This is a genomic window from Pseudomonas resinovorans NBRC 106553, from assembly GCF_000412695.1.
In the GTDB taxonomy this organism is placed as follows: domain Bacteria; phylum Pseudomonadota; class Gammaproteobacteria; order Pseudomonadales; family Pseudomonadaceae; genus Metapseudomonas; species Metapseudomonas resinovorans_A.
The window spans coordinates 393,546-622,329 of record NC_021499.1 but is presented as its reverse complement, the minus strand read 5'-3'; the positions used below and the strand labels follow the sequence as shown (position 1 = coordinate 622,329).

Annotated in this window: 194 protein-coding genes, 1 tRNA gene, 3 pseudogenes and 1 riboswitch (1 of these 199 running past the window's edge); of the genes and pseudogenes, 98 read left to right on the top strand and 100 right to left on the bottom strand. The window is 66.0% G+C overall.

From position 1 onward, the window contains the following. Positions 1-47 precede the first annotated feature (47 nt). Positions 48-692, top strand: a complete 645-nt coding sequence (crp, locus tag PCA10_RS02765; RefSeq protein ID WP_016490500.1) for a cAMP-activated global transcriptional regulator CRP — start codon at positions 48-50, stop codon at positions 690-692. Between the two features lie 59 nt (positions 693-751). Here crp and trpC read toward each other — a convergent pair whose 3' ends face one another. The 12 genes from trpC to PCA10_RS02705 form a co-directional block, all read right to left on the bottom strand. Next, entirely contained in the window at positions 752-1,588 is an 837-nt protein-coding gene (gene trpC / locus PCA10_RS02760; protein WP_016490499.1) for an indole-3-glycerol phosphate synthase TrpC, read from the bottom strand. After that, positions 1,585-2,634, bottom strand: a complete 1,050-nt coding sequence (gene trpD, locus PCA10_RS02755; RefSeq protein ID WP_016490498.1) for an anthranilate phosphoribosyltransferase — start codon at positions 2,632-2,634, stop codon at positions 1,585-1,587. Before trpD ends, trpC begins: the two co-directional genes overlap by 4 nt. Then, on the bottom strand, positions 2,634-3,227 hold the full coding sequence (locus PCA10_RS02750; protein ID WP_016490497.1) for an aminodeoxychorismate/anthranilate synthase component II: 594 nt from the start codon (positions 3,225-3,227) through the stop codon (positions 2,634-2,636). The genes trpD and PCA10_RS02750 overlap by 1 nt, the downstream gene beginning before the upstream one ends. A 10-nt stretch (positions 3,228-3,237) precedes the next feature. Then, positions 3,238-4,725 carry an anthranilate synthase component I gene (trpE, locus tag PCA10_RS02745; protein WP_016490496.1) on the bottom strand — a complete coding sequence of 496 codons (1,488 nt, stop codon included), beginning with the start codon at positions 4,723-4,725 and terminating at the stop codon, positions 3,238-3,240. 91 nt (positions 4,726-4,816) lie between these two features. Further along, entirely contained in the window at positions 4,817-5,656 is an 840-nt protein-coding gene (locus tag PCA10_RS02740) for a phosphoglycolate phosphatase (RefSeq protein ID WP_016490495.1), read from the bottom strand. 1 nt (position 5,657) lies between these two features. After that, the gene (rpe, locus tag PCA10_RS02735) at positions 5,658-6,326 is read right to left on the bottom strand and encodes a ribulose-phosphate 3-epimerase (protein WP_016490494.1); all 669 of its coding nucleotides are present in this window, start codon (positions 6,324-6,326) and stop codon (positions 5,658-5,660) included. Between the two features lie 538 nt (positions 6,327-6,864). Continuing rightward, complete coding sequence (locus PCA10_RS02730) at positions 6,865-7,692, bottom strand: ABC transporter permease (protein ID WP_016490493.1); 828 nt, start codon at positions 7,690-7,692, stop codon at positions 6,865-6,867. Positions 7,693-7,705: 13 nt separating this feature from the next. Then, complete coding sequence (locus PCA10_RS02725; protein WP_016490492.1) at positions 7,706-8,953, bottom strand: ABC transporter permease; 1,248 nt, start codon at positions 8,951-8,953, stop codon at positions 7,706-7,708. 112 nt (positions 8,954-9,065) lie between these two features. Beyond that, a complete protein-coding gene (locus PCA10_RS02720) occupies positions 9,066-10,097 on the bottom strand; it encodes an ABC transporter substrate-binding protein (RefSeq protein ID WP_016490491.1) in 1,032 nt (343 codons plus the stop codon). A gap of 49 nt (positions 10,098-10,146) precedes the next feature. Next, positions 10,147-11,256, bottom strand: a complete 1,110-nt coding sequence (locus tag PCA10_RS02715; RefSeq protein ID WP_016490490.1) for an ABC transporter ATP-binding protein — start codon at positions 11,254-11,256, stop codon at positions 10,147-10,149. Between the two features lie 150 nt (positions 11,257-11,406). After that, positions 11,407-12,036, bottom strand: a complete 630-nt coding sequence (locus PCA10_RS02710) for a response regulator (protein WP_016490489.1) — start codon at positions 12,034-12,036, stop codon at positions 11,407-11,409. Then, positions 12,033-14,423: a PAS domain-containing sensor histidine kinase gene (locus PCA10_RS02705; protein WP_016490488.1), complete on the bottom strand. Its 2,391-nt coding sequence runs from the start codon at positions 14,421-14,423 to the stop codon at positions 12,033-12,035. Before PCA10_RS02705 ends, PCA10_RS02710 begins: the two co-directional genes overlap by 4 nt. Before the next feature lie 134 nt (positions 14,424-14,557). Here PCA10_RS02705 and PCA10_RS02700 point away from each other — a divergent pair, with 134 nt between their 5' ends. After that, on the top strand, positions 14,558-15,559 hold the full coding sequence (locus tag PCA10_RS02700; RefSeq protein WP_041770113.1) for an alpha/beta hydrolase family protein: 1,002 nt from the start codon (positions 14,558-14,560) through the stop codon (positions 15,557-15,559). 260 nt (positions 15,560-15,819) lie between these two features. Here the strand turns inward: PCA10_RS02700 and PCA10_RS02695 are convergent, their stop codons facing one another. The 3 genes from PCA10_RS02695 to PCA10_RS02685 are packed head-to-tail and all read right to left on the bottom strand — an operon-like array spanning position 15,820 to position 18,282. Next, positions 15,820-16,587, bottom strand: a complete 768-nt coding sequence (locus tag PCA10_RS02695; protein ID WP_016490486.1) for a TerB family tellurite resistance protein — start codon at positions 16,585-16,587, stop codon at positions 15,820-15,822. A 1-nt stretch (position 16,588) separates the two neighbouring features. Beyond that, positions 16,589-17,260 (bottom strand): N-acetylmuramate alpha-1-phosphate uridylyltransferase MurU, encoded by a 672-nt coding sequence (murU, locus tag PCA10_RS02690; RefSeq protein ID WP_016490485.1) that lies wholly within the window; start codon positions 17,258-17,260, stop codon positions 16,589-16,591. Then, positions 17,257-18,282 (bottom strand): aminoglycoside phosphotransferase family protein, encoded by a 1,026-nt coding sequence (locus PCA10_RS02685; protein WP_016490484.1) that lies wholly within the window; start codon positions 18,280-18,282, stop codon positions 17,257-17,259. Before PCA10_RS02685 ends, murU begins: the two co-directional genes overlap by 4 nt. Before the next feature lie 126 nt (positions 18,283-18,408). Between PCA10_RS02685 and PCA10_RS02680 the strand changes: the two genes are divergently transcribed. The 12 genes from PCA10_RS02680 to PCA10_RS02630 all read left to right on the top strand — a co-directional run bounded on the left by PCA10_RS02680 (position 18,409) and on the right by PCA10_RS02630 (position 32,693). Further along, the gene (locus tag PCA10_RS02680) at positions 18,409-21,210 is read left to right on the top strand and encodes an LPS-assembly protein LptD (protein ID WP_041770112.1); all 2,802 of its coding nucleotides are present in this window, start codon (positions 18,409-18,411) and stop codon (positions 21,208-21,210) included. Further along, the gene (locus PCA10_RS02675) at positions 21,191-22,483 is read left to right on the top strand and encodes a peptidylprolyl isomerase (protein ID WP_144276936.1); all 1,293 of its coding nucleotides are present in this window, start codon (positions 21,191-21,193) and stop codon (positions 22,481-22,483) included. The genes PCA10_RS02680 and PCA10_RS02675 overlap by 20 nt, the downstream gene beginning before the upstream one ends. Before the next feature lie 75 nt (positions 22,484-22,558). Further along, complete coding sequence (pdxA, locus tag PCA10_RS02670; protein ID WP_016490481.1) at positions 22,559-23,557, top strand: 4-hydroxythreonine-4-phosphate dehydrogenase PdxA; 999 nt, start codon at positions 22,559-22,561, stop codon at positions 23,555-23,557. Positions 23,558-23,671: 114 nt separating this feature from the next. Further along, complete coding sequence (gene rsmA, locus PCA10_RS02665; RefSeq protein ID WP_016490480.1) at positions 23,672-24,478, top strand: 16S rRNA (adenine(1518)-N(6)/adenine(1519)-N(6))-dimethyltransferase RsmA; 807 nt, start codon at positions 23,672-23,674, stop codon at positions 24,476-24,478. Positions 24,479-24,509: 31 nt separating this feature from the next. After that, positions 24,510-24,890: a Co2+/Mg2+ efflux protein ApaG gene (gene apaG / locus PCA10_RS02660; RefSeq protein ID WP_016490479.1), complete on the top strand. Its 381-nt coding sequence runs from the start codon at positions 24,510-24,512 to the stop codon at positions 24,888-24,890. A 10-nt stretch (positions 24,891-24,900) separates the two neighbouring features. Beyond that, positions 24,901-25,728 carry a symmetrical bis(5'-nucleosyl)-tetraphosphatase gene (locus PCA10_RS02655; RefSeq protein ID WP_016490478.1) on the top strand — a complete coding sequence of 276 codons (828 nt, stop codon included), beginning with the start codon at positions 24,901-24,903 and terminating at the stop codon, positions 25,726-25,728. Next, positions 25,721-26,050, top strand: a complete 330-nt coding sequence (gene glpE / locus PCA10_RS02650) for a thiosulfate sulfurtransferase GlpE (protein ID WP_016490477.1) — start codon at positions 25,721-25,723, stop codon at positions 26,048-26,050. Before PCA10_RS02655 ends, glpE begins: the two co-directional genes overlap by 8 nt. Before the next feature lie 287 nt (positions 26,051-26,337). Further along, the gene (locus tag PCA10_RS02645; RefSeq protein ID WP_016490476.1) at positions 26,338-28,260 is read left to right on the top strand and encodes a PrkA family serine protein kinase; all 1,923 of its coding nucleotides are present in this window, start codon (positions 26,338-26,340) and stop codon (positions 28,258-28,260) included. A 98-nt stretch (positions 28,261-28,358) separates the two neighbouring features. Continuing rightward, complete coding sequence (locus PCA10_RS02640; RefSeq protein ID WP_016490475.1) at positions 28,359-29,630, top strand: YeaH/YhbH family protein; 1,272 nt, start codon at positions 28,359-28,361, stop codon at positions 29,628-29,630. Positions 29,631-29,643: 13 nt separating this feature from the next. Further along, positions 29,644-31,209: a SpoVR family protein gene (locus PCA10_RS02635; protein WP_016490474.1), complete on the top strand. Its 1,566-nt coding sequence runs from the start codon at positions 29,644-29,646 to the stop codon at positions 31,207-31,209. A 64-nt stretch (positions 31,210-31,273) separates the two neighbouring features. Continuing rightward, complete coding sequence (locus PCA10_RS31075) at positions 31,274-31,402, top strand: hypothetical protein (RefSeq protein WP_269451125.1); 129 nt, start codon at positions 31,274-31,276, stop codon at positions 31,400-31,402. A 58-nt stretch (positions 31,403-31,460) separates the two neighbouring features. After that, positions 31,461-32,693, top strand: coding sequence for a multifunctional CCA addition/repair protein (locus tag PCA10_RS02630; protein ID WP_016490473.1), 1,233 nt, complete (start codon positions 31,461-31,463; stop codon positions 32,691-32,693). Here the strand turns inward: PCA10_RS02630 and folK are convergent. Together folK and folB are read right to left on the bottom strand one after the other, a co-directional pair. Further along, positions 32,666-33,208, bottom strand: a complete 543-nt coding sequence (gene folK, locus PCA10_RS02625; protein ID WP_016490472.1) for a 2-amino-4-hydroxy-6-hydroxymethyldihydropteridine diphosphokinase — start codon at positions 33,206-33,208, stop codon at positions 32,666-32,668. The genes PCA10_RS02630 and folK overlap by 28 nt on opposite strands. Beyond that, the gene (folB, locus tag PCA10_RS02620; protein ID WP_016490471.1) at positions 33,199-33,552 is read right to left on the bottom strand and encodes a dihydroneopterin aldolase; all 354 of its coding nucleotides are present in this window, start codon (positions 33,550-33,552) and stop codon (positions 33,199-33,201) included. The genes folK and folB overlap by 10 nt, the downstream gene beginning before the upstream one ends. Before the next feature lie 51 nt (positions 33,553-33,603). On the opposite strand from folB, the gene plsY reads away from it, so the two are divergent. Beyond that, the gene (gene plsY, locus PCA10_RS02615; protein WP_016490470.1) at positions 33,604-34,173 is read left to right on the top strand and encodes a glycerol-3-phosphate 1-O-acyltransferase PlsY; all 570 of its coding nucleotides are present in this window, start codon (positions 33,604-33,606) and stop codon (positions 34,171-34,173) included. A gap of 31 nt (positions 34,174-34,204) precedes the next feature. On the opposite strand, the gene tsaD is transcribed toward plsY, so the two are convergent. Beyond that, positions 34,205-35,230 carry a tRNA (adenosine(37)-N6)-threonylcarbamoyltransferase complex transferase subunit TsaD gene (tsaD, locus tag PCA10_RS02610; protein WP_016490469.1) on the bottom strand — a complete coding sequence of 342 codons (1,026 nt, stop codon included), beginning with the start codon at positions 35,228-35,230 and terminating at the stop codon, positions 34,205-34,207. Positions 35,231-35,437: 207 nt separating this feature from the next. On the opposite strand from tsaD, the gene rpsU reads away from it, so the two are divergent. The 8 genes and pseudogenes from rpsU to PCA10_RS31335 all read left to right on the top strand — a co-directional run. After that, positions 35,438-35,653 (top strand): 30S ribosomal protein S21, encoded by a 216-nt coding sequence (gene rpsU / locus PCA10_RS02605; RefSeq protein WP_003085057.1) that lies wholly within the window; start codon positions 35,438-35,440, stop codon positions 35,651-35,653. Between the two features lie 190 nt (positions 35,654-35,843). Next, positions 35,844-37,823: a DNA primase gene (gene dnaG / locus PCA10_RS02600; protein ID WP_016490468.1), complete on the top strand. Its 1,980-nt coding sequence runs from the start codon at positions 35,844-35,846 to the stop codon at positions 37,821-37,823. Positions 37,824-37,890: 67 nt separating this feature from the next. Continuing rightward, positions 37,891-39,744: an RNA polymerase sigma factor RpoD gene (gene rpoD, locus PCA10_RS02595; RefSeq protein ID WP_016490467.1), complete on the top strand. Its 1,854-nt coding sequence runs from the start codon at positions 37,891-37,893 to the stop codon at positions 39,742-39,744. Positions 39,745-39,882: 138 nt separating this feature from the next. Further along, a complete protein-coding gene (locus PCA10_RS02590; RefSeq protein WP_016490466.1) occupies positions 39,883-43,620 on the top strand; it encodes a bifunctional diguanylate cyclase/phosphodiesterase in 3,738 nt (1,245 codons plus the stop codon). Positions 43,621-43,635: 15 nt separating this feature from the next. Further along, positions 43,636-43,712: transfer RNA gene (locus tag PCA10_RS02585), tRNA-Ile, on the top strand. Between the two features lie 145 nt (positions 43,713-43,857). After that, entirely contained in the window at positions 43,858-44,256 is a 399-nt protein-coding gene (locus tag PCA10_RS02580) for a lysozyme inhibitor LprI family protein (protein WP_016490465.1), read from the top strand. Between the two features lie 444 nt (positions 44,257-44,700). Continuing rightward, the gene (locus PCA10_RS02575; protein ID WP_016490464.1) at positions 44,701-45,159 is read left to right on the top strand and encodes a BRO-N domain-containing protein; all 459 of its coding nucleotides are present in this window, start codon (positions 44,701-44,703) and stop codon (positions 45,157-45,159) included. A gap of 1,723 nt (positions 45,160-46,882) precedes the next feature. Next, positions 46,883-47,806, top strand: a pseudogene (locus tag PCA10_RS31335) (calcium-binding protein); the annotation flags it as partial. A gap of 65 nt (positions 47,807-47,871) precedes the next feature. On the opposite strand, the gene PCA10_RS02565 reads toward PCA10_RS31335, so the two are convergent. Together PCA10_RS02565 and PCA10_RS02560 are read right to left on the bottom strand one after the other, a co-directional pair. Continuing rightward, positions 47,872-48,609 carry an aspartate/glutamate racemase family protein gene (locus tag PCA10_RS02565; RefSeq protein WP_016490462.1) on the bottom strand — a complete coding sequence of 246 codons (738 nt, stop codon included), beginning with the start codon at positions 48,607-48,609 and terminating at the stop codon, positions 47,872-47,874. 8 nt (positions 48,610-48,617) lie between these two features. Further along, the gene (locus PCA10_RS02560) at positions 48,618-49,307 is read right to left on the bottom strand and encodes a GntR family transcriptional regulator (RefSeq protein WP_016490461.1); all 690 of its coding nucleotides are present in this window, start codon (positions 49,305-49,307) and stop codon (positions 48,618-48,620) included. 139 nt (positions 49,308-49,446) lie between these two features. Between PCA10_RS02560 and PCA10_RS02555 the strand changes: the two genes are divergently transcribed. From PCA10_RS02555 to PCA10_RS02525, 7 genes are all read left to right on the top strand, one after another. After that, a complete protein-coding gene (locus PCA10_RS02555) occupies positions 49,447-50,535 on the top strand; it encodes an ABC transporter ATP-binding protein (protein ID WP_016490460.1) in 1,089 nt (362 codons plus the stop codon). 1 nt (position 50,536) lies between these two features. Then, on the top strand, positions 50,537-51,451 hold the full coding sequence (locus tag PCA10_RS02550) for an ABC transporter permease (RefSeq protein ID WP_016490459.1): 915 nt from the start codon (positions 50,537-50,539) through the stop codon (positions 51,449-51,451). After that, positions 51,451-52,242 (top strand): ABC transporter permease, encoded by a 792-nt coding sequence (locus PCA10_RS02545; RefSeq protein ID WP_016490458.1) that lies wholly within the window; start codon positions 51,451-51,453, stop codon positions 52,240-52,242. Before PCA10_RS02550 ends, PCA10_RS02545 begins: the two co-directional genes overlap by 1 nt. 47 nt (positions 52,243-52,289) lie before the next feature. Next, positions 52,290-53,342 (top strand): extracellular solute-binding protein, encoded by a 1,053-nt coding sequence (locus tag PCA10_RS02540; protein WP_016490457.1) that lies wholly within the window; start codon positions 52,290-52,292, stop codon positions 53,340-53,342. Positions 53,343-53,485: 143 nt separating this feature from the next. Beyond that, entirely contained in the window at positions 53,486-54,682 is a 1,197-nt protein-coding gene (locus PCA10_RS02535) for an amidohydrolase family protein (protein ID WP_016490456.1), read from the top strand. Next, complete coding sequence (locus tag PCA10_RS02530; protein ID WP_016490455.1) at positions 54,679-56,178, top strand: amidohydrolase family protein; 1,500 nt, start codon at positions 54,679-54,681, stop codon at positions 56,176-56,178. The genes PCA10_RS02535 and PCA10_RS02530 overlap by 4 nt, the downstream gene beginning before the upstream one ends. Positions 56,179-56,192: 14 nt before the next feature. Next, on the top strand, positions 56,193-56,852 hold the full coding sequence (locus PCA10_RS02525) for a flavin reductase family protein (RefSeq protein ID WP_016490454.1): 660 nt from the start codon (positions 56,193-56,195) through the stop codon (positions 56,850-56,852). A gap of 137 nt (positions 56,853-56,989) precedes the next feature. Here PCA10_RS02525 and PCA10_RS02520 read toward each other — a convergent pair whose 3' ends face one another. Then, on the bottom strand, positions 56,990-57,850 hold the full coding sequence (locus PCA10_RS02520) for a LysR substrate-binding domain-containing protein (RefSeq protein ID WP_016490453.1): 861 nt from the start codon (positions 57,848-57,850) through the stop codon (positions 56,990-56,992). A 116-nt stretch (positions 57,851-57,966) separates the two neighbouring features. Between PCA10_RS02520 and PCA10_RS02515 the strand changes: the two genes are divergently transcribed. Next, positions 57,967-58,812, top strand: coding sequence for an EamA family transporter (locus PCA10_RS02515; protein WP_016490452.1), 846 nt, complete (start codon positions 57,967-57,969; stop codon positions 58,810-58,812). A gap of 142 nt (positions 58,813-58,954) precedes the next feature. On the opposite strand, the gene PCA10_RS29330 is transcribed toward PCA10_RS02515, so the two are convergent. Further along, complete coding sequence (locus PCA10_RS29330; RefSeq protein WP_003450258.1) at positions 58,955-59,113, bottom strand: YqaE/Pmp3 family membrane protein; 159 nt, start codon at positions 59,111-59,113, stop codon at positions 58,955-58,957. A gap of 119 nt (positions 59,114-59,232) precedes the next feature. Between PCA10_RS29330 and PCA10_RS02505 the strand changes: the two genes are divergently transcribed. The 3 genes from PCA10_RS02505 (at position 59,233) to PCA10_RS02495 (ending at position 64,123) form a co-directional block, all read left to right on the top strand. Beyond that, positions 59,233-60,693, top strand: a complete 1,461-nt coding sequence (locus PCA10_RS02505) for a sigma-54 interaction domain-containing protein (RefSeq protein ID WP_016490451.1) — start codon at positions 59,233-59,235, stop codon at positions 60,691-60,693. A 354-nt stretch (positions 60,694-61,047) separates the two neighbouring features. Continuing rightward, positions 61,048-62,433: a GntP family permease gene (locus PCA10_RS02500; protein WP_041770110.1), complete on the top strand. Its 1,386-nt coding sequence runs from the start codon at positions 61,048-61,050 to the stop codon at positions 62,431-62,433. Between the two features lie 130 nt (positions 62,434-62,563). After that, positions 62,564-64,123: an acyl CoA:acetate/3-ketoacid CoA transferase gene (locus PCA10_RS02495; protein WP_016490449.1), complete on the top strand. Its 1,560-nt coding sequence runs from the start codon at positions 62,564-62,566 to the stop codon at positions 64,121-64,123. 169 nt (positions 64,124-64,292) lie between these two features. On the opposite strand, the gene speB is transcribed toward PCA10_RS02495, so the two are convergent. Together speB and PCA10_RS02485 are read right to left on the bottom strand one after the other, a co-directional pair. Beyond that, positions 64,293-65,255 carry an agmatinase gene (gene speB / locus PCA10_RS02490; protein WP_016490448.1) on the bottom strand — a complete coding sequence of 321 codons (963 nt, stop codon included), beginning with the start codon at positions 65,253-65,255 and terminating at the stop codon, positions 64,293-64,295. Between the two features lie 46 nt (positions 65,256-65,301). After that, positions 65,302-66,384, bottom strand: coding sequence for a polyamine ABC transporter substrate-binding protein (locus tag PCA10_RS02485; protein ID WP_016490447.1), 1,083 nt, complete (start codon positions 66,382-66,384; stop codon positions 65,302-65,304). Positions 66,385-66,494: 110 nt separating this feature from the next. On the opposite strand from PCA10_RS02485, the gene PCA10_RS02480 reads away from it, so the two are divergent. Further along, entirely contained in the window at positions 66,495-67,415 is a 921-nt protein-coding gene (locus PCA10_RS02480) for a LysR family transcriptional regulator (protein ID WP_041770109.1), read from the top strand. Between the two features lie 165 nt (positions 67,416-67,580). On the opposite strand, the gene PCA10_RS02475 is transcribed toward PCA10_RS02480, so the two are convergent. The 4 genes from PCA10_RS02475 to PCA10_RS02460 all read right to left on the bottom strand — a co-directional run bounded on the left by PCA10_RS02475 (position 67,581) and on the right by PCA10_RS02460 (position 72,135). After that, on the bottom strand, positions 67,581-68,933 hold the full coding sequence (locus tag PCA10_RS02475) for a glutamine synthetase family protein (RefSeq protein WP_016490445.1): 1,353 nt from the start codon (positions 68,931-68,933) through the stop codon (positions 67,581-67,583). 25 nt (positions 68,934-68,958) lie between these two features. Continuing rightward, the gene (locus PCA10_RS02470; protein WP_016490444.1) at positions 68,959-69,516 is read right to left on the bottom strand and encodes a helix-turn-helix domain-containing protein; all 558 of its coding nucleotides are present in this window, start codon (positions 69,514-69,516) and stop codon (positions 68,959-68,961) included. 153 nt (positions 69,517-69,669) lie between these two features. Further along, positions 69,670-70,959: an NAD(P)/FAD-dependent oxidoreductase gene (locus PCA10_RS02465; protein WP_016490443.1), complete on the bottom strand. Its 1,290-nt coding sequence runs from the start codon at positions 70,957-70,959 to the stop codon at positions 69,670-69,672. Between the two features lie 264 nt (positions 70,960-71,223). After that, positions 71,224-72,135, bottom strand: a complete 912-nt coding sequence (locus PCA10_RS02460) for a LysR substrate-binding domain-containing protein (protein WP_016490442.1) — start codon at positions 72,133-72,135, stop codon at positions 71,224-71,226. 131 nt (positions 72,136-72,266) lie between these two features. On the opposite strand from PCA10_RS02460, the gene dkgB reads away from it, so the two are divergent. Both dkgB and PCA10_RS02450 read left to right on the top strand, forming a co-directional pair. Continuing rightward, positions 72,267-73,067 carry a 2,5-didehydrogluconate reductase DkgB gene (gene dkgB, locus PCA10_RS02455; protein WP_016490441.1) on the top strand — a complete coding sequence of 267 codons (801 nt, stop codon included), beginning with the start codon at positions 72,267-72,269 and terminating at the stop codon, positions 73,065-73,067. A 105-nt stretch (positions 73,068-73,172) separates the two neighbouring features. Then, on the top strand, positions 73,173-73,736 hold the full coding sequence (locus tag PCA10_RS02450; protein ID WP_016490440.1) for a tetratricopeptide repeat protein: 564 nt from the start codon (positions 73,173-73,175) through the stop codon (positions 73,734-73,736). A 28-nt stretch (positions 73,737-73,764) separates the two neighbouring features. On the opposite strand, the gene PCA10_RS02445 is transcribed toward PCA10_RS02450, so the two are convergent. Further along, on the bottom strand, positions 73,765-74,715 hold the full coding sequence (locus PCA10_RS02445; protein ID WP_016490439.1) for an AraC family transcriptional regulator: 951 nt from the start codon (positions 74,713-74,715) through the stop codon (positions 73,765-73,767). Positions 74,716-74,874: 159 nt separating this feature from the next. On the opposite strand from PCA10_RS02445, the gene PCA10_RS02440 reads away from it, so the two are divergent. Further along, positions 74,875-75,747 carry an NmrA family NAD(P)-binding protein gene (locus tag PCA10_RS02440; protein ID WP_016490438.1) on the top strand — a complete coding sequence of 291 codons (873 nt, stop codon included), beginning with the start codon at positions 74,875-74,877 and terminating at the stop codon, positions 75,745-75,747. Between the two features lie 37 nt (positions 75,748-75,784). On the opposite strand, the gene PCA10_RS02435 is transcribed toward PCA10_RS02440, so the two are convergent. Beyond that, complete coding sequence (locus tag PCA10_RS02435; RefSeq protein ID WP_016490437.1) at positions 75,785-76,042, bottom strand: DUF2790 domain-containing protein; 258 nt, start codon at positions 76,040-76,042, stop codon at positions 75,785-75,787. A 225-nt stretch (positions 76,043-76,267) separates the two neighbouring features. Here PCA10_RS02435 and PCA10_RS02430 point away from each other — a divergent pair, with 225 nt between their 5' ends. Continuing rightward, positions 76,268-77,002 carry a tellurite resistance TerB family protein gene (locus PCA10_RS02430; protein WP_016490436.1) on the top strand — a complete coding sequence of 245 codons (735 nt, stop codon included), beginning with the start codon at positions 76,268-76,270 and terminating at the stop codon, positions 77,000-77,002. On the opposite strand, the gene PCA10_RS02425 is transcribed toward PCA10_RS02430, so the two are convergent. Beyond that, on the bottom strand, positions 76,999-77,448 hold the full coding sequence (locus PCA10_RS02425; RefSeq protein ID WP_016490435.1) for a hypothetical protein: 450 nt from the start codon (positions 77,446-77,448) through the stop codon (positions 76,999-77,001). The two genes, PCA10_RS02430 and PCA10_RS02425, sit on opposite strands and share 4 nt — an antisense overlap. A gap of 168 nt (positions 77,449-77,616) precedes the next feature. Here PCA10_RS02425 and PCA10_RS02420 point away from each other — a divergent pair, with 168 nt between their 5' ends. The 3 genes from PCA10_RS02420 (at position 77,617) to PCA10_RS02410 (ending at position 80,818) form a co-directional block, all read left to right on the top strand. Further along, positions 77,617-78,084 (top strand): Lrp/AsnC family transcriptional regulator, encoded by a 468-nt coding sequence (locus tag PCA10_RS02420; protein WP_016490434.1) that lies wholly within the window; start codon positions 77,617-77,619, stop codon positions 78,082-78,084. Positions 78,085-78,326: 242 nt separating this feature from the next. Next, positions 78,327-80,009, top strand: a complete 1,683-nt coding sequence (locus PCA10_RS02415; RefSeq protein ID WP_016490433.1) for a flavin monoamine oxidase family protein — start codon at positions 78,327-78,329, stop codon at positions 80,007-80,009. A gap of 14 nt (positions 80,010-80,023) precedes the next feature. Then, the gene (locus PCA10_RS02410; protein ID WP_016490432.1) at positions 80,024-80,818 is read left to right on the top strand and encodes a carbon-nitrogen hydrolase family protein; all 795 of its coding nucleotides are present in this window, start codon (positions 80,024-80,026) and stop codon (positions 80,816-80,818) included. A gap of 165 nt (positions 80,819-80,983) precedes the next feature. Here the strand turns inward: PCA10_RS02410 and PCA10_RS02405 are convergent, their stop codons facing one another. The 4 genes from PCA10_RS02405 to PCA10_RS02390 are packed head-to-tail and all read right to left on the bottom strand — an operon-like array spanning position 80,984 to position 83,813. Next, complete coding sequence (locus PCA10_RS02405) at positions 80,984-81,688, bottom strand: type 1 glutamine amidotransferase (protein ID WP_016490431.1); 705 nt, start codon at positions 81,686-81,688, stop codon at positions 80,984-80,986. 1 nt (position 81,689) lies between these two features. Further along, positions 81,690-82,886: an acetylornithine transaminase gene (locus PCA10_RS02400; protein ID WP_016490430.1), complete on the bottom strand. Its 1,197-nt coding sequence runs from the start codon at positions 82,884-82,886 to the stop codon at positions 81,690-81,692. Then, complete coding sequence (locus PCA10_RS02395) at positions 82,879-83,118, bottom strand: hypothetical protein (protein WP_016490429.1); 240 nt, start codon at positions 83,116-83,118, stop codon at positions 82,879-82,881. The genes PCA10_RS02400 and PCA10_RS02395 overlap by 8 nt, the downstream gene beginning before the upstream one ends. Continuing rightward, positions 83,115-83,813: an MOSC domain-containing protein gene (locus PCA10_RS02390; RefSeq protein WP_016490428.1), complete on the bottom strand. Its 699-nt coding sequence runs from the start codon at positions 83,811-83,813 to the stop codon at positions 83,115-83,117. Before PCA10_RS02390 ends, PCA10_RS02395 begins: the two co-directional genes overlap by 4 nt. Positions 83,814-83,916: 103 nt before the next feature. On the opposite strand from PCA10_RS02390, the gene PCA10_RS02385 reads away from it, so the two are divergent. Next, positions 83,917-84,813: a LysR family transcriptional regulator gene (locus tag PCA10_RS02385; protein ID WP_016490427.1), complete on the top strand. Its 897-nt coding sequence runs from the start codon at positions 83,917-83,919 to the stop codon at positions 84,811-84,813. A 365-nt stretch (positions 84,814-85,178) separates the two neighbouring features. Next, positions 85,179-85,826, top strand: a complete 648-nt coding sequence (locus PCA10_RS02380) for an endonuclease (RefSeq protein ID WP_041770498.1) — start codon at positions 85,179-85,181, stop codon at positions 85,824-85,826. Between the two features lie 191 nt (positions 85,827-86,017). On the opposite strand, the gene PCA10_RS02375 is transcribed toward PCA10_RS02380, so the two are convergent. The 10 genes from PCA10_RS02375 to bioB all read right to left on the bottom strand — a co-directional run bounded on the left by PCA10_RS02375 (position 86,018) and on the right by bioB (position 98,317). Next, complete coding sequence (locus PCA10_RS02375; RefSeq protein ID WP_016490425.1) at positions 86,018-87,796, bottom strand: acyl-CoA dehydrogenase C-terminal domain-containing protein; 1,779 nt, start codon at positions 87,794-87,796, stop codon at positions 86,018-86,020. Positions 87,797-87,984: 188 nt separating this feature from the next. Then, on the bottom strand, positions 87,985-89,778 hold the full coding sequence (locus tag PCA10_RS02370) for an acyl-CoA dehydrogenase C-terminal domain-containing protein (protein WP_016490424.1): 1,794 nt from the start codon (positions 89,776-89,778) through the stop codon (positions 87,985-87,987). Positions 89,779-89,885: 107 nt separating this feature from the next. Next, positions 89,886-91,178, bottom strand: coding sequence for a GGDEF domain-containing protein (locus tag PCA10_RS02365; RefSeq protein WP_016490423.1), 1,293 nt, complete (start codon positions 91,176-91,178; stop codon positions 89,886-89,888). Positions 91,179-91,356: 178 nt separating this feature from the next. Then, positions 91,357-93,162 (bottom strand): phenylacyl-CoA dehydrogenase, encoded by a 1,806-nt coding sequence (locus tag PCA10_RS02360; RefSeq protein ID WP_016490422.1) that lies wholly within the window; start codon positions 93,160-93,162, stop codon positions 91,357-91,359. Between the two features lie 279 nt (positions 93,163-93,441). Continuing rightward, the gene (locus tag PCA10_RS02355) at positions 93,442-93,687 is read right to left on the bottom strand and encodes a hypothetical protein (RefSeq protein ID WP_041770108.1); all 246 of its coding nucleotides are present in this window, start codon (positions 93,685-93,687) and stop codon (positions 93,442-93,444) included. A gap of 63 nt (positions 93,688-93,750) precedes the next feature. Continuing rightward, positions 93,751-94,446 carry a dethiobiotin synthase gene (gene bioD, locus PCA10_RS02350; protein ID WP_016490420.1) on the bottom strand — a complete coding sequence of 232 codons (696 nt, stop codon included), beginning with the start codon at positions 94,444-94,446 and terminating at the stop codon, positions 93,751-93,753. Between the two features lies 1 nt (position 94,447). Further along, a complete protein-coding gene (gene bioC, locus PCA10_RS02345) occupies positions 94,448-95,257 on the bottom strand; it encodes a malonyl-ACP O-methyltransferase BioC (RefSeq protein ID WP_016490419.1) in 810 nt (269 codons plus the stop codon). Then, on the bottom strand, positions 95,250-95,975 hold the full coding sequence (locus PCA10_RS02340) for an alpha/beta fold hydrolase (protein ID WP_016490418.1): 726 nt from the start codon (positions 95,973-95,975) through the stop codon (positions 95,250-95,252). Before PCA10_RS02340 ends, bioC begins: the two co-directional genes overlap by 8 nt. Continuing rightward, positions 95,968-97,149 carry an 8-amino-7-oxononanoate synthase gene (bioF, locus tag PCA10_RS02335; RefSeq protein WP_016490417.1) on the bottom strand — a complete coding sequence of 394 codons (1,182 nt, stop codon included), beginning with the start codon at positions 97,147-97,149 and terminating at the stop codon, positions 95,968-95,970. The genes PCA10_RS02340 and bioF overlap by 8 nt, the downstream gene beginning before the upstream one ends. A gap of 109 nt (positions 97,150-97,258) precedes the next feature. Continuing rightward, entirely contained in the window at positions 97,259-98,317 is a 1,059-nt protein-coding gene (bioB, locus tag PCA10_RS02330; protein WP_016490416.1) for a biotin synthase BioB, read from the bottom strand. Positions 98,318-98,616: 299 nt separating this feature from the next. Here bioB and PCA10_RS02325 point away from each other — a divergent pair, with 299 nt between their 5' ends. The 5 genes from PCA10_RS02325 (at position 98,617) to rarD (ending at position 102,787) form a co-directional block, all read left to right on the top strand. Then, positions 98,617-98,910 carry a hypothetical protein gene (locus PCA10_RS02325; RefSeq protein ID WP_016490415.1) on the top strand — a complete coding sequence of 98 codons (294 nt, stop codon included), beginning with the start codon at positions 98,617-98,619 and terminating at the stop codon, positions 98,908-98,910. Between the two features lie 34 nt (positions 98,911-98,944). Then, positions 98,945-99,673, top strand: a complete 729-nt coding sequence (locus PCA10_RS02320; RefSeq protein WP_016490414.1) for a ComF family protein — start codon at positions 98,945-98,947, stop codon at positions 99,671-99,673. Positions 99,674-99,736: 63 nt separating this feature from the next. Then, positions 99,737-100,501, top strand: coding sequence for a TOBE domain-containing protein (locus PCA10_RS02315; RefSeq protein ID WP_016490413.1), 765 nt, complete (start codon positions 99,737-99,739; stop codon positions 100,499-100,501). 167 nt (positions 100,502-100,668) lie between these two features. Beyond that, on the top strand, positions 100,669-101,643 hold the full coding sequence (locus PCA10_RS02310; protein WP_016490412.1) for a serine/threonine protein kinase: 975 nt from the start codon (positions 100,669-100,671) through the stop codon (positions 101,641-101,643). Between the two features lie 256 nt (positions 101,644-101,899). After that, a complete protein-coding gene (gene rarD / locus PCA10_RS02305; RefSeq protein WP_016490411.1) occupies positions 101,900-102,787 on the top strand; it encodes an EamA family transporter RarD in 888 nt (295 codons plus the stop codon). A gap of 99 nt (positions 102,788-102,886) precedes the next feature. Here the strand turns inward: rarD and PCA10_RS02300 are convergent, their stop codons facing one another. Both PCA10_RS02300 and PCA10_RS02295 read right to left on the bottom strand, forming a co-directional pair. Further along, positions 102,887-103,405 (bottom strand): glycine cleavage system transcriptional repressor, encoded by a 519-nt coding sequence (locus PCA10_RS02300; RefSeq protein ID WP_016490410.1) that lies wholly within the window; start codon positions 103,403-103,405, stop codon positions 102,887-102,889. Positions 103,406-103,440: 35 nt separating this feature from the next. Further along, positions 103,441-103,887: a GNAT family N-acetyltransferase gene (locus PCA10_RS02295; protein ID WP_016490409.1), complete on the bottom strand. Its 447-nt coding sequence runs from the start codon at positions 103,885-103,887 to the stop codon at positions 103,441-103,443. A gap of 307 nt (positions 103,888-104,194) precedes the next feature. Here PCA10_RS02295 and PCA10_RS02290 point away from each other — a divergent pair, with 307 nt between their 5' ends. Together PCA10_RS02290 and PCA10_RS02285 are read left to right on the top strand one after the other, a co-directional pair. Continuing rightward, positions 104,195-106,372 (top strand): malate synthase G, encoded by a 2,178-nt coding sequence (locus PCA10_RS02290; protein ID WP_016490408.1) that lies wholly within the window; start codon positions 104,195-104,197, stop codon positions 106,370-106,372. A gap of 339 nt (positions 106,373-106,711) precedes the next feature. Then, a complete protein-coding gene (locus PCA10_RS02285) occupies positions 106,712-108,232 on the top strand; it encodes an NCS1 family nucleobase:cation symporter-1 (protein ID WP_016490407.1) in 1,521 nt (506 codons plus the stop codon). Between the two features lie 594 nt (positions 108,233-108,826). Here PCA10_RS02285 and PCA10_RS02280 read toward each other — a convergent pair. Beyond that, positions 108,827-109,258 (bottom strand): annotated as a pseudogene (locus tag PCA10_RS02280) (response regulator); the annotation flags it as partial. Positions 109,259-109,506: 248 nt separating this feature from the next. On the opposite strand from PCA10_RS02280, the gene PCA10_RS02275 reads away from it, so the two are divergent. The 3 genes from PCA10_RS02275 (at position 109,507) to PCA10_RS02265 (ending at position 112,907) form a co-directional block, all read left to right on the top strand. Then, on the top strand, positions 109,507-111,441 hold the full coding sequence (locus PCA10_RS02275; protein ID WP_016490405.1) for a putative nucleotidyltransferase substrate binding domain-containing protein: 1,935 nt from the start codon (positions 109,507-109,509) through the stop codon (positions 111,439-111,441). Further along, positions 111,438-112,142: a 3'-5' exonuclease gene (locus PCA10_RS02270; RefSeq protein ID WP_016490404.1), complete on the top strand. Its 705-nt coding sequence runs from the start codon at positions 111,438-111,440 to the stop codon at positions 112,140-112,142. Before PCA10_RS02275 ends, PCA10_RS02270 begins: the two co-directional genes overlap by 4 nt. A gap of 141 nt (positions 112,143-112,283) precedes the next feature. Continuing rightward, positions 112,284-112,907 carry a glutathione S-transferase gene (locus PCA10_RS02265; protein WP_016490403.1) on the top strand — a complete coding sequence of 208 codons (624 nt, stop codon included), beginning with the start codon at positions 112,284-112,286 and terminating at the stop codon, positions 112,905-112,907. Between the two features lie 98 nt (positions 112,908-113,005). Here the strand turns inward: PCA10_RS02265 and PCA10_RS02260 are convergent, their stop codons facing one another. The 7 genes from PCA10_RS02260 to PCA10_RS02230 form a co-directional block, all read right to left on the bottom strand. Beyond that, complete coding sequence (locus PCA10_RS02260; RefSeq protein WP_016490402.1) at positions 113,006-113,323, bottom strand: hypothetical protein; 318 nt, start codon at positions 113,321-113,323, stop codon at positions 113,006-113,008. A 12-nt stretch (positions 113,324-113,335) separates the two neighbouring features. Next, complete coding sequence (gene creD, locus PCA10_RS02255) at positions 113,336-114,685, bottom strand: cell envelope integrity protein CreD (RefSeq protein ID WP_016490401.1); 1,350 nt, start codon at positions 114,683-114,685, stop codon at positions 113,336-113,338. A gap of 320 nt (positions 114,686-115,005) precedes the next feature. Then, a complete protein-coding gene (locus tag PCA10_RS02250) occupies positions 115,006-115,440 on the bottom strand; it encodes a CBS domain-containing protein (protein ID WP_016490400.1) in 435 nt (144 codons plus the stop codon). A 185-nt stretch (positions 115,441-115,625) separates the two neighbouring features. Beyond that, positions 115,626-117,056: a two-component system sensor histidine kinase CreC gene (gene creC, locus PCA10_RS02245; RefSeq protein ID WP_016490399.1), complete on the bottom strand. Its 1,431-nt coding sequence runs from the start codon at positions 117,054-117,056 to the stop codon at positions 115,626-115,628. Further along, positions 117,056-117,742 carry a two-component system response regulator CreB gene (gene creB / locus PCA10_RS02240; protein WP_016490398.1) on the bottom strand — a complete coding sequence of 229 codons (687 nt, stop codon included), beginning with the start codon at positions 117,740-117,742 and terminating at the stop codon, positions 117,056-117,058. Before creB ends, creC begins: the two co-directional genes overlap by 1 nt. Before the next feature lie 69 nt (positions 117,743-117,811). Further along, positions 117,812-118,324 (bottom strand): retropepsin-like aspartic peptidase RloA2, encoded by a 513-nt coding sequence (rloA2, locus tag PCA10_RS02235; protein ID WP_016490397.1) that lies wholly within the window; start codon positions 118,322-118,324, stop codon positions 117,812-117,814. A 63-nt stretch (positions 118,325-118,387) separates the two neighbouring features. Beyond that, positions 118,388-119,629 carry an HD-GYP domain-containing protein gene (locus PCA10_RS02230; protein ID WP_041770107.1) on the bottom strand — a complete coding sequence of 414 codons (1,242 nt, stop codon included), beginning with the start codon at positions 119,627-119,629 and terminating at the stop codon, positions 118,388-118,390. A gap of 153 nt (positions 119,630-119,782) precedes the next feature. Here PCA10_RS02230 and PCA10_RS02225 point away from each other — a divergent pair, with 153 nt between their 5' ends. Beyond that, positions 119,783-120,676, top strand: coding sequence for an acyltransferase (locus tag PCA10_RS02225; protein WP_016490395.1), 894 nt, complete (start codon positions 119,783-119,785; stop codon positions 120,674-120,676). Positions 120,677-120,704: 28 nt separating this feature from the next. Here PCA10_RS02225 and PCA10_RS02220 read toward each other — a convergent pair whose 3' ends face one another. Continuing rightward, positions 120,705-121,388, bottom strand: a complete 684-nt coding sequence (locus tag PCA10_RS02220; protein WP_016490394.1) for a DUF2780 domain-containing protein — start codon at positions 121,386-121,388, stop codon at positions 120,705-120,707. Between the two features lie 243 nt (positions 121,389-121,631). Between PCA10_RS02220 and PCA10_RS02215 the strand changes: the two genes are divergently transcribed. Beyond that, positions 121,632-122,885, top strand: a complete 1,254-nt coding sequence (locus PCA10_RS02215) for a flavohemoglobin expression-modulating QEGLA motif protein (protein ID WP_016490393.1) — start codon at positions 121,632-121,634, stop codon at positions 122,883-122,885. A gap of 554 nt (positions 122,886-123,439) precedes the next feature. On the opposite strand, the gene fdhA is transcribed toward PCA10_RS02215, so the two are convergent. From fdhA to glyA, 7 genes are all read right to left on the bottom strand, one after another. Beyond that, positions 123,440-124,639, bottom strand: a complete 1,200-nt coding sequence (gene fdhA / locus PCA10_RS02210) for a formaldehyde dehydrogenase, glutathione-independent (protein ID WP_016490392.1) — start codon at positions 124,637-124,639, stop codon at positions 123,440-123,442. 176 nt (positions 124,640-124,815) lie between these two features. Continuing rightward, a complete protein-coding gene (purU, locus tag PCA10_RS02205) occupies positions 124,816-125,679 on the bottom strand; it encodes a formyltetrahydrofolate deformylase (RefSeq protein WP_016490391.1) in 864 nt (287 codons plus the stop codon). A 148-nt stretch (positions 125,680-125,827) separates the two neighbouring features. Further along, positions 125,828-126,457: a sarcosine oxidase subunit gamma gene (locus PCA10_RS02200; RefSeq protein WP_016490390.1), complete on the bottom strand. Its 630-nt coding sequence runs from the start codon at positions 126,455-126,457 to the stop codon at positions 125,828-125,830. Then, positions 126,450-129,467 carry a sarcosine oxidase subunit alpha gene (locus PCA10_RS02195; RefSeq protein ID WP_016490389.1) on the bottom strand — a complete coding sequence of 1,006 codons (3,018 nt, stop codon included), beginning with the start codon at positions 129,465-129,467 and terminating at the stop codon, positions 126,450-126,452. Before PCA10_RS02195 ends, PCA10_RS02200 begins: the two co-directional genes overlap by 8 nt. Further along, positions 129,464-129,790 (bottom strand): sarcosine oxidase subunit delta, encoded by a 327-nt coding sequence (locus PCA10_RS02190; protein ID WP_016490388.1) that lies wholly within the window; start codon positions 129,788-129,790, stop codon positions 129,464-129,466. The genes PCA10_RS02195 and PCA10_RS02190 overlap by 4 nt, the downstream gene beginning before the upstream one ends. Positions 129,791-129,801: 11 nt before the next feature. Then, positions 129,802-131,052, bottom strand: coding sequence for a sarcosine oxidase subunit beta (locus PCA10_RS02185; RefSeq protein ID WP_016490387.1), 1,251 nt, complete (start codon positions 131,050-131,052; stop codon positions 129,802-129,804). 15 nt (positions 131,053-131,067) lie between these two features. Further along, positions 131,068-132,321 carry a serine hydroxymethyltransferase gene (glyA, locus tag PCA10_RS02180; RefSeq protein WP_016490386.1) on the bottom strand — a complete coding sequence of 418 codons (1,254 nt, stop codon included), beginning with the start codon at positions 132,319-132,321 and terminating at the stop codon, positions 131,068-131,070. A gap of 380 nt (positions 132,322-132,701) precedes the next feature. Between glyA and PCA10_RS02175 the strand changes: the two genes are divergently transcribed. Further along, a complete protein-coding gene (locus PCA10_RS02175) occupies positions 132,702-133,721 on the top strand; it encodes a GlxA family transcriptional regulator (protein ID WP_016490385.1) in 1,020 nt (339 codons plus the stop codon). Between the two features lie 200 nt (positions 133,722-133,921). Here the strand turns inward: PCA10_RS02175 and PCA10_RS02170 are convergent, their stop codons facing one another. The 4 genes and pseudogenes from PCA10_RS02170 to PCA10_RS29440 all read right to left on the bottom strand — a co-directional run. Further along, positions 133,922-135,259, bottom strand: coding sequence for an MFS transporter (locus PCA10_RS02170; RefSeq protein ID WP_016490384.1), 1,338 nt, complete (start codon positions 135,257-135,259; stop codon positions 133,922-133,924). A gap of 281 nt (positions 135,260-135,540) precedes the next feature. Then, a complete protein-coding gene (locus tag PCA10_RS02165) occupies positions 135,541-136,752 on the bottom strand; it encodes a M24 family metallopeptidase (protein ID WP_016490383.1) in 1,212 nt (403 codons plus the stop codon). Between the two features lie 242 nt (positions 136,753-136,994). Further along, entirely contained in the window at positions 136,995-137,993 is a 999-nt protein-coding gene (locus tag PCA10_RS02160) for a GlxA family transcriptional regulator (RefSeq protein WP_016490382.1), read from the bottom strand. 22 nt (positions 137,994-138,015) lie between these two features. After that, a pseudogene (locus tag PCA10_RS29440) lies at positions 138,016-138,099 on the bottom strand (serine dehydratase beta chain); the annotation flags it as partial. Positions 138,100-138,577: 478 nt separating this feature from the next. On the opposite strand from PCA10_RS29440, the gene PCA10_RS02155 reads away from it, so the two are divergent. Continuing rightward, positions 138,578-139,477: an alpha/beta fold hydrolase gene (locus PCA10_RS02155; RefSeq protein ID WP_016490381.1), complete on the top strand. Its 900-nt coding sequence runs from the start codon at positions 138,578-138,580 to the stop codon at positions 139,475-139,477. Between the two features lies 1 nt (position 139,478). Beyond that, on the top strand, positions 139,479-139,907 hold the full coding sequence (locus PCA10_RS02150; RefSeq protein WP_016490380.1) for an acyl-CoA thioesterase: 429 nt from the start codon (positions 139,479-139,481) through the stop codon (positions 139,905-139,907). 49 nt (positions 139,908-139,956) lie between these two features. Here PCA10_RS02150 and PCA10_RS02145 read toward each other — a convergent pair whose 3' ends face one another. Beyond that, positions 139,957-140,259, bottom strand: coding sequence for a hypothetical protein (locus tag PCA10_RS02145; RefSeq protein WP_016490379.1), 303 nt, complete (start codon positions 140,257-140,259; stop codon positions 139,957-139,959). Positions 140,260-140,450: 191 nt separating this feature from the next. Between PCA10_RS02145 and PCA10_RS02140 the strand changes: the two genes are divergently transcribed. Next, positions 140,451-141,491, top strand: a complete 1,041-nt coding sequence (locus tag PCA10_RS02140) for a threonine aldolase family protein (protein ID WP_016490378.1) — start codon at positions 140,451-140,453, stop codon at positions 141,489-141,491. An 861-nt stretch (positions 141,492-142,352) separates the two neighbouring features. Further along, entirely contained in the window at positions 142,353-144,398 is a 2,046-nt protein-coding gene (gene fusA / locus PCA10_RS02135; RefSeq protein ID WP_016490377.1) for an elongation factor G, read from the top strand. A gap of 203 nt (positions 144,399-144,601) precedes the next feature. Here the strand turns inward: fusA and gstA are convergent, their stop codons facing one another. Both gstA and gbcB read right to left on the bottom strand, forming a co-directional pair. Further along, on the bottom strand, positions 144,602-145,207 hold the full coding sequence (gstA, locus tag PCA10_RS02130) for a glutathione transferase GstA (RefSeq protein WP_016490376.1): 606 nt from the start codon (positions 145,205-145,207) through the stop codon (positions 144,602-144,604). Positions 145,208-145,496: 289 nt separating this feature from the next. Further along, positions 145,497-146,600, bottom strand: coding sequence for a glycine-betaine demethylase subunit GbcB (gene gbcB, locus PCA10_RS02125; RefSeq protein ID WP_016490375.1), 1,104 nt, complete (start codon positions 146,598-146,600; stop codon positions 145,497-145,499). 362 nt (positions 146,601-146,962) lie between these two features. Between gbcB and gbcA the strand changes: the two genes are divergently transcribed. The 4 genes from gbcA to PCA10_RS02105 all read left to right on the top strand — a co-directional run bounded on the left by gbcA (position 146,963) and on the right by PCA10_RS02105 (position 153,438). Continuing rightward, positions 146,963-148,252, top strand: a complete 1,290-nt coding sequence (gene gbcA, locus PCA10_RS02120; protein WP_016490374.1) for a glycine-betaine demethylase subunit GbcA — start codon at positions 146,963-146,965, stop codon at positions 148,250-148,252. A 1,222-nt stretch (positions 148,253-149,474) separates the two neighbouring features. After that, positions 149,475-150,083: a fimbrial protein gene (locus PCA10_RS02115; protein WP_016490373.1), complete on the top strand. Its 609-nt coding sequence runs from the start codon at positions 149,475-149,477 to the stop codon at positions 150,081-150,083. A 53-nt stretch (positions 150,084-150,136) separates the two neighbouring features. Beyond that, on the top strand, positions 150,137-150,853 hold the full coding sequence (locus PCA10_RS02110; protein WP_016490372.1) for a fimbrial biogenesis chaperone: 717 nt from the start codon (positions 150,137-150,139) through the stop codon (positions 150,851-150,853). A gap of 95 nt (positions 150,854-150,948) precedes the next feature. Then, positions 150,949-153,438, top strand: coding sequence for a fimbria/pilus outer membrane usher protein (locus PCA10_RS02105; protein WP_016490371.1), 2,490 nt, complete (start codon positions 150,949-150,951; stop codon positions 153,436-153,438). A 44-nt stretch (positions 153,439-153,482) separates the two neighbouring features. On the opposite strand, the gene PCA10_RS02100 is transcribed toward PCA10_RS02105, so the two are convergent. Then, positions 153,483-153,800: a hypothetical protein gene (locus PCA10_RS02100; protein ID WP_016490370.1), complete on the bottom strand. Its 318-nt coding sequence runs from the start codon at positions 153,798-153,800 to the stop codon at positions 153,483-153,485. A 399-nt stretch (positions 153,801-154,199) separates the two neighbouring features. On the opposite strand from PCA10_RS02100, the gene PCA10_RS02095 reads away from it, so the two are divergent. Next, positions 154,200-154,928, top strand: coding sequence for a fimbrial biogenesis chaperone (locus tag PCA10_RS02095; RefSeq protein WP_016490369.1), 729 nt, complete (start codon positions 154,200-154,202; stop codon positions 154,926-154,928). A 13-nt stretch (positions 154,929-154,941) separates the two neighbouring features. Here PCA10_RS02095 and PCA10_RS02090 read toward each other — a convergent pair whose 3' ends face one another. Next, positions 154,942-155,577: a response regulator transcription factor gene (locus PCA10_RS02090; RefSeq protein WP_041770106.1), complete on the bottom strand. Its 636-nt coding sequence runs from the start codon at positions 155,575-155,577 to the stop codon at positions 154,942-154,944. Between the two features lie 164 nt (positions 155,578-155,741). On the opposite strand from PCA10_RS02090, the gene PCA10_RS02085 reads away from it, so the two are divergent. Beyond that, positions 155,742-156,938, top strand: a complete 1,197-nt coding sequence (locus PCA10_RS02085) for an EAL domain-containing response regulator (protein ID WP_016490366.1) — start codon at positions 155,742-155,744, stop codon at positions 156,936-156,938. On the opposite strand, the gene PCA10_RS02080 is transcribed toward PCA10_RS02085, so the two are convergent. Next, complete coding sequence (locus PCA10_RS02080) at positions 156,932-160,612, bottom strand: ATP-binding protein (RefSeq protein ID WP_070104106.1); 3,681 nt, start codon at positions 160,610-160,612, stop codon at positions 156,932-156,934. The two genes, PCA10_RS02085 and PCA10_RS02080, sit on opposite strands and share 7 nt — an antisense overlap. Before the next feature lie 431 nt (positions 160,613-161,043). On the opposite strand from PCA10_RS02080, the gene PCA10_RS02075 reads away from it, so the two are divergent. Further along, positions 161,044-161,676 (top strand): response regulator transcription factor, encoded by a 633-nt coding sequence (locus tag PCA10_RS02075; RefSeq protein WP_016490364.1) that lies wholly within the window; start codon positions 161,044-161,046, stop codon positions 161,674-161,676. On the opposite strand, the gene PCA10_RS02070 is transcribed toward PCA10_RS02075, so the two are convergent. The 4 genes from PCA10_RS02070 to choX all read right to left on the bottom strand — a co-directional run bounded on the left by PCA10_RS02070 (position 161,677) and on the right by choX (position 165,287). Beyond that, complete coding sequence (locus PCA10_RS02070; protein WP_016490363.1) at positions 161,677-162,153, bottom strand: thioesterase family protein; 477 nt, start codon at positions 162,151-162,153, stop codon at positions 161,677-161,679. A 93-nt stretch (positions 162,154-162,246) separates the two neighbouring features. After that, positions 162,247-163,212, bottom strand: coding sequence for an L-carnitine dehydrogenase (locus PCA10_RS02065; RefSeq protein WP_016490362.1), 966 nt, complete (start codon positions 163,210-163,212; stop codon positions 162,247-162,249). 176 nt (positions 163,213-163,388) lie between these two features. Continuing rightward, positions 163,389-164,276 (bottom strand): 3-dehydrocarnitine:acetyl-CoA trimethylamine transferase CdhC, encoded by an 888-nt coding sequence (gene cdhC / locus PCA10_RS02060; RefSeq protein ID WP_016490361.1) that lies wholly within the window; start codon positions 164,274-164,276, stop codon positions 163,389-163,391. Positions 164,277-164,348: 72 nt separating this feature from the next. Continuing rightward, positions 164,349-165,287 carry a choline ABC transporter substrate-binding protein gene (gene choX / locus PCA10_RS02055; protein WP_016490360.1) on the bottom strand — a complete coding sequence of 313 codons (939 nt, stop codon included), beginning with the start codon at positions 165,285-165,287 and terminating at the stop codon, positions 164,349-164,351. 224 nt (positions 165,288-165,511) lie between these two features. On the opposite strand from choX, the gene PCA10_RS02050 reads away from it, so the two are divergent. Then, a complete protein-coding gene (locus tag PCA10_RS02050) occupies positions 165,512-166,483 on the top strand; it encodes a GlxA family transcriptional regulator (protein WP_041770105.1) in 972 nt (323 codons plus the stop codon). 114 nt (positions 166,484-166,597) lie between these two features. On the opposite strand, the gene PCA10_RS02045 is transcribed toward PCA10_RS02050, so the two are convergent. From PCA10_RS02045 to PCA10_RS02030, 4 genes are read right to left on the bottom strand one after another with little or no spacing between them, the layout of a single operon-like run. Further along, positions 166,598-166,819 carry a formate dehydrogenase subunit delta gene (locus PCA10_RS02045; protein ID WP_016490358.1) on the bottom strand — a complete coding sequence of 74 codons (222 nt, stop codon included), beginning with the start codon at positions 166,817-166,819 and terminating at the stop codon, positions 166,598-166,600. Further along, positions 166,816-169,692 (bottom strand): formate dehydrogenase subunit alpha, encoded by a 2,877-nt coding sequence (gene fdhF, locus PCA10_RS02040; RefSeq protein WP_016490357.1) that lies wholly within the window; start codon positions 169,690-169,692, stop codon positions 166,816-166,818. Before fdhF ends, PCA10_RS02045 begins: the two co-directional genes overlap by 4 nt. Beyond that, entirely contained in the window at positions 169,689-171,248 is a 1,560-nt protein-coding gene (locus PCA10_RS02035; RefSeq protein ID WP_016490356.1) for a formate dehydrogenase beta subunit, read from the bottom strand. Before PCA10_RS02035 ends, fdhF begins: the two co-directional genes overlap by 4 nt. Continuing rightward, a complete protein-coding gene (locus PCA10_RS02030) occupies positions 171,242-171,724 on the bottom strand; it encodes a formate dehydrogenase subunit gamma (protein WP_041770493.1) in 483 nt (160 codons plus the stop codon). Before PCA10_RS02030 ends, PCA10_RS02035 begins: the two co-directional genes overlap by 7 nt. Positions 171,725-172,263: 539 nt before the next feature. On the opposite strand from PCA10_RS02030, the gene PCA10_RS02025 reads away from it, so the two are divergent. The 7 genes from PCA10_RS02025 to PCA10_RS01995 all read left to right on the top strand — a co-directional run bounded on the left by PCA10_RS02025 (position 172,264) and on the right by PCA10_RS01995 (position 180,575). Further along, on the top strand, positions 172,264-173,241 hold the full coding sequence (locus PCA10_RS02025) for a dipeptidase (RefSeq protein WP_016490354.1): 978 nt from the start codon (positions 172,264-172,266) through the stop codon (positions 173,239-173,241). Between the two features lie 187 nt (positions 173,242-173,428). Then, positions 173,429-173,959, top strand: coding sequence for a DUF5943 domain-containing protein (locus PCA10_RS02020; protein WP_016490353.1), 531 nt, complete (start codon positions 173,429-173,431; stop codon positions 173,957-173,959). A gap of 15 nt (positions 173,960-173,974) precedes the next feature. Further along, positions 173,975-176,035 carry a dimethylglycine demethylation protein DgcA gene (gene dgcA / locus PCA10_RS02015; protein ID WP_016490352.1) on the top strand — a complete coding sequence of 687 codons (2,061 nt, stop codon included), beginning with the start codon at positions 173,975-173,977 and terminating at the stop codon, positions 176,033-176,035. Between the two features lie 157 nt (positions 176,036-176,192). Further along, a complete protein-coding gene (gene dgcB / locus PCA10_RS02010) occupies positions 176,193-178,151 on the top strand; it encodes a dimethylglycine demethylation protein DgcB (protein ID WP_016490351.1) in 1,959 nt (652 codons plus the stop codon). A 145-nt stretch (positions 178,152-178,296) separates the two neighbouring features. Next, complete coding sequence (gene etfA, locus PCA10_RS02005) at positions 178,297-179,529, top strand: electron transfer flavoprotein subunit alpha (RefSeq protein ID WP_016490350.1); 1,233 nt, start codon at positions 178,297-178,299, stop codon at positions 179,527-179,529. After that, a complete protein-coding gene (gene etfB / locus PCA10_RS02000; protein WP_016490349.1) occupies positions 179,519-180,298 on the top strand; it encodes an electron transfer flavoprotein subunit beta in 780 nt (259 codons plus the stop codon). The genes etfA and etfB overlap by 11 nt, the downstream gene beginning before the upstream one ends. Before the next feature lie 31 nt (positions 180,299-180,329). Beyond that, on the top strand, positions 180,330-180,575 hold the full coding sequence (locus PCA10_RS01995) for a hypothetical protein (protein ID WP_016490348.1): 246 nt from the start codon (positions 180,330-180,332) through the stop codon (positions 180,573-180,575). A 201-nt stretch (positions 180,576-180,776) separates the two neighbouring features. On the opposite strand, the gene gbdR is transcribed toward PCA10_RS01995, so the two are convergent. Both gbdR and PCA10_RS01985 read right to left on the bottom strand, forming a co-directional pair. Beyond that, complete coding sequence (gbdR, locus tag PCA10_RS01990) at positions 180,777-181,880, bottom strand: choline metabolism transcriptional regulator GbdR (RefSeq protein WP_016490347.1); 1,104 nt, start codon at positions 181,878-181,880, stop codon at positions 180,777-180,779. 401 nt (positions 181,881-182,281) lie between these two features. Continuing rightward, positions 182,282-183,658, bottom strand: coding sequence for an L-serine ammonia-lyase (locus PCA10_RS01985; protein ID WP_016490346.1), 1,377 nt, complete (start codon positions 183,656-183,658; stop codon positions 182,282-182,284). A 348-nt stretch (positions 183,659-184,006) separates the two neighbouring features. Between PCA10_RS01985 and PCA10_RS01980 the strand changes: the two genes are divergently transcribed. From PCA10_RS01980 to betI (PCA10_RS01955), 6 genes are all read left to right on the top strand, one after another. Next, positions 184,007-184,960 (top strand): choline ABC transporter substrate-binding protein, encoded by a 954-nt coding sequence (locus tag PCA10_RS01980; protein ID WP_016490345.1) that lies wholly within the window; start codon positions 184,007-184,009, stop codon positions 184,958-184,960. A 416-nt stretch (positions 184,961-185,376) separates the two neighbouring features. Beyond that, a complete protein-coding gene (locus tag PCA10_RS01975; RefSeq protein ID WP_016490344.1) occupies positions 185,377-186,573 on the top strand; it encodes a quaternary amine ABC transporter ATP-binding protein in 1,197 nt (398 codons plus the stop codon). A gap of 2 nt (positions 186,574-186,575) precedes the next feature. Beyond that, entirely contained in the window at positions 186,576-187,463 is an 888-nt protein-coding gene (locus PCA10_RS01970; RefSeq protein WP_016490343.1) for an ABC transporter permease, read from the top strand. A gap of 35 nt (positions 187,464-187,498) precedes the next feature. Next, positions 187,499-188,443, top strand: a complete 945-nt coding sequence (locus tag PCA10_RS01965; protein WP_016490342.1) for a choline ABC transporter substrate-binding protein — start codon at positions 187,499-187,501, stop codon at positions 188,441-188,443. 150 nt (positions 188,444-188,593) lie between these two features. Beyond that, positions 188,594-189,457 carry a glycine betaine ABC transporter substrate-binding protein gene (locus tag PCA10_RS01960; protein WP_016490341.1) on the top strand — a complete coding sequence of 288 codons (864 nt, stop codon included), beginning with the start codon at positions 188,594-188,596 and terminating at the stop codon, positions 189,455-189,457. Between the two features lie 247 nt (positions 189,458-189,704). Further along, positions 189,705-190,298 carry a transcriptional regulator BetI gene (gene betI, locus PCA10_RS01955; RefSeq protein WP_016490340.1) on the top strand — a complete coding sequence of 198 codons (594 nt, stop codon included), beginning with the start codon at positions 189,705-189,707 and terminating at the stop codon, positions 190,296-190,298. 157 nt (positions 190,299-190,455) lie between these two features. Here the strand turns inward: betI (PCA10_RS01955) and PCA10_RS01950 are convergent, their stop codons facing one another. Beyond that, positions 190,456-192,000, bottom strand: a complete 1,545-nt coding sequence (locus PCA10_RS01950) for a BCCT family transporter (protein WP_041770492.1) — start codon at positions 191,998-192,000, stop codon at positions 190,456-190,458. Between the two features lie 286 nt (positions 192,001-192,286). Here PCA10_RS01950 and betI (PCA10_RS01945) point away from each other — a divergent pair, with 286 nt between their 5' ends. The 3 genes from betI (PCA10_RS01945) to betA all read left to right on the top strand — a co-directional run bounded on the left by betI (PCA10_RS01945) (position 192,287) and on the right by betA (position 196,243). Beyond that, on the top strand, positions 192,287-192,880 hold the full coding sequence (gene betI, locus PCA10_RS01945) for a transcriptional regulator BetI (protein WP_016490338.1): 594 nt from the start codon (positions 192,287-192,289) through the stop codon (positions 192,878-192,880). Positions 192,881-192,927: 47 nt separating this feature from the next. Beyond that, a complete protein-coding gene (gene betB, locus PCA10_RS01940; protein ID WP_016490337.1) occupies positions 192,928-194,400 on the top strand; it encodes a betaine-aldehyde dehydrogenase in 1,473 nt (490 codons plus the stop codon). 154 nt (positions 194,401-194,554) lie between these two features. Next, positions 194,555-196,243: a choline dehydrogenase gene (gene betA, locus PCA10_RS01935; protein ID WP_016490336.1), complete on the top strand. Its 1,689-nt coding sequence runs from the start codon at positions 194,555-194,557 to the stop codon at positions 196,241-196,243. A gap of 258 nt (positions 196,244-196,501) precedes the next feature. Here betA and torT read toward each other — a convergent pair whose 3' ends face one another. Beyond that, positions 196,502-197,533 (bottom strand): TMAO reductase system periplasmic protein TorT, encoded by a 1,032-nt coding sequence (gene torT / locus PCA10_RS01930; RefSeq protein ID WP_016490335.1) that lies wholly within the window; start codon positions 197,531-197,533, stop codon positions 196,502-196,504. Between the two features lie 129 nt (positions 197,534-197,662). Here torT and mdtD point away from each other — a divergent pair, with 129 nt between their 5' ends. Continuing rightward, entirely contained in the window at positions 197,663-199,096 is a 1,434-nt protein-coding gene (gene mdtD, locus PCA10_RS01925) for a multidrug transporter subunit MdtD (RefSeq protein ID WP_041770491.1), read from the top strand. 60 nt (positions 199,097-199,156) lie between these two features. Then, on the top strand, positions 199,157-200,536 hold the full coding sequence (gene dbpA, locus PCA10_RS01920; RefSeq protein WP_041770104.1) for an ATP-dependent RNA helicase DbpA: 1,380 nt from the start codon (positions 199,157-199,159) through the stop codon (positions 200,534-200,536). On the opposite strand, the gene PCA10_RS01915 is transcribed toward dbpA, so the two are convergent. Continuing rightward, positions 200,533-201,282 (bottom strand): substrate-binding periplasmic protein, encoded by a 750-nt coding sequence (locus PCA10_RS01915; protein WP_016490332.1) that lies wholly within the window; start codon positions 201,280-201,282, stop codon positions 200,533-200,535. The two genes, dbpA and PCA10_RS01915, sit on opposite strands and share 4 nt — an antisense overlap. A gap of 226 nt (positions 201,283-201,508) precedes the next feature. Between PCA10_RS01915 and yccS the strand changes: the two genes are divergently transcribed. Continuing rightward, complete coding sequence (gene yccS, locus PCA10_RS01910; RefSeq protein WP_016490331.1) at positions 201,509-203,686, top strand: YccS family putative transporter; 2,178 nt, start codon at positions 201,509-201,511, stop codon at positions 203,684-203,686. Between the two features lie 16 nt (positions 203,687-203,702). Here yccS and PCA10_RS01905 read toward each other — a convergent pair whose 3' ends face one another. After that, the gene (locus PCA10_RS01905; protein WP_016490330.1) at positions 203,703-204,158 is read right to left on the bottom strand and encodes an REP-associated tyrosine transposase; all 456 of its coding nucleotides are present in this window, start codon (positions 204,156-204,158) and stop codon (positions 203,703-203,705) included. A 216-nt stretch (positions 204,159-204,374) separates the two neighbouring features. Beyond that, a complete protein-coding gene (locus PCA10_RS01900) occupies positions 204,375-205,796 on the bottom strand; it encodes an aminotransferase-like domain-containing protein (protein ID WP_016490329.1) in 1,422 nt (473 codons plus the stop codon). Between the two features lie 188 nt (positions 205,797-205,984). Here PCA10_RS01900 and PCA10_RS01895 point away from each other — a divergent pair, with 188 nt between their 5' ends. Next, a complete protein-coding gene (locus PCA10_RS01895; RefSeq protein WP_016490328.1) occupies positions 205,985-206,218 on the top strand; it encodes a DUF1127 domain-containing protein in 234 nt (77 codons plus the stop codon). A gap of 22 nt (positions 206,219-206,240) precedes the next feature. Here PCA10_RS01895 and PCA10_RS01890 read toward each other — a convergent pair whose 3' ends face one another. The 4 genes from PCA10_RS01890 to PCA10_RS01875 all read right to left on the bottom strand — a co-directional run bounded on the left by PCA10_RS01890 (position 206,241) and on the right by PCA10_RS01875 (position 209,647). Continuing rightward, positions 206,241-207,131, bottom strand: a complete 891-nt coding sequence (locus PCA10_RS01890; RefSeq protein WP_016490327.1) for a hypothetical protein — start codon at positions 207,129-207,131, stop codon at positions 206,241-206,243. Between the two features lie 45 nt (positions 207,132-207,176). Further along, on the bottom strand, positions 207,177-208,034 hold the full coding sequence (locus tag PCA10_RS01885) for an HDOD domain-containing protein (protein WP_016490326.1): 858 nt from the start codon (positions 208,032-208,034) through the stop codon (positions 207,177-207,179). Positions 208,035-208,118: 84 nt separating this feature from the next. Further along, on the bottom strand, positions 208,119-208,874 hold the full coding sequence (locus PCA10_RS01880) for a substrate-binding periplasmic protein (protein WP_016490325.1): 756 nt from the start codon (positions 208,872-208,874) through the stop codon (positions 208,119-208,121). Between the two features lie 284 nt (positions 208,875-209,158). Beyond that, positions 209,159-209,647, bottom strand: coding sequence for a YgjP-like metallopeptidase domain-containing protein (locus PCA10_RS01875; protein WP_016490324.1), 489 nt, complete (start codon positions 209,645-209,647; stop codon positions 209,159-209,161). Between the two features lie 512 nt (positions 209,648-210,159). Between PCA10_RS01875 and PCA10_RS01870 the strand changes: the two genes are divergently transcribed. After that, positions 210,160-210,831, top strand: coding sequence for a polysaccharide lyase family 7 protein (locus PCA10_RS01870; RefSeq protein WP_016490323.1), 672 nt, complete (start codon positions 210,160-210,162; stop codon positions 210,829-210,831). A 13-nt stretch (positions 210,832-210,844) separates the two neighbouring features. On the opposite strand, the gene PCA10_RS01865 is transcribed toward PCA10_RS01870, so the two are convergent. From PCA10_RS01865 to tkt, 6 genes are all read right to left on the bottom strand, one after another. Then, positions 210,845-211,306, bottom strand: a complete 462-nt coding sequence (locus PCA10_RS01865) for a hypothetical protein (protein WP_016490322.1) — start codon at positions 211,304-211,306, stop codon at positions 210,845-210,847. 66 nt (positions 211,307-211,372) lie between these two features. Next, entirely contained in the window at positions 211,373-212,437 is a 1,065-nt protein-coding gene (gene fba, locus PCA10_RS01860; RefSeq protein WP_016490321.1) for a class II fructose-bisphosphate aldolase, read from the bottom strand. Positions 212,438-212,546: 109 nt separating this feature from the next. Further along, positions 212,547-212,864, bottom strand: coding sequence for an MliC family protein (locus PCA10_RS01855; protein ID WP_041770103.1), 318 nt, complete (start codon positions 212,862-212,864; stop codon positions 212,547-212,549). Between the two features lie 317 nt (positions 212,865-213,181). After that, positions 213,182-214,342, bottom strand: coding sequence for a phosphoglycerate kinase (locus PCA10_RS01845; protein WP_016490318.1), 1,161 nt, complete (start codon positions 214,340-214,342; stop codon positions 213,182-213,184). Positions 214,343-214,370: 28 nt separating this feature from the next. Next, positions 214,371-215,417 carry an erythrose-4-phosphate dehydrogenase gene (gene epd, locus PCA10_RS01840; RefSeq protein WP_016490317.1) on the bottom strand — a complete coding sequence of 349 codons (1,047 nt, stop codon included), beginning with the start codon at positions 215,415-215,417 and terminating at the stop codon, positions 214,371-214,373. A 101-nt stretch (positions 215,418-215,518) separates the two neighbouring features. Next, positions 215,519-217,519, bottom strand: coding sequence for a transketolase (tkt, locus tag PCA10_RS01835; protein ID WP_016490316.1), 2,001 nt, complete (start codon positions 217,517-217,519; stop codon positions 215,519-215,521). A 241-nt stretch (positions 217,520-217,760) separates the two neighbouring features. Between tkt and PCA10_RS01830 the strand changes: the two genes are divergently transcribed. From PCA10_RS01830 to ligB, 4 genes are all read left to right on the top strand, one after another. Then, complete coding sequence (locus PCA10_RS01830; RefSeq protein WP_016490315.1) at positions 217,761-218,762, top strand: ArsR/SmtB family transcription factor; 1,002 nt, start codon at positions 217,761-217,763, stop codon at positions 218,760-218,762. A gap of 19 nt (positions 218,763-218,781) precedes the next feature. Further along, positions 218,782-219,972, top strand: coding sequence for a methionine adenosyltransferase (gene metK / locus PCA10_RS01825; RefSeq protein WP_016490314.1), 1,191 nt, complete (start codon positions 218,782-218,784; stop codon positions 219,970-219,972). A 260-nt stretch (positions 219,973-220,232) separates the two neighbouring features. Continuing rightward, the gene (locus PCA10_RS01820) at positions 220,233-220,490 is read left to right on the top strand and encodes a hypothetical protein (protein ID WP_144276933.1); all 258 of its coding nucleotides are present in this window, start codon (positions 220,233-220,235) and stop codon (positions 220,488-220,490) included. A 162-nt stretch (positions 220,491-220,652) separates the two neighbouring features. Next, complete coding sequence (gene ligB / locus PCA10_RS01815) at positions 220,653-222,332, top strand: NAD-dependent DNA ligase LigB (protein WP_016490312.1); 1,680 nt, start codon at positions 220,653-220,655, stop codon at positions 222,330-222,332. Here the strand turns inward: ligB and PCA10_RS01810 are convergent. After that, complete coding sequence (locus PCA10_RS01810) at positions 222,326-222,778, bottom strand: c-type cytochrome (RefSeq protein WP_016490311.1); 453 nt, start codon at positions 222,776-222,778, stop codon at positions 222,326-222,328. The two genes, ligB and PCA10_RS01810, sit on opposite strands and share 7 nt — an antisense overlap. 166 nt (positions 222,779-222,944) lie before the next feature. On the opposite strand from PCA10_RS01810, the gene PCA10_RS01805 reads away from it, so the two are divergent. Further along, a complete protein-coding gene (locus PCA10_RS01805) occupies positions 222,945-223,331 on the top strand; it encodes a DUF1090 domain-containing protein (RefSeq protein WP_016490310.1) in 387 nt (128 codons plus the stop codon). A gap of 36 nt (positions 223,332-223,367) precedes the next feature. On the opposite strand, the gene PCA10_RS01800 is transcribed toward PCA10_RS01805, so the two are convergent. Next, positions 223,368-223,757, bottom strand: coding sequence for an acyl-CoA thioesterase (locus PCA10_RS01800; RefSeq protein WP_016490309.1), 390 nt, complete (start codon positions 223,755-223,757; stop codon positions 223,368-223,370). Positions 223,758-223,943: 186 nt separating this feature from the next. Then, positions 223,944-224,028, top strand: a riboswitch (S-adenosyl-L-homocysteine riboswitch). A gap of 22 nt (positions 224,029-224,050) precedes the next feature. Between PCA10_RS01800 and ahcY the strand changes: the two genes are divergently transcribed. The 3 genes from ahcY to PCA10_RS01785 all read left to right on the top strand — a co-directional run. After that, the gene (gene ahcY / locus PCA10_RS01795) at positions 224,051-225,460 is read left to right on the top strand and encodes an adenosylhomocysteinase (protein ID WP_041770102.1); all 1,410 of its coding nucleotides are present in this window, start codon (positions 224,051-224,053) and stop codon (positions 225,458-225,460) included. Between the two features lie 71 nt (positions 225,461-225,531). Beyond that, positions 225,532-226,377, top strand: coding sequence for a methylenetetrahydrofolate reductase [NAD(P)H] (gene metF / locus PCA10_RS01790; RefSeq protein ID WP_016490307.1), 846 nt, complete (start codon positions 225,532-225,534; stop codon positions 226,375-226,377). 780 nt (positions 226,378-227,157) lie between these two features. Beyond that, a protein-coding gene (locus PCA10_RS01785) for a DUF1302 domain-containing protein (RefSeq protein WP_016490306.1) crosses the window boundary here: on the top strand, positions 227,158-228,784 show its 5' portion. The gene runs 203 nt beyond the window's last position; the window shows 1,627 of its 1,830 coding nt (coding positions 1-1,627); its start codon is at positions 227,158-227,160; its stop codon lies beyond the right edge, outside the window.

Here is a 228,784-nt window from a genome sequence, read left to right as displayed (position 1 = left end):
TTGCCTGTTGGACAAAGGCTTACCTTCTCTTTTTTCGGGACTCGGGCATGGTCGCAATAACCCTTACACCAAAAATAAAGAGCCTGGACAAGATACTCGCGCATTGTCACCGCCGCCGTTATACGGCCAAGAGCACCATCATTTACGCGGGCGATCGCTGCGAAACCCTCTTCTTCATCATCAAGGGCTCGGTCACCATCCTGATCGAGGATGACGACGGCCGCGAGATGATCATCGCCTACCTCAACCCCGGGGACTTCTTCGGCGAGATGGGCCTGTTCGAAAAGGAAGGGGCGGAGAAAGAGCGCAGTGCCTGGGTCCGCGCCAAGACCGAGTGCGAAGTGGCCGAACTGAGCTACGCCAAGTTCCGCGAGCTTACCCAGCAGGACCCTGAAATCCTCTACGCCCTGGGCAGCCAGATGGCCGACCGCCTGCGCAACACCACGCGCAAGGTAGGCGACCTGGCCTTTCTCGACGTGACCGGCCGCGTGGCGCGCACCCTGCTCGACCTGTGCAAGCAACCGGATGCCATGACCCACCCCGACGGCATGCAGATCAAGATCACCCGCCAGGAAATCGGCCGCATCGTCGGCTGCTCCCGTGAGATGGTCGGCCGCGTGCTGAAGAGTCTGGAAGAACAAGGCCTGGTGCACGTGAAAGGCAAGACGATGGTGGTCTTCGGTACCCGCTGAAGAACGCAAACGAAAAAGCCGGCGCAAGCCGGCTTTTTCATGTCCGCGAATCGCCCGGATCAGTCCGGATCAATGCTCGCCACCACGTGATTGCGATCGGGGAAGAACAGCCGGGCGAGTTCGCTGCCCGGTTCCTCCGCGCGCATGAAGGCCTCGCCGACGAGGAAGGCATAGACGCCGCTGACTTCCATCAGCTCCACATCGGCGCGGTTGAGGATGCCGCTCTCGGTGATCACCAGGCGGTCGCGGGGAATGCGCGGCAGCAGGTCGAGGGTGGTTTCCAGGCTGACTTCGAAGCTGTGCAGGTTACGGTTGTTGATGCCCACCAGCGGGGTGTCCAGGCAATTCAGCGCACGGTCCAGCTCCTCGCTGTCATGCACCTCCACCAGCACGTCGAGACCGACGTCCTTGGCGGTGGCCGCCAGCTCCTTCATGCGGCCGTCGTCCAGGGCGGAGACGATCAAGAGGATGCAGTCGGCGCCAATGGCGCGGGCTTCCACCACCTGGTAGGGGTCGATAAGGAAATCCTTGCGGATCACCGGCAGCGAACAGGCACTACGTGCCTCCTGCAGATAGGCATCGCTGCCCTGGAAGAAATCGATATCGGTCAGTACCGACAGGCAGGCGGCGCCGCCGGCCTCGTAGCTCCGGGCGATCTGCGCCGGCCGGAAATCTTCGCGAATCACGCCCTTGCTCGGCGAGGCCTTCTTCACTTCCGCGATCACCGCCGCTTCGTGGCGCTCGGCGCGCTCCAGCAATGCCCGGGCGAAGCCGCGGGGAGCGTCGGCGATGCGAGCCAGTGCCTCGACCTCGGCCAGGGAAACACGGGCGCGGCGCTCGGCCACTTCCTCGGCCTTGCGCGCCAGGATCTTCTCAAGAACGGTAGGGATGCTCACGCTTCATTCTCCACTCGGAACACCGCGGTAAAGGAGGCCAGCTCGTCCAGCTTTTCGCGGGCGAGGCCGGTGTGCAGGGCATCCTGTGCCAGGCGCACACCTTCTTTCAGGCTGGACGCGAGGTCAGCGGCGTAGAGCGCAGCGCCCGCGTTCAGCACGATCATGTCGGCGGCCTTCTGGCCATTCTCGGTCTTGCGCCGCCCCAGGGCATCACGGATCAGCTCCAGGGACTCCTGCGGGCTGCCCACGGTCAGGCCGATCAGGCTCTGGCTCTTGATCCCGAAGTCTTCGGGCTGGATCTGGTACTCGGTCACCTCGCCGTCCTTCAGTTCGGCAACGTGGGTCGGTGCGGCCAGGCTGACCTCATCGAGGCCATCGCGGGAATGCACCACCAGGATGTGCTTGCTGCCCAGGCGCTTGAGCACCTCGGCCAGCGGGCGGCACAGGGCCTGGCTGAACACGCCGACCACCTGGTGCTTCACACCGGCCGGATTCGTAAGCGGGCCGAGCATGTTGAACAGGGTGCGCAGACCCAGCTCGCGGCGCGGGCTGGCGGCGTACTTCATGGCCTTGTGATGGACCTGGGCGAACATGAAGCCGACGCCGATGCTCTCGATGCAACGCGCCACCTGCTCCGGCTTGAGGTCCAGGTAGATACCGGCGGCTTCCAGCACGTCGGCGCTGCCGGTCTTGCCGGACACCGCGCGATTGCCGTGCTTGGCGACCTTGCCGCCCGCCGCCGCGACCACGAAGGTGGCTGCCGAGGAGACGTTGAAGATATTCGCGCCATCGCCGCCGGTGCCCACCACGTCGACCACGCGGTCCAGGCTGGTGAGTTCCACACGGACGGCCAGCTCACGCATGACCGAAACGGCGCCGACTATCTCCTCGATGGTCTCGCTCTTCATGCGCATGCCCATGAGGAAGGCGCCGATCTGTGCGTCGGTGCACTGGCCGGTCATGATCAGGCGCATCACGTCCTGCATTTCTTCGGTGGTCAGGTCCAGTTGGTTGACCACCCGATTCAGGGCTTCCTTGATGTCCATCAGCGCACTCCGCCGGTCTGCTTGAGGAAGTTGGCCAGGAGCTCATGGCCCTGTTCGGTAAGGATGGACTCCGGATGGAATTGCACACCCTCGACGTTCAGCGTTTTGTGACGCAGCCCCATGATCTCGTCCATCGAGCCGTCGGCGTGCTGGGTCCAGGCAGTGACCTCCAGCTCCTCGGGCAGGGTTTCCAGCTTCACCACCAGGGAGTGGTAGCGGGTGACGGTCAGCGGATGGTTCAGACCTTCGAACACGCCCTGGTCCTTGTGGAACACCGGGCTGGTCTTGCCGTGCATGGCCTGGCGCGCGCGCACCACGTCGCCACCGAAGGCCTGGCCGATGCTCTGGTGGCCGAGGCAGACGCCGAGGATCGGCAGCTTGCCGGCGAAGTGACGGATCACCTCCAGGGACACTCCGGCTTCGTTGGGCGTGCAGGGGCCGGGGGAGACCACGATGCGTTCCGGGTTCAGCGCCTCGATCTCGGCGATGGACAGCTCGTCGTTGCGGAACACCTGGACGTCCGCGCCGAGCTCACCGAGGTACTGCACCACGTTATAGGTAAAGGAGTCGTAGTTGTCGATCATCAGCAGCATGGTGCAATCCTCAGGCGTCGGTCTGGGCGGTCTGTTCGGCAAGGGTCACGGCGCGGAACATCGCGCGGCGCTTGTTGAGCGTCTCTTCCCATTCCAGTGCCGGGACCGAGTCGGCGACGATGCCGGCGCCGGCCTGGACGTGCAGTTCGCCGTCCTTGATGACCGCCGTGCGGATCGCGATGGCCGTGTCCATGTTGCCGTTCCAGGCCAGGTAGCCCACGGCGCCGCCGTAGACGCCACGCTTGACCGGCTCGAGGTCATCGATGATTTCCATCGCGCGGATCTTCGGCGCTCCGGAGAGTGTCCCGGCCGGCAGGATGGCGCGCAGGGCCTCCATGGCGGAGATGCCTTTCTTGAGCTGGCCGGTGACGTTGGAAACGATGTGCATCACGTTGGAGTAGCGCTCGATCACCATCTTCTCGGTGACCTTCACCGAGCCGGTGCTGGAGACGCGGCCGACGTCGTTGCGGCCGAGGTCGATCAGCATCAGGTGCTCGGCCAGCTCCTTGGCGTCGGAGAGCAGGTCCTCTTCCAGCGCCCGATCGGCCTCCTCGGTGGCGCCACGGGGACGGGTGCCGGCGATGGGCCGTACGGTGACCAGGCCGTCTTCCACCCGCACCAGCACTTCCGGCGAGCTGCCCACCACGTGGAAGTCGCCGAAGTTGAAGAAGTACATGTAGGGCGTCGGGTTGAAGCAGCGCAGGGCGCGGTAGAGATCGATGGGCGCAGCCTTGAAGGGGATCGACATGCGCTGGGAGATCACCACCTGCATGCAGTCGCCGGCCAGGATGTACTCCTTGATCTCGCGCACCGCCCGCTCGTAATCCTCGCGGGTGAAGCTGGAGCGAAACTCCGGCTCACCGCCCAGCGGCAGGCCCGGGTCCACGCCCAGGCGCGGCACGACGGGCAGACGCAGCTTGGCGCGCAGTTCGGCCAGGCGCGCCTGGCCCTGCTCGAAGGCGTCGGACTGGCTCGGGTCGACCAGGACGATGGCGTGCAGCTTGCCCGCCAGGTTGTCGAACACGATCACCGCGTCCGAGACCATCAGCAGAATGTCCGGCGTTCCCAGGGGATCGGGGTTCGGGCAGTTGGCCAGGCGCTTCTCGACATAGCGCACGCAGTCGTAGCCGAAGTAACCCACCAGGCCACCGTTGAAACGCGGCAGGCCGGCGATGGGCGCTACCTGGTAGCGTTCCTTGAAGGCTTCGACGAAGGCCAGCGGGTCTTCGCTGTCATGGGACTCGGTGACCTGGTCGTCGACGCTGACGGTCACCGCCGGGCCATGGGCCCGCAGCACGGTGCGGCTCTGCAGGCCGATGATCGAGTAGCGGCCCCATTTCTCGCCGCCCTGCACCGACTCCAGCAGGTAGGAGTAGGGGGTATCGGCAAGCTTCAGGTAGAGGGACAGCGGGGTATCGAAATCCGCCAGGGTCTCGAACGCAAGCGGAATGCGGTTAAAGCCTTCGGCGGCCAAACGCAGGAATTCTTCGCGGGTCATGATCTGCCTCGTGGGCGGGGAACCCCTTGGGGGTTCCTGGAGATGAAATCGTTGGTGTGCAAGCGCGCCGGAGCGTCCGGCCAGAATGAGTTCAGGCGCGCCAGCGCCAACGGGCGGCGGCCTTGATGATCTTCATTCCGGCTCGTTCGAGCCAATGCTTGCAGGGAACCACCACGTTTCTGTCTCGTTGAGGCGGATAATCGGAGGAGTCCGGCGACATTAGCGCAGCGCCGTGGGCGGCGCAACCACCTGGGAGCAGCTCACGCAGGTCGTCCACCACCAGGGCCGGGTCCTCCTCGGCAATGGGTCGGCCGTGGTTGTAGCCGTAGCTCAGGGCGACGCATTTCACCCCGGCGGCCTTGGCCGCAAGCACGTCGTTGCGCGAGTCGCCAACGAACAGCGCCTCGTTGCGGCTCACCCCGGTCATGTGCATCACATGCAGCAACGCGGCCGGGTCCGGCTTCTGCTGCGGCAGGGTGTCGCCGGCGATGATCAAGGGGAAATAACGACCCAGCCGCATCTCATCCAGCAGGGGCGCGACGAAGCGTTCGGGCTTGTTGGTGACCAGCGCCAGCTCGACGCCCTTCTTCTTCAACCACTTGAGGGTTTCCGCCACCCCCGGGTAGACGGTGGTGAGCGCGTGGCTGTCGGCGTAGGCCGTCATGAACAGCTCGAGGCCGCGCTCGGCGTCCTCCTCGTGTACCGAGGAATGCTCGTAACCATCAGCCAGGGCGCGGCGCACCAGCACCCGGGCACCATTGCCGACCCAGTCGCGAACCCGCTCCACCCCGGCCGCAGGACGGCCCAGGGCGAGCAGCATCTGGTCGACGGCCGCCGCGAGGTCGGGCACCGAATCCACCAGGGTGCCGTCCAGGTCGAACATCACCAGGCGTGGCAGGCGCCCGTCGAACAGCCGGTGCAGCGTTCCCATATCAGACCTGGGCCAGCTCGGCGCGCATGGCGGCGATTACTTCGGCGTAGTCCGGCGCATTGAAGATGGCCGAGCCGGCGACAAAGGTGTCGGCACCGGCGGCGGCGATCTCGCGGATGTTCTTCACGTTCACGCCGCCGTCGATCTCCAGGCGGATGTCGCGGCCGGAAGCGTCGATCAGGGCGCGGGCCTCACGCAGCTTGTCGAGGGTGCCGGGGATGAACTTCTGGCCACCGAAACCGGGGTTGACGCTCATCAGCAGGATCATGTCGACCTTGTCCATCACGTACTTGAGCGCATCCAGCGAGGTGGCCGGATTGAACACCAGGCCCGCCTTGGCGCCGCCATCGCGGATCAGCTGCAGGGAGCGATCGATGTGCTGCGTGGCTTCGGGGTGGAAGGTGATGTAGGTGGCGCCGGCTTCGATGAAGTCACCGATGATGCGATCCACCGGGGAAACCATCAGGTGGGCGTCGATCGGCGCGGTGATGCCGTACTTGCGCAGTGCCGAGCAGACCATGGGGCCGATGGTCAGGTTGGGCACGTAGTGGTTGTCCATCACGTCGAAGTGAACGATGTCGGCGCCGGCGGCGAGAACGTTATCCACTTCCTCGCCCAGGCGGGCGAAATCGGCGGAAAGGATCGACGGAGCGATGGCGAAAGGCTGCATGGCTGACCTCAGGGGCAGAATCACGGTGGCGCGAATTGTAGCCGGGATGGATGGCGCGCGGGGATTCGACCGATGACTGAGGCGGATACCTCCCTCTCCCCTCCCCGGCCGCACCTTAAGAGGAGAGGGTGACTCGCGCCGGCGAGGCACTAGCAGTGTTGAAGCCCAAACCCATCTGAAACCTGGCCATAAAGGTGGGGCAACGACTACGCCCCTTCAGAAGGCCGAGCGGAATCCTTGTGCAGGGGGACGAGCGGCATGGATGCCGCGAGGGGCGCGCAGGGCCATGGATGGCCCTTCGCGCCGTGCCCCCGGAGCAAGGATGAAGGGAGGGAACCCCGGCGAAGCCGGGGCCGGATGCTGGGGCAAGTTTTTTGGTTCCTTTTCACGGGGGCGGCCATCCGGCGATTGGAAAAGGGACTCGCCCGGAAGGGCGAAACAGAAACCCACAGCCCACTCGGAAACGAGCCGGGCACCAGCACATCCCAGAACCATAAAAAAAGCCCGCGAAATCGCGGGCCGGGAAGGTTGGAGAGGGTCACTCGGGCATCGAGGTGCGCATCCGCTCGCTGCGTCCGCGCAGCCATTCCAGCACCAGCAACAGTGCAACCGAGAAGCCGATCAGCAAGGTGGCGGCGGCGGCGATGGTCGGGCTGAGGTTCTCGCGGATACCGCTGAACATCTGCCGTGGCAGGGTGGCCTGCTCGGGGCCGGCGAGGAACAGGGTCACCACCACTTCGTCGAAGGAGGTCGCGAAGGCGAACAGCGCCCCCGAGATCACCCCCGGGGCGATCAGCGGCAGGGTCACCTTGAAGAACGCGGTCACCGGCGGCGCGCCCAGGCTGGCGGCGGCGCGCACCAGGTTGTAGTTGAAGCCCTGGAGGGTGGCCGACACCGTGATGATCACGAAGGGAACACCCAGCACGGCGTGCACCAGGATCAGCGACAGGTAGCTGTTGCCCAGCCCCAGTGGCGCGAAGAACAGGTAGCTGGCGACGCCGATGATCACCACCGGTACCACCATGGGCGAGATCAGCAGGCTCATCACCAGCGCCTTGCCACGGAACTCGCCACGGGTCAGGCCGATGGAGGCCAGGGTACCGAAGACCATGGCCAGCACGGTGGCCGCCGGTGCCACGATCATGCTGTTGGTCAGCGCGCGCATCCACTCGGCCGAGCCGAAGAAGTCCGCGTACCAACGCAGGGAGAAGCCCTGCAGCGGGTAGACCAGGAAAGTGCCGGAGTTGAACGACAGCGGGATGATCACCAGCACCGGCAGGATCAGGAACAGCAACACCAGGCCGCACAGGGTGCGCAGGGTGTAGAACCACAGGCGCTCGATGGGGGACATGTAGGGACTCAGCATTTTCTTGTTCTCCTCAGCCCAGGCGCAGGCGGCCGGCGCCTACCAGCCAGGTGTAGACCACGTAGAGCACCAGGGTGGCGAACAGCAGCAGTCCGCCCAGGGCCGTGGCCATGCCCCAGTTGATGGTGGTGTTGGTGAAGAAGGCGACGAAGTAGCTGACCATCTGATCGTTCGGGCTGCCCAGCAGCGCCGGGGTGATGTAGTAGCCGATGGACAGGATGAACACCAGCAGGCAACCGGCGCCGACACCGGCCACGGTCTGCGGGAAGTACACCTTCCAGAAGCTGGCGAAGGGGTGGCAGCCGAGGGAAATCGCCGCGCGCATGTAGGTGGGCGAGATGCCCTTCATCACGCTGTAGATCGGCAGGATCATGAACGGCAGCATGATGTGCACCATGGCGATGTAGACACCGGTCCGGTTGAACACCAGCTGCAGCGGCTGGTCGATCAGGCCGAGCTTGATCAGCGCGCCGTTGATCAGGCCGCCGGACTGCAACAGCACGATCCAGGCGGCGACGCGCACCAGGATCGAGGTCCAGAACGGCAGCAGCACCAGGATCATCAGCAGGTTGCTCTTGCGCGTCGGCAGGATGGCCAGCAGGTAGGCCAGCGGGTAGGCCAACGCGAGGCAGATCAGGGTGATGACCGCGCCCATCCAGAAGGTCCGGGCGAAGATATCCAGGTAGATGGCCTGGTCGGGGGTGGCCGGGGCCAGCTCGCCCAGGTCATCGATGCGATGGTCGACGGCGGCCAGCAGGTAATAGGGGGTCAGGCGGCTGGCGTTGCGACGGATCGTCTGCCAGTAGGCCGGGTCGCCCCAACGCTCGTCCATGGACTCCAGCGCGTCCTTGTAGGAAGCGGGCTCGGTCTTGAACGGCAGGGCACGGGCGGTCTTGGCCATCAGGCTGCGGTAGCCGGCCAGTTCCATGTTCAGGCGCTTGGAAAGGTCGCCGATGGTCTGGTTCTTGCGCGCCTCGGCGAGGTCTTCGGCCAGGGCCTTGTACACCGGCTCGGCAGGCAGTGCCTTGCCATCCCAGCTGGCAATGGCCTCGACGGTGCGCGGCATGGAGCCGACCACTTCCGGGTTGTTCACGCTCTTGAAGAGCAACGCGCCGATGGGCACCAGGAAGGTCAGCAGAAGGAAGATGAGCAGCGGCAGGATCAGCGCCTGGGATTTCAGGCGGTTCATCCGCTCGGCTCGGGCGAGGCGCTGCTTGAGGCTGGGGCCGGCGACCTCGTTCTGGGGCACTGCAGTGGCCATGGCGAACTCCGTTGGAACAGGGTTGGACTTTCAGCCCCGTAGGGCCAGGGTGAGGGGTCGCCCCCTCACCCCCGACCCCTCTCCCAGAGAGAGAGGGGATACAGCGGCGACCTTACTTGGCCGCCCAGGCGTTGAAGCGCTGTTCCAGCTGCTCGCCATAGTCAGCCCAGAAGGTGACGTCCATGGCGACCTGGTTCTTGATGTTTTCCGGCGTGGTCGGCATGTCCTTCAGCAGGCCCTTGTCCAGCAGCGCCACGGCCTGGGTGTTGGCCGGACCGTAGGCGATGTTGGAGGAGTAGGTCTTCTGCTGCTCGGGCTGGACCGAGAAAGCGATGAATTCCTTGGCCTTGTCGGCATCCTTGGCACCCTTCGGAATGGCCCAGGAGTCGAAGTCGTAGATACCGCCGTTCCACACGACCTTGAGGTTGCTTTCGTTCTGCACGGCAGCGATACGGCCGTTGTAGGCCGAGCTCATGACCACGTCACCGGAAGCCAGGAACTGCGGCGGCTGGGCGCCGGCTTCCCACCACTGGATGTGCGGCTTGATCTGGTCGAGTTTCTTGAAGGCGCGGTCCTGGCCTTCCTTGGTGGCGAGCACGCTGTAGACGTCCTTGGGCGCGACGCCGTCGGCCATCAGGGCGAACTCCAGGGTGTACTTGGCGCCCTTGCGCAGGCCGCGCTTGCCGGGGAATTTCTCCACGTCCCAGAAGTCGGCCCAGCTGGTGGGCGAGGACTTCAGCTTGTCGGCGTTGTAGGCCAGCACGGTGGACCACACGAAGAAGCCGACGCCACAGGGCTGGATGGCGCCGGGGACGAAGTTCGCCGCGTCGCCGAACAGGGCCGGGTCGAGCTCCTCGAACAGGCCTTCATCGCAACCGCGGGACAGCTCGGGCGACTCCACTTCCACCAGGTTCCAGGACACGCTGTTGGTGTCGACCATGGCTTTCACCTTGGCCATCTCACCGTTGTATTCGCCGGCGATGATCTTGTTGTCGGTGCTCTTCTGGAAGGGCTCGTAGAACGCCTTGACCTGCGCGTTCTTGTTGGCGCCACCGAAGGACACCACCGTCAGATCGGCGGCCATGGCCTGGGCGGCGCAGGCCAACCCGAGGGCGATGGCGGTGAGTTTCAGGGATTTCGACATTGTTATTTTCTCCACAGTGCAGGGTTGCTAATGCCTTGGTGCCGCCGCGTCATTCCGCCAGAAGCGGGTCCAGTGCGCGGACGTGCTCCACTTGCCAGCCGAGCGGCACCACATCGCCTACCGCCAGTGCGGGGTCGAGCTCAGCAATCGGTTGCTTGACGAAGAAGTCGGGCTTGCCGCACACCTCGAAGCGAATGCGCACGTGGTCGCCCAGGTAGATGAACTCGGCGACTCGTCCGGAGAAGCGGTTGACGCAGCTTTCGCTGTGGCCGTTGAGGCTGACGCGCTCGGGGCGGATCGACAGGGTCACCGGCTCGCCGGGCTGGCCGACGTTGATCGCCAGCGCCTCGACCTTCTCGCCACGGGCCAGGCGCACGATGCAGCGCTCGCCGTCACGGCTCTCCAGCTGGCCATTGAGGCGGTTGTTCTCGCCGATGAAGTTCGCCACGAAGGTGTTCTTCGGCAGCTCGTACAGCTCGCGGGGCGGGGCGATCTGCTGGATCTCGCCCTGATGGAACACGGCCACGCGATCGGACATGGTCAGGGCTTCCCCCTGGTCATGGGTCACGTAGACCACGGTCACACCCAGGCGCTGGTGGATGTGCTTGATCTCCATCTGCATGTGCTCACGCAGCTGCTTGTCCAGCGCACCGAGGGGTTCGTCCATCAGTACCAGCTGCGGCTCGAACACCAGGGCTCGGGCCAGGGCGACGCGCTGCTGCTGGCCGCCGGAAAGCTGGCCGGGGTAGCGGTTGCGGAAGGCGTCCAGCTGGACCATGGACAGCGCGCGCTTGACCCGCTCGCTGGCGTCGGTCTTGTTCATGCCACGCACGGAGAGCGGGAACGCGAGGTTCTCGGCCACCGTCATGTGCGGGAACAGCGCGTAGTTCTGGAACACCATGCCGATGTCCCGCTTGTGCGGGGGCACGTTGTTGATCGAGCGACCGCCAAGGAGGATCTCGCCGCTGGTAGGGGTTTCGAACCCGGCGAGCATCATCAGGCTGGTGGTCTTGCCGGAGCCGGACGGCCCGAGCAGGGTGAGGAACTCGCCTTTGCGAATGTCCAGGTTGAGGTCCTTGACGATCAAAGTCTCGCCGTCGTAGCTCTTCTGTACGCCGCGAAAGCTGACCAGGATGTCGCTGCCATTTGTCTCGGCCATAACCGCACCTTTGTTTTTGTGTCTGCCGTAGACAAAGCCTAGAGAAGCCGGCAGGTCACGCAAATCGGGCGGTATGAGAGATTGCTATAAGGCTTAGAGAGGATTGCTTGTAGGGATCGCCCTACAATCCGCAGCGCGATTGTCGGACATTCACAGCAGCTTGTGCTCCACGGCGTACTTGACCAGATCCGCCACCGAATGCAGCCCGAGCTTCTGCATCAGGCGCGCCTTGTGGGTGCTCACGGTCTTGCTGCTGACCGCCAGTTGCTGGGCGATCTCATTGACGCCTTCACCGCGCACCAGGCGCTCGAACACCGAGAACTCCCGCTCCGAGAGCAGCGTGTGGCTTGGCCGGGCGTCGGTCAGGCCGACCTCGAAGACCATGCGGTCGGCCAGCTCCGGATCGATGTAGCGCCCGCCTGCGGCCACCTTGCGGATGGCGGTGAGCAGCAGCGCCGGGTCGCTGTCCTTGGTGGCGTAGCCGGCGGCGCCGATCTTCAGCGCCCGCGCGGCCATCTGCGCCTCGTCGTGCATGGACAGCACCAGCACCGCCGGCGGATTGCTCAGGGCGCGAATGCGCGGGATGGCTTCCAGGCCGTTTACGCCGGGCATGGAGATATCCAGCAGCACCACCTCGCAGGGCGTCTGGCGCAGGACCTCCATCAACTGCTCGCCGTTGCCGGCCTCCCCCGCCACGCAGAGGTCCTTGGCCAAGCCGATGAGCTGCTTGATGCCCTCGCGGACGATGGTGTGGTCTTCGGCCACCAGTACTCGAATCACGCCACTTTCTCCTTATCCAGCGCCACGCACACGCAAAGGGTCGTGCCCTCTCCGGGCTGGCTGTCGATCTGCAGGTTGCCACCCAACATCAGTACCCGCTCGCGCATGCCCACAAGGCCGAACGAACTGCCGTGCCGGGCGGTGGTATCGAAACCACGACCATCATCGCTGATGCGCAGGCAGAGCGTGTCCTCTTCTTCGCTCAGGCGAACCGCCACGGTATGGGCCTCGGCGTGGCGCATGACGTTGGTCAGCGCCTCCTGCAACACACGGAACAGGCCCACCGCCTTGGCGTCGGAGAGCTGCGGCAGCTGCTCGGGCACCTCCACCAGGCAAGGAATCTGGGTGCGCGCCTCGAAGCGCCTGGCCTGCCATTCGATGGCGGACGAGATGCCGGCATCGAGAATCGGCGGACGCAGCGCCGTGGCGACATCGCGCACCAGTTGGAACAACTGGGCGATCAGCCGCTTCATGCTCTCCAGGCGCTCGCGCAGGCCGGAATCGAGGCCGGCGAAGGCCAGCTCGCACATCGAGGTTTCCAGCTTGAGCACGGTGAGCACTTGGCCCAATTCATCATGCACTTCGCGGGCGATGCGCGCCTTCTCCTCTTCGCGCACGCTCTCCAGGTGCGCCGACAGGTCGCGCAGCTGGGCGCGGGACTCCGCCAGCTCCAGTTCGATCTGCTTGTTGTCGGTGATATCCCAGACCACGCCGTCCCACACGGCGCGGCCGTCGTCGAAGACCCGCGCGCCGGCCTTGATGTCGGCCCAGCGCAATTGGCCGCCACGGGTGAGGATGCGGCCCTGCCAGTGCCAGTCACGGTCGGCGGCCAGCGCCCGGGTCTGGCTTTCCCAGTAGCTGTCGCGGTCGTCCGGATGGACCAGGCCGCGAATGCCGCGCCCGGTATCCAGCAACTCGCTGGCGCTGTAGCCCACGAGGCCTTCGCTGCCTTCGCCGATGAAGGCGAAATCAGTCACCGCCCCGGCCTGGGGCCGCTCGAGGCGGAACACCAGGCCGGGCACGTTGGAGGCGATGCCCTTCAGCCGCGCCTCGCTTTCCTCCAGGGCTTCCCGGGCACGACGGCGCTCGGTTGCGTCGGAGAGGAAGACCACCAGGTACTCCGAGGAACCGAAGCGCAGGAAACTCAGCGAAACGTCCGCCGGCAGCCAGCTGCCGTCCGGGCGCAGGCAACGGGTTTCGAAGCTCAGCGGGCCCTCGTCGCTGTTGCGCGCCCGGCGCCAGAGGTTGAGCCAGCGGTCCATGTCGAGTTCGGGCTGGAAGTCCGCCAGGGGGCGGTCCGCCAGGCTGCCCGGCCGGTAGCCGAGCATCTGTTCGGCGGCACGGTTGGCGTAGCGCACATGGCTGTCCCAATTCACCCAGAGGATGCCGAGGGTGCTGTGGTCGATGGAGAACTGGGTGAGACGCAGCGCCTCTTCGGCGGCATCCCGCAGCTGCAGCGCGTGGCGGGCATCGAGCAACTGACGCTCCAGCCGGCGCTGCTGGCGGCGTAGCCAGGTGATGATGATGGCGGCGCTCAGCAGCAGCACGCCCAGCAACAGGCTGAGGTTCTGCCAGAAGCCGGCGGACTCGCCCAGGCGCGGATACTTGGGCTGCAGCCAGCGCTCGTGGAGCTGGTCGAGGTCCTTGGCCGGCAGGCTGCGCAGGGCGACGTCGATGATCGACGCCAGTTCCGGCCAATCGCGTCGCGAGGCTATCCGCAGCAACTGCGGGAAGCCGATATCCCCCACCACCGCGAGCCCGGCGAATTCCTGCTCGCGGGACAGGCGGCTGAGCTGGGCCTCATCCAGCACGGCATAGCGCACCTGCTCGGCAAGCAGGGCCTGCAGCGCCTGGCGCTCATTGGCCATGGGCTTGAGGTTCAGGTTGGTATAGGTGGAGCGCAGGTAGTCAGCCACCGCGCTGCCTTCACGCACGGCCACCAGCGAGGCGGCATCGAGCTGCTCCAGGTCCACCGCGGCGCCTCCGTCGCGCTCGCCCACCAGCAACTGGGAAACCCGCAGGTAGGGATCGGAGAACAGCCAATGGCGCAGGCCGGCGGGAGTCTGTCCAAGGCCTGGCGCCAGGTCGATCTGTCCGGCACGCAACGCCCGCTCCAGCTCTTCCGGGCTGTCGTAGGTGCGCCAGACCAGCTCCACGCCCATCGCCTTGGCCAGCCAGTTGATGATTTCGACGTTGGCCCCGGAAAGCTGCTGCAGTCGGCGGTCCAGCTGGACATAGGGCGCTTGCAGCACGGCCCCCACGCGCAACTGGCCGTGATCCTCCAGCCATTGTCGCTGGCCCTGGTCCAGGGGCAACTGGGTCGGCGCGGCCAGGATGGGCGCCGCCAGGCAGCAGGTTAAAAGCAGGGAGAGGAACGCTCGGATCATCGAGGACCAACCAGAACCAGGAATACGGCCGACATACCTTACTCCAGCCATGCCGAACCATGGGAAGGCCCGGCCTGACAAAACTCCGGCGAGCCATTAGGCTCCTGCTTCCCAGCTCGTCCAGGAACTCCCAGATGCCTCGCGCCCCTCGCCCGATCCTCACGGCCCTTTGCTTCGCCCTCTTGCCGGTTGCCCCCGCGCTGCTGGCAGAAGAAGAACCCGCGCCAGCCTCCAAGGAGCCAGCGCCGGTGGTGGAACGCGCGCCGCTGGAAGAACGCAGCCAGGAAGACGCCAGCGGCCTGGAGCGCCAGCTGCCGAGCCGTGAGCAACAGCAGCTCAAGGCCGGCGAGGAGAGCTTCCTCGCGCTCTGGCAACCCGCCAATGTCAGCGCCCCCAACGGCCTGGTGATCCTGCTGCCCGGCGAGGGGGAGAGCGCCGACTGGCCCGATGCGATAGGCCCGATCCGGCGCAATCTGCCGAACGCCGGCTGGAGCACCCTCAGCCTGACCCTGCCCGACCCCAGCGGCGATCCACTGCCGCCGCGCCCGGTGAAGACCGAGGAACCGAGCAAGGCGGAACCGGCGGTAAGCCCGGAAAAGGCGGAGGAAGAAGGCCCGGCCAATACAGAGCAGGCCGGAAGCGCCGAGCCCAATACCGACCCGGCACCGCCGCCACTCTCCCGCGATGCGATCCAGAAGCTGCAGAACGCGCGCGTGTTCGCCCGCATCGAGGCGGCGCTGGCGTTTGCCCGGGAGCAGAAGCCTAAATCCATCGTCTTGCTGGGCCACGGCACCGGAGCCTACTGGGCGGCGCAGTTCCTCAACGCCAATGAGCCGAAGGATGTGCGCAATCTGCTGCTCATCGCAGCGGAGCGACCAACAGGCTATGAGCCGGCCCTGGAGGACTCCCTGCCGACGCTGAAGCTGGCAACCGGAGACTTCTATTACAAGGAGCGCCGCGCGGACCGCGATGCCGCCCTGCTGCGCATGCAGGCAAGCAAGCGGCAGAAGCACCCGGCCTATGTACAGGTCGCCATGACCGGCCTGCTGGGGGATCGCAGCACCGAGCAAGAGCAACTGATCCGCCGTGTTCGCGGCTGGCTGAGCCAGCATACGGGCGCGGACAGCGGCGGCTGACTTATCAGAACCGGCTTTACGATCTTGCGAGCTAGAGTCATGCAAGGCGCAACGACCAGCGGGAGTAACAGCCGAAGGCTGGCCCGAAGGGTGAGCGCCAGCGAATCAAACAGGCGAGGAAGCGGAATTTACTGTTGTAAACGAGCATTACTCGCTCCGCTCGCCCTTCGGGCCACGCTGAAGCGCGTTAGCCGCAAGCGGCTTTCCGAGCCTGTTTTTAACGCCGCAGGGCCATTGCTCCGCAGATCGTAAGCAGGTTCTCAGCGAAAGCCGTGGCGCTCGCGAATCAGGTTGTAGGCGCTGTGCAGCTCGCGGGTACGGTCGGTGGCGGCTCGCACCAGGGCCGGGCTGGCCCCTGAACCGGCGAGCTTGTCCGGATGGTTCTGGCTGAGCAGGCGACGATAGGCGCGCTTGATCACCGCCGGTTCACAGTCGGCGGTCACCCCCAGCAGGGTCAGGGCATCCTTGTAACTGTTGCCGCGCTTGGGCGGCAGGCCCTGGGGCGTGTCGTAGCCGGCGCCAAGCGCCGCCACCTGTGGCGTGGTCAGGCCCAGCCAATGCCCCCACTGCAGGATGAGTTCGCGCTCGCGCTGGCCGATTCGACCATCCGCCGCCGCCATCTGCCAGCAGCAGCGCAAGAGGCGCTCCACCGTCGGGCGATCACTCCTGAGCTTCTTCATGTCGGGCTGCAGGTTGTCGGTACCCGCCTTGCCGCGATTGAACGCCGTGATGGCCCGGCGAGTGCCCGCTTCATCCAGCCCCAGGCGCTTCATCTCGGAGCGGGCCTGCTGGATATGGGCTTGCTGCACCCGCCCGTCACTCTTGGCCAGACGACCGAGCAGGACGAACAGCAGGTCCTCCCGTTCGATGGCGCGCTCGCCAGACATACGCGCGCGCAACGCACTCCAGGAATCCAGGTTGAGGCGCCGGTCGAGCACGTGCCCCAGCAGGCCGCCGAGCATCGCGCCGGGGATGTTCGCCAAGGCAAATCCGGCGGCGGCGCCGAGCAGGGTCGCGGGCCAGACCAACTCAGGCCTCCATCAGCAGCAGGCGCTCGACTTCCGCCAGGCGCTCATGGGTACCGACGTCCACCCAGCGGCCACGGAAGTGCTCGCCACTCACCTGGCCAGCGGCCATGGCCTGGCGCAGTAGCGGGGCAAGCTTGAAGGCGCCTGGTTCGCAACCGGCGAACAGGCGCGGATGGAGCACCGCGATGCCGCTGTAGGTAAGGCTGGGCTCGCCCTCCACGGCATCGCTCACTCGACCGTCGGCAAGACGGAAGTCGCCGCGCGGATGGTGGGCCGGGTTGTCCACCAGCACCAGGTGGGCCAACCCATCCAGCGGCTGGCGCAGCCGGTTGAAGTCGAAATCGGTCCAGACGTCCCCGTTCACCACCACGAAGGGCTCGTCCCCCAGCAGCGGCAAGGCACGGAAGATGCCCCCACCGGTTTCCAGCGGCTCGCCTTCGGCGGAGTAGCGAATGGACAGGCCAAAGCGCGCGCCATCGCCCAGGTGGTCCTCGATCTGCTGGCCGAGCCAGGCGTGGTTGATCACCAGTTCACGGAAGCCCGCCTGGGCCAGGGCACGGAGGTGGAACTCGATCAGCGGCGTGTCCGCGGCGCGGACCAGGGGCTTGGGGGTGTGCAGGGTCAAGGGACGCATACGCTCACCCTTGCCGGCGGCGAGGATCATGGCCTTCATGGGCGGCCCGCCTCGTCGCGGGGCAGACTGGCCAGCAGTTCACCCAGCTCGGCCAGTTCGGGACGACGCTCGATCACTGCTTCTATATAGGAGAAGAAGCGCGGTACGTCGCCCAGGTACTTGGGCTTGCCATCGCGATGGCAGATGCGCGCGAAGATGCCGATGACCTTGAGGTGGCGCTGCACGCCCATCAGGTCGCTGGCACGGTGGAATTCGGCGAAATCGTCCTGGACCGGGATGCCGGCTTCGCGCGCCCGCTCCCAGTAGCGCTGCAGCCAGCCAGCGACACGCTCTTCGGGCCAGCTGAGGAAGGCGTCCTTGAACAGGCAGGTGACGTCATAGGTCACCGGGCCGTAGACCGCGTCCTGGAAATCCAGCACGCCCGGGTTGGGGCGGCTGAGCATCAGGTTGCGCGGCATGTAGTCGCGGTGCACCAGTACCTTGGGCTGGGCCAGGGCGCTGTCGATCAGCAGATCGGAAATCCGCTGCCAGGCAGCCAGTCGCTCGCCTTCCAGCTCGATACCCAGGTGGTGCTGCAGGTACCACTCGGGGAACAGCTGCAGCTCGCGCCGCAGCAGGGCGTCGTCATAGCTGGGCATGGGCGCTTCGAGGCTGCGCTGCTGGAAGGTCAGCAACGCGGTCAGGGCGTCATCGAACAACGCATCGGCGTTGTCGGCATTGATCACCTCGAGGTAGGTCTGGTGACCCAGGTCATCGAGGACCAGGAAGCCCTGTTCCACATTGGCGGCAAGAATTCGCGGCACGTGCACACCAGCTTCGGCGAGCATGCCCGCCACCTTGACGAAGGGTCGGCAGTCCTCGCGAGGCGGCGGCGCGTCCATCAGGATCAGGGTGCGGCCCTCGGCCTGCCAACGGAAATAGCGGCGGAAGCTGGCGTCGCTGCTGGCCGGAACCAGGGTGGCGGCCGGTACGGGGCCCCAACCTTCGGCAGCGAACAGGGTGGGCAACTGCTGGTCCAGCCATTGGCTCAGCTGCTGAAGGCGAAGGTCTTCATGGTGCATCGGGTGGTCTCCGGCGGCGCTAGCCGTTGTGCGGGTCATGCTTTATTATCCAGCATCTTTTTCAGCCCATCGAGAGGCGTGCGGCCCCAGCGGGCCGAAGGCGCGCAGGAAGCCCGGACTAACAAGATGGCAGTAAGAACCCCCGCGTTTCACAAAAAGTTCCCTCTGCTGGTGACCGGCAGCCTGCTGGCCCTTCAGCCAGTAGCCAGCTCATTCGTCGTCGCCGCAGAGCAATTCGACTGCCAACCCTCCGCTACCGGCGGCTGGGCATGTGCACCCAAGGCCAGTGCCGAGAGCCTGCCGCCCCGTCCGGTGCACAGCGGCAGTGCCGTGAGCTCGAGCATCGGTGCAGCCGCGCAGGCCACCGAAGGTGGCGAGGCCCAAGGCAGCACGGCAACCCTGGTCTCCGACGCCGAAGGCAAGGGCCTGGTCTCCCGCAGTGCCGACTTCAGCCACCTGGACTGGGTGCCGCGTGACAAGCTCACGCCCGCGCAGCTGGCCGAAGCTGGTCCCTATTGCGCCGGCGCCTATATAGAACCGCCGCGTCCGGGCATGAACGACAAGACCCCCCTGGAAGATGCGCCCACCTTCATCTCCGCCAAGGCCTCGCGCTATGAGCAGGAGCAGCAGGTCGCCACCCTCGCCGGTGACGTGATCCTGCGCCAGGGCAGCATGCAGATCGAAGCCGACGAGGCGAACCTGCACCAGGCGGAAAACCGTGGCGAGCTGGTCGGTAACGTCCGGCTGCGCGACAACGGTGCCCTGGTGGTTGGCGACCGCGCCGAACTGCAGCTGGACAACGGCGAGGCCAAGGTCGACAACGCCGAGTACGTCCTGCACCAGTCCCACACCCGCGGCAGCGCGCTTTACGCCAAGCGCCAGGAAGACGCCATCATCCGTCTGAAGGATGGCACCTACACCCGCTGCGAACCGGGTGACAACGCCTGGCACCTGAAGGGCAACAACGTCAAGCTGAACCCGGCCACCGGCTTCGGCTCCGCGACCAACGTCACCCTGCGGGTCAAGGACATTCCGGTGTTCTATACCCCGTACATCTATTTCCCGATCGACGACCGTCGCCAATCGGGCTTCCTGCCGCCGACCATCGGCAGCAGCACCGATACCGGCTTCCTGCTGGTCACGCCGTACTACTTCAACCTGGCGCCGAACTACGACGCCACCCTGTACCCGCGCTACATGTCCAAGCGCGGCCTGCTGATGGAAGGCGAATTCCGCTACCTGACCCATAGCAGCGAAGGTGAGTTCGGCGGCGCCTACCTCGACGACCAGGAAGACGAGCGCAAGCTCATGTCCGAGTACGAGCAGAAGCGCTGGCTCTACCACTGGAAACACACCGGTGGCCTGAACTCGCGCCTGCTGGCCGAAGTCGACTACACCGACATCAGCGATCCTTACTACTTCGAGGACCTGGACACCGACCTGGGCGTCGATACGCCGACCTACGTCAACCAGCGCGGCACCCTGACCTACCGCGGCAGCTCCTACACGGCGAGGCTGAACGCCCAGGCCTACGAGCTGGCGACCATTACCGACATCACGCCCTACGATCGCCTGCCACAGCTCACCCTGGACGGCCAACTGCCCTACCAGCCGGGCGGACTGAACTTCGCCTACAAGACCGAATTCGTGCGCTTCGACCGCGACCTTCGCACCGGTGACTTCTCGGATATCAACGGCTTTACCGAGCCCTGGAACGACAACAACATTCGCGGCCTTGCCCGCGCCAATGGCGATCGCACCCACGTGGAGCCGGCTGTCAGCCTGCCGATGAGCTGGACCTGGGGCTTCCTCAAGCCACAGGTCAAATACGCCTACACCCAGTACGACCTGGATCTGGACCAGCAAGGCAAGAACTCTCTCTTTGCCGAACAGACCTTCCACGGCAGCCAGGACCGCCAGGTACCGATCTACAGCATCGACAGCGGCCTGCTCTTCGACCGCAAGACGAGCTTCTTCGGCAAGGACTACACCCAGACCCTGGAACCGCGTCTGTTCTACCTCTATGTACCGGAAGAAGACCAGACCGACATCCCGCTGTTCGACACGGGCGAGTACACCTTCAACTACGCCTCGCTGTTCCGCGACAACCGCTTCTCCGGCCGCGATCGCATCGGCGACGCCAACCAGATATCGCTGGGCGTCACCAACCGCTGGATCGAGTCCAACGGCTTCGAGCGCCAGCGTTTCAGCATTGGCCAGGCGTTCTACTTCGAAGATCGCCAGGTGACCCTGCCAGACAGCTTCAGCGGTCGTCCGGGCACCAGCCCAATGAAAGATCGAGCCGACTACACCTCCTCCGTTTCGCCCTACGCGCTGGAGTACCTGTACCGCTTCAACCGCGACTGGCGTGTCAGCTCGAACTTCAACTGGGACCCGGATACCCATAGCACCCGCTCCGGCAGCGCGATGTTCCACTACCAGCCGGAAGACAACCCGAACAAGGTCGTCAACGCCGGCTATCGCTACCGCAACGACACCATCCGCTTCGACCAGTCGACCGGTAACTGGGTCGTCGGTGGCGGCGACTTTGGCACACCGGGCACAGCGGGCTTCATCAAGGACTACTACAAGATCAGCCAGCACGACTTCTCGGTCATCTGGCCGGTGGTTCCGCAGTGGAGCGCCATCGCGCGCTGGCAGTACGACTACAACCGCGACCGTACCCTGGAAGCCTTCGGTGGCTTCGAGTACGACAGCTGCTGCTGGAAGCTGCGCCTGATCAGCCGCTACTGGGTCGACTACGACGAGTTCGAGCAGAACCCGGATCCGTCCAACGACAGCGGCGACCACGGGATCTTCCTGCAAATCGTCCTCAAGGGTCTGGGTGGTGTCGTGGGCAACCAGATCGAAGGCTTCCTGGATAAAGGCATTCAAGGTTACCGTGAACGTGAAGACCAAGCTCTCTGATTGTCTGCGCCCGCTGCTGTTGGGCGCGCTCTTCCTCGGCGGCATTGCGCACGCCGAGGTCCGCTCCATCGACCGCGTGGTCGCCATTGTCGATAACGATGTCATCATGCAGAGCCAGCTGGACCAGCGCCTGCGTGAAGTACAGCAAACCATCGCCAAGCGCGGCGCCTCGCTGCCTCCGGAAAACGTACTCAACCAGCAGGTGCTGGAACGCCTGATCATCGAGAACATCCAGCTGCAGATCGGCGACCGCTCCGGTATCCGCATCGCGGACGAGGAACTGAACCAGGCCATCGAAGCCATCGCCCAGCGCAATGGCATGACGGTCGACCAGTTCCGCAGCGCGCTGGCTCGTGACGGCCTGTCCTTCGATGACGCCCGTGACCAGGTGCGCCGCGAGATGGTCATCAGCCGGGTGCGTCAGCGCCGTGTGGCCGAGCGCATCCAGGTCACCGAGCAGGAAGTGCAGAACTTCCTCGCGTCCGACATGGGCAAGATCCAGCTGTCCGAAGAGTTCCGCCTGGCCAATATCCTGATCCCGGTACCGGAAGGCTCCTCGCCCGATACCATCCAGGCCGCCGAACGCCAGACCCAGGAGCTGTACCAACAGCTCAGGCAAGGCGCCGACTTCGCCCAGCTCGCCATCTCCCGCTCGGCTGGCGAGACCGCCCTGGAAGGCGGCGAGATCGGCTGGCGCAAGGCCGCCCAGCTGCCGCCTCCCTTCGACGGCATGATCGGCGCCCTGCAAGTCGGCGAAGTGACCGAACCGGTACGCACCCCAGGCGGTTTCATCATCCTGAAGCTGCTGGACAAGCGTGGCGGTGACACCCTGGTGCGTGACGAAGTGCACGTCCGCCACATCCTGCTCAAGCCCAGCGAGATTCGCAGCGAAGCCGATACCCAGCGCCTGGCCGAGCGCCTCTACCAGCGCATCCAGTCCGGCGAAGACTTCGGCGAACTGGCGAAAAGCTTCTCCGAAGACCCGGGCTCCGCGCTCAACGGCGGCGACCTTAACTGGATCGACCCCAACGCGCTGGTCCCCGAGTTCCGCGAAGTCATGGCCCAGACCCCGACCGGCAAGCTCTCCAAGCCGTTCAAGAGCCCCTATGGCTGGCACGTGCTGGAAGTGATGGGGCGTCGCGCCACCGATAGCAGCGAGAAGTTCCGCGAGCAGCAAGCGGCGAACATCCTGCGCAATCGCAAGTACGACGAGGAGCTGCAGGCCTGGCTGCGCCAGATCCGCGACGAGGCCTACGTCGAAACCAAGTTGTAAAAACCGGGCGAGTCTCGGCCCTGCGCTGGCGGTACAATCGCCGCCAGCGTATCGGCCCCCTGCACAGGACTCGCCATGACCCCTCTCCGCTTTGCCCTCACCCCAGGTGAACCCGCCGGCATCGGCCCCGACCTCTGCCTGCTGCTCTCCCGCTCCGCCCAGCCCCATGCCCTGATCGCCATCGCCAGCCGCGAGCTGCTCGAACAACGCGCCGTCGAGCTGGGCCTGGCCATCCGCCTGATCGACGTCGATCCCGCCCGCCTTCCCGATACTCCCGCCCCTGCGGCCAGCCTGTATGTCTGGGATACGCCCCTGCGCGCAGCGGCGAAGTCCGGCCAGCTCGACTCGCTGAACGCCGACTACGTACTGGAAACCCTGACCCGCGCGGGCCAAGGCTGCCTCGACGGGCTCTTCGCCGGGATGATCACCGCGCCGGTGCACAAGGGCGTAATCAACGAAGCCGGTATCGCCTTCTCCGGCCACACCGAATTCCTTGCGGACCTGACCGCCACCCGCCAGGTGGTGATGATGCTGGCCACCCGTGGACTGCGCGTCGCCCTGGTGACCACCCACCTGCCGCTCAAGGACGTTGCCGCCGCCATCACCCCCGATCGCCTGCAACGGGTCAGCCGCATCCTGCATGCCGACCTGGTGAACAAGTTCGGCATCGCCCAGCCACGCATCCTGGTCTGCGGCCTCAACCCCCACGCCGGGGAAGGCGGCCACCTGGGACGGGAAGAAATCGAAGTCATCGAGCCGACCCTGGAAGGCCTGCGCGCCGAAGGCCTGGACCTGGTGGGCCCGCTCCCGGCCGACACCCTGTTCACCCCCAAGCACCTGGAGCACTGCGACGCCGTGCTCGCCATGTACCACGACCAGGGCCTGCCCGTGCTCAAGTACAAGGGATTCGGCGCCGCGGTGAACGTCACCCTTGGCCTGCCGATCATCCGCACATCGGTGGACCACGGCACCGCCCTGGACCTGGCAGGCAGTGGCCGCATCGATTGCGGCAGCCTCGAAGTGGCCCTGGAAACCGCCTACCAGATGGCCGCCGCGCAACAGCGCGGACAGTGAGCCGCGCCACCCGCGCCGCCAAGCCTTAGGCGGCGCGGGCCCGCGCCTGATAAACTGCGCCACTCATGTTTCCACGCCAGGCTACCCGGCCTGGCCCAAGGCCTGGAGCCTTCGATGTCCGAACACTACCAACACCGCGCGCGCAAGCGTTTCGGCCAGAACTTCCTGCATGACGCCGGCGTCATCCATCGCATCCTGCGCAGCATCCACGCGCGCCAGGGCGAACGCCTGCTGGAGATCGGCCCGGGCCAGGGCGCCCTCACCGAGGGTCTGCTCGGCAGCGGTGCGCAGCTCGACGTGATCGAACTGGACCTGGACCTGATCCCGATCCTGCAGCACAAGTTCGGCCAGCTGCCGAATTTCCGCCTCAACCAGGGCGACGCGCTGAAGTTCGACTTCCGCAAGCTCGACGCCGAACCCCACAGCCTCCGCGTGGTGGGCAACCTGCCCTACAACATCTCCACGCCGCTGATCTTCCACCTGTTGAGCCACGCCGACCTCATCCGTGACATGCACTTCATGCTGCAGAAGGAAGTGGTGGAACGCCTGGCGGCCGAGCCCGGCGGCGGCGACTGGGGCCGGCTGTCGATCATGGTCCAGTACCACTGCCGTGTGGAACACCTGTTCAACGTAGGTCCGGGCGCGTTCAATCCGCCGCCCAAGGTCGACTCCGCCATCGTCCGCCTGGTGCCCCACGAGGTGCTGCCGCATCCCGCCAAGGATGCCGCCATGCTCGAACGCGTGGTGCGCGAAGCCTTCAACCAGCGCCGCAAGACCCTGCGCAATACCCTCAAGGGCTTGCTGGACAGCGCTGCCATCGAAGCCGCTGGCGTCGACGGCAGCCTTCGACCGGAACAGCTCGACCTGGCCGCCTTCGTCCGCCTGGCCGATCAATTGGTCGCCACCGGCCCCAGCTCCTAGACTTCACTTCCAGCTACTCGAGAACCTACGCGTGTCCGATACCCGCTACCAGGTCGACGTCAGCGTCGTCACCCGCTTCCTTCCGGAGCAATCCCAGCCGGACGAGAACCGCTTTGCCTTCGCCTACACCGTGACCATCCAGAACAACGGCGAACTACCGGCCAAGCTGCTCACCCGCCACTGGGTGATCACCGACGGCGACGGCCACGTGCAGGAAGTCCGCGGCGCCGGCGTAGTCGGCCAGCAACCGCTGATCGCCCCCGGCGCCAGCCACACCTACACCAGCGGGACCGTGATGGCGACGCAGGTCGGCAGCATGCAGGGCAGCTACCAGATGGTCGCCGACGATGGCAAACGCTTCGACGCCAACATCGCCCCCTTCCGCCTCGCCGTACCCGGCTCGCTGCACTGAAGGAGTCGGCATGACGGCTTATGCGGTCGGCGATATCCAGGGCTGCCTGGATCAGCTGAAGTGCCTGCTGGAGCAAGTCCGCTTCGACCCGGCCAACGACCAGCTCTGGCTGGTGGGCGACCTGGTCAATCGCGGGCCCAAATCCCTCGAAACCCTGCGCTTCCTCTATTCCATCCGTGAATCGGTGGTGTGCGTATTGGGCAACCACGACCTGCACCTGCTGGCGGCGGCCAATGACATCGAGCGCCTGCGCAAGGCCGACACGCTGCGCGAGATCCTCGACGCACCGGACCGCGCCGAACTGCTCAACTGGCTGCGCCGGCAGAAGCTGCTGCACTACGACGAGCAACGCGACATCGCCCTGGTCCATGCCGGCATCCCGCCCCAGTGGAGCCTGAGCAAGGCGCTCAAGCGCGCCGCGGAGGTCGAGGAAGCGCTGCAGGACGACGCACGCCTGCCGCTGTTCCTCGACGGCATGTACGGCAACGAGCCGGCCAAATGGGACAAGGACCTGCATGGCGTGACGCGCCTTCGGGTCATCACCAACTACTTCACCCGCATGCGCTTCTGCCGCGCCGACGGCACCCTGGACCTCAAGTCCAAGGAAGGCCTGGATACCGCCCCGCCCGGCTATGCCCCCTGGTTCAGCTTTCCCGAGCGCAGGACCCGTGGACAGAAGATCATCTTCGGCCACTGGGCGGCACTGGAAGGCAAATGCAACGAACCCGGCCTCTTCCCCCTCGACACCGGCTGTGTCTGGGGTGGCGCCATGACCCTACTGAACATCGACAGCGGCGCACGCATCAGCTGCAGCTGCGAGGAGAACCGCCATGAGTGAATTCCAGCGCATCGCCCCCGAGCAGGCCCAGGCCCTGCGCGAACAAGGCGCCGTTGTGGTGGACATCCGCGATCCGCAAAGCTTCGCCCTCGGCCATATCAGCGGCTCGCACCACCTGGACAATTACTCCCTGCCCGACTTCATCGCCCACGCCGACTTCGACAAGCCGCTGATCGTCACCTGCTACCACGGCAACTCCAGCCAGAGCGCGGCCGCCTATCTCGCGCACCAGGGCTTCTCCGAGGTCTACAGCCTGGACGGCGGCTTCGAGCTCTGGCACAGCGTCTACCCCGGCGAAGTCGCCCGACAGAGCGCCGATTGAAATTTTTTCGGTGAGGCGCAACCCCGCGCCATCACTGGCTTGGCGTCACTTCTCCGACGGACGGTAATCCCCTGTTATCGTTCCGTAATGCTTGACCTTGCCGATAACGAACTACTCTTAGCTCAGGCCATCCATAAAAGGGGAGAGCCGGTACACCGGTTCCGGGCCATCGGCAGCGACCATTCAGGTGTTCTGGGGGACTTTCATCGGCCGACCGTCTTCGGCTGACTGCCCGCACCCGTATAACCGACCCCGCGCCGGCTTCCTGATTCCAGCGAGGTGACGTCATGAGCATTTTCAGCCACTTCCAACAACGCTTCGAAGCGACTCGCCAGGAGGAGTACTCCCTCCAGGAATATCTTGACCTGTGCAAACAGGATCGCAGCGCCTACGCCACCGCCGCCGAACGCATGCTCATGGCCATCGGTGACCCGGAGTTGCTCGACACGTCCATCGACCCGAGGCTGTCACGGATCTTCTCCAACAAAGTGATCCGTCGCTATCCGGCCTTCGCCGACTTCCATGGCATGGAAGAGTGCATCGACCAGATCGTTTCCTACTTCCGCCACGCCGCCCAAGGCCTGGAAGAGAAGAAGCAGATCCTCTATCTCCTGGGCCCGGTAGGTGGCGGTAAATCGTCCCTGGCGGAAAAACTGAAGCAGCTCATGGAGCGCGTGCCCTTCTATGCCATCAAGGGCTCTCCGGTGTTCGAATCGCCCCTGGGGCTGTTCAACGCGGATGAGGACGGCACCATCCTCGAAGAGGAATACGGCATCCCGCGGCGCTACCTGCGGACCGTCATCTCGCCCTGGGCGACCAAGCGCCTCAACGAGTTCGGCGGCGACATCAGCAAGTTCCGCGTGGTCAAGCTCTACCCCTCGATCCTCAACCAGGTCGCCATCGCCAAGACCGAGCCGGGCGACGAAAACAACCAGGACATCTCCGCCCTGGTGGGCAAGGTCGACATCCGCAAGCTCGAGGAATACCCGCAGAACGACGCCGACGCCTACAGCTACTCGGGCGCGCTGTGCCGGGCCAACCAGGGCCTGATGGAATTCGTCGAGATGTTCAAGGCGCCGATCAAGGTCCTGCACCCCTTGCTGACCGCCACCCAGGAAGGCAACTACAACAGCACCGAAGGCCTGGGCGGCCTCCCCTTCAGCGGCATCATCCTGGCCCACTCCAACGAATCGGAATGGCACAGCTTCCGCAACAACAAGAACAACGAGGCCTTCATCGACCGGATCTACATCGTCAAGGTGCCCTACTGCCTGCGGGTCACCGACGAGATCAAGATTTACGACAAGCTGCTCGTCGGCAGCTCCCTGGCCCACGCCCACTGCGCACCGGACACCCTGCGCATGCTGGCGCAGTTCTCCGCCCTGTCACGCCTCAAGGAGCCGGAGAACTCCAACATCTATTCCAAGATGCGCGTCTATGACGGCGAGAACCTGAAGGACACCGATCCCAAGGCCAAGTCGATCCAGGAATACCGCGACTCCGCCGGGGTGGACGAGGGCATGAACGGCCTGTCGACCCGCTTCGCCTTCAAGATCCTCTCCAAGGTGTTCAACTTCGACCCCCACGAGGTCGCGGCCAACCCGGTGCACCTGCTCTATGTGCTGGAACAACAGATCGAGCAGGAACAGTTCCCGGCCGAAGTGCGTGAGCGCTACCTGCGCTACATCAAGGAATACCTGGCGCCGCGCTACATCGAGTTCATCGGCAAGGAAATCCAGACCGCTTACCTCGAGTCCTACAGCGAATACGGTCAGAACATCTTCGATCGCTACGTGCTCTACGCCGACTTCTGGATCCAGGACCAGGAATACCGCGACCCGGAAACCGGCGAGATCCTCAATCGCGTGGCACTGAACGAGGAGCTGGAGAAGATCGAGAAACCGGCCGGCATCAGCAATCCGAAGGACTTCCGCAACGAGATCGTCAACTTCGTGCTGCGCGCCCGGGCCAACAACAACGGCAAGAACCCCAGCTGGCTCAGCTACGAGAAGCTGCGCGTCGTCATCGAGAAGAAGATGTTCTCCAACACCGAGGACCTACTGCCGGTCATCAGCTTCAATGCCAAGGGCAGCAAGGAGGAACAACAGAAGCACAACGACTTCGTCAAACGCATGGTCGAGCGCGGCTACACGGAGAAACAGGTACGCCTGCTGTCCGAATGGTACCTGCGGGTACGCAAGTCGCAGTAAAACAGTCTCAAGCTGCAAGCCAGGAACACGCCCACCGGAGGCGCCGTCTCGTACGGCGTCCTCCGCACCTTGCGGCCTGAAGCTCCCCGGAGGGGTCTATGAGCTACGTCATCGACAGGCGTCTGAACGGCAAGAACAAGAGCACGGTGAACCGCCAGAGGTTCCTGCGGCGCTACCGTGAGCACATCAAGAAGGCCGTGGAGGAAGCCGTCAGCCGCCGTTCCATCACCGACATGGAGCACGGCGAACAGATCAGCATCCCCGGTCGCGATATCGACGAGCCCGTGCTTCACCACGGCCGTGGCGGGCGCCAGACCATCGTCCACCCCGGCAACAAGGAATTCACCACCGGCGATCGCATCCCCCGCCCCCAGGGCGGCGGCGGTGGCCGAGGCGGCGGCAAGGCCAGCAACCAGGGTGAGGGGATGGACGAGTTCGTCTTCCAGATCACCCAGGAAGAATTCCTCGACTTCATGTTCGAGGACCTCGAACTGCCCAACCTGGTGAAGCGTCATCTCACCGGGGCGGACACCTTCAAGACCGTGCGCGCCGGCATCAGCAACGAAGGCAGCCCCTCGCGCATCAACATCGTCCGCACCCTGCGCTCGGCCCACGCCCGGCGTATCGCCCTGTCCGGCAGCAGCCGCACCAAGCTCAAGGAAGCGCGGGCCGAACTGGAGCGACTGAAACGCGAAGAGCCGGACAATTTCGGCGATATCCAGGAACTTGAAGCCGAAATATCCAGACTTCGCGCCAGGATCGAGCGTGTCCCCTTCCTCGACACCTTCGACCTCAAGTACAACCTGCTGGTCAAGCAGCCCAACCCCTCCTCCAAGGCGGTGATGTTCTGCCTGATGGACGTGTCCGGCTCCATGACCCAGGCGACCAAGGACATCGCCAAGCGCTTCTTCATCCTGCTCTACCTCTTCCTCAAGCGGAACTACGACAAGATCGAGGTGGTGTTCATCCGCCACCACACCAGCGCCCGCGAGGTGGACGAGGAGGAATTCTTCTATTCACGGGAAACCGGCGGCACCATCGTCTCCAGCGCGCTCAAGCTGATGCAGGAGATCATGGCCGAGCGCTACCCCATCAACGAATGGAACATCTATGCCGCCCAGGCCTCGGACGGCGACAACTGGAATGACGATTCACCCATCTGCCGGGATATCCTGATCAAGCAGATCATGCCGTTCGTGCAGTACTACACCTACGTCGAGATCACCCCGCGCGAACACCAGGCGCTGTGGTACGAGTACGAACAGGTCTGCGAAGCGTTCGGCGATACCTTCGCCCAGCAGCAGATCGTCTCGGCGGCGGATATCTACCCGGTGTTCCGCGAGCTGTTCCAGCGCAGGCTCGTGACCTGAGGGGAGGCGTGAAATGAGTGCCAGCAAGAAGGAACGCAAGCCTATTTCCACGGGGTCGGAATGGACCTTCGACCTGATCCGCACCTACGACCGCGAGATCAGTCGGATCGCCGAGCGCTACGCGCTGGACACCTACCCAAACCAGATCGAAGTCATCAGCGCCGAGCAGATGATGGACGCCTATGCCTCGGTGGGCATGCCGATCGGCTACAACCACTGGTCCTACGGCAAGCACTTCCTCGCCACCGAGAAGGGCTACTCGCGGGGGCAGATGGGCCTGGCCTACGAGATCGTGATCAACTCCGACCCCTGCATCGCCTACCTGATGGAGGAAAACACCATCACCATGCAGGCGCTGGTGATCGCCCATGCCTGCTACGGCCATAACAGCTTCTTCAAGGGCAACTACCTGTTCCGCACCTGGACCGACGCCAGCTCGATCATCGACTACCTGGTGTTCGCCAAGCAGTACATCATGCAATGCGAGGAACGCCACGGCATAGACGCCGTGGAAGACCTGCTGGACTCCTGCCACGCCCTGATGAACTACGGCGTGGACCGCTACAAACGCCCCTACCCCATCTCCGCCGAGGAGGAACGGCGCAGGCAGAAGGAGCGTGAGGAACACCTGCAGAAGCAGATCAACGACCTCTGGCGCACCATCCCCAAGGGCGCCGGCAAGGGCGGCGAGCGGGACAACCAGCGCTTCCCCGCCGAGCCCCAGGAAAACATCCTCTACTTCATCGAGAAGCACGCCCCGCTGCTGGAACCCTGGCAACGGGAAGTGGTGCGCATCGTGCGCAAGATCGCGCAGTACTTCTATCCACAGCGCCAGACCCAGGTGATGAACGAGGGCTGGGCCACCTTCTGGCACTACACCCTGCTCAACGACCTCTACGACGAGGGCCTGGTCACCGACGGCTTCATGATGGAGTTCCTGCAGTCCCACACCAGCGTGGTCTACCAGCCCCCCTTCGACAGCCCCTACTACAGCGGCATCAACCCCTACGCGCTGGGTTTCGCCATGTACCGCGACATCCGCCGCATCTGCGAGGAACCCACCGAGGAGGACCGCCACTGGTTCCCGGACATCGCCGGCAGCGACTGGCTGACCACCATCAAGTTCGCCATGAACAGCTTCAAGGACGAGAGCTTCGTCCTGCAGTTCCTCTCGCCCAAGGTGATCCGTGACCTGAAGCTCTTCAGCATCCTCGACGACGACCAGAAGGACGAGCTGCTGGTCCCCGCCATCCACGACGAGCAGGGCTACCGCACCATCCGCGAAACCCTGGCTGCCCAGTACAACCTCGGCAACCGCGAACCCAACGTACAGATCTGGAGCGTCGACCGCCGCGGCGACCGCTCCCTGACCCTGCGCCACCAGCAGCACGACCGCAAGCCGCTAGGCGAGTCCACCGAGGAAGTGCTGCGGCACCTGCACCGCCTCTGGGGCTTCGACATCCACCTCGAAACCCGCCAGGGCGAACAGATCACCGGGAGCCACCATGTTCCCCCAAAGGGGGAGCGCACTGAGGACGGGGAATACCCGCGCCTGGACCTGATCATTCCACCCATTTGATCGGTTGACCGCATGCCGGCCCAGGCCGCGCATGCGGTTCAGCCCTTATGGGAGCCGACCTCAGATGCGCCTGTTCTTCGTCCTGCTGCTTTGTCTGGCCCTGGCCACCTGCTCCGCTCCGCAGATCGACATCCTGCAGCCCGCCACGGCCGACGAAGCGCCAAACACCGGGAGGTCACCGCGCATGAGCTGATCGGGCAGGCCCCGGCCACGCGTCGGGCTGCTATCCTCCGCGTCCACGGAGGCAAGCCATGCAGATATACAGAGTGGGTGGTGCGGTACGCGACCGCCTGTTGGGTCGCGAGGCGACCGAAAATGACTGGGTAGTGGTGGGCGCCACCCCCGAAGAGATGCAGGCACAGGGGTTCCGTCCGGTAGGCGCGGACTTCCCGGTGTTTCTCCACCCGCAGAGCGGCGAGGAGTACGCCCTGGCCCGCACCGAGCGCAAAAGCGGCCGGGGCTACGGCGGGTTCACCTTCCATGCCAGCCCGGACGTGACCCTGGAGCAGGACCTGATCCGCCGCGATCTCACGGTCAACGCCATGGCCGAGGACGGCCAGGGCGGGCTGATCGACCCCTATGGCGGCCAGCGCGACCTCCAGGCGCGGCTGCTACGCCACGTCTCCCCCGCCTTCGCCGAGGACCCCCTGCGGGTACTGCGGGTGGCGCGTTTCGCCGCGCGCTATGCACCGCTGGGCTTCACCGTGGCCGAGGAAACCCTGGAGCTGATGCGACAGATCGCCGAATCCGGCGAACTGGACGCCCTGACCCCGGAGCGCAGCTGGAAGGAGATTTCCCGCGCGCTGATGGAGCCGCGCCCGGACCAGTTCATCCAGGTGCTGCGCGACTGCGGCGCCCTCGCTGCCTGGCTGCCGGAGCTGGATAAGCTGTTCGGCGTGCCCCAACCGGCCAAGCATCACCCCGAGGTGGACGCTGGCGCCCATGTGCTGGCGGTGCTGCGCCAATGCGCCGAGCACGACCAGCCGCTGACGGTGCGCTGGGCCTGCCTGCTGCACGACCTGGGCAAGGGCCTGACCCCGGAGGAGGACTGGCCGCAGCACATCGCCCACGAAAAGCGCGGCCTCAAGCTGATCAAGGCGGTCAACGAACGCTGCAAGGCACCCCGCGACTGCCAGGAACTGGCCCTGCTGGTGGGCGAATACCACACCCACGCCCACCGCGCCCTGGAACTGCGCGCCACGACGCTGCTGGAACTGCTGCAGAGTTTCGATGTGTATCGCCGCCCGCAGCGTTTCGAGGAATTCGTCTCCGCCTGTGAAATGGACGCTCGCGGCCGCGCAGGGCTGGAGCAGCGCGACTATCCCCAGGCGGCCTACCTGCTGGGTGCGGCCGCGGCCGCCCGCGCGGTGGCGGTACAGCCCCTGCTGGAGAAGGGCTTCAAGGGGGCGGAGCTGGGCGAGGCGCTCAAAGGCGAGCGCCTCAAGGCCCTGAAGGCCTACAAGGAAGGCGGCGGGAAGGCCTGACGTAGCTCGGGCGGCGTCAGCGGGGCGCCGCGCCAGCTGAAAGCGGTCGGCCAGAGCGCTTGCTGGATAGAGGCGCCCGCCCATAGTTCGGCGAAGCTCCGCCCCTCTCCAGGGTGGTGCAACTCGGGCGCCAGCAGGGCCAGGGGCCAGAGCACGAAGGCGTTCTTCAACACCTCGGGGCGCGGCAGGACCAGACCGTCGAAGTTCCCCACCCGATCGCCGTACAGCAGCACATCGATGTCCAGCGGCAGGCCTTTGCGGCCCGGCGCATAACGACCGTTGTCGGCCTCGATCTCCTTCAGCCGGCGATCCAGCTCGTGAAGGGGCAGGTCGGTCAGCGCGCGGACGACGAAATTGAAGAAGTTGCCGCTCTTGATCCCCACGGGAAAGCTCTCGAACACCGGCGAGCAGCGTATGTCCTGGAGAAAGCCGGCGAGGGCTTCGAGCCCGGCGGTGAGATTGCGCTCGCGCTCGATATTGCTGCCGAGGCCGAGGTAGACAGGAGTCAGCGACATCCGCGCTCGATCTCCACGCCAACGCTGCTGGCCGCCGGTACGGCGCCGGGCTTGTGCAACTTCAGGCGGACCCAGGGGATCCCGAACTCGCCCATCAGCACCGCCACCAGGCGTTCGGCAAAGGTTTCCACCAGGAGGAACTGCGCTTCGGCGGCGAAGGCCTGGATGCGCTGGGACACGGCGGCATAGTCGAGCGCCTTATCGAGGTCATCGCCCTCGGCGGCGGGACGGTTGTCCCAGCCCAATTGCAGGTCCAGGCGCAGGCACTGGCGAATGCTGCGCTCCCAGTCATAGGCACCGATTACGGTGTCGACCTCCAGGCCCTCGATGAAAACCGTGTCCACGTCAGTGCTGCCCCGCTAGAATCGGGACTTCCTCGCCCCGGAATGGATACCATGTTTTGGCTGCTGGCGACTCTCGCCTACCTGCTCGGATCGTTGTCCTTCGCCATTCTGCTCAGCCGATTGTTCGGCACGGGCGACCCACGTGCCCAGGGCTCCGGTAACCCTGGCGCCACCAATATGCTGCGGGTGGCGGGCAAAAAACTGGCGATACTGACCCTGCTCGGCGACCTGCTGAAGGGCCTGTTGCCGGTACTGGTCGCCTTTCTGTGCGGCCTGACCATCCAACAGCAGGCCTGGGTCGGGCTCGCAGCGGTGCTCGGGCACCTCTACCCCATTTACTTCCGCTTCCGTGGCGGCAAGGGCGTCGCCACCGCAGCCGGCATGCTGCTGGGGCTTTATCCCCCAGCGGCATTGCTCGCCGTCTGTGCCTGGCTACTGACCTTCTACCTGACCCGCACCAGTTCGCTGGCCGCGCTGATCGCCACGCCGCTGACCCTGCCGCTACTGGCCTGGCAACAGCCCGGCGCGCTACTGCCGATGACCGTATTGACCGGCCTCATCGTCTGGCGCCATCGCGGCAATCTACGCGACCTTTTCGCCGGACGCGAACGGCATTTCTGAATACGCTGTGTGAATTCTGCTCAAGCTGCGGTCAGACTGCGGGAAGCTGCTCCATCGGCCAGCGTGCCTGCACGCCGATCGCCGGACCATCCTGCTGCCCCGCCAACAGACGCTGGCAACCGGCGTAGGCGATCATCGCGCCGTTGTCGGTGCAGAACCTGGGCCGCGCATAGAACACCTCACCCTTGAACTCGCCCAGCATCTTCGCCAGCGACTGGCGCAGAGACTGGTTGGCGCTCACGCCACCGGCGATGACCAGGTTCTTCAGGCCGGTCTGTTTGAGGGCGCGCTTGCACTTGATGGTGAGAGTCTCCACCACCGCCTGCTCGAAGGCCAGAGCGATGTCGCAACGGGTTTGCTCGCCGTCGTCCCCAGCACTGCGGCGCTGCTGCCAGGTATTGAGGGCGAAGGTCTTGAGCCCGCTGAACGAGAAATCCAGGCCAGGACGGTCGGTCATCGGACGCGGGAACGTCAAGCGGCCAGGGGTGCCGCTCTGGGCCAACCGGGCAATCTCCGGACCACCGGGATAGCCCAGGCCGATCAGCTTGGCGGTCTTGTCGAAGGCCTCGCCGGCCGCGTCGTCCACCGACTCGCCCAGCAACTGGTAGCGGCCGATGCCATCCACCCGTACCAACTGGGTATGGCCGCCGGACACCAGCAGCGCGACGAACGGGAACTCCGGCGGCTGCTCTTCCAGCATGGGCGCCAGCAGATGGCCTTCCATATGGTGCACCCCGAGCGCCGGGATGCCCCAGGCAAACGCCAGTGCCTGGGCGCAGGACGCCCCCACCAGCAGCGCGCCCACCAGGCCGGGGCCTGCGGTGTAGGCGATGCCGTCGATGTCCTCCGGTTTGCGATCGGCCTCTTCCAGCACCTCACGCAGCAGCGGCAGGAGGCGCTTGACGTGATCGCGGGACGCGAGCTCCGGCACGACGCCGCCGTAGACGCGATGCAGGTCGATCTGACTGAACAGGGCATCGGCCAGGAGGCCGCGCTCACTGTCGTATAGGGCGACGCCGGTTTCGTCGCAGGAAGTTTCCAACCCCAGCACTAGCATGGGAACAAGCCTTTATTGCCTGGCCAAAGAAGAGGGCGCGAATCATAATCGCCCCCCCTCCGGCCGGCCAGCGGTTTTCGACTGAAGGCTTTGCATTCCTGGGCTCGAGGCGTTAATATCCGCAGCCCTTGAAAACCGACGCGCCGCCGAACCTATTTTTTGCCGGAATGCGTCGACCATTCGGTAATTCATGAAGGTACGACCTGGATGCCAGCCGTCAAAGTTAAAGAGAATGAACCCTTCGACGTAGCCCTGCGTCGTTTCAAGCGCTCCTGCGAGAAAGCCGGCGTACTGGCCGAAGTTCGCAGCCGTGAGTTCTACGAGAAGCCCACTGCTGAGCGCAAGCGCAAAGCCGCCGCCGCGGTCAAGCGTCACGCCAAGAAAGTGCAGCGCGAGCAGCGCCGCCGCGAGCGCCTGTACTGAGTTAACAGGCTTCGCAGCACCTCCTCGCTTCGCCCGACTACGGCCGGGCGAGTGCATGGTGGGCACACAAGGAACTCCGCTTCGCCCCGGCGAATAGCGGAGTTTTTTGCTTTCCAGCGCCAAACGCCCTTCTGTCGCCACCGACAGGGCGCGAGTATGCTTTGATCCTTCCCGCCTCCTCGAGCACGCTATGGCCGGCCTGATTCCACAAGGCTTCATCGACGACCTGCTGAACCGCACCGACATTGTCGAAGTGGTCGGCGCGCGCGTGCAGCTGAAAAAGGCCGGCAAGAACTACACCGCACGCTGCCCCTTCCATAACGAGAAGACGCCCTCCTTCAGCGTCAGCCCGGACAAGCAGTTCTATTACTGCTTCGGCTGCGGCGCCGGCGGCAACGCCCTCGGCTTCATCATGGACCACGACAACCTGGACTTCCCCCAGGCGGTCGAGGACCTGGCCAAGCGCGCCGGCATGGACATCCCCCGGGAAGAAGGCGGCCGTAGCAACCGCCCGCGGCAGCCCAGCGACTCCCCGCTCTACGGGCTGCTCACCGCCGCATCGGACTATTACCGTCACGCGCTCAAGCAGCACCCGAGCCGCAAGGCGGCGGTGGAATACCTGAAAGGCCGCGGCCTGACCGGCGAGATCGCCCGCGACTTCGCCCTGGGCTTCGCCCCGCCCGGCTGGGACAACCTGCTCAAGCACATGGGCGGCGACAGCCTGCAGCAGAAGCACATGATCGACGCCGGCCTGCTGATCGAGAACGCCGAGACCGGAAAGCGCTACGACCGCTTCCGCGACCGGGTGATGTACCCGATCCGCGACAGCCGTGGGCGCATCATCGCCTTCGGCGGCCGCGTGCTGGGCGACGACAAGCCCAAGTACCTGAACTCCCCGGAAACCCCGGTTTTCCACAAGGGCCAGGAACTCTACGGGCTGTTCGAGGCACGCAAGCACAACCGCAACCTCGACGAAATCATGGTCGTCGAGGGCTACATGGACGTCATCGCCCTGGCCCAGCAAGGGCTGCGCAATGCCGTCGCCACCCTGGGTACCGCCACCAGCGAAGAACACCTGCGCCGCCTGTTCCGCCTGGTGCCCAGCGTGCTGTTCTGCTTCGACGGCGACCAGGCCGGACGCAAGGCCGCCTGGCGCGCCCTGGAGTCCACGCTACCGGCGCTGGAAGACGGTCGCCGCGCGCGCTTCCTCTTCCTGCCCGAAGGCGAGGACCCGGACAGCCTGGTCCGCAAGGAAGGCACCGACGCCTTCCGCGCACGCATCACCCAGCACGCCCAACCGCTGGCCGACTACTTCTTCCAGCAACTGAGCCAGGAAGCCGATCCCAGCTCCCTGGAAGGCAAGGCCCACCTGGCCACCCTGGCGGCACCGCTCATCGAACGCATTCCCGGCGCCAACCTGAAAGTGCTGATGCGCCAGCGCCTGGCCGAGATCACCGGACTCACCGGCGACGCCCTCGGGCAATTCGCCCGCAGCGCCCCGAGCAGCGGCGAAAGTCGCGGGCACGCGCAATCGGAAGACGCCTACTACGAGTCGTTCTCCGGCTACGACGAGCAACAGCACGAGCCGGACCACTCGCATTACTTCGAGCAGCCCGCCGCACCCCAGGGCAACTGGCAGCAGGGCGACAAGCGCAAGGGTGGCTGGAAGAAGGACGGCAACAAGTGGAATAAACAGGGCCGCGACGATTTCAAGCGCCCGCCACGCACCGAAGTGAAGGTGGAATCCCCTACGCTCACGGCCTTGCGAACCTTGCTCCACCATCCGTCGCTGGCGCAAAAGGTCGAGGATGCCAGCCATTTCGCCGCCGAAGATGACACCTACGCCCAGCTCATGGTCGCGCTGGTGGAAGCCGTCCAGAAGAACCCGAAACTCCGTTCGCTGCAGCTGATCGCCCGCTGGCACGGCACCGACCAGGGCCGTCTACTACGGGCCCTTGCGGAGAAGGAATGGCTGATTTCCGACGACAACCTTGAACAACAGTTTTTCGACACTATAACTAGGTTGTCGGCTCGCCAGCGGGAACGCCGCCTGGAAAGTCTGCTGCGGAAAGCACGTCAAAGCGAACTCAGCGCAGAGGAAAAAGATCAGCTGCGCGACCTACTCAGCCGCAACACGTCTCCCCTGACTCCGACCTCAACTGGCGCGTAAGGCCCCGGATCAGGTATAATCCTCGGCTTGTTTTCAGCCCGCCAAGACCTTAAGTGGATAGGGTGCTATGTCCGGAAAAGCGCAACAGCAGTCTCGCCTCAAAGAGTTGATCGCCCGTGGCCGTGAGCAGGGATACCTGACTTACGCGGAGGTCAACGACCACCTGCCGGAGGATATTTCCGATCCGGAACAGGTGGAAGACATCATCCGCATGATCAACGACATGGGGATCAACGTATTCGAGAGTGCTCCGGATGCGGACGCCCTGTTGCTGGCCGAAGCCGACACCGACGAAGCCGCTGCCGAAGAGGCCGCTGCCGCCCTGGCTGCAGTGGAAACCGATATCGGCCGCACTACCGACCCCGTGCGCATGTACATGCGTGAAATGGGTACCGTGGAACTGCTGACCCGCGAAGGCGAGATCGAAATCGCCAAACGCATCGAGGAAGGCATCCGCGAGGTAATGAGCGCGATCGCCCACTTCCCCGGCACCGTCGACGGCATTCTCGCCGAATACCAGCGCGTCACCACCGAAGGTGGCCGCCTGTCCGACGTGCTCAACGGCTACATCGACCCCGACGACGGCACCCTGCCGGCTGAGGAAGTCGAGCCTGTCGGCCTGAAGGACGACAGCGCCGCGGCCAAGGAAAAGGACGAGGAAGAAGAAGAGGAAGGCGAAAGCGACGACGCCGAGGAAGAAGGCGACGGCGGCCCTGACCCCGAAGAGGCCCTGCGCCGCTTCACCGCGGTCTCCGACCAGCTCGACAAGGCCAAGAAGGCCCTGAAGAAGCACGGTCGCGACAGCAAGCAGGCCACCGAGGAGCTTCAGCTCCTGGCCGAGCTCTTCATGCCGATCAAGCTGGTGCCCAAGCAGTTCGACGCTCTCGTGGAGAAAGTCCGCAGCGCCCTGGACCGCGTCCGCGCCCAGGAACGCGCCATCATGCAGCTCTGCGTGCGTGACGCCCGGATGCCGCGTGCCGATTTCCTGCGCCAGTTCCCGGGCAACGAAGTCGACCTCGACTGGGCCGACAGCCTGGCCAAGGGCAAGGCCAAGTACGCCGAAGCCATCGGCAAGCTGGTGGACGACATCAAGCGCAACCAGCAGAAGCTGGTGGATCTCGAGCAGGAAGTCGAACTGACTGTCAACGAGATCAAGGACGTCAACCGCCGCATGTCCATCGGTGAAGCCAAGGCTCGCCGGGCGAAGAAAGAGATGGTCGAGGCCAACCTGCGTCTCGTGATCTCCATCGCCAAGAAGTACACCAACCGTGGCCTGCAGTTCCTCGACCTGATCCAGGAAGGCAACATCGGCCTGATGAAGGCGGTGGACAAGTTCGAATACCGTCGCGGCTACAAGTTCTCGACCTACGCCACCTGGTGGATCCGTCAGGCGATCACTCGCTCGATCGCCGACCAGGCACGCACCATCCGTATTCCGGTGCACATGATCGAGACCATCAACAAGCTCAACCGCATCTCCCGCCAGATGCTCCAGGAAATGGGCCGCGAGCCCACTCCGGAAGAGCTTGGCGAGCGTATGGAAATGCCTGAGGACAAGATCCGCAAGGTGCTGAAGATCGCCAAAGAACCGATCTCCATGGAGACTCCGATCGGCGACGACGAAGACTCGCACCTGGGCGACTTCATCGAGGACAGCACCATGCAGTCCCCGATCGACGTAGCCACCGTGGAAAGCCTCAAGGAAGCCACCCGCGAAGTACTGGCCGGCCTCACCGCCCGTGAAGCCAAGGTCCTGCGCATGCGTTTCGGCATCGACATGAATACCGACCACACCCTCGAGGAAGTCGGCAAACAGTTCGATGTGACCCGTGAGCGGATCCGCCAGATCGAAGCCAAGGCGCTGCGCAAGCTGCGCCACCCGTCGCGAAGCGAGCACCTGCGCTCCTTCCTCGACGAGTAAGCGACACGAGAACCCCCGGCCAGTCCGGGGGTTTTCTTTTTTACGCGCCCAACCGCCCCACCACGTCTTTCCCCTTTCGGATGGCAAGCGGCCACGTCTACACTCCGTCTGACATCCCTTCAAGGAATGAGGCCGCCGATGGCGCGAGCGTGGGCCCTACTGATGTACTCGCTGGCCCTCTGGATCCTCCCGGCCGGCGCTGTCTCGCTCACCCCGGAAGAACAGGCCTGGCTCGACGATCACGGCGAATTGCGCCTGGGCGTGGACGCCTCCTGGCCACCCTTTGAATTCCGTGATGGGCAAGGCCGCCATCAGGGCCTGGCCGCCGACTACATCGAACTGATCCGCCAGCGCCTGGACGTGAAGCTCACCCCCGTCGAACCCAGCAGCTGGAGCGAAGTGCTACGGCAAGCACGCAATGGCGACCTGGACCTGCTGCCCGGGATCATGTCCACCCCGGAACGCCAGCAGTACCTGCTGTTCACCCGCCCCTACCTCGATTTTCCCATCGTCATCCTCTCCCATTCCCACGGCCCGAAGCCCTCGAACACCAAGGACCTCTACGGCCTGCGCGTGGGCGTGGTCACCGACTATGCGCCCCACGAGCTGCTGCGCCGCCAGCACCCCGACCTCAGCCTGCAGACCTACCCCTCCGTGGCCGCCGCGCTCCAGGCCCTGGCCACCGGCCAGGTGGACGCATTCGTCGGCGACCTCGCCTCCAGCGTCTGGAGCCTGCGCCAGCTGAAACTCGACGGCATCAGCATCAGCGGTGAAACGCCCTACCGCTACCAACTGGCCATGGCCACGCCGAAGGACCACCCGATCCTCGCCGGAATCCTCGACAAGGTCTTCGCCGAAATCACCCCCGAAGAGGCCGCGGCCATCCAGGAGCGCTGGGTTGGCGGCGCCCTCTACCAGCGCACCGACTGGCGCCGCATCCTGCTCTACGGCCTGCCCGCGCTGCTGCTGATGATCGGCGTGCTCAGCGTGGTCCTGCGCGTCAACCGCCGCCTCAGCAACGAAATGGCCAGCCGTGCCGCGCTAGAAGAAGAGCTGCGCGGCAGCGAGCAGCATTACCGGGGACTGGTGGAAAGCCTCAACGCCATCGCCTGGGAAATGCGCGTGGAGGAGTACTGCTACACCTACGTCTCGCCCCATGCGGAACGACTGCTCGGCTACCCCCTGGCCAACTGGCTCGAACCGGGCTTCTGGAGCCGCACCCTGCACCCCGACGACGCCGCCTGGGCGAACGCCTACTGCGAAACCGAGACCCTCGCCGGCCGCGACCACAGCCTCGACTACCGGATGATCGCCGCCGACGGTCGGGTCCTCTGGGTTCGCGACATCATCACCCTCATCCCCCATGGCGAAACCCAGATGATGCGGGGCCTGATGATCGACATCACCGAGGCCAAGCAGACCGAACACGCCCTGCGCCTGTCCGAGCAGAAATTCGCCTCGGTGTTCCACAACTGCCCCGACATCATCGTCATCGCCCGCCGCACCGACGGCAGCCTGCTGGCGGTCAACCACACCTTCGAGCAGCAGATCGGCCTCAAGGCCGCCGACGCCCTGGGCCGCACCGCCACCGACCTGGACATCTGGGGCATCCCCGGTATCGGCCCCAGGCTGCTCCAGCGCCTGCAGCAGGGCAGCACGCTGCACAACCTGGAAATGCCCTTCCGCCGAGCCAACGGCGACACCTTCGTCGGCCTGATCTCCGCCCAGAGCATCGACCTGGACGAAACACCGGCCCTGGTAGTGGTGGTCCGCGACATCACCCAGGTCAAGGAGACCCAGCAACTGCTGCAGGTGTCCGAAGAGAAGTTCGCCCGCGCCTTCCACGCCTCCCCCGACGGCCTGCTCATCACCCGCATCAGCGACGGCCTGCTACTGGAAGCCAACGAAGGCTTCAGCCGCATCACCGGCTACTCACAACCGGAGATTGCCGAACGCTCCACCCTGGACCTCAGCCTGTGGGCCGACCCGGCCGAGCGCGAGTACATGATCCAGCGCATCCGCGAGCAGGGCAGCCTCCACCACTTCACCGCAGCCATACGCACCAAATCCGGCCAGAAGCGCCTCTGCGAACTCTCCGCGCAACCGATCCCCATCGGCGGCGAGCCGTGCATGCTGACCATCGCCCGCGACGTCACCGAGCGCCAGCAGATGCAGGAAAAACTGCTGCAAGCCGCCACCGTCTTCGAAAGCACCGCCGAAGGCGTGATGATCACCGACACCCAGCAGCGCATCACCGCGGTCAACCGCGCCTTCAGCGAAATCACCGGCTACAGCGAAGCCGATGCCCTCGGCCAGTCCCCGCGCCTGCTCGCATCAGGGCAACACGACAGCGCCTTCTACGCCGCCATGTGGCACCAGCTGGAACGCGAAGGACACTGGCAGGGCGAGATCTGGAACCGCCGCAAGAACGGCGAGCCCTACCCCGAATGGCTCACCATCAGCGCCGTGCGCGACCGCCACCAGCAGGTCACCCACTACGTGGGCGTGTTCGCCGACATCTCGCCGCTCAAGCACGCCCAGGCCCGCCTGGACTACCAGGCCCACCACGATCCGCTCACCGGCCTGCCCAACCGCCTGCTCTTCGAGAGCCGCCTGCAGCTCGCCCTGGCCGACGCCGCCAACGACAACCACCACGGCGCCGTCCTGTTCATCGACCTGGATCGCTTCAAGCACATCAACGACAGCCTCGGACACCCGGTCGGCGACCTGCTGCTCAAGGGCATCGCCAACCGCCTGCGCGAGCAACTGCGCGACATCGACACGGTGGCGCGCCTGGGCGGCGACGAATTCATCATCCTGCTGCCCGGCCTGCACAACGCCGGCGACGCCCAGGCCGTGGCCAGCAAGCTGCTGGCCTGCTTCGAAGCGCCTCTGCCGGCGGGTCAGCACGAGTTCTTCACCAGTGCGAGCATCGGCATCAGCCTGTTCCCCGAACACGGCCTGGACGTCGCCACCCTGGTCAAGAACGCCGACGCCGCCATGTACCGGGCCAAGGCACGCGGCCGCAACCGCATCGAGTTCTACACCCGCGACCTGACCCATCAGGCCACCGAACGCATGGCCCTGGAAACCGAACTGCGCCGTGCGCTGGAACGCAACGAACTGTCGTTGAGCTACCAGCCCAAACTCAGCCTGCAGCACCAGACCCTGGTGGGTGCAGAAGCTCTGGTGCGCTGGTATCACCCGCAGTTCGGCGAGATCCCGCCGGAACGCTTCATTCCCCTGGCCGAAGAGTGCGGCCTCATCCTTCCCCTCGGCGGCTGGGTGCTCGAACACGCCTGCAGGCAGATGCGCCAGTGGCAGGACGGCCACGCCCCCTTCGGCCCGCTCTCGATCAACCTGGCCGGCGCCCAGTTGCGCCAACCGCAGCTGGTGGAGCGCCTGCAGCGGCTGATCCAGAGCCTCGGCCTGGAACCCCAGCGCCTGCAGTTGGAAATCACCGAAAGCTTCATCATGAACCAGGCCGAAGAAGCCCTGAGCGTCCTGCACAACCTCAAGGCCCTGGGCGTACAACTGGCCATCGACGACTTCGGCACGGGCTACTCCTCCCTCAGTTACCTCAAGCGCCTGCCGCTGGACGTGCTGAAGATCGACAAGTCCTTCGTCCGCGGCCTGCCCGACGACCCCAACGACGCCGCCATCAGCCGCGCCATCATTGCCCTCGGCCGCAGCATGCAGCTCACCGTCATCGCCGAAGGCGTCGAAACCAAGGCCCAGGAACACTTCCTCGCCGCCGAAGGATGCGAACAGATTCAAGGCTTTATCGTCAGCGCCGCCCTGCCGGCCGATACCTTCGCCGGCAAGTTCCTCAGCCCGCTACCAGCAATTGGCACCCAGCAAAAGGCGCCTGTATAATCCGCCGGCCTTCTGGGGCCTATAGCTCAGTCGGTTAGAGCAGAGGACTCATAATCCTTTGGTCCACGGTTCGAGTCCGTGTGGGCCCACCAAGCAAATCAAAGACATAGGCCAGCACAATGTGCTGGCCTTTTCTTTGCCCGTCGAAAAAGTGTCCACAGCGGGTATCCTGCCTGCGTACCCGGCTCGCGGGCTGGGTACGCGATTGGTGCATCCACACATGAAAGGACACATCCGATGCAGACCATCAAACCCTTCCTGCTGGCCACCGCACTCTGTTCCCTCAGCCTTGGCGCGAACGCCGCCGACGAGGCCTACAGCGCCACCTACGGCAGCTGCATGGACGCCTCCCAGGGCGTGACCGCCAAGATGCTCGACTGCATTGCCGCCGAAACCAAGCTCCAGGACGCCCGCCTCAACCGCGAGTACCAGGCCGCCATGCAGGCGCAGAAAGCCTGGCAACCCCAGCTGCGGGCAGTGCAGCGCCATTGGATCAAGTACCGCGACGCCGATTGCGCCTTCGTCGGCAGCCTCACCGGCGGCAGCATCGACAGCCTCAACCGCGCCTCCTGTTACCTGGAAAAGACCGCCCAGCGCGCCGACGAACTGGCCCGCCTTGGACCCCAGGATCGCTGATTCGCCTGACGCTACCCCATCCAGCCGATGGCACGCGTGAAACTCAAAGCCGTGCACTGCACGGCTTTTTTGTTCCCCGATGCGAGCTCCGCTGAACCACCAGCCACCCCAGCCGCACCAGGTGGACAGAGCCCAAGGATCTTCCGACTCTTCCTACCCAGCATCGGCATTGCCGTCCTACGAACCCCGTCGGTAGCGTCCCTTCCGTCGCAGCCTTGCCTGCGGCCGGGAGTGGAATCCCGCAACTTGCAGACCTTCGCAACACCGCCATAAGCAGCGTCAGCGAATGGATGTCTCATTCGATGACTCTGGCCATCTATGGCGGACCGTGCGAGGGGGGCTTTCGCCCACCGGTATTGGTCTGCGAGCCGGTATTCCACACCTCGTACGGTCCGCCACCCTCCCAGGTGGCGGACTCCCCCGATATCAGGAAGGAGTCTGCACATGTCCCACGAATACTTCGTACCCAACGTCTTCCACCGACATCACCGCGCCTTGCGCGCCCTGCTGATCGACGACCAGGCCTGGGTGGTGGCCCACGATCTCGGCCCACTGACCAACCGCCGCATCGATGAACACCTGACCCGCAAGCTGGACCGCGACCAGTGGCGCTTCGAGCAACTGGAGAACCACCAGGGCGAGGTGGAGCAGGCGCTGCTGCTCAGCGAAAGCGCCGTCTGCGAACTGCTCAAGGTGAACTTCTACCACCCGGAACACCGCGCCTTGCGCCAGTGGTTCACCGGCGAAGTGGTGCCCGCCCTGCGCGCAGAGGCCAATCCGCAGCTACCCCGCCAACGCCGGGTGGCCTGGCAGGGCAAGGAGTACAGCCTGATGGAATGGCAGGGCCGCATCTGGGTACGCATGACGGATGTGGCGGAGCTGTTCGAGGGCAGAACACCCTGAATCGAGCCTATGCGCTGGGGCAGCACAACTGCCCCAGCGGTTTGAAATCCGTGGCGAGCGAGCGCGGGCTCTACGTCACGGCGGCACTCAGGCGATCAGGTCCCTCATGGCCAGGGTGCTGATACCCGTCAGCTGGATCGCGAACTCCGCAGCACTGTCCGTATCGGTAAGGTGTCGTTACCACCGGTGAAGACATCCCGCCCCAGACCTCCCACCAGCAGCAAACCGACAGCATTCATGTGAATTAATTCCGGGTCCGAAATACCGGCGCGCACGCCCAGGAAACGCCACTCAAAGCCAGTACCAATGCGCCCATCACCCAACGAACCGCCCGAGCCTCAGGCCGTCAATTCGATGGCGCGGGCGCGAATGATGGCATTTTGACTCCGAGCAAATTGCCCTATAGATTGCTAACGACCTCTCCCCTCTCGGACAAAAGGAACTTGTCGTGGCAACACTCGTGTATGGACAAACCCGCATCAACACCACCACCGCCGGCTGGCAGAACGAACCGGCCATCACGGCCCTGGCCGACGGTGGTTATCTCGTCACCTGGGCCGACCAGGCCACGAGTACCACCGACAACCTTTTCACCCAGCGCTACAACGCCAGCGGCGTGAAAGTCGGCGGCGAGACCCGAGTCAACACCAACCTCAACTGGGAGCAGGAAGACCCTGTTGTCACCACCCTGGCCAACGGCAGCTATGTCGTGGCCTGGAAGGCAGAGGAAGGGAATGACAACCCTGATGTCCGCGCCCAGCTCTTCAGTGCAAACGGTACCCGGATTGGTGCCGAAACCCGCGTTAACACCTACAGCCTCGGTGAACAGGACAGCCCTGAAATAACGGCCTTGAAAGATGGCGGCTATGTGATCAGTTGGGCCTCGTTCGGCCAGGATGGCAGTGGCTGGGGCGCCTACCTGCAGCGTTTCAACGCCAATGGCGTCAAGGTCGGCGGCGAGGTCCGCATCAATACCACGACCCTGGGCGAGCAGGACGGGCCCGCCGTCACCAGCCTGGCCGATGGTGGCTACCTGGCGGTCTGGGAAGGTAGCGGCAGTGGCGACCAGTCCGGCATTTTCGCCCAGAGGTTCAATGCCAGCGGCGTCAAGGTCGGAGTCGAGACCCGAGTGAACACCACCACGACCAATGAACAAACCGACCCGGTGGTAACCCTTCTCAAGAACGGCAGCTACGTCGTGACCTGGCAGACCTGTCTCCCCGACAACGACGGCAATGACGATACCTCGGGCCCCGGGGATATCTACGCCCAGCTGTACAACGCCAGTGGCGTGCGCATCGGCGCAGAAACCCGGGTCAATACCACCATCACCGGCAATCAGCAGGAACCTCGAGTGGCAGCGCTGGCCGACGGCAGCTACATCGTGGTCTGGGACGGTAATGGCGTGGGCGACGTCGACGGCATCTTCACCCAGCGTTTCAACGCCAGCGGCGTCAAGGTAGGGGGAGAAACCCGCGTCAACACCACCACCGCCGGGCATCAGGAGTTCGGCAGCATCGCGGCCCTGGCCGATGGCGGCTACGTCATCACCTGGGAGGCCTACGACGCCAATGGAATGAACCCAGATATCCATTCCCAACGCTTCGATGCCAACGGCAACAAGGTTTCCGGACTTACCGGCGATGCCCTGGCCAATACCTTGAGCTGGACGGGCACCAGCAGCGTCATCATCGACGCCGGTGCGGGTAACGACACACTCGTTGGCGGCATCTACAACGACCACCTCAATGGCGGAACGGGCAACGATTCCCTCAATGGCAACAAAGGCGCCGATCGCATGACCGGCGGAGACGGCAGCGACACCTACTACGTCGACAACATCGGTGACATCGTCGTCGAGACCAATGCCGTTGCCAGCACCGGTGGTAGCGACATTGTTCTCAGCTACCTGTCCTCCTACAGCCTCGGCGCCAACGTCGAAAACCTGCGTCTGCTGGCCACCGGCGCCGCCAACGGCACGGGCAATACCCTGGACAACCTGATCTACGCCGGAGCGGGTAACAACGTCCTGAACGGTGGAGCCGGCAACGATACCCTGTCCTACGCCTATGCCAGTTCAGCCGTCAGCGCCAACCTGTCCCTCACGGCCGCCCAGGCGACCGGCGGGTCCGGAACCGATAGCCTGGCGAACTTCGAGCACCTCACCGGTAGTGCCTACAACGACACCCTGACCGGCAACTCCCTGGCCAACAGCCTTATCGGTGGTGCTGGCAATGACACCCTCAACGGGGTCGCAGGGAACGACATCCTCAACGGTGGCGCCGGCAACGACTTGCTCATCGGTGGACTGGGTACCGACAAACTCTATGGCGGAGCGGGTGCCGACAGGTTCGATTTCAACGCATTGAGCGAAATGGGCGTGGGAGCGCTGCGCGACATTATTGGCGACTTCAAGGCGAGCGAAGGGGACAAAATCGATTTGTCCACAATGGATGCCAATGCCCTGACGGCTGCCAACGAAGCCTTCACCTTCATCGGCGCCAACGCCTTCAGTGCCAACGCTACCGGCCAATTGCGCTTCGCCAACGGTGTCCTCTATGGCAGCACGGACGCGGATACGGCCGCCGAGTTCGAGATTTCGCTGGTGGGCGTCACGAGCCTGAACAGCACCGACTTCGCTCTCTGACCACCCACTCGAGACTCCACAGAGCAGGCCTTCGGCTTGCTCTGTGGATGAATTGACCAACAGATTCACCCCCCGACCGCAAACCCCCGCAAGAACCCCGCATAAGGCTTGGGCAACGGAAAATCCAGGTCACCGCGCTTGCTGGTGGACAGGCGCAGCTCGCCGAGCATTTCCACCATCTTCAGGGCGGCGCTGACTCCGTCGATCACCGGTACACCCAGCTCCTCCTGCAGCTCAGTAGCCAGGTGGCTCATGCCAGCACAGCCGAGGACGATGGCGCCGGACTCGTCCCGCGCCAGCGCGTCGAGGCAGGCCGTGCGCATGATGCGCCGCAGGCCGTCCGGGTCCTGGTCCAGCGCCAGCACGGGGATCTCCACGGCGTGGATGCCCCGGCAGTGCTGGTGGAAGCCGTAGCGTTCCACCAGGTGGCGGGCGATGACCTTGGTGCGGCCCAGGGTGGTGACGATGCTGAAGCCAGTGGCGACCCAGGTGGCCAGGTGCATGGCCGCTTCGGCGATGCCGATCACCGGGAAGCGTGCAATCTCCCGCGCGGCCAGCAGGCCCGGATCGCCGAAGCAGGCGATCACATGGCCTTCGGCGCCGTCGCGTTCGCCCTCGCGGATGGCCTGGAGCAACCCGGGCACCGACAGTGCCTCGTCGTAGTGGCCTTCGATGGAGGCAGGGCCACTGCCGTTGGTGACCGCCAGGAGCTGGTTGCCGGGACGCAGCAGGGGCTGGGCGGCCTCGGCCAGGCTGGCGGTCATGGCGACGCTGGTGTTCGGGTTGATCAGCTGGATCTTCATGGTCGAGGTCAGGTCCCGATCAAGTGTTTCAGCGGGTGGTAATTGGCCTTGAGCCTGCCGGCCGATTCGACGATGGCCGTCTCGATGGAGGCCAGGTGGAAGCAGGTCAGCTCGATGGCGGCGTTCTGGTTGCCGGCCTCGATGAACTCGATCAGGCGCAGGTGCTCGTCGTCGCGGCAGGCGTCGTGGCGGTCGTCGTCCAGCGCGGCGGCGTAGAGCGAGGCGCGGGAGATCAGCTTCTGGAACCAGTCCAGCAGCACCGGGTTGTGCAGCGCCCGGGCCAGTTTGATGTGGAACTCCCCCAGCAGAATGATCAGTCGCGGGTGGTCGTGCTCGCGACGCGCCGTTTCTTCCAGCAGCAGGTGCTCGCGCAGGTCCTGCATGGCCGCGCTGTCTCGCCGTCGGCACAGCTCGGTGACGATGCCGATTTCGATCAGCCGGCGGGTTTCGAACAGCGAGCGGATTTCCTCGTCGCTGGGCAGCGATACCCAGCAACCCTTGTTCGGTTCGGAGGTAACCAGGCCATCGGCCTCCAGTTGTTTCAGCGCCGCGCGCACCGAGGTGCGGCTGACGCTGAACAGCTCCGCCAGCGAGGCTTCCCCGAGTTTCATGCCGGGGCGCAGCGAGCGGTTGCTGATGGCCTGGTAAACCCCCTGGTAGACGCGGTCCACCGTGGTTTCCAGCTTCTTGTCTGCCATTGATGACTCCGTATGTACGTAAGCAACCCGGTCCTGCGGAAACGGGCAGGCAGAAATCCCGGTTGCGTCTTCAGCATAATCCGGGTATTTCTAGATTGCATTCAATTTTTGCATACAAAAACAGGAGGAATGCACCACTATGAAGCACACATCCTCCATCGAGGTGCAACGCGTCAGCAAGCGCTACACCGACGACCCCGACGTGGCGCCGGCGCTCGACGACGTCTCCGTCAGCATCCGTCACAACGAGTTCTTCACCCTGCTCGGCCCCTCGGGCTGTGGCAAGACCACCCTGCTGCGGTCCATCGCCGGCTTCGAGCAGGTGACGTCCGGCAGCATCCAGATCGGCGGCCAGCGCGTGGACCATCTCCCGCCCTACAAGCGCCGGGTCAACACCGTGTTCCAGAGCTACGCGCTCTTCCCGCACATGAGCGTGGCCGAGAATATCGCCTTCGGCCTGGAGATGCAGGGGCTGGAGCGCAACGCGATTCCCACGCGGGTCAAGGAAATGCTCGCCCTGGTGCAGATGGAGCACCTGGCCCGCCGCCGCCCCGCCGAACTCTCCGGCGGCCAGCAGCAACGCGTGGCCCTGGCCCGCGCCCTGGCGCCACGCCCGGACGTGCTGCTTCTGGACGAACCCCTCTCCGCCCTCGACCTCAAGCTGCGCAAGGAAATGCAGGTGGAGCTGAAACGGGTGCAGCAGGAGGCCGGCATCACCTTCATCTTCGTCACCCACGACCAGGAAGAGGCCCTGACCCTCTCCGACCGCATCGCCGTGATGTCCAGCGGCAAGATCCTGCAGATCGGCAGCCCCAACGATATCTACGAACGCCCGCAGCACCGCTTCGTCGCCCACTTCATCGGCGACATCAACTTCCTCCCCGGCAACCTGCGCCACTGCACGCAGAACGGCAGCCTGTTCCAGCCCGAGGGCCTGCCGGTGGAAATCCCCTGCGCGCCGTCCGCCGGGCTCGAAGCCGGCAAGTTGCAACTGGCCTTCCGCCCCGAGCGCTCCAAGCTGGTGGACCCATCGCAGCCGCACCACCTGCGCGGCGTGGTCGAGGCCGTGCTCTACGTCGGCACCGCCACGCTCTACCAATGCCGCCTGGCCAACGATGTGAAGGTCATGCTGCGCGAGAGCAACGAAGGCGCCGGCGCCGCCCGCCCCGTGGGCTCCCCGGTGGCGGTGCACCTGCCGCCCCACGCCTGCCTGTTGATGGAGGCCTGAGATGAGCGTCAGCGCCACTTCTCCCAGCCTCAACCGGCTGTTGCTGCTGTCGCCGGTGCTGCTCACCCTGCTCTGCCTGATCGCCATCCCGCTGGGCATCATGGGCTATATCAGCCTGTTGCCGCGCAACCTCTACGGTGGCGTCGACTGGGGCGCCGACTGGCATTGGCAAAGCTATATCCAGCTGTTCTTCCAGGAGGACTTCGACGGCAACCTGGAGGTGAACTGGGTCTACGCCCAGGCCCTGTTGCGCTCGGTGCTGCAGGCCGGCGGCACCACCGTGTTGTGCTTCCTCTTCGGCTTCCCCGTGGCCCTGTGGATGACCAGCCTCAGCGAGCGCTCGCGCAACCTGATGGTGCTGCTGATCACCATCCCCTTCTGGACCAACCTGCTGATCCGCAACTACGCCTGGCTGATCATCCTGCGCGAGCACGGCTGGCTGGCCCAGAGCCTCAACGCCCTGTTCCCCCAGGCCGGCGGCATCACCCTGCTGTACAACGACTTCGCCGTGGTAGTCGGGCTGGTCTACAGCTTCCTCCCGTTCATGATCCTGCCGATCTACTCCACCCTGGAGAAGCTCGACTGGCGCCTCGTGGAAGCCGCCTACGACCTGGGCGCCAACCGCTGGAAGGTCCTGCGCCGGGTGATCCTGCCGCTGTCCATGCCCGGTGTAGTGGCCGGCTCCCTGCTGGTGTTCGTGCCCAGCCTCGGCGCCTTCATCACCCCCGCCATCCTCGGCGGCGGCAAGACCCTGATGATCGGCAACCTGATCCAGCAACAGTTCGGCACCGCGCGTAACTGGCCGCTGGGCAGCTCGCTGTCCTTCCTCCTGCTCGGGCTCATGCTGCTTGCCCTGGTGCTCTACGCCCTCTACGCCCGCAAGGCCGCCAAAGCCGTCCGCCAGGGAGCCCGCTGATGATCGCCGCCCACCTGAAAAAGCTGCCGTTGACCCGTGAAACCAGCCTGCTGGTACTGGCCTACCTGTACCTGCCGATCCTGGTGCTGATCGCCTACAGCTTCAACGCCAACCGCACCGCCACCGTGTGGACCGAGTTCTCCTTCGCCTGGTACGGGCGCATCCTCGCCAACCCGTCGATCCAGGCGGCGGCGCTCAACTCGGTGATAGTCGCGTCGATCGCCACCGTCTGCGCCACCGCCATCGCATTGCTGGCGGCCCTGGCCACCTACAAGCCCTTCTACGGCCAGAAGATGGTGGAAGGCGGCATCAACCTGCCGCTGATCCTGCCGGAGATAGTCACGGCCGTGGCCACCCTGCTGCTCTTCATGGCGCTCGGCATCAAGCTTGGCCTGCTGACGGTGATCATCGCCCACATCGGCTTCTGCATCCCCTTCGCCTACCTGCCGATCCGCGCACGCCTGAACGACCTCGACAAGAGCCTGCTGGAAGCGGCCAACGACCTCTACGCCAACCCCCTGCACACCTTCCGCCGGGTCACCCTGCCGCTGCTGTTCCCGGCGGTGCTGTCCGGCGCGGTGCTGGCGTTCGTGGTCAGCCTGGACGACTTCATCATGACCTTCTTCGTCGCCGGCCCCGGCTCGACGACGCTGCCGGTCTACATCTTCTCGGCCATCAAGGCCGGGGTGACCCCCGAGATCAACGCAATCTCGACCCTGATGCTGGTGATCTCCATCGTCCTGGTGGTGTTCTCGTTCTGGCTCGGCCAGCGCGGCAGGACCACCACCTGACCCTTGTTCCACCACTGCCCAACCTGTTCTTCAACCGGAGAAAAACAATGAAGTTGAAAGCATTGCGTCATGGGGTAGCCGCTCTGACCCTCGGCTGTTTCGCCAGCGCCTTCGCCCAGGCGGACGAGCCCAAGGAGTTGTTCTTCTACAACTGGACCGACTACTACCCGGTGGAACTCCTGGCCAAGTTCGAGAAGGAGACCGGCATCAAGGTCACCATGGACGGCTACGACAGCAACGAAACCCTGCTGGCCAAGCTGCAGGCCGGCGGCGCCGCCTACGACGTGATCGTGCCGTCCCACTCGATCATGCGCACCCTGATCGAACAGGGCCTGCTGCAGGAGATCGACGCCTCCACCCTGCCCAACTTCGCCCATGTGAAACCGGCCTTCCGCGATCCGGACTTCGACCCCGGCCGCAAGTACTCGGCGCCCTACCTCTGGGGTACCACCGGCTTCTCCTACGACAGCGCGCGGGTGCCGGGCGGCAAGCTGGACGAGTCCTGGAAGGAGTTCTTCGAGCCGCGCCCGGAACTCCAGGGCCAGCTCGCCGCACTGGACACCCCGAGCAGCCTGATCAACGCCGCCAGCCACTACCTGGGCGTGGACGAGTGCAGCGAAAACCCGCAGGACGCCAAGCGCATCCTCGAACTGCTGCAGAAGCAGAAGCCCTTCCTGAAGATGTACAGCTCCGACAACACAGTGGACCGCATGGCCTCGGGCGAAGTGATCATGATGCAGAACTGGAACGGCTCCACCGCCCGCGCCACCCTGCAGAAGAACACCATCAAGTACGTCTACCCCCGTGAAGGCGTGGCCATGTTCCAGGACAACTTCGCCGTACCGAAAAGTGCGCCGCACCCGGGCAACGCCAAGGTGTTCATCGACTGGATGATGAAACCGGAAAACGCCGCCGCCGTGTCCAACGCCATCGCCTACGCCAACGGTGTCGACAGCGACCAGTTGCTCGACAAGAAGTGGAAGGTGATGGACGCCATCAACATGCCCGACGCCTACGCCGAACGCCTGCGCCCGGAGAAGGAGTGCAGCAACCAGGCCCGCGAGCTGCAGGACCGCATCTGGTCCAAGCTCAAGGGCTGACGGCCTGCTCGCCCGTCCCTCCGTAGGATGGGCCGGGCGGCGTTCCGCGAGCGGAGCGATACCCATCACATCGGCCGATGGGTATCGCAAGCTCAACCCATCCTACGTCCTACGTCAGCCTTCCTACTGCCCACGAGGTCCCCATGGCCAACACCCACTGGCTGCGCAATGTCCGCCCCTTCGGCGGCGCGGCCGAAGACTTCCGCATCGACCAGGGCCGCTTCGCCGAACGCCGCCCGGCCAGCAGCACACCGCTGGCCGCCGGTGATATCGACGGCGCCGGCCAGCTGCTGACCTGCGCCCTGGTGGAGAGCCATATCCACCTCGACAAGACCCTCTGGGGCCAACCCTGGCGCGCCAACAGCGCCGGGCCGACCCTCAAGGACTACATCGCCAACGAACGTCGGGTGCTGCGCGAAGTCACCGCGCCCATCGCCGAGCGTGCCGGCGCCCTGCTGGAGAACTGCATCGCCCGTGGCTCGCTCTCCATGCGCTGCCACGTGGACATCGACCCCGAGTTCGGCCTGCGCCATGTGGAGGCCATCCAGGCCCTGCGCGAGCGCTACCGCGACCTGATCGACCTGGAGCTGGTGGTCTTCCCGCAGACCGGCCTGGTCAGCCGTCCCGGCACCGCCGAACTGATGCGCCAGGCCATGGCCCTGGGCGTGGAAAACGTCGGCGGCCTCGACCCCTGCGGCATCGACAACGACCCCATCGCCCAGCTGGATATCGTCTTCGGCCTGGCCAGCGAGTTCGACCGGGGCGTGGATATCCACCTGCACGACAAGGGCGAGCTGGGCCTCTGGCAGATCGCCCGCATCGCCGACTACACCGAACGTTTCGGCCGCCAGGGCCGGGTGATGATCAGCCACGCCTACTGCCTCGGCATGGCGCCCTGGAGCCAGGTGCAGCCGCTCGCCGAACGCCTGGCCGCACTGGGTATCTCGCTGATGAGCTCGGCGCCGGCCGATACCTCGGTGCCGCCCTTCCTCGACCTGCGCGACGCCGGGGTCAACCTGTGCCTGGGCTCGGACGGCATCCGCGATGCCTGGTCGCCCATGGGCAACGGCGACATGCTGGAGCGCGCCATGCTCCTGGCCTTCCGCTTCGACCTGGCCAAGGACGACGAACTGGCCGCCGCCTTCGACGCCGCCAGCCGCAATGGCGCCAAGGCCCTGGGCCTGCCCGCCCACGGCATCGCCATCGGCCAGCGCGCCGACTTCCTGCTGATGGACGCCCAAAGCCTCGGCGACGCCGTGGTCTCCCGTCCGCCACGTAGCGTGTACCGCGCGGGCCGCCTGATCGCCGAGCACGGCCGCCTGCTGGAGAGCCGCCTGTGAACACCCCGCGCATCGGCCTGAAAGCCAGCTGCGTGGTGGGCTTCGACGGCGCCCGCCATGTGCTCTGGCGCGATGGCGAGGTGGTGATCGAAGGCAGCCGCGTGCTCTTCGTCGGCCGGGGTTTTCCCGGCCCGGTGGATGAGTGGATCGACTACGGCAACGCCCTGCTCGGCCCCGGCTTCATCGACCTGGACGCCCTCGGCGATCTGGACTCCACCGTGCTCTGCCTGGACAACGGCGACGAGCGCGGCATGGGCCGCATGTGGTCCGAGGAGTACCTGCGGCGCGGGCCACGGGAGAGCTACAGCTTCGAGGAGGAGGTGTTCAAGTACCGCTACGCCTTCACCCAACTGATCCGCAACGGCATCACCACCGCCATGCCGATCACCTCGATGTACTACCGGGAGTGGGCAGAGACCTTCGACGAATTCGCCGCCGTGGCCGGGGTCGCCGGCGAACTGGGCCTGCGCACCTACCTCGGCCCCTGCTACATGAGCGGCATGCAGTACCTGACCGCCGACGGCAGCCTCGCCGAGCACTGGGACGAGCCGCGCGGCCTGGCTGGCCTAGCCGCCGCCGAGCGGTTCTTCCGCGAATTCGACGGTGCCCATGGCGGGCTGATCCGTGGCGCCCTGCTGCCGGATCGCATCCAGACCTGCACCCCGGCGCTGCTGCATCGCACCGCCGCCCTGTCCCGCGAACTGGCCGCGCCAGTACGCCTGCATTGCTGCCAGGGCCGCGACGAAGTGGCCCTGGTGAAACAACTGCGCGGCAAGGCACCGCTGGCCTGGCTGGAACAACTGCAACTGCTCGGCCCGCGCGCCGTGCTGCCCCACGGCATCCATATCGAAGGCGACGACGACCTGGCGCGCCTGGCCGGCAGCGGCGCAAGCCTGGTGCATTGCCCGGTGGTGTTCGCCCGTGACGGCGAAGCGCTGGACTCCTTCGGCCGCTACCGCGCCCGTGGCGTCAACTTCGCCCTGGGCACCGACACCTGGCCGGCGGACCTGCTGGACAACATGCGCCAGGGCCTGAACATCGCGCGCATCCAGGAGGGCGGCAGCGAGGGCAGCAGCGCCCTCGACTTCTACAACGCCGCCACCCTGGGCGGTGCCAAGGCACTGGGGCGCGACGACCTCGGTCGCCTGGCGTCGGGAGCGAAAGCCGATATCACCGTGTTCAGCCTCGACGGCCTGCACCTGGGCCCGCTGTTCGACCCGCTGAAGAACCTGATCCTCGCCGGCCGTGGCGACGATTGTGTGGCGAGCTGGATCGACGGCCGCTGCGTGATGCAGCACGGCCAGGTCCAGGGCGTCGACTACCCGGCCCTGCGGCGCCAGGCCCAGGCCCAGTTCCACAAGTTGATGCAAAGCCACGCCGAGCGCGCCGTCGGCCGGTCCGACTGGCGTGGACTGTTCCAGCCGGCGATCCCCTTCGCCGACGCCTGGAGCGTCGAACGCCCGCTCTGCACCCTCGCCAGCCAGCCCGATCAATAACAAGGGATAACCGCATGCTGAGCTTCGATTTCACCCAACTGAGCCCCCGCGAGAAATACAAGATCCTCATTGGCAGCGTGGTGCCCCGCCCCATCGCCCTGGTGACCACCGTGGACGCCGAGGGTCGGGTGAACGCCGCGCCCTTCAGCTTCTTCAACGCGCTGTCCGCCGACCCGCCGATCCTCGCCCTGGGGGTGGAGAACCATGCCGACCTCAGCCCCAAGGACACCACCCGGAACATCCAGCTGAACCAGGAATTCACCGTGAACATCGTCTCCGACCCCCTGGTGGAGGCCATGAACGTCTGCGCCGTGCCTTTCGAGCCGGGCTTCGATGAATTGCTCGCCGCCGGCCTCAGCGCCCTGCCGGGCAGCCGCGTCGCCTGCCCGCGCATCGCGGAGGCGCCGGTGGCCCTGGAATGCCGACGGATGATGGGGCTGTCCATCGGCCAATCGCGGGAGATCATCCTCGGCGAAGTGCTGATGGCCCATGTGCGCGACGACCTGATCGACCCCGCCACCCTCTACATCGACCAGCTCGGCCTCGACGCCATCGGCCGCATGGGCGGCCACGGCTACGCCCGCACACGGGACTACTTCGACCTGCCGACCCGCACGCTGCAAGCCTGGCGGGAGCAACCGGGCGGCGGCGAACGGATCTGGCCGGAGGCCTGAGCCAGGCGGGATATCCCGACCGTAGGAGCGAGCTCTGCTCGCGATAGCTTCGTAGGAGCGAATTCATTCGCGAATGCGGACCGCAGGTCCGCCCTACCCAGGCCTGCTGCCCAGGCCGATCGCGATTGAAATCGCTCCTACAGCTCCGCCACCTCGAAGAACGCCTTCACCACCCGCAACTCCCCATAGCGCTCCTGGCACGCCAGGTAGTGGCGGCTCACCAAGCCTTCGCCCTTGAGCGGCAGCGCCACCACCCGAGGATCGCGCGGCACCTCAAGGGAGTAGAGGATGCTCACCCCGAGCCCTGCCGCCACCGCTTCGATCACCGCCTCGCGGCTGTTCAGCTCCAGGGCCGCGCGCAGTTCCAGGCCCTGCTCGGCGCAGGCCTTCTCGAAGGTGCGGCGGGTCAGCGAAGCCGGCTCGCGCTGCAACAGCACCTCGGCGCGCAATTCCTGCAAGGCCACCTCCTTGCGCACGCCTACCCAGGGGTGGCCCGCCGGCAGCAGCAGGCACAGGCGCGCTTCGCCAATGGGCTGCAGGCGCAGGCCGGGGCGCTCGGCGATATCGCTGATCAAGGCCAGGTCCACCCGCTCGCCATTCAGTGCGGCGAGGGTTTCCTGGGTATTGCCCAGGCGCAGGTTGATGCTGACGCCGGGGTAGCGTTCGCGCATCCGCGCCAGCAGCGGCATCACCAGGTGCGGGCTGTCGGCGGCCAGGTCCAGGCGCCCGGACTCCAGCGCCTGGCTGGTGTCGAGCAGGTCCTCGGCCTGCTCCGCCAGGGCGAACAGCTGATGGCTGATGGCGGCCAGGCGCCGGCCCAGCTCGGTGGGCTCCACCTGCCGCGCGGAGCGCCGCAACAGGCGCACCTGGTAGTGCTCTTCCAGGGCCTTGATATGCCCGGTCACCGCCGGCTGGCTGATGCACAGGCGCTCGGCGGCACGGGTGAAACCACCCTCGCGGACCACCGCATCGAAGGCGCGGAGCTGGAACAGGTTCATGGCCACTCCATCAGTGGTACTTATCCAACGGATAACGATAAACGATTTGAATGATAGATGCCCCGACAGCACCCTATCCACCTTGGCTTCAGCCCCGTGGCGAGGATTTTCACGTGTTGTCCGATAACGATCTCGCCACCCTGGTGGTCCTGCTCTCCGCCCTGATGCACGCCAGCTGGAACGCGGTGATCAAGGCCGGCAGCGACCGCCTCTCCTCCATGGCCCTGGTGGACGGCGTGGCCTTCTGCTTCAGCGTCGCCCTGCTGCCCCTGGTGGCACCACCGCCGCTGGTGGTCTGGGGGCTCATCGGCCTGTCGGTGCTGGTCAACACCCTCTACCGCCTGCTGCTGATCCGCGCCTACCACTTCGGCGACTTCGGCCAGGTCTATCCGGTGGTGCGCGGCCTGCCGCCCCTGCTGGTGGCCCTCAGCGTCGGCCTGCTGTTCGGCGAGCACCTGTCCGGCGCCATGCTGCTGGGCATCGTGCTGATCTCCCTGGGTATCCTCAGCCTGCTTTCCACCCGCCTGGAATCCAACGCCCTGAAGGCGCTCGGCTACGCCGCCCTGGCCGGCGCCGGGGTGGCGCTCTACACCCTGATCGACGCCCAGGGCGTGCGCCGCGCCGACAGCGTGCTGCAGTTCGTGGTCTACCTGACCCTGATGCAGAGCATGACCATCCCCCTGCTCGCCTGGATGCGCCGTGGCCCGCTGGTGCTGCGCTTCGCCCGCGACAACTGGCGCATCGGCCTGTTCGGCGGCTTCAACTACTGCGTGGCCTATGGCCTGGTGCTGTTCGCCATGACCCTGGACCACGTGGCCAAGGTCGCCGCCCTGCGCGAGAGCAGCGTGATCATCGCCGCCATCATCGCCAGCCTGGTGTTCAAGGAGCCCTTTGGCGTGCGCCGCATCCTCGCCGCCTGCGTGGTCACCGCCGGCATCCTGCTGATCAAGCTGGTGGATTGAGTCCGTTCGATGGGTATCCCGGTAGCCTGTAGGATGGGTCGGGCGGCGTTCCGCGAGCTTGCGATACCCATCGTGGCGGAGTGCCAGGCCATTGATGGGTATCGCTCCGCTCAACCCATCCTACGGGCTACGAACTCGGTTGCTACCGCTTGGCGATGATGTACACGGCATGGACGATGCCGGGGATATAGCCCAGCAGGGTGAGCAGGATGTTCAGCCAGAAGGCGCCGGCGAAACCCACCTGCAGGAACACCCCGAGCGGCGGCAGGAGAATGGCGATAAGGATGCGGATCAGGTCCATGTAGAAGCCTCCATTTGGGAAAAATCATCTGCCTGACTACCGACCTTCGTACAGGCTAGGCGTTCATCCCGGCAGCCCCCCATAATCGCTGCCTGATGTTTCAGCCGGATGCCCCCGCCATGCCCATCGCCAGCGAAGACATCGACCAGCACGGCCTGGTCATCGGTGTGTCCCCCGAGCGCTTCCGCGAAGTCGCCATGCCGCTGCTGTTCGACCACCTGGACGCCCAGTGCGAGGGCACCATCGCGGTGAACCGCCAGGCGCGGATCGTCTGGATCAACGACAAGTACGCCGAGAAGGTCGGCATCGCCGACCCGCGCAGCGTCCTGGGCCAGGAAATCGAGCAGGTGCTGCCTGCCAGCCGCCTGCGCGAGGTGGTGCAGAACGGCCAGCCGAGCATGCTCGACCTGATGGCCTTCGGCGACGAACACTTCGTGGTCACCCGCATTCCCCTGCGCGACGCCGACGGCACCCTGGTGGGCGCGCTGGGCTTCGTCCTGTTCGACCGCGCCCGCCACCTGCAGCCGGTCATGGCCAAGTACAACCAGCTGCAGAGCCAACTGGCCGCCACTCAGCGGGAGCTGGCCAAGGCGCGCCGGGCGCGCTACACCATCGCCGGCTTCATCGGCGCCAGCGCCGCGGCCAGCGAGGTGAAGCGCCAAGCCAGGCGAACCGCCCAGCTGGACGCCACGGTACTGCTGCGCGGCGAGACCGGCACCGGCAAGGAGCTGCTGGCCCAGGGCATCCACAACCTGTCGCTGAGGGCCAATGGCCCCTTCGTCGCGGTGAACGTGGCGGCCATCCCCGAATCCCTGGTGGAGGCCGAACTCTTCGGCACCGCCCCCGGCGCGTTCACCGGTGCCGAGCGCCGCGCCCGCCCCGGCAAGTTCGAACTGGCCGACGGCGGCACCCTGTTCCTCGACGAGATCGGCGACCTGCCGTTGCCCCTGCAGGCCAAGCTGCTCCGCGTGTTGCAGGAGCAAGAGGTGGAGCCGCTCGGCTCGAACCAGGTGAAGGCGCTCAATGTACGGGTGATCGCCGCCACCCATGTGGACCTGGAAGCCAAGGTGGCCAGCGGGCAGTTCCGCGAAGACCTCTACTACCGCCTCAATGTCCTGGCCCTGCGCCTGCCCCCCCTGCGCGAGCGCCGCGAGGACCTGCCGGCGCTGCTCGAGCACCTGCTGGACGACATCGCCAGCCGCTCCGGCCAGCCGCCCCTGGAACTCGCCACCGACGCCCTGCAGCTGCTCCAGGCCCAGCCCTGGCCGGGCAATGTGCGCGAGCTGCGCAACCTGCTGGAACGGGCGCAACTGCTCGCCGACGCTGGTTCCCTGGGCGCCAGCTCCCTGGCCGGGCTGCTGGTGGACCCCCGCCCGGCCGCCGCACCCACCACGCCGGCACAGACGATCACGCCCACGACGGGGGAAGTCCGTCCCCTGGCCGACAGCCTCGCCGCCGCCGAGCGCCAGGCCATCCTCGCCGCCCTCGCCGCCTGCGACGGCAACCGCACCCGCGCCGCCGAACGCCTCGGCATCGCCCGCGCCAGCCTCTACAACAAGCTGCAGGCGCACGGGCTGTAGGTTTCGTTGCCCCGTGCGTTGCGACTTTGCGCTGTAGGGGCGAATTCATTCGCCAAGGGCGGCGCAGCCACCCCAAACACACCAGGGGCAGACCTGCGGTCTGCATGGCGAATGAATTCGCCCCTACAAGACCTGTCCAGCCATATGGACACCCATCATCAAGACGTCCACAAAAATGGACGCTCGTCCAGACAACTGGACACCCACCAGAGCCCGCGGCACACCGCCTATTCCCCGCAAATCACCGTTCCAGAGCGCTCTCACCCTGAGACGAGCACACCTGGCACGGCTTTCGCTCCAATGCCTGCGCACGCCGCCTCGACGCGGCGAACAACAACAAGAAGGAAGTCCCCAATGGGCACCCTAGGCATCCTGATTTCTCTCGCGCTGCTGATGTACCTCGCCTACCGCGGCATCAACGTCCTGATCCTCGCGCCCCTGCTGGCCCTGCTCGCGGTGCTCTTCGCCGGCGACGTGGCGTTGCTCCTGCCGACCTACACCCAGGTCTTCATGAAGGCCCTGGGCGGCTACCTGATCCAGTTCTTCCCGCTGTTCCTGCTCGGGGCCATCTTCGGCAAGTTGATGGATGATTCCGGCTCGGCGCGCGCCATCGCCTACGGCATCGTCCGCAGCCTGGGCCGCGAACGGGCCATCCTCGCCATAGTTCTGGCCTGCGGCCTGCTCACCTACGGCGGTGTCTCGCTGTTCGTGGTGGCCTTCGCCGTGTACCCGATCGGCACCGCGCTGTTCCGCGAGGCGGGCATTCCCAAGCGCCTGCTGCCAGGCGCCATCGCCCTGGGCGCCTTCACCTTCACCATGACCGCGCTGCCCGGTACCCCGGCGATCCAGAACGCCATCCCCAGCCCATTCTTCGGTACCGACGCCTTCGCGGCGCCCATCCTCGGCCTGATCGGCGGCACCATCATGCTGGTGCTCGGCAGCTGGTGGCTGAGCGTCCAGGCGCACAAGCTGATGGCCGCCGGCGAAGGCTATGGCAGCCACAAGGACGACAGCCTGGAGCAATTCGACGTGCCGGTGATCGGCTTCTGGTACGCGCTGCTGCCGATACTGCTGGTGATCATCCTCAACTTCGTCATGGCCAAGCAGGTGTTGCCGGCGCTGGACACCAGCTACCTGGCCAAGCCCGAGTTCGGCGGCCTGCAGGACGCCAAGTCGCTGATCGGCATCTGGGCCATCATCGTCGCACTGGCCTGTGCCGTATTGCTGCTGATCGGCCTGCACTGGAAGCGCTGGGTCGACCTCAAGCAGAGCCTCAACGACGGCACCTTCGGTTCCATGCTGCCGATCCTCAACACCGCATCCGAAGTCGGCTACGGCACGGTCATCGCGTCCCTGGCCGGCTTCGTGGTGATCCGCGACCTGGTGCTCAGCGTGCCGGGCAACCCGCTGGTGTCCCAGGCGGTGGCGGTGAATATCCTGGCGGGCATCACCGGCTCGGCCTCCGGCGGCATGTCCATCGCGCTGAAGACCCTCGGCGCCCAGTACCTGGAGATGGCCAACGCCGCCGGCATCAGCCCCCAGCTGCTGCACCGCGTCGCCGCCATGGCCTCCGGCTGCATGGACACCCTGCCGCACAACGGTGCGGTGATCTCGCTGCTGGCGATCTGCAAACTCACCCACCGCGATTCCTACCGCTTCATCTTCATGAACACGGTGATCTTCCCGCTGCTGGCCCTGACGGTGGTGATCATCCTCGGCAGTACCTTCGGGAGCTTCTGATCGCATGCAATGGGCTATCCATGTAGGAGCGAATTCATTCGCGAAGGGCCGCGAAGCGGCCCCCTGCAAGGCCCAAAGGCAGGACGTTGTCCTGCATGGCGAATGAATTCGCCCCTACAGGATTCAAAAGATGAGCAAAGTGATGAGCGCCGCCGACGCGGTGGCGCGGATTCCGGACAACGCCAACCTCGCCACCGGCGGTTTCGTCGGCATCGGCTTCGCCGAGGAAATCGCCATCGCCCTGGAGCGGCGCTTCCAGGCCGAGCAGGCGCCCCGTGGCCTGACCCTGGTGTATGCCGCCGGCCAAGGCGACGGCAAGGGACGGGGGCTCAACCACCTGGCCCACGAAGGCCTGGTGCGCCGGGTGATCGGCGGCCACTGGGGCCTGGTGCCGGGGCTGCAGAAGCTGGCCGTGGAAAACCGCATCGAAGCCTACAACCTGCCCCAGGGGGTGATCTCCCAGCTGTTTCGCGACATCGCCGCCGGCAAGCCGGGGCAACTGTCCAAGGTCGGCCTGGGCACCTTCGTCGACCCCGACTTCGGCGGCGGCAAGCTCAACGCCCGGACCACCGATGAACTGGTGCGGCGCATGCCCATCGATGGGGAGGACTACCTCTTCTACAAGGCCTTCCCGATCCAGGTCGGGGTGATCCGCGCCACCAGCGCCGACGAAGACGGCAACCTCTCCATGGAGCGCGAAGCGCTGACCATCGAGAGCCTGGCCATCGCCATGGCCGCGCGCAATTCCGGCGGCCTGGTGATCGCCCAGGTGGAGCGGGTGGTGGCACGCGGCTCGCTGAACCCCCGCGACGTGAAGATTCCCGGCATCCTGGTGGATTGCGTGGTGGTGGCCAGCCCCGAGAACCACCAGCAGACCTTCGCCACCGCCTACAACCCGGCCTTCGCCGCCGAGGTGCGGGTACCGGTGGACAGCCTGGCGCCGATGCCGCTGGACCTGCGCAAGCTGATCGCCCGCCGCGCCGCCCTGGAGCTGCGGCCCGGCGCCGTGGTCAACCTCGGCATCGGCATGCCCGAGGGCGTAGCGGCGGTGGCCGCCGAGGAAGGGGTGATCGACCTGCTGACCCTGACCGCCGAACCGGGCGTGATCGGTGGCGTGCCGGCCTCGGGCCTGGACTTCGGCGCGGCGAGCAACCACGCCGCGTTGATCGACCAGCCCTACCAGTTCGACTTCTACGACGGCGGCGGCCTGGATATCGCCTTCCTGGGCCTCGCCCAGGCCGACGCCGAGGGCAACCTCAACGTGTCTAAGTTCGGCACGCGCCTGGCCGGCGCCGGCGGCTTCATCAACATCAGCCAGAACGCCAAGGCGGTGGTCTTCGTCGGCACCTTCAGCGCGGGCGAGCAGGACATCCGCATCGAGGGCGGCGCCCTGCGCATCATCCAGGACGGCGCGGTGCGCAAGTTCGTCGGCGAGGTAGAACATCGCACCTTCGCCGGCCGCCTGGCGGCCGAGTCGGGCAAGCCGGTGCTCTACGTCACCGAGCGCTGCGTGTTCCGTTTGAGCCCCGGGGGGCTGGAGCTGATCGAGGTGGCACCGGGAGTGGATATCGAGCGGAACATTGTCGCGCGCATGGACTTCCGCCCCATCGTCCGCGCGCCGAAGGTGATGGATGCGCGGCTGTTCGGCGAGCCACGCATGGGCCTGCGCCAACTGATCCAGCCAGCTTGAGTTTCGTGCGTGAAAACGCGGGCCCGTGTTGGGCCCGCGTCTTTTTTACCGCTCGGAGCTCGTTTGTAGTTTGTAGGATGGGTTGAGCTTGCGATACCCATCGAGCGGAACATCAGGCCATTGATGGGTATCGCTTCGCTCAACCCATCCTACGTCCCCCTGGACGGACTCAGCGCATCCCCAACTTATGCCGCGCGGCGTACAGGCAGACCATCTCCATGGCCAGGGTGGCGCCGGCCAGGGCGGTGACCTCGGCGTTGTCGTAGGGCGGTGCCACTTCCACCACGTCCATGCCCACCAGGTTGATGCCGCGCAGGCCACGGAGGATTTCCAGCGCCTGGTGGCTGGACAGCCCGCCACACACCGGGGTGCCGGTGCCGGGGGCGAAGGCCGGGTCGAGGCAGTCGATGTCGAAGGTCAGGTACACCGGGTTGTCGCCCACCCGCGCGCGGATGCGCTCGGCGATCTGCTCGGGGCTGTGGCGGTGCACCTCGCGGGCGTCCAGCACCTGGAAGCCCATGACGTCGTCGTTGGTGGTGCGCAGGCCCACCTGCACCGAGCGCGACGGGTCCACCAGGCCCTCGCGGGCGGCGTGGTAGAACATGGTGCCGTGGTCGATGCGCTTCACCTCTTCGTCCGGCCAAGTGTCGCTGTGGGCGTCGAAGTGGATCAGCGACAGCGGACCGTGCTTGGCCGCATGGGCCTTGAGCAGCGGGTAGCTGATGAAGTGGTCGCCGCCCAGGGTGAGCATGGCGGCGCCGGCGTCGAGGATGCGCGCGGCATGGGCCTGGATGATTTCCGGGGTGTGCTGCGGCGTACCGTGGTCGAAGGAGCAGTCGCCGTAGTCGATCACCGCCAGGTGGTCGAAGGGATCGAACTCCCAGGGGAAGTGCCGGGCCCAGGCCATCTGTACCGAGGCGGCGCGGATGGCGCGCGGCCCGAAGCGGCTGCCGGGACGGTTGGTGGTGGCGGTGTCGAAGGGCACCCCGCTCACCACCAGGTCGACGCCGGCGAGGTCGCGGCTGTAGCGGCGGCGCATGAAGCTGGTGATGCCGGCGTAGGTGGATTCGGCTGCGGTGCCATAGAGGCTGTCGCGGGTAATGGCCTGGTCGTTGTCGAAGGCGTGGTCCATCTCATCGGGCTCCCGTAGGGGTGGTTGTTTTCCCGTCTGTGCGGGTTCAGTACTGAGTGCGGAAACTGGTCCAGAGGCGGGTACGGGCGCGCTGGTCCTTGAGGTTCTGGATCTGCTCGCTGAACAGGCGGTCGCGCACCTCCTTGCTCGGGTAGATGTCCGGGTCGCCCACCACCTCCGGCGCCAGCAGCGGCGTGGCGGCCTGGTTGGCGTTGGCGAAGAACTGGCTGTTGGTCAGCTCGGCGATGGCCTCGGGGCGCAGCATGTAGTCGATGAAGGCGTGGGCGGCCTGGGGATGCGGCGCATCGGCGGGGATCACCATGGTGTCGAACCAGATCAGCGTGCCTTCGCGGGGGATGCGGTAGATCACCTCGAAGGGCATCGACGCCTGGCGTGCCTGGTCGGCGGCGATGGCGGCGTCGCCGTTGTAGGTCAGGGCCAGGCAGATTTCGCCCTTGGCCAGGTCGTTGATGTGCTTGCCGGCGCCGACGTAGCGCACGTTGGGTTGCAGCGTGGCGAAGAGTTCGCCCACCGCCTTCAGGTCGGCCTTGTCGGTGCTGTAGGGGTCCTTGCCGAGGTAATGCAGGGCGATGCTGATGACCTCCTGGGGCGAATCGATCACGGCGATGCCGCAGTCCTTCAGCCGGCTGGCGTACTCGGGCTTGAACAGCAGGTCGAGGCTGTTCAGCGGCGCATCGGGAATGCGCTTGGTCACCGCCTCCTTGTTGATCCCCAGGCCCACGGTGCCCCAGGTGTAGGGCACGCCGAAGCGGTTCTCCGGGTCCACGCTGGCCAGCTTGGCCAGCAGCTCGGGGTCGAGGTTGGCGAAGTTCTTCAGCCGCTCGCGCTGCATCGGCTGCACCGCCTTGGCCTGGATGGCGCGGGCCAGGCCGCTGCTGGCGGGGAACACCACGTCATAGCCGCTGCCGCCGGTGAGCAGCTTGGCGTCCAGGGCCTCGGCGCTGTCGAAGATGTCGTATTTCACCTCGATACCACTTTCGGCCTTGAAGCCGGCGAGCGCCTTCTCCGGGATATAGGCGGACCAGCTGTAGAGGTTCAGCACCTTGTCTTCCGCGTGCACGGGCAGGACGCAGGCGAACAGGGTGGCGAGCAAGAGGGGAAGACGCATGGTGGGCTCCAGGAGGAATCACGGTGGAGCCATGCTGCGCCGGGCTTTGCTTCTGATAAATATGAAGTGTTCTACTTTGGCATCTACGACTATCAATGTTTGGTGCCGCTATGCTCAGCCAGCTCCATGACCTCGACCTGCAACTGCTGCGCATTTTCGTCACGGTGGTGGAAAGCGGCGGCTTCAGCGCCGCCCAGGGCGAGCTGGGCATCGGCCAGTCCACCATCAGCACGCAGATGGCCAAGCTGGAGACACGCCTGGGCTTTCGCCTCTGCGAACGGGGCAAGGCGGGCTTTCGCCTGACCCCCAAGGGTGAGCAGGTGCTGGCCGCCACGCGCAAGCTGTTCGGCGCCATCGAGACCTTCAAGGGCGAGGCGCAGGGCATGGCCGACCTGTTGCTCGGCGAGCTGCGCATCGGCCTTTCCGAATCACTCGACGACCAGGTGCTGCAACGCCTGGGAGCGGCCATCGGACGCTTCCGCCAGCGCCACCAGGCGGTGCATTTCGAGCTGATCAGCGCCATGCCCGCCGAACTGGAGCGGCGCCTGCTGCAGGACCGGCTGCACCTGGCCATCGGCTACTTCTCCGGCAGCCAGGCGGCGCTGGACTACCAGCCCTTGTTCAGTGAGCAGCAGGGGTTGTTCTGCGGCGTCGGGCACCCGCTGTTCCAACGCGCCGAGGTCGGCCTCGAGGACCTCGCCGCCTGCGACCTGGTGCATCACCCCTACCGCTTCGAAGAAGCCCGGCAGCCCTTCCCCAGCGGCCCGAGCAGCGCCCGCACCGAACAGGTGGAGTGCAGCCTGGCGTTCGTCCTGTCCGGGGCCCATGTCGGCTTCCTGCCCGAGCACGTGGCCGCGCCCTGGGAAGCCAGCGGGCAGTTACGCCGGCTGCTGGCGGATGAGGCCGGCTACCGCGTGCAGTTCCACCTCGGCAGCCATCGCGGACGGCAACCGAGCGAGGCACAGGTGGCGTTCGTGGAGGATTTGCTGGCCGCCTTCGCCGAAGGTGAACCACGCGTCCCGAAACCGTAGCCCGGATGGAATCCGGGAGCGATGGTGAAGATTTCCCCGGATTGCATCCGGGCTACGAACGTGTAGGAGCGATTTCAATCGCGATCGGCCTGCGCAGCAGGCCTTACCGGGGGCGGACCTACGGTCCGCATTCGCGAATGAATTCGCTCCTACAAAGGGTTCCCCTTACAGGTACCAGCGGTACTCCCGCGCGCTCACTTCGTTCATGAAGTCCAGGTACTCCTGGCGCTTGTTCTCGCAGTAGACCATCACGAATTCGCTGCCCAGGCCCTGGTTGACCACCGGGTGGCTACGCATGGCGGTCACGGCGGTGAGCATGTCCTTCGGGAAATCGATGCCGCTGCCACGGTCTTCGTTGAGCGGGGCGATGGGTTCGCGGGCCGCGTCCAGGCCGTGTTCCATGCCGGTGAGGATGGCCGCCAGCACCAGGTAGGGGTTGGCGTCGGCGCCGGCCAGGCGGTGCTCGATGCGCAGGTTGCGGCCGTCGGACTCGGGGATGCGGATGCACGCATCGCGGTCCTCGAAGCCCCAGCTGGCGCGGCTGGCGGCGTTGACCATGGCGCCGTAGCGGCGGAAGGCGTTGTGGTTGGCGGCGAAGATCGGCATGCAGTGGGGCAGCAGGTCGAGGCAGCCGGCCACTGCGTGGCGCAGGGGGCGCTGGCCGTCGCCGTCGAGCAGGTTGTTGCCGTCACGGTCGTAGAGGCTGACGTGCACATGCATGCCGCTGCCGGGCGCGTCGAGGTACGGCTTGCTGATGAAGCTGGCGCGGTGGCCATGCTTGAGCGCCACGCCACGGGTGCTGCGGCAGAAAAGCGCGGCCCAGTCGGCGGCCTTGAGGCCATCGTCGCAGTGGCCGAAGTTGATCTCGAACTGGCCGGGGCCGAGTTCGGCGGTGATGACGTTGGCGGCGACGCCCTGCTCGTTGGCCGCCTCGACCATTTCATGCAGCACGCTAGAGAAGCGCGACAGGCGCTCGATGTGCATGTTCGGCTGGTCGTCCTCGTCCTCGCACAAAGGGTCGCGAGGGAACTGCGGGAGGCCGTCCTTGAGCTTGCGGTCGAACAGGTAGAACTCCAGCTCGAAGGCCACTACCGGGCGGATGCCACGGCGTTCCAGACGCTTGATGACCTGGGCCAGCACCTCGCGGGGCTCGAACTCGATGGGCGCCTCGGTGCCGTCGGAGGTGATCAGCATCTGCCCCAGGGGTTCCTTTTCCCAACGCACCGGCACCAGGGTTCCCGGCACCAGGCGGCGCGGGGCGTCCGGGTCACCGTCGGCGAAGCAGTAGTCGCCGATGGGGTAGAGCCCGCCCTGGGTACCCAGCAGCACGCAGTTCTGCGGCACCTTGAGGGGGCTGCCGGCGGCCACTTTCTCGACCATGTCCACGGGGTAGCGCTTGCCGTAGAAGTGGCCGGGAATGTCCAGGCAGATCAGGTCGATGTAGCGGATATCCGGGTACTTGGCACGGAAGGCGCGTACTTCGCTGAGCAGATCGGGGTACTGGTTTGTTGTTGTCATCACTGCGGTCCTGCGAGGCGGGGTTTCAGGTGAACACCCACAACACTCGCGTCGGTTTGTCGGAAAGATTGGCGTAGCGGAACTGGGCATGGGGCGGCAGCTGGAAGCTGTCGTTGGGCTTGAGGGTCACGGGCTCGGCGTCGTCGCCGTACCAGACCGTCAGTTCGCCCTCGAGCACGAAACCGCCCTGTTCGGAGCTGTCATCCAGATGCCCTTCGCCACTGGTGGCGCCGGGTGCGAGATGGCTTTCGAGCATGGAGAAGCCGCCGGACATGGTGGGCGAGGCCAGCACATCGGTGATGCCGCCCGCGTAGTAGAGCGTGCGGCGTTCGCCCGGGCGGGTCACCCAGGGCGTCCCGCGCGGCTTGCTCAGGTTGTAGAAGTAGGTGGTGGGCACACCCAGCGCCTCGCTGATGGCGGTGAGGTCGGCCACGGTCGGGCGCGACAGGCCGCGCTCCACCTGGGAGAGAAAGCCCACCGAGCGGTCGATGCGCGTGGCGAGATCGCCCAGGGTCACGTTCTTGTGCTTGCGCAGGTCGCGAATCAGGATCGCGAGGGCTTCGATTTCGTCGTGCTTGTCCATGGATGTCTCCGTAGTGCCTGTTCTGGAGCGCGCGAGCTAGAGCCAGACAAGGCGGAAAGGGTCGAGGGAGCGGAGTTTACTCGCCGTAAATGAGCATCCCGAGACCGCTTCCAACGCCGTATGGCCGACGCGCAGCCGCTTCAGGGCAGGCACTTAAATCACATCCCGCAACCGGTAATAGGCCTTGCCGGCGGCTTCCAATGGCGCGGCCAGCAGCGATCCACCTGGGAAGCGCGGATTGCCGATGGCCTGGTAGAGGTCGAGCAGCCCGTCATCGCCCAGGATGGCGTCGCTCACCGCCTTGGCGCCGGCCAGGGTCGGCAGGATGCCGTGGCCGGAGAAGCCTTGCAGCCAGTAGCGCTGGCCCTGGCGGCCGATGTCCGGGGTGCGTTTCATGCTGACGTCGATATGCCCGCCCCAGCCGAATTCGATTTCCACGCCCTTGAGCTGCGGGAAGACACGCTCCAGGTAGGGTCGGGTGGCCGCCGGCACGTCCTTGGGCAGGCCACCCAGGTAGGTGCAGCCGCCCCCGAACAGCAGGCGATGGTCGGGGGTCAGGCGGAAGTAGTCGGGGACGAACTGGTTGTCGATGGCGCAGCTGTTCTTCGGCAGCAGCGAGCGGGCCAGTTCCGGGTCCAGCGGCGCGGTGGCCACCTGGTACGAGCCCACCGGCAGCAGGCGGCTGGAGAGCTGGCGGTCGAGACGGTCGACATAGGCGTTGCAGGCCAGCACCAGCACGTCGGCGCGTACTTCGCCCTGGGCGGTACGGGCCACGTAGCCGGACGGCGTTTCACGGTATTCCAGCACCCGCGTCTGTTCAAAGATGCGGCCACCGGCGGCCTCGATGGCGGCGGCCAGGCCCTGGGCCAGCTTGAGCGGGTTGAGGTGGGCGGCTTCCGGGTCGTAGAGGGCGGCCTGGTAGCGCGGGCTGTCGATCCACTCCGGCAGTTCGTCCCGGCCGATCATGCGCATCCGGTCGTAGCCCCACTTGTGGATGGCGTCGTGCTGGGCTTCCTCCAGCAGCTTCACCCGGCGCTCCATCACGGCGGTCCACAGGCTGCCGACGCGGTAGTCCACGTCGAAACCATGGCGTTGCGGCAGTTCGCGCATCTCGCTGGCGGCCCAGCGCATGCTGTCCCACAGGCGACGGGTGCGCTCCAGGCCCAGGGCCTTTTCCAGGGGCGGCATGTCGCAGGACCATCCCAGCAGTGCCTGCCCACCATTGCGCCCGGAGGCGGCCCAGGCCACGCGGCTGGCTTCCAGCAGCACCACTCGCTTGCCGGCCAGGGCCAGGCGCAGTCCGGTGTGCAAACCACTGAAACCGGCGCCGATGATCAGTACATCGGCGTCCTCGCTGCCCGCCAGGGACGGCCGCAGCGGGATGCTGCCCGGGAAGGTGCGGGCGTAGTAGGTGCCGACATGCTGGGCGGACTGCTTGAACATGGAAGCCTCGTGAACTTTCTGATTGATAATTTCATGAAAATTTACACGACAGAATTCACGAAGCCAAGCCCTGTGTTGCAAATAAACAACACAGTAACCACCAAGCCGCCAAATAAAGGGCCTTCCAGCCAACCAATTGAGTGAAATTATGGACAGGCCCGTAGGATGGGTTGAGCAGAGCGATACCCATGCGGTCCGGATTGATGGGTATCGCAGGCTCACCCCATCCTACGGGCGTGCTTCCCCCACAAGGGAGTACCGGGATCAGGTCGTGCGCTGCGCCCATGCCTGCTGCTTCAGGCACTCCGCCAGGTAGTCGAGGAAACAGACGATGCGCGAGGCCAGCGCGGTATTGCGGTAGTAGACGGCGTTGATCGGCTGGCGCACTTCCAGGGTGTCGTCGGCCAGCACCTGTACCAGGCGACCCTCGGCGCGGTCGGCCTGGGTCATGAAGTCGGACAGGCAGACGATGCCGGCGCCGGCCAGGGCCAGGTGGCGCAAGGTCTCGCCGCTGGACACGCTGATCGCCGGGTCGATCGGCAGGCTGTCGCCCTGGGCATGGCGCAGGGGCCAGTGGTTGAGGCTTTCCGGCTGGGTGAAGCCGATCAGGCAGCGTCCCTGCAATGCCTCTACCGATGCAGGGGCGCCATGGGCCTGGAGGTATTCCGGGCTCGCCAGCACGCGGATGCGGCTGCTGCCCAGTGGGCGGGCGTGGAGGCTGGAGTCGCGCAGGGCGCCGATGCGGATGGCGAGATCGGTGCGGTGCTCGATCAGGTCGATGATCCGCTCGCTGCTGTGCAGTTCCAGTTCGACTTCCGGGTAGCGCTCACGAAACCCGGCCACCAACGGCACCAGCACATGCAGCATGAACGGCGAGGCGGCGTTGATCCGCAGGCGTCCGGCGGGCTTCTGCCGGCGCAAGGCCATCTGCTCCTCGGCTTCTTCCACCTGGGCGAGGATGCGCCGCGCCTGGGCCAGGAAGGCCTCGCCTTCCTCGGTGAGTTCCAGGCGGCGGGTGGTGCGGCGCAACAGGGTGACCTCGAGCTTGTCCTCCAGGCGGCTGAGGGCACGGCTGACCCCCGAGGCGGTCTGCGCCAACTGCTCGGCGGCGGCGGTGATGGAGCCGGTATCGACCACGGTGGTGAAGGCCAGCAGTTCGTCCAGGGTGGTTTTCATTCATGACTCCCAGGCAAATATCTTTGGCTTGATACCCGGTTTTTCCGCATGGGTCGAGACATGAAACTACTCGCCATCCCGGTGACCGCCGCCCTGACGGTACCGCCCCTCAGTCGAACTGGAGACATCCCATGAGCATTCCCGCCCTCGGCCTCGGCACTTTCCGCCTCAAGGACCAGCAGGTCATCGACTCGGTCCGCAACGGCCTGGAGCTGGGTTACCGGCACATCGACACCGCGCAGATCTACGGCAATGAAGCCGAAGTGGGCCGCGCCATCGCCGAAAGCGGCGTGCCCCGCGAGGAGCTGTTCGTCACCACCAAGGTCTGGACCGAGCACCTGGGCGGCGGCCGCCTGATCCCAAGCCTCGAAGAGAGCCTGGCCAAGCTCGGCCTGGAGCGACTGGACCTGGCGCTGATCCACTGGCCCAGCCCCGGCGACACCATTCCGGTGGCCGAGTACATGAATGCCCTGGCCGAAGCCAGACAGCGTGGCCTGGCCCAGCGCATCGGCATCTCCAACTTCACCATCCGGCAGATGCGCGAGGCCATCGCGGCGGTGGGCGCCCAGGAGATCGCCACCAACCAGGTGGAGATCCACCCCTTCCTGCAGAACCGCCAGGTGGTGGAGTTCGCCCACGAGCAGGGTCTCCACCTCACCGCCTACATGCCGCTGGCCTACGGCAAGGTGATGCAGGACCCGGTGATCCAGGGTATCGCCGCCGCCCACTCCGCCACCCCGGCCCAGGTGACCCTGGCCTGGCTGCTGCAGCAAGGCTTCGCGGTGATCCCCTCCTCCACCCGCCGCGAGAACCTGGCGAGCAACCAGCGAGCCAGCGACCTGGTGCTGAGCGAGGCCGAGATGGCGGCCATCGCCACCCTGGAGCGGGGCGAACGCCTGGCCAATCCGGACTTCGCCCCGCAGTGGGACTGAGCCCGTCCGGGGGCCGCGCTGCGGCCCCAGCGCGCCCAGCCAGGCAGTGACGTGGCGGTCGGATGGAACTACCCTGCTCCCAGTTACGCCAGAGAGCATCCCGCCATGTCCATTCCCCGCGCCTTGGCGCGCCTGTCCTGCATCGCCGCATTCGTCCTGCTCGGAGCCTGCGTCCAGCAGCAACAGCAAGCCACCACCCCGCCACCTGCTCCCGGGCAGCCCCAGGCTCCGGCACCGACCCAGCAGGAGCAACAGACCAGCGAGTTCGAGCGGATTCGCCAGCAGGCCATGCGCGGCGACCTCGACAGCCAGTACCAGCTCGCCAGCCTCTACTTCGCCGGCAAGCCGCAGAAGGACCTCAAGCAGGCCGAGTACTGGTGGAAGCAGGCCGCCGACAAGGGCCATTCCCAGTCCGCCTTCAGCCTGGCCTTCCTCTACACCGGCCGTACCGACCCCGCCTTCGCCGACCAGCGCGCCATGTTCAAGTACCTCAACCAGGCGTCCGCCTCCGGCAATGCCATGGCCCAGCATGTGCTCGGCGGCATGTACGCCCAGGGCGCCGAAGGCCTCAAGCGCGACCCCTACCAGGCCCGCGCGCTGTTCCAGAGCGCCTGCGACCGGCAGTTCGCGCCGAGCTGCGAGGCCTTGAAAAAGCTGCAGATGAATTGAGTGCCGCCCCGCGGTCGGTGGGGACGGCTCAGCCCGTTGCCCGCCGCACCGCCCCTGGCGAATAGCCGTGGCAACGCTTGAAGGCCCGGCTGAACGCCGCCTCCGACTGGTAGCCAAGGCGCTCGGCCAGCACCGCGATGGCCACCTCCCCTTCCTGCAACCAGCCCAGCGCCAGGTTCATGCGCCAGCGGGTCAGGTACTGCATGGCCGGCTCCCCCACCAGGGCGGTGAAGCGCGCGGCGAAGGCCGAGCGTGACATGGCCGCCGCCTCGGCCAGGGATACCAGGCTCCAGTCCCGCGCCGGATCGCGGTGGATCAGGCCGATGGCGCGGCCGATCTGGCGGTCCTGCAGGGCGCCGAGCCAGCCGGTCTGCGCCGCTGGGTCGCGGGCGATCCAGGCGCGAATGGCCTGGATCACCAGGATGTCCGCCAGCCGCGTCACCACGGTCTCGCCACCCGGCCGCATGGCCCGCGCCTCGTCGCGCATGAAGCGCAGGGTGCCCTGCAGCCAGTCGGCATGCTCGGCGTTGACGGCCTCCACGTGCAGCAACGACGGCAGCAGGCGCACCAGCTGCCGTGCCAGCGGGTGGTCGAAACGCACCGCGCCGCACACCAGGCTCACCGGCGCCCCGCCGCCGCCATGGCGAATGATCTCGTAGCGCTCGCTCAGGCACTCCCGTGGCAGATCGAACAGCGGCACCGCCGCCACGTCCGTCGCGCTCAGCAGGCTGTGGCCCTGGCCATGGGGCACCAGGGCCAGGTCGCCAGTGCGCAGCAGCAAGGGGTCATGCCCGCTCACCTCCAGCCAGCACTCCCCGGCCGTCAGCACATGGAACATCAGGCAGTCTTCCAGCGGCGGCAGGCCCAGCCCCCAGGGCGCGGTGAACTCCGACGCGCAATAGAGCGTGCCGCTCATGCGCAACAGGTGCAGGGCCTCGCCCAGGGGGTCGCGGGATTGCCAGGGGGTATTCGGGTCCATGTGCCGAGCCTCGCGCCAAGAGACTGGTCGTCCAGCAACTCTGGACGATCGATCATGAAGCATCGACTCCAGATCATTTTCCGTCCAGGCCATTCGCCGGAAACTGGACCCCAGGCGCTCAGGCATGTGCCGCACCGACAAGCGCCGCAGGAGAACGAGATGATCACGGTAATGGGCGCCACCGGGCATACCGGTAAACGCATCGTCGATTCACTGTTGAAGGCCGGCGAGCCGGTTCGTGCGCTGGGCCGTTCCGCCGAGCGCCTGGACGCGCTGCGGCGGGCCGGCGCCGAGGTGCTGGTGGGTGAGCCGAACGATGGGGCCTACCTGACCGAGGCCTTTCGCGGCGCCGAGGCGATCTACAGCCTGCTGCCCTATGACCCCTCGGTGAGCGACTACCTGGGCCAGCAGGCGGCCGTGGGCGAGGCCATCGTCCAGGCGATACAGGGAAGCGGCGTGCGCCGCGTGGTGGCGCTCTCCAGCGTCGGCGCCGAGCTGGCCACAGGCAACGGCCCCATCGCCAGCATGCATGCGCAGGAACGGCGGCTGCGCGCCCTGCCCGGCATCGACCTGTTGATCCTGCGCGCTGGCGCCTTCTTCGAGAACCTGCTGCCGGCGCTGGAGCTGATCGAGCAGCACGGCCTGGTGGCCGACGGCATGGGCGCGGACATGCAGCTGCCGATGATCGCTTCGAAGGACATCGCCGATGCCGCCAGCGCCGCGCTGCTCGACCCGAGCTGGCACGGGCTGCAAATCCGCGAACTGCTGGGGCAGCGGGATATCAGCTATGGCGAGGCCACGCGCATCCTCGGCGAGCGCCTGGGCCGGCCGGACCTGCCCTATGTGCAGCTGCCCTACGGGGAGATGGCGGGAATCCTCCAGGAAGCGGGGTTCTCCGCCGACCTGGCCGGGCTCTATGCCGAGCTGGCCCGGGGCATCAACGAGGGATTGGTGAAATCCCTGGAGGGACGTCGACCGGCGAACACCACGGCGACCTCGTTCGAGGCGTTCGTGGCGGAGATGGTCAGCTAGGTGGGGGGTCGGGGAACGAGCCCGACGCGCACCCGCTTCAGCTGTTGGCGCAGGCGCTGGATTCTTTCAGGTAGGTCACGGACTTCTGTTCGCCGCTGGTGTCGACGTAGATCATCGTCGCCTGCACGGTCTCGCAGTTCAGCGAGTTGGGTTCGTCGATGGAGATGACCCGGGCGACGTCCAGCGGCATGCCGTAGCTGTAGGGCACGGCGTCGGCGGATTTGGCGGCGAAGACACTGCCACTGGCCAGGACGGCGAGCATCAGGCTGGTGGCGGTGGTGATTGCGCGGTTCATGATGGAACTCCTTGTTTGCCTGGGAAGGCCCTGGCACCCACTGTTGGTGCGCTGTCGGCCGATGTGCCCATTCGACTCCAGACAGGGCGCGGGAAAAAGACGACTTTGCTGAAAGCGCCTTTCCGTGGCGCGCAACAATCCCCGCCGCCCGACGGTCATGTCGAGGCGCCAAGGCAGGTCTATCGTTGCCAGACCGGTTGACGGCCACCAGGCGAGGACGAGGCCATGAACACCAGTGATCTGCTCGAACAACTGCTACGGGCCGGCCAGGGCTCGATGTCGCAACAAGGCGGCGGCGCGTCGCAGGACCCATTGGGCGGGCTCGGCGGCCTGCTGGGCGGACTCGCGGGTGGAGGCAGTGGCGGCGGCGGTGGCGGCCTGGGAGGCCTGGGCGGATTGCTCGGCGGCATCCTCGGTGGCGGTATGGGCGGTGGCATGGGCGGCGCGTCCATGGGTGGCAGCCAGGGCCGTTCCGGCGGGCCCAACTACGCGGCACTGGCCTCCCTCGGCATGATGGCCTTCCAGGCGTACCAGGCCTGGCAAAGCCGGCAACCCGCCGCGCCACAACAGGCGCTGCGCACCGTCGACCAGCTGGAGGGCGCCGAGGCCCAGGACCACAGCCTGGCCATCCTTCGCGCACTGATCGCCGCGGCCAAGGCCGACGGGCGTATCGACGAGCAGGAAAAGCAGACCATCTACGCCGAGATCTCCCGGCATACCGACGACCCGCAGCTGCAGGCGTGGCTGGATGACGAAGTACGTCGCCCGCTGGACGCCGCAGAAGTCGCCCAGGCCGCGAGCAACCCTGGTATGGCCGCCGAGATGTACCTCGCCAGCGTGATGCTGGTGGACGACCAGCAGGCCGCCGAGCGCACCTACCTGGACGAGCTGGCCTACCAGCTCAAGCTCGACCCGAATCTCCAAGCGCAGCTGGAACAGCATGCGCGGGGGAACGCCTAGGGCGTCACCTGGTAACCGCGCTGCTGCAGGCAGCTGGTGTAGGCCGCCGAGGCATTGCTGCTGGCCTGTTCGTTGGTGCGGCGGTCCTGCCGGCGCTCCTGGCGTTGGCGTGAGCCGCCGACCACGGCGCCGGCCACCGCGGCGTTCTTGGCCTTTTCCTGCCGGTAATCCTGCTTGCGATCATCATCGATGCGGTCGTAATCGTTGGCGCGCACCTGTCCCACTGCCGCCCCCGCCATCGCGCCTGCGGCGGCGCCGCGCACCCGGCCGCCGGTGTGCGACGAAGTACTGGTGGTGGGCGTGCCGGCCTGGGCCTGGCAATTGGCGACGTCCTGCTGGATCTGTTGCTGGGTCTGGCCCTGGAGCGGTACCACGGTTTCGGCGAAGACGGGCAGGCAGACCAGCGAGGCGAGCAGCGTACAGCGGTAGGCAGTGAGGGTACGCATGACAGCGGCACTCCTGGTGCGAGTGAATGGGGTCGGCGCGGTGCCGGCCATGTCCACTAGAGTCTGGATCGGCCGTGAACGCCCTGATGGCGATGCCGACCAGTGGGCGCCACCCGTCGGCTTCAGGTAGCCTTGCGCAGCCGTCAACCTCTCCCACCGAGCCCGTCCATGTCCGACCTGCCCCTCGACGAAATCGACCGCCAACTGCTCGCCGCCCTGCAGATCAACGCCCGCGAGAGCGTGGCCATGCTGGCGCGCCGCCTGGGTATTGCGCGCACCACGGTGACCTCGCGGCTGGTGCGGCTGGAAAAGGCGCAGGTCATCACCGGCTACGGCGTGCGCCTGGGCCAGCGCGTGGCCGATGGCGGCCTGCAGGCCTATGTGGGGATCACGGTGAAGCCGCGCAGCGGCAAGGACGTCCTGCGGCGCCTGACCGGCATGGCCGAAGTGCAGGTGCTCTGCGCCGTGAGCGGCGAGTTCGATTACGTGGCCTGGCTGCGCGCCGACTCCCCCGAGCGCCTGGACGAGTTGCTGGACCAGATCGGCAGCGTGGACGGCGTGGAGAAGACCACCACCTCCATCATCCTCAGCTGCAAGCTCGATCGAGGCCAGCCGCTGGCGGCGCCGGCACCCTGACCCCACCGCTCCCGGATTGCATCCGGGCTACGAGTCCAACCCCGGACAACTTCTCCCCGCTGACTAACCTTTGAAGGAAACGGCTCAGGTCGATTTCGTCATATTGAAGCTTTTGTACGTCATTTTGTAGTTAACGACTGCCAAACGACGACACTATTGGTCTTATGGACGAAATCGGCGCTCCCTAGAATGGCCCCATCGCGCCCACCGGGCCGCTCTCCCACACGCCATCAAGGTCCAGCATGAACAACAACAATCGCCACCCCGCCGACGGCAAGAAACCCATCACCATCTTCGGCCCGGACTTCCCCTTCGCCTTCGATGACTGGATCCAGCATCCGGCCGGCCTCGGCAGTATTCCCGCCGCGCAGCATGGCGCCGAAGTGGCGATAGTCGGCGCCGGCATCGCCGGCCTGGTGGCGGCCTACGAGCTGATGAAACTGGGCCTGAAACCCGTGGTGTACGAAGCCTCGAAGATGGGCGGACGCCTGCGTTCGCAGACCTTCGAAGGCACCGACGGGATCATCGCCGAGCTGGGCGGCATGCGCTTCCCGGCCTCCTCCACCGCCTTCTACCACTACGTGGACATGCTCGGCCTGGAAACCCGGCCCTTCCCCAACCCGCTGACCCCGGCCTCGGGCAGCACGGTGATCGACCTCGAGGGCAAGACCTACTACGCCGAGCAGATTTCCGACCTGCCGGCGCTGTTCCAGGAAGTGGCCGATGCCTGGGCCGACGCCCTGGAGGACGGCGCCCGCTTCGGCGACATCCAGCAGGCCATCCGCGACCGCGACGTGAAGCGCCTGAAAGAGCTGTGGGACACCCTGGTGCCGCTCTGGGACGACCGCACCTTCTACGACTTCGTGGCCAGTTCCAAGGCCTTCGCCAAGCTGTCCTTCCACCACCGCGAGGTGTTCGGCCAGGTGGGCTTCGGCACCGGCGGCTGGGACTCGGACTTCCCCAACTCGATGCTGGAAATCTTCCGCGTGGTGATGACCGCCTGCGACGACAACCAGCACCTGATCGTCGGCGGCGTGCAGCAGGTGCCCATGGGCATCTGGCGCCACGTGCCCGAACGCTGCGTGCACTGGCCGGCCGGCACCAGCCTGGCGTCCCTGCACAACGGCGCGCCGCGCCCCGGCGTCAAACGCATCGCCCGCGCCACCGACGGCACCCTGGCGGTGACCGACAACTGGGGCGATACCCGTCACTACGCGGCCGTGCTCGCCACCTGCCAGACCTGGCTGCTGACCACCCAGATCGAGTGCGAGGAATCGCTGTTCTCGCAGAAGCTCTGGATGGCCCTGGACCGCACCCGCTACATGCAGTCGTCGAAGACCTTCGTGATGGTCGACCGGCCCTTCTGGAAGGACAAGGACCCGGTCACCGGCCGCGACACCCTGAGCATGACCCTGACCGACCGTCTCACCCGTGGCACCTACCTGTTCGACAACGGCGACGACAAGCCGGGGGTGATCTGCCTGTCCTACTCCTGGATGAGCGACGCCCTGAAGATGCTCCCGCACCCGGTGGAGAAGCGCGTGAAGCTGGCCCTGGATGCGCTGAAGAAGATCTACCCGGAGGTGGACATCGCCGGCCATATCATTGGCGACCCCATCACCATTTCCTGGGAGTCCGACCCGCACTTCCTCGGCGCCTTCAAGGGCGCGCTGCCGGGCCACTATCGCTACAACCAGCGGATGTACGCGCACTTCATGCAGGACGACATGCCCGCCGAACAGCGCGGCATGTTCATCGCCGGTGACGACGTGTCCTGGACCCCGGCCTGGGTGGAAGGCGCGGTACAGACCTCGCTCAACGCGGTCTGGGGCATCATGAAGCACTTCGGCGGCAGCACCGCCGCCGAGAACCCCGGCCCCGGCGACCTGTTCGCCGAACTCGGCCCCATCGCCCTGCCGGACTGAACCAGGAGAGCCCCATGCGCATCGCCCTCTACCAGTGCCCGCCCCTGCCGCTGGAGCCTGCGGCCAACCTCGAACGCCTCGGCCTGCGGGCGGCCGAGGCGGCCCGGCGCGGCGCCGCGTTGCTGGTGACGCCCGAGATGTACCTCAGCGGCTACAACATCGGCCTGGAGGCGGTCGACGGGCTCGCTCAGCCGGCCGATGGCGCCTGGGCCGAGGCGGTGGCGGCGATCGCCCGTGAGCAAGGCATCGCGATCGTCTACGGCTATCCGGAACGCGCCGCGCAAGGTGGGCTGTTCAACTCGGTGCAGCTGGTGGACGCCACCGGCCAGCGCGTCGGCAACTACCGCAAGACCCACCTGTTCGGCGAGCTGGACCACGGCATGTTCAGCGCCGGCGGCGATGAGTATCCGCTGCTGGAGCTGGATGGCTGGAAGCTGGGGCTGCTGATCTGCTACGACGTGGAGTTCCCCGAGAACGTCCGCCGACTGGCCCTGGCAGGCGCCGATGCGGTGCTGGTGCCCACGGCCAATATGGAGCCCTTCGACTTCGTCTGCGATGTGCTGGTGCGCGCCCGCGCCTTCGAGAACCAGTGCTACCTGGCCTACGCCAACTACTGCGGTGCCGAGGGCGAGATCCGCTACTGCGGGTTGTCCAGCGTCTCCGCGCCGGACGGCAGCCTCACCGCCGTCTGCGGCCGCGAGGAAACCCTGGCCTTCGCCGACCTGCGCCGCGACCTCTTGGAGAAATCCCGCGCCGCCGTCACCTACCTGCAGGACCGGCGCGCGGAGCTGTATCGGCCGTTGGTCTGACCCTCGGTAGGACCCCGTAGGATGGGTTGAGCGGAGCGATACCCATCACCGCGAATCGATGGGTTTCGCAAGCTCAACCCATCCTACAAAGGTGGTTCAGCTCTTCCGTAGGATGGGTAGAGCGAAGCGAAACCCATCAACGCGAGCCGGCGCCGCCTGGAGTCCTCAGGTCAGTGCCGCATGGGGCCCGGTGAGGTAATCCAGCAAGCGGAACAGGGTCGGCGCCAGGGCACTGCAATGGGGGTAGCCGTCGCGGATGGCCGCCGCGTCCTCCACCGATCCCTCCATCGCAAGGTCCGCCGCGCAGGCGTCGAGCATGGCCTCGATGCTCTCGGGCGTGGCCTCCAGGTGGCACTGCAGGCCGATGGCGCGCTCCTCCCAGACGAAACCCTGGTTGGCGCAAGCGGCCGAGCCGTAGAGCGCAATGGCGCCCGGCGGCAGGTCGAAGGTCTCGCCGTGCCAGTGCATGGCCAACAGCCGTTGGGGCAGCATCCGTCCCAGTGGCGAACGCTCCGCCCCGGCGTGTTTCTCCATGGGCCACCAGCCGATTTCCACCTCGCCCTTGCGCACCTCGGCACCCAGCACCTCGGCCAGCAACTGGCCGCCAAGGCAGATGCCGAGTACCCGCTTGCCGGCGTCCAGGGCCTGGCGGATCAGCGCTTTCTCGGCCTTGAGCCAGGGCAGTTCGGCCTCGTCATGAACGCTCATGGGGCCACCCATGACGATCAGTAGCTCGAAGTCTTCCGGCTCGGGCAGGCGCGCATCGGCATACAGAAGGTGTGTCCGTGCCCGCGCGGCGCGCAGGTCGAGCCACTGCTTGACGCGGCCGGGGCCTTCGAAGGGGACGTGCTGCAGGATGGCGACGCGCATATCAGGCAATCTCCAGGGGTTTGCTCTTGGCCAGGGCGAACGCGCGGTTCAAGCGTTTGAGCATTTCATCGACATTGGCGTGGCTCACCGTCAGCGCCGGGGTGAAACGCAGGCAGCCGGGCTGCGGCGCGTTGATAAGCAGCCCCTCGGCGAGGGCATGGCGCACCACCAGGGGCGCGGACTGCTGGATCAGCGGCAGGCCGATCATCAGCCCATGGCCGCGCAGGGGGCCGTGGCCATGGCGGCGGGAAACCCGCGCCAGGCCTTCGCGCAGGTGCTGGGCGACCTCGCGGACCTGCTCGAGGAAGCCCGGCTCCAGCACGGTATTGAGCACCGCCAGCCCGGCGGCGGTCATCAGCGCATTGCCATGGTAGGTACCGCCCTGCTCGCCGGGCTCGAAGCAACAGGCATTGCCACGGGCGAGCAACGCCGCGAGCGGCACGCCGCCGCCCAGGCCCTTGCCGAGGGTGATGATGTCGGCGCGGATGCCGTATAGCTCCTCGGCCAGCAGGGTGCCGCAGCGGCCGATGCCGGTCTGTACTTCGTCGAGGATCAACAGCACGCCGCGCTCGCGGCACAGGCGCTCGGCGCCCTGCAGGTAGTCCAGGGTGGCGGGGATCACGCCGGCCTCGCCCTGCACCGGTTCCAGCAGCACCGCCACGGTCGTCTCGTCCACCGCCGCGGCCAGTGCATCGAGGTCGTTGTAGGGCACCTTGGTGAAGCCCGGCACCTTGGGCTCGAACAGGTCCGCGAAGGCCGGCTTGCCGGAGGCGGACATGGTGGCCAGGCTGCGACCGTGGAAGCTGTTGCCGGCGGTGACGATGCGATGGGCGCCGCCGCGATGCAGCCGGCCCCACTTGCGCGCCAGCTTGATGGCGCCCTCGACGGCCTCGGCGCCGCTGTTGAGGAAGTAGACCTGGTCGCTGCCGCTGGCCTGGCACAGCCGCGAGGCCAGCTTGAGCATGCCGCGGTTGTAGTAGGCCGGGCCGGGGTTGATCACCGCTTCGGCCTGTCGTTTCAAGGCGTCCACCACCACGCTGGGGCTGTGGCCGAGGCTGTTGACCGCCCAGCCCTGGGTGAAGTCCAGGTAGGCGCGGTCGTCGGCGTCCCAGAGCCAGGAACCCTGGCCGCGCACGAAGAGCTGCGCGGGGCGCTCGACGGTCTTCATCAGGCGCAGGCTGGCAAGGGGGTCACGCATGCTCGGGGACCTCTTCATGGCGGTACTCGATGCCCAGCAGGCGCAGGCCTTCCGGGCCCTGTTCGAGGATGCGGCGCAGCTCGCGGCGACGTTCGATGTGCAGGCTGAAGCCGTCTTCGGCAGGGAAGCGCTGGCGCAGCTCGCGGGTCATCTCGACGTAGCGCGCCTGGCTGACGTTGATCTCGGCCATGAGCACCTGGTCGCGGCGCAGGTGGATTCGGTAGTCGTTCATGCACGCATGCCCTCCAGCGGCAGGCCTTGCAGGCGGGAGCTCCAGTCTTCCAGCTGGCCGCTCGCCAGGCGCTTGCCGGCGGTATCGCGCCAGCGAGCGGACAGCGCCGCGCATTCGCGCAACTGTTGCAGGCCGGCGTGTTCCAGCGGGGAGTGGAAGAAGCTCTGCACGGCGTGGGCGACGGTCAGCCCGGGGTAGCTGCGCTGGATCAGCTCCAGGCTGTCATCGGCGCTGACGAAGCCGGGGCGCAGCACACGGTAGAACCAGCCGCAGCGGCCGCTTTCCTGCACCTGCTCGGGCAGGCCGGGGATTCCCCAGCGCCGGCTCAGGCGGTAGCAGGGCGAGCGCGGCTGGCTGACCTGGATGAAGGCCTGGCCCCAGCGGAAGATATCGCCGATACACACCTGCTCCTCGGTCAGCCCGCAGGTGGAGAGGTTCTCGCCGAAACTCGGGGCCTTCCACGCAAGCTGAGGGAAATGCTTGCGCCAGTAGGCGTAGTGTTCGGCGGGGTAGTGATGCAGGGCACGTTCGGGGCCGCCATGGAAACGCGGGTCGCCCTGCTCGTCACTGCCGAGCCCCTGGGGCCAGAGCCAGAGCCGGTGGTCAATCGGACGCTTGTCGATTGCGCTGGACAAGCCACCGCCGATATCTTCGGCTTTACCTATGAAAACACCCTGCACTACCCACGCGGACATTGGCCCTCTCCAGTGCTAGAAACAGTCTCTACGCGGCATAGGCTATGGGCTTAGGGAGACAGGAGCCATTTCGATTTTCCAACTTTTTCGATAAGCAGAACTTATGGATTTTCGACAGCTTCGTTACTTCGTCGCCCTCTACGAGGAGGGTCATGTAGGCCGCGCCGCCGAGCGCCTGAGCCTGTCGCAGCCGGCGCTTTCCCAGCAGATCCGTCAGCTGGAGCAGAACCTCGACGTCAGCCTGTTCCAGCGCAGCGGCAAGCGCCTGCTGCCGACCCTCGCCGCCCATACCCTGTACAGCCACGCCCTGCCCCTGCTGGATGGCCTGGAGCGCGCCCGCGAGGCCCTGCGCGGCTTCCGTGGCCAGTCACCGCGCAGCCTGGCCATCGGCGTGCTGCAGACGGTCAACGCGGCGCTGGTGCCCATGCTGCTGGAACGCCTGCGCGAGGCGCAGCCACAGCTGGTGGTGCAGATCTACGAGCTGTCCGGGCTGGATATCGAGCGGCGCCTGCTCACCGGCAACCTGGATATCGGCATCGGCTTCCTGCCGCCACGCCAGCCTGGGCTGCACAGCCAACTGCTGTACGAGGACGAACTGCAGCTGGTGATTCCGGACGAACATCCGCTGAAGGAGTTCAAGAAGGTGTCCCTGGGCCAGGCCGCCGAGTTGCCGATGCTGCTGTTGGGCGAGGAATTCCGCGTGCGGCAGATCTGGCAGGAACAGCTCGCCCTGCTCGGCCGCCGCCCCCATGTGCAGGCGGAGCTGAACCACATGGCGGGGATTCTCGACAGCCTGCCGCACACCAGGCTGGCCACGGTGCTGCCCGGTCGCGCGCGGCAGATGCATGCCAACCAGCACCTGCTGTGGAAACCCCTCAGCGAGCCACGGGTGCCCTTGAAGGTGGGGTTGGTGTTTCGCGATGCGCAACGCCAGCAGGCAACCCTGGAGCTGCTGCGCTCGTTGCTGGAAGGGGTGGTGCAGAAGGAGATGTTGCTGTAGCCGTTTGCGCCGGCCAAAAAAGAAAAACCCCGCCGAAGCGAGGTTTTGCAGACTGTATTCCGACATCCCTGATCGAACCGCCATCCTGGCGGAAATCCGGCGTATCCCTGTTTTGCAGTGCGCTTCCTGCGCGACGTCCAATGGAGTGAAGATTAATCCCGCTCACCTGAGCCCGGAAGGAGCCATAGACACCAGCGCATGTAAGCCAATGCTTACACGATTTGGCAATTAGCAGGGATTGCCTTATCGCCGCCAGCGGATTCAACCAAGCAAGCGATCGGTAGGGCTTGGTGCGACCCCGGGCTATTGTTAGACTCGTTTTGTCCTACAAGAACCCCCGACACGGCGGTCCCAGGGTCATGACCATGCGTCCAGTCGTTTTTGCCCTTTCCTGCCTGGCGGCCTGCGCCGCCAGCATCGTCCTCGCCGGTGGCCAGGATCGTCTCGCCGATCCCAAGGCGGCGGTCGAGCAGGCCTTCTGGCAACAGCTCTACGGCCGAGGCGGCACCACCCTTTACTGCGGCAAGCCCTTCAGCACTCCTGCCGGCCTCAGCGCCAGTCCGGTGTACAGCGCCAAGCAGATCAAGAGCGCCCTGCGTTGCGTCACCGACGGCCAGTGCCAGGCCGGCAATGCGCAGTTCCCCTACATGCTGGCCGACCTGCACAACCTCTATCCGGAACAGTCGCGCGTCGAACTGGCGCGGCGCAATGCGCTGTTCGGCACGGTGGGCGAAGGCGGCCAGAGCAAACTGGCCGACTGCGACCTCAAGTCCGCCTACCAACTGCTGGAGCCCCGCGACGCCGCCAAGGGCAACGTGGCCCGGGCGATCTTCTACATGCACAGCGAATACGACCTGCCCATCGTCGGCCAGCTGCAGATGTTCCAGCAGTGGAACCGCCTCGACCCGGTGGACGACGAGGAACGCGCGCGCAATGACCAGATCGAGTTCCTCCAGGGCAACCGCAACCGCTTCATCGACGATCCGACGCTAGGGGATTCGTTGCAGCCGTAGCGCGTTTCCGTGGGGACGGCCGAGCGGATCAGCCAAGGGGGGCAGAGCGTAGGTTGCGGCTGAGCTACGCGAAGCCCAACAACCCTCCCGTTGGGCCGCGCTGCGCTTGGCCCAACCTACATGGAAGCGGCAAATTTCCCTGGCGCACAAAAAAAGCCCCGCGAATGCGGGGCCTTTTTAGTGGGTACCGATCAGAACTGCTCGGCGTCCAGCAGGTAGAGCGCCTCGCTGCCTGCCTTCACCGAGGCGGTCAGGGAGTGGATGCGCGGCAGCAGGCGGGCGAAGTAGAAGCGCGCGGTGCCGAGCTTGCTGGCGTAGAAGTCGTCCTGGCCTTCCTTGCCCAGCGCGGCGCGGGCCATCAGGGCCCACATGTAGGCGTAGGCGGTGTAGCCGAACACGTGGAGGTACTCCACCGAGGCGGCGCCGATTTCGTTGGGGTTGTTCTTCGCGCGGTCCAGGACCCAGGCGGTCAACTCGTCGAGGTTGGCGACGGCGGCCTTCAGCGGCTCGGTGAACTCGGCCAGCTCGGCGGACGCGCCGTTGGCGAAGGCCTTGATCTCGTCGGCGAAGTGCTTGTAGAACGCGCCGCCGCTACCCACCACCTTGCGACCCATCAGGTCGAGGGCCTGGATGCCGTTGGTGCCTTCGTAGATCTGGGTAATGCGCACGTCACGCACCAGCTGCTCCTGGCCCCACTCGCGGATGAAGCCGTGGCCGCCGAAGACCTGCTGGCCGTGGATGGTGGTTTCCAGGCCGAGGTCGGTGAGGAAGGCCTTGGCCACCGGGGTCAGCAGGGCGACCATTTCTTCCGCGCGCTTGCGCACGGTGGGGTCTTCGCTGAACTTGGCGGTGTCCAGCTGCATGGCGACGTAGCTGGAGAAGGCACGGCCGCCTTCGTTGGCCGCCTTCATGGTCAGCAGCATGCGACGCACGTCCGGGTGATGGATGATCGGGTCGGCGGCTTTTTCCTTGGCCACCGGGCCGGTCGGGGCGCGGCTCTGGATACGCTCGCGGGCGTACTCCACGGCGCTCTGGTAGGAACGCTCGCCGGAGGCCAGGCCCTGGATGCCCACGCCCAGACGCTCGTAGTTCATCATGGTGAACATGGCGGCCAGGCCCTTGTTCGGGGCATCGACGATGTAGCCGGTGGCGCCGTCGAAGTTCATCACGCAGGTGGCGGAAGCCTTGATGCCCATCTTGTGCTCGATGGAGCCGCAGGACACGGCGTTGGCCTCGCCGAGGGAACCGTCGGCGTTGACCATCACCTTGGGCACCAGGAACAGCGAGATGCCTTTCGGGCCAGCCGGGGCGTCCGGCAGCTTGGCCAGTACCAGGTGGATGATGTTCTCGGTCAGGTCGTGCTCGCCGCCGGTGATGAAGATCTTGGTGCCGCTGATCTTGTAGCTGCCGTCGGCCTGGGGTTCGGCCTTGGTGCGGATGATGCCGAGGTCGGTGCCGGCATGGGGTTCGGTCAGGCACATGGAGCCGGCCCAGACACCCGCATACATGTTGGGCAGGTACTTTTCCTTCAGCTCTTCGCTGGCGTGGGCGTTGATCGACAGGCAGGCTCCGGCGGTCAGCATGGGGTAGAGGCCGAAGGACAGGTTGGCCGCGTTGACCATCTCTTCCACCTGGGCGGAGATGACCTTGGGCATGCCCATGCCGCCGAAGACGGGATCACCGCCCACGCCGACCCAGCCGCCCTCGGCGTAGGTCTTGTAGACCTCGGGGAAACCGGCCGGGGTGCTCACGGCACCGTCTTTCCACTGGCAGCCTTCTTCGTCGCCGCTGCGGTTCAGCGGGGCGATCACGCCACCGGTGACCTTGCCGGCTTCTTCCAGGATGGCGGAGGCGGTATCGGCGTCGACCACTTCGGCCAGGGCCGGCAGTTCCGCCCAGAGCTTGGCAACCTCGAAGACTTCGTTGAGGACGAAGCGCATATCGCGCAGGGGCGCTTTGTAGTCAGCCATGTGCAGAACCTCGCAATCACTTACAGGTGGCCGCTGGGGGCCGGTTTCACGGATAGACCGGGAGTGTACATGACCAACTTTTTAGAGACATAGTGTCATTTAGTGACCATACATTCACAATCAGTCACACACCCTTTCACAATGGAAAAGGCCCGCGCCAGGCGGGCCTCGGACCGTCCATCGGTGCCTTACAGGGAGAAGTGCTCCGCCGGCAGCTGCATCAGGCAATCGCTGCCCGCTTCGGCCGCCAGCCGGTGGGCTTCGGTACGCGGCAGCAGGCGCTTGAAGTAGAAGTCGCAGGTGGCCAGCTTGGTCTGATAGTAGGCGCTGTCACCCTCGCCCGCCTGCCGGCTGGCGTCGGCCACCACGGCCATGCGCAGCCAGAAGTAGGCCAGGGTGATGTAGCCCGAGTACATCAGGTAGTCCAGGGCGGCGGCGCCCACTTCGTCCGGGTTCTTCATGGCGGCCATGCCGAGTTTCTGGGTCAACTCGCCCCACTGCTGGTTGAGGCGCGCCAGCTCGGCCACCTGTGCGGCAAGTCGCGGATGCTCGGCCTGGGCCTGGCAGAACTTGTGGATCAGCTTGGTGAAGCCGCGCAACAGCTTGCCCTGGCTGCCGAGCACCTTGCGCCCGAGCAGGTCGAGGGCCTGGATCCCGTTGGTGCCTTCGTAGATGGGGGCGATGCGGCAGTCGCGCACCAGTTGCTCCATGCCCCACTCGCGGATGTAGCCGTGGCCGCCGAACACCTGCATGCCGAGGTTGGTGGCCTCCAGCCCGGACTCGGTCATGAAGGCCTTGCAGATGGGGGTGAGGAAGGCCAGCAGGTTCTCGGCCTCTTCGCGTTGCTCGGCGCTGTCGCTACGGTGGGCGATGTCCAGCTGCTGGGCGGTGAAGTAGGCCAGGGCGCGGTTGCCTTCGTTGAAGGCCTTCATGGTCAGCAGCATGCGGCGCACGTCGGGATGGACGATGATCGGGTCGGCGGCCTTGTCCGGCGCCTTGGGCCCGGTGAGGGCGCGCATCTGCAGGCGGTCGTTGGCGTAGCGGACGGCGCCCTGGTAGCTGGCTTCGCCGAGGCAGAGGCCCTGCATGCCGGTGCCGAGGCGGGCATGGTTCATCATGGTGAACATGCAGTTCAGGCCCTTGTTGGCTTCGCCGATCAGGTAGCCCGTGGCGCCGTCGAAGTTCATCACGCAGGTGGCCGAGGCCTTGATGCCCATCTTGTGTTCGATGGAGCCGCAGGACACCGCGTTGCGCTCGCCCACGCCGTCGGCCGTGGGGTGGAACTTGGGCACGATGAACAGTGAGATGCCCTTGGTACCGGCCGGTGCGTCGGGCAGCTTGGCCAGTACCAGGTGGATGATGTTCTCGCTCATGTCGTGTTCGCCGGCGGAGATGAAGATCTTGGTGCCGGAGATCGCATAGCTGCCGTCGGCCTGGGGCACGGCGCGGGTCTTGATGATGCCGAGGTCGGTGCCGCAGTGGGGCTCGGTGAGGCACATGGTGCCGGTCCAGCGGCCCTCCGTGAGGCGGGTCAGGTAGGTCTGCTTCTGTTCTTCGCTGCCGTGGGCGTGGATGGCCGACATGGCGCCGTGGGTCAGGCCCGGGTACATGGCCCAGGACTGGTTGGCCGAGGCCACCATCTCGCTGATGATCAGCCCGAGGGAATGGGGCAGGCCCTGGCCGCCGTAGGTCGGGTCCGCCGCCAGGCCGTTCCAGCCGCCCTCGACGTACTGGGCGAAGGCTTCCTTGAAGCCCGTGGGGGTGGTGACCACGCCGTCCCGCCACTGGCATTCCTCTTCATCGCCCGAGCGGTTGATGGGCGAGAGCACCTGCTCGCAGAACTTGGCGCCTTCTTCGAGGATGGCGGCCACCATGTCCGGGGTGGCGTCGCTGGCGCCGAGGGCCGCATAGCTGGCCGGGTAGTCGAAGACTTCGTCGATGAGGAAGCTGATGTCGCGCAGGGGGGCCTTGTATTCGGGCATGGCGGGTTCTCCTTGAAGGGTGGCGCTCGATCCACCGACCCTACTGCGCCTCCGCCCCGCTCACAACGACGCTGCCGCTGCTGAATGCAGCGTCATAAGCTCCCGTATCAAGCCGGAGTTCGCTTCACCCGTACCGCTCCCCGACGATTCTCGCCGTGCCGGAACACCCGGTTGCGACCGGCGCTCTTGGCGCTGTAGAGGGCCTGGTCGGCCGCCTTGATCACTTCTTCCGGGGTGCGCTGTTCGGCGTCCCGTTCGGCGACGCCGATGCTGATGGTCACCGACACCGACTGGCCGCCGGCGGCGCCCCGCTTGGCGCGTCCGGCGTCGTCGTTCTTCGGCCGGGCGCCCTGGTCGCGCAGCTGCATCTGGTACTGCTCGATGGCCTGGCGCACGGCTTCCAGGTGCGGCATGCATTCGTCCATGGTCTTGCCGGAGAAGAGGATGGTGAACTCCTCGCCGCCATAGCGATACGCCTTGCCGCCGCCGCCCACCTTGCGCAGTCGACTGGCGACCAGGCGCAGCACCTGGTCGCCGACGTCGTGGCCGTAGGTGTCGTTGAATTTCTTGAAGTGGTCGACGTCGGTCATCGCCAGCACGTAGTTGCGACCGAGGCGCCGCAGCCGCTCGTTGAGCGCACGCCGACCGGGCAGGCCGGTGAGTTCGTCGCGGAAGGCCATCTGGTAGGCCTCATGGGCCACCGAGGCGGTGAGCGCGAGCATCACCATGCTGCTCATCACATGCAGGGCATGGGGCAGCATGAAGACCTTGGGCATCATCCAGAGCACGCCGAGCAGGCCCAGCAGCTGTGCGGCGTGCTGGGGGCGCGGTTGGCGCCAGTACACCAGCATCAGTGCCACCAGGGCGGCGGCGAAGGCGAGGTAGGCCAGTTGGACCAGGCGCATCCAGCTGCCGTGCAGCCAGGACCAGTGGACCTTGCCGATGAAGCCGAGCACTGCATCCGGGTAGCTGCTGCCCAGGGCCACCACCACGCCGAGCAGCGCCAGCAGCACCGCGCCACGGGCGACGAAGTCCTGCAGCAGGTGGGTGCGTTCTTCCCAGCAGCCGTACAGGCCGTAGAGCATGGGCAGCAGCAGGCTGACCAGGTGGAACACCAAGCCGGCGTCTTCCCGCACCACGCCCTCGGCCTGGTAGTAGTCCACCTGGGTATCGAGCTGGTAGTAGGCCAGGTAGACCACCAGCAGCAACGCCACCTGGCGCACCCGTCCGTAGGCCGAGCAGAAGGCGCCGCCCAGGAGCAGGAGCAGCGTCGGCAGCACATTGAACAGGGAGATGAAGAAATCGCTCAGCGCGGTCAGCGAACCCACCACGCCACCGCCCAGCACCAGCAGCAAGGGGGGCAGGAAGTGGCTGACGCGATAGGACGCACGGGGCCGCACGGGTTCTGATCCTGGATTTCGAAAGACGGGGAAATATCGAGATGGCGATATGATTGCACAGCCCGGCGACACAAGCACGGGCCGTGGCTGCGAAGTCCCGCACAAGCAGCCCAATAAACGAGAAAGCCCGCCGAATGGCGGGCTTTTCCTGTGTCGCGCTAGACCGTAGAGCCTGTTCTTAGTAGCCCAGGTCGAAGTCTTCCTCAGCCATGTCCATCAGGTTGCTTGCGCCGGACAGCATGGTTTCGACATGGGTACGGGTACGCGGCAGGATGCGCTTGAAGTAGAAGCGCGCGGTCTGCAGCTTGGCCTTGTAGAAGGCGGCGTCGCCGTCGCCGGCAGCCAGCTTCTCGGCGGCCAGGCGAGCCATGTCGGCCCAGAAGTAGGCCAGGCAGGCGTAGCCGGAGTACATCAGGTAGTCCACCGAAGCGGCGCCCACTTCCTCGCGGTCCTTCATGGCAGCCATGCCGACCTTCATGGTCAGTTCGCCCCACTCCTTGTTCAGCTTGGCCAGGGGCTCGACGAATTCCTTGACGGCTTCGTTGCCTTCGTTGGCCTGGCAGAACTTGTGCACGATCTTGGTGAAGCCCTTGAGCGCTTCGCCTTGGGTCATCAGGATCTTGCGGCCCAGCAGGTCGAGGGCCTGAACGCCGGTGGTGCCTTCGTACATCATGGAGATGCGGCAGTCGCGCAGGTTCTGCTCCATGCCCCACTCGCTGATGAAGCCGTGGCCACCGTAGATCTGCATGCCGTGGGAAGCGGACTCGAAGCCCACCTCGGTCATGAAGGCCTTGGCGATGGGGGTCAGGAAGGCCAGCAGGCCGTCAGCGGCTTTCTTCTGCTCTTCGTCCTGGCTGTGCTGGACGATGTCCACCTGCTTGGCGGTGAAGTAGACCATGGCGCGGTTGCCTTCGGCGAAGGCCTTCATGGTCAGCAGCATGCGACGCACGTCCGGGTGGACGATGATCGGGTCGGCCGCCTTGTCCGGCGCTTTCGGGCCGGTCAGGGAACGCATCTGCAGACGGTCGCGGGCGTACTTGATGCCACCCTGGAAACCGATCTCGGCGTGGGCCAGGCCTTGCAGCGCGGTACCCAGGCGAGCGGTGTTCATGAAGGTGAACATGCAGTTCAGGCCTTTGTTCGCCGGGCCGATCAGGAAGCCGGTGGCGCCGTCGAAGTTCATCACGCAGGTGGCGTTGCCGTGGATACCCATCTTGTGCTCGATGGAGCCGCAGGTAACCGCGTTTCGCTCGCCTACGGCGCCTTCGGCGGTGGGCATGAACTTCGGCACGATGAACAGGGAAATACCCTTGGTGCCGGCCGGTGCGTCGGGCAGGCGGGCCAGGACGATATGGACGATGTTGTCGGCCATGTCGTGTTCACCGGCGGAGATGAAGATCTTGGTGCCGGAGACTTTGTAGGAACCATCGGCCTGGGGCTCGGCCTTGGTGCGCAGCATGCCCAGGTCGGTACCGCAGTGCGGCTCGGTCAGGCACATGGTGCCGGTCCACTCGCCGGATACCAGCTTGGTCAGGTAGGTGTGCTTCTGCTCGTCGGTGCCGTGGGCGGACAGGGTGTTCATCGCGCCGTGGGACAGGCCGGGGTACATGCCCCAGGACCAGTTGGCCGAACCGACCATCTCGCTGATGGCCAGGCCCAGGGACTCCGGCAGGCCTTGGCCGCCGTGCTCGACGTCATGGGCCAGGCTCGGCCAGCCGCCTTCGACGAACTGCTTGTAGGCTTCCTTGAAGCCGGTCGGGGTCTTAACGCCGGACTCGCTCCAGGTGCAGCCTTCGATGTCACCCACACGGTTCAGCGGAGCGATGACTTGCTCACAGAACTTGGCGCCTTCCTCGAGGATGGCGTCAACCATGTCCGGGGTGGCGTCCTGGCAGCCAGGCAGGCTCTGATAGTGCGCGTCGTAGCCGAGCAGCTCGTCACGAACGAAGCGAATATCACGCAAGGGGGCCTTGTAATCGGGCATCGCGGTAAACCTCTGCGGTAGGTTCCTAGTTCAGCTGACCGGGGCGCCGGTCGCTTGGGGCATTCTGGTTAGTGATTGCCGAGGGCAATCAAACAGGCGTTTGAAACATACGTTTACGCCAATGCCCTGTCAAGCGCGTCGCCCGACTGACCGGTCACGTCCCTGGCAGGCGGCACGGCGCCCTGCCTACTGACAGTAAAGATCAAGAAACGACGAACGGACGTGGGGCGATGCGGGGAAGGGAGAAAGCAAAAGGGCCGCGCTAGGCGGCCCTTGGGGTCAGGCGAAGGTGTCGATGAGACTGCCGATCATCTGGTCGGTGGCCTTGGCCACCTGGCTGCCGGCCTCGGCCTGGATCTTGCCGGCCTGGAGGGCCAGCAGGATGGACGTGAGGTCCGCGGGCTGCTGCCCTTCGGTGCCGGCGACCGTGTTGCTGGCTATTTCGCCGGCGGCCTTCTGGATCATGCGCTGGCCGGACTGGATGGCGCCGAGACCGGCGCTGAAGCCGCTTCCCTGGATTTCCATGGCGATTACCAAAGCTCGATTGACGATGCCCGGCATTGAAGCAGGCGCACCGGCACAACGCAATCAGCGCGGGGCGAACGGCCCCAGCGGTGCGAGATCGAGGTAGTCGGCCACCGCCGCCGGGGTCGCCTCGGCCAGGCGCGGCACGCGGCCCAGGCAAGGGGCCGGCAGCCGTTCGCTCAGGGTGGCGAGGTTTTCCTCCAGGCGGGAGGTGGCCGGGTCCACCACGTTGGCCACCCAGCCGGCGAGGACCAGGCCGTCGCGCTGGATGGCCTCGGCCGTCAGTAGTGCATGGTTGATGCAGCCCAGGCGCACGCCCACCACCAGGATCACCGGCAGGCCCAAGGCGATGGGCAGGTCGGACAGGCTGGCGGTGCCAGCCAGGGGGACGCGCCAGCCACCGGCACCTTCCACCAGGCTGAAGTCGGCGCCCATGGCCAGGATGCGCCGCACCGGTTCGGCCAGGGCTGCCACATCCAGCGTCACGCCCGCTTCACGGGCGGCGAGGTGCGGCGCGATGGCCGGGGCGAAGGCCAGCGGGTTGACCTGTTCATAGCTCAGGGGCAGCGAGCATTCGCCCAGCAGCGCCAGGGCATCGCCATTGCGCAGGCCGTCGGCGCTGTCTTCGCAGCCCGAGGCCACCGGCTTGGCGGCGGCGGTGGACAGCCCGCGCGCCCGCGCGGCATACAGCAGGCCGGCGGCGATGGTGGTCTTGCCGATCTCGGTGTCGGTGCCGGTGACGAAGTAGGCCGCTGCCATGTCAGTCTTCCTTTTTCAATACGCCGTAGACCACCTGGTAGGTGGCCGGCAGGCCCGTGGGCTGGCGGAAACCTTCATAGGCCTCGGCCAGGGCGCGGATGCGTGCCCGCCCGGTGAGTCCGCCGGGGCGGCCGGGGTTGAGGTTGTGGGCGCCAAGGGCCTTGAGTTCGTGGGTCAGGGTGCGCAGGTCGGCGTAGTGCAGCACCTGGGGCTCGCTGCCCAGGTCCAGCGGCAGGAAGCCGCTGGCCGCGCAGAGGTCCTGGTAGTCCTCCAGGCGGCGGAAACGGTTGACGTGGACGAAGCCGTCCACCGCCTGCCAGCTGTCGCGCAACTCCTGCAGGGTCCCGACGCACAGGCTGCTGAAGGCGAACACGCCACCTGGCTGCAGTACCCGACGAGCCTCGGCGAGCACGGCGGCGAAGTCGGCGCACCACTGCACGGCGAGGCTGGAGAAGATCAGTTGCTGGGTGCCGCCGGCCAGGGGCATGTGCTCGGCATCCCCGGCCACGAAGCGGCGCGCGCCGCCCTGGGGGCGGGCATGGCGCAACATGCCTTCGGCGATGTCCAGGGCCAGGCCGTCGCTGCCAGGGAAGCGCTCGGCCAGGGCACGGGAAAAGTACCCGGTGCCACAACCCAGGTCGAGCCAGCGCTCCGGCGCGAAGCCCTGGGGCAGGCGTCGCAACAGTTCGTGGCCCACGGCCCGCTGCAGTGCGGCGACGCTGTCGTAGCTGTTGGCTGCACGGGAAAAGGACGCCGCCACTTGGCGCTTGTCCGGCAAGTGGCCGTCGGCGGCGCTGGGCGAATCAGACATCGTCACCCTCGCGCATGAAACCGAGGATGCTCGCCGCGACTTCGTCCGGTCGTTCCAGGGGCAGGCCGTGGCTGGCCTCATCGAACACTTGCACCTCGACGTCCGGCAGCCACTCCAGCAGGGCCTCGGCGGCGCCGGCGGGCACCAGTGCATCGCGCCCGCCGAAGAGGTACAGCTGCGGGCCGGCATAGCCCTGGACCGCGGCGCGGATGTCCAGCACGTCCAGCAGGCGCAAGCCGGCGTCCAGTACCTTGGGCGTGGAGGCCAGTTGGGTGACCTGCAGCTGCCGCGCCAGGGTGCGGGCATCGCGCGCGCCCTGGGCCACCAGCAGGGTGAAGCGTTTGAGGGTCTGCGCCGGGTCGAGGCGGCAAGCCTCATGGAAGGTGCTGAAGACTTCCCGAGGCATGGCGTGGGGCCAGTCGTCGCGATCGCGGAAATTCATGTTGCTGCACAGGCCGATCAGGCCACGGCAGGCGTCGCCACGGCGCGCCGCCAGTTGCGCGGCGAGCATACCGCCCAGGGACCAGCCGGCCAGCCAGCTGTCCCTGGGCAGGCGCGCGTCCAGCTCATCGAGCCAGGCACCGGACTGCTCCAGGGCCGGCAGCGGTTCGATCTCCACCGTCAGGTGCGGCGCGCGCTCCAGCAGGGCGTCGCGCAGGGGTTCGAGGGCGGCCGGGCCAATCGCCCAGCCGGGCAACAGAATCAGGCGCTCACGCATGGGGGGCATCCTCCTTCGCCAGGGTTGCCCAGCATTCGGCCAGGGCACTGAGCAAGGATTCAAGCTGTTCTTCGCTGTGGGCGGCGGAGAAAGTGACGCGCAGTCGTGCGCTACCGGCCGGAACGGTCGGCGGACGGATGGCGCCGACCAGGATGCCGCGCTCGCGCAGCAGCGCCGACAGCTTCATGGCGCGGGCGCTGTCGCCGATGAGGATTGGCTGGATAGGCGTCGGACTGTCCATCAGGGTCAGGCCGATTTCCGCGGCGCCTTGGCGGAAGCGGCTGATCAGCCGGTCCAGGTGCTCACGGCGCCAGGTTTCGCGCTGCAGCAGCTCCAGGCTCTTCAAGGTGGCGCAGGCCACGGCCGGCGGCTGGCTGGTGGTGTAGATGTAGGGACGGGCGAACTGGATCAGCGTCTCGATCAGCTCCTCGCTACCGGCGACGAAGGCACCAGCGGTGCCAAAGGCCTTGCCCAGGGTGCCGACCAGTACCGGCACATCCGCAAGACCCAGGCCGAAATGCTCGACTATCCCGCCACCGGTGGCACCCAGGGGGCCGAATCCGTGGGCGTCGTCCACCATCACCCAGGCGCCGCGAGCCTTCGCCGCCGCGCAGAGGGCAGGCAGATCGGCCAGGTCGCCATCCATGCTGAACACGCCGTCGGTGACCACCAGGGTGTTGCCTTCGGCTTTTGCCAGGCGGCTTTCCAGGCTGGCGACATCGTTGTGCAGGTAACGCGAGAAACGCGCCCCGGAGAGCAGCCCGGCGTCCAGCAAGGAGGCGTGGTTGAGGCGATCTTCCAGCACGCTATCGCCCTTGCCCAGCAGCGCGGTCACCGCCCCCAGGTTGGCCATGTAGCCGGTGGAGAACAGCAGCGCGCGCGGCCTGCCGGTGAACTCCGCCAGGGCCAGTTCCAGGTCGTGATGGGGGCCGCTGTGGCCGATCACCAGGTGCGAGGCGCCGCCACCGGCACCCCAGCGGTCGACGCCGCGTTGCAGGGCGGCCTTCACCTCGGGGTGGGCGGCCAGGCCCAGGTAGTCGTTGGAACAGAAGGCCAGCATGGGCCGGCCATCCACCACCACCTCGGGGCCCTGGGGGCTCTCGAGCAGCGGGCGCTGGCGATAGAGGTTGTCCCCATGGCGGGCTTTGAGGCGCGAGGCGAGATCGAAGGACATCGGAATGGATCACCGGTAGCGGCCGGATGACCGCGAGGGGCCATCCAGCCTGCGAAGAGGTCAGGGTCCGCATGGGGTGGATGGCGCGCGCCACCCACCCGGGGGCCCGTCAGGCGGATGCGGCGTCGTAGAACAGCTGGGAGTCGCGCTGCTCCACCAGGGCCTGCTCGATGGCGGCCTGGTGCACTTCGTCGGCGTGCTCTTCGCGCTCTTCCGGCTTGATGCCGAGGCGGGCGAACAGCTGCATGTCCTTGTCCGCCTGGGGGTTCTTGGTGGTCAGCAGCTTCTCGCCGTAGAAGATCGAGTTGGCGCCGGCCATGAAGGCCAGGGCCTGCATCTGCTCGTTCATCTGCTCGCGGCCGGCGGACAGGCGCACGTGGGACTTGGGCATCATGATCCGGGCGACCGCCAGGGTGCGGATGAAGTCGAAGGGATCGACATCCTTCTCCTCGGCCAGGGGGGTGCCCTTGACCTTAACCAGCATGTTGATCGGCACCGATTCCGGATGCTCCGGCAGGTTGGCCAGCTGGATCAGCAGGCCGGCGCGGTCGGCCACCGACTCACCCATGCCGAGAATGCCGCCGGAGCAGATCTTCATCCCCGCCTCGCGCACGTAGGCCAGGGTCTGCAGACGCTCGCCATAGGTGCGGGTGGTGATGATGTTGCCGTAGAACTCCGGCGAGGTGTCCAGGTTGTGGTTGTAGTAGTCCAGGCCTGCGTCAGCCAGGGCCTTGGTCTGATCCTGGTCCAGGCGGCCCAGGGTCATGCAGGTTTCCAGGCCGAGCTTCTTCACGCCCTTCACCATTTCCAGCACGTAGGGCATGTCCTTGGCGGACGGGTGCTTCCAGGCGGCGCCCATGCAGAAGCGGGTGGAGCCGATGGCCTTGGCGTCGGCAGCGGCCTCCAGGACCTTCTGCACTTCCATCAGCTTTTCCTTGTCCAGGCCGGTGTTGTAGTGGCCGGACTGCGGGCAGTACTTGCAGTCTTCCGGGCAGGCGCCGGTCTTGATCGACAGCAGGGTGGAAACCTGTACCCGGTTCGGGTCGAAGTGCGCGCGATGAACGGTCTGGGCCTGGAACAGCAGGTCGTTGAACGGCTGCTCGAACAGTGCCTTCACCTCGGCGAGGGACCAGTCGTGACGGGTAGCGATGGATGCGGTTGCACTCATGGAGGTTTCCTTCGACGCTTCAGGGCGCCTCTTGTCGGGGATACCCGGACGCGAAGTCAGGGAATTCAGGCTTAGGGCATCATAATTTGCGTTGTGACGCTGTCAACCAGGATCTCGACACAAGTCGACAACTGTTCACTTACTGATCAACGCATGGATACACCCAATCTCGCCCCATTCTGGTGACGGGCCGCGCCGGACTGGGCTATACCCTTGCCCAGAACCGACACCCGCGCCGCTGAACCCGGCCGTCGCAGCAGACTCAAAATGATCGTCCAACCCTCAAGGAGCTCCACTCAGTGCGTACCGAAGGATTTTTCGAGTGGCTCGGCCGGATCATCGGCACCGCCATCCGTTTCGTCGTCGATCTGCTGTCCGGCATCCTCGGCGGCTTCAGCCAGGCCATCGACGACTTCATCAATGGCCTGGCACGGGCCATCGGCATGGATGTGTCGATCTTCAGCCTGATTTTCCTGGTGATCGGCTTGCTCCTGCTCTACAGCGGGATTCGCGCCTTCATCCGCAAATCGATCATCGGCGGCCTGGTGCTGACCTTTCTCGGCCTGGTGGTGATGAGCTGGCTGATCGCCTGAACCACGGGCTCGCCCCAGTCTCAAGGAGGAGACCATGCATAGACTTCTTGCCCGGCTGCGACCGGCCTGGCTTCGCCATACCCCCAGCTGCCAGCTGTGTCGCGCCCCGGGCGGCGAGCTGGCGATCTGCACCGGTTGCGAAGCCGACCTGCCCTGGTTGACCGGGCAGTGCGTCCAATGCGCCTTGCCCCTGCCGACACAGGGCCTGCCCTGCGGCGACTGCCTGAAACGGCCGCCGGCCTTCGACCGCGTCGAAGCTCCCTGGCGCTACGCCTTCCCCCTGGACAGCCTGGTCACCCGCTTCAAGCACCAGGGCCGCTGGCCCCTTGGCCGGCTGCTGGGGGAAATGCTCGCCCGCCACCTGGCCCATGCCTTCGACGAAGGGCTGCCACGCCCCGCCTGTCTGCTGCCCGTGCCGCTGGCGGCGCCACGCCTGCGACGCCGCGGCTTCAACCAGGCGCAGATGCTCGCCCGCTGGCTCGGCGACGAACTGCGTATCCCGGTGCAGGACAGCTGGCTCCGACGCATCACCGACAGCCCGTCGCAACAGGACCTGGACGCCGCCGCGCGCCGGCGCAACCTGCGCAACGCCTTCGACCTGGGCAGCCAGGCGCAGGTGGCGGGCCTGCACCTGGCGCTGGTGGACGACGTGCTCACCACCGGCACCACCGCACACCTGCTGGCCCGCCTGTTGAAACGCGCGGGCGCGGCACGGGTGGACGTCTATTGCCTGGCCCGCACGCCGCGGCCCGGCGACCGCTGAAGGCTTGACGCAACCCGTGGAGGGGCGCAGCCTGCGCGCCAGATACCCGGACCCGCCAACGCCATGAGCCTTACCAGCGCCCTCACCCAGCAACTCACCCGCCGCCCCCAGCGCCTGGCGCTGCTGGAGCAGGTTGCCGTGCAGGGCTCCATCACCCGTGCCGCCAAGGCCGCCGGCCTGAGCTACAAGGCCGCCTGGGACGCCATCGACGAGTTGAACAACCTCGCCGAACGGCCCCTGGTTGAGCGCTCGGTGGGCGGCAAGGGCGGCGGTGGCGCGCGGCTGACCGCCGAGGGCGAGCGCCTGCTGGCCCTCTACAAGCGCCTGGAAAGCCTGCAGGCGCGCCTGCTGGAAAGCGCCGAAAGCGAGCAGGACCTGGAACTGCTGGGCCGCCTGATGCTGCGCACCAGCGCCCGCAACCAGCTGAGCGGCCGCGTACTCGCCATCGAATCCAGGGGTCGCAACGACCTGGTGAGCATCGAGCTGGCCGGCGGCTTCCACCTCGCGGCGCAGATCACCCACGACAGCACCGAGAAACTCGAACTGGCACCGGGCCGCAACGTGGTGGCGCTGATCAAGGCCGGCTGGCTGAAACTGCAAGCCGCTTCGGCAGAGGTCGACGAGACCCTGAACCAGTTGCAGGGCCGCATCGAGGAAGTCCTCGACGCCGACGACGGCCCCAGCGAGGTCCGCATCGCCCTGGCCAGCGGCCAGACCCTCTGTGCCCTGGTCGAGCCCGAACGCCTGGCGCAGCTCGGCCTCAAGGCCGGCGACCAGGTTCGCGCGCAGTTCGCCGCCAGCCAGGTCCTTCTCGGCACCGCCCTCTGAGAGCCCACCCACGATCAGCTGTGCATCGGCGCTGCTGCGTTAAGAGCAGGCTCGCAGGATCGTGAGCGGGCTCTGGCCCCCAGCCGGAAAACCCTTCGCAATGCAGTAATTCCGACGCGCAGCCGATCGTTGGGAATAGACTGGGCGCTTCACTGCCGGAGTCGCCCATGTCCCACCCTTTCGATGACCTCACCCCCGACCTCGTGCTGGACGCCGTGGAAAGCCTTGGCTACCTCAGCGATGCGCGCATCCTGGCGCTCAACAGCTACGAGAACCGCGTCTACCAGGTGGGCATCGAGGACAGCGAGCCGCTGATCGCCAAGTTCTACCGGCCTCAACGCTGGAGCGACGCCTCGATCCTTGAAGAGCACAGCTTCAGCGCCGAACTCGCCGAGTGCGAGGTACCGGTGGTGGCGCCGCTGCAGCGCGACGGCGAAAGCCTGTTCGAGCATGCGGGCTTCCGCTTCGCCCTGTTCCCCCGCCGAGGCGGCCGCGCACCGGAGCCGGGCAACATGGACCAGCTCTACCGCCTTGGCCAGCTCCTCGGCCGCTTCCACGCGGTGGGCGCCACGCGGCCCTTCGAGCATCGCGAAAGCCTGGCGGTGGAGAATTTCGGCCACCAGTCCCTGGCCACCCTGCTGGAAGGCGGCTTCATCCCACGCAGCCTGCTGCCGGCCTACGAGTCGGTGGCCCGCGACCTGCTGAAACGCCTCGACCGCCTGTTCGCCGAGGTGCGTTACCAACCCATCCGCATGCACGGCGACTGCCACCCCGGCAACCTGCTGTGCCGCGACGAGGTCTTCCATGTGGTGGACCTGGACGACTGCCGCATGGGCCCGGCGGTACAGGACCTGTGGATGATGCTCGCCGGCGAACGCCACGAACGCCTGTCGCAGCTTTCCGAACTGGTGGACGGCTACCAGGAGTTCCACGATTTCGACCCCCGCGAACTGCCACTGATCGAAGGCCTGCGCGCCTTGCGCCTGATGCACCACAGCGCCTGGATCGCCCGGCGCTGGGACGACCCGGCCTTCCCCATGCACTTCTCCTGGTTCGGCAACGAACGCTATTGGGGTGACCAGATCCTGACCCTGCGCGAACAGCTGGCGGCGCTGGACGAGGAACCGCTGAAGCTGTTCTGAGCCCTGCCTGTGTGGGGGGAATTCATTCGCCGAGGGCTGCATGGCAGCCCCCAAAGCCGCACAGGGCAGACCTTCGGCCTGCTTGGCGATTGAAATCGCCCCTACCAGGAAAGCCTCGCGAAGGATCCCGGCGTAAAGAACCCCTTACGGGTTTCACTTGCACATTCCTGCGGAAAAAACCTGAGCGCACAGACAAGCCGCAGCGGCGCCCACTAGAATGTCGGCCTATTCGTTAGCTGCCTAACAAGGACCTTCCATGGCCACCGCCGACCCGCGCCGCGGGTACATACTGGGGCTCACCGCCTACATCATCTGGGGACTCTTTCCGCTCTATTTCAAAGCCATCCAGAGCGTGCCGGCGCTGGAGATCATCGTCCACCGGGCGATCTGGTCCGCGCTGTTCGGCGCCGCCCTGCTGCTGGTCTGGAAGCACCCCGGCTGGTTCCGCGAACTGCGGGAAAACCCCAAACGCTTCGGCGTGCTCGCCGCCAGCGGCATGCTCATCGCCGGCAACTGGCTGGTCTATGTCTGGGCGGTGAACAACGGACGGATGCTGGAAGCGAGCCTCGGCTACTACATCAACCCGCTGGTGAACGTGCTGCTGGGCATGCTGCTTCTCGGCGAGCGCCTGCGGCGCCTGCAATGGATCGCCGTGGCCTTCGCCGCCATCGGTGTGGCGCAACAGATCTGGCAGGTGGGCGCGCTGCCCTGGGTCTCCCTGACCCTGGCGCTGACCTTCGGTTTCTATGGCTTGATCCGCAAGAAGGCGCCGGTGGCGGCCCTGCCCGGCCTGGTGGTGGAAACCTGGATACTGCTACCCCTGGCCATCGGCTGGCTGCTGCTGACGCCCAACGCCGAGTCCGCCCAGGCCAGTTTCTGGACGACGCCCGAGGCCCTCTGGCTGATCGCCGCCGGCCCTATCACCCTGGTGCCGCTGGTGTGCTTCAACGCCGCCGCACGCCACCTGCCCTACACCACCCTGGGCTTCCTCCAGTACCTGGCGCCGACCCTGGTGATGCTGCAGGCGATCTTCCTCTTCAACGAGCATTTCGACCCGAGCAAGCTGGTGGCCTTCGCCTTCATCTGGGCGGGCCTGGCCATCTACAGCGTCGACGCCTGGCTCACCCTGCGGCGCAATAGCTGAGGCGCCCGGAGGTTGGGTTGAGCGAAGCGAAGCCCAACATGTTCCGGCCCGACTCTGCAGTGTTGGGCCGCGCTACGCTTGGCGCCAACCTACGAACGCTCACTTCTCCTTGTGCAGGTTGAGCTCCACCATCAGGTCATCGGCCAGGGTTTCCAGCTTGGCCTGCAGTACATCCAGCGACAGGGTCAGGGGCACCGCCAACACCGCTTCGGCGTGGAACAGCGGTTCGCTGCTCATGGGCGCCGGCATCACCTCGGTGATCAGGCTTTCCAGGTTCACCCCCAGCTCCGCCAGCAGGCGGGTGATGTCGCGGACGATGCCCGGCCGGTCGTTGCCCACCAGATCCAGCAGGATCGGCTTCCAGGTGCAGGCCGGGTCGATGCCGCTCTGCGCCAGCATCACGCGGATGCCGTGGGCGTTCAGGCCCTGCAGCCCTTCCACCAGCTCGTCGTAGCCCTCGGCCGGCACCGCTACGCGCAGGATGCCGGCGAACTGCCCGGCCATGCGAGACATGCGGCTTTCCAGCCAGTTGCCGCCATGGGCGGCGATGCACTGCGCGATGCGTTCCACCAGCCCCGGCTGGTCCGGAGCTATGACGGTAAGTACCAGATGATCCACGCTCGACTCCTTATATGGGCAACCGGCGCCAGGCTTCAGGCCAGGCTCAGCCAGTAGGTGTAGTAGACGTCGTCCCGCTTGTAGCCAAGCCGTTCGTAGAGCGCCTGGCCGGCCAGGTTGGTCTTCGCGGTTTCCAGCTGGATGCCGCAGGCGCCGGTGCGTTGGGCATGGTCGCGGGCGGCGTTCATCAGGTCTTCGCCGACACCCTGACGGCGGGCGGCGGGCACTACATAAAGATCGCTCAACAACCAGGCCGGTGCCAGCGCCAGCGACGAGAGAAAGGGATAGAGCTGGGTGAAGCCCAGGGCCTCGCCAGCATCGTTGCGGGCGATGAACAGGGTCGAGTCGCCCCGCTCGAGGCGCTGTTCGAGGAAGGCCTGGATGTCGCTCAAGGGCCTGGGTACCTGGTAGAACTCCAGGTAGCCGGCAAACAGCGGCGCGAGCTGGTCGAGGTCGGCGGAGGTGACGGCGGTTACTGGCATGGACGGACTCCTGATGGAATTCGCTGGAGTATAGAGAAGCCCCCGAAACCCGCTTACAACGCCGTGCGACGGCCTGTCGCAGTTCCGTGGCAAAATAAATCGTGTACATTTTTCAGATTTAACTGGAACAAAGCGCTAGTTTTTTGCGAACATTCTGTCCGCCGTCGTGACCGTAAACCGTCTTTTAGTCGCATAGCGACGCGACCCCACTGATTTTCACGACGGCTTCATGTAGTATGCCGCGCTTCGGACTACAAGAAGGGAAAGACCCCAGTCCGAACGGATATTGAGCAGAGTGAGGCAAGCAATGACTGAGCGCGTTCAAGTCGGTGGCCTTCAGGTCGCCAGAGTCCTGTTCGACTTCGTGAACAACGAAGCCATCCCCGGAACCGGCATCGCCGCCGAGAAGTTCTGGGCCGGTGTGGAAGCCGTCATCAACGACCTGGCTCCGAAGAACAAAGCCCTCCTCGCCAAACGCGATGACCTGCAGGCCAAGATCGATGCCTGGCACCAGGCACGCGCCGGCCAGGCCCATGATGCCGTGGCCTACAAGGCGTTCCTCCAGGAGATCGGCTACCTGCTGCCGGAACCGGCCGACTTCCAGGCCACTACCCAGAACGTCGACGAAGAAATCGCCACCATGGCCGGCCCGCAGCTGGTCGTGCCGGTGATGAACGCACGTTTCGCCCTGAACGCCGCCAACGCCCGTTGGGGTTCGCTCTACGATGCCCTCTACGGCACCGACGCCATCAGCGAAGAAGGTGGCGCCGAGAAGGGCAAGGGCTACAACAAGGTCCGTGGCGACAAGGTGATTGCCTTCGCCCGCGCCTTCCTCGATGAGGCCGCGCCGCTGGAAGGCGCGTCCCACGTCGACGCCACCGCCTACGTCGTGAAGAACGGCCAGCTCGCCGTGACCCTGAAGAACGGCAGCGAAGTCGGCCTGAAGAACGCCGCCCAGTTCATCGCCCTGCAGGGTGACGCCGCCAAGCCGCAAGCCGTGCTGCTTAAGAACAACGGCCTGCACTTCGAAATCCAGATCGACCCTACCAGCCCCATCGGCCAGACCGACGCCGCTGGCGTGAAGGACGTGCTGATGGAGTCCGCGCTGACCACCATCATGGACTGCGAAGACTCGGTCGCCGCCGTCGACGCCGACGACAAGGTCGTGATCTACCGCAACTGGCTCGGCCTGATGAAGGGCGACCTCGCTGAAGCAGTCAGCAAGGGCGGCCAGACCTTCACCCGCACCATGAACCCCGACCGCGTCTACACCAAGGCCGACGGTTCCGAGCTGACCCTGCACGGCCGTTCCCTGCTGTTCGTGCGCAACGTCGGTCACCTGATGACCAACCCGGCCATCCTCGACGCCGCTGGCAACGAAGTACCGGAAGGCATCCAGGACGGCCTGTTCACCGGCCTGATCGCCCTGCACAACCTCAAGGGCAACACCAGCCGCAAGAACACCCGCACCGGCTCGATGTACATCGTGAAGCCGAAGATGCACGGCCCGGAAGAAGTCGCCTTCGCCACCGAAATCTTCGGCCGCGTCGAAGACGTGCTGGGCTTGGCGCGCAACACCCTGAAGGTCGGCATCATGGACGAGGAGCGCCGCACCACGGTCAACCTCAAGGCCTGCATCAAGGCCGCCAGCGAGCGCGTGGTGTTCATCAACACCGGCTTCCTCGACCGCACCGGTGACGAAATCCACACCTCCATGGAAGCCGGCGCCATGGTGCGCAAGGGCGCCATGAAGACAGAGAAGTGGATCGGCTCCTACGAGAACAACAACGTCGACGTCGGCCTGGCCACCGGCCTGCAAGGCAAGGCGCAGATCGGCAAGGGCATGTGGGCCATGCCGGACCTGATGGCCGGCATGCTCGAGCAGAAGATCGGCCATCCCATGGCCGGTGCCAACACCGCCTGGGTCCCGTCGCCGACCGCCGCCACCCTGCACGCGCTGCACTACCACAAGGTCGACGTGTTCGCCCGTCAGGCCGAACTGGCCAAGCGCGCGCCGGCTTCGGTGGACGACATCCTGACCATCCCGCTGGCGCCGAACACCAACTGGACCGTCGAAGAAATCCAGAACGAACTGGACAACAACGCCCAGGGCATCCTCGGTTATGTAGTGCGCTGGATCGACCAGGGCGTCGGCTGCTCCAAGGTGCCGGACATCAACGACGTCGGCCTGATGGAAGACCGCGCCACCCTGCGTATCTCCAGCCAGCTGCTGGCCAACTGGCTGCGCCACGGCGTGGTCAGCCAGGCCCAGATCATCGAGAGCCTGGAGCGCATGGCTTCGGTGGTGGACCGCCAGAACGCCAGCGACCCGCTGTACCGCCCGATGGCGCCGAACTTCGCCGACAACGTGGCCTTCCAGGCCGCGCTGGAACTGGTGGTAGAGGGCACCAAGCAGCCCAACGGCTACACCGAGCCGGTCCTGCACCGTCGTCGCCGCGAGTTCAAGGCCAAGAACGGCCTCTGATCCCGCGCTTGAAAAACCGCCCTTCGGGGCGGTTTTTTTATGCCCGGGGAAAAGCAGGTGGGAAGCCCCGCGTAACACTGCATACAAAAATTGTGTACAAAGTTCCCGCTCCTGTTCCGGACACCAGCCGCAGACAAGCTGACTTTCAAGTCAATGAAATATAAGGACAAATGCCACTACAACGAATGAAAGCCAGGCCCCACAACGCTTCCTGATGCTCACTGGCGGTGCACGCACAACGGCTATCGCCTCCTGGAAACGCCAACCCCAGGCCATGGCACGAAAATGGCTTGCATACAAAAACCACAAAAAAGTGCACACACCGTTCGCGGAGGCTCCATGGCAACTCCCCCCCTTTCCGGCGTTACCCCCCTCGACGCCCCAGCCGCCGACAGGGTAGCCCCCGGCTCCCCCTCCCTGAGTCCGCGCCTGTACAGCGCCGACCTGGCACCCACCCGCCAGGCGGGTCGCCGCTGGGGCCGCTACAGCCTGTTCGCACTCTGGACCAATGACGTCCACAACATCGCCAACTACTCCTTCGCCATCGGCCTGTTCGCCCTCGGCATGAGCGGCGCGCAGATCCTCAGCGCCATCGCCCTGGGCGCGCTGCTGATCTACGGCCTGATGAACCTCTCCGGCTACATGGGCCAGAAGACCGGCCTGCCCTACCCGGTGATGTGCCGCATCAGCTTCGGCATCCACGGCGCCCAGTTGCCGGCGCTGATCCGCGCGGTGATCGCCATCGCCTGGTTCGGCATCCAGACCTACCTCGCCTCGGTGGTCCTCAGGGTGCTGCTGCGGGCAGTCTTCCCCTCCCTCGCGGCCTACGACCAGGACTCGCTGCTGGGGCTGTCCAGCCTGGGCTGGCTGACCTTCCTCGGCATCTGGTGCGTGCAGTTGCTGATCTTCGCCTACGGCATGGAGATGGTGCGGCGTTACGAATCCTTCGCCGGCCCGGTCATCCTGGTCACGGTGGCCGCACTGGCGGGCTGGATGTACTGGCGCAGCGGCCTCTCCATCGCCTGGTCGAACGGCACCCCGGCCAGCGGCTCGCAGATGTGGCTCAAGGTGTTCAGCGGCGCGGCGCTCTGGGTGAGCCTCTACGGCACCATGATCCTCAACTTCTGTGACTTCGCGCGGAACTGCCCGGACAAGCGCACCATCAGCCAGGGCAACTTCTGGGGACTGCCGGTGAACATGCTGTTGTTCGCCCTGATCGCGGTGATCCTCGCCGGCGCCCAGTTCAGCATCGACGGCCGGCTGATCCAGAGCCCCACCGACATAGTCGCGGCCCTGCCCCACACGGGCTTCCTGGTACTCGGCTGCCTGGCCTTCCTGATCGTCACCGTGGCGGTGAACATCATGGCCAACTTCGTCGCGCCGGCCTACGTGCTGACCAACCTCGCTCCCCGCCTGCTCAACTTCCGCCGCGCCGGCCTGCTCAGCGCCACCATCGCCGTGCTGATCCTGCCCTGGCACCTGTACAACAGCCCCGGCGTGATCCTCTATTTCCTCGGCGGCCTGGGCGCCCTGCTCGGCCCGCTGTACGGGATCATGATCGTCGACTACTACCTGCTGCGCCGTGGCCGGGTGAACCTGCCCGAGCTGTACACGGAGAGTCGCGATGCCGCCTACCACTACCAGCGGGGCGTGAACCCACGGGCGCTGATCGCCTTCCTCCCGGCCGCGACGATCGCCACCCTGCTGGCGCTGCTGCCGGCCTTCGAGGCGCTGTCGCCCTTCTCCTGGTTTTTCGGTGCTGGTCTCGCCGGGCTGATCTACTACGCCATCGCCGACCGCCGTGTCGAGCATCTGGAGGTAGGTGGCGAAGGCATCGCGGTGGACAGCGTGCACCACTGAGAGTTGGGGAATGTCGGCAATCCGGTTGGAGTTCTGTAGTCCAGCTCATTTCCGAGTGGGCTGTGGGTTGCTGTTTCGCCTTCCCGGGCGAGTCCCTTTTCCAATCGTTGAAAAGGAACCAAAAAACTTGCCCCACCATTCGGGTTTGGCTTCGCCAAACTCCCCTCGATCCATCCTTGCTCCGGGACCCGCCGCGAAGGGCCATCCATGGCCCTGCGCGGCTCTCGCGGCATCCATGCCGCTCGTCCCCCTCTGCAACGATTCCACTCGGCCTCCTGAAGGGGCGTTTGCGCGGCGTCATCTTCTCTACGTCGTTACACGTCCGATCAGGCACCAGGACTGCGTCACCCCCTCTCCCTCTGGGAGAGGGGCGGGGGTGAGGGAGATATCCGCCCGCTGGGAGCCAGGTAGAACAATCACGCGATATTGCCCGCTGGGAACAGACCTCCCGGAGCCTCGCAAACACGCATAAAAAAACCGCCTTTCCCTGGCGGCTCTTTAAGCGCTTTTCAGCGCGATTACCTTCGCTTTGGTTTTCGCTTTTTCCGGCCTGGGCCTCACCTGAGGAGGTGGCGCCTTGGGTTCGGGCGGGGTGCCCAGCTCGTTGCGCACCAGGTTGCCGAGGCGGCCGAGGTCTACCGGCTTGAGCAGGAAGTCCACCACCTTCATGTGCATCGCCTCGATGGCGTCCTGCACGTCGGCGTCGCCGGAAACGATGATCACCGGCAGGCTCGCCCGCGCCGACTGGCGTACCTGGCGCACCAGCTCCAGACCGCTGCCGCATTGCATGTGGAGCTCGGTGATCATCAGGCCGATGGATGGGCGCGTGACCAGCAGTGCCAAGGCTTGCTCGCCGCTGTCGGCGGTGATGCAGGGAATGCCCTTGGCGACGAGTTCATCGGCCAGGGCATCGCGCCCGACCTCGTCGTCGTCCACCAGCAGTACGCTGGGCGGCGCGCTGGGCACGCGCATGATCTCATCAAGCGCTTGCAGCTCGGCGTCACTCAGCAGGTCACCGTAACTCATGGGTTGTCCTCGAAAGGGGCCTTCCTGGCAGGCCCAACTCCCCACTGCTGCATTAGCTTTAGCACGGGGTTCGCTGCTCGGATACGCAAATTGCACGCAAGTTCCCGTACAGAATGCGGCATCCGCCGAACGGTAGCCTTTTGCCCTTGCCTTCCGACGACTTGCCTGTTTTTAGACTTACGTCCAATTTGTGCCGCTGGCTGCCTCGCGCAGCATGAGCCCACTAACAAGAATCAGCAGGCAGGTCCATGAACAAGGCAGACGCCTTTGCCCAGGCCGGCAAGCAGGCAGTGATGCAGAACATCCACGGCACCATGGAGTTCCTGCAGAAGTACCCGCCCTTCAACCAGATGGAAAGCGCCCACCTGGCCTTCCTCGTGGAACATTGCCTGCTGCGCTTCTATGCCGCCGGCGACTCCATCATCAAGCCCCAGGACGGGCCGGTGGAGCACTTCTATATCGTCAAGCAGGGCCGTGTGGTGGGCGAACGGCCCCATTCGGCCCGGCGCGGCACCGAGACCACCTTCGAGATCGCCAGCGGCGAATGCTTCCCCCTGGCCGCCCTGCTCGGCGAGCGCGCGACCCGCACCGAGCACCTGGCCGGCGAAGACACCTTCTGCCTGCTGCTGGGCAAGTCCGCCTTCGTCAAACTGTTCGCCCTGTCCAACCCCTTCCGCGACTTCGCCCTGCGCGGGGTCAGCAGCCTGCTCGACCAGGTCAACCAGCAGGTCCAGCTGCGCGCGGCGGAAACCCTCGGCGCCCAGTACTCCCTGGATACCCGCCTGGGCGAACTGGCGGTGCGCCAGCCCATCGCCTGCCTGGCGGGACTCCCCCTGCGCGACGCCGTGCGGCTGATGCACGAACAGCAGGTGGGTAGCATCGTGATAGTCGACCCCAGGCAACGGCCGCTGGGCATCTTCACCCTGCGCGACCTGCGCCGGGTGATCGCCGACGCCAGCGCCGACCTGGCCCAGCCCATTCGCGACGTGATGACCCAGGCGCCCTTCCACCTGCCACCCGACGCCAGCGCCTTCGACGCCGCGCTGGCCATGACCGAGCGGCACATCGCCCACGTCTGCGTGGTGCATGACGACCGGCTGCTGGGCGTGGTGTCCGAGCGCGACCTGTTCTCCCTGCAGCGGGTCGACCTGGTCCACCTGGCACGCACCATCCGCCACGCCGGCCGGGTCGAGACCCTGGCCGCCCTGCGCGGCGAGATCCAGCGCCTGGTGGACAACATGCTCGCCCACGGCGCCAGCTCCACCCAGATCACCCGCATCATCACCCTGCTCAACGACCACACCGTCTGCCGGGTGATCGAACTGGTGATCGAGGAAATGGGCGACCCCGGCGTACCCTTCACCTGGCTCTGCTTCGGCAGCGAAGGCCGCTGCGAGCAGACCCTGCACACCGACCAGGACAACGGCATCCTCTTCGAGGCGGCCGACGCGGTAGAGGCCGCCGCCATTCGCGGGCGCCTGCTGCCGCTGGCCGAGCGCATCAACCAGGCCCTGGCCCTGTGCGGCTTCGAGCTGTGCAAGGGCGGCATCATGGCGGGCAATCCACAGCTCTGCCTGTCGCGCAGCGAGTGGAGCCGGCGCTTCGCCAGTTTCGTTCGCGAGGCGACGCCGGAGAACCTGCTGGCGTCCTGCATCTACTTCGACCTGCGCGCGGTCTGGGGGCCCATGGAAGGATGCGAGGCGTTGCGTCGGGAGCTGCTGCTGATGGTCGCCGACAACAGCCTGTTCCAGCGCATGATGGCCGAGACCGCCCTGCGCCAGAGACCGCCGGTGGGCCGATTCCGCGATTTCGTGGTGGCCCGCCGGGGCGCCGAGAAGGACACCCTCGACCTCAAGGTGCAGGGCCTCACGCCCTTCGTCGACGGCGCCCGGCTGCTGGCCCTGGCCCACGGCATCGGCGCCTGCAATACCCTGGAACGCCTGCGCCAGCTGGTGGCCCAGGAGGTCGTGGACGCCCTCGACGGCGCCGCCTATGAAGAGGCCTACCACTTCATCCAGCAGACCCGCATGCAGCAGCACCAGCATCAGGCCCGCCAGGGCCTGCCCTACTCCAATCGGCTCGATCCGGACACCCTCAACCACCTGGACCGACGCATCCTGCGCGAGTCCTTCCGTCAGGCCCAGCGCCTGCAATCGAGCCTGGCGCTACGTTATCAACTATGAACGGATTCCCCTGGTTCACCCGCCGCACGCCCCTGGACCCGGTCCTCGCCGACCGCCGCGACCGCCTGCCCGATCCCCAGGCGCTGGACGAACGTCCCCTGCGCCAACAGCGCTTCGTGGTGCTGGACCTGGAAACCAGCGGCCTGAACATGAGCCGAGACCTGGTGCTGTCCATCGGCGCGGTGACCATCGAAGACGGCGCCATCGACCTCGGCAACCAGTTCGAATGCACCCTCCAGCGCGACACCGGCAAGCTGAACGCCAGTGTGCTGATCCACGGCATCGCGCCGAGCGAGCTGGCCGCCGGCGTCGAACCGGTGGAGGCGCTGCTGGGCTTCATGGAGTTCCTCGGCGACAGCCCGTTGCTGGCCTTCCACGCCACCTTCGACCAACGCATGCTCAGCCGCGCCCTCAAGCACGACCTCGACCATCGCCTGCGCCATGGCTTCATGGACATCGCCGAGCTGGCGCCCATGCTCTGTCCCGAGGCCGGCATCCGCAATGGCGGCCTGGACGACTGGGTGGAGCATTTCGGCCTGCAGGTGCAGCAACGCCACAATGCCAGCGCCGATGCCCTGGTCACCGCCGAGATTGCCCTGATCCTCTTCAGCCGCGCTCGTCGCCAGGGCCTGGAGAGCCCCGCCGCGCTGGCCTCGGCCCTCGCCCGCTGGCAACGCCGGCAGCAGGCTCCGGCCCTCTGATCGCGTCGGCGTCGCCACTCCACCGTGAATGCTCTTCGAACCGCTGAGGCCTTCAGCCGCCAGTTCGGCGCCACGAGCCCGGCCCTGGCCCGATGCGGTATAACTGCGCCATTGCTCCCTTGCAGACACTGAGGAACCCGCATGAGCGCCAGCCTGACCCTGTTCTACTCCCCCACCTCGCCCTATGTCCGCAAGGTCATGGTGCTGCTTCATGAAACCGGCCAGCTGGACGCGGTGCGCCTGCACGGCGTGACCCTGACCCCGTTGAACCCCAGCGCCGAGGTCAACGAGCACAACCCCGCCGGCAAGATCCCCGCCCTGCAACTGGCCGACGGCAGCGTGCTGCACGACAGCCGGGTGATCCTCGACTACCTCGACCAGCTGCACGGCGGCGAGCCGCTGATCCCCCGCGAGGGGGCCGCGCGCTGGCGGCGCCTGACCCTGGCCTCCCTGGCCGACGCGGTACTGGATGCCGCCATCCTGGTGCGCTACGAGACCTTCCTGCGGCCCGAGGACAAACGCTGGGACGACTGGGTACTGGGCCAGTGCAACAAGATCGACCGGGCCCTGGCACACTTCGAAAAATCCGCCGACGAACTGGGCCAACGCTTCGATGTGGCAGCCATTGGCGCCGCCTGCGCGCTGGGCTATCTGGACTTCCGCATCACCGACCTGAACTGGCGCCGCGACTACCCCAAGCTCGCCGCCTGGTACTCAAGCGTCGGCCAGCGGTCCTCGCTGCAGGCCACCGCGCCGGCGCCCTGAACGGCCCCGGGGGCGGGGCAGGCTGGCGCTGAACAGCCTGTCCAGCGCCGCCGCCAGCCGCGCCGCCCGTTCCTGATCCTCGCGCAATCCCAGCCAGCTCATTGGCCACCTCCCGCGCGCCGGTACCAGAGCCGGTAGAAGCCCGCCGCCAGCAACAGCGCGCCCTGGCCCAAGGCCGCGCAGAGTTCGAGGAAGGAACGCAGCGCGGCATTCCGCGCCGCGTCCACCAGCCCCGTCAGGCCCTGCCAGAAGCCGCCCGGCAGCGCCCACAGGGCCAGGCTCGCCAGGGGCTTGCCGGTGAACAGCCAGAGCTCGATGACGCCGAACGCACCGGCGAACATCAGGCCGCCCAGCAGCAACACCGCCATCACCAGGCCGAGCAGGAAGCAACCACCGAACTGCATGAGTACGCGCATGCCCGCTCCTCCTCAATTGCCGCTGGCCGGCTGGCCACGGCCAACGCCGTACCAGTCCAGCTTGCGGGTCAGCACCATCACGCAGGCCAGCAGGCCGAACACCAGCAGCGAGCCCATCAGCAGTGCGTAGTCCTCCGCGCGCAGCAGGCCGTAGAGCAGGCCGTAGAGCGCCGCCAGGCCGAGGGTGAAACCGCCGCCGCGCACCCAGCCTTGCAGCACATGGCTGACGTAGAACCCCACCAGCGCCACGCAGGCGGAGGCCGCGATCGCGTAGGCCAGGCTGAAGGGCAGGTGCTCGGAGAGCGACAGCAGCAGCAGGTAGAACAACGCCAGGGCCAGGCCCACCAGGCCGTACTGCACCGGGTGCATGGCAAGGCGCTTGAGCACTTCCATCAGGAAGAAGCCGGCGAAGGTCAGGGCCACGAACAACAGGGCGTACTTGATGGCCCGGTCGGTCTTCAGGTACTGGTCCACCGGGTCGACGAAGCTGACGCCGAACTCCCGCGAGTTGAACTCGTCGCACTGCCCCTCGCCCACGCAGCGGGCCAGCGCCTCCTGCAGGTTGGTGGCGAAGAAGCTGGTCTGCCAGATCGCCGAAAAGCCCTTGGCATCGATGCTGCGCTCGCTGGGCAGGAACTCGCCGATAAAGCTCGGGTGCGGCCAACTGGAACTCAACTCCACCCGCGAATCGCGGCCCACCGGCGTCACGCTGAGCCGGGAAGTGCCCTGCAGCTTGAGCTCGAAGGCGAAATCCAGGCTCTGCGGCGCACCGGCCTGCAGGCTGGCCAGGGGCACGTGCACGCCAGCGCCCAGCAGGCGCTCGTTACTGCCGGGCTGGAAGTCCAGGGACTGGCCGTTGAGGCGGACCTTCAAGGCGTTGCCGATACCACGGATATCGCTGATGCCCACGGCGAGGAAGGGCTGCTCGAAGCGGTAGTCCGCAAGGTTCTCGACGATGCCGTAGTTGGCCGGCAGCAGGATTTCTCCGCTCACCTGGCTGTCGCTCTTGTACAGCCGCGCCGTGTAGATGCCGCGGGCGCGCAGCTCCGTATCCACCGTGCCGGTCAGGTTGAAGCGCTCCGGCAGGAAGTACAGCCGGCTGCTCACCTCGCTCTCCTCCAGCTGGCGCTGGCCGGTCTGCTCGTAGGTCTTCCACTCGCGCACCGTCCGGGTGTAAGGCACCACCAGGATCGGCCCGGTGATGCGCTGGCTGTAGCTGGAACTCTGGGCGATGTTGGCCAGCACGCCATCGCGGGCGGCCTGACGTTCGCCGATCAGGCCATCGATCAGCGTCAGCGGGATCATCAACAGCAGCATCAACAGGGCGATGGTGCCCAGCTTGAATCCGAGGGTTCGGGTCATGGCGACTCTCCTTGTTTGGGATGGGGAGAGTCTGGGCAGCGCCCGAGGTGGGCCTATGGGGGAAATGTGGAGATTGTGTGGGGAATGGGCGGCAGCGATTCTGTGGGGGCGAATTCATTCGCACACAGATGCAGAAATTGTAGGAGCGAGCTCTGCTCGCGAGCAGAGCTCGCTCCTACGGGATACTCGCTCGAATTGGCGTCTCAGCTGTAGGTTGGGCCAAGCGCAGCGCGGCCCAACGAGGTGCGGTGAGGCGGGGGTGTTGGGCTTCGCGTCGCTCAGCCACAACCTACAGGCCCCTAAAGAGTTCGTATCGAGTCCTACGCCCCGCGAATGTACTGCTCCAGGTGCTGGATCAGGCTTTCCTGCTCGGCGGTGATGTCGCGTACCAGGTCGCGGATGGACAGCAGGCCCACCAGCTTGCCGTTGTCCAGCACCGGCAGGTGGCGCAGGTTCTTCTCGGTCATCAGCTGCATGCAGTACTGGTTGCTGTCGCGCGGGGTCACCACGAAGAGGTTGGAGGTCATCACCTCCTCGATGGTGGTGGCGTAGGCGGAGCGCTCCAGGGCGGCCACCCGGCGCACGAAGTCACGCTCGGTGACGATGCCCACCAGTTCGCCGCCCTGCATCACCACCAGGGCGCCGATGTCCTTCTCGGCCATCAGCAGGGCGGCTTCCAGTACGGTGGTCGTGGGCTCGACACCGAACAGGTGGGTGTGGGACTTGGCTCTGAGAATCTCGGCGACGCTTTTCATCCGGCAGCTCCTGAAGGGCCTGTGGTTCTTGTGGTGGAAGCTCGGCGCAACGTAGCTGGCCGAATCAAGAATCAAGCCAAAACCTGATTACAGGGTGGCGACATCCGCCGATGGTCAGGGCGTCGTCCTGCTCAATTTATAGTCGATGGTTGATGCGACCGGTGCCGCCGGGCGGCGGCCGCATGTCAATCCGCGACGGCGGGTAGTCGCAGACGGGCTTCCACGCCGCCCTCGACATTCAGCACGCGCAGTTCACCGCCATGCAGGCCGACCACTTCCTGCACGAAATTGAGGCCAAGGCCCGTGCTCTTGCGCCCCGTTGCGGGGCGCGGAAGGGAATAGAAGCGTTCGGTGAGGCGCGCCAGTGCGAACTCGGGGATGGCCTCGCCCTGGTTGAACACACGCAACTCCAGCCAGTGGCCCTGCCGCTCCGCCGCCAGTCGCAGCGCGCCGCCGGGCGGGGTGAAGTCCAGGGCGTTATCCAGCAGGTTGGCCAGGGCCTGACTGAGCAGGAAACGCTCGCCGACCACGCACTGTCCTGGTGCAATCAGGTTCTCCACCTTGAGGCCCGCGGTTTCGATGCGCGCCGCCTGGGCCTGCAACAGCGCCTCGGCCAACTCGCGCAGCGGCACCGGCACCTGCTCTTCCAGCCCCTGGCGCTGCTCCACCTGGGCCAGATTGAGCAACCGCTCGATCAACTGCTGCACGCGCGCGCCCTCGTTGCCGATATTGGCCACGAAGAGCTGCCGCTGTTCGGCCGGCATATCCCCTTCGAGCAACTCCGCCGCGCCACGGATAGCAGCCAGCGGGCTCTTCAGCTCGTGGGTCAGGGTGTGCACATAGCGTTCGACATAGGCCTTGCCTTCCAATTGGGTGCGCATGCGCTCCACCGCGCTGGCCAGCTGGCGCAGCTCGCCGCCGCTCATGCTCGGCAGCTCCGCCCGCTGGCCCTCGCTCACCGCCTGGGCGTAGTTGCGCAGGCGCCGCAACGAGCGGCTGAGCCACCAGGAAAGCAGCCCGCCCACCAGCAGGCCGAGGACGATCAGCCCGGCGCCGAGCCAGGCCAGGCGCCGCTGGGAACGCTCGATGTAGGGCTGCAGTGAGGCGTTGGGCTTGGCCACCGAGACGACGCCGATGATCCGCTCGCCATCGCGGATGGGCGCGGCCACGTACATCACCGAGGAGTCCGGGTCGTTCGGGTCCGCGCGGGTGGAGCGGGCGCCGTACTGGCCGCGCAGGGTCAGGTAGACGTCGTTCCAGCGCGAGTAGTCCTGGCCCACCGCCACGCCACTGGAGTCCAGCAGCACCCGCCCGGCGGCGTCGGTGACATAGATGCGGTGGTTGACCCGGTTCTTGCGCACGCCCCAGATCTCGGCCTCCGGCTGGCGTTCGCCATAGGCCTTGAGCAGCTCGGGCAGACGGCCCTGGTCGAGGGTGCCGGTGCGGACGTCTTCCTTGAGGATCTCCGCCAGCAGGTTGGCGGTATCCACCAGGGTTTCCTCGGTGGACTGGCGCACGCCGGGACGGATTTCCTCCATCACCGTACTGAGCACGAACCAGCCGGCCAGGCCGACGAAGAGGAAGCACACCAGGAAGATGCGTATGCCCAGTGGCATCAGGCGTGGTCCGGCGAGTAGCTGTAGCCCAGGCCGCGATGGGTCTGGATCGGCTCGGCGGCGGGCGCCACCTGGCGCAGCTTGGCCCGCAGGCTCTTGATGTGGCTGTCGATGTTGCGTTCGTAGCCCGCGTCGGCGGCCACCCCCAGGGCATCCAGCAGCTGCTCGCGGCTGAACACCCGCTCGGGTTGCGCCAGCAGGGCCTGCAACAGGCGGAATTCGTGGCGGGTCAGCGCCAGCAACTGCCCGTGGTAGTGGATGCGCACGCGCTCGGCATCCACCTGGAAGGGGCCGTCGGAAGCCGCGCCGGGCGCCTCCGCGCGGGGTGCCGTTCGCTTGAGGATGGCGCGCACCCGCGCGGCCACTTCACGAGGGCTGAAGGGCTTGACCACATAGTCGTCGGCGCCGATTTCCAGGCCCACCACCCGGTCGATCTCCGCGTTGCGCGCGGTAAGGAACAGCACCGGCACCTCGGAGAAACGCCGCAGCGCCTTGCACAGCTCGAAGCCACTGGTGTCGGGCAGGCCCACGTCCAGTATCACCAGGTCCACCGTGCCCTGGCGCAACAGCTCCAGCGCCGGGCCGCCCAGGCTCAGCCAGGTGGTGGCGTTGCCATCGGCCTCGAGGGCGTAGACCAGGGTGTCGGCAATGGCGGATTCATCTTCGACGATGAGGATGTGCGGCATGGGCGTCCCGGCTCATGGAAATGGGAGGGACGTTGCCCCAAGGCACGCACTCCGTCAATCAGGCGCCGGTCAGCATTGCGGCTTGCCGGCGGTGAACTTGCGGCCCGGGTACACGGCGGCCTTGAACTCACGCAGGGCCTTGGCGCCGATCAGCAGCGGGTAGTTGAAGCTGGAGCGGTCGGTGAGGTTGACCTCGACCGTGCGCTTGGTCCCGCCCAGGCACATTTCCAGGTCCACCACCGGGCGCTTGGAAATCTCCGCGCTGGGCGCCTCGTCTTCCTCGCCCAGCTCGTCGGCGCGGTTCTTGATCTTGCTCATGCGCGACAGGCGATGTTCAAAGAGAGTGTCGTCGGCATCCTTGGCTGCCACGCGGAAGCGCACCCACTCCTCGCCATCGCGCTTGAACAGCTCGATGTCCTTGGCCGACAGCGATGCGGTCAGGGCGCCGGTGTCCATCTTCGCCTTCAGGGTCTGGCCGATTTCCGGCAGGCGAACGTATTCGTAGCGGCCGTAGAGGGTGGGCTCCTTGGCGGCGACGGCGGGCAGCGCCACCAGGGCGAGCAGGGCAATCAGGGGTTTCAACGCAGCATCTCCTGGTTGAGGGGGTAAGTTTCTCGGACTGGCGGGACGCTCAATGGTTCGCCATCAATCGAACAGGGCGCCGCGACCGATGGTCACGCCACTCCAGAGTTCATCGAGCTTCTTGAAGCCCCAGTCCTCCGGCGACTCGCGGCTTTCGATGCGGTCGCCCCTGGACAGGTCGATCACTTCCTGGGGGATGGGCAGCTGGGAGCGCGCCGAGAAGAAGACCTTCACGAGCGGGGTCAGCAGCGATTGCGGGTGCTGCTCCAGGACAACTCCGAGGCGGCCGCTTTCCAGGCGCACCAGGGAGCCGGTGGGGTAGATGCCGATGGATTTGACGAAGGCCTGGAACAGATGCGGATCGAAGTGGCCACGGGTCCACTCGGCCATCTTGCGCACCGCCTCGGCGGGGCTCCAGCCTTTCTTGTAGGGGCGGTCGGAGGTGATGGCGTCATACACGTCGCAGATCGCCCCCATGCGCGCCAGCACGCTGATCTGCTCACCCGCCAGGCGATGAGGGTAACCCGAGCCGTCGTACTTCTCGTGGTGATGCAGGCAGACATCCAGCACCGCCGCGCTGACCTGGCGGCTGTCCAGCAGGATGCGCGCGCCGGCCGTGGGGTGCTTGCGCACCTCGGCGAATTCGCCATCGGACAGCTTGCCCGGCTTGTTCAGCAACTCGAGCGGCACCGCCATCTTGCCGATGTCGTGCAGCAGGCCGGCGAGGCCCGCCTCGCGCACCTCTGCCTCGCCCATGGCCAGCTGGCGCGCCAGGGCCACCATCAGGGCGCAGACCGCCACCGAGTGCATGTAGGTGTATTCGTCGCTGGTCTTCAGCCGCGCCAGGCTGATCAGGGCATTGGGATGGCGGATCACCGATTCGGTGATCTGCTCCACCAGCAGGTGGGCCTCGGCCATCTCCACCACGTGCCCGAGACGGACATCGTTGAACATCGCCATCACCGCCTGCTTGGAGCGGGCGCACAGGCGCAGGGCGCGGCCCATTTCCTCGTCCAGGCTGACCCTGGTGGGATTCGGCGCCGGCGGCGGTTCGACATCCGCCGACTGCAGCTGGCTCTCGGCCTGCGCCTCGACTTCCTCGGCGCTTTCCCCTGCCGCCACGTCCAGGCCCTTGGCGGTGTCGATCCAGACCTCCCCCACGGCGCTATCGAGGATGCGCTGCAGGTCCTTGGCATTGGCAAGCAGGAAGCTGGTCTTCCAGAACGGATGGTCCATCCAGGAGCCACAGAGTTCCTGGATGTACATACCGATCCGCAGGTCGGTCACGACAATTCGTTTGAGCACGACGGGTACGCTAGGCAGGCGATATCAGGACGACAGCATAATCCACCTGGGCCGGGGCCAGGCAAGCGCCCGTAGCGCCGGCCGACCGCTCGTCGCACGGGCAACGTCTGGGTATCATGGCGCGGACTCAAACGGACGAGGAGCCAAGGACCCATGCGGGCATTGCTGACCGGACTCGCCACCACCCTGTTGCTGTTGCTCAACACCCTGGCCCTGATCGGCCCCATGCTGGCCGTCGCCCTGCTCAAGCTGATCCTGCCCGGCCAGGCCCTGCGCGACGCCTGTTCACGCACGGTGATGTGGATCGCCGAAGCCTGGGCGGAGAACTGCAAGCGGGTCTTCGCCGTCTTCACCCCCACCCACTGGGATATCCGCGGCGGCGACGGGCTGCGCCGCGACACCTCCTACCTGGTCATCAGCAATCACCAGTCCTGGGTGGACATCCCGGCGCTGGTCCAGGCGTTCAACCGCAAGGCGCCCTACTTCAAGTTCTTCCTCAAGAAGGAGCTGATCTGGGTGCCCTTGCTGGGCCTGGCGTTCTGGGCCCTGGACTACCCCTTCATGAAGCGCTACAGCAAGGCCTTCCTGGAAAAGCACCCGGAGATGAAGGGCAAGGACCTGGAGATCACCCGTGCCGCCTGCGAGAAGTTCAAGCGCATGCCGGTGACCGTGGTGAACTACCTGGAGGGCACCCGCTTCACCCCGGCCAAGCATGCCAACCAGGGCTCGCCCTACCGCCACCTGCTCAAGCCCAAGGCCGGTGGCGTGGCCTTCGTCCTGGCGGCCCTGGGCGAGCAGCTGGACGCCATCCTCGACGTCACCCTGGCCTACCCCGGCGAGGGCGTGCCCGGCTTCTGGGCGCTGCTCAGCGGCCAGGTGCCGCGCGTGATCGTGGACATCCAGACCCGCGAGCTGGACCCGGCCCTGTGGCAGGGCGACTACGAGAACGACGGGGAATTTCGCCAATACCTGCAGGCCTGGGTCAGCCGGCTCTGGCAGGAGAAGGATGCGCGCGTCGCAGCGCTGCGCGCGGAACTGCAGGGGTAGGCGCGCGGGCACCTACCCCCCTTGCGAATCAGGTCGACAGGCCGCTCACCGCCGGTTGCAGCGGTAGTACCGGCTGTGCCGGCGCCTGCTGGACCGGGGTCTGCTGCACGGGCGCTTGCTGCAGCCCCGGGGTGACCGGCGGCACGGTCCACTTCCAGAGGTTGCCCAGGTTTTGCAGCAGGTTCTCGGCCAGGCCCTGCTGACCGAGGAAGGACAGGATCAGCGGAGCGAACTGGCCGATCAGGCCGCTATCCATGCCCAGCGAACCGAAGGCCTGGCTGACATCCGCCATACTGTTCATCTGCTGCCCGGCAAGCACGCCGGGCTGGCCGCCCAGGGCAGTGCCCGCCTGCTGGCCGAGCAGGCCGCCGATGCTGCTCAGCAGGCCCTGGGTGTTGGGGTCGGTGAGCATGCCGACGCCCGGCACCGCCTGGTCCAACTGAGAGAACTGCTCGGCCGGCAGATTGTTGCGTGCCAGGCCGAACAGCGCAGCGGCACCGCCGATGGCCTGCTCCGGGGTGATATTCAACTGGCCGCCCAGTTGCTCCAGCAGCGCCGCCGACTCCGCCGGCGCAATACCCGGCGCCTTCTCTTCCTGGCCCGCGCCACTCGCGGCAGCGGCGGCAACGACATCGCCCAGGGTAACGGCGAACACCGGGCTGGCGGCCAGGCTGAGCAGGACGGCCAGGGTCAGGCTACGGGGACTGTGCATAGGAGGACCTCGAGAATGAATCCGAACCGGAACACTGCGTACCGGACGGTGAGCGGAAGCTCGTGTCTGTGACAGCGGCGGCGGGCCGCGTGTTCCCCGCCTCCTGTCGGCGCTGTTCAGTACGTAGGATGTGGTTGAGCGAAGCGAAACCCATCACCGCGAATTGATGGGTTTCGCAGGCTCTACCCATCCTACGGTGCCCCTGGGCTAGCCTTGAAAGACCAGACTTCAGGTTCCGCCGCCATGAACGAAACCCGCCTTGTCGAACTGGACGCCGCCCTCCCCCGCCTGGCGCGCAAGATTCGCGTGCTGGAGGCCATCGCCTGGCCGGACGGTATCGAGGAGCGCTTCCTCGCCGACTGGCGCGCTGGCCATCCAAGGCTCCCGGAGGTGCGGCTCGAACCCCGGGATCACTACGCAGAGATCAATGCCCTGGAAACCCTTGCCGGGCAGTGCGACGAGGGCCACCCCGCCGGTACCTTCCTCGCCGCCACCGCGCGCAGCTACGCCTGCGCCGGGCGCATGCTCGGCGGCATCGGCACGCCGGCCTTCAGTGAGTATTCCTCGCGCCTCTACCAGCGCCCCGACCATTACTACGAGCGGCAGAGAATGACGCCCCTGGTCGCGGCGCGTTTCTTCCTCGACACCACCGACGCCCTGCTGGACAACCGCAGCATTCCCGCCACCGAGGCGACCATCCCGGCGGAGGACTTCGCCGCCTGGATGCGCACCGAGGTGGACGCCTTCTTCGGCCCCGACCAGGTCAAGGTGGTAGTGGACCCGGACCTCGCCTCCAAGGCCATCGCCGGCGCCACCCGCATCCGCCTGCGCGCCTCGGCGCGTTTTTCCGAATTGGACAAGGCCCAGTTGCTGCAACACGAGGCCTTCGTGCATGTCGCCACCGCGCTGAACGGCCGTGCGCAACCGCACCTGACCAGCCTGGCCCTGGGTTCGCCGCGCACCACCCAGACCCAGGAAGGTATCGCCATGCTTGCCGAGCTGCTCACCGGCAGCATCGACATCCAGCGCCTGCGCCGTGTCGCCCTGCGGGTGGTGGCGGTGCAGCAGGCCCTGGACGGCGCCGACTTCATCGAGGTGTTCCAGGGTTTCCTCGACGCAGGGCAAAGCGAGGAGGAATCCTTCCGCTCCACCCAACGGGTGTTCAGGGGCGCCGATGTGCGCGGTGGCGGTGCCTTCACCAAGGACGCCTGCTACGTGATCGGCATGCTCGGGGTACACACCCTGCTGCGGGTGGCGGTGCGCGATAACCGCCCGGAACTGCTGCGCCAGCTGTTCGCCGGACGCATGAGCGCGGGCGATGTGGTGCGCCTGGCGCCGCTGTTCGAATCCGGCTGGCTGCAGCAACCGCGCTACGTCCCACCCTGGGCCGCCGACCTGCGTCGCCTGGCGGCCGCCCTGGCCTTCTCCGCCTTCGTCGGGCGGATCAATCTGGAGGTGGTGGACCTGGAACGGTTCGTGGAGCTCGAGGAGGAATAAACTCGCCCTGGCTCTTCGTTGGGGGCGAACTCATTCGCCAAGCAGGCCGCAGGTCTGCCCTCTGAGGCCGATGGGGCTGCTGCGCGGCCCTTGGCGAGTAAACATCCACGTTCGTAGAACATGGACTTGCTTTTGGCCCCCTGGAAGGGGGCATCTCGGTGCCGCCTGGCAATTCGTAGCCCGGAGGAAATCCGAGAGCGCTGGCAGAACTTTTCCCTGAGCTCTTCCTCGCGACGAAACTGACCACCGCGACGCAGCAACGTAGGATGGGTTGAGCGAAGCGATACCCATGCTGTGCGCGGGCGCTGATGGGTATCGCTTCGCTCAACCACATCCTACAACCGTCATCCTGGTAGCCAGGCAGCTCAATCGTCACACGCAGAGCCGATGACTCATGACCACGTCCTAAGGACGTGGTTTCCCGAGTTCAAATGAATTCGCCCCTACAAGAACTCCGCCCGCCATGCGGAGGATAAAAAAAGGGACCCCGAAGGGCCCCTTGAGGGACAGACGCCGCGGCTGTCACATCGCGGCGTCGGGGGTCTTGCGAACGATCAGGCCGCGCTGAAGGTCTTGTGCGGGTCGATGACGAATTTCTTCGGCACGCCGGCATCGAACTCGCCGTAGCCACGGGGCGCGTCGTCCAGGCTGATGACCTGCACACCCACCACTTCGGCGATGTTGATGCGGTCCCACATGATCGCTTGCATGAGCGCGCGGTTGTACTTCATCACCGGGGTCTGGCCGGTGTGGAAGCTGTGGGATTTCGCCCAACCGAGGCCGAAGCGGATGCTCAGGGCACCGATCTTCGCGGCGGCGTCCACCGCGCCCGGGTCTTCGGTGACGTAGAGGCCGGGGATACCGATCTTGCCGGCCACGCGGGTGACCTGCATCAGCGAGTTGAGCACGGTGGCCGGCGCCTCGTGCTGCGCACCGGAGTGGCCGTGGCCACGGGCCTCGAAGCCCACCGCGTCGACGGCGCAATCCACTTCCGGCTCGCCCAGCAGGGCGGCGATCTGCTCGTGCAGCGGGGTGTCCAGGGACAGGTCGGCGATCTCGAAGCCGACGGCCTTGGCATGGGCCAGGCGCACCGGGTTCACATCACCCACGATGACCACCGCGGCGCCCAGCAGGCGGGCGGAAGCGGCGGCGGCCAGACCCACGGGGCCGGCACCGGCGACGTAGACGGTGCTGCCCGGGCCGACGCCGGCGGTGACCGCGCCGTGGTAGCCGGTGGGCAGGATGTCGGAGAGGCAGGTCAGGTCACGGATCTTCTCCATGGCCTTGTCGCGGTCCGGCAGTTTCAGCAGGTTGAAGTCGGCGTAGGGTACCAGCACGTATTCGGCCTGGCCGCCGGTCCAGTCGCCCATGTCGACGTAGCCATAGGCGCCGCCGGCGCGGGCCGGGTTGACGGTGAGGCAGACGCCGGTGTGCTGTTCCTTGCAGGAACGGCAACGGCCGCAGGCCACGTTGAACGGCACGGAAACCAGGTCGCCGATCTTCAGGTTTTCCACGTCGCTGCCCTTCTCGATCACCTCGCCGGTGATCTCGTGGCCGAGCACCAGGCCGACCTGGGCGGTGGTACGACCACGCACCATGTGCTGGTCGGAACCGCAGATGTTGGTGGAAACGACTTTCAGGATCACCCCGTGTTCGATCTTCTTGCCGCGGGGGTCCTGCATCTTCGGATAGTCGATCTTCTGCACTTCGACCTTGCCCGAACCGAGATAAACGACACCACGATTACCAGACATGCGTAATTCTCCGTTGTTGTTGTGAACACAAAGGCGCGACCTTCGGCCACGCGGCCTTGTACTGGAGCTTGCGTCTGTTGCCGGACACCGCCGGTGAAACCTGGCAGGGCGGGTTCCGTGAAATAGGGTGCGCCATGCGCACCGAAGCAGCCCGGATGCAATCCGGGGAGTGGCACTCAGGCGTTGAGCACCACCGTACGGTTGGCGTTGAGGAACACCCGTCGCTCGATGTGGTAGCCCACGGCCTTGGCCAGGGTCAGGCACTCGATGTCACGACCCTTGGCGATCAGGTCTTCGGGGTAGTGGGCGTGGTCCACCGACTCGACGCCCTGGGCGATGATCGGGCCTTCGTCCAGGTCGTTATTGATGTAATGCGCCGTCGCGCCCACCAGCTTGACGCCCTTCTGGTAGGCCTGGTGGTAGGGCTTGGCGCCCTTGAAGCCGGGCAGCAGGGAGTGGTGGATGTTGATCGCCCAGCCATCGAGGCGCTTGCACAGCTCGGGCGAGAGCACCTGCATGTAGCGGGCGAGCACCACCAGTTCGGCGCCGCTCACCTCGATCACCTGCAGCACCCGGCGCTCCTGGGCCGGCTTGTCATTGGGGTCGAGGGGGAAATGGTGGTAGGGAATCCCGTGCCAGCGGGCCAGGGGTTCCAGGTCCGGGTGGTTGGACACCACCGCCACCACGTCCATGGCCAGTTGGCCGATGCGTTGGCGATAGAGCAGATCGTTCAGGCAGTGGTCGGCCTTGGAGACCATCAGCACCACCTTGGCGCGATAGCCCGGTGGGGTCAGCTCCACGTCCATGTCGAAGGGCGCCAGGCGCTCGGCGAGGCCGGCGCGGAAGGCCTGCTCGTCGAAACCGTCCGGCTGGCGGAACTCGACGCGGATGAAGAAGCGCGAGGACAGCCGGTCATCGAAGGAATGGTGCTCGGTGACGTAGCAATGCTGCTCGAAGAGGAAGCGCGTCACCGCGTCCACCGTGCCGAGCACGCTCGGGCAGTGGGCGGTGAGGATCCAGGTATCGGGTGTGCGGCTCATCTCGATCTCCAGGGGCGCAACAACGTAGGTTGGTGCTGAGCTTGCGAAGCCCAACAAGGAGCGCATGGCGCTCCCTGAGGTCCTTCCGGGGCCGGTATCGTTGGGCTTCGCTCCGCTCTGCGCCAACCTACCAGGGGCCCCGTGCCGATCAGGCCTTCACCGCCAACCCGTACTCGGCGCTGGCGTCCTGCAGCCAGAGCCAGATGTAGTCGGCGAAGCTGCGGCGTACCAGCAGCTCCCAGGTTTCCTCGCCGGTGTGGCGGATCACCAGCTGCGACTTGGCGAAGTTGCTGCCCACGGCCTTGCCCACCGGGAAGTTGCTCGGGTGCACGTCGTAGGAGGTGGACTTCATCAGCACCTCGCGGGCCTTGGCCCCGGAGAGCTCGAGAATGGTCTGGCCGCCGCTGACGTTGACCACCGAGATGTGCTGGCCATCCAGGGCCTTGCGCAGGCGCTGCTCGACCTCGAACTCGGTGCCGCCCGGAACGATCAGCAGCCACTCGTCCGGCCCCAGCCACTGCAGCGAGGTGTCGCCGCTGGCCACCAGGGTCAGGGCCACCGGCAGCTCCAGGCCGAGGGCGCTGTGCACGCCGCCGGCGAAGGCCGCGTCCTTGGCGTCACCACGGATCACCAGGTGGCCGAGGAGTTTCTTCTCGCGCAGGACCACGCCCGCGCTGCTCTTGCCCTTGCGCGCCAGTTCGTCGAGGCCGGCATGGAACAGCGGCGATTCGGCATGGGCGGCGTCGGGACGCTGTTTGTAGACGTTCACGTTAGACATTCTGGCGGTCCCCTTTCGGGTCATAGAACACGGAGCTGCAGATTTCGGCTTCGATCACGCTGCCATCGGCCAGCGGTGCGAAGACGCGTTCGCCGATGCGCTTGAGGCCACCCTTGACCACGGCCAGGGCGAAGGAATAGCCCATGGAGGCACTCATGTAGCTGGAGGTGACGTGGCCGACCATCTTCATCGGGATGGACTGCTTCGGATCGAACACCAGCTGGGCGCCTTCCGGCAGTACCAGGTTCGGGTCGATGGGTTTCAGGCCCACCAGCTGCTTGCGGTCGTCGCGCAGGCAGTCCTCGCGGTTCATGCCGCGCCAGCCGATGAAGGAGAAGGCCTTGTTGCGGCCCACCGCCCAACCCATGTTGAGGTCGTCCGGGGTCACCGAGCCGTCGGTGTCCTGGCCGACGATGATGAAGCCCTTCTCGGCCCGCAGCACGTGCATGGTCTCGGTGCCGTAGGGGGTCAGGTTGTACTTCTTGCCCGCCTCGACGACCTTCTCCCACACGCCCAGGGCGTAGTCGGCCTGCACGTTGACTTCGTAGCTCAGCTCACCGGTGAAGGAGATGCGGAACACCCGCGCCGGCACGCCGCCCACCAGGCCTTCCTTCCAGCTCATGAAGGGGAAGGCGTCCTTGTCCAGGTCGATGTCGGTGACCTCGGCCAGCAGCTTGCGGCTGTTGGGACCGGACAGGGTCATGGTGGCCCAGTGGTCGGTGACCGAGGTGAAGTACACCTTCAGCTCCGGCCATTCGGTCTGGTGGTAGATCTCCAGCCATTCCATCACGCGGGCGGCACCGCCGGTGGTGGTGGTCATGACGAAGTGGTTGTCGCCGATGCAGGCGGTCACGCCGTCGTCGAAGACCATGCCGTCTTCCTTGCACATCAGGCCGTAGCGGGCCTTGCCCACGTCCAGCTTGGTCCAGGCGTTGGTGTAGACGCGGTTGAGGAACTCGCGGGCGTCCGGGCCCTGGATGTCGATCTTGCCCAGGGTGGAGGCGTCGAGAATGCCCACGCTGTCACGCACGGCCTTGCATTCGCGGGCCACGGCGGCGTGCAGGTCCTCGCCGCGCTTGGGGAAGTACCAGGGGCGCTTCCACTGGCCGACGTCCTCGAACTCCGCGCCCTGCTCCAGGTGCCAGCGGTGCATGGCGGTGTAGCGCTTGGGCTCGAACAGCGCACCGCAGTGGCGGCCGGCGACGGCGCCGAAGGTCACCGGGGTGTAGTTCGGGCGGAACATGGTGGTGCCCATCTGGGCGATGCTGATGCCCATCGAACGGGCGGCGATGGCCAGGCCGTTGATGTTGCCCAGCTTGCCCTGGTCAGTACCGAAGCCCAGCGCGGTGTAGCGCTTGACGTGCTCGACCGACTCGAAGCCCTCGCGGGTGGCCAGCTCGATACCGGCGGAGGTGACGTCATTCTGCAGGTCGACGAATTGCTTCGGCGCACGGGAGGTGGACTTGTCGTGGGGCACCTGGAACAGCGCCACCGCGGCTTCCTCATTGCGTTTCTGGGTCTTCGGCAGGTTGCCTTCGACCGCCTTGTAGCCGGCTTCGGCGGCGGCCTTGGCGCCCGCCTCGAAGCCATCGGCCAGGGCGTCACCGAGGCCGAACACGCCATTCACGGCGCCGGCGCAGATACGCTTCTGGAAGCCTTCACCGGGGACGAAGGCGAGGATGTCTTCACGCCAGGTCGGCTTGCCGCCCAGGTGCGAGGCCAGGTGCACCACCGGGCTGTAGCCGCCGGAGCTGACGATCAGGTCGCAGTCCACCACTTCGCCGGGGCTGGTGACCTTGTGGTTCTTCAGGTCGATGGCGCAGATCCGCGCACCGGTGACCCGCTTGCTGCCACGGGCCTCGACCACGGCGCTGCCGGTGAGGATGCGCACGCCACGGGCGCGGGCTTCTTCCACCCAGGCACCACGGGGGTTGCTGCGGGCGTCGGCCACGGCCACCACTTGCTGCCCGGCGTCGAGCCAGTCCAGCACCACGCGGTAGGCGTAGTCGTTGCTGGTGGACAACACCAGTTGGCGACCCGGCGCCACGCCGTAGCGGTTGACGTAGGTGGACACGGCGCCGGCGAGCATGTTGCCCGGCACGTCGTTGTTGGAATACACCAGCGGACGCTCGTGGGCGCCGGCGGCCAGCACCACGCGCTTGGCGCGGACGCGGTGGACACGATGGCGAGCCTGGCCACGGGGGGCGACTTCGCCCAGGTGGTCGGTCAGGCGCTGGTGGATGGTGAGGAAGTTGTGGTCGTGGTAGCCGTTCACCGTGGCGCGCGGCAGCAGGGTCACCTCCGCCATGGACTGCAGCTCGGCGATGGCCCTGGCGGCCCACTCGGCGGCGGGCTTGCCGTCCAGGGTTTCGCGGGTATCCAGCAGGCTGCCGCCGAATTCTTCCTGCTCGTCGGCGAGGATCACCCGGGCGCCGCTGCGGCCGGCGGCCAGTGCGGCGGCGAGGCCCGCGGGGCCGGCACCGACCACCAGCACGTCGCAGTGCTGGTTCAGGTGGTCGTAGATGTCCGGGTCGACTTCGGTGGGCGCACGGCCGAGGCCGGCGGCCTTGCGGATGTACTTCTCGTAGGTCAGCCAGAGGTTCTGCGGGTACATGAAGGTCTTGTAGTAGAACCCGGGCGGCATCATGCCGCCGCCGACCTTGCCGAGGATGCCCATCAGGTCGTTGTCCACGCTCGGCCAGCCATTGGTGCTGGCGGCCGCCAGGCCCGCGTAGAGGGCCTGCTGGGTGGCGCGCACGTTGGGCACCTGGGTGCTTTCGCTGGAGCCGATCTGCAGCACGGCGTTGGGCTCTTCCGCGCCGGCGGCGACGATGCCGCGCGGACGGGAGTACTTGAAGCTGCGGCCGATGATGTCGACGCCGTTGGCCAGCAGGGCGGCGGCCAGGGTGTCGCCCGCATAGCCCTGGTAGTTCTGGCCGTTGAAGGTGAAGGTCAGCGGCTGGCTGCGATCGACGCGGCCGCCCTTGGGAAGACGGTTGACCTGGCTCATGCCGTTACTCCTGCGGTCGCGGCTTTCTTCTCGCCGACGGTGGCTTCGGTGACGCTGGGCTTCTCACCGATCTTGTAGGTTTCGAGGATCTCGTAGCTCACGGTGTGGCGCGTGGCGTTGAAGTACTGGCGGCAGCCCGCCGAGTGCACCCACAGCTCGTGGTGGATGCCGCGCGGGTTGTCGCGGAAGAAGATGTAGTCGCCCCACTCTTCGTCGGTGCAGCTGTTGGGGTCCAGGGGGCGCGGGATGTGCGCCTGGCCCTTGGCGTGGAATTCCTCTTCGGAGCGCAGCTCCCCGCAATGAGGGCAGAAGATATGCAGCATGGCGGGTCTCCTTAGTGAGCCACGGCAGCGGCGCCGTGCTCGTCGATCAGTGCGCCGTTGTGGAAACGTTCGATGGAGAAGGGCTGGGCCAGCGGGTGCATCTCGCCGCGCGCCAGGCTCGCCGCGAAGACGTGGCCCGAGCCGGGGGTGGCCTTGAAGCCGCCGGTGCCCCAGCCGCAGTTGAAGAACAGGTTCTTCACCGGGGTCTTGGCGATGATCGGGCAGGCGTCCGGGGTGGTGTCGACGATGCCGCCCCACTGGCGGTTCATGCGCACGCGGGAGAGCACCGGGAACATCTCCACGATGGCCTGCAGGGTGTGCTCGATGGTGCCGTAGGAGCCACGCTGCCCGTAGCCGTTGTAGCCGTCGATGCCGGCGCCGATGACCAGGTCGCCCTTGTCCGACTGGCTGATGTAGCCATGCACGGCGTTGGACATGATCACGCTATGGATGACCGGCTTGATCGGCTCGGACACCAGGGCCTGCAGCGGGTGGGATTCCAGCGGCAGGCGGAAGCCGGCCAGCTTGGCCATGTGCCCGGAGTTGCCGGCGGTGACCACGCCGACGCGCTTGGCGCCGATGAAGCCACGGTTGGTTTCGACACCGATCACCGCGCCGTCCTGCTTGCGGAAGCCGATCACTTCGGTGTTCTGCAGGAGGTCCACGCCCAGGGCGTCGGCGGCGCGGGCATAGCCCCAGGCCACGGCATCGTGACGGGCCACGCCGCCGCGACGCTGCACGGTGGAACCCATGATCGGGTAGCGGGTGTTCTTGCTGCAGTCGAGGTAGGGGATCTCCTCGGCTACCTGCTTGGCGTCCAGCAGCTCGCCATCCACGCCGTTGAGGCGGTTGGCGTTGACCCGGCGCGCCGAGTCACGCATGTCCTGCAGGGTGTGGCAGAGGTTGTAGACGCCACGCTGGGAGAACATGACGTTGTAGTTCAGGTCCTGGGACAGGCCTTCCCAGAGTTTCATGGCGTGCTCGTACAGCTGCGCCGCCTCGTCCCACAGGTAGTTGGAGCGGACGATGGTGGTGTTGCGCGCGGTGTTGCCGCCGCCCAGCCAGCCCTTCTCCACCACCGCGACGTTCTTCACGCCGAATTCCTTGGCCAGGTAATAGGCGGTGGCCAGGCCGTGGCCGCCGCCGCCGACGATGATCACGTCATAGACCGGCTTCGGCGTCGGGTTTCGCCACATGCGTTGCCAGTTTTCATGATGGCTGAGGGAGTGCTTGAACAGACCGAAGCCGGAATAGCGTTGCATGGTCGGACTCCTGGATTAGCGGTAGACGGGGAAGTCGGCGCAGAGGCCGGCGACCTGCTTGGCCACCTGCGCTTCGACGTCGGCATCGCCGAGGTGGTCGAGGATGTCGCAGATCCAGCCGGCCAGTTCCAGGCTCTGGGCTTCCTTGAAGCCGCGGCTGGTGATGGCCGGGGTGCCGATGCGCACGCCGGAGGTGACGAAGGGCGACTGCGGGTCGTTGGGCACGGCGTTCTTGTTCACGGTGATGCCGGCGCGGCCGAGGGCGGCGTCCGCCTCTTTGCCGGTCTTGCCCTGCTTGATCAGGCTGACCAGGAACAGGTGGTTGTCGGTGCCGCCGGAAACCACGTCGTAGCCACGCTCGATGAACACCTTGGCCATGGCCTGGGCGTTCTTGATGACCTGGGCCTGGTAGTCCTTGAAGCCGGGCTCCAGGGCTTCCTTGAAGCACACCGCCTTGGCCGCGATCACGTGCATCAGCGGGCCACCCTGGGCACCGGGGAACACGGCGGAGTTGAGCTTCTTCTCGATCTCCTCGTTGGCCTTGGCCAGGATCAGGCCGCCACGGGGACCGCGCAGGGTCTTGTGGGTGGTGGTGGTGACCACGTCGGCGTAGGGCAGCGGGTTCGGGTACAGGCCGGCGGCCACCAGGCCGGCGACGTGGGCCATGTCGACGAACAGCAGCGCACCCACCTTGTCGGCGATGGCGCGGAAGCGCGGGAAGTCGAGGGTCTTGGAGTAGGCGGAGAAGCCGGCGACGATCATCTTCGGCTTGTGCTCGACGGCCAGGCGCTCCACTTCGTCGTAGTCGATCAGGCCGGTGGCGGTGTCCAGGCCGTACTGCACGGCGTTGTACAGCTTGCCGGAGGAGCTCACCTTGGCGCCGTGGGTCAGGTGGCCGCCGTGGGCCAGGCTCATGCCGAGGATGGTGTCACCGGCGTTGAGCAGGGCGAGGTACACGGCGCTGTTGGCCTGGGAGCCGGAGTGCGGCTGCACGTTGGCGTAGTCGGCGCCGAACAGCTGCTTGGCGCGGTCGATGGCCAACTGCTCCACCTTGTCGACGAACTCGCAGCCGCCGTAGTAGCGCTTGCCCGGGTAGCCTTCGGCGTACTTGTTGGTGAGGCCGCTGCCCTGGGCCTCCATCACGCGCTTGCTGGTGTAGTTTTCCGAGGCGATCAGTTCGATGTGGTCTTCCTGGCGATGCTCTTCTTCCTGAATGGCACTGAAGAGTTCGTCGTCGTAACCCTGGATCTGGTCGTGCTTGTTGAACATCGATGATCTCCTGCGACAGCCCGGTGTCGTCACTGTTGTTTTGGGGGCCCGGCACCACACGTACCGATGGCCTGTTGCGGCCGATTGTGCGAAATAGGCCGACACCCCGTTTGCCTGTTTGCGACGTGTAAATGCCCAAACCTACCCAGGCACCGAAGTAAATCGTCCTTATTGCCCAAGCCCCCCTGTCCCGCGCCTATCGGAGACTTCCAAAGCGGCGCGAGGACGCCACTGATCGGGGCGGGAATGGGTGTAAGCTGGACCTCTGCGCGGGCTCGGGTCCGCGCCACAGAACAATAAAAAGACTGAGCTGCACGTCGACTTCCGCCTCACCCGCCTATACCCAAAAACGACAGTCGATGCAGTGGAGGAAGAACCAGATGGCTGTTGCGAACCTTGTGGCACCGCCCGTCGACGAAACACCCGGCCAGGCCCGGCACGCCGGCGTGAAGACCTTCGGATTCCTGCTGATCCCGAACTTCAACACCATCGGCTGCGCCGCGGCCATGGAAACCCTGCGCATGGCCAACCTGGCCGCCAAGCGCCCGCTTTATCGCTCCTGCCTGATCGCCGTTGACCACGAGCCGGTGCAGGCCAGCAACGGCATGCGCGTGGTGCCGGACTATTCCATCCACGACGCCCCCGAGCTGGATACCCTATTCGTCGTCGGCGCCAACCCCATCCCGGCCCGCAACGACCGCAACCTGCTGCGCTGGGTGCGCCGTCTCGCCGGCCTGGGCGTGCCCCTTGGCGGGATCTGCAGCGGCAGCCACCTGCTGGCCAGCGCCGACCTGCTCAAGGGCTACCGCTGCACCCTGCACTGGGAAGATATCGAGCAGGTGAAGGACAAGTTCCCCGGCATCATCATCTCCAACCAGCTGTTCGAGCTGGACCGCGATCGCTACACCTGTTCAGGGGGAACGGCCGCCATGGACATGACCCTGCAGCTGGTCGCCCGCGAGCCGGGCGGCGTGGAGATCGCCACCCGCGCCGCGGAGCTGCTGCTCTGCGACCGCATGCGCGGCGCCCGCGAGCAGCAACGGGTGCCCCTGCGGCAAAAGCTCGGCCACGCCCAACCGAAGCTGAGCCAGATAGTCGCGATCATGGAAGCGAACCTGGAAGAGCCCCTGGAACTGGAAGAATTGGCCCAGCTCAACGAGGTGTCGGTGCGCCAGCTGGAACGCCTGTTCCACAAGTACCTGGAGCGCACGCCGAGCCAGTACTACCTGGAGCTGCGCCTGAACCGCGCCCGCGACCTGCTGCTCAGGAGCGAGTCCCAGGTCCGCGACATCGCCCTGGCCTGCGGCTTCGCCTCGCCGGCGCACTTCTCCAAGTGCTACAGCCGCTTCTTCGGCCACTCGCCGCGCGGGGAGCGCAAGCAGCGTCCGCTGCATGCCTGACCTGTAGGGCTGCCCTTCTGCGGAACGGCTTTTCTGTGGGGGCGAATTCATTCGCCAAGCAGACCGCAGGTCTGCCCCAGGAAGTCCGAGGGGCAGCTTCGCTGCCCTTGGCGAATGAATTCGCCCCCACAACAGAGACAGTTCAACGCCGCCCTCCTTCCGGGGGCGGCGTTGCTGTGTGAGCGATCGGGTGTCGGTCGTCAGTCAGCCAATCGTCGATCGACGCCCTTCACCAGGATCACCGCGAACAGCGCCACCACCGCAGCGCCGATGAGCAGCCAGGAAGGTGCCATCTTGTCCCCCGTCTGGCTGATCAGCCAGGTCGCCACGAAGGGCGCGGTGCCGCCGAACAGCGCCTGGGCCGTGTTGAAGCTGAAGGCGAAACCGCTGTAGCGCACCCGGGTCGGGAAGATCTCGGCGAGGTAGCACGGCAAGGTGCCGTCGTTCATCGCCAACATCAGGCCGAAGGCGATCTGGATCAGCAGGATCACCATGAACCCCTGGCCGTCGAGCAGGCCGAACAGCGGGAAGGTCAGGCCGATGAACAGCAGCGAGGCGAGGATCAGCATGGTCTTGCGGCCGTACCTGTCCGACAGCATCCCCATCATGAAGATGAAGCCGATGTAGGTGGCCAGCGAAACGGTGGACGCCAGGAAGGAGTCGGTTTCGCTCATGCCCATTTCACTGGACAGGTAGGTGGGCATGTAACTGAGGATCAGGTAGAAGGCCACGGCATTGAGGCTGGTGGCGCAGATGGCGGCCAGCACCTTGCCCCGGTGGGCCGCGAACAGCTCGCGTACGGGCACCTGCTGGTGCTCGCTGCGGCTTTCCAGGGCATGGGCCATTTCGCGGAATTTCGGCGTGTCCTCCAGGTGCAGGCGGATGTAACGGCCGATCAGCCCCAGGGGCGCCGCCAGCAGGAAGGGCAAACGCCAGCCCCAGTCGTGCAGTTGCGACTCGTCCAGCAGGTTGTAGAGCAGCGCCACCAGCAAGGAGCCGAACAGCAAGCCCGCCGCCGTACTGGCCGGCACCAGGCAGGTGTAGAAGCCGCGCTTGTGGTCCGGGGCGTACTCGGCCAGGAAGGCCGTGGCACCGGCGTACTCGCCGGACGCCGAGAAGCCCTGCACCAGGCGGATCAGCAGTAACAGTAGCGGCGCCAGCATGCCCACCTGGGCGTAGGTGGGCAGCAGCGCGATGCAGAAGGTGGCGCCGGACATGATGAGGATGGACAGGGACAGGGCGTTACGCCGGCCGTAACGGTCGCCGATATGGCCCCAGACGATGCCTCCGATGGGGCGGACGATGAACGAGATGGCGAACACCGCGAAGGCCGCCAGCAGCCCCGTGGTCTTGTCCGTCGCCGGGAAGAACACCACCGCGATGATCGCGGCCAGGTAGCCATAGGACGCGTAGTCGAACCACTCGACGAAGTTGCCCATGAAGCTGGCGGTTGCCGCGCGGCGGAGGGTGCTGCGATCGCTGCTGGCCATCTGGCTGCCGGCCTGGCCATAGGCCAGGGTCTGGTTGGACGTGCTCATCGGGCACCTCCCACGGCGCCCAGGGGGCTGCGTTGAGTATGGACGGGAACGTTGGAACACACTGAGTCGGCCGCCCCGCGAAGGAGCGCTTCTGAAACAAACCTGACCATTGCCTGTACCTCTGTTGTTATGTAGTGAAAGTGCGGCAGCGGGTAGTCAAAGTGCGGCGCGTGCGCGGGGCCTTGGCCCCGTGATTGCCGCGCGTCGAATCTTGTTGTTGTGCATGTGCGTCTGGACCACGGCCCGCGCAGGAGGTCGGCTCTGCGCGGGCGTGGGGTGGATCATTTGCGGATGATGTTTTTCTCCGGGCCGTAGGGGAACTTGGTGATGTTCTCCGCGCCGTTCTCGTTGACGATGAGGATGTCGTGCTCGCGGTAGCCACCGGCGCCCGGCAGGCCTTCCGGCAGCATGATCATCGGCTCGATGGAAACCACCATGCCCGGTTCCAGCACGGTGTCGATGTCCTCCCGCAGTTCCAGCCCGGCCTCGCGGCCGTAGTAGTGGCTGAGGGTGCCGAAGGAGTGGCCATAACCGAAGGTGCGGTATTGCAGCAGGTCGTGCTTGAGGAAGATCTCGTTGAGCTCGCGGGCGATGTCGCTGCAGCGCGCGCCGGGCTTGATCAGCTTCAGGCCGGCCTCGTGCACCTCGACGTTGACCTGCCACAGGCGCAGGTGGTCGTCCGAGCAATGGTCGAGGAACAGGGTGCGCTCCAGTGCGGTGTAGTAGCCGGCGATCATCGGGAAGCAGTTGAGGCTGAGGATGTCGCCCTTGTTCACCTTGCGGGTGGTCACCGGGTTGTGCGCGCCGTCGGTGTTGATGCCGGACTGGAACCAGGTCCAGGTGTCCATCAGCTCGACGTCCTCGAAGGTGTCGGCGATGGCGCGGACCATGGCCTGGGTGGCGTGCAGCGCCACTTCGTACTCCGGCACCTGGTCGCGCAGGGCTTCCACCACCGCCGCGCCGCCGATGTCGGCGATGCGCGCACCGTGGCGGATCATCACATGCTCCTCGGCGGACTTGATCATGCGCATGCGCATGCAGGCGGCGGCCACGTCCACCAGCTCGGCCTCGGGGTAGCGGGCGGCCAGCTTGTCGCGGTTCTGCAGGTTCAGGTGGTCCGCCTCGATACCGATGCGGCGGGCGCGGGGCAGTGCCTGCTGGATGGCGACGAAGTAGTTGTCGCGCTGCCAGTCGGTGTAGACGATGTTGTCGGTGCCCTGGGTGCGGCGCCAGGGCTGGCCGCCGTCGATGTTGGCGCTGATGCTGATCACGTCGTCCTGGGTCACCACCAGGGCGTAGGGGCGGCCGAAGGAGCAGTAGAGGAAGTCGGAGTAGTAGTTGATGTTGTGGTAGGAGGTGAAGATCGCGGCGTCGATGTTCTCCGCCGCCAGATGGGCACGCAGCCTGGCTTGGCGATTGGCGTATTCCTGGGCGGAGAAGGTGGCTTTGACCTTCTCGCCGTTACGGATGCGGAGCGTCTTGGGCATTTGCATGGCGGTGGACCCTTGTTGTTTTCCACTGACTCGACACACCGGATTGGCGGGCCGTTGGATTGCATTGCAACAGAAGGTCCGGGGCGTTTTTTGTACGTATCCGACCCGAAGTTGGTCAGATCCGCTGGGGTGGCCGGAACGAGGATTCGCCCCTGCAAGGAAATAGCCAACCGACACAACAAAAAAACGGGCCCGGACCGTGCTGCCAGGCACGGGCGGGCCCGAAGTGGTGCCAAGGGTTGTCAGTGCATGGCGGCGCGGCAGAGCCGGGGCTTGTCCAGCCGCTCGTTGCTGGGCGGGATGCCGAAATGCTCGCGGTAGCACTTGGAGAAGTTCTGCGCCGAGAGGAAGCCGCAGCCGAAGGCCACCTGCACCACCGGCAACGCGGTCTGGCGCAGCAGTTGGCGGGCACGCAACAGGCGCAGCTTGAGGTAATAGCGCGACGGCGAGCAGCGCAGGTATTTCTGGAACAGCCGCTCCAACTGACGTCGCGACAGTTCGATGAAGCTCGCCAGCTCGTCCAGGTCGATGGGCTCTTCCAGGTTCGCCTCCATCAGCGCGATCACCTCCTGCAACTTCGGCTGCGCGCTGGCCAGGGCCGACGCCAGGGTCAGCCGAGGTGGCGAGGGTTCGCTGCGCAACTGGCCGAAGGCCAGGGTCTCGCTGATGGCGCCGAGCAACGCCGGGCCCTGGTTGCAGCCGATCAGTTGCAGCATCAGTTCCAGGGATGCGCTACCGCCGACGGCGGTGTAGCGGTCGCGGTCCAGCACATAGGGCTGGGAGCTCAGGGCGATGCCGGGGAAGCGCTCACGCAGCTCGACCCTGCAGGCCCAGGCCGGGCTGCATTCGTAGCCTTGCAGCAAGCCGGCCTCGGCCAGCACCCGGGAGGCCGAGCCGAGGGCGCCCAGGTGCACGCCTTGGCCGGCCAACTCTCGCAGGCGTTCCGGCAGGCGCGGGGGCACGTCGCAGCCGGGGCCGTCGCCGCCGCAGAGGATCAGCGCATCCGGCGCCTCGGCGAGCGCGTCGTCGGGCGCCACCTGCATGCCGTTAGCGGCGCGCACCGGGGCGCCGTCGAGGGTCAGGGTGCGCCAGCGGTAGAGGCTCTGGCCGGACAGCTGATTGGCCAGGCGCAGGGGTTCCAGGGCGCCCGCCAGAGCGAACAGGCTGAAGTCATCCAGCAGCAGGAAGCCGATGGACTCCAGGCACTGCCGAGGTGGTACGAGGGCTTGGTAGGCGGTCATGGCGTCAGCACTCCACCGCGCTCGCCACCGCCCGCATCGGGCCCACGGTCTGTGAGCTCGAAGGGCCGATACCGATCTTGAACAGGTCGAACACGCTGATGGCCATGCCGGTTCCTCGACTGCGATTGCGCCCGGGAAAGCGCCTTGCAGCCGATTGTCCCGATCCGGTGGCGGAGGAATCTGTCCGAATCCGACCCGAAAATGCACCTGTCCACCGGGCTCACCCACAAAAGCCGGGGATCATGTTGTCGATAAGCTGTAGAGCCTTGGCCCGGCCCCAGACGCTGCGCAGCGTGCCGCCGATTGATCATTTCCTGTGCCCTTTCAGTCACTTGCCGAAACGGCTGCCCCCAGAATCTGTGCAGCGAGTTGTGGATAAGGTGTGGATGCCAGCCTGAAGCAAGGATGCGGGGCGGCCCCCGCCGAACCGATCAAAAAGCGTACAAGCCCAGCATTAAATTAAACATTCGATTAATTTTTGTAACCCTCGTCGTGCGAGGCCGGGGCTGTTGGTATAACTGTCGACGCTCAAATACTGACCAACCCAGAACCAGGGCTAACCACCCGGTCACGCAGAGACCACCATGCAAGGACCCGACAGCACACCTCGGCAACTGCGATTGCCCGACGGCCGACTCCTGGCCTACCAGCTCTACGGCGCCGTCACGGGGCGTCCGCTGTACTACTTCCACGGCTTCCCCGGCAGCCGCCTGCAGGCTGCGCTGCATCACGAGCAGGCCCTGGCCGCCGGGGTCTGCCTGGTGGCGGCGGAGCGGCCGGGCTTCGGCTACTCCGATTATCAAGCCAGCCGCAGCATCCTCGACTGGGCCGCGGACCTGGGCTTCATGGCGGATACCCTGGGCCACCGGCGCTTCGGCGTGGTCGGTGTGTCCTGCGGCGGCCCCTACGCCCTGGCCTGCGCCCACCAATTGGGCGCACGCCTGGACTATGTCGGGCTGCTGGCCGGCATGGGACCGATGGATATCCCCGCGCTGCGCCGCGAGCAGTTGCCGGCACTGCGCCTGATGTTCGGCCTCGCCCGACTCCACCCAACCCTTGCCAGCCCCCTGCTGGGGTTGGACCGCTGGCTGCTGCGACGCTATCCGGAGCGGGCGCTGAAGACCCTGGCAAGCCTCCTGGCAGAACCCGACCGTCGCGCGCTGGCGGACAACCCGGCACTGGCGGAAGGCTTCGCGAGCTTCCTTGCCGAGGCCTATCGCCAGGGCGTACGCGGCGCCTGCACGGAGGCGGCGCTGATCGCCAGGCCTCGGCGCTTCGCCCTTGAGGACATACAGGTTCCGGTGCATCTCTACCAGAGCAGCCTCGACCGCCACGTCCCACCCGCCATGGGGCAGTTCCTGCATGCGCACCTGCCATGGGCGAACCTGCGCACTTATCCCCAGGAAGGGCACCTGTCCATCGTCATCAACCAGTTCCCCCAGGTGCTGGCGGACTTCAACCAAAGCTTCCGGGAGGTAGCCTGAAATGAACGACACACTGACCTACCGTGGCGCGGTCTATCCCTGGCACTGCGACCATATGGGCCATATGAACGTGATGTGGTACGTCGGCAAGTTCGACGAGGCCACCTGGCAGTTGTTCAGCCTGCTGGGCCTCGCGCCGTCGCGGCTGCGGGCGGAGGGCGCCGGGATGGCGGCGGTGGAGCAGCGGATCGAGTACCGCCGCGAATTGCACGCCGGCGATGTGCTGTCCATTCATTCACGGGTGCTGGAGCTGAAGGACAAGTCCATCGAGTTCCGCCACGAGATGCGCAACGACGAAACCGGCGAGATCGCCGCCGTCACCACCCTGGTAGGCGTGCACCTGGATACCCTGGCGCGCAGGGCCCGCGCCTTTCCCGCCGATATCCGCGAGCGGATCGACGCCTGGCGGGCAGCAGAAGCAAGGGAATAGCGAGAACGGTGACGCAGCCCCGGCGGGGGCTGCGATCACCCGGGAGGGGTCAGTCGTTCAGCTGGCTCAGACAGGACTTGGAAACCGCTTCCAGGCGCTTTTGCAGCGACTCGGGGAGCGGCGTCTTCTGCCCCGCCAGTTTCTGCAGTTCGGCATCGCTCAGGTCATTGCCCACCTTGTCGGCGGCGCAGCCGCAGTAGCGCTCGAGGTTGTCCTCCTCGATCTTGGCCTGGGTCGCGGATTTGCAGTCCTGAACGAAGCGCTCGCGCTCGCCGGCGGGCCACTGTGCCGCAATGGCCGGCAGGCTGATCACGGCGGAAACAAGAAGGGTGGTCAGGGTCTTGCAACGCATGTCGGTATCTCCTTGCGGATGGGTCGCACACTTGGGATTTGAAATCGGCTCCGGGTATCGGGTTCCCTCTATTCGACCAGGTGCCGAGGACAGAAAAGGATGTCGCCTCAGGCGAATCCAGTGGATAAAACCTGGCGTAAAGTTAGCCCCATGCGTCTGTGACTACAGACGAATGGATAGAAGGATAGGACATGACTGACCAGACCCAGCAATTTGCCAGCGACAATTACTCCGGAATCTGCCCGGAAGCCTGGGCGGCGATGGCCGAGGCCAATCGCGGCCACGAGCGCGCCTACGGCGACGACCAGTGGACGGCCCGTGCCGCCGACCACTTCCGCCGGTTGTTCGAGACCGACTGCGAAGTGTTCTTCGCCTTCAACGGCACCGCCGCCAACTCCCTCGCGCTGGCTTCGCTGTGCCAGAGCTACCACAGCGTGATCTGCTCCGAGACCGCCCACGTCGAGACCGACGAGTGCGGCGCGCCGGAGTTCTTCTCCAACGGTTCCAAGCTGCTGCTGGCCAAGACCCAGGACGGCAAGCTGACCGCCGAGGCGATACGCGAGATCGCCCTCAAGCGCCAGGACATCCACTACCCCAAACCCCGGGTGGTGACGCTGACCCAGGCCACCGAGGTGGGCACCGTCTACCGTCCCGACGAAGTCCGCGCCATCAGCCAGGTGTGCAAGGAACTCGGCCTGAACCTGCACATGGACGGCGCGCGCTTCTCCAACGCCTGCGCCTTCCTCGGCTGCTCCCCCGCCGAACTGACCTGGAAGGCCGGTGTGGATGTGCTCTGCTTCGGCGGCACCAAGAACGGCATGGCGGTGGGCGAGGCCATCCTGTTCTTCAACCGAGATCTGGCGGAAGACTTCGACTACCGCTGCAAGCAGGCCGGCCAGTTGGCCTCGAAGATGCGCTTCCTCGCCGCGCCCTGGGTCGGGCTGTTGCAGGACGAGGCCTGGCTGCATTACGGCAAGCACGCCAACGCCTGTGCACAACTGCTGGCCGAGCTGGTGGCCGACGTGCCCGGCGTCAGCCTGATGTTCCCGGTGGAAGCCAACGGCGTGTTCCTGCAGATGTCGGAACCGGCCCTGGACTACCTGCGCGCCAAGGGCTGGCGCTTCTACACCTTCATCGGCGCCGGCGGCGCGCGCTTCATGTGCTCCTGGGACACCGAGATGGACCGTGTACGTGAGCTGGCGGTGGATATCCGCGCGGCCATGGGAGCCTGACCCCATAACCCTCCTTCGTATTCCCCTGTAGGGGCGAATTCATTCGCCAAGGGCAGCGCAGCTGCCCCCTTGGAACGGCAAGCCGGCGGCCTGCATGGCGATTGAAATCGCCCCTACAAGTCCAGCAAGTATCTCCCCCTTCCCGCCTTACCCCCGTTTTCCGTGGACCAATCTGTGGACAAACTGTAGAGCCACGGCTGCGGGCCACGGCCTGCGCGGCTCTCCGCCATCTGGATATTTTCTGATCTTTTTCAACAACTTGGCTTTTATTCCACACAGATTCTGTGCAACGAAAGGTACACAAGCTGTGGAAAAGACAGCGCAGCCTTAGTCTCACTAAAGACGCAGACCATTGATCACTTATTGATCAACCCCTCCAACAGGGAAATCAAGCCTACTACCTGTGGGTAAGTCTGTGCACAAGCTGTTGGCAGCCCTGTATGAACGAATCCGCGTAATTCGTGGCCTCCAGGCGATTTCATGGATCTGGAAGCCCGCTCGCCAAAAACTTGCGCACAAATACCGTGCACATCCCTGTGGAAAATCCCTGGATAACACCATGCAGACCAGTAAATACGGCGTGTACAGGGCAGCGATCATTCATCGATCAAAGACCATTCCAGCCATAGAACGCCTGCCACACCCCTAATCACCAGTGGAAAACCACGACTTTACTCACAAAGCCGGTGGAAGCCTCTGTGGACAAGCTGTACAGAGCACTCTGCGCAGCACGGCTGGCGCGGCTTTCCAGATGCCGTACGTTTTCTGAGCGTTTTCAACAAGTTGCGCTATTACTCCGGTGCCCGGGGCAGTCGGGGGGAGCCTGCCTATACTGGAAACACCCAGCGCGCGGAGGTACTCATGGCGAACTACTCGGTGGAATCCATTCGGACGGTCGCCCTGGTCGGCCATGGCGACAGTGGCAAGACCAGCCTGACCGAAGCGTTGCTGCAGTGCAGCGGCGCCATTCCCGTGGCCGGCAGCCTGGAGCGTGGAGACACGGTGTGCGACTTCGATCCCCTGGAGCGCGAGTACCGCCACTCCCTCGCCTCGGCGCTGGCCCACTGCAGCCATGCCGGCGCCGAGCTGAACCTGATCGATACCCCCGGCTACCCGGATTTCATCGGCCAGTCCATCGCCGCCCTGGCCGCCGTGGAAACCGCGCTGGTGGTGGTCAATGCGCAGAACGGCATCGAACTGACCACCCGGCGCATGATGAACATGGCAGCCGAGCGCGGCCTGTGCCGGATGCTGGTGGTGAACAAGATCGACGCCGAGCGCGTCGACCTCCCCGCCCTGCTGGCCAGCCTGCGTGAAGCCTTCGGCAAGGAAGTGCTGCCTCTGAACCTGCCGGCCGACAACGCGAGCCGGGTGGTGGACTGCTTCTTCAACCCGGCCGGAGAAGCCGACTTCTCGTCCGTCGAGGAAGCCCACCAGGCCCTGGTGGACCAGGTGGTGGAGGTGGACGAAGAACTGATGGCGCGCTACCTGGAGCAAGGCGAGATCGCCCCGGAGGAGCTGCACGAGCCTTTCGAGCGGGCGCTGCGCGAGGGCCACCTGATCCCCCTCTGTTTCACGTCGTCGCGAACCGGCGCCGGGGTGGCCGAGCTGCTGGATATCCTCGCGCATCTCGCGCCCAACCCCACCGAAGGCAACCCGCCGCTCTTCCTCAAGGGCGAAGGCGAACAGGCCCGCGCGTTCCGCTCCCGGCCGGACCCGCAGCAGCATGTCCTGGCCCATGTGTTCAAGGTGGTGATCGACCCCTTCGTGGGCAAGCTCGGTGTCTTCCGCGTGCATCAGGGCACCCTGGTGCGGGACATGCAGCTGTATGTCGGCGACGGCCGCAAGCCGTTCAAGCTCGGTCACCTGCTGCGCCTGCAGGGCAAGCGTCACGAAGAGGTGACCCGCTTGATCCCCGGCGACTTCGGCGCCCTGACCAAGGTGGACGAGGTGGAGTTCGACTCGGTGCTGCACGACTCCCACGACGAGGACCAGATTCACCTCAAGCCCCTGGACTTTCCCTCGCCCATGCAGGGCCTGGCCATCGAGGCCAAGCGCCGTGGCGACGAGCAGCGCATCGCCGAAGTGCTTGGGCGCCTGCAGGCCGAAGACCCCTGCGTGAAACTCGATTACCAGGCCTCCACCCAGGAAACCGTGCTGCGCGGCATGGGTGAACTGCATCTGCGCTACCTGCTGGATCGCATCACCGGCAGCTACAAGCTGGAGGTGGAAACCCGCCCCCCAAAGGTGCCCTACCGCGAAGCCATCACCCGCCCGGCCGAGGGCCACAGCCGACACAAGAAGCAGACCGGCGGCGCCGGCCAGTTCGGCGAGGTGTTCCTGCGCATCGAGCCGCAACCGCGCGGAGCCGGCTTCGCCTTCGCCGATGAGGTGAAGGGCGGCGTGATCCCCTCACAGTTCATCGTCTCGGTGGAAAAGGGCGTGCGCTCGGTGCTCGCCTGCGGGCCCCTGGCGGGCCTGCCGGTGGAAGACCTCAAGGTCACCGTCTACGACGGCAAGCACCACCCGGTGGACTCCAAGGACATCGCCTTCCAGGCCGCCGGTCGCAAGGCCATGCTCGAAGCCCTGCGCGCCGCGGGCGAAGTCGTGCTGGAGCCGGTGGTCACGGTGGAGGTGACCACCCCGGAAACCAACCTGGGCGACATCACCACCGACCTCATCGGCCGGCGCGGCCAGGTCACCGGCACCGAATCCCTGTCCCAGGGCATGGCGCTGGTCCACGGCCAGGCGCCCCTGGCCGAGCTGGACGGCTACGCCGGCCGGCTGAAGGCCATCACCGCCGGCCATGGCGCCTTCAACATGGTCCTCAGCCACTACGCCGCCGCACCGCAGGACGTGCAGCAACGACTGAAGGGCGCATACAAGGCGGAACAGGAAGAGGATTGAGGGCGCGCGGCGATTTGCCTGGCCCCCGGATATCCGTAGGAGCGAATTCATTCGCGAATGCGGACCGCAGGTCCGCCCTACCGAGGCCCGCTACGCGGGCCGATCGCGATTGAAATCGCTCCTACAAGGCTGGATGCGCCATGGGAATCCTCAGCCGTAGGACGGGTTGAGCGGAGCGATACCCATGCGGTCCTCGCTGCGTGTCAGACCAGCCCTTCCGCCTTCAACGCCGCCTGCACCGCCGGGCGCGCCGCCACTCGCGCCTGGAAGGCCTGGAGCTCCGGACAGTCGGCGATATCCATCTTCACGAAGCCCGTCCAGTTCGCCACGGTGAAGAGATAGGCATCCGCCGCGGTGAAGTCGTCGCCGGTGAGGTACTGGCGGCCACGCAGCTGCTCCGACACCCACTGCAGGCGGCGCTTGGCCATGCCGGCGTAGGTGGCCTTGGCCTGGTCGTCCAGCGCGGGGTTGAACAGCGCCCCCAGGCTCTTGTGCACTTCGGTGCCGATGAACGCCTGCCATTCCATGACCCGATAGCGGGCCATCTCGCCGGCGGCCGGCATCAGGTCGGTACGCCCGGCCAGGTCGCAGAGGTACTGGCAGATCACCGGCCCCTCGCTCAGCACCTGGCCGCTGTCCAGCTCCAGCAGGGGCACGTAGCCCTTGGGATTGGTGCGGTAATAGTCGTCGCCGTCCGTCGTCTTGTGGGCGGCCAGGTCGACTTTCACCAGGGTGAAAGGCCGGCCGATCTCACGCAGGACTATGTGCGGGGCGAGGGAACAGGCTCCGGGGGAATGGAAGAGTTTCATTTCAAGGCTCCTCTGGCAGGTCGCATGAACCGGCGCAGCGCACACGCCGGCGAAAATCATCCGCTCAAGCATAGCGGGGTTGCCCCCACTTACAGTGGACCAGCCTGTGGATAAGCTGTTTGCCCCTGGCGCCGGCCCAGGGCCTTCGGGGGCCGCCGAGGATTGGTGATTTTTTCAGCGATTTCAGCAAGTTGCACACAGCTACTGTGCACCGCTGCATCCACAAGCTGTGGATAGATGGCGGCAGCCCACGGCTGGCGTGGGCTGGCCGGGATTGATCAGAAAACCATCAGTAATCGATTGCCACGTCGCCCTTGGGAACGCTGCAGCAGGACAGGATGTAACCCTCGGCCACATCCTCGTCGGTGATCCCGCCGTTGTGCTCCATCTCCACTTCGCCGGCGGTCTTCATCACCTTGCAGGTGCCGCAGATGCCCATGCCGCAAGCCTTGGGAATGTGCAGGCCGAGCTTGGCGGCGGCCGAGTGCACGGTCTCGCCGGGAGACACGCGGATGCTCTTGCCGGTACCGGTGAACTCCACCAGGCTCATGTCGCCCTTGGGCACCTCGGCTGCGGCTTCGGCTGCCTCGGCGGCGTGCTCCTTCACCTCTTCGCGGATTTCCGGCGGGGTCGGGCCGAAGGCTTCCTCGTGGTAGCGCTTCATGTCGAAGCCGGCCGCTTCCAGCAGGCGCCGGACCGCCGACATGTAGGGCGTAGGGCCGCAGCAGAAGATTTCCCGCTCCATGAAGTCGCCGGCCATCAGGTCGAGCATCGCGCGGCTCAGGTAGCCACGGTAGCCGGACCAGGTTTCGCCGATCTCGTACTTCTCGCAGATCAGGTGCAGCTTGAAGTTCTCGATGCGCGAGGCCATGTGGCGCAGTTCGCGGTGATAGATGATGTCCTTGGGCGTGCGCGCGCTGTGGACGAAGATCATGTCCACCGCGCCATTGGTATCGAAGAACCAGCGCGCCATGGACATCACCGGGGTGATGCCGACGCCGCCGGAGAGGAACAGCACCTTGTCGGCTGGGAAGTCGATGGCGTTGAACAGCCCCACCGGCCCGTGCACCGGGATCACGTCGCCTTCCTTGAGGTTGTCGTGCAGCCAGTTGGAGACCTTGCCGCCGGGCACGCGCTTGATGGTCAGGGAGAAGCTGTAGGGCACCGAGGGCGAACTGGAGATGGTGTAGGAACGCATGATCGGCTGGCCGTCGATCTCCAGCTCGAGGGTCACGAACTGCCCCGGCTTGAAGAAGAACACCATGGGCGCGTCGGCCATGAAGCAGAAGGTGCGCACGTCCCAGGTTTCCTGGATCGCCTTGACGCAGCGAACCAGGTGCCGGCCATTGCTCCAGGTCTGGGTCGTGATCGGATTGAGGAAGTTGTTGGTCATGACGCTGCTCCGCGCGGCCGGATATCGGCTTATGTACGGCGGATTCTGAATAACGCAAAAACGGCCCATTTACCTGTCTGCGACATTCACATGCTTATCGCGACCTGCCAGCAACCACCGGGCCTCCCGCGTCGGAAACGGACGCCCCCATGTCGCCCGTGGATAAGGTCTTACCTCTGCGCGCCAGCACACTCAGCTCCAGCCGAACCATAAGGCAGTCGAGCGAACCACCCTCGTACCCGCAGCAGGGCCGCCAAATCGGCAGGCGAGAATCGAGGGCAGGCCACGCCGCCTTGCGTGACAACCGAACAGCCACTTATTTGCGGCGGTCGCCAGCGCGACCAGCCATTGAGGAGTAACCGATGGACGTCACTTCCAAACTGAGCCTGGGCGATCCGCTCGATCCCGCACGCAAGGCCACGGCCGACATGCTCCGCGAACGCGATCACAGCTTCTCCCTGCCGCAGCCTTTCTATAACGACGAACGCCTGTTCCAGATCGACATGCAGGAGATCTTCCACAAGGAATGGCTGATCGCCGGCATGACCTGCGAAATCCCCGCCAAGGGCAACTACCTGACCCTGCAGATCGGCGACAACCCGGTCATCGTCATCCGTGGCGCCGAGGGCCAGGTCCATGCCTTCCACAACGTCTGCCGCCACCGTGGCTCGCGCCTGTGCGTCAGCGAGAAGGGCAAGGTCGCCAAGCTGGTCTGCCCCTACCACCAGTGGACCTACGAGCTGGACGGCCGCCTGCTGTTCGCCGGCACCGAGATGGGCGCCGATTTCGACCTCAAGGACTACAACCTGAAACCGGTGAAGGTGAAGACCGCCGGCGGCTACATCTTCATTTCCCTGGCGGAGAACCCGCCGGCCATCGACGACTTCCTCTCCACCCTGGCCCATTACATGGAGCCCTACGACATGGAGAACACCAAGGTGGCGGTGCAGACCACCATCCGGGAAGCCGCCAACTGGAAGCTGGTGCTGGAGAACAACCGCGAGTGCTACCACTGCAACGGTTCGCACCCGGAACTGCTGAAGACCCTGCTGGAGTGGGACGACGTGACCGACCCGCGCGCCAGCCAGGCGTTCAAGGACCAGGTGGCCGCCTGCACCAAGGCCTGGGACGAGGAGAAGATCCCCTACGCCCACGCCAGCTTCGGCCTGCGCAACCGCATCGTGCGCATGCCGCTGCTCGACGGCACCGTGTCCATGACCATGGATGGCAAGCAGGGCAGCAAGAAACTCATGGGCCGCATCAAGAACCCGGACCTGGGCTCCATGCGCATCCTCCACCTGCCGCACTCCTGGAACCACTGCATGGGCGACCACCTGATCGTCTTCACCGTGTGGCCCATCAGCGCCCAGGAAACCGTGGTCACCACCAAGTGGCTGGTGCACAAGGACGCCGTGGAGGGGGTGGACTACGACGTGGCCCGCCTGCGCGAAGTCTGGGACGCCACCAACGACCAGGACCGTCGCCTGGCCGAAGAGAACCAGCGCGGCATCAACTCCACCGCCTACCAGCCAGGCCCCTACTCCAAGACCTACGAGTTCGGCGTGATCAACTTCCTCGACTGGTACAGCGAGCGCCTGCTCAACAACCTGGGGGAAACCCCGGCCACCAAACTGCGCCAGGTCAACGAGTAACGCATCGTTCGTGGCTTCGCGGGGCGACCAGGTCGACCCCGCGCGGCCGGGGGAACCGCCATGTCCGCATGTCTCGGCTTCGCCATACTCCTGACCCTCTACGGCCTGGCCGCGACACTGCTCAAAGCCTGGTCCGACCGCTAACACTGAGGTCCCCCACAGGACCACCCTCGCCCCCACGGGATGTCGGCCCCGCTGGGGGCTTTTTTTGCTTCTTCGCGGAGCGCCGGGGTAAGGCATGGGCTCATGCCGGATTGGCGATCCAGTGTAAGAGCCCTCTCACCACCCTCTCCCCCAGCCCCCGCCCTGCGCCCCAGCCTGATCGCTTCGCGCTCAGTCGTTCATCGGCACCGGAAGCGGTGCTTCCGAAGGCATGCCTCTTCACCCCGCATGCGGGCGAGGGGGGGGACGCGCACCGACGAGCACCAGGCAGTCCTGATGCCCAAACCAATCTGAAACCGGGCAGAGAAGTCGAAGCCGCGCAAACCGCCCCTTCAGCAGGCCGAGCGGAATCGTTGTGAAACGGAGCGAAGCGAAGTAACAGCCGAAGGCTGGCCCGAAGGGCGAGCGCAGCGAGTCAGGAGGACGAGCGGCATGGATGCCGCGAGAGCCGCGCAGGGCCATGGATGGCCCTTCGCGGCGGGCCTCCGGAGCGACGATGCAGGGAGGGAACACCGGCGCAGCCGGGGCCGGATGTCGGGGCAAGCGTTTTGCTTCCTTTGAGGTGGGCGGCACTCCGTCGACTGTAAAAGGAAGTCGCCCGGGAAGGCGAAACAGATACCAGCAGCACGCTCAGAAATGAGCTGGACACCAAAACTCCACACCAGATTGCCAATCCAGTACGAACAGGCCTCCCCCGATACGCCGTGAAGAACCCTTTCTGCCCCGGCGTCCCCCGTCCTCCCCGCCCACACCCCTGAACAGCACCAGCCCCCGGATGCAAAGAGTGCCCAGCACCCAACTTGCACCGAACTATCCCACCAAATATCCCGCGAACTATCCAACCCGGAAAGTTCCTGAAATTGCGAAAAACAGCATTTCAGAAAACTTAAGCCCGATATCTGGAAAGTTCCTTGGATCACTTTGTGGGAACCATCCTACAAGCGCCTAGGCAAAGACTCCTTTGTGACCAAGTTGGCATCTGATTGCCGCAGATTCTCAGCTCTTTAGACTTTGCGAACTCATTTTTATGAGTCAACCAAACCCTTACTGGAATCATGAAATGAACTTCTCCACTTCCATCAAGACCCTTCTGGCTGCCTCCGTTGCTGCTCTGGTAGCCAACTCCGCCATGGCTGCCGACGGCACCATCAACTTCACCGGTGAAATCACCGCCGCTTCCTGCAACATCACTGGCGGCACCGGTACCGGTGTAACCGGTGATCGTGGCTCGCAAGTCATCGACGTACAAATGGGCACCGTCAGCATCGACTCCCTTAATGGCACTCAGAACGGTGGCATCGCCGCTGGCCGTACCATCAACCTGAACCTGGACTGCGGCGCCACCGGCACCGGCCTGACCCACGTCGCGCTGCGCTTCGACGCCATCTCCGGCTCCGGTCTGGACGCCAACAACAACGAACTGCTGCGCACCACCGGCACCGCTGAAGGCGTAGGCATCGGCCTGTTCCACATCAACGGCACCCGCATCAACCTGGCCAACTCCGGCGACGTATTCGAATCCGAACTGGTCAACGGCGGCGACGAAGATAACCCCGCCTACACCGCCAACCTGGCCCTGCGTGCCGCCTACGTCGCCAGCGGCGCCATCGGCAACGTCACTCCCGGTACTGCCAACGGCACCCTGCCGTTCACCCTGACCTACCGGTAAGCCCATCGCGCAAGGGGGGTCCGCCCCCCTTCGCTTTCTCAGCGAGTCCCCTTATGGAGTTCAAGAACACTTCCAAGCTCGTCTTGGGCGGCTTCCTGCTGCTCGCTTCCGGCCTGGCCAGCGCCGCCATCACCCTGAGCGGTACCCGCGTCATCCTTCAGGCTCCCGCCAAGGAAGCCTCCATCATCGTCAAGAACCCGACCACGGACGATCTGATGATCCAGTCCTGGCTCGAGAGCGAAAGCGCCGACGGAAAGGACGTGCCCTTCGCCATCACCCCGCCGCTCAGCCGCCTGAACGGCAACAAGCAGCAAGCGCTGCGGATCCTCTTCTACGGCGAGGGCCTGCCAACGGACAAGGAGAGCCTGTTCCGCCTCAACGTCCAGGAGATCCCGCAGAAGGCCAAGGATGACAACACCCTGCAGATCGCCCTGCGCCAGCGGATCAAGTTCTTCTACCGGCCGGCCGGGCTCCAGGGCAAGCCGGAAGACGCCCCCCAGGCCCTGAAGTGGCGACTGGTGAACCAGGGCGGCCAGAGCAGCCTCGAGGTCAGTAACCCGACGGCGTACCACGTGTCTCTGGGCAGCGTGAGGCTAGTCAGCGGCGGCAGGAACCACAGCGTCGAGGCCGACGATCTGGTGGCGCCGGGCAAGAGCCAGCGCTTTGCAGTGAAAGGTCTGAGCGGTAGCGCGGCCGGCGCCAAGGTCGAGTTCGAAAGCATCAACGACTACGGCGGCAACGACAAACACAGCAGCGATCTTGCTCCTTAACGCTCCGTATCAAGCGGCGGCACTTTGCAGGCGATTCGTAGATTCATATGGATTGATTTTCACCCAGGCGGGCAGACCGCGCCGAGAAGAGTTGCATGAGTATTTTTACCGACCATTCGAAGTTCATACTTACGGCCTGCTCCGGGTCCGCCTGCATCATCGCCATGTGTTTGGCGCAGCCGGCTTACGCCGACGGCGTCGAGTTCAACTCGCTGTTGTTGAACAATGGCGGTGGTGCGCCGGTAGAGCTCAAGTATTTCGAACAGGGCAACTCGGTACCCCCGGGTACCTACGGCGTGGACGTCTACCCCAACGGCACCCTGATCCGCCGCCAGGACATCGAATTCATCCCCCAGGGTGAGAGCGCCGAGGTGCGCCCGCTGCTGCAACTGGGCCTGCTCACCAGCCTCGGCGTGGACGTGCCTCGGCTGCTCAAGGAAAACATCCTGCCCATCGGCCTGGACGAGTACTCGCCGGTAGATCTTGTCGGCCTGGTTCAGGGCTCCTCGGTGGAGTTCGACGTCAACAACCTGGCCCTGCTCGTCAGTGTCCCCCAGGCCTATGTGCAACGTAACGCCCGTGGTTATGTCGACCCCTCCCTGTGGGATGACGGCATCACCACCCTGTTCACCGACTACCAGGCCAACTTCAACCGCAACGAGAACAACGGCGATCGTCGCGACTACCGCTACCTGGGCCTGCGCAGCGGCTTCAACCTGCTGGGCTGGCGCCTGCGCAACGATTCGGCGATGACCGGCGGCACCGACATGGACAGCCGCTGGCGCAGCAACCGCACCTTCGTCGAGCGGGACATCCGTGCCCTCAAGGGCACCCTGGCCGCCGGCGAACTCTTCAGCCGTGGGGATATCTTCGATAGCGTGCGCATGCGCGGTGTGCAGCTCAACTCCGACCTGGCCATGCGCCCGGACAGCGAGGTGGGCTACGCCCCCGTGGTTCGCGGCATCGCCGAGACCAACGCGACGGTGGAGGTGCGCCAGAACGGCTACGTGATCTACTCGACCACGGTGACCCCCGGCGCCTTCGAGATCACCGACATCTACCCGAGTGGCTCCAACGGCGACCTGGACATCCGCATCATCGAGGCCGACGGCCGCGAGCGCAGCTTCACCCAGTCCTTCTCCTACCTGCCGGTAATGACCCGACGCGGCTCACTGCGCTACAACCTGGCGGCGGGCAAGGTGGACATCGACGGACAGGCGTCCCCCAATCTGGTACAGGGCACGGCGGTCTATGGCGTCACCGACAACTTCACCGGCTACGGCGGCCTGCTCACGGCCGAGAAATACCACGCGGTGAACGTTGGCGCGGGCCTCAACACCCGTATCGGCGGCATGTCGGTGGACGTCACCAACAGCCAGTCGGATACCCCCCGCGAAGGCAAGACCACCGGCCAGAGCGTGCGCTTCCTGTACTCCAAGACCCTGGCCAAGACGGACACCACCTTCACCATGGTGGGCTATCGCTACTCCACCGAGGGCTACCGTACCCTCAACCAGCACGTAGCTGACCTGCAGAGCCTCGGTGCCTTCACCGGCCGCCAGAAAAGCAGCTTCGACATGACCATCAACCAGACCCTGGGCAACCGCGGCTCGCTGTATGTCGGCCTGGGCGAAACCAGCTACTGGAACCGAGGGAGCAACAGCCGTCGCTGGCAGCTGGGCTACAGCAACAGCTTCCGCGACCTCAGCTATAGCCTGGCCATGTCCAAGACCCGCGAGTCCGGCACCGGCGCCCAGACCGACACCCAGTTCACGGCATCCATCAGCATGCCGCTCGGCCGCACCTCGCAGCGGGTCTTCGCCAGCGCGGTGACCTCAGACCGGGGCAGCTCCAGCGTCCAGGCCGGCACCTCCGGCTACCTGGATGATCAACGTACGCTCAACTACTCGGTCCAGGGCAGCCACAACGACGACAGTGGTTCCTCGGGCAGCGTCGGCCTGGGCTGGGACACCCCCACCGCCCGACTCAACGCCAACTACAGCCAGGGCCGCGACAGCAAGACGATGAGCCTGAGCAGCGCCGGCTCCGTGGTTTTGCACAGTGGTGGCATGACCTTCGGCCCGCCGGTGGGCGAGACGTTCGCCCTGGTGGAAGTGCCAGACACCCGTGGCGTCGGTGTGGACAACTACGCCGCGATACGCACCGACCGCAACGGCTACGCCGTGGTGCCCTATGTGCAGCCCTATCGCCACAACTGGATGAACCTGAACACCGGCACCATGGGCAACGACGTCGAGATCGAACAAACCAGCCAGGTGGTGGTGCCGACTCGTGGTTCCGTGGTCAAGACCAGCTTCAATGCCGTCACCGGCCGCCGCCTGCAGTTCGAGCTGACCCTGGACAACGGCAAGAAGATTCCCTTCGGCGCCCAGGCCTTCGACGAGAACGGCAAGACCCTCGGCATGATCGACAACCTGTCGCGTCTGCTGGTGTTCGGCGTACCGGACAAGGGGCGCGTGGAAGTGCGCTGGGATGGCAGCAGTTGCGCGGTGAACTACGACTTGCCGCCGGTGAACAAGGAGCTCTCCTACGAGCGTTACCAGGCCATGTGCCAGACGCTCTGAGCGACGCCCAAGGCCGGCTCACCCGGAGCCGGCCCGGTAAAAGCTTAGTTGTACACCACCGTGACCACACCGCCCTTCGCCCCCTGCTTCGTGCCACTCAACGGCTGGAAGCTGACCGACTGGGTTTCCACTACCCCCGCGCAGTTGTTGCGCAGCTCGGGCAGGTCGCCGGCACTGGCAGGGCTGAGCCCCTGGCTACGGCCTGCATGGCTCAACCAGGCTGCCGAACCTTGCGGGCACGGTGACTTGACGATGCTGCCGGTAAAGCGGATGACACCATGACTTACGAACTTGCCGTCGGCATAACCATTCCCTGACACAACAGCGAGAAACATCGACATAGAAACCAGAAGCTTCCTCATGGCCAACCCTCCTCAGTGATTTGAGTTGAGTAAAAATCAGAAGCGTCTGACTTGGTAGGTTTGTGGGCTTCCGTTTTTTCCGTAGGAATACGCTGGGCGTATGAAGGAAGAAGACAGTTTTCGGAGGTTTCCGACTCAACCTTTGACCTGCCGCACAAAGGGGCTGCTAACAGAAGTTTCCGATCTATCTTTTCTCCCCGATAAGGGAGACGCTTGACCTTTTTTCCTCGTACCTGGCCATGCCGAACTGACCGCTTTTCTTCTCCGGACCTTTCCTACGCCGCCGATCAAGGCCAGCGCCTGCTCGACTAGGCCGAGGCTGATTAGGATCTCGTCACCGCCCTTGGCGCTCCCCCAGGACAGCGCCGGCGGCGGACCGAAGTCAGCAAGGAAGCCTCCATGAGCAAGTACATTTCCGTAGCCTTAGTGGGCCTGGCCGTCGCCCTGAGCGGACAAGCCCAGGCCGATGTGGTGCTGAACAGCACCCGTTTCATCTACCCCGCAGGCCAGGCCAGCATCAGCATCAGCGCGCGCAACGGCGGTGAGCGACCGGCCCTGGTGCGGCTCTGGGTCGACCGGGGCAACCTCGAATCCCGCCCCGAAGACGACGACGCACCCTTTCTGGTGATGCCCCCCATGTACCTGGCCGCCGTCGGGCAGAACCAGCAGGTGCGCGTACTCTTCACCGGCACCGAACTGCCGGCCGACCGCGAGTCGCTGTTCTGGATCAACCTGCTGGATGTGCCGCCGCTGGAAGGCACGGAAAAGGACGCCGAGCAGGTGGCGGTGCGCAGCCGCCTGAAGCTCTTCTACCGCCCCGCCGGCCTGCCTGGCAGTGCTGAAACGGCTATCGAACAGCTCGACTGGCGCCTGCTGCGTACGGGCAACGGCTATGTGCTGCGGGCCAGCAATGCCAGCGCCTATCACCTGTCATTCAATGAAGTGCACCTGCAGGACGCAGGGCGCCACTATGCGGCGGGCGCGGGCACGGTGGCGCCCTTCGCCAGCCAGGACTTCCCCGTGGCCGACCTGGCCTCGCCGCCCCGCCAGCCCAGGGCCCTGGTCCTGTGGATAACCGACCACGGTGCGCTGGTCCGCCACGAACAGGAACTCGAGCCGAACCCCTGACCCGCAGCCTGCTTCAGCTTTCCTCCCGTGCAACCAGGGCGTTGCGCCGGGCGAACTCGATCAGGTCCAGCAGCGACTCCAGGTTGAGCTTCTGCTGGATGCGGCTCTTGTAGGTGCTCACGGTCTTGTTGCTGAGCAGCATGCGTTCGGCGATCTCCTTGTTCGACAGGCCGGAGGCAAGGTACTGCAAGACCATCAGTTCCTGGTTGGACAGCCTTCCTACCAGTTCCTGTTCGCTCTGGGCCGGCGCCTGGCCGCCCACCAGCGATCCCCGGGGGAACAGGGTGAAACCGGCCTTGATCGCGTTGATCGCGGTCACCAGGTTCTCCAGGTCCTCCTCCTTGCTGACGAAGCCCTTGGCACCCGCCTGGAAGCAACGCTGGGAGTAACTCTCCGCCGGCTGCGAGGTGAGTACCAATACGTTGCTGTCGAGCCCCATCGCCTGGATGCGGGAGATCACGTTGAGTCCGTCCAGGCGGGGAATGCCGATATCCAGGATGACCAGGTCCGGCTCATGGTCGCGAACCAGTTGCAGCGCATCCACGCCGTTGTCCGCCTCGCCCACGACCTCCAGGCCGTTGCGCTCCAGCAACATGCGAACCGCCATGCGGATGACCGGGTGATCGTCAACTATCAGCGCACTTCTCATGCACACCTCTGCGTCAGGGGGGCAGCACGGCTCGAAAGTGGGGCCGGCATGCCCTGAATTCATATCCGATGAATATTCCTACAAGCAAGCCTGAAGCATCGTCTAGAGGAAACAACCTTGCGTGCGTAACGTGGCCTCCACCCCTCCCCCCCAGACGAATCGTGATGAAGAACCTCAGCATTCTGGTCCTGGAAGACGACTCCTTCCAGCGCCTGGTCGCCGTAACCGCCCTGCGCAAGCTGGGCCTGGTACGCATCCTCGAAGCGCAGGACGGTGCCGCCGCCCTGCGCCTGCTCGAAGAGCAGGGCCCGGTCGACGTCGCCCTGTGCGACCTGCGCATGTCCGGCCTGGATGGCCTGGCCTTCCTCCGCCATGCCAGCGAGGCCGGCCTGGTGCAGGGCGCGATACTCAGCAGCGCGGTCGAACCCAGCTTGCGCCGCGCCACCCTGGACATGATCCGCTGCCTGGACCTGGACTGCCTGGGCGACCTCGGCAAGCCCTTCGACATCGAACGCGCCGCCCGTTTGCTGGGAACCTACAGGCCCCGACCGGCCCCCCCAAGCGAAGCACAGGACAGTGCAGCGCCACCGTCGCCGGAGGAAATCCGTGAAGGCCTCGGCAAGGGTGAATTCGAGGCCCACTTCCAGCCCAAGGTGAGCATGAGCAACCAGCAGTTGGAGGGTGCCGAGGTGCTGGCGCGCTGGCGGCATCCCCGGCGGGGGCTGCTGCCGCCTTCGCAGTTCCTGCCGCAGATGCAGGCCCATGGGCTGATCGATGCGCTGTTCTGGCAATTGCTGGGACAGGGCCTGGACCTGCAACGGGAGCTGGCGCACCAGGGGCGCAAGCTGAACCTCGCCTTCAACCTTCAAGCCGAGCAACTGGCCGCAACCGACTTCGCCGAACGAATCAGCGCTGCCCTGGACCAGGCCGGCCTGCGCGGCGACGGACTGACCTTCGAACTGACGGAAACCGGCCTGCTACAAGCGCCGGCCAGCAGCCTGGAAACCCTGGTCCGCCTGCGCCTACTTGGCTGCGGCCTGGCCATGGACGACTACGGCGCCGGCTACTCGTCCCTGGATCGCCTGTGCGAACTGCCGTTCAGCCAGTTGAAGCTGGACGCGAACTTCGTCCGGCGCCTGGAGAGCCAGCCACGCAGCGGCACCATCATCGGCAACACCGTCGCCCTGAGCCAGGCGCTGGGACTTTCCCTGGTGGTGGAAGGGGTGGAAACCGAAGCGCAACGCTCCCGGCTCCTGGCGCTGGGCTGCGAGGTCGCCCAGGGCTTCCTGTTCGCCCGCCCACTGGATGGCGAGGCGTTCCGCGCGATGCTGGCGGCAGGTGACCCGCTGCCACCTCATTGAGCGGCCGGTTCCAGGTAATCCGCCAGCGCCCCCTCCAGCTCCTGGATCGCCTGGCGCACAGCCTCTACACCGACGTCCAGCGGCGCCGCCGTCCGGCATAGCGCCTCGAGCTGCTCGCAGGCGGCGATCAGGCCGCTGGCGCGGATCACCCGACCGGCGCCTTTCAGGCGATGGGACAGCTCCGAGAGCGCCAACCGGTCATCGCCTTGCTGCAACGCATCCAGCTGCGCGAGATCGCGCCGATTGGTGCTGCGCAACTCTTCCAGCAGGTTGCGCACCAGCTGCGGATCGCCCCCCGTGAGCGGCCCCAGGGGCGCAAGATCGAACACCCCGGGCAGGCCCGCGTCGACGCTCTCCCGCGCGGGCGTCGCCGGCAACGGCTGCGCCGCCTTCTGGTTGATCCGCTCGGCCAGGATGTCCAGCCCGATGGGCTTGACCAGGCAATCGTCCATGCCGGCCTCGATGGCGCGGTTGACCTGCTCCGGCTGGGCGTCGGCGGTCAGGCCGAGGATCAAGGTCGGCGCCAGGCCCCGCTCGCGTTCCTCGGCACGAATGGCCCGGGTGAGGTCGGCGCCGTTCATGCGCGGCATGTGGCAGTCGCTGACCAGCGCATCGAAATGTCCGGCGCGCCAGAGCGCCAGGGCCGCGACACCGTCACCGGCCTCTTCCACGTCGTGGCCTAGAAAGCCCAGCTGCTGGGCCAGGATCTGCCGATTCACCGGATGGTCATCCACCACCAGCACTCGCAGTCGCCGTACCGCCGCTTCGGCTGCGACGTCGACGCGTGGTTCGTGGGGCAGCGGTTCCAGGCGCTGCAGCCGCAACTCCACGCTGACCCGCGTACCACGGCCGGGAGCACTGTCCAGGTCGAGGCGTCCCCCCATCATTTCGCACAGCGAACGGCTGATCACCAGGCCGAGCCCGGTGCCCACGCTCTGCTGCTGGTCGCGCGGCACCTGGACGAACGGGCGGAACAGGCGTTGCTGGTCGTCGACGGAAATGCCGATGCCCGTGTCCTCGACCGCAAAGCGCACCAGCAGTGCACCAGCCTCCGCCTCATCGGCCGCCACCGCCAGGCGCACATGGCCGGACTCGGTGAACTTGATCGCGTTGCTCACCAGGTTGGCGAGTATCTGCTTGAGCCGCATGCCATCGGCCAGAACATCGCCATGGACGCCGGCATCGATCTCCAGCTCCAGGCTGAGGCCCTTCTGCCGCGCCAGCCCGTCGAACACCCGTGCCACCGATTCCACCAGTTCACGCAGGCTGGTACGGCGCGGCGCCAGGGTGAGGCGACCCGCCTCGATGCGGGCGATGTCGAGGATGTCGCCGATCAGCTCCAGCAGGCCCCGCGCCGAGCTGTAGGCCAGTTCGATGCTGGCGCGGTCGATGGGGGCGTCGACCGCGCGCTTGAGGGCCAGTTCGAGGATGCCGATCACCGCGTTCATGGGTGTGCGGATCTCGTGGCTCATGGTGGCGAGGAAGGTGGACTTGGCGCGGCTGGCCTCGTCGGCGAGGTTCTTCGCGGTTTCCAGCTCGTCCACCAGGTGACGGTGCTCGGTGATGTCGAGCCAGCCGCAGACCACGCCCCGGGTGTCGCCCGCCGCATCCTTGAAGGGCTGGATCCACAGGTCGACCCAGCATTCGCGTCCGCGCAGGCGGATCGGCCGCACCTGCTGGATCATCCGCCCATCGGCCATGGCCCGCAGGTAGAGCTCATGGAACTCGGGGGCCGCCTCGAAGACGCCCGCCGGAAGCTCCGGCGCAGTGCGACCGCGCACCTCGTCCAGGGACAGGCCCAGCGCCTCCAGGTAGCTGCGGTTGGCCGACAGCAGGCGCCCATCCACATCCCTCACGAAGAGCGGCGGCGGCATGCTGTCGGTAAGGGTTTCGACAAAGCGCAGCTCGTCGGCCAGCTGCCGTTCGGCGCGCTTGCGCGAGCGGATCTGGCGCAGCAGCAGGTAGACCCAGGCCAGCACCAGGGCCACCGCCAGCAGGGCACCGGCGACCACCCGCTGGATCAGCACATCGTAGTCGCGCCAGGTCTGCGGGCTCATGGCCGGCGCACCGCGCCAGCGGTTGGTGATGGCGGTGAGGTCTTCCGGCCGCAGGCTGGCCAGGGCCTTGTCGAGGATCGACTGCAGCTCGACATCGCCACGGCGCATGGCGAAGTTCGCGGTGGTCGGGCCCATCGGCGCGACCTTGGCGATTTCGAGTTGCTGGTGGAATAGCCGGGGAATGTAATAGCGCGCGCCCTGCAGCGAAATCAGGGCGAAGTCGGCGCCGCCATCGACCACTCGATTCAGGGCATCCAGGGCCGAGCCGGCTTCCACCAGCTCGACGCCCGGGTAGGCCGCGAGTATCGCGTCGCGCGCAACGTAACCACGGCCGATGGCGATCCGCAGGCCGCTCATGTTCTCCAGCGACAGGTCCGATCTGGCGTCGCCATCCACGCGCCCCACCAGGACGGTGGAGGTGCTGGCGATGGGCCGGGAGAAGCGCAGGTGCTGCTCGCGCCCCTCCCCGGGGGCTAGGATCGCCAGGTCCGCCTGGCCGCTGCGCAGGCTCTCGATCTGTCCGGCGAAACCGCCGCCCCGGCTGCTGGTTTCGAAGCGCAGGCCGGTCTTCAGGGTCAGCATCTCCAGCAGGTCGGCCGCCAGCCCGCGAAAGCGCCCGTGCTGGTCGAAGAACGCCAGGGGCGCCATGTCGTCTTCCACCACCAGGCGCACCACGGGGTTCTGCCGGATCCAGCTCACTTCCGCCGGCGACAGCTGCAAGGCAGCGCCCACCGGCATCGCGCCGACACCCACCCAGCGCTGGCTGATTTCCTCCAGCCAGCTAGGGCCGATGGCCGCCATTGCGGTGTCGATGGCCCGCGCCAGCACCGGCTCGTCGTCCCGCAGGATGAATGCGGTGCTGGCGTCCGCATCCACCAGCGGACGATCGAAGCGCACCAGCCCATGGAACATCTGGTTGAGTCGGTAGTAGACCGGCAACAGGCCGCCAACCATCAGGTCGGCGTCGCCGAAGGCGACCATGGACAGGGCCTCGTTCAGCGACAGGGCCTCGATCAGCTGCGCCGCCGGATAGCGCTCCTGCACCAGCGAGCGGTAGCCCGGCGGCACCGCGATGGAGACCCCGGACAGATCCGCCGGGGTTGCGTCCGACCGTTCGAAGGCGCGGAACAGCCCCAGGCGGTCCGGGGCCAGGGGCCGGCTGCGCCACAGCGGCAGGTCGGCGCCGCGCATGCCGTTGCCGATGATCAGGTCCACCTCGCGGGCCTGCAACGCGGCCAGCAGTGCTGGCTCGTCGGGGTAGAGCAACAGCCGGACGCGCATGCCCAGATGCTGGGCCACCAGGCTGGTGACGTCGGCGACTATGCCTTCGAAGGCGCCGTCCCGCTGGATCAGTTCGAGGGGCGCGTCATCCTGGGCGATCACCCCCATGGTCAGCTCGCCCTTGTCCCGCAGCCAGCGCCAGTCCGCCTCGTCGAGGACCATCGGCGCCTGGTCGACGCGCAACTGGCTGAACAGGGTCAAGGACTGCACGCGATCGACGGCGAAGGAACGAGGAGCGAACAGGCCTACAAGCAACACGACGCAGATCAGCAGCGCCACGGATCGAAAACCCCTGGCTATCGGCCGACCTTCGTACCACTGCGGTGAACACTGCATGAAGCACATCATCGGAGCTCCTTGTATGGCCAGTCCTTTTCCCTGGACGTGGCCTATGCCTACATAGCATGTAGGAAACTTCCCAGCCGCTCATTCGAAGTCTCCAGCACGAATATACTCAGCGCCTAACTTCGGCGCTAACTATTGATGCTCCAACTTCCCAACCGACCAACCGGCTTTTTCCAAAGTTGAAAGTTGCCTCTCCGGCTCGCCGAATTGTCCTGGACAAGAATGGCAGCCACAGCAACGAAAGTAGGTCTGGAATTTCGCCTCGCCACTCCGAACGGAGTTTTTCGGGCGAAGCGGAATATATCGGGAGGAGCCCCTCTTATCGCCGTCGGGTACTTAATCAACCACCACTCCCAACGGCATCTTTGTGGGGCGAAAACGCCCTACGCATCATTGGGAACCCTGCTTAGGAGAACCAACGGATGAGCAAAGTCCTGTTGATCGACAACCAACCCATGATTCGCTTCGCCACTCGCGTCCTGCTGGAGCGCGAAGGCTACGACATAGTCGGGGAAACCGAGAGCGGCGTGGAGGGTCTGAGCCTGGCCCGTAGCCTGCGTCCGGACCTGGTGATTCTCGACATCGCCATTCCCAAGCTCGACGGCCTGGAAGTCGTCGGCCGGCTGACCAGCATGGACCCCAACCTCAAGCTGCTGGTGCTGACCTCGCTGCCGGCCTCGCTCTACGCCAACCGCTGCCTGCAAGCGGGCGTGAGCGGCTACCTGTCCAAGCAGGAGCAGGCCGTCAGCCTGGTTTCGGCGGTGCGCTCGGTGCTCTCGGGCTACAGCCTGTTCCCCAACTCCGTGCACCTGTCGTCTGCCGCGCAACCGGGCGATAGCAGCGGCGACAGCCGATTGCTGGATAGTCTGTCGGACCGCGAGCTGGCGGTCCTGCAGAACCTAGCCAACGGCAAGAACAACCAGGAAATCGCCAAGCAGCTGTTCATCAGCCACAAGACGGTGAGCACTTACAAATCCCGCTTGATGGACAAGCTGAAGACCCGCAACCCGGTGGACCTGATCGACTTCGCCCGCCGCTACGTACTGCCCTCCTGATCAGCGCCGTGGCAGGGTGATCACCCTGCCGACGTGCGCCGGCGGCGGCAGCTCGGCCTGGTCCTCGGCCAGCCGCCGGATGCAGCCGAGCACGGGTTCGGCGAAAGGCGCCGAGCGGCCCTGCAGGCTGTCGATGTTCATCAGCATCTGCTCGCTGGCCGCGAGTTCGGCGATCTCACCCGGATAGTGCAGGCTGTGGTGGATATGCAGACGCTTGGCGTCGAACCCCAGCAGCTGGGTACGCACTTCCACCTCGGCACCCAGCTTCACCTCCGCCAGGTAATTGAGATGGCACTCCAGCGTGTAGAGGGTGTGGCCGGTGGCCGCGCGGCCCGCTTCATCGAGGCCGATCTCGTCCATCAGCGCATCCGTGGCATAGCTGAACAACAGCAGGTAATAGGCATCCCGCAAGTGGCCGTTGTAGTCCACCCACTCGGGCTGGATGGCGGTGCGGTAGGTGGTCATGGCGCTGGACATCGATGGACTCCGAGAGGGGAAATCAGGCTCCCGCTCAACGCCAACCCGGGCTCTCCCACAGGTTGGCGCCGAGCCCGGGGCCCGACGAAGGGGTCAGTCGGCGAAGGCGAAGCCGTGCTTGGCCTTGGTCTCCTTTATGGCGCCAAGTACCGCCATCAGGCAGTCGTCACGATAGCGCTCCAGCTCGGCGATGCTGCGCGAACCCTGCTGCTCGGCGGTGCCCTCCACCACGCTGTCGATCAGGCTGTCGGTCAGTTCCGGGGCCGGCAGATAGGTCCAGGGCAGTTGCAGGGCCGGACCGAACTGGGCCATGAAGTGGCGCATCCCGGCGTTGCCGCCCGCCAGTGTATAGGTGAGGAAGGTACCCATGAAGGACCAGCGCAACCCGGCGCCGAAGCGGATCGCATCGTCGATTTCGCCGGTGGTGGCCACGCCGTCGTTGACCAGGTGCAACGCCTCGCGCCAGAGCGCTTCGAGCAGGCGGTCGGCAATGAAACCGGGCACTTCCTTGCGCACGTGCAAAGGACGCATGCCCAGCGCGGTGTAGACCTCGATGGCCGCCTGCACCGCTTCCGGCGCGGTCTTTTCGCCCCCCACCACTTCCACCAGCGGCAACAGGTACACCGGGTTGAACGGGTGTCCCACCACGCAGCGTTCGGGGTGGACGGCGTCGGCGTAGAACTCGCTGGGCAGCAGGCCCGAGGTGCTGGAGCCGATGATCACGTTGGGGCGCGCCGCCGCGCTGATCTTCGCGTGCAGGTCGAGCTTGAGGTCGAGGCGCTCCGGCGCGCTTTCCTGGACGAAGTCGGCATCACGCACGCATTCCTCGATGGTTTCGACGAAGCGCAGGCGATCCTGCGAGGCGCCGGGCGCGAGGCCCTGCTTCTGCAGCGCCGGCCAGGCGTTGGCGATGCGCGCGCGCAGGGCGGCTTCGGCGCCGGGCGCCGGGTCCCAGGCGATCACGTCGAGGCCGTGGGCCAGGGCGCGGGCGATCCAGCCGCTGCCGATGACGCCGCTGCCGAGGGCGGCGAAGGTCTTGATCTGGGTAACGAAGGACATCGGGAACTCCTGGTTCTGTAGCCCGGATGCAATCCGGGAAATGGCATCGGATTCGCTCCCGGATTACATCCGGGCTACGTCACTACGTCGATCCGTAGGTTGGGTAGAGGAACGGAACCCAACAACGCGTTGGGCTTCGCGGCGCTCAGCGCCAACCTACGGTTGCATGACAGGGCTCAGCCACGACGCTTGAGCTTCATCTTTTCGCGGCCCTCGGCCGGGCTCAGGGCACGGCCGCCGAGGCGCTCTATGATCTCGATGGCCCGCTCCACAAGCTGGCCGTTGCTGGCGTGTACGCCCCGGTCGAGCCAGATGTTGTCCTCCAGCCCCACCCGCACGTTGCCGCCCAGCAGCATGGCCTGGGCCACCATGGGCATCTGCGAGCGGCCGATGCCGAAACCGGCCCAGGTGATGCCGGGCGGCAGGTTGTCGGCCATGGCCTTCATGGTGGTGGTATCGGCCGGCGCGCCCCACGGAATCCCCAGGCAGATCTGGATCAGCGGGTCTTCCAGCAGGCCCTCCTTGAGCATCTGCTTGGCGAACCAGAGATGGCCGGTGTCGAAGATTTCCAGCTCGGCCTTCACCCCCAGCTCGGTGATGCGTTTGGCGCCGGCGCGCAGCTGGGCCGGGGTGGAGACGTAGATGAAGTCGCCATCGCCGAAGTTCAGGGTGCCGCAGTCCAGGGTGCAGATTTCCGGCAACAGTTCCTCGACATGGGCCAGGCGCTCCAGCGGTCCCACCAGGTCGGTGCCGGTGCCGAACTCCAGGGGCTGCTCGCCCTTGCCGATCTCCAGGTCGCCGCCCATGCCTGCGGTGAGGTTGATGATGATGTCGGTGTCGCTCTCGCGGATGCGCTCCACCAGCTCGCGGTACAGGGCCACGTCGCGGCTGGGCTTGCCGGTTTTCGGGTCGCGTACATGGCAGTGGGCGACGGTGGCGCCGGCCTTCGCCGCCTCGATGGCGGCGGCGGCGATTTCCTTCGGGGTGACGGGAATGGCCGGATGCTTGCCGACGGTATCGCCGGCGCCGGTGACGGCACAGGTGACTATGACTTCATGGTTCACGGTATTTCATCCTTCTGCGAGGCGATCGGAAGCCGTGCGCGGGGATACCCGCGCACCCTGTGTTGCGTGTGATTACTTCAGTGAGGCGAAGGCGCTTTCGACGCCGTTCTTGCCGTCGAAGGTGGTGACCCCGGCGAGCCAGCCCTTGACCACTTCCGGATTGGCCTTGAGCCATTCGCGGGCGACCTTGGCCGGGTCTTCGCGGTCCATGATCGGCTGCATCAGCTGGGCTTCCTGGTCGCTGGAAAAGCGCAGGTTGGACAGCAGCCGGTCGGCGTTGGGGCAGCGTTGGGCGAAGTCCGGCGCGGTAACGACGGAAACCGTGGCGGCGCCGTCATTGGGGCCGAACACATCCTCACTGCCGCTGAGGTAGGTGATGGGCATCTGGATGTTCATCGGGTGCGGCTTCCAGCCGAAGAACACCACCGGCTTGTTGTTCTTCACCGCGCGCTTGACCGCCGTGAGCATGGCCGCCTCGCTGGACTCCACCAGCTTGAACTCGCCGAGGCCGAACTGGTTGGTGTCGATCATCTTCTGGATGGCGATGTTGGCGCCGGAACCGGACTCGATACCGTAGATCTTGCCGTCGAGCTGGTCCTTGAACTTGGCGATGTCGGCGAAGGTACGCAGGCCCTGCTCGGCGGTGTAGCTGGGCACGGCGAGGACGGCCACGGCGTCGTTGAGCGAAGGCTCGGCGGCCACCCTGACCGATTTCGACTCGATGAAGGGCTTGATGTTGTCGTCCATGATCGGCTTCCAGTAGCCGAGGAATACATCGACCTGTTTCTTCTGGATGCCGGCGAAAATGATCTGCTGCGACGCCTGGGTCTGGGTGGTCTGGTAGCCCAGGCTGCCGAGCAATTCGTTGGCAACGGCGGTGGTGGCGACCACATCGGTCCAACCCACCAGACCCACGCGGATCTTCTGGCAACTGGCGTCGTCGGCGGCGAGCGCGGCGGAAGTAGAGAGGGCGAACAAACAGCAACCAGCGAATGCGGTAAGACGTTTCATTGATGCTCCCCTTGCGGCCAAACGGTTCATGTATTTGTTTTCAGGAGCCGGGGGCGACTCCTTCCGTTCTCGGGCACCACGACAACCCGATGGAGACAAATTACGCAGCGCGGAGCCGGTCGATTCGAACTAAAGCGACTACCTGTTGAACAGGAACGACCTCCTTTCTTGCACTCGCATCGCCATTGTCTTTTAGTGACTCACCCCCCTCGCGGAAAGTGCACATGTCACAGACCTTCAGCTTTCTCCTTCTTCCGGGCTTCTCGATGATGGGGTTGATGTCGGCGGTGGAACCCCTGCGGGTGGCCAATCGATTTCGCGGGGAACTCTATCGCTGGCGCCTGCTGAGCCTGGATGGTGGTCCCGTGGCGGGCAGCAACGGCATGTCGCTGAACGTCGACGGCGGACTGGACGCGCCGGCCGAAGGTGACTGCCTGTTCGTGGTGGCGGGATTCGACCCGTTGGCCAGCTTCAGCCCGCGCCTGGCGCATTGGCTGGGTCGCGCTGAACGCGATGGCCTGCAGCTGGGCGGCATCGACACCGGCAGCTTCGTGCTGGCCGAAGCCGAGCTGCTTTCCCGGCAGCGCCTGACCTTGCACTGGGAAGCCCTGGAGGCCTTCCACGAGCGCTATCCGACGCTCAACGCCACCCAGGAACTCTTCGAGATCGACGACCGGCGCATCACCAGTGCCGGCGGTACCGCCAGCCTCGACCTGATGCTCACCCTGATCGCCAGGAGCCACGGCGAGGCCCTGGCCCTGCAGGTGTCCGAGCAGTTCGTGCTGGGCCGCATCCGCACCCGCCAGGACCACCAGCGCATGCAGATCGCCAGTCGATTCAACGTCCATAACAAGAAGTTGGGGCAGGTGATCGGCGAGATGCAGCGGCACAGCGAGACGCCACTCTCGTCAAAGGAACTGGCCGCGCGGGTGAGCGTCACCCCGCGCCAGCTGGAGCGGCTGTTCCGTCTGCACCTGAAGGAAACGCCGTCGAATTTCTACCTCGGCCTGCGCCTGGAGAAGGGCCGCCAGCTATTGCGCCAGACCGACATGAGCGTGCTGGAAGTGGCCCTGGCCTGCGGCTTCGAGTCCTCGTCCTACTTCTCCCGCGCCTACCGGGCGCGCTTCGCCAACTGCCCGAGCCAGGACCGGCATGAGCATCCGGACCAGGAGCCGGCCCAGCGGACAACCCCGTAGGGGCGAATTCATTCGCCAAGCAGACCGCAGGTCTGCCCGGCGACCTTGCAGGGGGCAGCTGCGCCGCCCTTGGCGAATGAATTCGCCCCCACAAGGAGAAGCCCCCACAAGGACCTACACCGCCCTTCCCTGCTCGGTCAGCGCCTCCCGCACCAGGGGGTGCAAGGCGGCGCCGCGCTGCTCGACCTGCCAGGCCATCAGCTCGATGCGCATGGCCGGCGTCCAGAAGCTCTGCAGGTGCTGGCGCACGCCCTTCACGGCCTGTTCCTTGTCCGGCTCGGAGGCGAAGAACTGGGCGATCTGGTTGGCCATCTTGATCAGGTTCTCGGTGCTCATCGGCGTACCTCCGCTTTTTCGGTCCTGCGACGTTCCTTGAGCAATCGCCGCTGTTCGTCACTGAATGCCTGATAGCGCTTCTGCCACTCCGACGGCTGGTAGACCCGTGCGACTTCCACCGCCGTGACCTTGTATTCCGGGCAGTTGGTGGCCCAGTCGGAGTTGTCGGTGGTGATCACGTTGGCCCCCGACTCGGGGAAGTGGAAGGTGGTGTACACCACGCCCGGCGCCACCCGTTCGCTGACCCTGGCGCGCAGCACGGTCTGTCCGGCGCGGCTGCCCACGCCTACCCAGTCGCCCTCGCTGATTCCACGGCTTTCGGCATCGGTCGGGTGGATCTCCAGTCGGTCCTCGTCGTGCCAGGCGACGTTGTCGGTGCGCCGGGTCTGGGCGCCGACGTTGTACTGGCTGAGGATGCGGCCGGTGGTCAGCAGCAGTGGGTAGCGGTTGTTGACCTTCTCTTCGGTGGGCACGTAGCCGGTGAGCATGAAGCGGCCCTTGCCACGGGCGAACTCCTCGATATGCATGGTCGGCGTGCCGTCCGGCGCGGCATCGTTGCAGGGCCACTGCAGGCTGCCATGTCGGTCCAGTTCGGCGTAGCTGACGCGGGTGAAGGTTGGTGTCAGGCGGGCGATCTCGTCCATGATCTCGGACGGGTGCTTGTAGTCCATCCGGTAACCCAGGGCATTGGCCAGCGCCACGGTGGCTTCCCAGTCGGCCTTGCCGCCCAGCGGGTCCATCACCTTGCGCACGCGGGAGATGCGGCGCTCGGCGTTGGTGAAGGTGCCGTCCTTCTCGAGGAAGGAACTGCCCGGCAGGAACACATGGGCGAACTTGGCGGTTTCGTTGAGGAAGATGTCCTGCACCACCACGCACTCCATCGCCGACAACGCAGCGGTGACGTGCTGGGTGTTGGGATCGCTCTGGGCGATGTCCTCGCCCTGGCAGTAGAGCGCCTTGAAGGTGCCGCCCAGGGCCGCCTCGAACATGTTGGGGATACGCAGGCCCGGATCGGGCTGCAGGGTCACGCCCCAGGCCTGCTCGAACTGGTGGCGCACCGCCTCGTTGGAGATATGCCGATAGCCGGGCAGCTCGTGGGGGAAGGAGCCCATGTCGCAGGAGCCCTGGACGTTGTTCTGCCCGCGCAGCGGGTTCACCCCCACCCCTTCGCGACCAATGTTGCCAGTGACCATGGCGAGGTTGGCGATACCCATAACGGCGGTGCTGCCCTGGCTGTGCTCGGTGACACCCAGGCCGTAGTAGATCGCCGCATTGCCGCCGGTGGCGTAGAGCCGGGCGGCGGCGCGGATCTGCTCGGCGGGCACGCCGCAGACCGGGCCCAGCACTTCCGGGGCGTTCTCCGGCAGGCCGACGAAATCGCGCCAGCGGGCGAAATCGGCAGCCTCGCAGCGGGCGTCGACGAAGTCCTGGTTGACCAGGCCTTCGCTGACGATGACGTGGGCCAGGGCGTTGAGCATGGCCACGTTGGTGCCCGGGCGCAGCGCCAGGTGCAACTCGGCGCGGGCGTGGGGGGAGTCCACCAGGTCGATGCGCCGAGGGTCGATGACGATCAGTCGCGCGCCCTGGCGCAGCCGGCGCTTGAGCTGGGAGCCGAACACCGGGTGGGCGTCGGTGGGGTTGGCGCCTATCACCAGGACCACGTCGGCCTGCATCACCGAGTCGAAGCTCTGGGTGCCGGCGGATTCGCCCAGGGTCTGTTTCAGGCCGTAGCCGGTGGGCGAGTGGCAGACCCGCGCACAGGTGTCGACGTTGTTGTTGCCGAAGCCGGCGCGCACCAGCTTCTGCACCAGATAGGTCTCTTCGTTGGTGCAGCGACTGGAGGTGATGCCGCCGATGGAGTCGCGCCCGTACTTGAGCTGGATGCGACGGAACTCGCTGGCCGCGTAGTTCACCGCCTCGTCCCAGCTGACTTCCTGCCAGGGGTCCGAGAGGTGCTTGCGGATCATCGGCTTGGTGATGCGGTCCGGGTGGGTGGCGTAGCCCCAGGCGAAGCGGCCCTTGACGCAGGAATGGCCGTGGTTGGCCTGGCCGTTCTTGTCCGGGACCATGCGTACCAGCTGGTCGCCCTTCATCTCGGCGCGGAACGAGCAACCCACCCCGCAGTAGGCACAGGTGGTGATTACGCTGCGCTCCGGCTGGCCCATTTCCACCACGCTCTTTTCCATCAGGGTGGCGGTCGGGCAGGCCTGCACGCAGGCGCCGCAGGACACGCATTCGGAGTCGAGGAAATCCTCGCCGCCGGCGGCACTGACCCGCGAATCGAAGCCGCGCCCGCTGATGGTCAGGGCGAAGGTGCCCTGGGTTTCCTCGCAGGCGCGCACGCAGCGGTTGCAGACGATGCACTTGCTCGGGTCGTAGTCGAAATAGGGGTTGGAAACGTCCTTGGCCTCGGCCAGGTGGTTGGCGCCGTCAAAGCCGTAGCGCACCTCCCGCAGGCCCACCTGGCCGGCCACGGTCTGCAGCTCGCAGTTGCCGTTGGCCGAGCAGGTCAGGCAGTCCAGCGGGTGGTCGGAGATGTACAGCTCCATGACGTTGCGCCGCAGGGTGGCCAGCTTCGGCGTCTGGGTGTGGACCACCATACCTTCGGTCACGGGCGTGGTGCAGGAGGCCGGGTAGCCGCGCATACCGTCGATCTCCACCAGGCACATGCGGCAGGAGCCGAAGGGCTCCAGGCTGTCGGTGGCGCAAAGTTTGGGGATGGTGGTGCCGAGCAGCGCGGCGGCACGCATCACCGAGGTGCCCGCCGGCACGCTGATCTCGCGGCCGTCGATGCTCAGGCTGACCTGCACCTCGCTGTCGCGGGCCGGGGTGCCGAGGTCGATGTCGCTGGCGGGGTCGAAGAGATTGATCATTGGTCGGCCTCCGAGGTCTGCAGACCGAAGTCGGCGGGGAAATGCTTGAGGGCGCTGGCCACCGGGTACGAGGTCATCCCGCCCAGGGCGCAGAGCGAGCCGGACTGCAGGGTGTCGCAGAGGTCCCTGAGCAGCTCGGCCTGCTCCTCGCGGGCGGCGGCGTTGGTGGAGGCGATCAGCCGGTCCACCACTTCCACGCCACGGGTGGAGCCGATCCGGCACGGCGTGCACTTGCCGCAGGATTCCTCGGCGCAGAACTGCAGGGCGAAACGGGCCATGCGCGCCATGTCCAGGCTGTCGTCGGCCACCACCACGCCGCCGTGGCCGAGCATCGCGCCCATGGCGGCGAACGCCTCGTAGTCCAAAGGTGTATCGAACTGTGCGGGCGGCACCCAGGCGCCCAGGGGGCCACCCACTTGCGCGGCCTTCAGCGGGCGGCCGCTGGCGGTACCGCCGCCATAGCCTTCCACCAGTTCCCGCAGGGTCAGGCCGAAGGCGCGCTCCACCAGGCCGCCGTGGCGGATATTGCCGGCCAGCTGGAAGGGCATGGTGCCCAGGGAGCGGCCCATGCCGAAGTCGCGGTAGAACTGCGCGCCCCGCGCCAGGATGATTGGCACCGAGGCCAGGGTGAGCACGTTGTGCACCAGGGTTGGAAGGCCGAACAGGCCTTGCAGCGCCGGCAGCGGCGGCTTGGCGCGGACGGTGCCGCGCTTGCCCTCGAGGGAGTCCAGCAGGGCGGTTTCTTCACCGCAGATATAGGCGCCGGCGCCGACCCGTACGTCCAGGTCGAAGGCCCGACCACTGCCGCCCGCATTGGCGCCGAGGTAGCCGGCCTCCCGCGCGATGCGCAGGGCCTGGTTCAGGGTGTCGATGGCGTCCGGGTACTCGGAGCGCACATAGACGTAGCCCATGCTGGCACCGACGGCGAGCCCGGCAATGGCCATGCCCTCGATCAGCAGGAAGGGGTCGCCCTCCATCAGCATGCGGTCGGCGAAGGTGCCGGAGTCGCCTTCGTCGGCGTTGCACACCACGTATTTCTGCCCGGCGCCGGCCTCGCGCACCGTGCGCCACTTGATACCCGCCGGGAAGGCCGCGCCGCCCCGGCCACGCAGACCGGAATCCAGCACCGCGGCGACGGTTGCCTCGCCGCCCAGGGCGATGGCGCGGTCCAGGCCCTCGAAGCCGCCACGGGCCCGATAGTCCTCCAGGGACAGCGGGCGGGTGATGCCGGCGCGGGCGAAGAGCAGGCGCTGCTGGCTCTTCAGGTAGGGAATTTCCTCCACCGGCCCCAGGGCCAGTGGATGGCTGCCGGCATTGCCCGCAAGGGCATCCAGCACGGACGGCACGTCCGCCGCCGTCAGCGGGCCGAAGCCCAGGCGCCCCTCGGGGCCTTCCAGCTCCAGCAGCGGCTCCAGCCAGTAGAGCCCACGGGAACTGGTGCGCAACAGCTCGATCGGCAGCTGCCGGCGTTCGGCCTCGCGCAGCAGGCTGTCGGCGACCTCATCAGCGCCCACGGCGCGGGCCACCGAATCGCAGGGAATGCACAGCCTCAGCATGAGCCTTCCTCCAGGCAGCCGTTCACCAGGTCACGCAGGTGCTCGGGAGTGAGTCGGGCATGCAAACGGCCGTCCAGTTCCAGTGCCGGCGAGCAGGCGCAGGCCCCCAGGCAGTAGACCGGCCGCAGGCTGATCTGGCCGTCGGCGCTGGTGCCGTGATCGTCCAGCTCCAGCTGCTCGCGCAACTGCGCGGCCAGGCGCTCGGCGCCCATGCTCTGGCAGGATTCGGCGCGGCACAGGCGCAGGGTGTGGCGCGCCGGCGGCGTGGTGCGGAAATCGTGGTAGAAGCTGATCACCCCGCGCACCTCGGCCAGGCTGAGGTTGAGGGCATGGGCGATCTCGGCGATGGCGAGGTCGGGGATGTACCCGGCGCCATCCTGGATGGCATGCAGGATCGGCAGCAGGGCACCGGGGGTGTCCTTCTCGCGTTCCAGCACGCTGTGGATCAGTGGCAGGTGAAGCGTCTCATCAGGCATACAGCGTTCCTCTGCTTCGCGGACCACGCTGTTGGCCAGTAGTCCGGAGGTCTTCGGCTGCGGGTCCCGGCCGAGCGTCTGCGCGCGCGTGTCGGGGCATTCGGCGAGCTTGCCATCCTCGCCGTCCGGCAATTGCACCTCAGCGACCCTTCGCATCCTGAAACCGACCCGGGGCCTGGGCGGTGCCGTACCTACCTTTATAGGCGGTGCGCAGAGGAGGTCGATGGGAGGCGGACCTGCGGTTCAGTCTGCATAGGCCAGTAGGGACGAATTCATTCGCCAAGGGCAACGGAGTTGCCCTCCTCGACGCCGCATGGCGGACCCGCGGCCCGCTTGGCGATTGAAATCGCCCCCACAAGAGCCCCGCCAAGCCCCCCCCGAAATCACCCTTCCGAACCCCGCATGCCCATTCGCGACCGGCTTGACGCTTTCGGAAATACCCCGGTCGCTTTTGCGCGATAGCGCCGAATCCCCCGGGGATATGCTCCCCTCAAAGCGCCGGCAGAAGATTCGGCGCATGGATAACAGGGGACAGCCTGATGAGCCCAGCCGAACTGCACGCCGACAGCATCGTCATCGACGGTCTGATCATTGCCAAATGGAACCGTGAACTCTTCGAAGACATGCGCAAGGGCGGGCTGACCGCGGCCAACTGCACCGTATCGGTCTGGGAAGGCTTCCAGGCGACGGTGAACAACATCGCCGCCAGCAGCAAGCTGATCCGCGAGAACAGCGACCTGGTGATCCCGGTGCGCACCACCGCCGACATCCGCAAGGCCAAGGAGCAGGGCAAGACCGGCATCCTCTTCGGCTTCCAGAACGCCCATGCGTTCGAGGACCAGATCGGCTATGTCGAGGTGTTCAAGCAGCTCGGCGTGGGCATTGTGCAGATGTGCTACAACACCCAGAACCTGGTCGGCACCGGCTGCTACGAGCGCGACGGCGGCCTGTCCGGCTTCGGTCGCGAGATCGTCGCCGAGATGAACCGCGTCGGCGTCATGTGCGACCTCTCCCACGTGGGCTCCAAGACATCCGAGGAAGTCATCCTCGAATCGAAGAAACCGGTCTGCTACTCCCACTGCCTGCCGTCCGGCCTGAAGGAACACCCGCGCAACAAGTCCGATGAAGAACTGAAGTTCATCGCCGACCACGGCGGTTTCGTCGGCGTGACCATGTTCGCCCCCTTCCTCGCCAAGGGCATCGATTCGACCATCGACGACTACGCCGAGGCCATCGAGTACGTGATGAACCTCGTTGGTGAAGACGCCATCGGCATCGGCACCGACTTCACCCAGGGCCATGGCCAGGACTTCTTCGAGTGGCTGACCCACGACAAGGGTTACGCCCGCCGCCTGACCAACTTCGGCAAGATCGTCAACCCGCTGGGCATCCGCACCGTGGGCGAGTTCCCCAACCTCACCGAGACCCTGCTCAAGCGCGGCATGCCCGAGCGCGTGGTGCGCAAGGTCATGGGCGAGAACTGGGTCCGCGTGTTGAAGGATGTCTGGGGCGAATAGCCCCAAGCCCCCGACGTAGGTTGGTGCAGAGCGCAGCGAAGCCCAACAAGGAGCGCGCAGCGCTCCCACGATTTCATCAGAACGCCGCTGGCCGGTTCTCCGAACCGGGTGTTGGGCTTCGCAAGCTCAGCGCCAACCTACGGACAGGCCAGCCCCATTGCGAATCGAATTCCGGAGCTTGAACAACATGGCCAAACACGCCCCCGAACTGCCCATCGAAGTCGACAGCGAAACCGGTGTCTGGACCACCGACGCCCTGCCGATGCTGTACGTGCCCCGTCACTTCTTCGTCAACAACCACATGGGCATCGAAGCCGAGCTGGGCCCGGAGCGCTACGCCGAGATCCTCTACAAGGCCGGCTACAAGTCCGCCTGGCACTGGTGCGAGAAGGAAGCCGAATGCCACGGCCTGGAAGGTGTGGCGGTGTTCGAGCACTACATGAAGCGCCTGTCCCAGCGCGGCTGGGGCCTGTTCCAGATCGAAGCGATCGACCTCGACAAGGGCACCGCCCAGGTGCGCCTGAAGCACTCCGCCTTCGTCTACGTGTACGGCAAGGTGGGCCGCAAGGTCGACTACATGTTCACCGGCTGGTTCGCCGGCGCCATGGACCAGATCCTCCAGGCCCGCGGCAGCAGCGTTCGTACCGTCGCCGAGCAGGTCTACGGCGGCTCGGAAGAAGGCCACGACGATGGCCTGTTCACCGTCAAACCTCTGTAAGTCGGAGCGCGCATCATGGCTTTCGAAGCAATGTTCCAGCCGATCCAGATCGGCAAGCTGACCATCCGCAACCGCGTGCTCTCCACCGCCCACGCCGAGGTGATCGCCACCGATGGCGGCATGACCACCGAACGCTACGTGAAGTACTACGAGGAGAAAGCCAAGGGCGGCATCGGCCTGGCCATCTGCGGGGGATCCTCCGTGGTCTCCAGCGACAGCCCCCAGGAGTGGTGGAGCTCGGTGAACCTGTCCACCGACCGCATCATCCCGCACTTCCAGAATCTGGCCGACGCCATGCACAAGCACGGCGCCAAGATCATGATCCAGATTACCCACATGGGCCGCCGCTCCCGCTGGGACGGCTTCAACTGGCCGACCCTGATGTCGCCGTCGGGCATCCGCGAGCCGGTGCACCGCGCGACCTGCAAGACCATCGAAGTGGAAGAGATCTGGCGCGTGATCGGTGACTTCGCCCAGGCCGCGCGCCGGGCCAAGGCCGGCGGCCTGGACGGTGTCGAACTGTCCGCCGTGCACCAGCACATGATCGACCAGTTCTGGAGCCCGCGCGTCAACAAGCGTACCGACGAATGGGGCGGCAGCTTCGAGGGCCGCATGAAGTTCGGCCTGGAAGTGCTGAAAGCCGTGCGTGCCGAAGTGGGTGACGACTTCTGCGTCGGCCTGCGCATCTCCGGTGACGAGTTCCACCCGGACGGCCTGTCCCACGAAGACATGAAGCAGATCGCCAAGTACTACAGCGATACCGGCATGCTCGACTTCATCGGCGTGGTCGGCTCCGGCGCCGACACCCACAACACCCTGGCCAACGTGATCCCCAACATGAGCTTCCCGCCGGAGCCCTTCCTGCACCTGGCGGCCGGCATCAAGGAAGTGGTCAACGTGCCGGTGCTGCACGCGCAGAACATCAAGGACCCGAACCAGGCCACCCGCATCCTCGAAGGCGGCTACGTGGACATGGTCGGCATGACCCGCGCCCACATCGCCGACCCGCACCTGATCGCCAAGATCAAGATGGGCCAGGTGGACCAGATCAAGCAGTGCGTCGGCGCCAACTACTGCATCGACCGCCAGTACCAGGGCCTGGACGTGCTCTGCATCCAGAACGCCGCCACCACCCGCGAGTACATGGGCCTGCCGCACATCATCGAGAAGACCACCGGCGTCAAGCGCAAGGTCGTGGTGATCGGTGGCGGCCCGGCCGGCATGGAAGCGGCGCGCGTGGCGGCCGAGCGCGGCCACGACGTGACCCTGTTCGAGAAGAAGGACCAGCTCGGCGGCCAGATCACCATCGCCGCCAAGGCGCCGCAACGTGATCAGATCGCCGGCATCACCCGCTGGTACCAGCTGGAGATCGCCCGCCTCGGCATCGATCTGCGCCTGGGCACCGCGGCCGATCCGGAGACCATCCTCGACCTGCGCCCGGACGTCGTCGTCCTGGCCAACGGCGGCCACCCCTTCATCGAGCAGAACGAGCACTGGGGCGCGGCGGAAGGCCTGGTGGTGAGCGCCTGGGACATCCTCGAAGGCAAGGTCGAGCCCGGCAAGAACGTACTGGTGTACGACACCATCTGCGAGTTCGGCGGCATGTCGGCGGCGGACTACCTGTCGGAAAAGGGTGCCCAGGTCGAGATCGTCACCGACGACATCAAGCCGGGCGTCGCCATGGGCGGCACCACCTTCCCCACCTACTACCGCAGCATGTATCCCAAGGAAGTGATCATGACCGGCGACCTGATGCTGGAGAAGGTCTACCGCGAGGGCGACAAGGTGGTGGCGGTGCTGGAGAACGAATACACCGGCGCCCGCGAGGAACGCGTGGTGGACCAGATCGTCATCGAGAACGGCGTGCGCCCCGACGAGAGCCTGTACTACGCCCTCAAGGAAGGCTCGCGCAACAAGGGCCAGATCGACGTCGACGCCCTGTTCGCGATCAAGCCGCAGCCCTGCCTGAGCCAGCCCGGCGACGGCTACCTGCTGTTCCGCATCGGCGACTGTGGGGCCCCGCGTAACGTGCACGCGGCGATCTACGACGCCCTGCGGTTGTGCAAGGACTTCTGACGAGCGCTCCCCTCTCCCCGTGGGAGAGGGGCCGGGGGTGAGGGAGGCAACAGCCGGCACGAACTTCCAGTGACGCCCTGCTCCCCTCACCCCAGCCCTCTCCCGAAGGGAGAGGGAGCCACCCGTGCCGCTTCCAGGTCCCGTTAGGAGACCAACAATGCTCAACACCCTTCTCCCCATCCTGCTCTTCGCCGCCCTGGCCCTGGCCGTACTGGGCGCCGCGAAGCGCTTCTTCATGTGGCGTCGCGGCCGGCCCTCGCAGGTCGACTGGATCGGCGGCCTGCTGAAGATGCCGCGCCGCTACCTGGTGGACCTGCACCATGTGGTCGAGCGCGACAAGTACATGTCCAAGACCCACGTGGCCACCGCCGGCGGCTTCGTCCTGTCGGCCCTGCTGGCGATCCTGGTGCACGGCTTCGGCCTGCACAGCCGCATCCTCGGCTTCGCCCTGCTGGCCGCCACCGTGCTGATGTTCGTCGGCGCGCTGTTCGTCGCCAAGCGTCGACGCAACCCGCCGGCGCGCCTGTCCAAGGGCCCCTGGATGCGCCTGCCGAAGAGCCTGCTGATGTTCTCGGCAAGTTTCTTCATCGCCACCCTGCCGGTGGCCGGCATCCTCCCTGAAGGCTTCGGCGGCTGGCTGTTGGCCGGCATCCTCGCCATCGGCGTGGCCTGGGGCGTGTCCGAGCTGTTCTTCGGCATGACCTGGGGCGGCCCGATGAAGCACGCCTTCGCCGGCGCCCTGCACCTAGCCTGGCACCGCCGCGCCGAACGCTTCGGCGGCGGCCGCTCCACCGGCCTCAAGGCACTGGACCTGAACGATCCGCACGCGCCCCTGGGCGTGGAGAAGCCCACCGACTTCACCTGGAACCAGTTGCTCGGCTTCGACGCCTGCGTGCAGTGCGGCAAGTGCGAGGCGGTGTGCCCGGCCTTCGCCGCCGGCCAGCCGCTGAACCCGAAGAAGCTGATCCAGGACATGGTCATCGGCCTCGCTGGCGGCAACGACGCCAAGTTCGCCGGCAGCCCCTACCCGGGCATCCCCCTGGGTGAACACAGCGGCGGCCCGCACCAGCCGATCGTCGCCCTGCAGGGCAAGGCGCTGGTTTCCGCCGAGACGCTGTGGTCCTGCACCACCTGCCGGGCCTGCGTCGAGGAATGCCCGATGATGATCGAGCACGTCGACGCCATCGTCGACATGCGCCGCCACCTCACCCTGGAAAAGGGCGCTACCCCGAACAAGGGTGCCGAGGTGCTGGAGAACCTGATCGCCACCGACAACCCCGGCGGCTTCGCCCCCGGCGGCCGGCTGAACTGGGCGGCGGACCTGAACCTGCCGCTGATGAGCGAGAAGAAGGAAGCCGAAGTACTGTTCTGGGTCGGCGACGGCGCCTTCGACATGCGCAACCAGCGCACCCTGCGCGCCTTCGTGAAGGTGCTGAAAGCCGCCAAGGTCGACTTCGCCGTGCTCGGCCTGGAAGAACGCGACAGCGGTGACGTGGCCCGCCGCCTGGGTGACGAAGCCACCTTCCAGCTGCTGGCCAAGCGCAATATCGCCACCCTCGGCCAGTACCGCTTCAAGCGCATTGTCAGCTGCGACCCCCATAGCTTCCACGTGCTGAAGAACGAGTACGGCGCCCTCGGCGGCAACTACGAAGTCCTGCACCACAGCACCTTCATCAATGAGCTGGTGCAGCGCGGCAGCCTCACCCTCGGCCAGAGCAAGGCTGCCAGCGTCACCTACCACGACCCGTGCTACCTGGGCCGCTACAACGGCGAATACGAAGCCCCACGCGCCGTACTCAAGGCCATTGGCATCGAGGTGAAGGAAATGCAGCGCTCGGGCTTCCGCTCCCGCTGCTGCGGCGGTGGCGGCGGCGCGCCGATCACCGACATTCCCGGCAAGCAGCGGATTCCCGATATGCGCATGGTGGACATCAAGGAAACCGGCGCCGAGCTGGTGGCCGTGGGCTGCCCGCAGTGCACCGCGATGCTCGAAGGCGTGGTGGCGCCACGCCCGGAGATCAAGGACATCGCCGAACTGGTTGCCGAGGTACTGGTCGAGGCACCGGCGGAAGCAAAAAAGCAGTCGGCGGTTAAAGCCGCCGTGGAGGTGGCGTGATGATCCGACGTCCGCACGTTTTCCTCCCCTCTCCCTCTGGGAGAGGGACCGGGGGTGAGGGAAGCCTCAGAGTTGCCCGCCACCCTCACCCCAGCCCTCTCCCGGAGGGAGAGGGGGCCGTTCGTGCAGCCCTGGAGACTTCTCTATGAGCGACATCATCCGCCGCGACCCGCGCGCCGAGTGGATCGCCCGCAACCGCCTGCACCCCCTGCATGCCGCCATGCAGACCCAGGGTCAGACGAGCTGGATGGGCCCCAACGGCGTCGTCCGCAAGAATCCCCATGCCGCCGCCGCGGGCTTCATCGGCCCCAACGGCATCAAGCGCATCGACCGCAGCGGCACCCAGCAGGGCACGGTCGGCAAGCGCAGCAGCGCCACCGAAGTGGTGCAACTGCCGCTGCACCTCATCGAGCAACCGGCCTTCCACATCTGCGTGGTGCCGGACATGGTCGGTGGCCGTCTCTCCAGCCACGACAAGGACCTCCTGGGCCTGGCCAACAAGCTCGCCGGCAACGAGGGCGCGGTGGTCGCCGTGCTCTTCGGCGACGACAAGGAAACCACCTTCGACACCGCCGGCGTCGACCGCATCCTGCGTATCGACGGCGACGCCTTCGACGGTTATTCGCCTGAGGCCCGGGTGCTCGCGCTCGGCGCCGTGGAAAGCCAGCTGGCGCCCCGCCACTGGCTGCTCCCCGATAGCCGTACCGGCGGCGGCGAACTGGGCCGCCGGCTGGCCGCGAAGCTGGGCGAGCGCCCCGCCACGCGCGTCTGGCAGGTTGCCAACGAGCAGGCCATCGGCCGTGCCGGTGCCGGCCGCGAGGATCTGGCGCGCAAGGCGCCACGCCTGATCCTGGCCGCCGCCGAATGCGCCGAGCCGGTCAGCGAAACCCGCCATGAAGCCCGCTCGCTGGAGCTCATCGAGAACATCGCCCACAGCCTGCCGCGCATCGAGGACCTCGGCCCGGTGGCCGTGGACCCGGCGCAGATTCCCATGGCCGAGGCGGAGTTCATTCTCTCCGGCGGCAACGGGGTCAGGGACTGGGACCAGTTCCACCAAGCCGCCGCCGCCCTCGGCGCCACCGAAGGCGCCTCCCGCGTGGCGGTGGACGACGGCTACATGCCGCGCAATCGCCAGGTAGGCGCCACCGGCACCTGGGTCACCGCGCGGGTCTATCTGGCCGTGGGCATTTCCGGCGCCATCCAGCACCTGCAAGGCATCGGTGCCTGCGACAAGGTGGTGGCGGTGAACATGGACCCGGGCTGCGACATGATCAAACGCGCCGACCTCTCGGTGATCGGCGACTCCGCCGCGATCCTCGCCGCCCTGATCCAGCTGGCCACCGAATACCGTCAGGGAGGGGCACGCGATGCCGCATGACGCATTGAAGATCGTCAGCCTGGTTTCCGTGGGCGCGCACCCTACCTCGGGTCGCACGCGCCGCGCCGACCAGGATGCCCGTGCAGTGGAGCTCGGCCTGCGCCTCGCCGGCCCGCTCCTGCGCGTGGTGCACGCCGGCAACCCCCGGGAAGAAGCCCTGCGCGCCTACCTGGGCATGGGCCTGGAAGAGCTGATCGTCCTCGAGCAGGGCCCGCAGGACGACGCCCTGCCCCCGCTCGGCGACTTCCTCCGCGAAAGCGGCGCCCAACTGGTGCTCACCGGCAGCCAGGCGGAAACCGGTGAAGGCTCCGGCATGCTGCCCTACCTGCTGGCCGAGCGCCTGGGCTGGCCGCTGGTGGTTGGCCTGGCCGAAGTGGAAAAAGTGGACAACGGCGTGGCCCAGATTCTCCAGGCCCTGCCACGGGGCCAGCGCCGCCGCCTGAAGGTGCGCCTGCCCTTCGTCGCCAGCGTCGACAACGCCGCACCGAGCGCGCGCCAGAGCGCCTTCGGCCCGGCCCGGCGCGGTCGCATCGAAGCCGAGGACGTCGAGCTGGTGGAGGATGTATTGTTCGCCGAGGCCCAGTTGCAGCCTGCACGCCCTCGGCCCAAGCGGCTCAAGGTGATCAAGGCGAAAACCGGCGCCGAGCGGATGAAGGCGGCGACCGCCAAGGCATCCGGCGGCGGTGGCCAGGTACTCAAGGACGTCTCGCCGCAGGCGGGCGCCGAAGCTATCTTCAAACTGTTGCTGGAAGAAGGTGTGCTGCGCTGATCGCGCGGCAACCATTAGGAGGAATAGCGCGATGATGCATGCCGATCTGATCGACCAGGAAGATTTCCGCGAGCGTCTGGTGGCGCTGGGGCTCAGCATCCCACCGGGGGTCAGCGCCGAGCAGGCCTGCGAACAAGCCGTGAGCGGCCTCAGCCCGGAGCGCGCCGTCGCCCTGCGGCGTCTGGTGGAGGAACTGCTGGGAGGCAGCGCCACCTTGCTGCCGAACGTGCGCGAGGCGATTTCCCGGACGCTGCTGCCGGCCCTGGTGCCACGTTGAGCCGTTGACCGAACGAAGAAGGGGCGCCAATCGGCGCCCTTTTTCATGCCTGTAGCCCGGATGCAATCCGGGGCGCGCTTCAATGCATTTCCCGGATTTCATCCGGGCTACGCGAGAACGAGAAAAGGCGCCGATTGGCGCCTTTTCTCATCATCGCAGGAGCGAGTTCATTCGCGATTGAAATCGCTCCTACAGCTCCCGTCAGACCACTCGCACGCTGGCGAAGGTTGACTCGCCCTGGGCGCGGCTCAGGGCCACGCCGGCGGTGGACGGTGCGTTGCGCACCAGCTCGTCCGGCACCGGCATCAGGGCGACCACGTTGGCGTTCTGGCCGGCGCGCTCGTCACGAGGCGGAATGCCGAAGTACTCGCGGTAGCACTTGGAGAAGTGCGGGGTGGAAACGAAGCCGCACACCGACGCCACTTCGATGATGGACATGGCGGTCTGCTTCAGCAGCTGGCGCGCGCGGATCAGGCGCAGCTTGAGGTAATAGCGCGACGGCGAGCAGTGCAGGTACTTCTGGAACAGGCGCTCCAGCTGGCGACGCGAGACGTCGACGTAGCAAGCCAGCTCGTCGAGGTCGATGGGCTCCTCCAGGTTGGCCTCCATCAGCGCGACGATTTCCTGCAGCTTCGGCTGGTTGGTGCCGAGCATGTGCTTGAGCGGCACACGCTGGTGGTCCTGCTCGTTGCGGATGCGCTCGTAGATGAACATCTCGGAGATCGCCGCGGCCAGTTCGCGACCATGCTCGCGGGCGATCAGGTGCAGCACCATGTCCATCGGCGCGGTGCCGCCGGACGAGGTGTAGCGGTTGCGGTCGATGGAGAACAGCCGGGTGCTGATGCCGGCGCGGGGGAAGGCTTCCTGCATGGCCGCCAGGCACTCCCAGTGCACGCTGCACTCGAAGCCGTCGAGCAGGCCGGCCTTGGCCAGCGCCCAGCTGCCGGTGCACACGGCGCCGAGCTGGCGACCATGACGGGCCTGCTGCTGCAGCCATTGCACGTGTTCGCGAGTGACGCTGTGCTGGATGTCGACACCGCCACAGACGATCACCGCATCCAGGGCCGGGCTGTTATCCAGGGCGCTGTCGGGGGTGATCTGCAGGCCGTCGCTGGCGCTGACCGGTCGGCCTTCCTGGCTGAGGGTGTGCCAACGGTAGAGTTCGCGGCCGGAGAGGTGGTTGGCCATGCGCAGCGGTTCCACCGCGGACGCCAGGGAAATCAGGGTGAAGTTGTCCAACAGGAGGAAACCGATGGACTGGGGAACACGGTTCTGGGGTTGCGCCCCTTGATTGAACTGTGACATCAGCAAAACCCTCAGACTAGGCACGGAGCGGAGCCTCGTTTTCGAGGCTTTTTTGTTATGGCCCGGTACTGCAATCACCAGGAGATACCAAACCTACGCAAAGGTCGTGCCTAAGTTGTTTGGCTGTTCAATCAAAAACAGCAAAACACATCCAAACCCTGTGCCATAGGGCCTAGGCATGAGCGACAGAATCATTCTGTTTGCGACCGCCAGGGCCCGCGTCTTCTGGGCCCTGGGGACTTAGGTAGCACTGCCGGTAGCGGCGCTTGTCACCGCGTGCTGCGGGACAGCACCTTCAGTAACAGACTGTAAATTCCGATTCCGACTGTAAAGTCGTCGATACCTTCAAAAGCGTTCTGCACCATGGCGGAGCAGCGTCGGCCGGGCTGGTCGATTGCGGATCAGCATTCCACCGCGCTCACGGCAAGGCCGCCGCGGGAGGTTTCCTTGTACTTGTCGTGCATGTCGGCGCCGGTGTCGCGCATGGTGCGGATCGCCTGGTCCAGCGAGATGAAGTGTTCGCCGTCGCCGCGCAGGGCCATCTGCGCCGCGTTGATCGCCTTCACCGCGGCGATCGCGTTGCGCTCGATGCAGGGCACCTGCACCAGCCCGCCCACCGGGTCGCAGGTCAGCCCCAGGTTGTGTTCCAGGCCGATCTCCGCCGCGTTCTCCAGCTGCGCGGGAGTCGCCCCCAGCACTTCCGCCAGGCCCGCCGCCGCCATCGCGCAGGCCGAGCCCACCTCGCCCTGGCAGCCCACTTCGGCGCCGGAGATCGAGGCGTTCTTCTTGCACAGGATGCCCACCGCCGCGGCGCCGAGGAAGAAGTTCACCACGTCGTCCTCGCTGGCCTCGGGGTTGAAGCGCATGTAGTAGTGCAGCACCGCCGGGATGATCCCCGCCGCGCCATTGGTGGGCGCGGTCACCATGCGCCCGCCGGCGGCGTTTTCCTCGTTCACTGCCAGGGCGTAGAGGTTCACCCACTCCATGGCGCTCATGGTGCTGCCGATGACGTTCGGCTTGCCCAGTTCCTGCAGGCTGCGGTGCAGCCGCGCGGCACGCCGGCGCACGTTCAGCCCGCCGGGCAGGATGCCCTCCTGGCCCAGGCCGTTGGTCACGCATTCCTGCATGGCGTCCCAGAGTTTCAGCAGCCCGGCGCGGATCTCCGCCTCGCTGCGCCAGGCCTTCTCGTTGGCCAGCATCAGCTCGGCGACGCGCAGGTTGTGGCGCTGGCAGAGCCGCAGCAGTTCCTCGCCGCTGGAAAAGTCGTAGGGCAGCACGGTGCTGTCCTGGTCGAGCTGGCCGGCTTGCGCCTGGGCCTCGTCGACGACGAAGCCGCCGCCGATGGAGTAGTAGGTGTCGCGGTGCAGTTCACCGGCCTCGCCGAAGACGATCAGGGTCATGGCGTTGGGGTGATAGGGCAGGTTTTCCTCCAGCAGCAGCAGGTCGCGTTGCCACTCGAAAGGCACCGGATGCGTGCCGCCGAGCAACAGCTCGCGGCATTCCTGCAGGGCCTGGATGCGCGGACCGATCTGCTTGGGTTCGATCTGGTCCGGCCATTCGCCCATCAGCCCCAGCAGGGTCGCGCGGTCGGTGCCGTGGCCGACGCCGGTGGCCGACAGCGAGCCGTACAGACGCACCTCGACCCGCCGCACCTGCGCCAGCAGCCCACCCTCGCGCAGCGCCGTGGCGAACTGCGCCGCCGCCCGCATCGGGCCCACGGTATGCGAACTGGAGGGGCCGATACCGATCTTGAACAGGTCGAACACGCTGATAGCCACGGGGCAACTCCGGAAGGGATGACACTTGCCGGACATGATCGGCATTTGACCGAAACCGCGACGTCCCACACCGACTCGCTCGTATCCAAACACGCCCTCGCCGGCACAGGAGGTGCCGGGGGAACTTTGTAGGAGCGAATTCATTCGCGATCGGTCTGACGCACGCACCGCTCCGCCCATTGCCCCGCACAGCCCGCGACAGATAAGTTCTGACTGCGACCCAATCGGTAGTCAGGCGATCCGTCTGGCCCGCATCATTCCACCGCCCGGAGGGCGGGGTCTGCAGCAGTCCGACAGCCACGCGAGTCCGGAAAACGACAATAAATCCTGCTGTGGACGGCCCCCTCGATGACGCGACCCACCACTCCCCTGTTGGCGGCCACGCTGCTGGCCGTTTCCCTTGGCACCACCCAGGCCGCCCTCGCCGCCGACCCCGAACGCTGCTCCACCGTGCATTTCGCCGATGTGGGCTGGAGCGACATCACCGTCACCACCGCCGTCACCCGCCATGTCCTGAGCGAGCTGGGCTACATCACCAAGGTCAGGCGCCTGTCGGTGCCCGACACCTACAAGGCCCTGGGCGACGGCAAGATCGACGTGTTCCTCGGCAACTGGATGCCGAGCATGGAAAACGACCTCCGCCCCTACCTGGAAAAAGGCACGGTGGAGAGCCTTGGCGCCAACCTCACCGGCGCCAAGTACACCCTGGCGGTGAACCAGGCGGCCTGGGATGGCGGCGTACGCAGCTTCGCCGACCTGGCCAAGTTCAAGCAGCAGCTGGGCGGGAAGATCTACGGCATCGAGCCCGGCAACGACGGCAACAAGCTGATCCAGAAGATGATCACGGGGAACGCCTTGGGCCTCGGCGACTTCCAACTGGTAGAGTCCAGCGAGAACGGCATGCTCTCCCAGGTCAAACGCGCCGAGCACCTGGAGCAATGGGCGGTGTTCCTGGGCTGGGAACCCCACCCCATGAACAACCAGCTGAAGATGCATTACCTGTCTGGCGGGGATGACTGGTTCGGCCCCGACTACGGCGGCGCCACCGTCTACACCAACGTGCGCAAGGGCCTGACCACGGAGTGCCCGAACCTCGGACGACTGCTGACGAACCTGAAATTCAGCCTGGCCATGGAGAACCACCTGATGGAAGCCATACTGAATCAGAGCACCAATCGGCGACGCGAAGCCAAGCGCTGGTTGAAGGCCAACCCCGACGTCCTGGCCTCCTGGCTGCAGGGTGTCACCGCGCGCGACGGCGGCCCGCTGCCCGCCCTCCTGACCCAGGCCAAAGCGCCGTGATGCGTGCATTCAGCGATATCCATAGGCCATGTCGTCGCGCAACATATGGACGTCGTAAACCGACAATTGCCCCGGCCTCAAGGCTTTATCGTTGAGACACCCGATTTCGTCGCTGTCGGTTCCCGTGGACCGACAGACCGCGAGCACTCAGCTCCGGACCGAAGAACACAAGCGGCGGCCTCCCCCCGAAGCAGAGGCCGGCCTAATAAGAAATTTCGGAAGTACGCGCACCTCCGGCCGAGGTGCTGAACCCGCCCAGGGAATGGGTTTCGTAACACTGCCAGAGGGCTGTCAGGTTCTCGAAACATTGTTATCCACACAGGCAAGACAGTCGGCATCACCAGGCTGGGCGTCGTCGAGCGCCCAATCTGGCTCCGTGTAGCTGACCTGGATGTCTACTGAAGGGGAAATATCCCATGCAGTCTGGAAAGATCGTGGTTCAAAACCTCTACAAGGTTTTCGGGCAACAGCCACAAGAAGCAATCGATTTACTCAAGCAAGGCTGGAGCAAGGAGAAGATCCTTGCCGAGCGTGGCGCCGTGATCGGCGTCAGCGATGTCTCCTTCAGCGTCAATGAGGGCGAGATCTTCGTACTGATGGGCCTGTCGGGTTCCGGCAAATCCACCCTGATCCGCCTGATCAACCGCTTGATCGAACCCACCGCCGGCGATGTGTTCATCGACGGCCAGAACGTCGCCAAGCTGCCCAAGGCGCAACTGATCGACCTGCGTCGCCGCGACATGAGCATGGTGTTCCAGTCCTTCGCCCTGATGCCTTCGCGCAGCGTGCTGGACAATGCGTCCTTCGGCCTGGAAGTGGCCGGCAAGAGCAAGAAGGAGCGCGAGAAGCGCGCCATGGAAGTACTGGAGCAGGTCGGCCTGGCCAACTTCGCCCACAAGTATCCCCACGAGCTCTCGGGTGGCATGCAACAGCGCGTGGGCCTGGCCCGCGCCCTGGCGGTCGACCCATCGATGATCATCATGGACGAGGCCTTCTCCGCCCTCGACCCGCTCAAGCGCCGCGAGATGCAGGACGTGCTGCTGGACCTGCAGAAGAAGCACAGCCGCACCATCATCTTCGTCTCCCACGATATCGAGGAAGCCATGCGCATCGGCTCGCGCATCGGCATCATGGAAGGCGGCCGGCTGATCCAGGTGGGCACGCCCCAGGAGATCATCGAGAACCCGGCCAACGACTACGTGCGCAACTTCTTCAACACCGTCGACACCAGCCGCTACCTCACCGCCGGCCAGCTCATGTCCGACAGCGTTCCGCTGTTCGTGCACAACGGCAAGGCGCCCGACGCGCAGACCGTGTGCCAGACGCTGCAGAACATGGACAAGCACTACGCCTTCATCGTCGACGAGAAGAACAACTTCCGTGGTTCCATCAGCCTGGAGAAGATCGCCCTGCTGGTAGAGGGCGGCCAGACCATGGACCTGGAGCAGAGCCTGCTCAAGCACATCGACCCGGTACCGGAGGACCTGCCGCTGGACAGCGTCATCCAGCGCCTGGTGATCAACGAAGGGCCGATCCCGGTGGTCGACCAGACAGGCCGCTATAGCGGCGCGATCAGCAAAGGCCGCCTGCTGAGCCGCCTGCGGGGAGAATGACGATGACTGAGAAACTGGATCTGGGCAGCTGGGTCAACGACGTCGTCCAGCACCTGCTGGAAAACTACAGCGGCGCCTTCGAGAGCGTCGGCAACGTGGTCAGCGGCTTCTCCGAGATGATCGAGCGCCTGCTGCTCTGGCCACCGACCTGGTTGGTGATCGCCATCTTCGTGGGGCTCGGCTTCTGGCGCATCGGCATCAAGTTCGCCGCCTTCACCGCGGTGTCCTTGATCCTCATCGTGATGACCGGCTTCTGGGAACAGACCGTGGTCACCCTCGGCCTGACCTTCTCCTCCACCCTGATCAGCCTGCTGCTCGGCATCCCGCTGGGTATCTGGGCGGCCAAGAGCGAGCGCGTCTCCATCGTCATCCGGCCAATACTCGACTTCATGCAGACCATGCCGGCCTTCGTCTACCTGATCCCCGCCGCCATGCTCTTCGGCCTCGGTCGCGTGCCCGGCATCATCGCCACGGTGATCTTCGCCATGCCGCCGGCGGTGCGCCTCACCGCCCTCGGCATCCGCCAGGTGAACAAGGAAATCGTCGAAGCCGGACAATCCTTCGGCTGCACCAGCTGGCAACTGCTATACAAAGTGCAGCTGCCCAATGCCATGCCGTCGATCATGGCCGGCGTGAACCAGACCATCATGATGGCGCTGTCCATGGTGATCATCGCTTCGATGGTCGGTGCCGGTGGCCTGGGTAACGACGTGCTCGCCAGTATCCAGCGCCTGGACATTGGCCTCGGCTTCGAAAGCGGCATGGCGGTGGTACTGCTGGCGATCATCCTCGACCGTATCACCGAAAGTTTCGGGACTCGCCAGACGTCCACCCGCGGCAAGGCCTTCGGCCGGCTGAGTGCGCGGTTCCAGCGGCAGCAACCACAATAAATAACGCTTCATCTTTCAATGTCAGGGAGTCGCGAATGAAAAGAATGAAAAGTGTTGCTGCACTGGGCTTGTTGGCCTGCGCGCTGACCCAGGGCGCCTGGGCCCAGGAGCCGCAGAGCTGCAAGCAGGTGCGCTTCGCCGAGATCGGTTGGGCCGACATCGCCGCGACCACCGGCGTGGCCATGGTGCTGACCGAGGGACTGGGCTACACCCCGCGCAAGATCATGGCCTCGGTACCCATCGCCTTCACCGGCGTGAAGAACAAGCAGATCGACGTCTTCCTCGGCTACTGGGCACCCTCCATGGACGCGGTGATCGAGCCCTTCACCAAGGACAACGGCGTGAAGGTGCTGCCGACGCCGAACCTGGAAGGCGCCAAGTACACCCTGGCGGTTCCCACCTACGCGGCTGAAGCGGGCCTCAAGAGCTTCCAGGACATCGCCAAGTTCAAGGACCAGCTGGGCGGCAAGATCTACGGCATCGAGCCGGGCAACGACGGCAACCTGCTGATCGACAAGATGATCAAGGGCAACCAGTACGCGCTGGGCGAGTTCCGCATGGTGGAGTCTTCCGAGGCGGGCATGCTGGTGCAGGTGCAGCGCGCGGTGAAGAAGAAGGAGCCGGTGGTGTTCCTGGGCTGGGCCCCGCACCCGATGAACACCCAGTTCGACATCACTTACCTGTCTGGTGGTGACGATGTGTTCGGCCCGGACTACGGCGCCGCCAAGGTCTACACCGTGGTGCCGCCGGACTACGAGGCGCGCTGCGCCAACGTCGGCAAGCTGCTGAACAACCTGCAGTTCAATGTGGCGATGGAAAGCCAGCTGATGGAGAAGATCCTCGAGAAGGAAGACCCGGTGAAAGTCGCCTCCGACTGGCTCAAGGCCAACCCGGCCGTGCTCGACCAGTGGCTGGCCGGCGTCACCACCTTTGATGGCCAGGACGGCGCCGCTGCCGTGAAGAAACACATCGGCCTGTAATTCCCCGGGCTCCACCCGGAGCCCGTTTCCTTGCAATTCGCCAATCGCGGCCCGGTAACGGGCCGTGAGGGGCACAGTCGCGAGTCCCGCCTCAGAACGGGCCATCGACCACGTAGTTGGCTGCCAATCCCACCTGATGGAGCAATACGTATGCGCACGTTGAAATCACTTTGTCTCAAGACCCTGGGCGTCGCCACCCTGGCGCTCGGCATGGGGGCCGGCATGGCCGGCGCCGCCGACAAGCCGACCCTGAAGATCGGCTACGTGAACGGCTGGGACGATAGCGTCGCCGCCACTCACGTCGCCGGCGAGATCCTCAAGGAGAAGCTCGGCTACGGCGTCGAGCTGAAACCCGTGGAACCGGCCATCATGTGGCAGGGCGTGGCCCGTGGCGACCTCGACGCCACCCTCTCCGCCTGGCTGCCGGCCACCCACGGCGAGTACTACGCCAAGCTGAAGGACAAGGTCGTGGTGCTGGGCTCCAACTACAAGGGCGCCAAGATCGGCCTGATCGTGCCCGACTATGTGCAGGCCAAGTCCATCGAGGACCTGAACACCTACAAGGCCGACTTCGACGGCAAGATCACCGGCATCGACGCCGGCGCTGGCGTGATGCGCCGCACCGAAGACGCCATCAAGCAATACAACCTCGACATCAAACTGATGCCCAGCTCCGGCCCGGCCATGGCCACCGCCCTGACCCGCGCCGAGAAAGCCCAGAAGCCGATCGTGGTCACCGGCTGGATTCCCCACTGGATGTTCGCCAAGTGGAAGCTGCGCTTCCTGGAAGACCCGAAAAAGGTCTTCGGCGATGACGAGCACGTCGACACCGTGGTCAACCCTGGCCTGGAAGCCAAGGCCGCCGACGCCACCGCCTTCCTGAAGAAACTCTCCTGGAGCGGCGAAGAAGTGGGGGCCGTGATGCTGGCCATCCGCGAAGGCGCCAAACCGGAAGCCGCCGCCAAGGACTGGATCGCCAAGAACCCGCAGCGCGTGGAGGAGTGGTTGAAGTAAACCCTTCCCCTGAGCCCCCGTCGGCCGCTGCCGGCGGGGGTTTCGCTTTTTTGTAGGGGCGAATTTATTCGCCAAGCAGGCCACAGGCCTGCCTGTAAATGACCGTGAGGGGGCCGCTGCGCGTCCCTTGGCGAATGAATTCGCCCCTACAGGTATCCGCCCACTCATTCCAATCAATTGATCGATCAATCAAATTCCCCCTAGACTGCGCGCTCCCGATTCCCACACAAAATGGTGGAAATATCTGATGCCAAAGGTCGGAATGCAGCCGATCCGCCGCTCGCAGTTGATCCAGGCAACCCTCGAAGCCGTCGACCAGGTTGGCCTGGGCGATGCCAGCATCGCCTACATCGCCCGTATCGCAGGGGTCTCCAACGGCATCATCAGCCACTACTTCCAGGACAAGAACGGTCTGCTGGAAGCCACCATGCGCCACCTGATGTCCGACCTCAGCACCGGCGTGCGCCAGCGCCGCGCTGGCCTGCGCGACGACGGCCCACGGGCGCATCTGCGAGCCATCGTGGAAGGCAACTTCGACGACAGCCAGGTCAGCGGCCCGGCCATGAAGACCTGGCTGGCCTTCTGGGCCGCCAGCATGCACCAGCCCTCGCTGCGCCGCCTGCAGCGGATCAACGACCACCGGCTGTATTCCAACCTCTGTTGCGAGCTGCGCCGTGCCCTGCCCCTGGAGCAGGCGCGCTCCGCCGCCCGTGGCCTGGCCGCGTTGATCGACGGCCTGTGGCTGCGCGGCGCGCTGTCCGGCGATGGTTTCAATACCGAGCAGGCGCTGCAGATCGCCTACGACTACCTCGACCAGCAGTTGGCCAAGGCCCAGGCCTGAGGTCCCGCGCGTGTCGATCACGTCGGTTGGGCCAAGCGCAGCACGGCCCAACGTGCGAGCCGGTCTGTTGGGCTTCGCTTGGCTCAGCCACAACCTACAGCGACAAAAAAGCCCGGTCGAAGGACCGGGCTTTTTTCCATCGTGGGCAGATCGCCTGTCAGGCCGCTTCGCCGTTCAATGCGATCACCTTGGCCGAAACGGGTGCCGATTGCTGCGCCGCCACATCGGCCTTCATCTGCTTGAGCAGGGCCACCATGTAGAGCAGCAGCACCACCGAGAAGGGCAGGCCGGCCAGTACCACCACCGTCTGCATGGCGGTGAAGTTGCCGGCGAACAGCAGGCCGATGGTCGCCAGGGTCACCACCGCGGACCAGAAGATGCGCAGCCAGTTGGGCGCGTCCTCGTCCAGGTCGCCTTCCTCGCGGGACAGGTTGGCCAGCATCACCGAACCGGAGTCGGCCGGCGTGAGGAACAGCACGAAGCCCACGCAGATCGACAGGCCGATCACCGCCTTGGCCCAGGGGTAATGCTCCAGCAGCAGGTAGATCGACATCGCCGGCTGCTCCAGCGCCGCCTTGCCGAGGTCCGCCGCGTTCTGGTTCATCACCAGGTCGAGGGCGCTGTTGCCGAATACCGACAGCCAGGCCAGGGTGAAGCCCAGGGGAATCAGCAGCACACCGCAGACCAGTTCGCGCACGGTGCGGCCACGGGAGATACGGGCCACGAACATGCCGACGAAAGGCGCCCAGGAAATCCACCAGGCCCAGTAGAACAGGGTCCACAGGCCCATCCACTCTTCGCTCTTGCCGGACTGGCCGGTGTAGACGTAGAGGTCGAAGGTCTTCAGCACCAGGCCATTGAGGTAGTCGCCGAGGTTCTGCACGAAGCCGTTGAGCAGGTGCAGGGTGTCGCCGGCCAGCAGCACGAACAGCAGCAGGCCGCTGAACAGGATGATGTTCAGGTTGGACAGGCGGCGGATGCCCTTCTCGATACCGGATACCGCGGCCAGGGTAGCCACCGCGCTCATCACCAGGATCACCGTCAGCAGCGCGCCCTGGCTGTGGGGCAGGCCGAACAGGTACTCCAGGCCCGAGGACACCTGTAGAGAACCGATACCCAGGTTGGTCACCAGGCCCAGCAGGGTGACGAAGATGCCGAAGCAGTCCACCGCGTTGCCCGCCCAGCCTTTCATCCGGCGCTCGCCGAACAGCGGGTAGAGCGCCGAACGCAGCGCCAGCGGCTGGTTGTGGCGATAGGCGAAGTACGCCACCGCCAGGCCCACCAGCGCATAGATCGCCCAGCCATGCACACCCCAGTGGAGGAAGGTCAGCTGCACCGCCTGGCGCGCCGCATGCAGGCTGCCCGGCTCGCCCTCGGGCGGGTTGTAGAGATGGTCGATGGGCTCGGAGGCGGCGAAGTACAGCAGCGAAATGCCGATGCCCGAGGAAAACAGCATGCCGGCCCAGGCGCCGTAGCTGAAGTCCGGTTTGCTGTCGTCGGCGCCCAGGCGCAATTGGCCGAAGCGGGAGAAGGCGACGTAGAGGACGAAGAACAGGTAACTGCCGATGGCCAGCATGTAGTACCAGCCGAAGCTGCGCGACAGCCAGGCCTGGGCCTTGCCCAGCATGGCGCCGGCGCTCTCCGGGAATGCGATCAAGGCAAGGGTGAGCAACAGGATGAGTGCAGTGGATCCGTAGAACACGACCGGATTCAGGCGCACCTTCCCGTGGCTTGTTGTTGTTGGAGCTTTACTCATTTGGAATTTCCAGGGCAGTGAAAGCAGGCGCCCGTGGGCGCAACGACAGACCCGCGCCAACCACTGGCGACGGGTGGCAGCCGCCGGCGGAAGGCCTGGAATCGGGTGCGGCGAACTGCCGCATCCCGAACCATGCTGCGCAGCTTATTCTTTGTTGTTTGAACGATCAATCAAAATAAAGTAGGCTGGATTTCAACTTGTCCGGGATGGTCCCGGAAGAAGAGGAAACCCCATGCCCAAAGTCGGAATGCAGCCCGTGCGGCGCACCCAACTGATCCACGCCACGCTCGAGGCGGTGGACCAGGTCGGCATGGGCGACGCCAGCATTTCCTATATCGCCAGGCTCGCCGGGGTTTCCAACGGCATCATCAGCCACTACTTCCAGGACAAGAACGGCTTGCTGGAAGCGGCCATGCGCTACCTCATGAACGACCTGCAGGACGCGGTGCGCAAACGCCGCCAGGCCATGCGCGACGACAGCGCACGGGGCTACCTGCGGTCCATCATCGACGGCAACTTCGACGACACCCAGGTCAACGGCCCGGCCATGAAGACCTGGCTGGCGTTCTGGGCCAGCAGCATGCACCAGCCGTCCCTGCGCCGTTTGCAGCGCATCAACGACCTGCGCCTGTACTCGAACCTCTGCTGGCAGTTCCGCCGCGAACTCGATGCAACGCACGCCCGCGCTGCCGCCCGTGGCCTGGCCGCGCTGATCGACGGCCTGTGGCTGCGCGGTGCGCTGTCCGGCGAAGCCTTCGACACCGAGCAGGCTCGCCGGCTCGCCTACGAATTCCTTGATCAACAACTGGCCAGGCCGGCGCTTTGAAGCGCCCGGCCGCCTTGCGTACACAAGACCTAGAGAGGACAACCACCATGGCCCGATTCGAAGAACAGAAGCTCTACATTGGCGGCCGCTACGTCGACTCCAGCAGCGGCGCCACCTTCGAGACCATCAACCCCGCCAATGGTGAAGTCCTGGCCAGCGTCCAGCGCGCCGGCAAGGAAGACGTCGAGCGCGCCGTCGCCAGCGCCATCGAAGGCCAGAAGGTCTGGGCCGCGATGACCGCCATGCAGCGTTCGCGCATCCTGCGCCGCGCCGTGGACATCCTCCGCGAGCGCAACGACGAACTGGCCGAGCTGGAAACCCTCGACACCGGCAAGCCCCTGGCCGAAACCCGCGCGGTGGACATCGTCACCGGCGCCGACGTGATCGAGTACTACGCCGGCCTGATTCCCGCCATCGAAGGCGAGCAGATCCCGCTGCGCGAAACCAGCTTCGTCTACACCCGCCGCGAGCCCCTGGGCGTGGTCGCCGGCATCGGCGCCTGGAACTACCCGGTGCAGATCGCCATGTGGAAATCCGCCCCGGCGCTCGCCGCCGGCAACGCGATGATCTTCAAGCCCAGCGAAGTCACCCCGCTGACCGCTCTGAAACTGGCCGAGATCTACACCCAGGCCGGCGTTCCGGACGGCGTGTTCAACGTGCTCACCGGCAGCGGCCGCGAAGTCGGCCAGTGGCTGACCGAGCACCCGCAGATCGAGAAGATTTCCTTCACCGGCGGCACCTCCACCGGCAAGAAGGTCATGGCCAGCGCCTCCAGCTCTTCCCTCAAGGAAGTGACCATGGAACTGGGCGGCAAGTCGCCGCTGATCATCTTCGACGACGCCGACCTCGACCGCGCCGCGGACATCGCCGTAATGGCCAACTTCTTCAGCTCCGGCCAGGTCTGCACCAACGGCACCCGCGTGTTCGTGCCGCGCGCGCTGCAGGCACGCTTCGAGGCCAAGGTGGTCGAGCGCGTCAAGCGCATCCGCCTGGGCAACCCGCAGGACGCCGAGACCAACTTCGGCCCGCTGACCAGCTTCGCCCACATGGAAAGCGTGCTCGGCTACATCGAGTCCGGCCGCAAGGAAGGCGCGCGCCTGCTGATCGGCGGCGAGCGCGTCACCGAGGGCGAATTCGCCAAGGGTGCCTACGTGTCCGCCACCGTGTTCAGCGACTGCACCGACGACATGACCATCGTCCGCGAAGAAATCTTCGGCCCGGTGATGAGCATCCTGGTCTACGACACCGAGGAAGAAGTGATCCGCCGCGCCAACGACACCGACTACGGCCTGGCCGCCGGCGTCGTCACCCGCGACCTGGCCCGCGCCCACCGCGTTATCCACAAGCTGGAAGCCGGCATCTGCTGGATCAACACATGGGGCGAGTCCCCCGCCGAAATGCCGGTGGGTGGCTACAAGCAATCGGGCGTCGGCCGCGAGAACGGCCTGACCACCCTGGCCCACTACACCCGCATCAAGTCCGTGCAGGTCGAGATGGGCGACTACTTCTCGGTGTTCTGAGCAAGGGGTCCGGATCGGCATCCGGGGGCGCTGGACGCTCCCGCAGCCCATCCGGACCACGACGCAACAGCGTCCCCGGTAGCCCGGATGAAATCCGGGAAAGAAAAATTGCCGCGCCCCGGACCAGCTCCGGGTTATCTAGCAGGTAAGTGACATGTCCCAAGAATTCGATTACATCATCGTCGGCGCCGGCTCGGCCGGTAACGTGCTGGCCACCCGCCTGACCGAAGACCCCGATGTCAGTGTCCTGCTGCTGGAGGCCGGCGGCCCGGACTACCGCCTGGACTTCCGCACCCAGATGCCCGCCGCCCTCGCCTTCCCGCTGCAGGGCCGTCGCTACAACTGGGCCTACGAGACCGATCCGGAGCCCTTCATGAACAACCGCCGCATGGAGTGCGGTCGGGGCAAGGGCCTGGGCGGTTCCTCGCTGATCAACGGCATGTGCTACATCCGCGGCAACGCCCTGGACTTCGACGGCTGGGCCAAGCTCCCGGGCCTGGAAGACTGGAGCTACCTCGACTGCCTGCCCTACTTCCGCAAGGCGGAAACCCGCGACATCGGTCCGAACGACTACCACGGCGGCGACGGCCCGGTGAGCGTGACCACGCCCAAGGCCGGCAACAACCCGCTGTTCCATGCCATGGTCGAGGCCGGCGTGCAGGCCGGTTACCCGCGCACCGACGACCTCAACGGCTACCAGCAGGAAGGCTTCGGTCCCATGGACCGCACCGTGACCCCGGAGGGCCGTCGCGCCGCCACCGGCCGCGGCTACCTGGACCAGGCCCGCAACCGGCCGAACCTGACCATCGTCACCCACGCCTTGAGCGACCGTGTCCTGTTCAGCGGCAAGCGCGCCATCGGCGTCGCCTACCTCCAGGGCAACAGCGACAACCTCAACACCGCCCATGCCCGCCGCGAAGTGCTGGTGTGCAGCGGCGCGATCGCCTCGCCGCAACTGCTGCAACGCTCCGGCGTCGGCCCGGCGGCGCTGCTGCGTGACCTCGATGTACCGGTGGTGCACGACCTGCCAGGCGTCGGCGCCAACCTGCAGGACCACCTGGAGCTCTACCTGCAGTACGCCTGCAAGGAGCCGGTGTCGATCTACCCGGCCACCAAGTGGTGGAACCAGCCGGCCATCGGCGCCAACTGGCTGCTCCGGGGCAAGGGCCTGGGCGCCAGCAACCAGTTCGAGGCCGGCGGTTTCATCCGCACCCGCCCGGAATTCGAGTGGCCGAACATCCAGTACCACTTCCTGCCGGTGGCGATTAACTACAACGGCAGCAAGGGCGTGCAGGAGCACGGTTTCCAGGCGCACATGGGCTCCATGCGTTCGCCGAGCCGCGGCCGTATCCACCTGAAATCCCGCGACCCGCGCCAGCACCCGAGCATCCTGTTCAACTACATGTCCCATGAGCAGGACTGGCAGGAGTTCCGCGACGGCATCCGCATCACCCGCGAGATCATGGGCCAGCCTGCGCTCGACCCCTTCCGCGGCCGTGAACTGAGCCCCGGCGCCCACCTCAAGACCGACGCCGAGCTGGACGACTTCATCCGCAACCATGCGGAAACCGCCTTCCACCCGTCCTGCTCCTGCAAGATGGGCAACGACGACATGGCGGTGGTGGACGGCCAGGGCCGCGTGCACGGCATGCAGGGCCTGCGGGTGGTGGACGCGTCGATCATGCCGGAGATCATCACCGGCAACCTCAACGCGACCACCATCATGATGGCCGAGAAGATCGCCGACCAGATCCGTGGTCGCAAACCGCTGCCGCGCAGCGTCGCCAGCTACTTCGTGGCCGGCGAACGACCGGTTCGCGGACAGCCGCAACGCCAGCTCTGACCGCCCGTTGAACGACGAGGCCCCCGCTGCGAACCAGCGGGGGCCTTTTCATTTGTGCCTTGGACGCTCCGGTTGGGTGCTCCCTGCAGGAGCGAATTCATTAGCGAAATGGCCAGGCACCGAGCCGGCTGGACACCACCCTCACCCCAGCCCTCTCCCAGGGGGAGAGGGAGCGGGTCGCGCCTGAAAAATGGCTCGTGCCCCTGTAGGGGCGAATTCATTCGCCAAGCAGGCCGCAGGCCTGCCCTCAGGCCGGCACTACTCCGGCAATTCCTGGCGGATCATCCAGTGTCCGCTGGGGGGCATCAGGCGGCTGATGTCGAAATTCTTGAGGTTGGCCTGGTCGATCATCTCGATACGCGGACTGACCTGCCCCGGCACCTGCCGGCCTTCGAGCAGGCGCACCGCCAGGTCCACGGCGATCCGCGCCTGGATCACCGGCGAGTCGGTGGGCGAGGCCTGCACCGTGCCTTCGGCGATGGCTTCGAGCACCCGCTCGGTGGCATAGAGCGATACCACCTCGGCCTTGTAGCGACCGCCGCTGGAGCGCACCAATTGACCGGCGAAGGCTGCAGCCTCGGCATTGCCGATGATGTAGTCGAGCCCGGGTTCGCGGGTCAGCAGCTTGCGCACCAGCGCCGCCTGGCTGCTGCGGTCCACCGGGCCATAGCCCGCCGGCACCAGCACGTCCTGGCTGCCCTCGAGCGCTTCGGCGAGCCCCTTCTCGGCGTCTATCACCCAGCCGGCATCCTTCGGCCCCGGCAGCCAGCCCACACGCACCGGGCGACCGCCGCTGCGCTGCTGGATGTAGGCCATGGCGGCCTTGGCCATGTCGGCGAAACTCACCTGGGAGCGGGCACTGACGCCCGGACAGTCGATACGGTTGACCAGGTCGATCACCGGCACGTTCTTCTTCTGCAGCAGACCCAGCTGTTCGCACAGACCCTGCTCGCTGATCGCACCGATCACATAGGCGTCGGCGGCCAGCTGGATGCAGCGGGTCAGCTGCGCCTTCTGCATCGCGTCGAACTGGTAGCCGCCGGCCTCGTAGATGCCCAGTTCGGTACCCAGGCGCTTGGCCTCCTGGTCCAGCCCCCAGGCCACCCCCCACCAGTAGCGATCCATGCCGTGGGGCAGCAAGGCGCAGATACGCCAGGGTCTGCTCGCCGCCGTGAGCGGTTGGTAGTTGGCTTCGCGACCATCCACCAGCACGTGCAGCGGGTACCACTGCGTGGCGAAGCCGGGGACGGCGATGAGCCAACTCAGGGCGAGGACAGCGAGGGACCGCATAGGGCACTCCTGTGCCGGGAAAGGAGCGGAGCGAGTCGGATACTCGCAAGGGTAGCAGCCGCTTGCCAATAGGCCTTGGCCCAACACGGCTGGCAACGGGGCCGATTGAATCCTACAGTGCGCTGGGTAATCGAAGCGAGGACTACCATGGTCGAGCCCGTCTCCCTAGACGCCCGCACCGCGCGCCTGCTGCCCTGGCTGGTGGCGGTCGCCTTCTTCATGCAGGCGCTCGACGCCACCATCCTCAACACCGCGCTCCCGGCCATGGCCCGCGACCTGGCGGAGGACCCGCTGCGCATGCAGTCGGTAATCATCGCCTACATGCTCACCGTGGCCCTGCTGATCCCGGCCTCGGGCTGGATCGCCGACCGTTTCGGCACGCGCCGGGTATTTTTTGGCGCGGTGCTGCTGTTCAGCCTCGGCTCGCTGTTCTGCGCACTGTCCACCAGCCTGCCGCAGCTGGTTGTGGCGCGGGTGGTGCAGGGGTTCGGCGGCGCGCTGATGATGCCGGTGGGACGCCTGGTGGTGCTGCGCGCCTACCCGCGTACGGAACTGGTGCGGATCATGGCCTTCATCACCCTGCCCGGCCTGCTCGGCCCGCTGATCGGTCCCACCCTGGGCGGCTGGCTGGTGGAGTACGCCAGCTGGCACTGGATCTTCCTGATCAACCTGCCGGTGGGCCTGCTCGGCGCTCTCGCCGCCTGGCGCTTCATGCCCGACCTGCGCGGCAGTGGACCGGTACGCCTGGACCTGCTGGGCTTCCTGCTGTTCGGCGCCTCCATGGTGCTGATCACCATCGCCCTGGAAGGCCTGGGCGAGCTGCAACTGCCCCACGTACGGGTGCTGCTCCTGCTGCTGGGCGGCCTGGCCTGCCTCGCCGCCTACTGGCTGCACGCGGTGCAGGTGGAGCAGCCGCTGTTCGCACCCTCGCTGTTCCGCACCCGCACCTTCGCCGCCGGCATCCTCGGCAACCTCTTCTCGCGCCTGGGCAGCGGCGCCCTGCCTTTCCTCACCCCGCTGCTGCTGCAGGTAGCCCTGGGCTACTCGCCGGCCAAGGCAGGCATGACCATGATTCCCCTGGCGCTCTCGGCAATGATCGCCAAGCCCCTGGCCAAGCCCCTGCTGGACCGCCTCGGCTACCGCCGCCTGCTGCTGGGCAACACGCTGCTGCTGGGCGCCATGATCGCCAGCCTGGCGCTGATCGACGAGGCCACGCCCTACCCGCTGCTGCTCCTGCACCTGGGCCTGCTGGGGGCGGTGAACTCCATGCAGTTCACCGCGATGAACACCGTCACCCTGCTGGACCTCGACGACCACCAGGCCAGCAGCGGCAATGGCCTGCTCTCGGTGGTGATGCAGCTGTCCATGAGCCTCGGCGTGGCGGTGGCCGCCGCCCTGCTCGGCGGCTTCGGCAAACCCGATGCGACCAGCGTGCTGACGGCCTTCCACGCCACCTACCTGTGCGTGGGCGCGGTGACCCTGCTGGCGGCGGCGATCTTCTTCCAGTTGCCACCGGACAGTGGCCGCGTCGTGCGCCGGCTGGAGCCTGATATCGACGAGTGACGGGGGTGGCGTGCGGTAGCCTGCTAAACTGCGCGCCATTTCGACTTGCAGGCCCGTCCCGTGACCACCACCGCCTTCTCCACCCTGTCCCTTTCCGCGGCCACCCTGGCCAACCTGGAAACCCTGGGCTACCGCGACATGACCCCGATCCAGGCCCAGGCCCTGCCGCTGATCCTCAAGGGCCAGGACCTGATCGCCCAGGCCAAGACCGGTAGCGGCAAGACCGCCGCCTTCGGCATCGGCCTGCTGGAGCCGCTGAACCCGCGCTTCTTCGGCTGCCAGGCCCTGGTGCTCTGCCCCACCCGCGAGCTGGCCGACCAGGTCGCCAAGGAAATCCGCCGCCTGGCCCGGGGCCACGGCAACATAAAGGTGCTGACCCTCTGCGGCGGCGTGCCCTATGGCCCGCAAGTGGGCTCGCTGGAGCATGGCGCCCACGTCATCGTCGGCACCCCCGGCCGGGTCCAGGAACACCTGCGCAAAGGGACCCTGGTACTGGACGGCCTCAACACCCTGGTGCTCGACGAAGCCGACCGCATGCTCGACATGGGCTTCTACGACAGCATCGCCGACATCATCGGGCAGCTCCCGGCGCGCCGGCAGACCCTGCTGTTCTCCGCCACCTACCCGGCGGGCATCGCCCAACTGGCCAAGACCTTCATGCGCGAGCCGCAACAGGTGAAGGTCGACGCCCTGCACGACGACAACCAGATCGAGCAGCGCTTCTACGAGATCGACCCCAACCAGCGCATGGACGCCGTGCTGCGCCTCTTGCAGAGCACCCGCCCGCAGTCCTGCGTCGCCTTCTGCCACACCCGCCAGCAGTGCCAGGAACTGGAAGCGCACCTGCGCGACAACGGCGTCTCCGCCCAGTCGCTGCATGGCGACCTGGAGCAGCGCGAGCGTGACCAGGTGCTGGCCCTGTTCGCCAACCAGAGCTGCAGCGTGCTGGTGGCCACCGACGTCGCCGCCCGCGGCCTGGATATCGCCGGCCTGGAAGCGGTGATCAACGTCGAACTCTCCCGCGATCCGGAAATACACATCCACCGTGTCGGCCGCAGCGGTCGCGCCGGCGAGAAAGGCCTGGCCCTGAGCCTGGTGGCCCCCGCCGAGGCCAATCGCGCCCAGGCCATCGAGAACCTCCAGCAGGCGCCGCTGAACTGGCAGCGCATCGACGAGCTGATCGTGAAGAACCGCGAGCCGCTGCTGCCGCCCATGGCCACCATCTGCATCAATGGCGGGCGCAAGGAGAAGCTGCGTCCCGGCGACATTCTCGGCGCCCTCACCGGCGATGCGGGGATTCCCGGCAGCCAGGTGGGCAAGATCGCCATCTTCGACTTCCAGGCCTACGTCGCCGTCGAGCGCGGCGTTGCCAAGCAGGCGCTCAAGCGCCTCAGCGAAGGCCGGATCAAGGGTCGTTCCTACAAGATGCGGATCCTCTAGCTCCCGGGAACGGAGAGGCCGTGCTTGGCGAAGATGGCCTGATAGGTACCGTCTTCGCGCATGGCCTGCATGGCCCGGTCGAAATCCTCCACCAGCTCGGCGTGCCGTGGATGGCTGCGGCGCACGAGGATATGCAGGCCGTTCTCCGAGAGCGGTTGGGGCAGGAATTCGAGCTGGTCGCGAATGTCCTGCAACTCGCGATTGAGGTAGAAGCGCGCCACCAGCTCATCCTCCAGGGTGAGTTGCACCCTCCCGGCGGCGAGCATCCGCGCGCCCATCTGGAAGCCCATCACCGGCACCTTGCTCAGGCGGGTATCGGCATCGAAGGCCGGCAGGTAGCTGTAGCCGCGCACTACGGCGATGCTGTAGCGCGCGAGGTCGGCGGGAGATTGCAGCAGCACGTCGCTGCCCTTGCGCTTGAGGAAGAGCACGCGGTTGGTCAGGTACGGCTTGGAGAACTGGCCGAAGCGGGCACGCTCATCGCTGTACCAGGCGCTGATGATCAGGTCGTAGTCGCCCACCTCGAGCCCGCGCAGTGCACGGGCCCAGGGTACCTGGACGTATTCGGGGCGGTGCCCGGCGCGTTTGAGCGCGGTGCTCACCAGCTCGGTGGCCAGGCCATTGCCCGGCAGGCTCGCATCGGTAAAGGGCGGCCAGACATCGGCGGCGATGCGCAATGTCTCGGCGGAGACGCTCGCGGCGGCGAGTAACAGGGCGAACAGGGCAAAACCACAACGTCGTCTCATGCACAGGCATCCGAGAACAGGTTTGGCCAACGGAAAGCCCAAGACTGCACCAAATTTTCGGCAGCCACCAGACGCATCGGGTACGTCCGTACCTGTTTTTTCTTCGCCCTCGCTGTGACTCCCGCGCCGGCATCGAATGCGACAGGGTGGCTGACAGCGCCACCCGCTGCCCTTAGGCTGTAGCCGGCAGCCCAGCCATACACGGACATCCGCCCACAAGGCCCCTATGCCCTCGACCCGATTCACGCAAACCCTGCGCCGCCTCTGGGCGCTGGACAAGTTCAGCTACAGCCTGCGCGTTTTCGTCGCCCTCACAGGGAGCATGGCGCTGTGCTGGCAGCAGGACCGCATGGAACTGCTGATCCCACTCTTCCTCGGCATCATCGCCAGCGCCCTGGCCGAAACCGACGACAGCTGGCAGGGCCGCCTCACCGCGCTGCTGGTGACCCTCGGCTGCTTCAGCGTCGCCTCCCTGTCGGTGGAACTGCTGTTCCCCTACCCCTGGGTCTTCGTCGGCGCCCTGGCCCTCGCCAGCTTCGGCCTGACCATGCTCGGCGCCCTGGGTGAGCGCTACGCCACCATCGCCCAGGCGACGCTTATCCTCTCCGTCTACACCATGATCGGCGTCGACCAGCGCGACGGCGCGCCCACCAACCTCTGGCAGGAACCCGCCCTGCTGGTGGCCGGCGCCGCCTGGTACGGCCTGCTCTCGGTGCTCTGGCAGGCGCTGTTCACCCACCAGCCGGTGCAGCAGAGCCTGGCCCGGCTGTTCCGCGAACTGGGGCAGTACCTCAAGTTGAAATCCGCCTTGCTGGAACCGGTTCGCCAGCTCGACGTCGAGGCCCGGCGCCTGGAGCTGGCGCGGCAGAACGGCAAGGTGGTGGCGGCATTGAACGCGGCCAAGGAGATCATCCTGCACCGGGTCGGCAACGGCCGGCCGGGGCCCAAGGTGAACCGCTACCTCAAGCTCTACTTCCTCGCCCAGGACATCCATGAGCGCGCCAGCTCGTCCCACTACGCCTACAACGAGCTGGCCGAAGCCTTCTTCCACAGCGACGTGCTGTTCCGCTGCCAGCGCCTGCTGCGCCAGCAAGGCGGCGCCTGCCAGGCCCTGGGCCGCGCCATCCAGATGCGACAACCCTTCGACTACCTGGACGGCACCCAGGCCCTGGAAGACCTGAACAAATCCCTGGAGCACCTGCGCATCCAGAGCAACCCGGCCTGGCGCGGCCTGCTGCGCTCGCTCAACGCCCTGGCGCGTAACCTCGGCACCCTCGACCGGTTGCTCACCGACGCCAGCAACCCCGATGCCCTGGCCGAAGCCCAGGACACCAGCCTGCTGGATCGCTCGCCCAAGGGCCTGAAAGACGTCTGGGAACGCCTCAAGCTGAACCTCACGCCAACCTCCCTGGTGTTCCGCCACGCCCTGCGCATGGCCCTGGCGCTGACCGCCGGCTATGGCGTGCTGCACCTGATCCACCCCGAGCAGGGCTACTGGATACTGCTGACCACGGTATTCGTCTGCCAGCCCAACTTCGGCGCCACCCGGCGCAAGCTGGTGCAGCGGATCGCCGGTACCCTGATCGGCCTGGCGCTGGGCTGGGCGCTGTTCGACCTGTTCCCCAGCGCCCTGGTGCAGTCGGTGTTCGCCGTGGTCGCCGGGGTGGTGTTCTTCGCCACCCGCGCCACCCGCTACACCCTGGCCACCGCCGCCATCACCCTGATGGTGCTGTTCTGCTTCAACCAGATCGGCAACAGCTACGGGCTGTTCCTGCCACGCCTGGTGGATACCCTGCTCGGCGCACTGATCGCCGGCCTCGCGGTGATCTTCATCCTGCCCGACTGGCAGGGGCGCCGGCTCAACCAGGTGCTGGCCAACACCCTGGCCTGCAACAGCCGTTACCTGCGCCAGATCATGCAGCAGTACGCCAGCGGCAAGCGCGACGACCTGGCCTACCGCCTGGCCCGGCGCAACGCCCACAACGCCGACGCGGCGCTGTCCACCACCCTGTCGAACATGCTCATGGAGCCCGGCCACTTCCGCAAGGAAGCGGACATCGGCTTCCGCTTCCTGGTGCTGTCCCACACCCTGCTCAGCTACCTCTCGGCCCTCGGCGCCCACCGCAGCGAAAACCCCGGCGAAGCCCTCACCCCGACCATCGTCGAGGCGGCCGAACAGATCGCCGGCAGCCTCGATGAAATCGCCGGCAACCTGTCCGAGAAGTCCACGGTGAGCATCTACCGCGACCAGGAAGAAGCCCTGGCCAGGGACCTGGCGCATCTGCCCGAAGACATGGACGACCGCCCGCGCCTGGTGCAGACCGAACTGGGCCTGATCTGCCGCCAGCTGGGGCCGTTGCGGACGCTGGCGGCGCATCTGGTGAGCGAGAAGCAGGTGGCCTGATCGCCCACCTGGGGAATCAGAGCCAGCAGGCATCCCAGAACGGGTAGTCGCCAATCCGCTCGACGAGCCCGTCACGCAGGGGGTTGGCCACCAGGTAGCGGGCGACCGTCAGCAGGTCTTCCTCCCGACGCAGCGCATGATCATGAAAACCTCGCTGCCAGATGCTCGAGCTGCCTTGCAGATGCATCCCCAGGCGCCGGGCGGAGCGCCCCTTGAACACCTTGATGATGGTGGAAAGGCTGATCGGGCCATTCAGCTGCAGCAGCCAGTGGAGGTGGTCCGGCATCAGTACCCAGGCGACGGAGCGGATCAGGTTCTGTTCTTCCAGCCGGCGCATCTCGGCGATGGCCAGGCGCGCGCAGTGGAAGTCCCGGAACAACGGCTGTCGGCCTTCGGTGGTCGTGGTGATGTGGTAGATCTGGCCGGGTATCGAAGCGCGGCCGCGGATGAGATCGTCCCTGGGCATGTCCATTGCCTCCTTGTGTGTGAGGCAATGACTCTAAAGAGCCCCCGACCAGCGTTGGGCCGAGGTTCATCCTTGAAATGGCTGATCCGCATGGGGGAATGAAATACCTGCAGGGGCGAATTCATTCGCCAAGGGACGCGAAGCGGCCCCAGGGGGTGTACGGCAGACCTGCGGCCTGCTTGGCGAATGAATTCGCCCCTACAAGGAACGTGCACCCGAGGCTCAGAGCCCTCCCGCCATCAACTCCTTCACCGTTTCCCCCACCGCGCGCACGGCTGCCTCGATCACCGCGGTCGGCTTGGAGGAGTAGTTCATCCGCAGGCAGTTGCGGTACTTGCCCGAGGCGGAGAACAGGCTGCCGGCGGCGATCTGCACGCCCTTGGGCAGCAAGGCGCGGTTCAGGCGCAGGGCGTCGAAGTCCTCGCCGAGCTCCACCCAGAGCATGAAGCCGCCCTGGGGCCGGCTGGCGCGGGTGCCTTCGGGGAAGTAGCGCATCACCCAGTCGGTCATCTGGTCGCGGCTGTGCTGGTACTGGCTGCGCATGCGCCGCAAGTGCGGCTCGTAGTGGCCGTTGCCGACGAAGTCGGCCAGCGCCAGCTGCGGCTGGGTGGCGGTGGCGCCAGTGGAGATGTACTTCATGTGCAGGACCCGGTCGAGATAGCGGCCCGGCGCGATCCAGCCGACGCGGATGCCCGGCGCCACGGTCTTGGAGAACGAGCTGCAGAGCATCACGCGGCCGTCCTCGTCGAAGGACTTGATGGTGCGCGGGCGCGGGTACTGGTAGGCGAGGTCGCCGTAGACGTCGTCCTCCAGGATCGGCACGTCGTAGCGCTGGGCCAGGGTCAGCAAGGCGCGCTTGCGCGCCTCCGGCATGATGTAGCCGAGCGGGTTGTTGCAGCTGGGGGTGAGCTGGATCAGCTTGATCGGCCACTGCTCCAGGGCCATTTCCAGGGCCTCCAGGCTGATGCCGTTGACGGGGTCGGTGGGCAGCTCGAGGGCCTTCATGCCGAAGCCCTTCAAGGTCTGCATGGCGCCGTGGAAGCTGGGGGAGTCCACCGCGACTATGTCCCCCGGCTCGCAGGTGGAGCGGATCGCCACCGACAGCGCCTCGTGGCAGCCGGTGGTGATGACGATGTCGCTGGCGGGGATCTGGCAACCGGAGTCCAGGGCCAGCCGCGCCACCTGTTCGCGCAGGGCCTCTGTGCCATAGATGCTGTCGTAGTAGAGGCCGCTGCCGTCCTGGCGCCGGCTGATCCGGCCGAGGCTGCGCAGCAGCGGCTTCAGCGTCGGCCCGGAGATGTCCGGCATGCCGCGCCCCAGCTGCACCACGTTGTCCCGGGAGCTGCGCTTGACCAGGTCGAGCACGTCATTCCACTGGGAAACATCCACCGGCCGCTGCGGCGCCCGGCTCATTTCCGGCAGGGCTGGCGTCTGGCGCAGCGGCGGGACGAAGTAGCCGGACTTGGGCCGCGGCTCGGCCAGGCCGCCATCCTCGAGTACGCGGTAGGCCTGTTGCACGGTGCTCAGGCTGACGCCGTGCTCCAGGCTCAGGGCGCGCACCGAGGGCAGGCGGTCGCCGGGGCGGTAGTAGCCCTGTTCGATACGTTCCCCGAGGGTTTCGGCCAGCTTGATATAGAGCTTCATGACAGACTCCAGAAAGGCCGCAATGGCGGATCACGACCCGTACAGATAGCCCAGAAATGGAGGATTCAGATAGGAAATCACGCAATCTGTATGAAGAAAATATACAGATCGTGAATCTGTATTGAGATTTACCCGACGGACATCATGGTTCCCACCCCGATCCACCACAGGGCATGAGGAACGCAACGATGAACGGCCTGAGCGATGTACGTCTGAGTCTCCACGCACGGGAACTGGAACAGGAGCGGTACGCGCCGGTGTCCCTGGCACCGTTCCGCGTTGGCAGTCGCTGGAACCGCTTCTGGATGCGCCTGCGCACCCGTCGCGCCCTGCTGGAACTGGACGCCCATGCCTTGAAGGACATCGGCCTGACCCGCCAGCAGGCGCTGGACGAAGCGCTCAAACCCTTCTGGAAGGTCTAGCCGGCGACGCCACGCCTGGGTCTCAGGGCCAGGCCTTCCAGGCACGGGAGGGCCCGTCCAGGGGCGCCTGCAAACGCTTGAAGTCGGGCTGCGCACGCAGCTTGCGCAAGGCCTGCACCAGGCGCCGGTCCACCTCGACACCCCGGGGGTTGTCCGGCACCAGCCACTTCACCGGATAGAGGCCGAAGTCCTGCGCGCGCAGCTGTTCGCGCAGGCCCAGGCGGTCGATTTCGTGCTCGGTTTCCTTGGCCGAGAAGACGTAGCCGTCGATGCGCCCACGCACCAGCTTCTGCAGGCTGCTCTCGACGCTGTTGCTGGACAGCGCCGGGAACCCGAGCCAGGGCGCGTGGGCACGGTCGGTCTCGACCCGGTAGGGATAGGCCAGCTTGCGCAGGGCCGGGTCGACTGTCGGTGCGGCGAGCTGCTCCTGCAACTCGTCCACGCGCCAGCTACGCCCGAGCAGCGGTTGCAGTTGCGTCTGCTGCGCCGGAGCGAGGCCGCTGGCCGCGAGACGCTCGGCACTGAGGGCGTGGGCCGGGTCGAGCAACTGGGCGACGCTGAGGCTATTGGCGCGCTGGGTGAACAGGCCGAAACGCACCCGCCACAGATCGCCCGAGCCGTAGCGCAGGCCCGCCGGCAGGTGCGGCAGGTTGCCGAGGAACGGCACCTGGAATTCGCACTGGCCGTTCTGCAGCAAGTGGAAGGTGCGGGCGAACGGGGTGATCTGCACTTCGAACTCGACATCCGGCAGTTGCGCGTCCAGGGCGCGGATCAGCTCCGGCAGCGGCCCGCTGCCATCGGCTTCGGCCAGCCCCGGCACCTCGGCCACCGCCACTCGCCATTGTTCGGCGGCCGGGAGGGGATGGGCCCAGGCCAGGACCAGGCTGAGGCAGAGCAGCGGCAGTCGGCGCATGGATCACCCGGAGGGTAGCGGTACGCCTGAGTATAGGTGTGGCCTTCAGCGCAACAGGCTGACCATGCGCTGGATGGCGTCCTTCTGCTCGCTGACCAGGGCCAGGCCACCAGCGCTGTCCAGGGCGTCCAGCGGCGGCACGATCTTGCGATAGGCGGCGAGCTGCTGGATCGGCGGCAGCTGGGCGCCGCGCGGCTCCTCGCGTTGGGCGTGGTAGAGACCGAGGTTGACCAGATCCACCAGGCCAAGGCGGGCGCCGCTGTCGGCGTCCCAGTTCCTCGCGCTTCGCACCAGGTCGACGTAGCCCTGGTCGAGCCCCCATTTCTTCAGCACCACCAGCCCCAGGGACTGGCCGTACTCACGGCAGAGCCGGGCGTAGACGTCCGGGGTCGGTACCTGGCTGGCGTCCTTGAAGGCGGACAGTACCGCCAGCTCGCCGACATCGCAGAGCAGGCAGGCGAGCAGCGCCTGGTCCGCCGAGGGATAACCCAGGGGCCGGGCCAGCACGGCGCTGGTCGCGGCCTGGCGGGTCAACCGGCCCCAGAGGACGACGAACAGCTGCTTGTGGGCGGCGCTGTGGAGGGTGAACAGGCTCTTCAGGCTGTGCGCCAGGGTGATGCGATCCACTTCCTGCAGGCCGAGCATGCGGATCACATCATCCAGGGTCTTGGGCGGCTGGCTGGAGCGCAGCAGGATGCTGGAGGCGTGCTTCATCAGCAGGGCGCTGAGGGCCGGGTCCTTGCTGATGAGCTGCTTGAGCCGGATCACCGAGACATTGGGGTCGGCCAGGGCACGACGAATGTCCAGGGTGATCATCGGCAGGCTGGGTAGCTGCTCCTCCCCATTCATCAGCTGGGTGACCACCCTGCGATAAATCGAGTAATCCGACTCTTCTGCGCTCAAGCCACTTCTCCCCGTCCAGGTGCGGCAGTGTAACCACGCCCATGGCGCTACCCAAGAGACACGGCGCGCAATCGGACGGCGTGCTCAGGGCACCGGCACGCCATGAGGCTTGGCGATCTTCGCCAGCCGACCATCGGCACGCATCTGGCCGAGGACTCGGCCGATGTCGTCGCGCAACTGCCGGTGGGATTCGCCCCTGGGCAAGGCGAAGTAGCCCACCTGGCTGTCGATCTCCGGCTCCAGTTCGCGTACGTCGGTGGCAATGCCCAGTTCGTCGATGCGCGGCAACGAGTCGCGCTGGTTGCTGGCCACCAGGTCGACGCGGTCGGCCATCAGCAGGCGGAAGGCCAGTTCCACCGAGGGTGCGACGTGCAGGTCGAGCTTGCCACGCATGGCCTCGAAGCGCTCGCCGTAGATCCACCCATGGATGATCGCGATGCGCTGCCCCATCAGGCTGGCGGGGCTGCCGTCCCAGGTCGCGGCAGTGCCCTTGCGGGCATAGAAGAGCACCCGGTCGCGGTAGAAACCGGGCTCGGCGAACTGGAATCGGCGCTCCCGCGCGGCCGTGCGGTACGGGCCGATCAGGACGTCGGCGCGGCCCTCTTCCACCAGCTTCTGGGCGCGGGCCCAGGGGTAGAGCTCGAAACGCACCTGGTGGCCGAGTTCCGCCGCCACCGCGCGCAGCACATCGACGCCCAGCCCCGTGGGTTCGCCACTGGGGGCCAGGACATAGAGGCCGGGGAACTCGGTGCCGACCGCGAGCAAGTCACGGGCGCCGGCGAAGGGCACGAGGCCCAGCACCCAGAGGATGACACAGAGGATGCGGAATCTCGGACGCATGTCCGCTGGCCTCGGTCGGCTGCTCTCCTGAGCCTAGCAGCCGCTGGCCATGGCGAGGTCTAAACGAAAAGTCTCCGAGCGAAGGTCAGGCAAGGCGCAACGACCAACGGGAGTAACAGCCGAAGGCTGGCCCGAAGGGCGAGCGCTAGCGAGTCAAACAGGCGAGGAAGCGGACTGGGCTCGCACTCGAGTTTACGAGTTGTAAATGAGCATTCTGATCGGACTCGCGCACGAGCCTGTTTTTAACGCAGCATCACCGAGCGCAGGTACTTTTCGTACAGAGCTTAGAGCTCGCGCCAGGTGAGGTAGATCCGCAGGTCGAACTCCAGCTGGTGGTAGCCGGGCAGCATGTGCTCGCAGAGCTGGTAGAAGGCCTTGCTGTGGTCGCGCTCCTTCAGGTGCGCCAGCTCGTGGACCAGAATCATCTGCAGGAACTCGGGCGCGGCGTCCTTGAACAGCGAGGCGACGCGAATCTCCTTCTTCGCCTTGAGCTTGCCGCCCTGCACCCGTGAGATCGCGGTATTGAGGCCGAGGGCCTTGTGCACCACGTCGAGCTTGTTGTCGTAGATCACCTTGTCCGGTGCCGGCGCGTTGCGCAGGTGCTCCTGCTTCAAGGCCATGGCGTACCCGTAGAGCGCCTTGTCGCTCTGCACCTCATGCCGCCCCGGGTAGCGGCGCTCCAGGTAGTCCCCCAGGCGGTCGCCGGCAATCATCTGCGCCACCTGGTCCTGGAGGCTGGCCGGGTAGCCGCGAAGGTATTTGAGACTGGTCATGGCAGGGTACGGAGGCCGGGACTGAAAAGACGCGACAGTTTACCCGAGGACGAGCGCCCCGCCGCCGTCGCCGGTCGGAGCCCTCTGCAACGAGGCTTTGCGACGTAGTTCAGATTTCCCGCAAATCCTTCGCCCGCCGCAACCCGCTCGCCGCGAGCACCTTCGCCACGGGTCTTACAAAAAACCGGCGGTGCTTGCGGAAGAATTCCCTTATCGATCAAGGCCAGCCGCTCTGGGCCGGGCCCCGGCAGGCGATAGCGCAATACTGGCAAACGCCATAATAGACATATTATTGACGCCAACATACCGACAATCGGTGACTGACAGGCCGCCGATGGCTTTCGTATAAAGCAATCGCGAGACGGCCCAAACGCCTTCGGACGACACGGCAGCCCCTGCCACCTGGCAACCTTCACTTCCCGTTCGAGTGCGATTGGCCGCAACGCCCACCCGGCCTCCGGGTGACGAGAAAAAGCAGCGCCCGACGGGGAGGTCCTTTCGAGATCTCCGCCATGATCGACCTTTCCACCTGGAACCTGACGCTCCCCGTTGGCGTACCCGCCGTCACCATCGAGACCCCGCTGCTGGTGGGCGGCTACCAGGACCACTACTTCCAGAGCAATTCCACCGGCCTGTACTTCTGGGTACCGGTGAACGGCACCACCACCGCCAACGCCATCTACCCGCGCAGCGAGCTACGCGAGACCCAGGCCGACGGCAAGCTGCGCAACTGGACCTACCCCAGCGCCGACAACCTGCTCAGCGCCAACCTCAGCGTCAGCCAGGTGCCCTCCACCGGCAAGCTGGTGATCGGCCAGATCCACGCCTACGGCAGCACCAGCCCGCTGCTCAAGCTGGAATATCAGTTCAAGACCAAGACGCAGACCGCGAACATCGTGGCCAAGGTGCGCAACTCGCCAAGCGACGAGACCAGCACGGTGATCCCGCTGCTCAGCGGCATCCCGCTGAACCAGCGCTTCAGCTACCTGATCGAGTTGTCGCCCACCGGCCTGCTCAGCGTGCTGGTCAATGGCAGCCTCTGGAGCCAGCAACTGGCGGCGGACTGGGCGCCGAAACCGCTGTACTTCAAGGCTGGGGTCTATGCCCAGGACAACAGCGGCTACGAGACCGAAGCGGGGGCGGCGACCTTCTACAGCCTGAAGATCGAGCACCGGGCGCCCTGACGCCCCGGCCGCTTCAGGGCGAGGGAACCAGGGCGGTGGATTCCAGGCAGCGGGCCAGGGACTTCGCATCCGTCAGCAGGCAGGGGTCGCCCGCCAGGTAACTCCGGTACACCCGCAGCAGGTCCCCATCGCTGATCCGGCAATTGCCCGCCGGGCACTGGCTGGCGAACTCGAAGCGCCCGTCCGGCGAATCGGCCAGGCGGATCTTCAGCGCCGGCCAACCCTCCGGCTTGGCCGTGGACGGGGTGAACAGCCAGACCCCCTTGCGCTGCACCAGCGCCCCACCCGCCTCGGCGTAGTCGTAGACGAACAGCAGGGTGCGCGAGATCTTGGTGGTGCAGTCGGTGCGGTCCAGGCAGCGCTGCGGATCGCTCGCCACCGGCTGCTGCGGCGGCGAAGGCACTGGAGCTACCTGCGGCTTGGCGGCGCAACCGACCAGCAGCAGGGCGAAAACCATCGTCAGGGGCAAACGCATCGGAAACTCCTGTAGGCGGATACGAAAAAGCCCCGCACTGCGGGGCTCTTCGTGAAGGCCGTGGGATCAGTTGACCTTGGCGGCCAGCTCGCCCTTGGCGTAGCGCAGGTACATGCCTTCCAGGGAGATCGGCTTGATCTTGGAGGCGTTGCCGGCGGTGCCGAAGGCTTCGTAGCGGGCGATGCAGATGTCGCGCATGGCTTCTACGGTCTTGGCGAAGTATTTGCGCGGGTCGAACTCGGCCGGGTTCTTGGCCAGGAAGCTGCGGATGGCACCGGTGGACGCCAGGCGCAGGTCGGTATCGATGTTGACCTTGCGCACGCCGTGCTTGATGCCTTCGACGATTTCCTCGACCGGAACGCCGTAGGTTTCCTTAATGTCGCCGCCGAATTCGTTGATGATCGCCAGCCAGTCCTGGGGTACCGAGGAAGAACCGTGCATCACCAGGTGGGTGTTGGGGATGCGCTTGTGGATTTCCTTGATGCGGTCGATGGCGAGGATGTCACCGGTCGGCGGCTTGGTGAACTTGTAGGCGCCGTGGCTGGTGCCGATGGCGATGGCCAGGGCATCCACCTGAGTCTTCTTGACGAAGTCGGCGGCTTCTTCCGGGTCGGTCAGCATCTGGCTGTGGTCGAGGATGCCCTCGGCGCCAACGCCATCTTCTTCGCCGGCCTGGCCAGTTTCCAGGGAGCCCAGGCAACCCAGCTCACCTTCCACCGATACGCCGCAGGCGTGGGCGAAGGCAACGGTCTGCTGGGTGACACGGACGTTGTACTCGTAGTCGGACGGGGTCTTGCCGTCTTCCTTCAGCGAGCCGTCCATCATCACGGAGGAGAAGCCCAGCTGGATGGAGCGCTGGCAGACGTCGGGGCTGGTGCCGTGGTCCTGGTGCATGCACACCGGGATGTGCGGGAATTCTTCGATGGCAGCCAGGATCAGGTGGCGCAGGAAGGGCGCGCCGGCGTATTTGCGGGCGCCGGCCGAGGCCTGCACGATCACCGGGGAATCGGTCTTGTCGGCCGCTTCCATGATGGCGCGCATCTGTTCCAGGTTGTTGACGTTGAAAGCCGGTACGCCGTAGCCGAATTCGGCGGCGTGGTCCAGCATCTGGCGCATGCTGATGAGTGCCATGGTGTTTCAGTCTCCCGATTGGGTGGGCTGTCAAATTACAAAGCCTGCCGCAGGGGCAGGCCGGGTTCAAGTTCCCGGGGAGGAGCGGTCATGCCCTACCCGGGGAATGTCATGGGGCCTTGCAGCCGCGACCTATGAGGTCATCGGTCGCCACCCAGTACACCAGGCCTTCGTCACCCTTGGTGTGGAAGGCCAGGTTGCCGTCGCTGTACAGCGCGCCGGAGCCCGAGGGCTCCCGCTTGAGGCGGTGGACGATGTCGCCGCCGCCCAGGCGCAGGTCGATGCCGCTCTTCTCGGCATCGGCGAAACGCCAGAGCACTTCGGTCTGGCTGTCACAGACCCAGCGGGTCCAGTCATCGCTGACTTCCCGCTGCCCGGCGCAACCGGCCAGCAGGGCGAATCCCGCGAGGGCCAACCATCCTTTCATGCGCATCTCCTTGGGGATGGCTCCGGCCATCCGTGCACCACGCCCTCAGGGGCAATGCTGTTGTCCTTCCGCGCTCACAGTGGGGTCGCCACTGGCCTGCGCCTCTACCCGCTGGTCGTCCTGATTGCTCGGGACTACGACCTCGGACGGGCTTATCACTTCGCAAGGGCTGGACGGCTTGCCGCCGGCACAACCCGAAAGTCCGACAACCAGGGTCAGCAGAATCGCAGCGTAGCGCATGGCAGGTGCTCCTCTTCAGGTTCCTTATGAAGGGACCACGAACACCTGCCAGGGTTTAGGCCAATTGCGCCAGCCGCTTACTTCGCCCGTTGCTCAAGCACTTCCACGGCCGGCAGGACCTTGCCCTCGACGAACTCGAGGAAGGCGCCACCACCGGTGGAAATGTAGGAGACCTGCTCGTTCACGCCGTACTTGTCGATCGCCGCCAGGGTGTCGCCACCACCGGCAATGGAGAAGGCCGGGCTCTCGGCAATGGCCTTGGCCAGCACCTTGGTGCCGTTGCCGAACTGGTCGAACTCGAATACACCCACCGGGCCGTTCCAGAGGATGGTCTTCGACGACTTCAGCAGCTCGGCGAACTGGGCGGCGGTCTGCGGGCCGATGTCGAGGATCATGTCATCGTCGGCTACATCCGCGATGGCCTTGACGGTGGCGGCGGCGGATTCGGCGAATTCCTTGGCGACCACCACGTCAACCGGCAGCGGCACGCTGACCTTGGCGGCGATGGCCTTGGCGGTGTCCACCAGGTCGGCTTCGTACAGCGACTTGCCGACCTTGTAGCCGGCCGCGGCGAGGAAGGTGTTGGCGATGCCGCCACCGACGATCAGCTGGTCGCAGATCTGGCTCAGGGAGTTCAGTACGTCGAGCTTGGTGGAAACCTTGGAGCCGGCGACGATGGCGGCCATCGGACGGGCCGGGTTGCCCAGGGCCTTGCCCAGGGCGTCCAGCTCGGCGGCCAGCAGCGGGCCGGCGGCGGCCACCTTGGCGAACTTGGCCACGCCGTGGGTGGAACCCTCGGCGCGGTGGGCGGTGCCGAAGGCGTCCATCACGAATACGTCGCACAGCGCGGCGTATTGCTGGGCCAGCTCATCGGCGTTCTTCTTCTCGCCCTTGTTGAAGCGCACGTTCTCGAACAGCACCACCTGGCCGGGGGCGACATCGACGCCGCCGAGGTAGTCGGCCACCAGCGGCACGTCGCGGCCCAGGGCCTTGCTCAGGTACTCGGCCACCGGCTTGAGGCTGTTCTCTTCGGAGAACTCACCCTCGGTGGGACGGCCCAGGTGGGAGCAGACCATCACCGCCGCGCCCTTCTCCAGTGCCAGCTTGATGGTCGGCAGGGAGGCGAGGATGCGCGCATCGCTCTTCACGACGCCGTCCTTCACGGGCACGTTGAGATCCTCGCGGATCAGCACGCGCTTACCCTGGAGGTCGAGGTCGGTCATTTTCAACACGGTCATGGGGTCAGTCCTTCACGGGGGCTGGTTGTTAACGAGAAGCGGAGACCCGCAGATAGTGGTCCGCGGTGTCGAGCATACGGTTGGCGAAGCCCCATTCGTTGTCGAACCAGGCCAGCAGGTTGACCAGGCGCGGTCCGGAGACGCGGGTCTGGCTGCCGTCGACGATGGCGGAATGGGGGTCGTGATTGAAATCGCAGCTGGCATGGGGCAGCTCGGTGTAGGCCAGCAGGCCTTTCAGCGGACCGCTTTCGGCGGCCTCGCGGAGCACGCGGTTGATCTCGACGGCCGAGGTGTCGCGGGCCGTCTGCAGGGTGATGTCGAGGCAGGACACGTTCACCGTCGGCACGCGGATGGCTTTCGCCTGGATGCGCCCGACCAGTTCCGGCAGCAGGCGCTCGATGCCGCGCGCCAGGCCTGTGGATACCGGGATCACCGACTGGAAGGCCGAACGGGTACGGCGCAGGTCTTCGTGGTGGTAGGCGTCGATCACGGGCTGGTCGTTCATGGCCGAGTGGATGGTGGTGATGGAGACGTACTCCAGACCCACGGACTCGTTGAGAAGTTTCAGCAGCGGCACACCGCAGTTGGTGGTGCAGGACGCGTTGGACACCAGCCTTTCGGCGCCGGTCAGGCTGTCCTGGTTGACCCCGTAGACGATGGTGGCGTCGATGTCGGCCTCGCCAGCCATGGGCTGGGACAGCAGCACCCGGGGCGCGCCGGCGGCCAGGAAGCGCTCGGCCTGCTGGCGGTGGGTGTACTGGCCGGAGCACTCCAGCACCAGGTCCACGCCCAGGGCGGCCCAGTCGATGCCTTCCGGCTCGGCGCTGCGCAGCACCTTCACGCAATCGCCGTTGATATGCAGGCAATCGCCGTCCACCCGCACTTCACCGGGGAACCGGCCATGGGTGGAGTCGAAGCGGGTCAGGTACTCGATGCTGGCCTGGTCGGCCAGGTCGTTCAACGCGACGATCTCGAAATTCGCCCCGTCACCGCGCTCGTGGAGCGCGCGCAGCACGCAGCGGCCGATGCGACCGTAGCCGTTGAGGGCAACTTTGAAAGGGCGATTGCTGGGCATGGGGCGCTCGCGGGGCCAGGAGAAAAAGACCGTAGGATGGGTTGAGCTTGCGATACCCATCAGAACGCAGCATGGGTATCGCTGCGCTCAACCCATCCTACTCAGACGTCCAGCAGCTCTTCGGCGGTGGCGACGATATTGTCGACGGTGAAGCCGAAGTGCTCGAACAGCGCCGGGGCCGGAGCCGATTCGCCGAAGCTGGTCATGCCGATCACGCGGCCTTCCAGGCCGACGTACTTGTACCAGAAGTCGGCATGAGCGGCTTCGATGGCGATGCGCGCACCGACCTGAACCGGCAGTACGGCCTGCTTGTAGGCGGCGTCCTGCTGGTCGAACAGGTTGGTGGACGGCATGGACACCACGCGCACCTTGCGGCCGGCGGCGGTCAGCTGGTCATAGGCCTGCACGGCCAGGCCGACTTCCGAGCCGGTGGCGATCAGGATCAGTTCCGGCTCGCCGGCGCTGTCCTTCAGCACGTAGCCACCACGGGCGATGTCGGCGATCTGGCCGGCGTCGCGGGTCTGGTGGGGCAGGTTCTGGCGGGAGAAGATCAGCGCGCTCGGGCCGTCGTTGCGCTCGATGGCGGCCTTCCAGGCCACGGCGGATTCCACCGCGTCGGCCGGACGCCAGGTGTTCAGGTTCGGGGTGCAGCGCAGGCTGGCCAGTTGTTCCACAGGCTGGTGGGTCGGGCCGTCTTCGCCCAGACCAATGGAGTCGTGGGTGTAGACGAAGAGCACGCGCTTCTTCATCAGCGCGGCCATGCGCACGGCGTTGCAGGCGTACTCCATGAACACCAGGAAGGTGGCGCCATAGGGAATGAAGCCGCCGTGCAGGGCGATGCCGTTCATGATGGCGCTCATGCCGAACTCGCGCACGCCGTAGAACAGGTAGTTGCCGGAAGCGTCCTCGGCGGACACGCCCTTGCAGCCTTTCCACAGGGTCAGGTTGGAGCCGGCCAGGTCAGCCGAGCCACCGAGGAACTCGGGCAGCAGCGGGCCGAAGGCGTTCAGCGCGTTCTGGCTGGCCTTGCGGCTGGCGATGGTTTCGCCCTTGGCGGCCACTTCGGCGATGTAGGCATCGGCCTTGGCGGAGAAGTCGGCCGGCAGTTGGCCCTTGATGCGGCGCTGGAACTCGGCGGCCAGCTCCGGGTGGGCGGCGGCGTAGGCGGCGAAGCGCTCGTTCCAGGCGGCCTCGCGGGCGGCACCTGCGGCCTTGGCGTCCCATTCGGCGTAGATATCGGCCGGGACTTCGAACGGGCCGTGGGTCCAGCCCAGGGCGGCGCGGGTCAGGGCGATTTCGTCATTGCCCAGCGGCGCGCCGTGGCACTCTTCCTTGCCCTGCTTGTTCGGCGAACCGAAGCCGATCACGGTCTTGCAGCAGATCAGGGTCGGGCGGTCGGAGGTCTTGCGCGCGGTTTCGATGGCGGTCTTGATCTCGTCGGCGTCATGGCCGTCGACATTTCGAATCACCTGCCAGCCGTAGGCCTCGAAGCGCTTCGGGGTGTCGTCGGTGAACCAGCCGTGGACTTCGCCATCGATGGAGATGCCGTTGTCGTCGTAGAAGGCCACCAGCTTGCCCAGGCCCAGGGTACCGGCCAATGCGCAGACTTCGTGGGAAATGCCTTCCATCATGCAGCCATCGCCGAGGAACACATAGGTGTTGTGATCGACAATGCTGTGGCCGTCACGGTTGAACTGGGCGGCGAGGGTCTTTTCCGCGATGGCGAAGCCGACCGCGTTGGCGATGCCCTGGCCCAGCGGACCGGTGGTGGTTTCCACGCCGGCGGTGTAGCCATATTCCGGGTGGCCCGGGGTGCGGCTGCCGAGCTGGCGGAAGTTCTTCAGGTCGTCGATGGTCAGGTCGTAGCCGCTCAGGTGCAGCAGCGAGTAGTTGAGCATCGAGCCGTGGCCGTTGGACAGCACGAAGCGGTCGCGGTTGGCCCACTCGGGGTTGTTCGGGTTGTGCTGCAGGTAATCCCGCCAGAGCACTTCGGCGATATCGGCCATCCCCATTGGGGCGCCGGGGTGGCCGCTGTTGGCTTTCTGCACAGCATCCATGCTCAGGGCACGAATGGCATTGGCACGCTCACGACGGCTGGGCATCGCTTATCTCCTGCAGGTCTGAATAGACGGCTAATCGAAAAAAGGCCGCTATTTTCGCCCAGCCGGCAGGTCGCGGGCAATCACAGATGGTCGCACTTCACCGCTCAATTGCGCGAAAGTCCTGCCACGGCCCTCAGGCAGGGGCCCGCCTGCCCGCGCGCCGACCACCGATCAGGCAATATCAAAACTTTTTGATATTGGCATTGCGACACCAGGGGGCGGGGGCTAGACTGCGCCCCCTATGAGCCTGCGCGTACCCCAGATCCGTCATGACGACAGCGACGAGCTGGCCGCCCTGTGCAAGGCCGGCGGCGATCCGCTGCGCCTGAACGTGCTGCGGGCCCTGGCCAACGACTCGTACGGCGTGCTGGAACTGGCGCAGATCTTCGCCACCGGCCAGTCGGGCATGAGCCACCACCTCAAGGTGCTGGCCCAGGCGGGCCTGGTAGCCACCCGGCGCGAAGGCAATGCGATCTTCTACCGCCGCGCCCTGGCGCAGAGCGAGCGCGTCGGCGGCATGCTGCAGACGGCGCTGCTGGCCGAGGTGGACGAACTGGAGCTGCCGGCCGAGATCGCGGCCCGCATCAAGGACGTACACGCCCAGCGCGAAGCGGTCAGTCGTGACTTCTTCGCCCGCGCGGCGGAAAAATTCCAGGCGCAGCAAGACCTGATCGCAGGATTGCCGCAATACCGCGACAGCGTGTTGGCCGTGCTCGACGCCCTCGACTTCGGCGCCGCGTCGACGGCCCTGGAAGTCGGCCCCGGCGACGGCGGTTTCCTGCCGGAACTGGCGCGACGCTTCTCCCGCGTCACCGCACTGGAGAACAGCCCGGCGATGCTGGAGCTGGCGCGGATGCGCTGTAGCGAGGAAGGCCTCGGCAACGTCGAACTGCGACTGGCCGATGCCCTGAATGACGAGCAGGCGGCCGCCGACTGCGTGGTGCTGAACATGGTCCTGCACCATTTCGCCGCGCCGGCCGATGCGATGAAACAGTTGGCCCAGCGGGTGCAGCCGGGAGGCAGCCTGCTGGTGACCGAGTTGTGCAGCCACAGCCAGAGTTGGGCCAGGGAGGCCTGCGGCGATCTATGGTTGGGCTTCGAACAGGACGACCTGGCCCGTTGGGCCAATGCCGCGGGGCTCACGCCCGGCGAGAGCCTCTACATTGGCTTGCGAAACGGCTTTCAGATTCAGGTGAGGCACTTCGCCAAACCGGATTCACGAAGCGAACTCACCCACCGGTAACTAATAGGAAAACCGATAGATGAGCGAATACTCCCTGTTTACCTCCGAATCCGTGTCCGAAGGCCATCCGGACAAGATCGCCGACCAGATTTCCGATGCCGTCCTCGACGCCATCATTTCCCAGGACAAGCACGCTCGCGTCGCCTGCGAAACCCTGGTCAAGACCGGTGTCGCCATCATCGCCGGTGAAGTCACCACCTCCGCCTGGGTCGACCTGGAAGAGCTGGTGCGCAAGGTCATCATCGACATCGGCTACGACAGCTCCGACGTCGGCTTCGACGGTGCCACCTGCGGCATCCTCAACATCATTGGCAAGCAGTCCCCCGACATCAACCAGGGTGTCGACCGCGCCAAGCCGGAAGACCAGGGCGCCGGCGACCAGGGCCTGATGTTCGGCTATGCCAGCAACGAAACCGACGTGCTGATGCCCGCGCCGATCTGCTTCTCCCACCGTCTGGTGGAGCGCCAGGCCGAAGCCCGCAAGTCCGGCCTGCTGCCGTGGCTGCGTCCGGACGCCAAGAGCCAGGTCACCTGCCGCTACGAGAACGGCAAGGTGGTCGGCATCGACGCCATCGTGCTGTCCACCCAGCACAACCCCGACGTGAAGTACTCCGACCTGCGCGAAGGCGTGATGGAGCTGATCGTCAAGCACGTGCTGCCGGCCGAGCTGCTGCACAAGGACACCCAGTTCCACATCAACCCGACCGGCAACTTCGTGATCGGCGGCCCGGTGGGCGACTGCGGCCTGACCGGCCGCAAGATCATCGTCGACTCCTACGGCGGCATGGCCCGTCACGGCGGCGGCGCCTTTTCCGGCAAGGACCCGTCCAAGGTCGACCGTTCCGCCGCCTACGCCGGCCGCTACGTGGCCAAGAACATCGTCGCCGCCGGCCTGGCCGAGCGTTGCGAGATCCAGGTGTCCTACGCCATCGGCGTGGCCCTGCCGACCTCCATCTCGGTCAACACCTTCGGCACCGGCAAGATCAGTGACGAGAAGATCGTCCAACTGGTTCGCGAGCACTTCGACCTGCGTCCGTACGCGATCACCAAGATGCTCGACCTGCTGCACCCGATGTACCAGCCGACCGCAGCCTACGGCCACTTCGGCCGCAAGCCGTTCGAGATGTCCTACGGTGACGACACCTTCACCGCGTTCACCTGGGAACGTACCGACAAGGCCGAAGCCCTGCGCATCGCCGCCGGCATCTGAGCCCCATCGGTTTGACGAAAAGCCCCGCCTCGTGCGGGGCTTTTTCGTTGTGGCGCACATCGTTACCGCTAGATCGATCAGGACCAGGCGCAAGCACCAAGCACAGAAAACGCATGTGATAGGAGAGCTTTCCCACAGCTACTTCAGCCCAGTCCGTTCGACCACTCGCTGACACTACGGCCCCCCCCGCCCACCAGGACCTTGCGGGCGTCGTGGCGGGGAGTGGCGACGTCCGTGGACACTGTAGGAGCTCCATGCACATGCGTTCGATCCTGATGGCCACCACCCTGGTCGCCCTGTTCAACTTGCCAGCCCAGGCCGAGGGGCTGGCGGACAAATTGAAGGAAACCCTGAAAGACGGCTGCAACGAGCAGAGCGCCGACATGCAGGCCAAGCTCGACGAAGCCCAATCGAAGCAGCAAGGCCTGGGTGGCAAGCTGTTCAGCGCCATCAGCGACGAAGTGAAGCAACAGCTCGGCGGTGGCTGTGAGCAGATGGACACCAGCAAGCAGCAGTAACCGGCTCGCGTGCGGGGGTCGGGCCGCCCCCAAAAGGCGGCCCGCTCTTGGCGCAAGACCTCACCGACACCCCATCCAGCCCGGGCCGACAGCGACTTCAGAGCCCGCCCTCCAGCCCCCTTCCTAGACTGGCCGCCTCCCCTTCGAACACGGAGGCTCGCCATGAAAACCCGCATCGCCCTGCCCTTCTTCCTCACCTGCCTGGCCCTTCCCGCCCTGGCTGCGTACTGCCCGGCCTGGCCCACCTCCCGCGCCGAGGCGGAACTGGCGCTACTCGACCAGCAGATCGGCGAGTGGGACCTGACGTATCACAGCCAGGGCCGCTCGGCAGTGGACGACGAGCTCTACGACCAGGCCCGCGAACGCCAGAAACAACTGCATCGATGCTTCCCCTCGCTCGCCGCGCCACAACGTGACCCGCTGGCCGGCAACGCCGGAAAACATCATCACCCGGTGGCCCAGACCGGCCTCAACAAGCTGCGCGACGAAGCCGACCTGCGGCGCTGGATGGGCCAGCGTCGCGACCTCTGGGTCCAACCGAAGGTGGATGGCGTGGCGGTAACCCTGGTCTACCGCCAGGACCGGCTAAGGCGCGCCATCAGCCGTGGCGACGGCAGTCGTGGACAGGACTGGACCCACCACGCCCGGCGGATCGCCGCGATCCCCCAACAGCTGCCCGGCATCGCCGATGTCGTCCTGCAGGGCGAGCTGTACTGGCGGCTGGACGGGCATATCCAGGCTACCCAGGGCGGCCGCAATGCACGCGGCAAGGTGGCCGGGCTGCTCAATCGCCACGAACTGGACGAGCCCGAAGCCGACGGCATCGGCCTGTTCGTCTGGGACTGGCCGGACGGTCCGGCGGACATGCGCGAACGCCTGGCGGGTCTGCATGCCATGGGCTTCGCCGAGGCCCGGGCGCTGACCCGACCGGTGCGCGACGCGGAGGAGATCGCCGCCTGGCGCGAACGCTGGTACCGCACGCCCCTGCCATTCGCCAGCGACGGCATCGTCATCCGCCAGGGCAGCCGTCCGGACGCGGAGCGCTGGAAACCACAGCCGCCGCACTGGGCGGTGGCCTGGAAGTACCCCTTCGCCAAGGCCCTGGCCGAGGTCCGCGCGGTGGAGTTCAAGGTAGGCCGCACCGGCCGGATCACGCCGTTGTTGCAGCTGGCACCGGCGGAACTCGACGGCCGGCGTATCCGCACCATCGGCCTGGGTTCCCTCGAGCGCTGGCAGACGCTGGACATCCGCCCCGGCGACCAGGTGGCGATCGTCCTCGCCGGACAGACCGTTCCCCAGCTGGATTCGGTGGTGCTGCGCGCCGCGGAGCGCTCCTCGGTGTCGCCCCCCCTGGCCGGCGACTACCACGCGCTCAGTTGCCTGCGCCTGGTCAGCGGCTGCGAAGCACAGTTCCTCGCTCGCCTGGAATGGCTGGGCGGCCCCAAGGGGCTGGGCATGCGCGGGGTTGGGCGCGGCACCTGGGCACGCCTGGAGCTGGAGGGACTGCTCGACTGGCTGACGCTGGATGTCGCCACGCTGATGGAGAAACCGGGTATCGGCGCACGCCGCGCGGCACAGCTCACGCAGCAGTTCAGCGATGCCCGTGGCCGCCCGTTCGCGAAGTGGCTCAGGGCATTGGGTCTGCCGCCCATCGGGTCGGCACGGCTCGACGGCGACTGGGCGACGCTCAGCGGCCGCACGACACGGGACTGGCAAGCGCAGGGCGGCCTGGGGCCGGCCAGGGCAGGGCAACTGACGGCCTTCTTCCAGCACCCGGAGGTGCAGGCGCTGGCGGAACGGCTTCAGGCCGAAGGGATCGCCGGCTTTGCGGCACCTCAGTAGGCGCGGAATTCCTTGTGGCAGGCCTCGCAGCCGTCTTCGACCTTCTGTACCAGCGGCGCCATGCCCTGGGCGGTGAAGGGTCGGGTCTGGGCCGCGCTGGCGAGCTGGCCGGTGCTGGCTTCCAGCTCACGCACCAGCTGCTGGAAGCGCTCCTGGCGCTGCCAGACTTCGTCGCGGGCGGCGCTGTCTTCGTGGTCGTCGCTGACCTGGGGGAAATGCTGCCAGGGCTGGCGGGAGAGCTGGTCGAGCTTGGTCGCACCGTTGGCGAAGCGCTGCTCGTCGAAGCTGATGCGACCGCGCAGCATGCCACCGAGGTCTTCGCTGGTGCGCAACATGTCCTTGAAGATCGCCTGGCGCTTGCCCAGCGGCGAATTGGGGTCCACACCACCGCAGGCGGCCAGGGCCAGGCAGGTGGTGGCGAGGATCAGAAGCTTCTTGGCTTTCATCGGCAGGATCACGGGTAGGGCTGTAGGCGGGCGACAGGGTACTCCCAGCCGACCGACAATTGCCAAGGCGGCGACAGTTTGTCGCAGATCAATGAAAACCCGATCCACACCGCAGAGTCCGGCACTTTCAGCCAGAATGAGGCATCACCACCGGAGGAACGAACCGATGAAAAGACATCTCGCCCTGCCCCTGGCCAGCCTCCTCGCCGGCGTCCTGCTGGCCGTTCCAGCCCTGGCCGCCGACGGTGGCTGCGCCGCCAAGCGCGAAGCCATCCTGCAACGCATCGAGGCCGCCAAGGCCCAGGGCAACAGCGCCCAGCAGGCCGGCCTGGAAAAGGCCCTGGCCGAAGTGAAGGCCAACTGCACCGAGGCCAGCCTGCGCCAGGAGCGAGAGAACAAGGTGGCCGAGCAGCGCGACGAAGTCGCCGAGCGCGAGGCCGACCTGCGCGAAGCCCAGGCCCATGGCGATGCGCAGAAGATCGCCAAGCGCCAGGCCAAGCTGGATGAAGCCCGCGCCGAACTGAAAGCCGCCGAACAGGCGCTGCAGCCCTAAGTACCGACGCGCCGGGACCGGCGACGAACCCCGGCGTTAATCCTTGAACTTGTCCTTGATGTAGGTGATCTCGGTCTTGCCATGGGGCGCCGGCAGGCCGTCCGGGCCTATGTTGACGAAGACCATCTTGTCGATGGTGAGGATGCTCTTGCGGGTGATCTTGTTGCGCACTTCGCAGCACATGGTGATGGAGGTGCGGCCGAATGCGGTGGCGGTGATGCCCAGCTCGATGATGTCGCTCTGGCGCGCCGAACTGACGAAGTTGATCTCGGAGATGAACTTGGTGACCACCTGCTGGTTGCCGAGCTGGATGATGGCGTAGATGGCCGCCTCTTCATCGATCCACTTCAGCAGGCTGCCGCCGAACAGGGTGCCGTTGGGGTTGAGGTCCTCGGGCTTGATCCATTTGCGGGTGTGGAAATTCATGCATCGTCCTCCTTCTGTCGGATGCCAGGCATGATGCCCGGCTGCGCGCCGGCTGTCTCGGCAAGGCTTTCAATGACCTCCATAGGTATCGGAGCAAGCGACGGAAAGCCTTGGGCTTGCCGGCCGGCACCGCTATAATCGCCAGGTTTTTTCAAACGGTCGGCTCAGCCCGACCGTTCCCGCCACCCATTCGAGGGGCGCTGCAGCAAACCGGTGGTTTGTCAGGCTCGAATGGGGCGTTATCAAAACGCATCAACGGCGCCCATTCGCACACTACGAATGGAGACTCACGCATGAGCGCTGTCATGACGCCTGCCGATTTCACCGACTTCAAGGTCGCCGACATTTCCCTGGCTGCCTGGGGCCGCCGCGAACTGATCATCGCCGAATCCGAAATGCCCGCCCTCATGGGCCTGCGCCGCAAGTACGCCGGCCAGCAGCCTTTGCGCGGCGCGAAGATCCTCGGCTGCATCCACATGACCATCCAGACCGGCGTGCTCATCGAGACCCTGACCGCCCTGGGCGCCGAAGTGCGCTGGTCCTCCTGCAACATCTTCTCCACCCAGGACCAGGCCGCCGCCGCCATCGCCGCCGCCGGCATCCCGGTATTCGCCTGGAAGGGCGAGACCGAACAGGAGTACGAGTGGTGCATCGAGCAGACCATCCTCAAGGACGGCCAGCCCTGGGACGCCAACATGGTGCTGGACGACGGCGGTGACCTGACCGAGATCCTGCACAAGAAATACCCGCAGATGCTCGAACGCATCCACGGCGTCACCGAAGAAACCACCACCGGTGTGCACCGCCTGCTCGACATGCTCAAGGCCGGCACCCTGAAAGTCCCGGCGATCAACGTCAACGACGCCGTGACCAAGAGCAAGAACGACAACAAGTACGGCTGCCGTCACAGCCTGAACGACGCCATCAAGCGCGGCACCGACCACCTGCTGTCCGGCAAGCAGGCCCTGGTTATCGGCTACGGCGACGTGGGCAAGGGCTCGGCCCAGTCCCTGCGCCAGGAAGGCATGATCGTGAAGGTTTCCGAAATCGACCCGATCTGCGCCATGCAGGCCTGCATGGACGGCTTCGAGCTGGTCTCCCCCTACAAGAACGGCCTGAACGACGGCACCGAAGCCAGCGTCGACGCCGCGCTGCTGGGCAAGATCGACCTGATCGTCACCACCACCGGCAACGTCAACGTCTGTGACGCCGGCATGCTCAAGGCCCTGAAGAAGCGCGCCGTGGTCTGCAACATCGGCCACTTCGACAACGAGATCGACACCGCCTTCATGCGCAAGACCTGGGCCTGGGAAGAAGTGAAGCCGCAGGTGCACAAGATCCACCGCACCGGCGCCGGCAGCTTCGACCCGGCCAACGACGACTACCTGATCCTGCTGGCCGAAGGCCGCCTGGTGAACCTGGGCAACGCCACTGGCCACCCGAGCCGCATCATGGACGGCTCCTTCGCCAACCAGGTGCTGGCGCAGATCTTCCTGTTCGAACAGAAGTTCGCCGACCTCTCCGCTGAGAAGAAAGCCGAGCGCCTGACCGTGGAAGTACTGCCGAAGAAGCTGGACGAAGAAGTGGCCCTGGAAATGGTCAAGGGCTTCGGCGGCGTGGTCACCCAACTGACCAAGCAGCAGGCCGACTACATCGGCGTGACCGTGGAAGGTCCGTTCAAGCCGGACACCTACCGCTACTAAGAGCCATGGTCAGCAAGGCGCGGGAAGCATGCTTCCCGCGCCTTGAAGTCTGCCCCTGAAGGAAGTCTTCAATGTCCCAAGAACGCCGTTACAGCTTCGAGTTCTTCCCTGCCAAGACCGAAGCCGGGCATGAAAAACTCATGACCGTCGCCCGCAATCTGGCCAGCTACCAGCCGGATTTCTTCTCCTGCACCTACGGTGCCGGCGGCTCCACCCGCGACCGTACCCTGCAGACCGTTCTGCAGCTGGACGGCGAGGTGAAGGTCCCTACCGCTCCGCACCTGTCCTGCGTCGGTGACAGCAAGGCCGAACTGCGCGCCCTGCTCGCCCACTACAAGGACGCCGGCATCCAGCGCATCGTCGCCCTGCGCGGCGACCTGCCGTCCGGCATGGGCATGGCCAGCGGCGAACTGCGCTTCGCCAACGAGCTGGTGGAGTTCATCCGCACGGAAACCGGCGATCACTTCCACATCGAAGTGGCCGCCTATCCGGAAGTACACCCCCAGGCACGCAGCTACGAGTCCGACCTCGCCAACTTCGTGCGCAAGGTCAAGGCCGGCGCCAGCAGCGCCATCACCCAGTACTTCTTCAACGCCGACAGCTACTTCTACTTCGTCGAGCGCGTACGCAAGCTGGGCGTGGATATCCCGGTGGTGCCCGGCATCATGCCGATCACCAACTACAGCAAGCTGGCACGCTTCTCCGACGCCTGCGGCGCGGAGATCCCGCGCTGGGTGCGCAAGCAGTTGGAGTCCTACGGCGATGACGTGCAGAGCATCCAGGCCTTCGGCGAGCAAGTGATCACCGAGATGTGCGAGGAGCTGCTCCAGGGCGGCGCCCCGGGCCTGCACTTCTACACCCTGAACCAGGCCGAACCCAGCCTGGCGATCTGGAAGAACCTCAACCTGCCGCGCTGAGCGATGGGATGAGTTGGAAAAGCCGGGCATAGTCCCGGCTTTTTTCATGGTTCTATGCAGGCGAGAGAAGTACTCCGGCATAGCGAATTGGCAAGAACGGTTGTCCAGCTCATTGCCGAGTGGGCTGTAGGTTTCTGTTTCGCCTTCCCGGGCGAGTCCCTTTTGGCTGATTACCTGGGGGAAGTCTCCCTCTCCCCCGGCCCCTCTCCCGGAGGGAGAGGGGAGACGCAGCCCTGGTGCCGATGCCGGGCTGATATCGAGCTGAGAAGATGACGCCGCGCAAAGCGCCCCTTCAGGAGGCCGAGTGGAATCCTTGCGTAGGGGGACGAGCGGCATGGATGCCGCGAGAGGCGCGCGGGGCCATGGATGGCCCCTCGCGCCGTGCCCCCGGAGCAAGGATGGAGCGAGGGTAGTTTGGCGAAGCCAAACCCGGATGCAGGGGCAAGCCCTCTTGGTTACTTCTGGGGCGACTGCCAGAAGTGACTCGCCTGGGAAGGCGAAACAGAAACCTGCAGCCCACTCGGCAATGAGCCAGACGCCCACCACCCCCCATCCTGCTTATCGAAATAACCCTGGGTTATGCACGCACGCCTGAAATCCCGGCCCTGCCCGTCCCCACCTCCGCGCCATCCTCACCTTTGGCTATGGGCATAAGGAATATTCAGAAGTCAGGACGCCATCCCCAAACCTAGGATGCCCCCGCACCTGTCATCAGGCTGCAAAGAAGCGTGTGCCCGGCGGGACTTTCCGCGGGCCTTCTTTGACCAGGCGGAGAGCATCATGAAAAGAACAACAAAAGGCGCGCGGGCCCTGTACCCCAACGCCCTGGCCGTGGCTGTAGCCCTGTGCATCGCGCTACCGACCCAGGCCGCCAGCTTCAACATCGGGGAAATCGAGGGGCGTTTCGACTCCTCCCTGTCCATCGGCGCCAGCTGGGCCATGGACGACGCCGACAAGGCGTTCATCGGCAGGGCCAACGGCGGCACCGCCTCGACCCGCACCAGCGACGACGGCCGCTTGAACTTCAAGAAGGGCGAGACCTTCTCGAAGATCTTCAAGGGCATCCACGACCTCGAACTCAAGTACGGCGATACCGGGGTCTTCCTGCGCGGCAAGTACTGGTACGACTTCGAGCTGAAGGACGAAAGCCGCCCGCTCTACGACATCGACGACAGTGGCCGCGATCGCGCCGCCAAGTCCTCCGGCACCCAGCTGCTGGACGCCTTCCTCTACCACAACTACCTGCTGGGCGACCTTCCGGGCAGCGTGCGCGCGGGCAAGCAGGTGGTGAGCTGGGGCGAAAGCACCTTCATCGGCAACGGTATCAACGCCATCAACCCCACGGACGTCGCCGCGTTCCGCCGCCCAGGGTCCGAGATCAAGGAAGGCCTGATCCCGGTCAACATGCTCTACGTCACCCAGGGCCTGAGCGAGAACCTCTCGGTGGAGGCCTTCTACCAGCTGGAGTGGGAAAAGACCGTACTGGACAACTGCGGCACCTTCTTCAGCGCCGATACGGCGGCCCAGGGCTGCACCCTCGGCATGACCACCTTCGGCACCGACTTCGACCGCGACCCGGCGCGCTACGGCTGGGTGCCGCGCGAGGCCGACGACGAGGCCCGCGACGGTGGCCAGTTCGGCGTCGCCATGCGCTGGCTGGTGCCGGAGTTGAACGACACCGAGTTCGGCTTCTACGCCCTGAACTACCACAGCCGCACCCCGGAAAGCGTGTGGACCGTGGGCCAACCGAGCCTGGCCGCGCTCAGCGGCGCCCCCGGCCCTGCCACCACCCGCTACCAGCTGGCCTACCCCGAGGACATCCGCCTCTACGGCCTCAGCTTCGCCACCACCGCGCCCACCGGCACGGCCGTCTCGGGCGAGATCAGCCACCGGCCGAACATGCCGCTGGCCCTCAACGGCACGGACGTCTCCACCGCCGCCAGCGTCGGCCAGCTGGCCGACCTGCTGAACCTGGACGGCCTGGCGATCTTCGATACCGGCTGGGCCAGCACCGCTCCGGGTAGCCGCGTCCAGGGCTACAAGCGCCTGCCCTTCACCCAGGCCCAGGTCACCGCCGTGCACAGCTTCGACCAGGTAATGACGGCCGACCGCCTGACCGTCGTTGGCGAAGTGGGCTTCAGCCATATCAGCGACCTCGGCTCGGCCAACGGCTCGGACCTGCGTTTCGGCCGCAGCAGCGTCTACGGCATGGGCTCCCTGGCCGGCGCCGGCACCGTCGGCATCCCCGGCGTAGGCCTGCTCAGCGGCAACCAGCTGTGCACCGCGCTGCTGAACACCGCCAACCCCGACCAGTGCACCAGCAAGGGCTTCTACACCCAGAACTCCTGGGGCTACCGCCTGCGCGGCCAGCTGGAGTTCAACGACGCCATCGCCGGGGTGAACCTCA

Excerpts from the sequence above, each read along its gene's own strand:
- PCA10_RS02680 (WP_041770112.1), top strand. The coding sequence starts at position 18,409 with ATGGCAGTAAGAACCCCCGCGTTTCACAAAAAGTTCCCTCTGCTGGTG.
- PCA10_RS02705 (WP_016490488.1), bottom strand. The coding sequence starts at position 14,423 with ATGATCCGAGCGTTCCTCTCCCTGCTTTTAACCTGCTGCCTGGCGGCG.
- PCA10_RS02195 (WP_016490389.1), bottom strand. The coding sequence starts at position 129,467 with ATGAGCCAGGTCAACCGTCTTCCCAAGGGCGGCCGCGTCGATCGCAGC.
- rpe (WP_016490494.1), bottom strand. The coding sequence starts at position 6,326 with ATGCAGCCTTTCGCCATCGCTCCGTCGATCCTTTCCGCCGATTTCGCC.
- PCA10_RS02740 (WP_016490495.1), bottom strand. The coding sequence starts at position 5,656 with ATGGGAACGCTGCACCGGCTGTTCGACGGGCGCCTGCCACGCCTGGTG.
- PCA10_RS02400 (WP_016490430.1), bottom strand. The coding sequence starts at position 82,886 with ATGCGTGACCCCCTTGCCAGCCTGCGCCTGATGAAGACCGTCGAGCGC.
- PCA10_RS02425 (WP_016490435.1), bottom strand. The coding sequence starts at position 77,448 with ATGCGTACCCTCACTGCCTACCGCTGTACGCTGCTCGCCTCGCTGGTC.
- PCA10_RS02145 (WP_016490379.1), bottom strand. The coding sequence starts at position 140,259 with ATGCGTTGCAAGACCCTGACCACCCTTCTTGTTTCCGCCGTGATCAGC.
- PCA10_RS02310 (WP_016490412.1), top strand. The coding sequence starts at position 100,669 with ATGTCCCACCCTTTCGATGACCTCACCCCCGACCTCGTGCTGGACGCC.
- PCA10_RS02290 (WP_016490408.1), top strand. The coding sequence starts at position 104,195 with ATGACTGAGCGCGTTCAAGTCGGTGGCCTTCAGGTCGCCAGAGTCCTG.
- torT (WP_016490335.1), bottom strand. The coding sequence starts at position 197,533 with ATGCGGTCCCTCGCTGTCCTCGCCCTGAGTTGGCTCATCGCCGTCCCC.
- PCA10_RS02200 (WP_016490390.1), bottom strand. The coding sequence starts at position 126,457 with ATGTCTAACGTGAACGTCTACAAACAGCGTCCCGACGCCGCCCATGCC.
- PCA10_RS01975 (WP_016490344.1), top strand. The coding sequence starts at position 185,377 with ATGCAGTCTGGAAAGATCGTGGTTCAAAACCTCTACAAGGTTTTCGGG.
- PCA10_RS02435 (WP_016490437.1), bottom strand. The coding sequence starts at position 76,042 with ATGAACCGCGCAATCACCACCGCCACCAGCCTGATGCTCGCCGTCCTG.
- PCA10_RS02550 (WP_016490459.1), top strand. The coding sequence starts at position 50,537 with ATGAGCGTCAGCGCCACTTCTCCCAGCCTCAACCGGCTGTTGCTGCTG.
- PCA10_RS02115 (WP_016490373.1), top strand. The coding sequence starts at position 149,475 with ATGAACTTCTCCACTTCCATCAAGACCCTTCTGGCTGCCTCCGTTGCT.
- trpD (WP_016490498.1), bottom strand. The coding sequence starts at position 2,634 with ATGGACATCAAGGAAGCCCTGAATCGGGTGGTCAACCAACTGGACCTG.
- PCA10_RS02080 (WP_070104106.1), bottom strand. The coding sequence starts at position 160,612 with ATGCAGTGTTCACCGCAGTGGTACGAAGGTCGGCCGATAGCCAGGGGT.
- PCA10_RS02645 (WP_016490476.1), top strand. The coding sequence starts at position 26,338 with ATGAGCATTTTCAGCCACTTCCAACAACGCTTCGAAGCGACTCGCCAG.
- creB (WP_016490398.1), bottom strand. The coding sequence starts at position 117,742 with ATGCCGCACATCCTCATCGTCGAAGATGAATCCGCCATTGCCGACACC.
- PCA10_RS02630 (WP_016490473.1), top strand. The coding sequence starts at position 31,461 with ATGCAGATATACAGAGTGGGTGGTGCGGTACGCGACCGCCTGTTGGGT.
- plsY (WP_016490470.1), top strand. The coding sequence starts at position 33,604 with ATGTTTTGGCTGCTGGCGACTCTCGCCTACCTGCTCGGATCGTTGTCC.
- PCA10_RS02520 (WP_016490453.1), bottom strand. The coding sequence starts at position 57,850 with ATGAACCTGTTCCAGCTCCGCGCCTTCGATGCGGTGGTCCGCGAGGGT.
- PCA10_RS02450 (WP_016490440.1), top strand. The coding sequence starts at position 73,173 with ATGTCCATTCCCCGCGCCTTGGCGCGCCTGTCCTGCATCGCCGCATTC.
- PCA10_RS02750 (WP_016490497.1), bottom strand. The coding sequence starts at position 3,227 with ATGCTGCTGATGATCGACAACTACGACTCCTTTACCTATAACGTGGTG.
- PCA10_RS02465 (WP_016490443.1), bottom strand. The coding sequence starts at position 70,959 with ATGTTCAAGCAGTCCGCCCAGCATGTCGGCACCTACTACGCCCGCACC.
- PCA10_RS02045 (WP_016490358.1), bottom strand. The coding sequence starts at position 166,819 with ATGAGCACCGAGAACCTGATCAAGATGGCCAACCAGATCGCCCAGTTC.
- PCA10_RS02385 (WP_016490427.1), top strand. The coding sequence starts at position 83,917 with ATGGATTTTCGACAGCTTCGTTACTTCGTCGCCCTCTACGAGGAGGGT.
- metF (WP_016490307.1), top strand. The coding sequence starts at position 225,532 with ATGTCCCAAGAACGCCGTTACAGCTTCGAGTTCTTCCCTGCCAAGACC.
- PCA10_RS02370 (WP_016490424.1), bottom strand. The coding sequence starts at position 89,778 with ATGCCCGAATACAAGGCCCCCCTGCGCGACATCAGCTTCCTCATCGAC.
- creC (WP_016490399.1), bottom strand. The coding sequence starts at position 117,056 with ATGCCACTGGGCATACGCATCTTCCTGGTGTGCTTCCTCTTCGTCGGC.
- PCA10_RS02170 (WP_016490384.1), bottom strand. The coding sequence starts at position 135,259 with ATGAGCACGTCCAACCAGACCCTGGCCTATGGCCAGGCCGGCAGCCAG.
- PCA10_RS02635 (WP_016490474.1), top strand. The coding sequence starts at position 29,644 with ATGAGTGCCAGCAAGAAGGAACGCAAGCCTATTTCCACGGGGTCGGAA.
- bioB (WP_016490416.1), bottom strand. The coding sequence starts at position 98,317 with ATGAGTGCAACCGCATCCATCGCTACCCGTCACGACTGGTCCCTCGCC.
- PCA10_RS02495 (WP_016490449.1), top strand. The coding sequence starts at position 62,564 with ATGAGCAAAGTGATGAGCGCCGCCGACGCGGTGGCGCGGATTCCGGAC.
- PCA10_RS01905 (WP_016490330.1), bottom strand. The coding sequence starts at position 204,158 with ATGGACATGCCCAGGGACGATCTCATCCGCGGCCGCGCTTCGATACCC.
- PCA10_RS02375 (WP_016490425.1), bottom strand. The coding sequence starts at position 87,796 with ATGGCTGACTACAAAGCGCCCCTGCGCGATATGCGCTTCGTCCTCAAC.
- PCA10_RS02430 (WP_016490436.1), top strand. The coding sequence starts at position 76,268 with ATGAACACCAGTGATCTGCTCGAACAACTGCTACGGGCCGGCCAGGGC.
- rpsU (WP_003085057.1), top strand. The coding sequence starts at position 35,438 with ATGCCAGCCGTCAAAGTTAAAGAGAATGAACCCTTCGACGTAGCCCTG.
- trpE (WP_016490496.1), bottom strand. The coding sequence starts at position 4,725 with ATGACCCGCGAAGAATTCCTGCGTTTGGCCGCCGAAGGCTTTAACCGC.
- PCA10_RS01880 (WP_016490325.1), bottom strand. The coding sequence starts at position 208,874 with ATGCGTCCGAGATTCCGCATCCTCTGTGTCATCCTCTGGGTGCTGGGC.
- PCA10_RS02410 (WP_016490432.1), top strand. The coding sequence starts at position 80,024 with ATGCGCATCGCCCTCTACCAGTGCCCGCCCCTGCCGCTGGAGCCTGCG.
- etfA (WP_016490350.1), top strand. The coding sequence starts at position 178,297 with ATGAGCGACATCATCCGCCGCGACCCGCGCGCCGAGTGGATCGCCCGC.
- PCA10_RS02190 (WP_016490388.1), bottom strand. The coding sequence starts at position 129,790 with ATGCTGCATATCTTCTGCCCTCATTGCGGGGAGCTGCGCTCCGAAGAG.
- PCA10_RS02390 (WP_016490428.1), bottom strand. The coding sequence starts at position 83,813 with ATGTCCGCGTGGGTAGTGCAGGGTGTTTTCATAGGTAAAGCCGAAGAT.
- PCA10_RS02715 (WP_016490490.1), bottom strand. The coding sequence starts at position 11,256 with ATGGCCGAGACAAATGGCAGCGACATCCTGGTCAGCTTTCGCGGCGTA.
- PCA10_RS02085 (WP_016490366.1), top strand. The coding sequence starts at position 155,742 with ATGAAGAACCTCAGCATTCTGGTCCTGGAAGACGACTCCTTCCAGCGC.
- PCA10_RS01890 (WP_016490327.1), bottom strand. The coding sequence starts at position 207,131 with ATGCGCCGACTGCCGCTGCTCTGCCTCAGCCTGGTCCTGGCCTGGGCC.
- PCA10_RS01980 (WP_016490345.1), top strand. The coding sequence starts at position 184,007 with ATGACGCGACCCACCACTCCCCTGTTGGCGGCCACGCTGCTGGCCGTT.
- tkt (WP_016490316.1), bottom strand. The coding sequence starts at position 217,519 with ATGCCCAGCCGTCGTGAGCGTGCCAATGCCATTCGTGCCCTGAGCATG.
- metK (WP_016490314.1), top strand. The coding sequence starts at position 218,782 with ATGAGCGAATACTCCCTGTTTACCTCCGAATCCGTGTCCGAAGGCCAT.
- PCA10_RS02225 (WP_016490395.1), top strand. The coding sequence starts at position 119,783 with ATGCGGGCATTGCTGACCGGACTCGCCACCACCCTGTTGCTGTTGCTC.
- PCA10_RS02355 (WP_041770108.1), bottom strand. The coding sequence starts at position 93,687 with ATGGAAATCCAGGGAAGCGGCTTCAGCGCCGGTCTCGGCGCCATCCAG.
- glpE (WP_016490477.1), top strand. The coding sequence starts at position 25,721 with ATGAGTGAATTCCAGCGCATCGCCCCCGAGCAGGCCCAGGCCCTGCGC.
- bioF (WP_016490417.1), bottom strand. The coding sequence starts at position 97,149 with ATGTCCTTCGATCTCGCCTCGCGCCTCAAAGCCCGCCATGGGGACAAC.
- PCA10_RS02075 (WP_016490364.1), top strand. The coding sequence starts at position 161,044 with ATGAGCAAAGTCCTGTTGATCGACAACCAACCCATGATTCGCTTCGCC.
- PCA10_RS02460 (WP_016490442.1), bottom strand. The coding sequence starts at position 72,135 with ATGAAAACCACCCTGGACGAACTGCTGGCCTTCACCACCGTGGTCGAT.
- yccS (WP_016490331.1), top strand. The coding sequence starts at position 201,509 with ATGCCCTCGACCCGATTCACGCAAACCCTGCGCCGCCTCTGGGCGCTG.
- PCA10_RS01995 (WP_016490348.1), top strand. The coding sequence starts at position 180,330 with ATGATGCATGCCGATCTGATCGACCAGGAAGATTTCCGCGAGCGTCTG.
- murU (WP_016490485.1), bottom strand. The coding sequence starts at position 17,260 with ATGAAGGCCATGATCCTCGCCGCCGGCAAGGGTGAGCGTATGCGTCCC.
- PCA10_RS02185 (WP_016490387.1), bottom strand. The coding sequence starts at position 131,052 with ATGCAACGCTATTCCGGCTTCGGTCTGTTCAAGCACTCCCTCAGCCAT.
- PCA10_RS02590 (WP_016490466.1), top strand. The coding sequence starts at position 39,883 with ATGGCGCGAGCGTGGGCCCTACTGATGTACTCGCTGGCCCTCTGGATC.
- PCA10_RS02265 (WP_016490403.1), top strand. The coding sequence starts at position 112,284 with ATGAGCGCCAGCCTGACCCTGTTCTACTCCCCCACCTCGCCCTATGTC.
- PCA10_RS01805 (WP_016490310.1), top strand. The coding sequence starts at position 222,945 with ATGAAAAGACATCTCGCCCTGCCCCTGGCCAGCCTCCTCGCCGGCGTC.
- dgcA (WP_016490352.1), top strand. The coding sequence starts at position 173,975 with ATGGCTTTCGAAGCAATGTTCCAGCCGATCCAGATCGGCAAGCTGACC.
- PCA10_RS02720 (WP_016490491.1), bottom strand. The coding sequence starts at position 10,097 with ATGTCGAAATCCCTGAAACTCACCGCCATCGCCCTCGGGTTGGCCTGC.
- PCA10_RS02405 (WP_016490431.1), bottom strand. The coding sequence starts at position 81,688 with ATGCGCGTCGCCATCCTGCAGCACGTCCCCTTCGAAGGCCCCGGCCGC.
- PCA10_RS02095 (WP_016490369.1), top strand. The coding sequence starts at position 154,200 with ATGAGCAAGTACATTTCCGTAGCCTTAGTGGGCCTGGCCGTCGCCCTG.
- PCA10_RS02470 (WP_016490444.1), bottom strand. The coding sequence starts at position 69,516 with ATGGACAAGCACGACGAAATCGAAGCCCTCGCGATCCTGATTCGCGAC.
- betI (WP_016490338.1), top strand. The coding sequence starts at position 192,287 with ATGCCCAAAGTCGGAATGCAGCCCGTGCGGCGCACCCAACTGATCCAC.
- PCA10_RS02030 (WP_041770493.1), bottom strand. The coding sequence starts at position 171,724 with ATGCCTGATGAGACGCTTCACCTGCCACTGATCCACAGCGTGCTGGAA.
- PCA10_RS02035 (WP_016490356.1), bottom strand. The coding sequence starts at position 171,248 with ATGCTGAGGCTGTGCATTCCCTGCGATTCGGTGGCCCGCGCCGTGGGC.
- PCA10_RS02165 (WP_016490383.1), bottom strand. The coding sequence starts at position 136,752 with ATGCAAATGCCCAAGACGCTCCGCATCCGTAACGGCGAGAAGGTCAAA.
- PCA10_RS01870 (WP_016490323.1), top strand. The coding sequence starts at position 210,160 with ATGATCGACCTTTCCACCTGGAACCTGACGCTCCCCGTTGGCGTACCC.
- PCA10_RS02540 (WP_016490457.1), top strand. The coding sequence starts at position 52,290 with ATGAAGTTGAAAGCATTGCGTCATGGGGTAGCCGCTCTGACCCTCGGC.
- PCA10_RS02415 (WP_016490433.1), top strand. The coding sequence starts at position 78,327 with ATGAACAACAACAATCGCCACCCCGCCGACGGCAAGAAACCCATCACC.
- PCA10_RS29330 (WP_003450258.1), bottom strand. The coding sequence starts at position 59,113 with ATGGACCTGATCCGCATCCTTATCGCCATTCTCCTGCCGCCGCTCGGG.
- tsaD (WP_016490469.1), bottom strand. The coding sequence starts at position 35,230 with ATGCTAGTGCTGGGGTTGGAAACTTCCTGCGACGAAACCGGCGTCGCC.
- PCA10_RS02110 (WP_016490372.1), top strand. The coding sequence starts at position 150,137 with ATGGAGTTCAAGAACACTTCCAAGCTCGTCTTGGGCGGCTTCCTGCTG.
- PCA10_RS01845 (WP_016490318.1), bottom strand. The coding sequence starts at position 214,342 with ATGACCGTGTTGAAAATGACCGACCTCGACCTCCAGGGTAAGCGCGTG.
- PCA10_RS02105 (WP_016490371.1), top strand. The coding sequence starts at position 150,949 with ATGAGTATTTTTACCGACCATTCGAAGTTCATACTTACGGCCTGCTCC.
- purU (WP_016490391.1), bottom strand. The coding sequence starts at position 125,679 with ATGAGCCGCACACCCGATACCTGGATCCTCACCGCCCACTGCCCGAGC.
- dnaG (WP_016490468.1), top strand. The coding sequence starts at position 35,844 with ATGGCCGGCCTGATTCCACAAGGCTTCATCGACGACCTGCTGAACCGC.
- fdhA (WP_016490392.1), bottom strand. The coding sequence starts at position 124,639 with ATGTCTGGTAATCGTGGTGTCGTTTATCTCGGTTCGGGCAAGGTCGAA.
- PCA10_RS02475 (WP_016490445.1), bottom strand. The coding sequence starts at position 68,933 with ATGACAACAACAAACCAGTACCCCGATCTGCTCAGCGAAGTACGCGCC.
- PCA10_RS02380 (WP_041770498.1), top strand. The coding sequence starts at position 85,179 with ATGCGTCCAGTCGTTTTTGCCCTTTCCTGCCTGGCGGCCTGCGCCGCC.
- PCA10_RS02315 (WP_016490413.1), top strand. The coding sequence starts at position 99,737 with ATGAGCCTTACCAGCGCCCTCACCCAGCAACTCACCCGCCGCCCCCAG.
- bioD (WP_016490420.1), bottom strand. The coding sequence starts at position 94,446 with ATGGCAGCGGCCTACTTCGTCACCGGCACCGACACCGAGATCGGCAAG.
- PCA10_RS02700 (WP_041770113.1), top strand. The coding sequence starts at position 14,558 with ATGCCTCGCGCCCCTCGCCCGATCCTCACGGCCCTTTGCTTCGCCCTC.
- PCA10_RS02250 (WP_016490400.1), bottom strand. The coding sequence starts at position 115,440 with ATGAAAAGCGTCGCCGAGATTCTCAGAGCCAAGTCCCACACCCACCTG.
- PCA10_RS02500 (WP_041770110.1), top strand. The coding sequence starts at position 61,048 with ATGGGCACCCTAGGCATCCTGATTTCTCTCGCGCTGCTGATGTACCTC.
- bioC (WP_016490419.1), bottom strand. The coding sequence starts at position 95,257 with ATGTCTGATTCGCCCAGCGCCGCCGACGGCCACTTGCCGGACAAGCGC.
- PCA10_RS02395 (WP_016490429.1), bottom strand. The coding sequence starts at position 83,118 with ATGAACGACTACCGAATCCACCTGCGCCGCGACCAGGTGCTCATGGCC.
- PCA10_RS02285 (WP_016490407.1), top strand. The coding sequence starts at position 106,712 with ATGGCAACTCCCCCCCTTTCCGGCGTTACCCCCCTCGACGCCCCAGCC.
- PCA10_RS02220 (WP_016490394.1), bottom strand. The coding sequence starts at position 121,388 with ATGCACAGTCCCCGTAGCCTGACCCTGGCCGTCCTGCTCAGCCTGGCC.
- PCA10_RS02440 (WP_016490438.1), top strand. The coding sequence starts at position 74,875 with ATGATCACGGTAATGGGCGCCACCGGGCATACCGGTAAACGCATCGTC.
- PCA10_RS01970 (WP_016490343.1), top strand. The coding sequence starts at position 186,576 with ATGACTGAGAAACTGGATCTGGGCAGCTGGGTCAACGACGTCGTCCAG.
- speB (WP_016490448.1), bottom strand. The coding sequence starts at position 65,255 with ATGGACCACGCCTTCGACAACGACCAGGCCATTACCCGCGACAGCCTC.
- betA (WP_016490336.1), top strand. The coding sequence starts at position 194,555 with ATGTCCCAAGAATTCGATTACATCATCGTCGGCGCCGGCTCGGCCGGT.
- betB (WP_016490337.1), top strand. The coding sequence starts at position 192,928 with ATGGCCCGATTCGAAGAACAGAAGCTCTACATTGGCGGCCGCTACGTC.
- PCA10_RS01875 (WP_016490324.1), bottom strand. The coding sequence starts at position 209,647 with ATGACCAGTCTCAAATACCTTCGCGGCTACCCGGCCAGCCTCCAGGAC.
- fdhF (WP_016490357.1), bottom strand. The coding sequence starts at position 169,692 with ATGATCAATCTCTTCGACCCCGCCAGCGACATCGACCTCGGCACCCCG.
- folK (WP_016490472.1), bottom strand. The coding sequence starts at position 33,208 with ATGTCGCTGACTCCTGTCTACCTCGGCCTCGGCAGCAATATCGAGCGC.
- rarD (WP_016490411.1), top strand. The coding sequence starts at position 101,900 with ATGGCCACCGCCGACCCGCGCCGCGGGTACATACTGGGGCTCACCGCC.
- PCA10_RS01800 (WP_016490309.1), bottom strand. The coding sequence starts at position 223,757 with ATGAATTTCCACACCCGCAAATGGATCAAGCCCGAGGACCTCAACCCC.
- PCA10_RS01960 (WP_016490341.1), top strand. The coding sequence starts at position 188,594 with ATGCGCACGTTGAAATCACTTTGTCTCAAGACCCTGGGCGTCGCCACC.
- PCA10_RS01965 (WP_016490342.1), top strand. The coding sequence starts at position 187,499 with ATGAAAAGAATGAAAAGTGTTGCTGCACTGGGCTTGTTGGCCTGCGCG.
- PCA10_RS02295 (WP_016490409.1), bottom strand. The coding sequence starts at position 103,887 with ATGCCAGTAACCGCCGTCACCTCCGCCGACCTCGACCAGCTCGCGCCG.
- PCA10_RS02025 (WP_016490354.1), top strand. The coding sequence starts at position 172,264 with ATGAGCCCAGCCGAACTGCACGCCGACAGCATCGTCATCGACGGTCTG.
- PCA10_RS02070 (WP_016490363.1), bottom strand. The coding sequence starts at position 162,153 with ATGTCCAGCGCCATGACCACCTACCGCACCGCCATCCAGCCCGAGTGG.
- PCA10_RS02140 (WP_016490378.1), top strand. The coding sequence starts at position 140,451 with ATGACTGACCAGACCCAGCAATTTGCCAGCGACAATTACTCCGGAATC.
- PCA10_RS01830 (WP_016490315.1), top strand. The coding sequence starts at position 217,761 with ATGAGCCTGCGCGTACCCCAGATCCGTCATGACGACAGCGACGAGCTG.
- PCA10_RS01865 (WP_016490322.1), bottom strand. The coding sequence starts at position 211,306 with ATGCGTTTGCCCCTGACGATGGTTTTCGCCCTGCTGCTGGTCGGTTGC.
- PCA10_RS02480 (WP_041770109.1), top strand. The coding sequence starts at position 66,495 with ATGCTCAGCCAGCTCCATGACCTCGACCTGCAACTGCTGCGCATTTTC.
- PCA10_RS02580 (WP_016490465.1), top strand. The coding sequence starts at position 43,858 with ATGCAGACCATCAAACCCTTCCTGCTGGCCACCGCACTCTGTTCCCTC.
- dgcB (WP_016490351.1), top strand. The coding sequence starts at position 176,193 with ATGCTCAACACCCTTCTCCCCATCCTGCTCTTCGCCGCCCTGGCCCTG.
- PCA10_RS02505 (WP_016490451.1), top strand. The coding sequence starts at position 59,233 with ATGCCCATCGCCAGCGAAGACATCGACCAGCACGGCCTGGTCATCGGT.
- PCA10_RS02155 (WP_016490381.1), top strand. The coding sequence starts at position 138,578 with ATGCAAGGACCCGACAGCACACCTCGGCAACTGCGATTGCCCGACGGC.
- ahcY (WP_041770102.1), top strand. The coding sequence starts at position 224,051 with ATGAGCGCTGTCATGACGCCTGCCGATTTCACCGACTTCAAGGTCGCC.
- PCA10_RS02555 (WP_016490460.1), top strand. The coding sequence starts at position 49,447 with ATGAAGCACACATCCTCCATCGAGGTGCAACGCGTCAGCAAGCGCTAC.
- betI (WP_016490340.1), top strand. The coding sequence starts at position 189,705 with ATGCCAAAGGTCGGAATGCAGCCGATCCGCCGCTCGCAGTTGATCCAG.
- PCA10_RS02050 (WP_041770105.1), top strand. The coding sequence starts at position 165,512 with ATGTCACAGACCTTCAGCTTTCTCCTTCTTCCGGGCTTCTCGATGATG.
- choX (WP_016490360.1), bottom strand. The coding sequence starts at position 165,287 with ATGAAACGTCTTACCGCATTCGCTGGTTGCTGTTTGTTCGCCCTCTCT.
- PCA10_RS02020 (WP_016490353.1), top strand. The coding sequence starts at position 173,429 with ATGGCCAAACACGCCCCCGAACTGCCCATCGAAGTCGACAGCGAAACC.
- PCA10_RS02655 (WP_016490478.1), top strand. The coding sequence starts at position 24,901 with ATGACGGCTTATGCGGTCGGCGATATCCAGGGCTGCCTGGATCAGCTG.
- glyA (WP_016490386.1), bottom strand. The coding sequence starts at position 132,321 with ATGTTCAACAAGCACGACCAGATCCAGGGTTACGACGACGAACTCTTC.
- PCA10_RS02150 (WP_016490380.1), top strand. The coding sequence starts at position 139,479 with ATGAACGACACACTGACCTACCGTGGCGCGGTCTATCCCTGGCACTGC.
- gbcA (WP_016490374.1), top strand. The coding sequence starts at position 146,963 with ATGGACGTCACTTCCAAACTGAGCCTGGGCGATCCGCTCGATCCCGCA.
- crp (WP_016490500.1), top strand. The coding sequence starts at position 48 with ATGGTCGCAATAACCCTTACACCAAAAATAAAGAGCCTGGACAAGATA.
- PCA10_RS02725 (WP_016490492.1), bottom strand. The coding sequence starts at position 8,953 with ATGGCCACTGCAGTGCCCCAGAACGAGGTCGCCGGCCCCAGCCTCAAG.
- PCA10_RS02090 (WP_041770106.1), bottom strand. The coding sequence starts at position 155,577 with ATGAGAAGTGCGCTGATAGTTGACGATCACCCGGTCATCCGCATGGCG.
- pdxA (WP_016490481.1), top strand. The coding sequence starts at position 22,559 with ATGACCCCTCTCCGCTTTGCCCTCACCCCAGGTGAACCCGCCGGCATC.
- dkgB (WP_016490441.1), top strand. The coding sequence starts at position 72,267 with ATGAGCATTCCCGCCCTCGGCCTCGGCACTTTCCGCCTCAAGGACCAG.
- etfB (WP_016490349.1), top strand. The coding sequence starts at position 179,519 with ATGCCGCATGACGCATTGAAGATCGTCAGCCTGGTTTCCGTGGGCGCG.
- PCA10_RS01895 (WP_016490328.1), top strand. The coding sequence starts at position 205,985 with ATGAACGGCCTGAGCGATGTACGTCTGAGTCTCCACGCACGGGAACTG.
- PCA10_RS02525 (WP_016490454.1), top strand. The coding sequence starts at position 56,193 with ATGCTGAGCTTCGATTTCACCCAACTGAGCCCCCGCGAGAAATACAAG.
- PCA10_RS02560 (WP_016490461.1), bottom strand. The coding sequence starts at position 49,307 with ATGGCAGACAAGAAGCTGGAAACCACGGTGGACCGCGTCTACCAGGGG.
- PCA10_RS01915 (WP_016490332.1), bottom strand. The coding sequence starts at position 201,282 with ATGAGACGACGTTGTGGTTTTGCCCTGTTCGCCCTGTTACTCGCCGCC.
- PCA10_RS02215 (WP_016490393.1), top strand. The coding sequence starts at position 121,632 with ATGAACGAAACCCGCCTTGTCGAACTGGACGCCGCCCTCCCCCGCCTG.
- rsmA (WP_016490480.1), top strand. The coding sequence starts at position 23,672 with ATGTCCGAACACTACCAACACCGCGCGCGCAAGCGTTTCGGCCAGAAC.
- PCA10_RS02340 (WP_016490418.1), bottom strand. The coding sequence starts at position 95,975 with ATGCGTGAGCGCCTGATTCTGTTGCCCGGCTGGGCGATTGGCCCGGCC.
- gbcB (WP_016490375.1), bottom strand. The coding sequence starts at position 146,600 with ATGACCAACAACTTCCTCAATCCGATCACGACCCAGACCTGGAGCAAT.
- PCA10_RS02100 (WP_016490370.1), bottom strand. The coding sequence starts at position 153,800 with ATGAGGAAGCTTCTGGTTTCTATGTCGATGTTTCTCGCTGTTGTGTCA.
- PCA10_RS02485 (WP_016490447.1), bottom strand. The coding sequence starts at position 66,384 with ATGCGTCTTCCCCTCTTGCTCGCCACCCTGTTCGCCTGCGTCCTGCCC.
- PCA10_RS01810 (WP_016490311.1), bottom strand. The coding sequence starts at position 222,778 with ATGAAAGCCAAGAAGCTTCTGATCCTCGCCACCACCTGCCTGGCCCTG.
- creD (WP_016490401.1), bottom strand. The coding sequence starts at position 114,685 with ATGACCCGAACCCTCGGATTCAAGCTGGGCACCATCGCCCTGTTGATG.
- PCA10_RS01820 (WP_144276933.1), top strand. The coding sequence starts at position 220,233 with ATGCGTTCGATCCTGATGGCCACCACCCTGGTCGCCCTGTTCAACTTG.
- PCA10_RS02565 (WP_016490462.1), bottom strand. The coding sequence starts at position 48,609 with ATGAAGATCCAGCTGATCAACCCGAACACCAGCGTCGCCATGACCGCC.
- PCA10_RS02320 (WP_016490414.1), top strand. The coding sequence starts at position 98,945 with ATGCATAGACTTCTTGCCCGGCTGCGACCGGCCTGGCTTCGCCATACC.
- PCA10_RS02445 (WP_016490439.1), bottom strand. The coding sequence starts at position 74,715 with ATGGACCCGAATACCCCCTGGCAATCCCGCGACCCCCTGGGCGAGGCC.
- PCA10_RS02535 (WP_016490456.1), top strand. The coding sequence starts at position 53,486 with ATGGCCAACACCCACTGGCTGCGCAATGTCCGCCCCTTCGGCGGCGCG.
- PCA10_RS01900 (WP_016490329.1), bottom strand. The coding sequence starts at position 205,796 with ATGAAGCTCTATATCAAGCTGGCCGAAACCCTCGGGGAACGTATCGAA.
- PCA10_RS02575 (WP_016490464.1), top strand. The coding sequence starts at position 44,701 with ATGTCCCACGAATACTTCGTACCCAACGTCTTCCACCGACATCACCGC.
- PCA10_RS02420 (WP_016490434.1), top strand. The coding sequence starts at position 77,617 with ATGTCCGACCTGCCCCTCGACGAAATCGACCGCCAACTGCTCGCCGCC.
- PCA10_RS02260 (WP_016490402.1), bottom strand. The coding sequence starts at position 113,323 with ATGCGCGTACTCATGCAGTTCGGTGGTTGCTTCCTGCTCGGCCTGGTG.
- epd (WP_016490317.1), bottom strand. The coding sequence starts at position 215,417 with ATGCCCAGCAATCGCCCTTTCAAAGTTGCCCTCAACGGCTACGGTCGC.
- fusA (WP_016490377.1), top strand. The coding sequence starts at position 142,353 with ATGGCGAACTACTCGGTGGAATCCATTCGGACGGTCGCCCTGGTCGGC.
- PCA10_RS02160 (WP_016490382.1), bottom strand. The coding sequence starts at position 137,993 with ATGACCGCCTACCAAGCCCTCGTACCACCTCGGCAGTGCCTGGAGTCC.
- PCA10_RS02175 (WP_016490385.1), top strand. The coding sequence starts at position 132,702 with ATGGCTGTTGCGAACCTTGTGGCACCGCCCGTCGACGAAACACCCGGC.
- gstA (WP_016490376.1), bottom strand. The coding sequence starts at position 145,207 with ATGAAACTCTTCCATTCCCCCGGAGCCTGTTCCCTCGCCCCGCACATA.
- PCA10_RS02270 (WP_016490404.1), top strand. The coding sequence starts at position 111,438 with ATGAACGGATTCCCCTGGTTCACCCGCCGCACGCCCCTGGACCCGGTC.
- PCA10_RS02275 (WP_016490405.1), top strand. The coding sequence starts at position 109,507 with ATGAACAAGGCAGACGCCTTTGCCCAGGCCGGCAAGCAGGCAGTGATG.
- PCA10_RS02545 (WP_016490458.1), top strand. The coding sequence starts at position 51,451 with ATGATCGCCGCCCACCTGAAAAAGCTGCCGTTGACCCGTGAAACCAGC.
- PCA10_RS02685 (WP_016490484.1), bottom strand. The coding sequence starts at position 18,282 with ATGCACCATGAAGACCTTCGCCTTCAGCAGCTGAGCCAATGGCTGGAC.
- gbdR (WP_016490347.1), bottom strand. The coding sequence starts at position 181,880 with ATGTCACAGTTCAATCAAGGGGCGCAACCCCAGAACCGTGTTCCCCAG.
- PCA10_RS02640 (WP_016490475.1), top strand. The coding sequence starts at position 28,359 with ATGAGCTACGTCATCGACAGGCGTCTGAACGGCAAGAACAAGAGCACG.
- fba (WP_016490321.1), bottom strand. The coding sequence starts at position 212,437 with ATGGCACTCATCAGCATGCGCCAGATGCTGGACCACGCCGCCGAATTC.
- PCA10_RS31075 (WP_269451125.1), top strand. The coding sequence starts at position 31,274 with ATGCGCCTGTTCTTCGTCCTGCTGCTTTGTCTGGCCCTGGCCACCTGC.
- PCA10_RS02360 (WP_016490422.1), bottom strand. The coding sequence starts at position 93,162 with ATGCCCGATTACAAGGCCCCCTTGCGTGATATTCGCTTCGTTCGTGAC.
- PCA10_RS01855 (WP_041770103.1), bottom strand. The coding sequence starts at position 212,864 with ATGAAAGGATGGTTGGCCCTCGCGGGATTCGCCCTGCTGGCCGGTTGC.
- ligB (WP_016490312.1), top strand. The coding sequence starts at position 220,653 with ATGAAAACCCGCATCGCCCTGCCCTTCTTCCTCACCTGCCTGGCCCTT.
- PCA10_RS02065 (WP_016490362.1), bottom strand. The coding sequence starts at position 163,212 with ATGTCCTTCGTTACCCAGATCAAGACCTTCGCCGCCCTCGGCAGCGGC.
- rpoD (WP_016490467.1), top strand. The coding sequence starts at position 37,891 with ATGTCCGGAAAAGCGCAACAGCAGTCTCGCCTCAAAGAGTTGATCGCC.
- PCA10_RS02730 (WP_016490493.1), bottom strand. The coding sequence starts at position 7,692 with ATGCTGAGTCCCTACATGTCCCCCATCGAGCGCCTGTGGTTCTACACC.